This is a genomic window from Nesterenkonia ebinurensis (assembly GCF_008711175.1).
Lineage (GTDB): Bacteria > Actinomycetota > Actinomycetes > Actinomycetales > Micrococcaceae > Nesterenkonia > Nesterenkonia ebinurensis.
Genome location: NZ_VWNF01000021.1, coordinates 57,106 through 287,791, shown reverse-complemented (window position 1 = coordinate 287,791; position 230,686 = coordinate 57,106). Strand labels below are relative to the sequence as shown.

Annotated in this window: 204 protein-coding genes and 3 pseudogenes (2 of these 207 running past the window's edge); 125 read left to right on the top strand and 82 right to left on the bottom strand. The window is 60.7% G+C overall.

The annotated features are described in order from the left end of the window. The 4 genes from F0311_RS08895 to F0311_RS08880 all read left to right on the top strand — a co-directional run. Positions 1-50, top strand: the 3' end of a protein-coding gene (locus F0311_RS08895) for a M20 family metallopeptidase (protein WP_150461570.1). The gene continues 1,105 nt to the left of window position 1, outside the view; 50 of the gene's 1,155 nt are visible here — the last part of the coding sequence; the start codon falls outside the window, past its left edge; its stop codon occupies positions 48-50. Continuing rightward, positions 47-877: a hypothetical protein gene (locus tag F0311_RS08890; RefSeq protein WP_150461569.1), complete on the top strand. Its 831-nt coding sequence runs from the start codon at positions 47-49 to the stop codon at positions 875-877. The genes F0311_RS08895 and F0311_RS08890 overlap by 4 nt, the downstream gene beginning before the upstream one ends. A gap of 10 nt (positions 878-887) precedes the next feature. Further along, a complete protein-coding gene (gene menC, locus F0311_RS08885) occupies positions 888-2,033 on the top strand; it encodes an o-succinylbenzoate synthase (RefSeq protein ID WP_150461568.1) in 1,146 nt (381 codons plus the stop codon). Positions 2,034-2,405: 372 nt separating this feature from the next. Next, positions 2,406-4,307, top strand: a complete 1,902-nt coding sequence (locus F0311_RS08880; protein WP_191089837.1) for a DUF6318 family protein — start codon at positions 2,406-2,408, stop codon at positions 4,305-4,307. A gap of 496 nt (positions 4,308-4,803) precedes the next feature. On the opposite strand, the gene F0311_RS08875 is transcribed toward F0311_RS08880, so the two are convergent. Then, entirely contained in the window at positions 4,804-5,529 is a 726-nt protein-coding gene (locus tag F0311_RS08875) for a XamI family restriction endonuclease (protein ID WP_191089836.1), read from the bottom strand. A gap of 188 nt (positions 5,530-5,717) precedes the next feature. Continuing rightward, a complete protein-coding gene (locus tag F0311_RS08870; protein ID WP_223881229.1) occupies positions 5,718-7,316 on the bottom strand; it encodes an Eco57I restriction-modification methylase domain-containing protein in 1,599 nt (532 codons plus the stop codon). Between the two features lie 245 nt (positions 7,317-7,561). Here F0311_RS08870 and F0311_RS08865 point away from each other — a divergent pair, with 245 nt between their 5' ends. From F0311_RS08865 to F0311_RS08855, 3 genes are all read left to right on the top strand, one after another. Continuing rightward, complete coding sequence (locus tag F0311_RS08865) at positions 7,562-9,064, top strand: CoA-acylating methylmalonate-semialdehyde dehydrogenase (protein ID WP_150461565.1); 1,503 nt, start codon at positions 7,562-7,564, stop codon at positions 9,062-9,064. 243 nt (positions 9,065-9,307) lie between these two features. Beyond that, on the top strand, positions 9,308-10,423 hold the full coding sequence (locus F0311_RS08860) for a zinc-binding dehydrogenase (protein WP_150461564.1): 1,116 nt from the start codon (positions 9,308-9,310) through the stop codon (positions 10,421-10,423). A 10-nt stretch (positions 10,424-10,433) separates the two neighbouring features. Further along, the gene (locus F0311_RS08855) at positions 10,434-11,993 is read left to right on the top strand and encodes a GntP family permease (protein ID WP_150461563.1); all 1,560 of its coding nucleotides are present in this window, start codon (positions 10,434-10,436) and stop codon (positions 11,991-11,993) included. Between the two features lie 58 nt (positions 11,994-12,051). Here F0311_RS08855 and F0311_RS08850 read toward each other — a convergent pair whose 3' ends face one another. The 4 genes from F0311_RS08850 to F0311_RS08835 all read right to left on the bottom strand — a co-directional run bounded on the left by F0311_RS08850 (position 12,052) and on the right by F0311_RS08835 (position 16,738). After that, on the bottom strand, positions 12,052-12,792 hold the full coding sequence (locus F0311_RS08850; RefSeq protein ID WP_150461562.1) for a GntR family transcriptional regulator: 741 nt from the start codon (positions 12,790-12,792) through the stop codon (positions 12,052-12,054). A gap of 183 nt (positions 12,793-12,975) precedes the next feature. Beyond that, a complete protein-coding gene (locus F0311_RS08845; RefSeq protein WP_150461561.1) occupies positions 12,976-13,494 on the bottom strand; it encodes a DoxX family protein in 519 nt (172 codons plus the stop codon). Between the two features lie 32 nt (positions 13,495-13,526). Then, positions 13,527-15,032, bottom strand: coding sequence for an amidohydrolase family protein (locus F0311_RS08840; RefSeq protein WP_150461560.1), 1,506 nt, complete (start codon positions 15,030-15,032; stop codon positions 13,527-13,529). Positions 15,033-15,067: 35 nt separating this feature from the next. Beyond that, entirely contained in the window at positions 15,068-16,738 is a 1,671-nt protein-coding gene (locus F0311_RS08835; protein ID WP_396897432.1) for a carbon starvation protein A, read from the bottom strand. 318 nt (positions 16,739-17,056) lie between these two features. Here F0311_RS08835 and F0311_RS08830 point away from each other — a divergent pair, with 318 nt between their 5' ends. Genes F0311_RS08830 through F0311_RS08815 form a run of 4 tightly spaced genes read left to right on the top strand, consistent with a single transcriptional unit; the run spans position 17,057 to position 20,591 of the window. Next, positions 17,057-18,316, top strand: a complete 1,260-nt coding sequence (locus F0311_RS08830; protein ID WP_150461558.1) for a CaiB/BaiF CoA transferase family protein — start codon at positions 17,057-17,059, stop codon at positions 18,314-18,316. Next, positions 18,313-19,200, top strand: a complete 888-nt coding sequence (locus F0311_RS08825) for a citryl-CoA lyase (protein ID WP_150461557.1) — start codon at positions 18,313-18,315, stop codon at positions 19,198-19,200. The genes F0311_RS08830 and F0311_RS08825 overlap by 4 nt, the downstream gene beginning before the upstream one ends. A 3-nt stretch (positions 19,201-19,203) precedes the next feature. Continuing rightward, entirely contained in the window at positions 19,204-20,229 is a 1,026-nt protein-coding gene (locus tag F0311_RS08820) for a DODA-type extradiol aromatic ring-opening family dioxygenase (protein ID WP_150461556.1), read from the top strand. Further along, positions 20,226-20,591 carry a hypothetical protein gene (locus tag F0311_RS08815; protein ID WP_150461555.1) on the top strand — a complete coding sequence of 122 codons (366 nt, stop codon included), beginning with the start codon at positions 20,226-20,228 and terminating at the stop codon, positions 20,589-20,591. Before F0311_RS08820 ends, F0311_RS08815 begins: the two co-directional genes overlap by 4 nt. Positions 20,592-20,674: 83 nt before the next feature. On the opposite strand, the gene F0311_RS08810 is transcribed toward F0311_RS08815, so the two are convergent. Together F0311_RS08810 and F0311_RS08805 are read right to left on the bottom strand one after the other, a co-directional pair. Further along, positions 20,675-21,526: an IclR family transcriptional regulator domain-containing protein gene (locus F0311_RS08810; RefSeq protein WP_150461554.1), complete on the bottom strand. Its 852-nt coding sequence runs from the start codon at positions 21,524-21,526 to the stop codon at positions 20,675-20,677. 315 nt (positions 21,527-21,841) lie between these two features. Further along, on the bottom strand, positions 21,842-23,146 hold the full coding sequence (locus F0311_RS08805; RefSeq protein WP_150461553.1) for an alpha/beta fold hydrolase: 1,305 nt from the start codon (positions 23,144-23,146) through the stop codon (positions 21,842-21,844). Positions 23,147-23,247: 101 nt separating this feature from the next. Here F0311_RS08805 and F0311_RS08800 point away from each other — a divergent pair, with 101 nt between their 5' ends. The 20 genes and pseudogenes from F0311_RS08800 to F0311_RS08705 all read left to right on the top strand — a co-directional run bounded on the left by F0311_RS08800 (position 23,248) and on the right by F0311_RS08705 (position 39,683). Beyond that, complete coding sequence (locus F0311_RS08800; protein ID WP_150461552.1) at positions 23,248-23,907, top strand: GntR family transcriptional regulator; 660 nt, start codon at positions 23,248-23,250, stop codon at positions 23,905-23,907. A 39-nt stretch (positions 23,908-23,946) separates the two neighbouring features. Next, positions 23,947-24,351 (top strand): carboxymuconolactone decarboxylase family protein, encoded by a 405-nt coding sequence (locus tag F0311_RS08795; RefSeq protein ID WP_150461551.1) that lies wholly within the window; start codon positions 23,947-23,949, stop codon positions 24,349-24,351. A gap of 146 nt (positions 24,352-24,497) precedes the next feature. Continuing rightward, entirely contained in the window at positions 24,498-25,541 is a 1,044-nt protein-coding gene (locus F0311_RS08790) for a TRAP transporter substrate-binding protein (protein ID WP_150461550.1), read from the top strand. 2 nt (positions 25,542-25,543) lie between these two features. Further along, positions 25,544-26,113 (top strand): TRAP transporter small permease, encoded by a 570-nt coding sequence (locus F0311_RS08785; protein ID WP_150461549.1) that lies wholly within the window; start codon positions 25,544-25,546, stop codon positions 26,111-26,113. Next, positions 26,113-27,384 carry a TRAP transporter large permease gene (locus F0311_RS08780; protein WP_150461548.1) on the top strand — a complete coding sequence of 424 codons (1,272 nt, stop codon included), beginning with the start codon at positions 26,113-26,115 and terminating at the stop codon, positions 27,382-27,384. The genes F0311_RS08785 and F0311_RS08780 overlap by 1 nt, the downstream gene beginning before the upstream one ends. Further along, positions 27,381-28,220 carry an IclR family transcriptional regulator gene (locus F0311_RS08775; protein ID WP_150461547.1) on the top strand — a complete coding sequence of 280 codons (840 nt, stop codon included), beginning with the start codon at positions 27,381-27,383 and terminating at the stop codon, positions 28,218-28,220. Before F0311_RS08780 ends, F0311_RS08775 begins: the two co-directional genes overlap by 4 nt. Further along, on the top strand, positions 28,213-28,965 hold the full coding sequence (locus F0311_RS08770) for an SDR family NAD(P)-dependent oxidoreductase (RefSeq protein ID WP_150461546.1): 753 nt from the start codon (positions 28,213-28,215) through the stop codon (positions 28,963-28,965). Before F0311_RS08775 ends, F0311_RS08770 begins: the two co-directional genes overlap by 8 nt. A gap of 34 nt (positions 28,966-28,999) precedes the next feature. Continuing rightward, on the top strand, positions 29,000-29,755 hold the full coding sequence (locus tag F0311_RS08765; protein WP_150461545.1) for an SDR family NAD(P)-dependent oxidoreductase: 756 nt from the start codon (positions 29,000-29,002) through the stop codon (positions 29,753-29,755). A gap of 26 nt (positions 29,756-29,781) precedes the next feature. After that, positions 29,782-30,303, top strand: a complete 522-nt coding sequence (locus F0311_RS08760; protein ID WP_150461544.1) for a type II 3-dehydroquinate dehydratase — start codon at positions 29,782-29,784, stop codon at positions 30,301-30,303. Positions 30,304-30,318: 15 nt separating this feature from the next. Next, positions 30,319-31,047 (top strand): alpha/beta fold hydrolase, encoded by a 729-nt coding sequence (locus F0311_RS08755; protein WP_150461543.1) that lies wholly within the window; start codon positions 30,319-30,321, stop codon positions 31,045-31,047. A gap of 8 nt (positions 31,048-31,055) precedes the next feature. Beyond that, positions 31,056-31,460: a Zn-ribbon domain-containing OB-fold protein gene (locus F0311_RS08750; RefSeq protein ID WP_150461542.1), complete on the top strand. Its 405-nt coding sequence runs from the start codon at positions 31,056-31,058 to the stop codon at positions 31,458-31,460. Next, complete coding sequence (locus F0311_RS08745; RefSeq protein WP_150461541.1) at positions 31,457-32,620, top strand: thiolase family protein; 1,164 nt, start codon at positions 31,457-31,459, stop codon at positions 32,618-32,620. Before F0311_RS08750 ends, F0311_RS08745 begins: the two co-directional genes overlap by 4 nt. Beyond that, positions 32,617-33,867, top strand: a complete 1,251-nt coding sequence (locus tag F0311_RS08740) for a CaiB/BaiF CoA transferase family protein (protein ID WP_150461540.1) — start codon at positions 32,617-32,619, stop codon at positions 33,865-33,867. The genes F0311_RS08745 and F0311_RS08740 overlap by 4 nt, the downstream gene beginning before the upstream one ends. After that, positions 33,864-34,664: an alpha/beta fold hydrolase gene (locus tag F0311_RS08735; RefSeq protein WP_317982585.1), complete on the top strand. Its 801-nt coding sequence runs from the start codon at positions 33,864-33,866 to the stop codon at positions 34,662-34,664. The genes F0311_RS08740 and F0311_RS08735 overlap by 4 nt, the downstream gene beginning before the upstream one ends. Before the next feature lie 73 nt (positions 34,665-34,737). Beyond that, the gene (locus F0311_RS19030; protein WP_223881228.1) at positions 34,738-35,049 is read left to right on the top strand and encodes an MmgE/PrpD family protein; all 312 of its coding nucleotides are present in this window, start codon (positions 34,738-34,740) and stop codon (positions 35,047-35,049) included. 121 nt (positions 35,050-35,170) lie between these two features. Then, positions 35,171-36,322 carry an IS30 family transposase gene (locus F0311_RS08725; protein ID WP_150461670.1) on the top strand — a complete coding sequence of 384 codons (1,152 nt, stop codon included), beginning with the start codon at positions 35,171-35,173 and terminating at the stop codon, positions 36,320-36,322. After that, positions 36,319-36,747 carry an MmgE/PrpD family protein gene (locus F0311_RS19025; RefSeq protein WP_191089833.1) on the top strand — a complete coding sequence of 143 codons (429 nt, stop codon included), beginning with the start codon at positions 36,319-36,321 and terminating at the stop codon, positions 36,745-36,747. The genes F0311_RS08725 and F0311_RS19025 overlap by 4 nt, the downstream gene beginning before the upstream one ends. Before the next feature lie 368 nt (positions 36,748-37,115). Further along, positions 37,116-38,323 (top strand): annotated as a pseudogene (locus F0311_RS08715) (thiolase family protein). Positions 38,324-38,336: 13 nt separating this feature from the next. Next, positions 38,337-39,013 (top strand): annotated as a pseudogene (locus F0311_RS08710) (3-oxoacid CoA-transferase subunit A). Continuing rightward, positions 39,010-39,683, top strand: a pseudogene (locus tag F0311_RS08705) (3-oxoacid CoA-transferase subunit B). The pseudogenes F0311_RS08710 and F0311_RS08705 overlap by 4 nt, the downstream one beginning before the upstream one ends. Here F0311_RS08705 and F0311_RS08700 read toward each other — a convergent pair. Beyond that, positions 39,675-42,965 carry a beta-phosphoglucomutase family hydrolase gene (locus F0311_RS08700; protein ID WP_150461538.1) on the bottom strand — a complete coding sequence of 1,097 codons (3,291 nt, stop codon included), beginning with the start codon at positions 42,963-42,965 and terminating at the stop codon, positions 39,675-39,677. The pseudogene F0311_RS08705 and the gene F0311_RS08700 overlap by 9 nt on opposite strands. Before the next feature lie 327 nt (positions 42,966-43,292). Here F0311_RS08700 and F0311_RS08695 point away from each other — a divergent pair, with 327 nt between their 5' ends. The 6 genes from F0311_RS08695 (at position 43,293) to F0311_RS18020 (ending at position 49,058) form a co-directional block, all read left to right on the top strand. Continuing rightward, entirely contained in the window at positions 43,293-44,273 is a 981-nt protein-coding gene (locus tag F0311_RS08695) for an acyl-CoA thioesterase (RefSeq protein WP_150461537.1), read from the top strand. An 18-nt stretch (positions 44,274-44,291) separates the two neighbouring features. Continuing rightward, entirely contained in the window at positions 44,292-45,566 is a 1,275-nt protein-coding gene (locus tag F0311_RS08690) for a hypothetical protein (protein ID WP_150461536.1), read from the top strand. Positions 45,567-45,646: 80 nt separating this feature from the next. Further along, entirely contained in the window at positions 45,647-46,630 is a 984-nt protein-coding gene (locus tag F0311_RS08685; protein ID WP_150461535.1) for a type II CAAX endopeptidase family protein, read from the top strand. Beyond that, positions 46,627-47,985, top strand: coding sequence for an MATE family efflux transporter (locus F0311_RS08680; RefSeq protein WP_150461534.1), 1,359 nt, complete (start codon positions 46,627-46,629; stop codon positions 47,983-47,985). Before F0311_RS08685 ends, F0311_RS08680 begins: the two co-directional genes overlap by 4 nt. Positions 47,986-47,995: 10 nt before the next feature. Then, complete coding sequence (locus tag F0311_RS08675; RefSeq protein WP_150461533.1) at positions 47,996-48,553, top strand: hypothetical protein; 558 nt, start codon at positions 47,996-47,998, stop codon at positions 48,551-48,553. 73 nt (positions 48,554-48,626) lie between these two features. Then, entirely contained in the window at positions 48,627-49,058 is a 432-nt protein-coding gene (locus F0311_RS18020; RefSeq protein ID WP_191089832.1) for a hypothetical protein, read from the top strand. On the opposite strand, the gene F0311_RS08665 is transcribed toward F0311_RS18020, so the two are convergent. Then, complete coding sequence (locus F0311_RS08665; protein ID WP_191089831.1) at positions 49,055-49,831, bottom strand: CGNR zinc finger domain-containing protein; 777 nt, start codon at positions 49,829-49,831, stop codon at positions 49,055-49,057. The genes F0311_RS18020 and F0311_RS08665 overlap by 4 nt on opposite strands. A gap of 271 nt (positions 49,832-50,102) precedes the next feature. Here F0311_RS08665 and F0311_RS08660 point away from each other — a divergent pair, with 271 nt between their 5' ends. Further along, on the top strand, positions 50,103-51,362 hold the full coding sequence (locus tag F0311_RS08660; RefSeq protein ID WP_150461531.1) for a hypothetical protein: 1,260 nt from the start codon (positions 50,103-50,105) through the stop codon (positions 51,360-51,362). Between the two features lie 10 nt (positions 51,363-51,372). Here F0311_RS08660 and F0311_RS08655 read toward each other — a convergent pair whose 3' ends face one another. Then, on the bottom strand, positions 51,373-52,281 hold the full coding sequence (locus tag F0311_RS08655; protein ID WP_150461530.1) for an ArgP/LysG family DNA-binding transcriptional regulator: 909 nt from the start codon (positions 52,279-52,281) through the stop codon (positions 51,373-51,375). 131 nt (positions 52,282-52,412) lie between these two features. On the opposite strand from F0311_RS08655, the gene F0311_RS08650 reads away from it, so the two are divergent. The 5 genes from F0311_RS08650 (at position 52,413) to F0311_RS08630 (ending at position 55,442) form a co-directional block, all read left to right on the top strand. After that, complete coding sequence (locus F0311_RS08650) at positions 52,413-53,189, top strand: LysE/ArgO family amino acid transporter (RefSeq protein WP_150461529.1); 777 nt, start codon at positions 52,413-52,415, stop codon at positions 53,187-53,189. A gap of 73 nt (positions 53,190-53,262) precedes the next feature. After that, entirely contained in the window at positions 53,263-53,838 is a 576-nt protein-coding gene (locus F0311_RS08645; RefSeq protein ID WP_150461528.1) for an RNA polymerase sigma factor, read from the top strand. Further along, positions 53,831-54,511: a hypothetical protein gene (locus F0311_RS08640; protein ID WP_150461527.1), complete on the top strand. Its 681-nt coding sequence runs from the start codon at positions 53,831-53,833 to the stop codon at positions 54,509-54,511. The genes F0311_RS08645 and F0311_RS08640 overlap by 8 nt, the downstream gene beginning before the upstream one ends. 70 nt (positions 54,512-54,581) lie before the next feature. Next, positions 54,582-54,977 carry a hypothetical protein gene (locus tag F0311_RS08635; RefSeq protein ID WP_150461526.1) on the top strand — a complete coding sequence of 132 codons (396 nt, stop codon included), beginning with the start codon at positions 54,582-54,584 and terminating at the stop codon, positions 54,975-54,977. 36 nt (positions 54,978-55,013) lie between these two features. Then, on the top strand, positions 55,014-55,442 hold the full coding sequence (locus F0311_RS08630; protein WP_223881227.1) for a cytochrome b5-like heme/steroid binding domain-containing protein: 429 nt from the start codon (positions 55,014-55,016) through the stop codon (positions 55,440-55,442). 110 nt (positions 55,443-55,552) lie between these two features. Here F0311_RS08630 and F0311_RS08625 read toward each other — a convergent pair whose 3' ends face one another. Both F0311_RS08625 and F0311_RS08620 read right to left on the bottom strand, forming a co-directional pair. Further along, complete coding sequence (locus F0311_RS08625) at positions 55,553-56,095, bottom strand: VOC family protein (RefSeq protein WP_150461525.1); 543 nt, start codon at positions 56,093-56,095, stop codon at positions 55,553-55,555. A 19-nt stretch (positions 56,096-56,114) separates the two neighbouring features. Beyond that, positions 56,115-56,765: a GntR family transcriptional regulator gene (locus F0311_RS08620; protein WP_150461524.1), complete on the bottom strand. Its 651-nt coding sequence runs from the start codon at positions 56,763-56,765 to the stop codon at positions 56,115-56,117. A gap of 189 nt (positions 56,766-56,954) precedes the next feature. Here F0311_RS08620 and F0311_RS08615 point away from each other — a divergent pair, with 189 nt between their 5' ends. From F0311_RS08615 to F0311_RS08605, 3 genes are read left to right on the top strand one after another with little or no spacing between them, the layout of a single operon-like run. Beyond that, complete coding sequence (locus F0311_RS08615; protein WP_150461523.1) at positions 56,955-59,180, top strand: alpha-ketoacid dehydrogenase subunit alpha/beta; 2,226 nt, start codon at positions 56,955-56,957, stop codon at positions 59,178-59,180. Then, on the top strand, positions 59,180-60,436 hold the full coding sequence (locus F0311_RS08610; protein ID WP_150461522.1) for a dihydrolipoamide acetyltransferase family protein: 1,257 nt from the start codon (positions 59,180-59,182) through the stop codon (positions 60,434-60,436). Before F0311_RS08615 ends, F0311_RS08610 begins: the two co-directional genes overlap by 1 nt. A gap of 56 nt (positions 60,437-60,492) precedes the next feature. Continuing rightward, on the top strand, positions 60,493-61,824 hold the full coding sequence (locus tag F0311_RS08605) for a short-chain fatty acid transporter (protein ID WP_150461521.1): 1,332 nt from the start codon (positions 60,493-60,495) through the stop codon (positions 61,822-61,824). 27 nt (positions 61,825-61,851) lie between these two features. Here the strand turns inward: F0311_RS08605 and F0311_RS08600 are convergent, their stop codons facing one another. Continuing rightward, positions 61,852-63,426, bottom strand: a complete 1,575-nt coding sequence (locus F0311_RS08600) for a phytoene desaturase family protein (RefSeq protein WP_150461520.1) — start codon at positions 63,424-63,426, stop codon at positions 61,852-61,854. A gap of 43 nt (positions 63,427-63,469) precedes the next feature. Here F0311_RS08600 and F0311_RS08595 point away from each other — a divergent pair, with 43 nt between their 5' ends. The 14 genes from F0311_RS08595 (at position 63,470) to F0311_RS08530 (ending at position 80,862) form a co-directional block, all read left to right on the top strand. After that, complete coding sequence (locus F0311_RS08595) at positions 63,470-65,188, top strand: DUF7059 domain-containing protein (RefSeq protein ID WP_150461519.1); 1,719 nt, start codon at positions 63,470-63,472, stop codon at positions 65,186-65,188. 44 nt (positions 65,189-65,232) lie between these two features. After that, the gene (gene topA / locus F0311_RS08590) at positions 65,233-68,019 is read left to right on the top strand and encodes a type I DNA topoisomerase (RefSeq protein WP_223881226.1); all 2,787 of its coding nucleotides are present in this window, start codon (positions 65,233-65,235) and stop codon (positions 68,017-68,019) included. A gap of 18 nt (positions 68,020-68,037) precedes the next feature. Next, the gene (locus tag F0311_RS08585) at positions 68,038-69,099 is read left to right on the top strand and encodes a Ppx/GppA phosphatase family protein (protein ID WP_150461518.1); all 1,062 of its coding nucleotides are present in this window, start codon (positions 68,038-68,040) and stop codon (positions 69,097-69,099) included. Beyond that, positions 69,092-69,907, top strand: a complete 816-nt coding sequence (locus F0311_RS08580; RefSeq protein WP_396897430.1) for a sugar phosphate isomerase/epimerase family protein — start codon at positions 69,092-69,094, stop codon at positions 69,905-69,907. Before F0311_RS08585 ends, F0311_RS08580 begins: the two co-directional genes overlap by 8 nt. 44 nt (positions 69,908-69,951) lie before the next feature. Continuing rightward, positions 69,952-70,359: a hypothetical protein gene (locus F0311_RS08575; RefSeq protein WP_150461516.1), complete on the top strand. Its 408-nt coding sequence runs from the start codon at positions 69,952-69,954 to the stop codon at positions 70,357-70,359. A 7-nt stretch (positions 70,360-70,366) separates the two neighbouring features. Further along, positions 70,367-71,287 carry a pyrroline-5-carboxylate reductase gene (gene proC, locus F0311_RS08570; protein ID WP_150461666.1) on the top strand — a complete coding sequence of 307 codons (921 nt, stop codon included), beginning with the start codon at positions 70,367-70,369 and terminating at the stop codon, positions 71,285-71,287. 85 nt (positions 71,288-71,372) lie between these two features. After that, positions 71,373-72,278: a LysR family transcriptional regulator gene (locus F0311_RS08565; RefSeq protein WP_150461515.1), complete on the top strand. Its 906-nt coding sequence runs from the start codon at positions 71,373-71,375 to the stop codon at positions 72,276-72,278. Between the two features lie 298 nt (positions 72,279-72,576). Further along, complete coding sequence (locus F0311_RS08560; RefSeq protein ID WP_150461513.1) at positions 72,577-73,638, top strand: ABC transporter ATP-binding protein; 1,062 nt, start codon at positions 72,577-72,579, stop codon at positions 73,636-73,638. Next, positions 73,631-75,325, top strand: a complete 1,695-nt coding sequence (locus F0311_RS08555) for an ABC transporter permease (RefSeq protein WP_150461511.1) — start codon at positions 73,631-73,633, stop codon at positions 75,323-75,325. The genes F0311_RS08560 and F0311_RS08555 overlap by 8 nt, the downstream gene beginning before the upstream one ends. 164 nt (positions 75,326-75,489) lie before the next feature. Next, positions 75,490-76,440 (top strand): ABC transporter substrate-binding protein, encoded by a 951-nt coding sequence (locus F0311_RS08550; protein ID WP_150461510.1) that lies wholly within the window; start codon positions 75,490-75,492, stop codon positions 76,438-76,440. Between the two features lie 18 nt (positions 76,441-76,458). Beyond that, positions 76,459-77,562 carry an ABC transporter substrate-binding protein gene (locus F0311_RS08545; protein WP_150461509.1) on the top strand — a complete coding sequence of 368 codons (1,104 nt, stop codon included), beginning with the start codon at positions 76,459-76,461 and terminating at the stop codon, positions 77,560-77,562. Continuing rightward, the gene (locus tag F0311_RS08540) at positions 77,465-79,063 is read left to right on the top strand and encodes an aldehyde dehydrogenase family protein (protein ID WP_150461508.1); all 1,599 of its coding nucleotides are present in this window, start codon (positions 77,465-77,467) and stop codon (positions 79,061-79,063) included. The genes F0311_RS08545 and F0311_RS08540 overlap by 98 nt, the downstream gene beginning before the upstream one ends. Continuing rightward, positions 79,053-79,913, top strand: coding sequence for an NAD(P)-dependent oxidoreductase (locus F0311_RS08535; protein ID WP_150461507.1), 861 nt, complete (start codon positions 79,053-79,055; stop codon positions 79,911-79,913). The genes F0311_RS08540 and F0311_RS08535 overlap by 11 nt, the downstream gene beginning before the upstream one ends. Positions 79,914-79,917: 4 nt before the next feature. Further along, positions 79,918-80,862 carry an NAD(P)-dependent oxidoreductase gene (locus tag F0311_RS08530; RefSeq protein WP_191089828.1) on the top strand — a complete coding sequence of 315 codons (945 nt, stop codon included), beginning with the start codon at positions 79,918-79,920 and terminating at the stop codon, positions 80,860-80,862. A gap of 63 nt (positions 80,863-80,925) precedes the next feature. On the opposite strand, the gene F0311_RS08525 is transcribed toward F0311_RS08530, so the two are convergent. From F0311_RS08525 to F0311_RS08495, 7 genes are all read right to left on the bottom strand, one after another. Then, a complete protein-coding gene (locus F0311_RS08525; RefSeq protein WP_150461505.1) occupies positions 80,926-81,543 on the bottom strand; it encodes a GntR family transcriptional regulator in 618 nt (205 codons plus the stop codon). After that, complete coding sequence (gene tcuA / locus F0311_RS08520) at positions 81,540-83,012, bottom strand: FAD-dependent tricarballylate dehydrogenase TcuA (RefSeq protein ID WP_150461504.1); 1,473 nt, start codon at positions 83,010-83,012, stop codon at positions 81,540-81,542. Before tcuA ends, F0311_RS08525 begins: the two co-directional genes overlap by 4 nt. Positions 83,013-83,570: 558 nt before the next feature. Next, positions 83,571-83,825, bottom strand: a complete 255-nt coding sequence (locus F0311_RS08515; RefSeq protein ID WP_150461503.1) for a glutaredoxin family protein — start codon at positions 83,823-83,825, stop codon at positions 83,571-83,573. A gap of 64 nt (positions 83,826-83,889) precedes the next feature. Beyond that, entirely contained in the window at positions 83,890-83,985 is a 96-nt protein-coding gene (locus F0311_RS08510) for a 30S ribosomal protein bS22 (RefSeq protein WP_022873036.1), read from the bottom strand. A 161-nt stretch (positions 83,986-84,146) separates the two neighbouring features. Further along, positions 84,147-85,352: an acetoin utilization protein AcuC gene (locus F0311_RS08505; RefSeq protein ID WP_396897429.1), complete on the bottom strand. Its 1,206-nt coding sequence runs from the start codon at positions 85,350-85,352 to the stop codon at positions 84,147-84,149. 25 nt (positions 85,353-85,377) lie between these two features. Further along, on the bottom strand, positions 85,378-86,550 hold the full coding sequence (manA, locus tag F0311_RS08500) for a mannose-6-phosphate isomerase, class I (protein ID WP_150461501.1): 1,173 nt from the start codon (positions 86,548-86,550) through the stop codon (positions 85,378-85,380). After that, positions 86,547-87,503 (bottom strand): N-acetylglucosamine kinase, encoded by a 957-nt coding sequence (locus F0311_RS08495; protein WP_223881224.1) that lies wholly within the window; start codon positions 87,501-87,503, stop codon positions 86,547-86,549. Before F0311_RS08495 ends, manA begins: the two co-directional genes overlap by 4 nt. A 144-nt stretch (positions 87,504-87,647) precedes the next feature. On the opposite strand from F0311_RS08495, the gene F0311_RS08490 reads away from it, so the two are divergent. Beyond that, the gene (locus F0311_RS08490) at positions 87,648-88,406 is read left to right on the top strand and encodes a FadR/GntR family transcriptional regulator (protein ID WP_150461499.1); all 759 of its coding nucleotides are present in this window, start codon (positions 87,648-87,650) and stop codon (positions 88,404-88,406) included. Here F0311_RS08490 and F0311_RS08485 read toward each other — a convergent pair. The 11 genes from F0311_RS08485 to ectA form a co-directional block, all read right to left on the bottom strand. Beyond that, entirely contained in the window at positions 88,350-91,454 is a 3,105-nt protein-coding gene (locus F0311_RS08485; RefSeq protein ID WP_150461498.1) for an alpha-mannosidase, read from the bottom strand. The genes F0311_RS08490 and F0311_RS08485 overlap by 57 nt on opposite strands. A 68-nt stretch (positions 91,455-91,522) precedes the next feature. Continuing rightward, complete coding sequence (locus F0311_RS08480; RefSeq protein ID WP_191089827.1) at positions 91,523-93,073, bottom strand: ABC transporter substrate-binding protein; 1,551 nt, start codon at positions 93,071-93,073, stop codon at positions 91,523-91,525. A 43-nt stretch (positions 93,074-93,116) separates the two neighbouring features. Continuing rightward, entirely contained in the window at positions 93,117-94,073 is a 957-nt protein-coding gene (locus tag F0311_RS08475; protein ID WP_150461495.1) for an ABC transporter ATP-binding protein, read from the bottom strand. After that, positions 94,070-95,047, bottom strand: coding sequence for an ABC transporter ATP-binding protein (locus F0311_RS08470; protein ID WP_150461494.1), 978 nt, complete (start codon positions 95,045-95,047; stop codon positions 94,070-94,072). Before F0311_RS08470 ends, F0311_RS08475 begins: the two co-directional genes overlap by 4 nt. Then, positions 95,044-95,973 (bottom strand): ABC transporter permease, encoded by a 930-nt coding sequence (locus F0311_RS08465; protein WP_223881223.1) that lies wholly within the window; start codon positions 95,971-95,973, stop codon positions 95,044-95,046. The genes F0311_RS08470 and F0311_RS08465 overlap by 4 nt, the downstream gene beginning before the upstream one ends. Then, complete coding sequence (locus tag F0311_RS08460; RefSeq protein ID WP_223881222.1) at positions 95,966-96,883, bottom strand: ABC transporter permease; 918 nt, start codon at positions 96,881-96,883, stop codon at positions 95,966-95,968. The genes F0311_RS08465 and F0311_RS08460 overlap by 8 nt, the downstream gene beginning before the upstream one ends. A gap of 378 nt (positions 96,884-97,261) precedes the next feature. Further along, positions 97,262-97,930 carry a potassium channel family protein gene (locus F0311_RS08455; RefSeq protein WP_150461492.1) on the bottom strand — a complete coding sequence of 223 codons (669 nt, stop codon included), beginning with the start codon at positions 97,928-97,930 and terminating at the stop codon, positions 97,262-97,264. Then, entirely contained in the window at positions 97,923-99,335 is a 1,413-nt protein-coding gene (locus F0311_RS08450; protein ID WP_223881221.1) for a TrkH family potassium uptake protein, read from the bottom strand. Before F0311_RS08450 ends, F0311_RS08455 begins: the two co-directional genes overlap by 8 nt. A 313-nt stretch (positions 99,336-99,648) precedes the next feature. Then, the gene (locus F0311_RS08445; protein WP_150461660.1) at positions 99,649-100,041 is read right to left on the bottom strand and encodes an ectoine synthase; all 393 of its coding nucleotides are present in this window, start codon (positions 100,039-100,041) and stop codon (positions 99,649-99,651) included. A 175-nt stretch (positions 100,042-100,216) separates the two neighbouring features. Then, a complete protein-coding gene (gene ectB / locus F0311_RS08440) occupies positions 100,217-101,503 on the bottom strand; it encodes a diaminobutyrate--2-oxoglutarate transaminase (RefSeq protein WP_150461491.1) in 1,287 nt (428 codons plus the stop codon). A gap of 63 nt (positions 101,504-101,566) precedes the next feature. Then, on the bottom strand, positions 101,567-102,067 hold the full coding sequence (gene ectA, locus F0311_RS08435; protein ID WP_150461490.1) for a diaminobutyrate acetyltransferase: 501 nt from the start codon (positions 102,065-102,067) through the stop codon (positions 101,567-101,569). Between the two features lie 197 nt (positions 102,068-102,264). On the opposite strand from ectA, the gene F0311_RS08430 reads away from it, so the two are divergent. The 12 genes from F0311_RS08430 (at position 102,265) to F0311_RS08375 (ending at position 114,120) form a co-directional block, all read left to right on the top strand. Next, entirely contained in the window at positions 102,265-102,492 is a 228-nt protein-coding gene (locus F0311_RS08430) for a CsbD family protein (protein ID WP_150461489.1), read from the top strand. A 208-nt stretch (positions 102,493-102,700) separates the two neighbouring features. Continuing rightward, positions 102,701-103,669 (top strand): hypothetical protein, encoded by a 969-nt coding sequence (locus F0311_RS08425; protein WP_150461488.1) that lies wholly within the window; start codon positions 102,701-102,703, stop codon positions 103,667-103,669. 148 nt (positions 103,670-103,817) lie between these two features. After that, positions 103,818-104,576, top strand: coding sequence for a GntR family transcriptional regulator (locus F0311_RS08420; RefSeq protein ID WP_150461487.1), 759 nt, complete (start codon positions 103,818-103,820; stop codon positions 104,574-104,576). 219 nt (positions 104,577-104,795) lie between these two features. Then, a complete protein-coding gene (locus F0311_RS08415) occupies positions 104,796-106,271 on the top strand; it encodes a M20/M25/M40 family metallo-hydrolase (RefSeq protein WP_150461486.1) in 1,476 nt (491 codons plus the stop codon). After that, a complete protein-coding gene (locus F0311_RS08410; RefSeq protein WP_150461485.1) occupies positions 106,268-107,461 on the top strand; it encodes a M20 family metallopeptidase in 1,194 nt (397 codons plus the stop codon). The genes F0311_RS08415 and F0311_RS08410 overlap by 4 nt, the downstream gene beginning before the upstream one ends. Before the next feature lie 11 nt (positions 107,462-107,472). Further along, positions 107,473-108,555, top strand: coding sequence for a glutamate cyclase domain-containing protein (locus tag F0311_RS08405; RefSeq protein ID WP_191089826.1), 1,083 nt, complete (start codon positions 107,473-107,475; stop codon positions 108,553-108,555). Further along, positions 108,552-108,962 (top strand): RidA family protein, encoded by a 411-nt coding sequence (locus F0311_RS08400; RefSeq protein ID WP_150461483.1) that lies wholly within the window; start codon positions 108,552-108,554, stop codon positions 108,960-108,962. Before F0311_RS08405 ends, F0311_RS08400 begins: the two co-directional genes overlap by 4 nt. Before the next feature lie 59 nt (positions 108,963-109,021). Then, positions 109,022-110,620 (top strand): ABC transporter substrate-binding protein, encoded by a 1,599-nt coding sequence (locus F0311_RS08395; RefSeq protein ID WP_191089825.1) that lies wholly within the window; start codon positions 109,022-109,024, stop codon positions 110,618-110,620. A 28-nt stretch (positions 110,621-110,648) separates the two neighbouring features. Then, the gene (locus tag F0311_RS08390; protein WP_150461481.1) at positions 110,649-111,617 is read left to right on the top strand and encodes an ABC transporter permease; all 969 of its coding nucleotides are present in this window, start codon (positions 110,649-110,651) and stop codon (positions 111,615-111,617) included. After that, a complete protein-coding gene (locus tag F0311_RS08385) occupies positions 111,610-112,467 on the top strand; it encodes an ABC transporter permease (protein WP_150461480.1) in 858 nt (285 codons plus the stop codon). Before F0311_RS08390 ends, F0311_RS08385 begins: the two co-directional genes overlap by 8 nt. Continuing rightward, positions 112,464-113,312 (top strand): ABC transporter ATP-binding protein, encoded by an 849-nt coding sequence (locus F0311_RS08380; protein ID WP_150461479.1) that lies wholly within the window; start codon positions 112,464-112,466, stop codon positions 113,310-113,312. Before F0311_RS08385 ends, F0311_RS08380 begins: the two co-directional genes overlap by 4 nt. Continuing rightward, positions 113,299-114,120 carry an ABC transporter ATP-binding protein gene (locus F0311_RS08375; protein ID WP_150461478.1) on the top strand — a complete coding sequence of 274 codons (822 nt, stop codon included), beginning with the start codon at positions 113,299-113,301 and terminating at the stop codon, positions 114,118-114,120. The genes F0311_RS08380 and F0311_RS08375 overlap by 14 nt, the downstream gene beginning before the upstream one ends. A gap of 34 nt (positions 114,121-114,154) precedes the next feature. On the opposite strand, the gene F0311_RS08370 is transcribed toward F0311_RS08375, so the two are convergent. Further along, positions 114,155-115,630 (bottom strand): amidase, encoded by a 1,476-nt coding sequence (locus F0311_RS08370; RefSeq protein ID WP_223881220.1) that lies wholly within the window; start codon positions 115,628-115,630, stop codon positions 114,155-114,157. Between the two features lie 185 nt (positions 115,631-115,815). Between F0311_RS08370 and F0311_RS08365 the strand changes: the two genes are divergently transcribed. Together F0311_RS08365 and pheA are read left to right on the top strand one after the other, a co-directional pair. Further along, the gene (locus tag F0311_RS08365) at positions 115,816-116,142 is read left to right on the top strand and encodes a rhodanese-like domain-containing protein (RefSeq protein ID WP_150461477.1); all 327 of its coding nucleotides are present in this window, start codon (positions 115,816-115,818) and stop codon (positions 116,140-116,142) included. Continuing rightward, the gene (pheA, locus tag F0311_RS08360; RefSeq protein WP_150461476.1) at positions 116,139-117,062 is read left to right on the top strand and encodes a prephenate dehydratase; all 924 of its coding nucleotides are present in this window, start codon (positions 116,139-116,141) and stop codon (positions 117,060-117,062) included. Before F0311_RS08365 ends, pheA begins: the two co-directional genes overlap by 4 nt. 66 nt (positions 117,063-117,128) lie before the next feature. On the opposite strand, the gene F0311_RS08355 is transcribed toward pheA, so the two are convergent. Beyond that, the gene (locus tag F0311_RS08355) at positions 117,129-117,350 is read right to left on the bottom strand and encodes a hypothetical protein (protein ID WP_150461475.1); all 222 of its coding nucleotides are present in this window, start codon (positions 117,348-117,350) and stop codon (positions 117,129-117,131) included. 383 nt (positions 117,351-117,733) lie between these two features. Here F0311_RS08355 and F0311_RS18815 point away from each other — a divergent pair, with 383 nt between their 5' ends. Both F0311_RS18815 and F0311_RS18810 read left to right on the top strand, forming a co-directional pair. Beyond that, positions 117,734-117,916, top strand: coding sequence for a hypothetical protein (locus tag F0311_RS18815; RefSeq protein WP_317982584.1), 183 nt, complete (start codon positions 117,734-117,736; stop codon positions 117,914-117,916). 119 nt (positions 117,917-118,035) lie between these two features. After that, positions 118,036-118,230, top strand: a complete 195-nt coding sequence (locus F0311_RS18810) for a hypothetical protein (protein ID WP_317982590.1) — start codon at positions 118,036-118,038, stop codon at positions 118,228-118,230. Between the two features lie 114 nt (positions 118,231-118,344). Here F0311_RS18810 and F0311_RS08345 read toward each other — a convergent pair whose 3' ends face one another. Further along, positions 118,345-119,466 carry a diacylglycerol/lipid kinase family protein gene (locus F0311_RS08345; protein WP_150461474.1) on the bottom strand — a complete coding sequence of 374 codons (1,122 nt, stop codon included), beginning with the start codon at positions 119,464-119,466 and terminating at the stop codon, positions 118,345-118,347. Between the two features lie 43 nt (positions 119,467-119,509). Between F0311_RS08345 and serS the strand changes: the two genes are divergently transcribed. From serS to F0311_RS08320, 5 genes are all read left to right on the top strand, one after another. Beyond that, positions 119,510-120,802, top strand: a complete 1,293-nt coding sequence (gene serS / locus F0311_RS08340; protein ID WP_150461473.1) for a serine--tRNA ligase — start codon at positions 119,510-119,512, stop codon at positions 120,800-120,802. Between the two features lie 162 nt (positions 120,803-120,964). Continuing rightward, the gene (locus tag F0311_RS08335; RefSeq protein ID WP_150461658.1) at positions 120,965-121,453 is read left to right on the top strand and encodes a Dps family protein; all 489 of its coding nucleotides are present in this window, start codon (positions 120,965-120,967) and stop codon (positions 121,451-121,453) included. Between the two features lie 1,500 nt (positions 121,454-122,953). After that, positions 122,954-124,408, top strand: a complete 1,455-nt coding sequence (locus F0311_RS08330; protein WP_150461472.1) for an amidase — start codon at positions 122,954-122,956, stop codon at positions 124,406-124,408. Positions 124,409-124,500: 92 nt separating this feature from the next. Further along, complete coding sequence (locus F0311_RS08325; protein WP_150461471.1) at positions 124,501-125,790, top strand: aminotransferase family protein; 1,290 nt, start codon at positions 124,501-124,503, stop codon at positions 125,788-125,790. Positions 125,791-125,976: 186 nt separating this feature from the next. Beyond that, positions 125,977-126,585, top strand: a complete 609-nt coding sequence (locus F0311_RS08320; RefSeq protein ID WP_191089824.1) for a TetR/AcrR family transcriptional regulator — start codon at positions 125,977-125,979, stop codon at positions 126,583-126,585. A 52-nt stretch (positions 126,586-126,637) separates the two neighbouring features. Here the strand turns inward: F0311_RS08320 and F0311_RS08315 are convergent, their stop codons facing one another. Beyond that, positions 126,638-127,867 carry an MFS transporter gene (locus F0311_RS08315; RefSeq protein ID WP_150461469.1) on the bottom strand — a complete coding sequence of 410 codons (1,230 nt, stop codon included), beginning with the start codon at positions 127,865-127,867 and terminating at the stop codon, positions 126,638-126,640. A 38-nt stretch (positions 127,868-127,905) separates the two neighbouring features. Then, positions 127,906-128,397: an Lrp/AsnC family transcriptional regulator gene (locus F0311_RS08310; protein ID WP_150461468.1), complete on the bottom strand. Its 492-nt coding sequence runs from the start codon at positions 128,395-128,397 to the stop codon at positions 127,906-127,908. Positions 128,398-128,760: 363 nt separating this feature from the next. On the opposite strand from F0311_RS08310, the gene F0311_RS19020 reads away from it, so the two are divergent. From F0311_RS19020 to F0311_RS08270, 9 genes are all read left to right on the top strand, one after another. After that, the gene (locus tag F0311_RS19020) at positions 128,761-129,123 is read left to right on the top strand and encodes a hypothetical protein (RefSeq protein WP_396897428.1); all 363 of its coding nucleotides are present in this window, start codon (positions 128,761-128,763) and stop codon (positions 129,121-129,123) included. Between the two features lie 65 nt (positions 129,124-129,188). Continuing rightward, positions 129,189-129,530: a hypothetical protein gene (locus F0311_RS18800; RefSeq protein WP_317982588.1), complete on the top strand. Its 342-nt coding sequence runs from the start codon at positions 129,189-129,191 to the stop codon at positions 129,528-129,530. A gap of 205 nt (positions 129,531-129,735) precedes the next feature. Further along, positions 129,736-130,995 (top strand): aminotransferase class III-fold pyridoxal phosphate-dependent enzyme, encoded by a 1,260-nt coding sequence (locus tag F0311_RS08300; protein WP_223881219.1) that lies wholly within the window; start codon positions 129,736-129,738, stop codon positions 130,993-130,995. A gap of 35 nt (positions 130,996-131,030) precedes the next feature. Further along, positions 131,031-132,668, top strand: a complete 1,638-nt coding sequence (locus F0311_RS08295; RefSeq protein ID WP_150461467.1) for an ABC transporter substrate-binding protein — start codon at positions 131,031-131,033, stop codon at positions 132,666-132,668. A 91-nt stretch (positions 132,669-132,759) separates the two neighbouring features. Then, positions 132,760-133,704, top strand: a complete 945-nt coding sequence (locus F0311_RS08290; protein WP_150461466.1) for an ABC transporter permease — start codon at positions 132,760-132,762, stop codon at positions 133,702-133,704. A 308-nt stretch (positions 133,705-134,012) separates the two neighbouring features. Further along, complete coding sequence (locus F0311_RS08285; protein ID WP_191089822.1) at positions 134,013-134,642, top strand: ABC transporter permease; 630 nt, start codon at positions 134,013-134,015, stop codon at positions 134,640-134,642. A gap of 200 nt (positions 134,643-134,842) precedes the next feature. Further along, positions 134,843-136,939 (top strand): N,N-dimethylformamidase beta subunit family domain-containing protein, encoded by a 2,097-nt coding sequence (locus tag F0311_RS08280; RefSeq protein WP_150461464.1) that lies wholly within the window; start codon positions 134,843-134,845, stop codon positions 136,937-136,939. Then, a complete protein-coding gene (locus F0311_RS08275) occupies positions 136,939-138,861 on the top strand; it encodes a dipeptide ABC transporter ATP-binding protein (protein ID WP_150461463.1) in 1,923 nt (640 codons plus the stop codon). The genes F0311_RS08280 and F0311_RS08275 overlap by 1 nt, the downstream gene beginning before the upstream one ends. 115 nt (positions 138,862-138,976) lie before the next feature. Then, on the top strand, positions 138,977-139,708 hold the full coding sequence (locus F0311_RS08270; protein ID WP_150461656.1) for an SDR family NAD(P)-dependent oxidoreductase: 732 nt from the start codon (positions 138,977-138,979) through the stop codon (positions 139,706-139,708). A gap of 117 nt (positions 139,709-139,825) precedes the next feature. Here F0311_RS08270 and F0311_RS08265 read toward each other — a convergent pair whose 3' ends face one another. Beyond that, positions 139,826-140,866, bottom strand: a complete 1,041-nt coding sequence (locus F0311_RS08265; protein WP_223881218.1) for a LacI family DNA-binding transcriptional regulator — start codon at positions 140,864-140,866, stop codon at positions 139,826-139,828. A gap of 144 nt (positions 140,867-141,010) precedes the next feature. Between F0311_RS08265 and F0311_RS08260 the strand changes: the two genes are divergently transcribed. Both F0311_RS08260 and F0311_RS08255 read left to right on the top strand, forming a co-directional pair. Continuing rightward, entirely contained in the window at positions 141,011-142,294 is a 1,284-nt protein-coding gene (locus F0311_RS08260; protein ID WP_150461462.1) for an extracellular solute-binding protein, read from the top strand. 53 nt (positions 142,295-142,347) lie between these two features. Next, a complete protein-coding gene (locus F0311_RS08255) occupies positions 142,348-143,739 on the top strand; it encodes a glycoside hydrolase family 5 protein (protein WP_150461461.1) in 1,392 nt (463 codons plus the stop codon). Between the two features lie 79 nt (positions 143,740-143,818). On the opposite strand, the gene F0311_RS08250 is transcribed toward F0311_RS08255, so the two are convergent. From F0311_RS08250 to F0311_RS08235, 4 genes are all read right to left on the bottom strand, one after another. Then, complete coding sequence (locus tag F0311_RS08250; protein WP_223881234.1) at positions 143,819-144,628, bottom strand: NAD(P)-dependent oxidoreductase; 810 nt, start codon at positions 144,626-144,628, stop codon at positions 143,819-143,821. A gap of 104 nt (positions 144,629-144,732) precedes the next feature. Continuing rightward, positions 144,733-145,752, bottom strand: coding sequence for a 3-hydroxyacyl-CoA dehydrogenase family protein (locus F0311_RS08245; protein ID WP_150461459.1), 1,020 nt, complete (start codon positions 145,750-145,752; stop codon positions 144,733-144,735). Positions 145,753-145,785: 33 nt separating this feature from the next. Then, positions 145,786-146,733 carry a sugar phosphate isomerase/epimerase family protein gene (locus F0311_RS08240; RefSeq protein ID WP_150461458.1) on the bottom strand — a complete coding sequence of 316 codons (948 nt, stop codon included), beginning with the start codon at positions 146,731-146,733 and terminating at the stop codon, positions 145,786-145,788. Between the two features lie 83 nt (positions 146,734-146,816). Next, positions 146,817-147,740 carry a sugar-binding transcriptional regulator gene (locus F0311_RS08235; protein WP_150461457.1) on the bottom strand — a complete coding sequence of 308 codons (924 nt, stop codon included), beginning with the start codon at positions 147,738-147,740 and terminating at the stop codon, positions 146,817-146,819. A gap of 197 nt (positions 147,741-147,937) precedes the next feature. On the opposite strand from F0311_RS08235, the gene F0311_RS08230 reads away from it, so the two are divergent. From F0311_RS08230 to F0311_RS08220, 3 genes are all read left to right on the top strand, one after another. After that, entirely contained in the window at positions 147,938-149,632 is a 1,695-nt protein-coding gene (locus F0311_RS08230; RefSeq protein ID WP_317982587.1) for a dihydroxyacetone kinase family protein, read from the top strand. A 24-nt stretch (positions 149,633-149,656) separates the two neighbouring features. Next, positions 149,657-150,121 carry a ribose-5-phosphate isomerase gene (locus F0311_RS08225; RefSeq protein ID WP_150461455.1) on the top strand — a complete coding sequence of 155 codons (465 nt, stop codon included), beginning with the start codon at positions 149,657-149,659 and terminating at the stop codon, positions 150,119-150,121. 99 nt (positions 150,122-150,220) lie between these two features. Then, positions 150,221-151,093, top strand: a complete 873-nt coding sequence (locus F0311_RS08220; RefSeq protein WP_150461454.1) for a LysR family transcriptional regulator — start codon at positions 150,221-150,223, stop codon at positions 151,091-151,093. A gap of 401 nt (positions 151,094-151,494) precedes the next feature. On the opposite strand, the gene tatC is transcribed toward F0311_RS08220, so the two are convergent. The 5 genes from tatC to F0311_RS08195 all read right to left on the bottom strand — a co-directional run bounded on the left by tatC (position 151,495) and on the right by F0311_RS08195 (position 157,562). Continuing rightward, positions 151,495-152,232, bottom strand: a complete 738-nt coding sequence (gene tatC / locus F0311_RS08215) for a twin-arginine translocase subunit TatC (RefSeq protein ID WP_223881216.1) — start codon at positions 152,230-152,232, stop codon at positions 151,495-151,497. A 93-nt stretch (positions 152,233-152,325) separates the two neighbouring features. Then, complete coding sequence (tatA, locus tag F0311_RS08210; RefSeq protein WP_150461452.1) at positions 152,326-152,562, bottom strand: twin-arginine translocase TatA/TatE family subunit; 237 nt, start codon at positions 152,560-152,562, stop codon at positions 152,326-152,328. Positions 152,563-152,580: 18 nt separating this feature from the next. Then, on the bottom strand, positions 152,581-154,566 hold the full coding sequence (locus F0311_RS08205) for an alpha-amylase family protein (RefSeq protein ID WP_191089821.1): 1,986 nt from the start codon (positions 154,564-154,566) through the stop codon (positions 152,581-152,583). Further along, complete coding sequence (locus F0311_RS08200; protein WP_150461450.1) at positions 154,563-155,453, bottom strand: NAD(P)-dependent oxidoreductase; 891 nt, start codon at positions 155,451-155,453, stop codon at positions 154,563-154,565. The genes F0311_RS08205 and F0311_RS08200 overlap by 4 nt, the downstream gene beginning before the upstream one ends. 54 nt (positions 155,454-155,507) lie before the next feature. Further along, positions 155,508-157,562: an alpha-amylase family protein gene (locus tag F0311_RS08195; RefSeq protein WP_223881215.1), complete on the bottom strand. Its 2,055-nt coding sequence runs from the start codon at positions 157,560-157,562 to the stop codon at positions 155,508-155,510. A gap of 131 nt (positions 157,563-157,693) precedes the next feature. Between F0311_RS08195 and F0311_RS08190 the strand changes: the two genes are divergently transcribed. Both F0311_RS08190 and F0311_RS08185 read left to right on the top strand, forming a co-directional pair. After that, the gene (locus F0311_RS08190; protein ID WP_150461448.1) at positions 157,694-158,500 is read left to right on the top strand and encodes a hydroxypyruvate isomerase family protein; all 807 of its coding nucleotides are present in this window, start codon (positions 157,694-157,696) and stop codon (positions 158,498-158,500) included. Between the two features lie 126 nt (positions 158,501-158,626). Next, a complete protein-coding gene (locus F0311_RS08185) occupies positions 158,627-159,310 on the top strand; it encodes a GntR family transcriptional regulator (protein ID WP_191089820.1) in 684 nt (227 codons plus the stop codon). Between the two features lie 38 nt (positions 159,311-159,348). Here F0311_RS08185 and F0311_RS08180 read toward each other — a convergent pair whose 3' ends face one another. Next, on the bottom strand, positions 159,349-160,443 hold the full coding sequence (locus F0311_RS08180; protein ID WP_150461446.1) for a mandelate racemase/muconate lactonizing enzyme family protein: 1,095 nt from the start codon (positions 160,441-160,443) through the stop codon (positions 159,349-159,351). 2 nt (positions 160,444-160,445) lie between these two features. Continuing rightward, complete coding sequence (locus F0311_RS08175) at positions 160,446-162,809, bottom strand: hypothetical protein (RefSeq protein WP_150461445.1); 2,364 nt, start codon at positions 162,807-162,809, stop codon at positions 160,446-160,448. Between the two features lie 949 nt (positions 162,810-163,758). On the opposite strand from F0311_RS08175, the gene F0311_RS08170 reads away from it, so the two are divergent. The 7 genes from F0311_RS08170 (at position 163,759) to F0311_RS08140 (ending at position 173,141) form a co-directional block, all read left to right on the top strand. Further along, positions 163,759-165,015 carry an ABC transporter substrate-binding protein gene (locus tag F0311_RS08170; RefSeq protein WP_191089819.1) on the top strand — a complete coding sequence of 419 codons (1,257 nt, stop codon included), beginning with the start codon at positions 163,759-163,761 and terminating at the stop codon, positions 165,013-165,015. A gap of 162 nt (positions 165,016-165,177) precedes the next feature. Beyond that, positions 165,178-166,059: a carbohydrate ABC transporter permease gene (locus tag F0311_RS08165; protein ID WP_150461443.1), complete on the top strand. Its 882-nt coding sequence runs from the start codon at positions 165,178-165,180 to the stop codon at positions 166,057-166,059. Between the two features lie 34 nt (positions 166,060-166,093). Then, positions 166,094-166,942 carry a carbohydrate ABC transporter permease gene (locus F0311_RS08160; RefSeq protein ID WP_223881214.1) on the top strand — a complete coding sequence of 283 codons (849 nt, stop codon included), beginning with the start codon at positions 166,094-166,096 and terminating at the stop codon, positions 166,940-166,942. A gap of 304 nt (positions 166,943-167,246) precedes the next feature. After that, positions 167,247-168,521, top strand: coding sequence for an ABC transporter substrate-binding protein (locus tag F0311_RS08155; RefSeq protein WP_150461441.1), 1,275 nt, complete (start codon positions 167,247-167,249; stop codon positions 168,519-168,521). Between the two features lie 48 nt (positions 168,522-168,569). Then, complete coding sequence (locus F0311_RS08150) at positions 168,570-169,496, top strand: carbohydrate ABC transporter permease (protein ID WP_223881213.1); 927 nt, start codon at positions 168,570-168,572, stop codon at positions 169,494-169,496. Positions 169,497-169,659: 163 nt separating this feature from the next. Then, positions 169,660-170,598, top strand: coding sequence for a carbohydrate ABC transporter permease (locus F0311_RS08145; protein ID WP_150461440.1), 939 nt, complete (start codon positions 169,660-169,662; stop codon positions 170,596-170,598). A 125-nt stretch (positions 170,599-170,723) separates the two neighbouring features. Further along, the gene (locus tag F0311_RS08140; protein ID WP_150461439.1) at positions 170,724-173,141 is read left to right on the top strand and encodes a glycoside hydrolase family 3 N-terminal domain-containing protein; all 2,418 of its coding nucleotides are present in this window, start codon (positions 170,724-170,726) and stop codon (positions 173,139-173,141) included. Positions 173,142-173,258: 117 nt separating this feature from the next. On the opposite strand, the gene F0311_RS08135 is transcribed toward F0311_RS08140, so the two are convergent. Beyond that, on the bottom strand, positions 173,259-174,278 hold the full coding sequence (locus F0311_RS08135; protein ID WP_150461438.1) for a LacI family DNA-binding transcriptional regulator: 1,020 nt from the start codon (positions 174,276-174,278) through the stop codon (positions 173,259-173,261). Positions 174,279-174,450: 172 nt separating this feature from the next. Here F0311_RS08135 and F0311_RS08130 point away from each other — a divergent pair, with 172 nt between their 5' ends. Genes F0311_RS08130 through F0311_RS08105 form a run of 6 tightly spaced genes read left to right on the top strand, consistent with a single transcriptional unit; the run spans position 174,451 to position 182,607 of the window. Beyond that, positions 174,451-176,115, top strand: coding sequence for an amidohydrolase (locus F0311_RS08130; protein WP_150461437.1), 1,665 nt, complete (start codon positions 174,451-174,453; stop codon positions 176,113-176,115). Positions 176,116-176,145: 30 nt separating this feature from the next. Then, positions 176,146-177,780: an ABC transporter substrate-binding protein gene (locus tag F0311_RS08125; protein ID WP_150461436.1), complete on the top strand. Its 1,635-nt coding sequence runs from the start codon at positions 176,146-176,148 to the stop codon at positions 177,778-177,780. A 37-nt stretch (positions 177,781-177,817) separates the two neighbouring features. Beyond that, positions 177,818-178,771: an ABC transporter permease gene (locus tag F0311_RS08120; RefSeq protein ID WP_150461435.1), complete on the top strand. Its 954-nt coding sequence runs from the start codon at positions 177,818-177,820 to the stop codon at positions 178,769-178,771. Between the two features lie 3 nt (positions 178,772-178,774). Next, positions 178,775-179,650 (top strand): ABC transporter permease, encoded by an 876-nt coding sequence (locus tag F0311_RS08115; RefSeq protein ID WP_150461434.1) that lies wholly within the window; start codon positions 178,775-178,777, stop codon positions 179,648-179,650. Positions 179,651-179,707: 57 nt separating this feature from the next. After that, positions 179,708-181,381: an amidohydrolase gene (locus tag F0311_RS08110; RefSeq protein WP_150461433.1), complete on the top strand. Its 1,674-nt coding sequence runs from the start codon at positions 179,708-179,710 to the stop codon at positions 181,379-181,381. Between the two features lie 56 nt (positions 181,382-181,437). Continuing rightward, entirely contained in the window at positions 181,438-182,607 is a 1,170-nt protein-coding gene (locus F0311_RS08105) for an MFS transporter (RefSeq protein WP_150461432.1), read from the top strand. 79 nt (positions 182,608-182,686) lie between these two features. Here the strand turns inward: F0311_RS08105 and F0311_RS08100 are convergent, their stop codons facing one another. Further along, positions 182,687-184,360, bottom strand: coding sequence for an ABC transporter ATP-binding protein (locus tag F0311_RS08100; RefSeq protein ID WP_150461431.1), 1,674 nt, complete (start codon positions 184,358-184,360; stop codon positions 182,687-182,689). Between the two features lie 47 nt (positions 184,361-184,407). On the opposite strand from F0311_RS08100, the gene F0311_RS08095 reads away from it, so the two are divergent. After that, complete coding sequence (locus tag F0311_RS08095) at positions 184,408-185,268, top strand: NADPH-dependent oxidoreductase (protein ID WP_191089817.1); 861 nt, start codon at positions 184,408-184,410, stop codon at positions 185,266-185,268. Between the two features lie 12 nt (positions 185,269-185,280). Here F0311_RS08095 and F0311_RS08090 read toward each other — a convergent pair whose 3' ends face one another. The 10 genes from F0311_RS08090 to F0311_RS08045 form a co-directional block, all read right to left on the bottom strand. Then, positions 185,281-185,565, bottom strand: a complete 285-nt coding sequence (locus F0311_RS08090; protein WP_223881212.1) for a HigA family addiction module antitoxin — start codon at positions 185,563-185,565, stop codon at positions 185,281-185,283. 13 nt (positions 185,566-185,578) lie between these two features. After that, a complete protein-coding gene (locus tag F0311_RS08085; protein ID WP_150461430.1) occupies positions 185,579-185,857 on the bottom strand; it encodes a type II toxin-antitoxin system RelE/ParE family toxin in 279 nt (92 codons plus the stop codon). A 261-nt stretch (positions 185,858-186,118) separates the two neighbouring features. Next, positions 186,119-187,861, bottom strand: a complete 1,743-nt coding sequence (locus tag F0311_RS08080) for a glycoside hydrolase family 43 protein (protein WP_150461429.1) — start codon at positions 187,859-187,861, stop codon at positions 186,119-186,121. Continuing rightward, positions 187,858-188,526 (bottom strand): DUF624 domain-containing protein, encoded by a 669-nt coding sequence (locus tag F0311_RS08075; RefSeq protein ID WP_150461428.1) that lies wholly within the window; start codon positions 188,524-188,526, stop codon positions 187,858-187,860. Before F0311_RS08075 ends, F0311_RS08080 begins: the two co-directional genes overlap by 4 nt. Before the next feature lie 195 nt (positions 188,527-188,721). Further along, entirely contained in the window at positions 188,722-190,419 is a 1,698-nt protein-coding gene (locus F0311_RS08070) for an ABC transporter substrate-binding protein (RefSeq protein ID WP_150461427.1), read from the bottom strand. Between the two features lie 71 nt (positions 190,420-190,490). Continuing rightward, entirely contained in the window at positions 190,491-191,447 is a 957-nt protein-coding gene (locus F0311_RS08065; protein WP_150461426.1) for a carbohydrate ABC transporter permease, read from the bottom strand. Next, positions 191,441-192,481, bottom strand: coding sequence for an ABC transporter permease (locus tag F0311_RS08060; protein WP_150461425.1), 1,041 nt, complete (start codon positions 192,479-192,481; stop codon positions 191,441-191,443). The genes F0311_RS08065 and F0311_RS08060 overlap by 7 nt, the downstream gene beginning before the upstream one ends. 93 nt (positions 192,482-192,574) lie before the next feature. Next, positions 192,575-193,585 (bottom strand): sugar phosphate isomerase/epimerase family protein, encoded by a 1,011-nt coding sequence (locus F0311_RS08055; RefSeq protein WP_150461424.1) that lies wholly within the window; start codon positions 193,583-193,585, stop codon positions 192,575-192,577. After that, a complete protein-coding gene (locus tag F0311_RS08050) occupies positions 193,576-194,850 on the bottom strand; it encodes a DUF993 family protein (protein WP_150461423.1) in 1,275 nt (424 codons plus the stop codon). The genes F0311_RS08055 and F0311_RS08050 overlap by 10 nt, the downstream gene beginning before the upstream one ends. After that, positions 194,847-196,031: a Gfo/Idh/MocA family protein gene (locus tag F0311_RS08045; RefSeq protein ID WP_150461422.1), complete on the bottom strand. Its 1,185-nt coding sequence runs from the start codon at positions 196,029-196,031 to the stop codon at positions 194,847-194,849. Before F0311_RS08045 ends, F0311_RS08050 begins: the two co-directional genes overlap by 4 nt. A gap of 136 nt (positions 196,032-196,167) precedes the next feature. Here F0311_RS08045 and F0311_RS08040 point away from each other — a divergent pair, with 136 nt between their 5' ends. Together F0311_RS08040 and F0311_RS08035 are read left to right on the top strand one after the other, a co-directional pair. After that, on the top strand, positions 196,168-196,812 hold the full coding sequence (locus tag F0311_RS08040) for a pentapeptide repeat-containing protein (RefSeq protein ID WP_150461421.1): 645 nt from the start codon (positions 196,168-196,170) through the stop codon (positions 196,810-196,812). Between the two features lie 55 nt (positions 196,813-196,867). After that, positions 196,868-197,788: a polysaccharide deacetylase family protein gene (locus F0311_RS08035; protein ID WP_191089816.1), complete on the top strand. Its 921-nt coding sequence runs from the start codon at positions 196,868-196,870 to the stop codon at positions 197,786-197,788. Here the strand turns inward: F0311_RS08035 and F0311_RS08030 are convergent. The 10 genes from F0311_RS08030 to glnT form a co-directional block, all read right to left on the bottom strand. Continuing rightward, complete coding sequence (locus tag F0311_RS08030) at positions 197,785-198,510, bottom strand: TetR/AcrR family transcriptional regulator (RefSeq protein ID WP_150461419.1); 726 nt, start codon at positions 198,508-198,510, stop codon at positions 197,785-197,787. The two genes, F0311_RS08035 and F0311_RS08030, sit on opposite strands and share 4 nt — an antisense overlap. A gap of 72 nt (positions 198,511-198,582) precedes the next feature. Continuing rightward, positions 198,583-199,569 (bottom strand): ABC transporter substrate-binding protein, encoded by a 987-nt coding sequence (locus F0311_RS08025; RefSeq protein ID WP_150461418.1) that lies wholly within the window; start codon positions 199,567-199,569, stop codon positions 198,583-198,585. 32 nt (positions 199,570-199,601) lie between these two features. Then, positions 199,602-200,369, bottom strand: a complete 768-nt coding sequence (locus F0311_RS08020) for an ABC transporter ATP-binding protein (protein WP_223881211.1) — start codon at positions 200,367-200,369, stop codon at positions 199,602-199,604. 211 nt (positions 200,370-200,580) lie between these two features. After that, positions 200,581-201,387 carry an ABC transporter permease gene (locus F0311_RS08015; RefSeq protein WP_150461416.1) on the bottom strand — a complete coding sequence of 269 codons (807 nt, stop codon included), beginning with the start codon at positions 201,385-201,387 and terminating at the stop codon, positions 200,581-200,583. Then, positions 201,387-202,202 carry an ABC transporter permease gene (locus tag F0311_RS08010; protein ID WP_150461415.1) on the bottom strand — a complete coding sequence of 272 codons (816 nt, stop codon included), beginning with the start codon at positions 202,200-202,202 and terminating at the stop codon, positions 201,387-201,389. The genes F0311_RS08015 and F0311_RS08010 overlap by 1 nt, the downstream gene beginning before the upstream one ends. Then, the gene (locus tag F0311_RS08005) at positions 202,199-203,293 is read right to left on the bottom strand and encodes an FAD-dependent oxidoreductase (RefSeq protein WP_191089815.1); all 1,095 of its coding nucleotides are present in this window, start codon (positions 203,291-203,293) and stop codon (positions 202,199-202,201) included. Before F0311_RS08005 ends, F0311_RS08010 begins: the two co-directional genes overlap by 4 nt. Further along, positions 203,293-204,195, bottom strand: a complete 903-nt coding sequence (locus F0311_RS08000) for an NAD(P)-dependent oxidoreductase (RefSeq protein WP_223881210.1) — start codon at positions 204,193-204,195, stop codon at positions 203,293-203,295. The genes F0311_RS08005 and F0311_RS08000 overlap by 1 nt, the downstream gene beginning before the upstream one ends. Before the next feature lie 42 nt (positions 204,196-204,237). Beyond that, a complete protein-coding gene (locus tag F0311_RS07995; protein WP_150461414.1) occupies positions 204,238-205,272 on the bottom strand; it encodes a D-2-hydroxyacid dehydrogenase in 1,035 nt (344 codons plus the stop codon). A 31-nt stretch (positions 205,273-205,303) separates the two neighbouring features. Beyond that, positions 205,304-206,329 (bottom strand): alpha/beta fold hydrolase, encoded by a 1,026-nt coding sequence (locus F0311_RS07990; RefSeq protein WP_150461413.1) that lies wholly within the window; start codon positions 206,327-206,329, stop codon positions 205,304-205,306. Between the two features lie 51 nt (positions 206,330-206,380). Beyond that, positions 206,381-207,736 carry a type III glutamate--ammonia ligase gene (gene glnT, locus F0311_RS07985; RefSeq protein ID WP_150461412.1) on the bottom strand — a complete coding sequence of 452 codons (1,356 nt, stop codon included), beginning with the start codon at positions 207,734-207,736 and terminating at the stop codon, positions 206,381-206,383. A 294-nt stretch (positions 207,737-208,030) separates the two neighbouring features. On the opposite strand from glnT, the gene F0311_RS07980 reads away from it, so the two are divergent. Further along, positions 208,031-208,621: a small multi-drug export protein gene (locus F0311_RS07980; protein ID WP_223881209.1), complete on the top strand. Its 591-nt coding sequence runs from the start codon at positions 208,031-208,033 to the stop codon at positions 208,619-208,621. A 91-nt stretch (positions 208,622-208,712) separates the two neighbouring features. Here F0311_RS07980 and F0311_RS07975 read toward each other — a convergent pair whose 3' ends face one another. Both F0311_RS07975 and F0311_RS07970 read right to left on the bottom strand, forming a co-directional pair. Then, entirely contained in the window at positions 208,713-209,789 is a 1,077-nt protein-coding gene (locus tag F0311_RS07975) for a hypothetical protein (RefSeq protein WP_150461411.1), read from the bottom strand. Between the two features lie 58 nt (positions 209,790-209,847). Continuing rightward, positions 209,848-210,918, bottom strand: coding sequence for an LLM class flavin-dependent oxidoreductase (locus F0311_RS07970; RefSeq protein ID WP_150461410.1), 1,071 nt, complete (start codon positions 210,916-210,918; stop codon positions 209,848-209,850). A gap of 279 nt (positions 210,919-211,197) precedes the next feature. On the opposite strand from F0311_RS07970, the gene F0311_RS07965 reads away from it, so the two are divergent. Both F0311_RS07965 and clpB read left to right on the top strand, forming a co-directional pair. Further along, positions 211,198-212,784, top strand: coding sequence for a hypothetical protein (locus F0311_RS07965; RefSeq protein ID WP_223881208.1), 1,587 nt, complete (start codon positions 211,198-211,200; stop codon positions 212,782-212,784). Positions 212,785-212,922: 138 nt separating this feature from the next. Continuing rightward, entirely contained in the window at positions 212,923-215,529 is a 2,607-nt protein-coding gene (gene clpB, locus F0311_RS07960) for an ATP-dependent chaperone ClpB (protein WP_150461409.1), read from the top strand. Positions 215,530-215,700: 171 nt separating this feature from the next. Here clpB and F0311_RS07955 read toward each other — a convergent pair whose 3' ends face one another. Continuing rightward, on the bottom strand, positions 215,701-216,372 hold the full coding sequence (locus F0311_RS07955; RefSeq protein WP_150461408.1) for a hypothetical protein: 672 nt from the start codon (positions 216,370-216,372) through the stop codon (positions 215,701-215,703). A gap of 146 nt (positions 216,373-216,518) precedes the next feature. Here F0311_RS07955 and F0311_RS07950 point away from each other — a divergent pair, with 146 nt between their 5' ends. From F0311_RS07950 to F0311_RS07930, 5 genes are all read left to right on the top strand, one after another. After that, positions 216,519-216,704, top strand: a complete 186-nt coding sequence (locus tag F0311_RS07950) for a DUF3073 domain-containing protein (protein WP_150461407.1) — start codon at positions 216,519-216,521, stop codon at positions 216,702-216,704. A 170-nt stretch (positions 216,705-216,874) separates the two neighbouring features. Further along, entirely contained in the window at positions 216,875-217,906 is a 1,032-nt protein-coding gene (locus F0311_RS07945; protein WP_150461647.1) for a Sir2 family NAD-dependent protein deacetylase, read from the top strand. Between the two features lie 99 nt (positions 217,907-218,005). Further along, positions 218,006-219,643, top strand: coding sequence for an MFS transporter (locus tag F0311_RS07940; protein ID WP_223881207.1), 1,638 nt, complete (start codon positions 218,006-218,008; stop codon positions 219,641-219,643). Positions 219,644-219,705: 62 nt separating this feature from the next. Continuing rightward, positions 219,706-220,287 (top strand): TetR/AcrR family transcriptional regulator, encoded by a 582-nt coding sequence (locus F0311_RS07935; RefSeq protein ID WP_150461406.1) that lies wholly within the window; start codon positions 219,706-219,708, stop codon positions 220,285-220,287. After that, entirely contained in the window at positions 220,284-221,381 is a 1,098-nt protein-coding gene (locus tag F0311_RS07930) for a nucleoside hydrolase (RefSeq protein WP_150461405.1), read from the top strand. The genes F0311_RS07935 and F0311_RS07930 overlap by 4 nt, the downstream gene beginning before the upstream one ends. Here the strand turns inward: F0311_RS07930 and F0311_RS07925 are convergent. After that, positions 221,360-222,562: a lipid II:glycine glycyltransferase FemX gene (locus F0311_RS07925; RefSeq protein WP_223881206.1), complete on the bottom strand. Its 1,203-nt coding sequence runs from the start codon at positions 222,560-222,562 to the stop codon at positions 221,360-221,362. The two genes, F0311_RS07930 and F0311_RS07925, sit on opposite strands and share 22 nt — an antisense overlap. Before the next feature lie 105 nt (positions 222,563-222,667). On the opposite strand from F0311_RS07925, the gene F0311_RS07920 reads away from it, so the two are divergent. Then, a complete protein-coding gene (locus tag F0311_RS07920; protein ID WP_150461404.1) occupies positions 222,668-223,456 on the top strand; it encodes a queuosine precursor transporter in 789 nt (262 codons plus the stop codon). A 5-nt stretch (positions 223,457-223,461) separates the two neighbouring features. After that, entirely contained in the window at positions 223,462-224,346 is an 885-nt protein-coding gene (locus F0311_RS07915; protein WP_150461403.1) for a DNA-methyltransferase, read from the top strand. 18 nt (positions 224,347-224,364) lie between these two features. Here F0311_RS07915 and F0311_RS07910 read toward each other — a convergent pair whose 3' ends face one another. From F0311_RS07910 to F0311_RS07880, 7 genes are all read right to left on the bottom strand, one after another. Then, positions 224,365-224,703 (bottom strand): type II toxin-antitoxin system PemK/MazF family toxin, encoded by a 339-nt coding sequence (locus F0311_RS07910; protein ID WP_150461402.1) that lies wholly within the window; start codon positions 224,701-224,703, stop codon positions 224,365-224,367. After that, on the bottom strand, positions 224,700-224,915 hold the full coding sequence (locus F0311_RS07905; protein WP_150461401.1) for an antitoxin MazE-like protein: 216 nt from the start codon (positions 224,913-224,915) through the stop codon (positions 224,700-224,702). The genes F0311_RS07910 and F0311_RS07905 overlap by 4 nt, the downstream gene beginning before the upstream one ends. Positions 224,916-224,953: 38 nt before the next feature. Further along, positions 224,954-226,108 carry a phosphoribosylformylglycinamidine cyclo-ligase gene (gene purM, locus F0311_RS07900; RefSeq protein WP_150461400.1) on the bottom strand — a complete coding sequence of 385 codons (1,155 nt, stop codon included), beginning with the start codon at positions 226,106-226,108 and terminating at the stop codon, positions 224,954-224,956. Continuing rightward, positions 226,105-227,730 carry an amidophosphoribosyltransferase gene (gene purF, locus F0311_RS07895; protein WP_150461399.1) on the bottom strand — a complete coding sequence of 542 codons (1,626 nt, stop codon included), beginning with the start codon at positions 227,728-227,730 and terminating at the stop codon, positions 226,105-226,107. Before purF ends, purM begins: the two co-directional genes overlap by 4 nt. 4 nt (positions 227,731-227,734) lie before the next feature. Further along, positions 227,735-228,016 carry a hypothetical protein gene (locus F0311_RS07890; RefSeq protein WP_150461398.1) on the bottom strand — a complete coding sequence of 94 codons (282 nt, stop codon included), beginning with the start codon at positions 228,014-228,016 and terminating at the stop codon, positions 227,735-227,737. A gap of 143 nt (positions 228,017-228,159) precedes the next feature. Further along, complete coding sequence (locus F0311_RS07885) at positions 228,160-228,552, bottom strand: sterol carrier family protein (protein ID WP_150461397.1); 393 nt, start codon at positions 228,550-228,552, stop codon at positions 228,160-228,162. A 106-nt stretch (positions 228,553-228,658) separates the two neighbouring features. After that, complete coding sequence (locus tag F0311_RS07880) at positions 228,659-229,672, bottom strand: asparaginase (protein ID WP_150461396.1); 1,014 nt, start codon at positions 229,670-229,672, stop codon at positions 228,659-228,661. Between the two features lie 375 nt (positions 229,673-230,047). On the opposite strand from F0311_RS07880, the gene purD reads away from it, so the two are divergent. Then, a protein-coding gene (gene purD / locus F0311_RS07875) for a phosphoribosylamine--glycine ligase (protein ID WP_150461395.1) crosses the window boundary here: on the top strand, positions 230,048-230,686 show its 5' portion. The gene runs 678 nt beyond the window's last position; the window shows 639 of its 1,317 coding nt (coding positions 1-639); it begins with the start codon at positions 230,048-230,050; its stop codon lies beyond the right edge, outside the window.

Sequence of the window (230,686 nt, the reverse complement as noted above, 5' to 3'; positions counted from 1 at the left end):
TGCTGGCCGGTCTGATCGCCGCCCACCTGGATCGCCCTGCGGCTGGATGACCTACCAGATCCGCGACCTGCACACCGCTGAGCAGATGCAGACTGCAGCGGCTCTGCTGGAGTCCATCTGGCTGCCCGAGGGTCAGGGCGATGCGCCGGTGGAGGCCGGACTGCTGGTAGCCCTGGAGCATGCCGGCAACTATGTCTCGGGCGCCTTCGCCGGGGAGCAGATGGTGGGTGCCACGGTGGGATTCTTCGGCGCACCTGATCCGCAGACGGGGCGTTCGCAGCTGATGCACTCCCATATTGCCGGGGTGCTTCCCGGGTTTGCCGGGCGTGGGATTGGGGCTGCGATGAAGCAGCACCAGCGCAGCTGGTGTCTGCAGCGCGGAGTGAGGCTCATGGAGTGGACCTTCGACCCGCTGATCGCCCGCAACGCCCGGTTCAACCTGCATAAGCTCGGTGCGGCGCTCACCGAATATCTGCCGGACTTCTATGGTGAGATGCGTGATGGCATCAATGCCGGCCAAGGCAGTGACCGGGCTCTGGTCAGCTGGGATCTTGCCTCCCCACGGCTGGGTGCTGAGATCGACGCTGTGCCCGCCCCGCAGCACACCCTACTGGACATCACCGACGAGGCCGCCCCATTCGCCCCAGCACGGGGAGAGGACGCGGTGACCGCTGCAGCCGAGGCGGAGCTGGTCGCTTTGCGCATTCCCCGGGATATTGAGGTGCTGCGCAAAGTTCACCCGCAGCTGGCTGCCCAGTGGCGCAGCGCGCTGCGCGAGACCATGCACCCGCTGCTGAAGACCGGATGGACAGTGGCCGGAATCCGCCGCGAAGGCAGCTATCTGCTGTGCGCCCCGGCAGCGCACCGGCGGAGATAGGCTGAACCCTATGCGTATCGAGTCGATCACCGTGCGGCGTTTGACCATGGAGATGATGTCCGCCTTCACCACCAGCTTCGGCACCCAGACCCACAGGGATCTGCTGATCGTGGAGGCCCGTTCCGGGGCGCACTCCGGCTATGGCGAATGCGTGGCAATGGCTGCTCCCTTCTACTCCGAGGAGGCCACCTCCACCTGCGCGGTGGCTATTGAGGAGTATCTGGTGCCGAGACTTCAGAACTGGTCCCGGCAGCAGGGGACCCCGGACGGCGTCGTCGTCATTGACCACCCCCGCCAGATCAGTGAGGCCTTCGCGTCGCTGAAGCGCAACAACATGGCCAAGTCCGCAGTGGAGGGCGCGGTCTGGGACCTCTGGGCAAAGCAGCAGGGAATCAGTCTGGCTGAAGCCCTGGGCGGTACCCGGAAGCAGATCCAAGTGGGTCTGAGCATCGGGATCAAGTCGACCGACGCCGAGCTGATCGAGACTGTAGGTGCCGCGGTGGATGCTGGCTACCGGCGGATCAAGATCAAGATCGCCCCGGGCCGGGACCTGGAGATGCTGCGCGCGGTCCGCGCTGAGTTCCCGGACACCCCCATCATGGCTGATGCGAACTCGGCCTACACGCTGGCGGATCTTGAGCTGTTCCGGGCTTTGGATGGGCTGGACCTGATGATGATTGAGCAGCCTCTGGCCCATGATGACATCGTGGATCACCGCCACCTGCAGGCTGCTATCCGCACCCCGGTCTGCCTGGACGAGTCCATCCACTCCGCTGAGGATGCCCGCAAGGCGATCGAGTTGGGTTCGGGCCGGATCATCAACATTAAGATCGGCCGGGTCGGCGGGCTGGCTGAGTCGCAGAAGATTGAGGCGCTGTGCCGCGAGCATGGGCTGGATGCCTGGTGCGGGGGGATGCTGGAGACCGGCGTCGGCCGTGCGCACAACGTGGCGATCGCCTCGCTGGCCGGCTTCACCTTGCCCGGGGACACCGCACCTTCTGCCCGCTACTGGGCGCAGGACATCATCGAGCCGGAGGTGGTGATGGACGCCGGGCTGATCACTGTGCCCACTGCCCTGGGGCTGGGGTACAGCGTGGTGGCCTCCCGCCTGGATGGGCACACCACGCACAGCGTCAGCTACGACCTCACCTCCTGACGAGCCAGTTCCCGCAGCACTACCTCGCATCCCTTTGCCCCCGTTCCGCACTGTTTCTACCCCTGGCCCGAGCCTTCTGGCACCGCTTTCATTCCCACGCTTTGCCTATTTCCCTCACGTCAGCCTGGCATTAGCGGTCGCCTGCTTGTCTTGATCGAGCTACTACGCGCCGCTGTGTCTCTGGAGTGCACCCACTACCTTCAGGTATATGCCCGGCTGATCTGGGGTTCTGGTGCTGTGGCCCGGAATGTGCTTATGGTATGTGGCGCAGCTCTCATTTTTGGTGATGAGTGTTGCGGTTTCGTGTTGATTCAGCGGAGCCGAGGATGAGGGACCCGGCTCTGTGTGAGCTACGGGAACGGATATCTGATGGTGACTGAGACAAGACTCCCGGCGCGCGTCGAGACTGTTGTTCTGGGTTCTGCGGCTGCGTTGGTTCTGGTGCTGACTGGTTGTGCTGGCGGGGCTGAGGCCGATACGCCTGAACCTACTGTGCTGGAGTCTGTCCCGGCAGCTGAGGGAGATGACGACGCCGTCCCCGACCTTGATCCCGGGGAGATGGACCCGGACGCCGACGACAACGAGGACGGGGAGGACGGCGAATCCGAGCCGGTTCCTGCCTCCTCTGAGGGCCCGGCCCGGAATTGGCCCGTCCCCGAACCCCCGGATGAGGTTTACGAACCCACCGAGGAGGGCGCGGAGGCGCTTATCCAGCACTGGTTCGACGTCCGCCATTACGCTCGCATCACCGGCGATACAGAACCACTGGAACAATTCTCCGCTGATGGATGCGTGATTTGTGAACAACAGGTAGAGAGAGTAACCGAGATGTTCGCAAATGGTGGATGGCATATGGGAAAGCCTGATGTTGTGGGCGATTGCTACGTGAGGTTGGAGTCTGACAATAAAGCAACGGGTTTGCTATCCCTCATTGAGTCTGAGTTTGAGACGTATTGGGATGGAGAGTTTTACTCAGAGACTGAAGAGGACATAGAGCGTGCTTTCGGTTTTGCCGCTATTTATGAGGGAGGGCACTGGAAGTGGGTGGAGTCCAACTACATTGGAGAATATGACACCTCGGATGTGGAGGAATGGGATGATGACACTGCAGAGGGAAGCGGTGGAGGACCTGACCCGTTGGCGAATTTTGAAGGTTTTAACGACATGCCACTTCTGTTCGAACCCACCTTCCGTGCGGAGGGATTGCGTTCACTGCTGCTTTTTGGCGGGGCCGAGGAGGACGACCCTATTTATGAAGCTGACGCTAACTTCTGGGAAGACAGTGCCGAAGTGCAGTTAGAGATACGCCAGCCGGGAAGTGAGAGTTCCGAGTGGATTCAGGTGCCGGGGGATGGCTCTGTCGGTGGAAACTCGGATGGTGGGTCTACGGGCGATGGCTCTGGAACGGGTAATCAGACTGGGTCAGGCAGTTCATTCTACTGTGTGGAAGGAGCGGGGATCGACCAGGCGTGCATGGAGATGCTCAACGCGATTGGGGCCAATGTCTTCCAGAGCCTCAACTGCTCCATCACTGAAACCGGAACCTCTGCGATCTCTACGATCGGAAGTGCTGCGCCGTCCACGTTCTGCGCCGAAGATGTTCCTCCGCAGGTCAGCGAAGAGGCGCTCGAAGCTTCGGTGGATACTGGTCCCACGTTGGAAGAGATCCTCGCCCAGATTCCTGGTGAGGTGGAACGGGCCTTCTCCTCCCTGCCGATTGACGGCGGCAGTGTCAGCTTCGAGGAGCAGCTCCAAGGATTCGGTTACATCAACCGTCACACCAACGTGTTCGCCACCACTGATTCCCAGGAGTTCACTGTGACCTTGCTGGGCATTCCCGTAGAGATACGAGTGGTTCCCTCGCAGTACCGCTTCGACTACGGGGATGGCACCGTCCGCACTACCCATCACCCCGGTGTTTCAGCCACAGAGAGTGGCGCTCTCCAGGCCGACGGTTCCCTGGTCGATGTCGAAACCCCAACCTCACATATCTACACCGAGACGGGAATCTACCCAGTGGAGGTCACAACAACCTTCATTGGGGAATACCGACTGTCTGACGGTGCCTGGACCCCCATTAGTGGCACGGCCACGGTTCCCGCAAGCCCCGGTGAAGCCGATATCTGGCGATTGGACCACCGGCATGTCTCCGGGGAATGCCGTGACCGCAGCTACTGGGGGTGCAACGGGCCCATCGAGTTAGAGCCCGGGGACCGCCCACCTGAGATCTTCGCCGACCAGTACGACGAATCTGGCAACTACACCGGCCCCTGACGGTCGGTACGGAGTAGCCCAAGCGTCAGCTACGGAAGCCCTATCAGTATGGACCAGGGTGAGGAAGGGCAAGCTCCTGGGTTCGTGGTCATGACATCATTATATTGTGATACAGTTTATATTCTGGGATTTATGAGGATGTTTCTTCGATTTTTCTTTCTGTCCTATGTTTATTTGGCTGTCATGTCTCGTTATGTTCTTTGTGGTTTCCACACTATCGGTAGGGTAGGAGATGCTCCTGATCCAGTGGTCGGCCTCAGATCGAACTGATCGGATATAAGGGTTTCGCCGATAGGCACGGACGTTGTGAGCATGTGCGAGGGTGCGTGCTGGCAAATCTGGCGGCGGGGGAGGCACATGCCGCAGGCATATGTGACCGAGCCAGGCGCAGAACCAATGCGTATCAGCGTGCAGCCCAAGAGAGCGAGCCGGGGATCCGTAGCCTCGTGGGTTGTGGGAAGCAAGCGAACGAGGTATGGCCTATTTGCGGAATCTTTTATGCAGGGTCGGCGGATTCGATGAATGTAGCGAGAGCATGTAGGTTGTGGGCCCAAAAGAGGGTGAGCCCCTGCTCCTGGGCAGCAAGTAGGTTGTCCACCTTGAAAGCTCCAGAGAGCACGGCACTAGGAATGGTAGAAGTTCCGAAGCGCCGGATCCACGCCTCTGCTTTGGCCGCTGCTTCGCGGTTGAGGCGCTTGACGCTGTTGGTATAGGAGTTGCTCACCTTGCACTCCACCGGCATGATGCTGCCGTCGCGGAGCCGAATCACCAGATCGGCCCGTCCGCCTCCGAAATCAGTCTCACTACAGAATTCCCCGGGCCCAGGGAAGTGCAAGGTGTTGGTCATTGGTCGTCGCGGGATCTCCGTATAGCCCAGGCTTCGGAGCATTGCGGCCACGGCTTCTTCCTGCTCATCCTTGGCATAGTTGCGCCGGTCAGTCTGGATGCGTTGACTTGCCATCAGGGCTGCTGTGGAAAGGACAGCACTCTCACGCTCTTCCTCAGTAGGCACATCTCCCCGCCGGAGCCAGGGAAAGCGGTACGGATCGATTCCCAAACGGATTACCCGCAATGCCCGGTCAACCGCCCTGGTATCTGTTGTGAACCACTGTGCGGTCAGCTTGAGCTTTGCCAGGAGCTCAAGATCGTCCTGACTGATGGGAGGCGCGGTCAGATAGCGCAGAGCTGTCAGCAGACCTCTGTCCCGCAGCGTTTCTGACATCACACTTTCCAGCATGAGCAGATCCTGACTTCTGCTGAGCAATGTCCGTACAGATTCAGCACAGTCAGTGAAAGCTTCTTGATAAAGCTGTGCGTTCTCACGGCTGCGAATGCCCCTAAAGGCATCCACAGAGGCGTTTGACTCCTGATGCAGCTCCGCTCGCGTGGCAACCGGGCGTTTGAGTGTACTCATCCGGCCAGCACTTCCACCGCAGCTGCCAGATGCTCCGGAGTCGGAACGAGAATGCGCTCCATCTCCCGGGGCTCGAACTTGGTCAGCCCCCCGGCGTAGGTCCGACCCGCGGTGAGGGAGGTTGAGCTGCGCAGAAATGCCGCCAGGTGCCCAAGCGCATCGTCACTCAGTGGTTCCCTGGGGTAGAGGCCGTGGGCAATATTGATATGACGTGCTTCGGCTGTGTTCCGGACGAAAGTCGGAGGACGCCGCGCCATATAGGTGGCTAGGATGGGAGCAGGGCTGCGCAGCTGGACTCTCCACCACGGCTTACGCATTGAGGCGATATACCCCTGATGCACACCTAGGCGCTGCCCTTCCCGCAAGAAGCGGGCAATGAGCCGGCGGTCCCGCATATCCAAAGCGTCAAGATCTGCCGGGAGCTCCGCTACTCGTTTCAGCATCGCCTCCGTAGAGAGGTCACGACCAGCGCTGAAGAGTTCGCGAGCTCGTGTCACCGAAGGCATCAGCACATGCTCGGGCAGTCCGAACTCCGCAGAAGGTTCCACCCAGAACTTATTAGCACCAGTCACCGCTCCCCGGTGAACGCGGCAAAGCTCACCGAGTTCTACGTATCCTTCGGGCCCCGGATCAGCATCTGTGGTGAGGGTGCTCCAGCGATCACGCGAGAGGAGCCGCTGCCGGTCAACCTGCGTACCTTCTGAGAGCCGTCCCAGTGAGTGCAGATCCTTCACGTGCTTCATCGTGAGTGAGCGGGGCGATGATCCCAGCTCAAAGCCCACGATAGCAGCTGTGGTGGCAGTATCAGGGAAGGGTGCGGCGTCGGGGTCTAATAGGTGGATGGTCTGCCCGCCCAGCCCATTGGTGAGCAGCTCACGCACCACGCTGCCGTAGTTCACATCCAGCCATTCGGCGCTGGTGACGAACGCCCCGTAGTCACCAGGGCGGCCCAGCTGAGCAGTCGCCAGGTAGAAGTGAACGTGTAGCCCAGCCAGGGCACTGGCCCGCAGCCCGTGGTGTGCCGCGGTGGATCGCAGCCACTCCTTCCACTCCCCTGAGATCCCGTGATGGCGCACATAGGGTGGGTTGCCGATGAACAACGTACGCCCAGCAGTCTCGGGAAGTTCCAGCTCCCGGTAGTCGCCCACCACCACTTGGGTGCGGGAGGAAAGACCGTGCAGGTGGAGGTTGGTGCGCAGGATGAGTGCGCTGAGCGGGTCCAACTCCACGGCTATCAGCTCTGTCGCGGGGAACCGCAACCCGGCAGCAATGGTATAGCGGCCCGAACCAGCACCAGGGTCCACAACCCGTGCTGGCATACCCTGGTGGGCCGCCCAGTCCACCATGGCGTCGACAATGGGCTGTGGGGTGTAGGTCTGCCCCTGGCCCCGGCGGAGCTCAGCGGAGTGCAGCCGGCAGAAGATATCTCCCAGTGGATCCGCGCCGGCAAGGACCAACCCGCGTACCTGCTCCACCACTCCGGTGGCAGGCGCATCGGCGGACTCTAGCAGTATGTTCTCGCCCGCAGAGAGGGCAGGCAGATCGCTCGGCAGCAGTGCCCGGCAGAGACCCCCAAGTTCTGCTGTGCTGCTCACTGAGATCTCCATGCCCACCATCATCCCATCCGACACGGAGGCGGCGATTATCCGGCACTCCGTCTCCCCTTACCGGCTGGCTCAGCGGCCACTGCGTCGCTCAAACTCCCGGCGTACTTCCGCAAAGATTCCTCATGAATTATTTGTCTTGACAATAGGACAGATTATGTGAAGAGTGGTGCTTGACACATTTTTGACATATTCGCACCCCCGGGTGCTCTTCTGATGCCGAGAGGATTACGAGTGTGACCGTCACTGAGATTCACCACTGGATCAATGGTGCTGAGGATGCTGGAAGCGGCTCTCAGCGCCAGGATGTCTATAACCCTGCGACCGGGCAGGTCACTGGCAGCTTGCATTTGGCTGACCGGCAGGATCTGGAGCAAGCAGTCCAGGCCGCCCGCGCCGCGGCTGATACCTGGAGTGAGGTATCGATGTCTAAGCGGATGCAGGTGATGTTCAAGTTCCGGGAACTGGTCCATGCCCATACCCACGACTTAGCTGCGCTGATTACTGCCGAGCACGGCAAGGTCCTCTCTGATGCCGCCGGTGAGGTCGGCCGCGGACTGGAAGTCGTAGAGTTCGCCTGCGCTTTGCCCCAGACGCTGAAAGGTGAGTACTCTGATCAGTTCTCCACCGGGATCGATGTCTACTCCTTCCGCCAGCCCCTTGGTGTGGTCGCCGGAATCACCCCGTTCAACTTCCCGGTGATGGTGCCGCTGTGGATGTCCCCGATCGCTATCGCCACCGGTAATGCCTTCATCCTCAAGCCTTCTGAGCGTGACCCTTCAGCCTCCATGCTGCTGGCCAAGCTGTACAAGGAAGCCGGCCTGCCTGGTGGTGTCTTTCAGGTTCTGCACGGGGATAAGGAAACCGTGGACGGGCTGCTGACCCATGAGCAGATCGACGGGATCTCCTTTGTCGGCTCCACTCCGGTGGCTCAGCACATCCACCAGACCGCTACTGCCCACGGCAAACGCGTCCAGGCCCTGGGCGGTGCTAAGAACCACGCTGTGGTGATGCCCGATGCTGACCTGGATCTGGCTGCTGATCATCTTTCTGCTGCGGGGTTCGGCTCTGCCGGTGAGCGCTGCATGGCGATCTCGGTGGCCGTTGCTGTCGGAGAGGCCGCCGATGGGCTGGTCGACAAACTCGGCCAGCGTGCCCGCGATATCACCGTCGGCGAGGGCACAGAGCCCGATGTGGAGATGGGTCCGCTGATCACCCCGGCCTCTAAGGACCGGGTCAAGCGCATCGTCACCGAGGCTGAGTCCGACGGCGCTGCAGTGGTGGTCGATGGCCGGGACTTGGTGGTCGAAGGCAAGGAGGAAGGTTTCTTCGTCGGGCCCACCGTGCTGGACAGGGTCAAAGAAGAGATGAGCGCCTACCAGGAAGAGATCTTCGGCCCTGTGCTCGCGGTGGTGCGTGTGGATTCCCTGGAGGACGCCATCAGAGTCATCAACTCCAACCCATATGGCAACGGCACCGCGATCTTCACCGGCTCCGGCAACGTCGCCCGGACCTTCAAGCGCGGGGTCACCGTGGGTATGGTCGGGGTCAACGTGCCGATCCCGGTCCCGGCAGCCCAGCACTCCTTCGGCGGATGGAAAGACTCCCTGTTCGGCGATCACCACATCTACGGGCCCGACGGGGTACGGTTCTACACCCGCGGCAAGGTCATCACTGAGCGCTGGCCCCACCAAAACGACGTCGTGACAGCCTCCATGAACTTCCCCTCCCACGACTGAAGCCAGCACGCCTGCCTAAGGAATGTGCCTGTCGACTCGCTGGGGCTGGCAGGCACATTTCGCGTGCTCACACGGTGGGCAGCGACTTGAGACAGGGCACCAGGCGGTGCGTGCGCGGCGTCGTGCCCTGATGGGCGGCACCCTGCGCCGGGCTACGAACTTTGTCTTGACATTACAACTAAGAGACGCATACTGTGAGCCTGATCTCACTGTGATGCATACCGCCGCGGGAAGGACCTCGAAATGCCAGAATCCCCGTCATTCGTACTTGAGGCGGCCAACCAGCCGCTGCATCCCGACACTGTGACCGTTGCCGGCCCCAAAGCCGAAGAGGTGCTGGTGGAAGTGGCCGCCTGCGGGGTGTGCCACACCGACCTGCATGTGATCAAAGACGAGGTGGCCTTCCCCAAGCCTGCGGTGCTGGGCCATGAGGTCTCCGGGATTGTGCAGGAGGTGGGCGAAGGTGTCAGCCACGTCAAGCCGGGGGACCGGGTGGCCTGCAGCTTCATCATGCCCTGCGGGACCTGCCGGCACTGCGAAAAGGGCTTGGAGGACATCTGCGAGAACTTCTTCAACTACAACCGCCTTGGCGGGCAACTCTACGACGGCACCACCAGGCTGAGCCGCAATGGCGAGGACATCGCCATGTATTCGATGGCCGGGCATGCCAGTCACTGCGTGGTGCCCTCTCGAGCGGTCTTCCTGCTACCTGAGGAGATCCCGCTGGGCGAGGCCGCGGTACTGGGCTGCAGCCTGTTCACCGGTTATGGAGCGGTCAGCACGGTGGCCGATGTCCAGCCAGGGGAGACAGTAGCGGTGATCGCCGCAGGCGGTGTGGGGCTGAGCATCATCCACCTGGCCAGAGCCGCGGGGGCTGAACGGGTGATCGCCATCGACATCGATGACGACAAGCTCGCCCTGGCTCAGGAACTGGGTGCCACCGACGTCATCAACTCCGCCAACACCGATCCTGTCGAGGGAGTCATAGGCCTGCTGGGCCACGGAGTGGACGTGGCTTTCGAGGCCCTAGGCTCGGTGCCCACTGTGAAGCTGGCCGTGGACATCCTGGACGACGGCGGTCGAGCAGTTCTGGCCGGGATCGCCCCTGTGGGTCACACCATGGATGTGGACATCACCAAGGTGGTCCGGCGGAAGCTGCGGATCTTTGGCTCCTTCGGCGCTCCGGCCTCCACCGCCATGCCCGAGGTGATCGGACTGGCCGCCGAGGGCAAGATCAACCTCAACAAGCTGATCACCCACCGGTTTACCTTCGAGCAGACTGGTGAGGCCTACGAACTGCTCAACGAGCGCAAGATCCTGGGCCGCGGCCTCATCGAGATCAACCCCGCGCTGGTCTGAGAAACACCGTATGACACTGGGACTCATCGGAATCGTCCTCTCGCTGGTTCTGCTCATCACCCTCGCCTACCGCGGGGTGACGATCGTGATCGCCGCGCCCATCTCGGCCCTGGTGGCCATGCTCTTCTCCGGGGCGCCGATCCTGGCCAACTACACCGAAGTGTTCATGCCAGCACTGGCGGGCTTCATTGAGCAGTACTTCCCCATGTTCCTCACCGGGGCCATCTTCGGCCGGCTGATGACTATGGCTGGTTACGCCAAGGACATCGCCCAGGTGGTCACCCGCTGGTTGGGACCGCAGCGGGCCATGCTGGCCACCGTGCTCACCACCGCTCTGCTGACCTACGGCGGCATCAGCCTGTTTGTGGTGGTCTTTGTGATGTTCCCGCTGACCCGAGAACTGTTCCGGGCGGCGAATATCCCACGCCGGCTGATCCCCGGCGCTATCGCCCACGGCATGCTGACCTTCACCATGACGGCGCTGCCGGGCTCACCCCAGGTGCAGAACATCATCCCCGGGCAAGCCTTCCAGACCAACACCTTTGCTGCACCCGGCCTGGGCATCCTGGGTGGGACCATCATCTTCATCCTGGGCATGCTGTGGTTGGAATACCGGAAGCGCAAACTGCTGGCCGCCGGTGAGGCGTTCGCCGATCCCACCGAACTGGAGCGCAAGAACGGCGGAGCCGGAGGTGGAGCCGCAGCCATGGGTATTGGCGGTGGCGACGACGCCGCCTCCACTCAGACCAGTACCGCAACAGCCAGTAAGCCCACCTCAGGCTCCGGCAGCAGTGCCGCAGTGGGTGAGGGCGAGGAGCCGAAGGCGGATAAGCCGGAGGTTCCGGGCGACGACGAGGAGCAGCTGACCCCGCCCAACCACTTCCTGCCGTTCATCCCGATCCTGCTGGTTTTCATCGTCAACTTCAGCTTCACCATGTACCTGCTGCCGGCCATGAACTGGGACTACCTCTCAGGCGACCAGTACGGCGGTATCGTTCTGGAGGATCGCCTCAGTGCCTGGTCGGTGATCTCCGCGATGGTCATCGCCATCCTGAGCATCCTGGCGATGAACATCAAACACCTCAAATGGATCGTGCGGGGACTGGTCACCGGTGCCAAGAATGCCCTACTGCCCATCTTCAACACCGCTTCAGAGGTGGGTTATGGGGCCGTGGTGGCCTCCTTGGCGGCGTTCGTGATCATCCGGGACGGGATCTTCGCGGTCAGCGACAACGCGCTGGTAGCCTCCGCCATGTCCACCTCCACCATCTCTGGGGTGACCGGTTCAGCCTCAGGGGGTATGACCATTGCCCTGAACGCGCTGGGTGATGAGCTCAGAGAGCTGGCCCTGGACCAGGGCATCAGTATGGAGGCGATGCATCGCATCACCGCCATGGCATCGGGTGGACTGGACTCCATGCCGCACAACGGGGCGGTGATCACCCTGATCATCGTCTGCGGAATGACCCACCGTGAGTCCTATAAGGACGTCGGGATCGTCTCGCTGCTGATCCCGGTCTGTGTCACGGCCATGCTGATTCCGGTGGTGCTGACCTTCGGCACCTTCTGATGGAGCCGCCGCTGGGCGATAATGAGGCCGCTCAGCGGTACACCGGTGCTCAGCTGACTCAGTGGTTCATCAGAGTGGTCTCGTAGGAGTACAAGTCGGCACGGTAGACGTGATCGCCGAACTCAATGGCGGTTCCGGCGCTGTCCAGGGCGGTGCGCTGAACGGTGACCAGGGGAGAGCCGGGGCTGATGCCCAGCAGGTCAGCCTGCGCAGCGGTGGCCACCGTAGCTCCCACGGTCTGGTGCGCCATCTGGAAATCGCTGCCCTGCCGCCGCATGACGTTGTAGAGGCCGTCGCGCTCCAGGGCAGCCCCGGTGAGAGTGCCCACCGAGAGTGGCAGATAGTTCTCCATGATGCCCAGGCACTGACCATCGATGGAGCGCAGCCGCCGCAGATGGTAGACCTCGGTACCGGGGGCGAGCCCGAGCCGGTCGCGAACCTCATCCTCGGCGGTGACCGTTTCCAGGGTCAGCACACTGGTTCTGGGTTGGGCTCCGGACTCCTGGAGGTCGTTGTAGAGGCTGGAAAGCTTCAGACTGCGGCGCACCCGGGGGCCGATCACCTGAGTTCCGACGCCGCGGCGTCGTACTACCAGTCCATCGCGGACCAGCTTGTCCATCGCCTGGCGCAGGGTGGGCCGGGAGACGTGATAACGCTTGGCCAGATCGATCTCATTGTCCAGTTTGGTCTCCGGAGCCAGGGCGCCCTCCCGGATGGCCTGCTCGAATGCCTGTGCTACCTGGTGGTAGAGCGGCACAGGGGAGCTCCGGTCGATGTCGATCTCCAATTCGCCCGCCACGGCCGCATTTCCTCCGCATCACCTGTCAACTTGTCAGGACATTGAATCAAGTCTGCCACAGGTGAGCCGAGAGTGCGGAGAGGGCGTCTATCTGAGCTTTAGCAGGACCTGAGCTCTAGTAATAGCAGAGAAATGGAAGACAAAACTTGGCCGCGAACTGAAGTGGGGTTCCCTTGGTCAAGCTCACTGCTGGCTGCGGCGAAGGACTGCAGCGAAAGGCAGGGCGGTGAGCACAGCCAGGACGACGACGCCGCAGCCCACCCATAGCGGGGGAGCAGCCACGGTGCCCCACCGTTCCACAGCATCAGCTAGCGCCGCATCTGCGGAGAGCCCCCCGGCTCCGGTGAACCCCAGGACCGTGGCAGCCGCAGCCAGCACATAGGGGTACTCCCCTCCGCCGGCCACATTCCAGAAGCTCCCGGAGTTCAGGTGCATGGTCAGACCGGCAACCCCCATGGTCCCGGCGGCCATCAGCGCCCCGAGCGGGGTGAGGAACCCGGTGAGCAGCAGCGCTGCAGCCAGCAACTCGGAGGCACCGGCCGTAGCCACCAGGGTCCGACCCGGGCGCAGCCCCAGCGAAGCAAAGATCTCACCCTGCTTTGTTAGCCCGTTGCCGCCGAACCAGCCGAACAGCTTCTGCGTGGCATGGGTGAACAGGATCAGTGCTAACGCTACGCGCAGCAGAAGCAGCCCCACCTCCACGGCCTACCTCCTGCTCATCTCAGAAACCCTGCTCATTCCGGACGCCCGCCGCCCTGGGCCACATGGGTCTGGTCGGTGCGGTACTCGGTGTAGGTGTAGGGGTTGTCCAGGATCTTGGTCTCCGGGACCTCCGGGCACATGCCGGCCTCCCACTCCTGCTCGCCCAGCTCACCGCGCACATACTCCACGGTCTCCTCCACCGTCCGGCGCACTTTGGCCAGGTCCACATCCACCAGCTTGTGCTGGTGCTTGACGATCTTGCCGTCCACCAGCACAGTGTGCACATCCCCGCGCTGGGCCTGGAACACCACGTGGCCGTGCGGATTGAGAATGGGGAACATGGCAGGGGAGTCGTCGTTCTTGATCATCACCACATCGGCCTTCTTGCCGACCTCCAGTGAGCCGATTGTATCCTCCAGGCCCAGGGCTTTGGCGCCCCCGCGGGTGGCCCACTCCACCACCTCGTCGGCTCGCAGGCCCAGGTTGGTGCAGGTGTCGCCGGTGGCGTGGTGCTCGAAGTGCTCCCGTGCCCGGTCTGCGCTCAGGGTGGCGCGCATTGAGGCAAAAGCATCCCCGCTCCACCACACCGAGGTGTCCACTGACAACGAGAGCGGTACACCGTACTTCCGCAGTGCCCAGGCGCTGGGGTAGCCCTGCCCGCAGGAGGACTCGGACTCCGAGGACACCGAGGCCGATCCGCCGGTGGCAGCGATCCGCTGGTAGGAGTCCTCAGACAGGGTGGCGGCATGCACGTAGACGTTCTTCTCATTCATGAACCCGTGCTCATGCATCAGCCGGATGCCGTCGTCGTTGGTCGCGCCCCACACGCCGGCATGGGTGGTCACGCCAACCCCCAGCTCACGGGCCACCTCGAAGGCTGCCTTCTCCGGGAACTCCGGGTCTCCGGTGACGTCGAAGGCCAGCTGGAAACCGAGAGAAGAATCCCCCAGCTGCCCGCCTGAGCGCGGAATCCGGCGCTCCACAAAATCACGGAACTGGGGCGACGTCGTCCATTCCCAGGGCCCGGCGTGGATGTTCCCGTAGGCGAAGACAAACCGGCCTTCAACCTCTTGCAGGGCATCCACCGCGGCGTCGGCGTGCTCCACTGTGGAGAGTCCGTGCGACCAGTCCACACTGGTGGTGACCCCGGCGTCGATCGCCTCCACAGCGGAGAGCAGGTTGCCGGCATAGATGTCCTGGGGCCGGAATTTCTTGCCGTGCTCCAGGTAGTTCCACACGAAGTACTGGGTCAGGGTCCAGTCCGCACCGTAGCCGCGCATGGCGGTCTGCCACATGTGCCGGTGGGTGTCGATGAACCCGGGAACAATGATCCCATCGGCAGCGTCGATGACCTGGGTGTCCTCCGGCGCCTCAAGCCCCACACCGACCGCTTGGATGGTCTCGTCCACGATCAGCACGTCCGCGCTCTCCAGCACGGATCGTTCGGCATCCATGGTGAGTACGGTGCCACCGCGCAGCAGCACGGGCGTGCCTTGGCGAGAATTGACGACGACGGGATGCTCAGCTGCAGTGCTCATAACGGCCTCCTAGGGGTGAAAAGTAGGTGATAGGGTTACTCGGTCCTGCTCCCGACCAGCTGTTCGGCCAGGTCCTGTGCCTCGGTCTCCTTAGGCTCGTGCCGGGCCCGGTTCATCGCGGCCACGGATTCGATGAATGCCCAGAGCGCGGTGACCAGCACGATCACGTTGAGCGTGAGCAGCAGCCAGTTCTGCTGGGACCAGAACTCGCCCAGCTGCTGGGTCAGGGCCAGGGTGGACATCACCAGCACAAAGCTCATCGGGATGATCACCGGCCAGACCATCCGGCCCTTCTTGATCAGGATCACCACCAGGATGGACATGGTCACCGAGGCGAGGATCTGGTTGGTGGTGCCGAACAGCGGCCACAGTGTCATGCCGCCGGTGCCGTCGGCCCCGGTGGAGAAGGCCAGGGCCAGCCCGATCACCAGCACCACAGCGGTGGCGGCCCACATGTTCAACCGGAAGCCCATCACCTGGGCGATCTCCTGGACCACAAACCGTTTCAGCCGCAGTGCGGTGTCCATGGAGGTGGCGGCGAAGAGCACCACGATGGTGGCCAGCAGGGTGGCGGACAGTCCGGACTCCAGACCGATGCCCCGAGAGACGATATCCGCACCGCCGGCGATGAACGCCGGTGCGCCCCCGGCATTCCACTCGCTGTAGAGATCGCGCCATTCGGCCACGGTCTGGAATCCGGCGGAGACCGCGATGATCGAGCCCAGGGCCAGCAGTCCCTCACCGATGGCCCCGAAGTAGCCTACGAATCGGGCGTCGGTCTCCTTGTTCAGCTGCTTGGAGGTAGTGCCGGAGGCGACAATTCCGTGGAACCCGGATATCGCACCGCAGGCGATGGTGACGAACAGCAGAGGGATCATCGAGGGTGTGCCCTCCGGCACCGAGTCGTTGATCACTGGGGCCACCACATCGGGCCGGGCCAGGAGCACCGATCCGTAGATCACGCCCAGGGCGATGAACAGCTGGACGCCGTTGATGTAGTCGCGTGGCTGCAGCAGCACCCACACCGGCAGCACCGAGGCGATGGCCGCGTAGATGAAGATCAGCACGATCCACTGGCCCTGCTGCGGGAGGCCGAGGAAGGTCTCCGGCAGCACTACCGGGATTTCGTTGCCCACCCAGATCAGTGCGTAGAGGATCGCTACGCCCACGGCGGTGACCAGTACTAGGTTCGTTCGGAGCTTGTAGATGGCCATGCCCACACCCAGGGCCACGATCAGTGCGCCCCAGCTGGGGATCACTGCGGTGGGCTGGTCCACTAGCAGCCCGGACATCAGCACTGCGAAGATCGTGATGGTCATCACCAGCATCAGGAAGATCACTGCCAGGAACATGGTGCGTCCGCGCTTGCCGATGTACCGTCCGGAGAGTGTGCCCACGGACTGGCCCTTGTTGCGGTTGGAGGCCCAGAGCGCTCCGAAGTCGTGCATGGCTCCGATGAACACCGCGCCGATGGTCACCCAGAGGAAGGCCGGCAGCCAGCCCCAGATGATCGCGATGGCAGGCCCGGCGATCGGTGCCACCCCGGCCACTGAGGTGAAGTGGTGGCCCCAGAGCACAAACCGGTTGGTGGGCACATAGTCCACCCCGTCGCGGTAGGTGTGGGCGGCGGTGACGAACTCATCGTTGAGCTGGTAGATCCGGCGGGCCAGGAACTTCGAGTACAGGAAGTAGCCGGCCAGCAGCATCCCGACTCCCACCAGGGCGAGGACGGTGGCATTTGGTGATTCCACGGGGATCTCCTTATAGGCTGCGCCGGCACTCGGCGCGCAACAGTGGTCCAGATCATGTGACTGCCGTCACGATAACACTATGTCCGTAGAGTGGACAAGAGTCCGCTAATGAAATTCTGAACTCACTCTGCGGACAGATTTTTCTTCTGGAAAGCGGTGAATTCTGCGTAGTGACGCGCCTTGACACGAGGCTTGCGATGATGTGAAGCTACTCACAAGCAAGTGCGGACAATAGTCCGATCAGCGGTCAACTCTCCTGAGAGGAGATCACGTATGAACCCCCAGAAGCACGACCCTGACGTGGCCCACTCGGATGCTCACGAATCTGTGCAGGACCCGGACCACAGGGAACCAGCCGCCGCAGCACTTCCGCTGGAAGGCATCGTGATCGCTGACTTCTCCCGGGTGCTCGCTGGGCCCTATGCCACCATGCTGCTGGCTGACCTCGGCGCTGAGGTCATCAAAGTGGAAGGTCCCGGTGGGGACGACACTCGCAGCTGGGTGCCGCCGCGCCGTCCGGACGGGGTCTCCACCTACTACGCGGCCATCAACCGGAACAAGAAGTCAGTGGTGCTGGACTTCAAAGACCCCGAGGATCTGAAGACCGCGCAGGAGCTGGCCAAGAGCGCCGATGTGATCATCGAGAACTTCAAGCCTGGCGGGCTGGCCAAGTTCGGCCTGGGCTATGACACCATCGCCGCAGAGAACCCCACCGTCATCTACTCCTCGATCACCGGGTTCGGCACGCAGGGCAAGGGTGCCAAGTATCCCGGCTACGACCTCATTGTCCAAGCGATGTCCGGGCTGATGAGCCTCACCGGGGACCCTGAGGGGCCGCCCTATCGGGCCGGCATCAGCGTGTTCGACGTCATGGCCGGCCTGCACTCCACCATCGGCATCCTGGCCGCACTGCGTCGCCGTGACCACACCAACGAGGGCACCCACGTCGAGGCCAGTCTGATGGCCTCAGCCATGTCCGGGCTGGTCAACCAGACACACGCCTATGTGGGCGGCGGGGTCACCCCCATGCGGATGGGCAACGCCCACCCCTCCCTCTACCCCTACGAGGCGATGCCCACCGCTGACGACGATGTGATTATCGCCTGCGGCAACAACACCCAGTTCGCCCGGTTCTGCGACGTGCTGGGCATCCCGGAGATTGCCGAGGACCCCCGGTTCGCCGATGTGGGCGACCGCACCGACCGCCGCGAGGAACTGCAGCCCATCTTGGTCGAGGCATTGTCCAAGAAAACCGCAGCTGAGCTCTTCGAGGAGCTCAACGTTGTCGGAGTGCCCTGCGGGCCCATCAACACCATTAAACAGGGCGTGGAGTACGCTCAGGCTCTCGGCCTGAACCCGGTGGTCCAGGTGGGCGGTGGCGAGCAGGCAGTTCCCGGTGTGCGGCACCCGTTGAGCTTCAGCGGCGTCGTCGGCTCCTTCGAACCCCGCTATGAGCTGCCGCCGCCAGCTCTCGGCGAGCACACCGAGGAAGTCAAACAGTGGCTGGCCGTCCGGAAGGAGAATGCCTCATGACAGACCCCGCCAACCCCTCCTACCCCACCTCACTGGGAACCTCCACCGTGGAGGAGATCAGCCTGATGGGTCTCTCGGTCTCCGAGGACCTGATGGGCAAGGTCGGGTTCGCCGAGCTGGCCTTCTGGATGACCGCCACCCGGCGCCCCACTCCCGGGGAGCTGCGCACCTTCGAGGCGGTGCTGGTGGCCCTGGCCGACCACGGTTTCACCCCCACCGCGATTGCCGCCCGGCTGACCTATCTCTCCGCGCCTGAGTCCATTCAGGGGGCCATCGCCTCAGGGCTGCTCGGCGGAGGCTCGCGGTTCCTGGGGGTCACCGAGGACACCGGCAAGTTCCTGCACCAGGTATTGGAGAATAACGACGCCGTCCCACCCACCACGGATACCCGATTGAGCCGAGAGAAGACCGGCACTGGTGCCAGGTCTTCCGAGACGAGTGAGTGGTACCAGCGAAGCGATGCTGAGTTCGACGAGCTGGCCCGCACCGCCATCACTGAGGCACGTGCGGCCAAGAAGATCGTCCCCGGACTCGGGCATCCGGTGCATAAGAAGGGGGATCCGCGCACCCCGAGGCTGATCCAGATCGCTGAGGAGGGCGGGACCCGCGGTCCGCACCTGAAGCTGTTCGAGGCCATCGGCCGGGTCAGCGAGGAGGTGCTGGGGCGCAAGCTCCCGCTCAACGGTGCTGGAGTCTGCGGGGCTGCGCTCGCCGACTTGGGGCTGCCGGTGGATTTCCTGCGCGGCTTCGCTCTGTTGGCTCGCACCGCGGGGTTGCTGGGTCAGATTGCGGAGGAGCGCCGAAACCCGGTGGCGAACGATATCTATATGCATGTGGACCGGAATGCCGAGTTCATTCCGATTGAAGATCAGCAGGAGGACTAGAGCATGGCCGAACTCACCGCGGTGCTGGCCAGCACCCACCATCCCTTCTATTACAAGGCCACTACCTCGCCGCCGGATGAGCGCCCGCCTTATGCCGGTGACTGGCAGCGCAAGGTGGAGGCCTATCGCGAGACGCTTATTGCGGCCGACCCGGACATCCTGGTGATGGTCGGCGCCGACCACTTCCACCAGCTGTGGCTGGACAACTACCCTCAGTTCCTGATCGGCCAGGCCGAGCAGTACGATGCGACCTTCTACAACGAGGAGCGTGAGTTCGGCATTCCCAAGTTCCTGCTGCAGGGGGACGTGGACTTCTCCCGGTACATGCACCAGGAGCTGATGAACCAGGAGTTCGACTTGGCGGTGAGCCATGAGCTGAAGATCGACCACTCGATCATCTGCCCGATCATCACCGTCCGTCCTGAGGCGGATCTGCCGGTGGTGCCTATCTACACGAATATCTTTGTGCCCCCGCTGCCCAGCCCTAAGCGGTTCTATGAGCTGGGCCGAGCCATCCGTCGTGTGATCGACTCCTATCCCACGGAGAAGAAGGTGGTGGCCATCGGCACCGGGCACCTCTCCCTGGAACTCGGCGGTCCCCGGCAGTTCGGTGAGCACGGACCCGATCCGCTCTTCGACGCCGATGCCATTGAGTGGCTCTCCACCGGCAACGCCGAGGCGATTTTGGCCAACGTCACTCATGAGTCCATGTCCGGGGTGGGCAACGCCACTCACGGGTTTATGGATCTGCTGCTGATGATGGGAATTGCCGGGGAGGGCGAGCATGCCGACTATGTGGATCAACTGGACCTGTTCCACACTCGGGAGATGTACATCACCTGGTATCCGTATAAGAACCAGAAGCAGGCGGAGGCCGCGACGGCTGCTGCGGAGGTCTCCGATGCCAGCACCGGTCCCATCTATGCCAACGACGCCGTGTGGGACCAGTTCCGGGAGGAGAAGCAAGAGAGCGAGCAGGGGACCGGCGCGGACGCTCTGTCGGCCGTGGGGGAAGGGAGCGAACGGTGAGCAGGTACTACGTCAACAAGTTTCTCTACACGGTGGACAGCGACCCCAAGTGGGTGGCGGCCTATAAAGCCGATCCACGCGGCACCATTGACCGTTGGGAGGAGGAGGTCGGCCAGTGGCTGACCCCTTCGGAGAAGACCAGCTGGTTGAGCTTCACCGAGGAGGAGCGCGAGGCCCTGGCCACCCACAACTATGTGTGGCTCTTTGAGCACGGGGCGCACTTCTTCCTGAACCTCACCCTGTTCATAGCCCTCTACGACCAGGAGTACACCGCCCGCTCCGGTCCCCTGTCCTTCCAGCGTGAGATGGCCGATAAGCTCAGCCCCTGGGTGGGCAAAGAGTACCCCTCGGTGGCGCTGTAATATCGCTCCGGCGCGCGCAGGTCGCGCTCGGCTCTCGGCCGCGTGCGGTGGCCGCGGCCTTCGCACCTGAAGTCTCGCAGGCACTAGGGGCCTGCGGTTGTTTGCCGCGGTAGCGGGGGTCGGCCCCGGTCAGCTCCTGCGGACTGATGCGGTTCGGCCGGCAGGGACTGCCAGCGTGTCCAATCGGCTTCCACGGCTGCTGCTGCCTCTTTGAGGCGGGGCAGGTGGTGTTCCACCAGGGTCTTGACCGGTGTTTCTGCGGCGTGGACCGTGGTGTTCATGGCTGCGCGGACGGTGCCGGAGGAGTCCCGGACAGGGACTGCGATCGAGCGGATACCGCGGGCCAGTTCCTCGTCAGCAAGAGCCCAGCCCTGGTCTGCGACTTTATCGAGTTCTTCGAAGAAGCTCTTCTGATCCCACTGGATAAGGGGAATCACTGGCGAGGCTGAGGGCTGGGAGAGCCGCTCGAGCACCTCACGCCGCTCCATCTCAGCGAGCAGCACCTTGCCCTGCGAGGTGGGTGGTGCGGGGAACTTGGTGCCGATGTCTACCCGCAGGCTGATGAGCTTGGGCACAGCCACGCGGGTCACGTAGACGATGTCCGGCCCGTCCAACTGACTCATGGAGGAGGACTCGCTGGTGGCGGAGACCAGGTCTTTCAGATGCGGTCGGGCTACGTCCCAGAGGCCCAGGGAGCTGACGTACGCCATGCCCAGCTCTAGGACCCGCGGGGTGAGCTCAAAGTGCCCGTTGTCTGCACGGATGTACCCGAGCTCTTCCAGCGTCATGAGGATTCGTCGCGCGGTGGGGCGGGCCAGATCGGTGCGCTGCGCCACCTGACTCAGCGTCAGCTGGGGGTATTCCGCAGAAAAGGCTTTGATGACGTTCAGCCCGCGCGACAGCGCCTCAATAAACTCCGGCTTCCGCTCCGCCACAGGACACCTCTTCCCTACGCAAACTCAACCCGGATGCCCATCCGGCTATCGATTATCCGAGTCTACCGTTTGGGTGTCCTACTTACCGGGATTACATAGTGAAGCTGAGCTGGAGTATGGGCGATTATCGTCCTGCGGGGTGAAGCCTGTTCTCAGGAAGTTTGGGCTGCTGCTAGCTAACTGAGTCCGCTCAGTCACCGGACAACCCGGCACCAAGAGATCTTTTTGACCCGAAGGAGGGGAAGGTCATGTAGTAAGGCCATGCTGATTCCGATGAAGCCTGCTCTTTATAGAAGAGAATGACTGAGCATCCTGTCAGCTATTTGAGGCGATGACCTCATGAAGAACTGGCAGAAGATGAGTCCGGAATAGTGAGTAGTTTTCACTCATAGGGAAATGTCCAATTCTTTCCATCGTATAGCCGCTAGCTCCTGTTATTGCCTCCCGTGCTGCATCAGTGTCAGAAGGAGTGCAGGCATGGTCATACTCCCCTGTAAGCAAATAAACGGGGCAAACCGAGGTGTCTATCTGCGCTGCTTTACCCCGAAGATCGAAGTCTTCGGAGTAGAAGTACGTATCCCCGCGATAGATACCCGGTCCCCCTTGGCTATAGATCCATCGTGTTTCGTAGTGCTCATCCTCCGGGCCGTGGGGAGCCATGAGGCTTGCTGTCCAGGTATGGATCACTTGTTGAGCATTGATGCTGGGGGAGAGCGGCCAGTCCTGAAATCTGCCTTGAAGTTTGAGCGCGCCGGAGAGACCAATCACGCCTCTCCACCGATGCGGCTGTCGCCGCGCCAACTCAAGTACTAGAGATCCAGCCATCGAACATCCGAGCACTACTGGACGTTGCAGGCTCAAAGTATCAGCAAAGTCCTCGACGAGAGAAGCATAAGCATCAGTTGTGAGGCGATACTCCTCCTGCCACCACTTTGTTGAAGGTAAGGATTTCCCGTGTGCTGGGAGATCGAAGGCAATGACTCTGAATTGACTAGTGATGTCGGAATCGTTCAACAGGTGCCTGTACTGGCGGGAGTCCGCCCCAGCTGTGTGAAGAGCCAGAAGAACGGGGAGATGGGGGCGATTGGGATAAGAGTCTTCAAAATATATACGGTGCTCTTTCCCGCCCGAAGAGAAATGAACGTATCTCCCTACTACCTCTTCGAAGACTGGCTTATTAGAGAAAGACTGTGAAGCCGTTTTTTTAGGCACTTGCTCATCGTGGTCACGCAGCAGTTGAAATAAGCGGTTCACAGTAGGAAGGTGCCGGATGAAGGCCTGCTGACCTTTTTCGATGACGATTCCGTCCGTCTGTTTAGTGAGCGAAAGAATGTCATGTCGGCGCGGCTTTGGAGACGGATCGACTAGCTCTGCCCACGTTGATGAGTTTCCCCGTAGCACGATCAAATCTAGTGGTTTTAGATGCGTACCGTCAGTCCCTGAGCAAGAGGGAATGCGTTCATTCAAACTGATGAGCTTCCCCCTGTCCCACTTGATGGCGATCCAGTTGTCGACATCTTGGACAAGCTCTAACTGGAATGTGGATAGCGCTCCAGTTCGCTTCAGTTCGCTGTCCTGGCTGGCTGAAGTAATCCATCGTTGAAAGTCGAGCTGTTCCATGGTCTCCTCTTTGCATGATCATCATCTCGTATGTTGACAATACGATAATACCGTCGGATACTGTTGCCTGCATCACATGATCGAATAGAAAGTTTGAGGACATGGTTCCAGCACTTCAGCGAGAGGCAGCCCCTCTTCGCTCTCAGGCGACTTCCTTCATCAGGCAGCAAATAGTTAGTGGAAATTACTCACCGGGACAGCGTCTTGTGGAGAAGCAGTTGGAGGAGGAGTTGGGAGTGTCGCGAACTGTCGTGCGTGAGGCGCTCCGGCAGCTAGAGACGCAGAAACTCATCACGCTAGATTCGCGAAGTGGCCCCAAGGTCGCGGTTCTTTCTCGGAATGATGTGGGCGCTCTGTACGACGTGAGAGCTGCGCTCGAGGGAATGGCTGCACGGCTGGCCGCGGACCATGCCACCGAAATTGAGGTGAGGAAACTCTATCGTCTTTTAGAAGAGTTTAGAAACAAAGGAAATGCAGATGATACGGAGGGATTGATCTCTGTTAAAGATGAATTTTATTCGATGATTATAGATATTGGTGACAATGAAGTTCTGGATGATCTGCTTGAAAATGTCCAGTCACGTATAGCTTTGCTTCGCTCTTACACCCTTGGAGTGCCTGGGCGAGTGCAGCGAAGCTTTGAGGAGTTGTCTGGGGTGGTCGAGGCGATTGAGGCCCATGATGCTGAGTTGGCGGAGCGTCGCAGCCGTGAGCATGTCAATGCAGCGAAGTCAGTGGCGCTGACGAGGTTTGCTAGCTAGCAATTTGTCAAAATTTGTAAATAAAATAGAAAGGATAAAATGAGCGACGAATCCCAGAAATATATTGACAGTATGGCAGAGACTCGGGGCTATGTTCTGGACTATCACAAGGTGATGGCAAAGAATGATTTTGAGGTGATGAAGGCTGCAAACAATGTGGTTCATGCTGCCTATCTGAAGCCAAGGCTGCTCGACAGGGGGGTCAAGGAGTTGATCTTCATTGTAAGCCTGACTGTGATGCGAGCGCCGAAACCTCAGATTAGGAGCCATATTCGAGTTGCCCTGGACCTGGGGCGCTCGGCACAGGAAATTCTCGAGGCTATTGAGATTGCCTTGCCGGAAGCTGGGGTAGTTGCTTTTCAGGCGGGGGTCCAAGCGTGGCGTGAGGAAGTCGACGCAGACACTCTTGAACCCACTGTGTCAGTAGCAGATGGGCGGGGGTGAGTGGTTCCTCGGCCTCAATTCCCGAGGAGTTGCTTCCAATGTGTTGACAATCACAGTAGGAGTGCCTAACATCACATTAGAAGTGGAATAGCATTCCGATCACCGGAATTACTGTCAATTAGTTCCTAAAATCAAAGGAGTCAAAGATGACACTCGTGCGGAAGAGCCGCATTGTTGCACCGGGCGTTGCATTAGTGGCCGTTACAGCTCTAGTGGGGTGTGCATTCGGCACTGATGAGGAAGAAGCAGAGAGTGTGACTCTCGATCTGGCCCATACCTTTCCAGAAACCTCAGCTGTTCACAGCGGGGCGACTGCTCTAGCCGAAAGAGCTCCCGATGTGACGGACGGCCGGGTGAACTTTACTGTCTACCCTGGGGGTCAGCTCGGTGGCGATGAAGAGATGGGGGCGGGCCTGGCCAGTGGCGACCTCCAGTGTGCTTTCATTGCCGTCGCGCCCTCTGGGTTGGACGACCGTTTACAGTTGTCGTTCCTGCCGTACATTGTGACGACCTACGAAGCAGCTGATGAGGTCTTCTTCAGTCCTGAGGGAGTAATCCAAACCAATGAGCGTGAAGTGCTCGATGAGCTCGGAATTACCATGCTGGGTTTCTATGAGAACGACTTCCGCGGGATGACCAACAGCATCCGCCCGATTGAGAGTCCAGAGGATCTTCGGGGGCTCAGCTTCCGAGTGCCTGGTCTTCCCATGTATATCGATCTCTTCGAAGAATGGGGCGCAGACCCGACTCCAATACCCTTTCCTGAGCTCTATACCGCACTGCAGCAGGGCACAGTGGATGGCCAAGACAACGGCATCGTTCTCACTTATAATTCTGCTTTCCATGAAGTTCAGGACTACCTCACACTGACACGTCACGGGTACGGTACGGGCAATGTCTCCTGTAATACCGAAGTTTGGGAATCACTGGGCGAAGAGGATCGGGAGGTGCTCTCTGAGCTTATCGATGAGATCTCACTGGAAGTGACGCAGGAGGTCCGTGACTCTGTCGACGAACGACTCGAAGAACTAGAGGAAGACGGACTAGAGATCATCGAGCTCTCTGAAGAGCAGATGGCTGAATTTGTCGCGATTCGTGACGTGGTCTGGGATGCCCAGGAAGATACCTTTGGAGCAGAACTGCTAGGACAGCTGCGCCAAGAGGCAGATGCTGCTGCTGAGGATGCTTAGCCGTGAGAGGAGTCGAGATCGCTAGGAAGCCGGTCCCGATTCTGGACCAAGTGCTCAGAATCCTGGACCACTTCCTGCGGGTTGTGCTGACAGTTGGGTTTGGGATGATCCTTGTGGTCACATTGGTGCAGATCGCTGGTCGGTATGGCTCCTTCCCGACAATGGCTGGAGCTGATGAGATTGCTCGGTACTTAATGGTCGGAACCACTTTTCTGGCCTTACCAGTATTGATCAACTCCAAACTACAGATCGCTGTAGGAGCACTCGCAGATTTCTTGCCCGAAGGAATGACTCAGGTGTGGCTCCACAGGACGATCTTCATCATCGAAGGGCTGTTCTACCTAGCATTCTCAAATTTCACTTTCCTCACGCTGGAGAGTTACCAGCGGACAGGCCAATCATCTGTAGAACTCTCGATCCCACTCACGTGGCCATTTGCCACGATGGTATTAGGTGCAGGACTTGGCGGAATTTTCAGTATTTGCTTGCTGATCAGGACCTTTATTCGCCCTGGAGACTACGCCGACAAAACAACAACAGGTTTTCCAGGGTCCCAAGGAGTTGAGCGCTAATGCCCGTAGCAGCAGGAGCGGTACTGCTCTCCATTATTCTAGGTGTCTCCGTTGCTGTAGCCTTTGGGATCGGAGCCTTTATATACTTTATATCTACCGGTACAAATCCTGGACAGGTGCCTACCGTAGCGTTTAGGACTCTTGACTCTTTTACTTTCCTGGCGATTCCTTTCTTTCTGCTTGCTGGGTCGATCATGCAGCAAGGTGGTGTATCTAAGAGACTCATTGATTTTGTCAGCATGTTTCTGGGGAGGGTTAAAGGAGGTCTAGGGGCGACCGTCACAGGGGCTTGTGGGTTATTTGGATCAATCTCCGGTTCTTCCGTTGCGACAGTTTCAGCCATCGGACGGATCATGTCGGGCGAGATGAGCCAACGCGGATACCCTAAGGCTTATATTGGTTCACTGGTGGCAGTATCAGGAATTATTGGAACACTTATACCACCTAGCGTTCCCATAATCGTTTACGCTGTGGCAGCAGGTGTGTCTATTGCTCAGATGTTCCTGGCAGGAGCAGTGGTCGGCATTTTAGTTGCCATAGCGGTGATCATTTACAACTTCATCTGGGCCCGCGGCAAAGATCTTGATGATTTAGGTGCGAAGATTGCAACGGAGAAACGTGCCTCAACTTCAAGGCGAATTGGTTCAGCTGTCCCAGCATTGATCATGCCAGTAATTATCCTTGGCGGTATTTACTCTGGGATGTTTACGCCAACAGAGTCTGGCGCCATCGCCTGCGCCTATGGGTTGTTTATCGGAATCCTTATCTATCGAGAGATGAAGCTGACAGGAGTTGGAAATGCGATTCTGAATGGATTATTGATGACCGCTCCCATCCTTTTGATAATTGCTATGGGTGGCGCTTTTGCAAGGGCAGTTGTGCTCTCTGGTATTCCTCAGCAGATAGCGAATATCATCCAGGAGTGGGGAGTATCCCCATGGGTTCTTCTCATCTTGTTGAATCTGCTGCTATTTGTGGTTGGAATGTTCATAGAGGAGAACACTGCAATCGTTATTCTGGTACCGTTGCTGTTACCGTTGACGAACGCTATGGGAATCGACCCCATCCATTTCGGGCTGATCATGGTTCTCAACCTTGGTATGGGTTTGGCTACACCACCTTTTGCCCCGAACCTCTTTGTCGCTGCTTCGGCAACTGGCGCTAAGTTCCACACGATGGTGATCCCTACTGTGAAACTCCTGGTCTGTGCAGTGTTGCCAGTGCTCATCGTCGTGAACGTCTTCCCCGGCCTGACAACGTTTATGAGATGAGGCGAATGGGACAGGAAACAGTAACCTCGGGTAACGCTGGACAGCTCACCGGTACGGTTGCGCGTGCAGTTCGTGTATTAGCTGCGGTAGTGGATACTGGGCGACCTGTGAGTGTATCGGCAGTCGCCAAGAAGACAGGTCTTCCCCCCTCCACGACACACCGACTGCTTGGATTGTTGATGCAGGAGGGAATGGTCAAACAAGAAGGTGACCTACAAGCGTACTCTGTAGGGGTCGAGGGTTACCGTATTGCTGCGAGAACGTTGGCCACAGTAGATCTGCCAAGAATGGTGCGCCCGATACTCAAGGAGCTTGCTGCTCACTTTGACGAGACCGTCATCTTCGGCCTCTACTCACATGCCACCTCATCTGTGTCGTTCGTGAGTCGGGCAGACGGAAACCACGTACTGCAGTATCGGATCGAACTCAACAAACCCACAGCTTTGCTCTGGGGAGCATCCGGCAAGTCCGTCGCCGCGTATCTGCCTGAGAACGAGTTAGATCAGGCCTATGAGAGTGAGCGGCAGAAGGCCACAGCTGGTGACTCAGCCAGTGGAGTGACACTGCCTGACCCGGCTGTTCTGAAGCGTGAGCTGGCTGCGATTCGCAGCCAGGGTTATGTGGAGACAAAGGGGGAGAAGCTTCCCGGCGCCCACGGCGTCGCAGTGCCGGTCTTCAGCCCTGGCGGGGTGGTCGGATCGATCACCCTGACCCACCCGAAAGAACGATCCCCACACGGTGAGCCATCAGAAATTCTCAACGCCTTGAAGGACGCCTCGCGCCGCATCGGCGAGTTCTTCGGCGCCCCCCATCAGGAGGAAACCAAGCATGGATAGTTTCAAGGGAAGACGAGTACTGATTACAGGAGGTGCTAAGGGCATCGGTCACGCCTGTGCCCAGACTTTCGCAGACTTGGCAGCAGAAGTCCACGTTCTTGACATCGCTGCGCCGGAGGAAGCCGTGGAAGACGTGCATTACCACGATGGTGACCTCCGGAGTCAAAGCTCGGTGGAGGCTGTGCTGCAACAGGTGCAGGAGATCTCTGGCGGGCTGGACCTTCTGGTGAACAACGCCGGAGTCAGCTTCGTGGGAGGAGTGGAAACCGGCACTGACGAGGAGTGGCATTGGCTCTGGGATATCAATGTGCTCGGCTTCGTGCGGGCCACCCGGGCTGCGCTTCCGCTGCTGCGCCAGGCTAGTGCACCGGCCATCGTCAATATGTCGTCCTGCACTGCCACTTCGGGTCTGCGTCAGCGGGTACTGTACTCGGCCACCAAAGGTGCGGTGGAATCAATGACCCGGGCCATGGCGGCCGATCTGGTCGCTGAGGGCATCACGGTCAACGCCGTGAACCCCGGCACGGTGGACACCCCCTTCATGTCCGAGCTGGCAGCGCGAGCCGAGGATCCTGCTCTGTGTCGCCGGCAGTTTGAAGAGCGGCAGCCCACAGGCCGCATGGTCGCACCCCGGGAAGTAGCGCAGGCCGTGGCGTTCCTGGCCCATCCGACTATGCGCTCCACTGTGGGCAGCACCATCATTGTGGACGGCGGAATGGCCGGACTGCACATTACAGAGGCGTGAACACCTAATACATTTAAGGAGAGGATCAACACCCGTGGAACCCAACAGTCGGGTCGTTATTGTCACAGGAGCCGGTCAGGGCATCGGAGCCAAGTACGCCCATGAGTTCGCCGCCCAGGGCGACAAAGTAGTGGCTGCCGATATCAACCAGGTCGCCGTCGAAAAGGTCGCCGCTGAGATCCAGTCCGCCGGCCAGGAAGCCATCGGGCTGCCCGTAGACGTCAGTGATCAAGGTAGTGTTTCCAAGCTCGTCAGTCAGACGGTGGAGCACTATGGAACGGTCCATGTGCTCATTAACAATGCCGCGATCTTCTCCTCGCTGAAGATGAAACCGTTCGAAGAGATCAGTGTGGATGAGTGGGAGAAGGTTTTCGCGGTCAACACCCGCGGTGTGCTGCTGATGTGCCAGGCGGTAGCCCCCTACATGAAGGAGCAGCGCTTCGGCCGCATCGTCAACATCTCATCCAGTGTGGTGGTCACCGGACGCGCCAACTACGCCCATTACGTGGCGTCGAAGGGAGCCGTTCAGGCGTTCAACAAGGCGCTGGCTACCGAGCTCGGTGACTACGAAGTCACCGCCAACGTCGTCAGCCCGCACGGCATTGTGACCGAAATCCCGCGCGAAACCATCACTGACGACAACTGGAAGGAGCTGCTGAAGGAGCACGCTATCAAGCGGAAAGGCACTCCTGAAGATGTCCTCTCCGCCGTCAGATTCTTCGCATCGAATGAAGCCGGCTACATCACCGGCCAGTCCTTGCTGGTCGACGCCGGGCTCCGTTACACCTAAAGAAACAGAACTACAGGAGGAAGATCATGCCAGAGCACAATGTCGTTCGTCAGAGCAGCAGGAAACACCGCATTGCCGTCATCGACGGTCCTAATATGTCCAGCCTGGGCCGTCGAAGCAAACAGGTCTACGGCAGCATCCAGTCGCTGGAGGATCTTCAGACCTACGTCAAAGAGTACGCCGAAAGGCTCGGCGCCGAGGTCGAGACCTTCGATTCGAACCATGAAGGCGAGATTCTGGAGTACATTCACGAATCCGGCGCCCGAGTGGACGGCTACATCATCAATCCGGCCGGCCTGACCACCAAGGGCGAAGGTGTGCGGCACGCACTCGAGGACACTGGGCGCCCAGTAGTGGAGGTCCACTTTGCCAATATCCAGGCCTCTGCAGGCTCCAGCCGCGGCCTCGGAGGTGGGCGGATCGCTTCCAGCTTCACCCACACTGCCACCGGCATGTGCATGGGTCTGCGGCAGTACAGCTACGCAGGCGCTCTGGTGGCCCTTATCCACGGCCTCGACGATGAGAACTTTCTGGCGCCCGGCGCGTGAGTGAGGCAGGAATCCGTGTACCCCGTTCTTGGTCTGCACTCCCTCTTCTTCGACGGGAAGATGTTTGATCAGCTTAGCCAGGCCACCGGACGAACGGTGCTCGCCCCTGACCACCGCGGTCAGGGCACGCGAAGCGCGGAAGAGCCCGGAACGGTGGATGAACTGGCAGGCGACGTCGTCGGGCTTCTGGACACTTTGCCCGCACCGGTTCACCTTGTCGGCTCCTCAATGGGGGCTTATGTGGCGATGATCGTCGCAGCCACTAAGCCGGAACGGGTCCGGACCTGTACCCTTTCCGCCGCCACTGCCGATGCCGAGCAGCGCCCAGAAAAGTTCGACGGACTGGTCGCACAGCTGCGGGACAAGGGGCCGGCGGCCATAGTGGAGCAGATCGGTGCCACCATGTTTGGCAACTGGTTTCTTCGCCAAGGCGACGCTGCCCGAGACTACTGGTTGGAACACTTTGCCAGTTTGGATACCGGTGTGGGCACTGCTGCGGAGAAGGTCTTCCGCCGTCGGGAACTGTGGGCCGAGGTCTTGAGCATCCGATCGCCCCTGCTGCTGCTGGCGGGTAGGCAGGACACGGCAAAGTCACCTGCCGATATGGAACGAATCAGTGAGCGGACGGGTGCCTCGGCGCCGATAGTCTTCGAGAAGTCAGGGCACACGCCGTTCGTTGAGCAGCCGACCGAAGTAGCTGATGTGCTGGCGAAATTCTGGCAGCACCATGAAGAGAGAAGGTAGGACATCAAATGTCTGATGCGGAATTGGTACTGGAGCCTGAGCCGGACATAGGGGAGGGCCAGCCGGCGGTGCTGACAGGCTCAGGCCTGCTGCAAGGGGGACGCTGCCGCGCCTGCGCAGCACACAGCTTCCCGCGCGCTTATGTGTGTCACCGATGCCATGCAAGCGACATCGAAATCATTGAACTTCCAGCGGACGGGACTCTTTATTCCTGGACCACCGTTCACATCTCCCCCGCCTTTGAGACCCCGTACACCCTCGGGTATGTCGACCTGCTGCCTGACCTGCGGGTTTTCGCACAGGTGCTGGTGACGGATGAGCGACTGGCCTGTAATCTGCCGGTCACCGTACGCACGACCCAGCAGAGCCCCACAGGATGGGCATTCGTGGAGAAAGAAGGTGAGCTGTCATGACGACGACTACCACCGGAAATGCTGCTTCTGTGGTCAGTGGTGCAATGATCCGCATGGGCAAGCACCGCGAGTCCTCGTATTCGGGACTGGCGGTCCCGGCTGTACGGAGAGCACTCCGTGACGCAGGAATCGAGAAGTCAGAGCTCGACGCCGTCTTCTGCGGCCACGCTTTCGGTGGGATGCTCACTGGTCAGCGCATCCTGAAGGAGCTTGGGGTCGGGCACATCCCCGTGACTAATGTGGACAACGCCTGTTCCGGCGGAGCCACTGCCGTGCACCTGGCAGTGCAGGCAGTGCAGGAGGGCAGAGCTGAGATTGCGCTCGCCATCGGTGTCGACAAGCTCACCCAGTTCGGAGGAGGCACCCTGCCGCTGGTCCAGGAGGACCCTGAGGTGCAGAACGGTGTGGTGATGCCTGCCATCTACGCCATGCGGGCGCAGCGTTTTCTGCATGAGAGAAAAGCTACTGTGTCAGATTTGGCCGCAGTGAGCGTCAAGGCACGCCGCCATGGCGCAGCCAACCCCTATGCGCAGTTCCAGTCGGAGGTCACCGAGGCGGACGTGCTCAATTCGCGTCCCATCTCGGACCCCTTGACCCTGATGCAGTGCTGCCCCACCGGCGACGGCGCAGCGGCGGTGATCGTCATGGCCGAGGGTGTTCGCCGACGCCGAGGGCAGAAGGGAATGCGGACTGTGGCCTCGGTGCTGCACTCTGGGCAGTTCGAAGCCGGGTTCCGGAATATGTTGCGCCCGGAGATCTCCCGAGCCTCGGCGCAGGAGGCCTATGAACAGGCTGGCGGCGGTAGCGAGGATATTGATGTCATCGAGCTCCATGACGCCTTCAGCATTGCTGAACTCATCTACTACGAGGCGCTGGGGATCTCTCCCGACGGTGAAGCAGTCTCTTGGCTGCGTCAGGGCAGGACCACCTACGGCGGGGATGTGGTGGTCAATCCCTCCGGCGGCCTGCTGTCCAAAGGACACCCAGTGGGCGCCAGTGGAGTCGCCCAGGTGGTCGAAGCCTTGTGGCACTTGGAAGACCGTGCCGGCGCGCGCCAAGTCGAAGGAGCCCGGCGGGCCCTGACCCATGTCACTGGAGGAGGCATCGCCGGCTTGGACCACGGCGCCTGCACTGTCCACATCTTCGAAAGGAACGCATGAATCCCAGTTCTCCGGGCGCACTGCTCGACGGTGTGCGCATCGTCGACCTGACGACCTTCCTCTCTGGGCCTTTCGGTACCCAGATGCTTGCCGATGCCGGTGCGGATGTGATCAAGGTAGAGCCCCTGCAGGGCGACTCGAGTCGGAGCATTCCGCCGCATTTTGTCGGCGAGGATAGTGCATACTATCTGGCCAATAACCGCTCCAAACGTTCTATCGCTATCGACGCCAAGGACCCCGAGGGATTATCTGCCATCAGGAAGCTGATCGAGACGGCTGACATCGTCATCGAGAATTTCCGGCCGGGAGTCTGCCAGCGCCTGGGTCTTGATCCCGAAGAGATTCGGCGCGAGCGTCCAGAGCTTGTTTGGGCTTCGATCAGCGGCTTCGGACAGACCGGACCATGGAAGGACAAGCCTGCCTACGACATGATCGTCCAGGCGCTCTCCGGAGTGATGAGTTTGACTGGAGAGCGGGATGAAGATCGCCCTGCCGTTCGGCTGGGCATCCCGGTCGGGGATCTGGTCGCCGGTATGTTCGCAGCGTTCGGAAGTCTGGCATCCTATATTCGCAGACTGCGCACCGGGAAGGGCGCGCACATCGACGTCTCGATGCTGGACGGTCAGCTGGTGATGACCAGTTACCAGGCGGTCTACGCCATGCTCAGTGGTGTCACTCCCGGCCGTCAGGGCGCGGGCCACGATTCGATCCCCACATACCGATCTTTCCGCGCCGGAGACCGCCGGGAGTTCGTGATCACGGCAAACACGGACCGGATGTGGGAAGGTCTGTGCCGAGTGTTGGGCCGCGAGGACCTGATCACCGATTCACGGTTCCTCTCGGCAGCGGAGCGTCTTCGGAACAAGCTTGAGCTCTGGGAGATTCTGGAAGCTGAATTCACCACGAGCGACGCCGCGACCTGGGTCGACCGACTGGAGGCTGAGCGTGTTCCCTGCGGCCTGATCAAAACGGTGACTGAAGCACTTGAAGATGGGCGCATCGCCGGCCGGGAGATGGTAGTGCAGCTGGATGACCCGCAGGGCCGATCTGTAAAGGTGGTGGGCAATCCTGTTCGGCTGATGGAGTCTGGCGGATATGAGCCTCAGGGCTACTCCTACCCACCGCAGTTGGGTGAGCACTCCGAGGCTCTGTTGCGAGAAGTAGGAATTGATGAGCAGAGCATAACAAGCTTGCGGGAGCGTGGCGTGATCGGCGTGCCGTCAGCCACTGAAGGGCGCTGCGGGTGAGAAGGGAGACGCTTTCTCTCGGACAGGTGCAGACCCGGGTCTGCACCTGGGGTGAGCCGGGAAATCTTCCTGTGATAGCACTGCATTCAGCAGGGTTAGATGCGACCTCCTTAGAGAGATTTGCTGTCATTGCCGCAGCTTCCGACTATTTCGTCCTCGCCCCTGACCTTCGGGGCCATGGGGAGTCTGAGGCTGCCCCGCACCAGGTGTCGCTGGCTGACATGGCTGAGGACGTGGTGGACATGGCTCAGCAGTTTTCCCTCAAGCGTCCCCGGCTACTGGGCATTTCTCTGGGAGGAATCGTCGCTGGTCTCGTCGCGGCGGCTGCTCCGGAACGCTGGACCAACCTGACGGTGTTCTGCTCGCCGGATCAGGGGTATGAGACTTTCCGGGACCGAGCGGTGGCCACGGAGCAAGGGATGCAGTCACTGATGGAGGAGACGTTGCATCGGTGGTTCACTGAGGACGATATTAGAAGTCAGACCGACTTTGTAGTTTCTGCGCAGCAGACCCTCGCCCGGATGGATCCGGCATGCTGGGACGCGCTGTGGCGTGATTTTGCCGATTTCACAGGATGGCGAGCAGCATGTGCGCTTGACGTGCTGTGCGTCAGCGGAGGCAGCGACAAGTCCACCCCGCCGGAGAAAGTGGGTTTGATCGCTGACGTTCTTAAGGGCCGACATGTGACGATTTCTTCTGCTCCTCACCTGCTGTTGATCAGCCACGCCCAGCAGGCTTTCCATCTATGGCAGAAGTTTACCGAGCAGTGGTGTAGGAGTTCGGATCACTGCCTGTAGTATCCAACTCGGCCCATCTCACTGTTGTAGAGCGAGAGGCTACCGTGGAAGCGGCGGTCCGAATCAGGAGGTTTTGAATCCCCAACTTCGGGCAGACGGCTGGCACGCCACGAGTGTTCTTGGAAGTCTAGGAGCCGTTGCAGCCAGCTCTCGGTTTCTTGGCTTAGGCGTGGAGCAGACTATTGCAGCGATCGCGATCGCGGCTTCGGCCGCTTCTGGACTCAGGGGGAACTTTGGCACAATGGTGAAGCCCTTGCACGCTGGTGCGGCGGCGCGAACTGGAGTCATGGCAGCTCAGCTGGCGAGTTGCGGGGTCACTGGCGCGATCGGAGCATTAGAGGACTCATATGGATTCCTGGGGACTTTCGGGGGAAGCGGAATCTAGATCTTACGGTGCTAGACGCGTGTGGCCACGGTGGTGTCATACGGTGTTTGCAACGCTCTACTGAGAGTGAGTCGTTGTGCGCGTGAAGTTTTCCCAGGATGTTCGTGACCGGTTCATCGACATGGTCTGCCAGGGCGCCACTCTCGGTGATGCGGCAGTCGCTGTCGGCGGAACGGCGGGGTCCGGGAAGGGATGGTGGCCCCACACTGGGATGGTGAGACTCAGGCGCGGTAGACACCAAGGCGGCGGTATCGATGACCCCGCACCCGATGACGGAATGCCTGGCGGCAGGCTGCTGACCCTGGGGGATCGGATGGTGATCCAGCTCGGCCGCCGCCAGGGCATGTCTTATGCCGCGATCGGCGCCGAGATCGGACGCGATAAGTCCGTGGTCTACCGCGAAGTGGCCCGTAACAGCAGTCCCGACGGGGCCTACTACGCCCGCGTCGCCCATACCCGCACCCATCAGCGCCGGCACCGCCCGAAACCTTTCACTCTGGCCGAAAACACGCGCCTGTGCCAAGTGATCGAGGAATGGATGGACGAGGGCTGGTCGCCGAAGCTGATCTCGGTAATGCTTCCGATCGTCTTCGGCGACGATCAGACTATGAGGGTGAGCCACGAGACGATCTACCAAGCCCTCTACGTGCAGACCCGCGGGAACCTGCGAGCCGATCTGCACCAGAGGCTCTCCCTGAAACGCCGCTCCCGGGTCTCTAAGTCCGCCCCAAGAGTGAGCAACAGCCCGTTCAAGGAAGCGTTCAAGATCAGCCAGCGGCCGGCCGAGGTCGCAGATCGGGCAGTGCCCGGGCACTGGGAAGGCGACCTGATCATTGGTGGCGGAAACCACTCGGCGATCGGCACCTTGGTCGAGCGTGCCAGCCGGTTCACGATCCTGCTGCACCTGCCCGGCAAATACAACGCGGATGTGGTCGCTCAGGCGATGATCACCGCGATGCGAGACCTGCCGGCACATCTGCGGCGGTCGGTGACCTGGGATCGCGGTAGCGAGCTGGCCCGCTACGAGAAGATCCAGCTCGCCCTGGATGCCCAAGTATTCTTCTGCGATCCTCACTCGCCCTGGCAACGGGGAACAAACGAGAACACCAACCAGCTACTCCGACACTGGTTCGCCAAAGGCAGCGACCTCACCGGCTACACCGCCACCGACCTGCGCCGCATCCAAGACACGCTCAACCGCAGACCCCGACCGACCCTAGATCTGCACACCCCGGCCAACCGACTGGCCCAATTCCTCCACACAGCAGCTTGAAACCCCCGAAGTTGCAAACACCACTTGACACCACCCACCCCTGGGAGGTCGAAACCGAATTCGGGCTCGCCATTAAACGATATCCATCTTGTGGCGCGACGCACCCAGCCATCGATGCAGCTATAGAGTTGCGGAACACGGTTGCCACTTCAGATATCGATGCGATAACGATCGGAGTCTCGCAACAGACTATGAGTTCGCGTCTTTACCGATCCCCGACAACTGAGTTGGAAGCCAAGTTTAGCCTCGAATTTTGTGTCGCCCATGCTCTCAGTCGAGGGAGGGTGAACCAGGCGGCGTTTGATGGATCTGCGTGGAAGGCACCTGAGGTGCCCGCACTGATGGAGAAGGTCCGTATCCAGGTTGACGATAGGGTGCGCCACAATAGTGAGTGGGGGCAGCAGTCACTGTTTATGCGAACCTAGAAAGATATGAAGCGTTAGTCGAGGTCGCAAAAGGTAAACCTGAATCTTGGCTGACCACCGATGAACTATGGGAGAAATTTGAGTCCTGTGTAAAACTGGTTCTTGGATCTGAGGTCGCAGTTACATCTTTCGAACTACTCCAAGGATTGCCGGAGTGTCCCTCAGTTGGGCGAACAGTACGATTGCTTAGGCCGTAGTGAAGGACTGCAAAAGAAAATTACGGAAGTTTCATTATGTTTTATAATTAAAGGATACCTAAAATATATTGCTGGAGTAGCTGCAGTGATTGCTAGCCTTATATTAGTAATATGTCGCGATTTTAAATATTAAGATTGGTCTCGATAAGACAGATTGGTGATCTGTAAGTGGTGCGCGAAGCATACGTATATGGTGGGGTGCGTACTCCATTTGGAAAGATTGCGGGTGCGTTGGCGGGGGTCCGGCCGGATGACCTGGCGACTATCGTGATCACGACGCTCATCGAGCGTGCCCCGGGCTTGAGTCTTGTGAGAGCTGGAGACGTCGTGGGCAAGGTCATCTTTGGCAACGCAAATGGGGCCGGTGAAGAGAACCGCAATGTTGCTCGAATGGCCTGGTTACTGGCTGGGGGATCCGTGAAAGTGCCAGGCGCTACCATCAACAGACTCTGTGGTTCGTCTCTAGATGCGGCAATTGCAGGGGTGAGAAAAGTGCTGCTTGGAGAGACTGACTTGGTATTGGTTGGCGGCGTCGAATCTATGTCCCGCGCCCCATAGGTGCTGCCGAAGCCTGAGCGGCCTTATCCATTGAGTAACGAGGAGTTGGTCGACAGTTCCTTGGGGTGGAGGTTGGTAAATCGCCGCATGCCTAAAGAATGGACCGTGTCACTCGTCCAGGCGACTGAGCAACTGCGCGAGAAGCACCGGATTACCCGAGATCGGCAGGACGAATTCGCCGTCAACTCGCACCGCCTGGCTACTATGGCATGGGACCAAGGCCACTATGACTCTCTAACGGTAAAGCTGGGCGGTGTGAAACTAAATCGAGACCAGACAATCCGCCCCGATACTACAATCGAGACGCTGGCAGAACTGCGAACGGCCTTGCGTAAGGACGGTACAACGGTGACGGCCGGGAATGCTTCTCCTTTGAATGATGGAGCTTCTGCGGCCTGGATTGGCTCGGGAAGAGCATCTGAAGTGCTGGGGACCAATCCGCAAGCACGAGTTGCAGGGTGGGCTGCCGCAGCCAACGAACCTCAATACTTCGGTTACGCACCTGTTGAGGCTGCCACTCGAGCATTGTCTAGAGCAGGCATCAACTGGCACGATGTGGGGGCCGTAGAGCTCAATGAAGCTTTTGCAGCACAGGCATTGGTCTGCCTAGACGCATGGGGATTTGGCACTGAGCACGACCCGAGCATTGTTAATGCCTGGGGTGGCGCGATTGCCATCGGCCATCCCCTGGGTGCGACTGGAACGCGAGTGCTGGCAACTCTTGCTCGCCGCATGGAGGTCTCGGGTGTGCAATGGGGGGTGGCACCCTCTGCATCGGAGTAGGCCAGGGCCTGGCCGTCGTGCTGGAGAACACCAACTGAGAGGAGCTGCCCCATGTCAGAGACCGTTGAGACTCCACAGGACGCGGTGGCGGCCGTGAGTGACGGCGCGACTGTCTTGATGGGGGGCTTCGGCAACGCCGGTCAGCCGATGGAACTCATCGACGCGCTGCTGGACTTTGGAGCTACGGATCTGACCGTGGTGAACAACAACGCCGGCCAGCAGGACGCCGGTCTAGCGTTGCTCATCAAGGAGCGTCGGGTGACCAAGATCATCTGCTCCTTCCCTCGGCAGTCTGACTCCTGGCACTTCGACGCCGCTTATCGTGCAGGAGAGATTGAACTCGAGCTGGTACCCCAGGGCAATCTAGGGGAGCGGCTGCGGGCTGCTGGTGCAGGCATCAGCGCGTTCTTCACTCCGACCGGCTACGGCACCGAGCTAGCGGAAGGGAAAAAACTTGGGAGATCAATGGCCGAAATTACGTACTGGAGCATCCGCTGCACGGTGATGTTGCGCTGATCAAGGCTTTGCGCGCAGACCGCGCAGGGAATTTGGTCTATCGGAAGACGTCACGGAACTTCGGTCCGATCATGGCTGCGGCGGCCGACCACACTGTGGTGCAGGTGGATGAGTTGGTCGAGACCGGCGAAATCGACCCCGAGACCGTGGTAACACCAGGAATCTATGTAGACACAATCACAGTCGTGCCTGCCGGAAGGAACGGACAATGAATATTACTACGCAGACTGTAGAGAAGCTGACTCGGCAGGACTTGGCTGCCAAGGTCGCAGCGGATATTGCCCCGGGATCATACGTGAACCTCGGCATCGGCCAGCCCACCATGGTCGCCGACTATCTGACTCCCGAGCAGGACGTCACAATCCATACCGAAAACGGGATGCTCGGCACGGGCCGGGCAGCTGCCGTGGATGAGATCGACGAGGATCTGATCAACGCTGGCAAGATCCCGTGACCGAGACTCCTGGTGCCAGCTACTTCCACCACGCGGACTCTTTTGCGATGATGCGTGGCGGGCACCTGGACGTCTGCGTTCTCGGAGCTTTCCAAGTGTCTGCTGCCGGGGATCTGGCGAACTGGTCCACTAGCGCTCCTGACGCGATCCCTGCCGTGGGCGGTGCGATGGACTTAGCGATCGGTGCCAAGGAGACCTGGGTGATGATGAGCCTCTTCGCCAAAGACGGCACCCCGAAGATCGTCCCTGAGCTCACCTACCCGGTCACCGGCCTGGCGTGCGTCACCCGCATCTACACCGACCACGGTGCCTTTCACCTCACCAGCGACGGCCTGCGTCTCCAGCAACCCCACGGCCTGACCCGAGAAGCCCTCTGCACCCGCCTCGACGTAGGGCTGATGACCTCCTCCTGGGGGTCCTCAGGATGAGGGGGTGGTGTTCGGCTCCAGCTGGGGCTGGGCGTCGTCGTTGGCTGCTTCCACGTTCTGCCGGGCGGCACTGGCAGCCTTGGGGCGTTCGTGGGCGCGGGCGTGGTGCTCCAGCCTCACCGTCCACACCTCGCCGGGCTCCATGAGCTTGTGCTTGCCCTCCACATTGACATCGATCGGCTCCGCGGAACCCTCCGAGAGGTTCAGGGTCACGTGGTTGTGGTTGATCCGCACCAGGATCGGCTGGTTGCGGTAGCGCATCCGGAAGGTCACCTCCGGCACCTCATCGGGCAGCAGCGGGTGCAGCCACAGCGCATCCGCGCGGGTCTCCACCCCGCCGTAGCAGCGCAGCACCATGTCCACTGTCCCAGCCATCGCGCCCAGGTGGATGCCCTCACGGGTAGTCCCGCCCTGGGTGTCCGAAAGATCAGCCTCCAGGGCCTCCTTGAACAGGTTCCAGGATCCCGCCCGGTCATAGCGAGCCGCCACCCAGCCGTGCACCACCCGGGAGAGGGTGGACCCGTGCGATGACCGCGCCAGGTAGTACTCGATGGTGCGGCTGAAGTCCTCATCAGTGAGCTCATAGCCCATATGCGCCAGGGTCTGGATCAGCTCCTCGGAGCTGAACAGGTAGCAGAGCATGAGCACATCGGCCTGCTTGGAGAGCTTGTATCGGTTGGTGGCATCGCCCTCGGCCTGCAGGATCAAATCCAGGCGGCCGATATTGCCGTACTTGGTCTTATAGCCCTCCCAGTCGAACTCCAGCAGATCCTCGTAGCCCTCGAACTGGCTGATGATCCCGTCTTCGTGGAAAGGCACCTGCAGCCGGGCCGAAATATGCTCCCAGTGGTCCAGCTCATCTTCGAAAATGTCCAGCCACTCGCTCAGCGGATCATCCCGGGAATCCAGCTCCCGCACCAGCCGGGCGGTGTGCCGCAGCATCCAGGAGGTCAGCACATTGGTGTATGCATTGTTCTTCAGTCCAGAACCAGGGGCCTCCGGGTAGCCGTCGTGGTACTCATCCGGGCCCATCACCCCCTCGATGTGGTATCTGTCCGCCGCGGCGTCGTACTGGGTCATCGACACGAAGAACCGGCTGATCTCTACCAGTATCTCCGCGCCGTAGTCAGACAGGAAGGTGTAGTCCTGGGTGGCCTCAAAGTACTGCAGCACCGAGTACGCGATCGCTAAGGAGACGTGCCGCTGCCGGTGCGAATGATCCGGCATCCACATCTGGCTGCGCGGGTTCCACAGCTCGCTGGGGGTCTCCTCCCGCCCGTCGGAACCGGCCTGCCAGGGGAACATGGCCCCGGCATAGCCCTCAGTGCGCGCCGTAGCCCGCGCCTCGCCCAGTCGGCGGAACCGGTACATCAGGATCCCGCGGGTCAGTTCCGGGCGGCGCAGGGTCAGCATGGGGTACATGAACAGCTCATCCCAGAACAGGTGCCCACGGTAGCCCTCCCCAGAGAGCCCGCGGGCCGGCAGCGAGGCGTCCAGATCCCGCCGGGCGCCGAAGGCAGTCTGCAGCACGTGGAAAGTGTGCAGGTTCAGAGCCAGCTGCTGGCGGGAGTGCCCGGAGCCGATAGAGACGGCGAACCGGTGCCAGAGCGCGCCCCACATCTCCTCGTGGTAGGTGAGCATCTGCCGAAACCCGGTGGCCCGCTGCACCCGCTTTACCGCGTTGTGCCACACCGTAGAGATGGCATGGTCATGAGAGTTCGACGCCGCGGCGATCTTCTCGATGCGCACCGGCTCCCCCTTTGCCAGGTGCAGTGAGATATCGTGGCCGGCCACCAGGTCCGATTCCATCACCGGACGGCGCATCGGGGCGGTCTTGGTCAGCACCCGGGTGCGAGTGGCCACTGCGATCTGCACCTTGGACTGGTTGGTCTGGGTCTCCAGCAGCACGGTCTCGCCGTCCACCTCCCGGGAGTCCAACGCCTCTAAGTGGTTGCCGGCCAGCTCACGGTCGGCGGCCACATTCCGGTTGGCCACTCGGCCTTCGATCATCGAGCGGACGTTGATGTTGCCCGACCAGTTCTCCGCCTCAATCTTGATCTCCATGGCCGCCAGGTGCACCCCGGCCAGGGTCTGGAACTGGCGGAAGGTGACCTTGGTGCGCCGCCCGTGCAGGTCCTGGTAGCGGGCCACCCGGGTGACCAGTCCGCGGCGCATATCCAGCTCCTGGTAGTAGTCGAGCAGCTCCGGGGAGCCGGGCAGCAGCGGGTTGCCGGCCTCCGGGGTGATCTGCACATAGGTCCAGTCCGGAATGTTGACCATATGCTCGGTCTCCACCGTCTTGCCCATGATGTCGGTGTTCAGCCGGTTGAACACCCCGGCAATGTAGTTGCCCGGGTAGTGGGTGGCATCCGCAGAGGTGCCCGGATAGTTGGCCCGGGTGCCCCAGTAGCCGTTGGCCATATGGCAGAGCACCTCACGAGTGGGCTCCTGGAGCGGCTCGAAGGAGTCGTAGCTGAGCACCCAGTTGGGGTCATAAGGGCGGGTAGTGCGGGTGTGCAGTCGGGCCACCGAGAGGTCGGTGACCACTATATCGGCCCCTCCCTCCTTGAGCCGGCGCGGATCATCGCCACGATTCAGGCCCACCACCATGCCGAAGTCCCCGGCCCGCCCGGCCTGCACCCCGGAGACCGCATCTTCAATGACGATCGCATCCTGTGGCTCCACGCCCAGCTGGGTGGAGGCGTGCAAGAACATATCCGGGTTCGGTTTGCCCGGCAGGTTCAGCTGCAGGGCATCAGTGCCGTCGACAATGATGTCGAAGGCCTCCAGCAGATCCGCCCGGCGCAGCACCTCCCGGCCATTGCGGGAGGAGGTCACCAGAGCGGTGAGGATCCCATCGGTGCGCAGCTGCTCCATCAGCTCCACGGTGGTGTGAAAAACTTCGACGCCGTCCCGGTTCAGCACAGACTCGAAATAGCCCTGTTTGCGGGCGGCCAGACCGCAGACGGTCAGCTGCTCAGGGCCGTCGCCCAGCTGACCTTCCGGTATATGCAGTCCGCGGGCGCGCAGCATGGAGCGCACACCCTCCTCCCGTGGCCGGCCATCCACATAGTTGAGGTAGTCCTCCTCGGTGAACTCCGGCTGAGAGGCACCGGCAATCTCAGCCAGGGCGGCGTCGAACAGTTCCTTCCAGGCGGTGGAGTGCACGCTTGCGGTATCGGTGACCACCCCGTCCATATCGAAGAGCACGGCACGGAAGTGGCGCAGTGCGTGCCGCTTGGCCTCGGCGCTGTGGCGGAAGGGGTTCTCGAACGGGTGCATCGCTACCTCACGGTCTTCGCTGGGTCGAGGACTTTCAGGGGGTTCAGCTGGAGCACTTCGCTGTGCACGCGCACCCCATATTAGGCCGTGTGTATGTCATCACCATAAAGAACTCTGCATTTCGGCGATGTGTCAGTGCTTGTCCCGCTGGTGGCGCCTCCCTGACGTAGCCCGTATAGCCGCTCCGTGTCTGCACGGGGCCCAACGTCAGAGCCCCTGTCGCCGCCGCTCTCGGCCGACAAGGCGATGCCGGCCTTCGGGCCTTAAAGTCGGCGCGCCACTGCGCTCGCGCCTCAGAATCAGTTAGGGCGTTGTAACGTTGAGCACATGCCGCGCCGCTCCAGTGTTGAACTGACCTTCCGCGAGGTCACCGGCACCTCGCGGGAAACCACGGTGGCCGCCGGCGTCATCGTGGACTGGATCGATAAGACCGCCTATGCCTGCGCTGCCAGCTGGAGTAGGGCACAGTGCGTGACCGCTTATGTGGGGAACATGCACTTCACCGTGCCGGTGCCGCGCGACACCCCGGTGACCGTGCAGGCCCGAGTGGTGCACACCGGGCGCACCAGCATCCACGTGCAGACCCGGGTGCTCATCAAGAAGGAGGACGGGGGTTGGCAGACATGCACTGAGTGCTTCATGATCTATGTGGCCATCGGGCCCGACGGCGAACCTATGGAAGTGCCGCCGTTTGAGCCCAAGACCGAACTGCAGGCCCGCCGGGATGTAGACGCCGCCCGGCGTATGGACTATCGCAAACAGGTAGAGGAGACCATCCAGTCGTTGCCGGAATCCTTCGGCTCATCCGAGGCGTTGACCCTGCGTTTCCTGGTCCAGACCGATGAGCGCTACCCGGATGGCCGAATCCGTGGTGGCGCGGTGATGAAATGGATCGACCAGGCCGCCGAAATCTGCGCGGAACGCTACTGCGGCTATGACGTGCTCACTGTGCTCTCTGGAGGGGTGCGGTTCTACCGGCCCATCACCATCGGTGACCTGGTGGAGGTAGACGCTCGGCTGGTGCTCACCGGCTCCAAATCCATGCACGTGCTGGTCAGGGTGCGTGCCGGGGAGCGCTGGGAGCGCCACCCCGAGGTGGTGGCCTACGGGCTGCCGGTGATGGTCTCCCCCGACGGCACCGGGGCCGCCCGGCGAATTGTGCGCTGGGAGCCGATCAGCGAAGAGGACCACGAAGTGGCCGAGAAAGCACGCCGTATCCGGGACCTGCGCAACGCCACCCTGCTGACCCCCTCGCCCTACACCGGGCCTCATGAAGGTGTGGTGGACATGGAGACAGTCGGCAAGTAGTCAGGTAGTTTAGTGCCTATGAGCGATCAGCCAGGACAGCAGGACCCGAACGGAAATTCTTACAACCCACCGCCCAACCAGCCTGTCCCGAGCGATTCCCCGCAGGGCGCACCCCAGTGGCAGTACCCGCAGGACGCACCGCATGCTGAGTCCGCTGGCCAGGGATGGGGCCCCGGCCAGCCCTACCAGCAGACCTACCCGCCGCAGGGCGGATACCCCGGCCAGCAACAGCCCTACCCGGGGCAGCAGGGCGCCCAGCCCTACCAGCAGCCCAGCTATCAGCCCCAGGGCAGTCAGGGCGGGGGAGCACCGGCTAAGCCCAAGAAGGGCAAAGCCCCCACCGTGCTCACCGTAATCGGTGCGCTCAGCCTGGTGGTTGGCATCGTGCTGCTGATTGTGGGTGGACTGCTGTTCTGGCGAGCACTGCCCACCGATGTGCTCGACAGCAGCGGAAATCCCGGTCCGGATGCCATCGGCTACGCCGAGGCCGGGCAATCCTTCACCGCCGACCTGGACTCCAGCAGCAGCTACACCTTCTTCGGCGCCTACCCCAGTGGCGGTGGGGGAAGCTTTGAGGGCGGCCCCAACATCACCGCCCCCTCCGGGGAGCAGGAGATCGCCAACTGGGCCCAGGTGGACGCCTGGGTGGAGCAGGGCGGAACCACAGCAGAATCCGTCTGGACCTTCAGCCCTGAGGAGTCCGGCGAATACACCATCGAGACTCCGCCGGCCACCGGTGAGATCACCGTGATCCTGGCCGAGGGCGGCGAAGTCGGCGGATTCATCGGCAACATCATGGGCACCATCGGCGCCTTCCTGGTGGGCGGATTCCTGGCCTTCGTAGGCCTGGTGCTGCTGATCATCGGCATCATCATGGGTGTTTCCCGCCGCAAGAAGGCCAAGAAAGCCCGACAGAACGGCTCCGGCGGCCAGCAGCCTCAGTACCAGGGCTACCAGTATGGCCAGTACGGTCCGCAGGGCTACCAGCAGAGCACGACGCCGCCTGCCCCGCAGTACGGAGCAGGGGCACCTCATCTGTCCTCGCCCGAACCGGGTGCACCGGGGCAGCAGCAGTCTTATTATCAGCAGCCTTCGGCTGAGTCGTACCAGCAGCCGCCCTCAGCGCCCTCTGCGGAGTCCTTCCAGCAGGCACCTTCTGCCGAGTCTGCTCAGGACGGTGACCAGCCCCAGCAGCCGCAGCAGTGGGCACCGGGTCAGAATCAGCAGCCCGGACAGCCTGGCCCGCAGGGCAAGCCCGGCCAGCAGCAGCAGGGCCCCGAGTCCTACCAGTAAGACTCAGCTGAGCCCTGGCAGCCTGGCTCATCCTCAGGGTGGATGCCTGGTGAGGTGCAGATTCATTAGGCTGGGGCTCAATGAGTCAGCAACCACCCCCTGTGCCGAATCCCTATGGCCCCGTCCCCGGTGAAAGGCCAGCCCGTCCGCCACTGAGCGGCCCACCACCGGGCTGGAAACCGGGTGACCCCCTCTTCGGAGAGCAGCGGCCAGTAACGCAGGCATACTCCGGCCCGCCTCCGGGGAGGGGCCGGAGTCCGCGCAAGCGGCAGCAGGACTCTGACCCGGGAAAGTTCACCTGGTGGGACCTCGGCGCCACACTGTTCTATGTGGTGGGCTTCCTCACCGGGCTGATCAGCTTCCTGGTGCTGCTGCCGCCCATCAACACCCTTATGACAGGGAACGAGGTCCAGCAGCAGCAGGGCATGTTCGCCATCAACGCGATTAGCTACGGGGTGCTGGGTGCTATCACCTTGGTCCTGTCCGCAGCGGCCCTATGGCGCTCCATCAAGGCCTTCGCCTACCTGTGGTGGCTCAAACTGCTGCTGGTGCCCTTCGCCTGGTTCGCCACCCTGCTGCTGAACTTTGTGCTGATCGTCGTGATGCTGGGAGCCGACCCGCAGACCTCCGAGAACCAGGTGGCCATCGACGCCATGCTGCAGGCCGTGCCGTTCATGGCTGCTGTAGCGGTCATCGCAGTACTGGGCCCCTATGTGGAGGAGTACTTCTTCCGGCACCTGCTCATCGGCAAGCTCTCCCGCTATATCAATGTGTGGATCTGCGGTGCCGTCTCAGTGATCGCCTTCCCGCTGCTGCACTTCATCCCCGCCCTCTTCGGACTGGCTGATGACCTCACTCTGGTGGCCGTGGTGCCCTACCTCACCATGGGCATCCTGATCACTGTGGGCTATATCGTCACCGGCCGGAACCTGTTCTACGCCTGGGTGCTGCATTTCTTCAACAACTTCATGTCCCTGTTAGTCAGCTACTTTGTACTGCCTTGGGCTGAAGATTTCGAGCAGCAGTACCAGGGGCTCTTCTGGCTGACTAGCATGATCGGGTGAAGAAAGCCGCCGGGCTGCCTCCCAGCCAGGATCCTCGCCCGCTGCCACGGCAAATACTGACGCTGGCAGTGCCCGCCCTGGGCGCCCTGGTGGCTGAGCCGCTGTTCCTGATGGCTGATACCGCCATCATCGGCTGGCTGGGCACCTCCGAGCTGGCCGGAGCCGCCCTGGGCGTGACGGTGATGCACACCGTGGTGGGTCTGATGATCTTCCTGGCCTACTCCACCACCCCGGCAGTGGCACGGTATGTGGGGGCGGGGAAGATCGCCAAAGCGCTGGCCGCCGGCCGTGACGGCATCTGGCTGGCCCTAGGCCTGGGCATAGTACTGGCCCTGGCCGGGCTGGCCGGCGGAGAACGTATGCTGCAGGCAATCGGCAGCGCCGGGGAGATTCACCCGCATGCTCTGGACTATCTGCTCTGGTCGCTGCCCGGACTGCCGGCCATGCTGCTGGTCTTTGCCGCCGTCGGTGCCCTGCGCGGCTTCCAGGACACCAAGACCCCGCTGATAGTGGCTGCAGTCGGCTTCGGCGGCAATGCGCTGCTCAACCTCATCCTGGTCCATCCATTCGGGCTCGGGGTGGCTGGGGCGGCCATCGGCACCTCAGCGGCGCAGTGGGGTATGGCCATCACCTATTTGGCAATCCTGATCCCCCGGATGCGCAGAGCGTCAGTGCAGCTCGGCCCGGACCCGCTGGCCCTGCGCAATACGGCGCGGGTGGGCGGCTGGATGTTCCTGCGCACCGTCACACTGCGTGCGGCTCTGGTGGCCACCGTCATCGTCGCTACTGATCTGGGACCCGAGACCTTGGCTGCGCATCAGGTGGCCTTCGCCTTCTTCTCCACCCTGGCGTTTGTGCTCGATGCTCTGGCCATCGCAGCCCAGGCCCTGATCGGCCGGGAACTGGGGGCCTCCCGGGAGGCCCAGGCCCGCCAGATGACCCGCACTATGGTGTGGTGGGGGATCGGCTTCGGCGCAGTGGTCGGCGCCCTCACCGCGATTGCTGCTCCCTGGGCCCCGCATCTGTTCACCCCGGACCCGCAGGTGGCGCAGATGATCACTGTGGCACTGTTCGTCCTGGCCGCAGCCCAGCCCCTGGCCGGATACGTGTTCGTGCTCGACGGGGTGCTCATGGGAGCCGGCGACGTCCGGTATCTGGCCCTGGCCGGTGTGGTCAACCTGGCCATCTACCTTCCAGCCCTGCTCTGGATCATCAGCACCGGAACCAGCGGCACCGAATCCATCCTGTGGCTCTGGCTGGCCTTCGCCCTACTGTTCATGGCCGCCCGCGCCCTCACCTTGGGTCTGCGCACCCACGGCAGCAAGCGGTGGATGGTGCTGGGCGAAACCCGATAAACTCAGCTCTGTGCCAGTGACCCGCATTCAACCTCAGACCGCCGCAGCCCTGGTCCGCCCCGCCTGGGTGCGCACCGGTGTCACCGCCGTCTTCGCCGCCTTCACCATCTTCTGGACCGACGACACCATGACAGTGGCCCGAATAGCCCTGGCAGCCTTCTTCATCCTGGCCGCCACCGCAGTCTGGGACTATGTGAAGACCGAGGAGGTCCCCCCGGCGATGACCGGGGCTATGGCCCTGGGCTCAGCCACCTGGGTCTTCGCCGGAATCGCTGCGATCTTCGCCACCTCTACCGCGGTCCTGGCCATCATCGCCGGTATCGGGTTCGCCCTCATGGGCGCCTGTGAGCTCTACGGGGCACTGAAGGTCCGCACCGAGTTTGTGCCCTCTCGAGACCATGTGATTCTCGGTGTGGTGGGCATTCTCACCGGCATTGGGTTGTTCCTGGGCGCCGGGTTGGACCCGCACGGCATACTGGGCATCTCCGGAACCGGAGTGATCATCATGGCAGTGCTGCTGGGTATCAGCGCAGCCGGCCTCACCCATGACTCCCGCAGGACCAACTAGATACGAAGTAACTTCTACAGGGCGTAGAATAACGACGACGCCACATCAGAACTTTCAAAGGAAACTCACCCACGTGCCCAAGGACCCGCAGCAGCGCCGCTCTGTGCTGGAGACGGTGAAGGCACCGCTGATCTTCTCCTTCGCCCTAGCCTTTGTGGCCGGGTTTGTCACCCTGATTGTCTCCTCCGGAGGATCAGACAATCCCCGGGTGGACCATGATTCCGCTGAGTTGAACAACCCGATCAACTTAGCCCTGCTGGCCTTCGGCATCGCGTTCATCGCCAGCCTGCTGATCGTCTCGATGCTGCAGCTGGCCTCCCGGGATAACCCTGAAGAGCTCTCTCAGGGCTCAGGCGTAAACCGGAACTCCGAGGAGCTCTACCGTCAGCAGGTTGCCCAGCGCCGCGAGAAGGCCCGCCGCGAAAGGGCCGAGCAGGAACGCACAGAGCCGGAGGCCCGCCAGGATGATCCTGACGAGCCTCCTTACGGCCAGCGAGCCGGCTAACTCTTCTCCTTAGACTTCTTCTTCTGGCGCTTGCCCATCAACTCAGCGCGCATCCGATCCCGGAACTCCTTGGCGGCGATCGCCGAGGCGGAGGTGGGCCGGTTCAGCTGGTCAGCCTTCTCCGCAGCTGAGGGCTTGGTCAGCCGGCGTGCGGACTTCCCGGGTGAGCCGGCGGCGTCGTAGTCTTCCCTGCTGCTCTTCTTGGCAGCCTGGCGGGCTCGGTAAGCCCGCACATGGGCCCGGTTGGCACAGTTGCCGAAATCGCAGAACAGCTTGGAGCGGTTCCGGGTCAGGTCCACAATTGCGGCCTCGCAGTCATCCCCGCGGCAGATTCGCAGCCGGCCGGTCTCCTCATGGGTCACCAGATGAGCCAGGGCGGCAGCAACAGTTGCGGTCATGACATCATTGACCTGGTCCGAGACGGGGATCGGGCGCTCGCGGAAGGCCGTCTCCCCCTCCTCCACAGCCACCAGCCGGGTGCCCACACCCTCCAACAGTGAGTTGGCCAGGGCCAACTGGGCCGGCTCGGTGATCGGAGCCGACTTCCAGACTGTGTGCAGCTGCTCGCGCAGCTGCCGCACCTTCTCCAGCTGTTTGCGGTTAGCCTTGCTGGTAGGCCACTCTAACTCCGGCTCACGGTCAGCCAGGTAGGACTTCAGCCCCTCCACCGAGTCCAGAGTGTCTGGGGTGGTTTTTGCGCTCTTGAGCCCGGCGGCCGTGTTGATCAGATCAGCGGCCGCTGTAAGAGCACGATTGACTTCAGCGTTGAACATGCAGTTTCTCCTGCCAGATATGGTGCGTGCCTTCATGCTGGAACGGCAGCTGAAGGCGTAGTGGGTGCAACGTTGAGCGGCACTCAACACCGTCGTCTGGTTCGACAACAGTGTCGGTGGCTCAGCAATCCCAGTGTAGCCCTAAACAGCGCTGACCTGGACAGAAGCGGTCTGAGCAGGGTAAACGGCCCTCATGCGGGTCAGCTCAGATGTGACCCAGCAGCTGAAGGATGGGCTTAAAACTCAGCTGTCCATCTGATAAGTCTGGAGTGTGAGCAGCATCCGGAGACCAGGCCGCGCACGGAGGCTTGCCGCCACCGTGGCCCAGGAGGAGGCCGCCCACCCGAGCAGCACCACACAGCAGCAGGTGCAGAGCCAGGCCCGCCTGCAGGTAATGGTGGAGTCCCGGGCCATCTGGTCCGCCCTGGGCGGGGGACTGCTGGGGCTGGTCATCGGCCTAGTGGTGTTCTACCAGCAGCGCCCCTCATTGGCAGGGGATGACTCCATTCAGTTCTATGGGTCCATCATCGGGGGGATCACCGCCGGGGTGGCATTCCTGTTGGGCTATTCGCTCAACGCCCGGATGGCGAACATCTGGCTGGGACAGCGACCAAGGCTGCGCCAGCTCATCGATACCCTGGCCCTGCTGGTGGTGCACTCCTCCATCGCGGTGATGGGCACTTTGGGCATCTTCCGGGTCTTCCAGGAGGCGTTCATCGGGCTGACCGTGGACCATGTGGCAAGCTCGGTGCTGGTGGCCATTGTGGGTGGAGTAGCGGCCTATTTCAGCTTCAACTCCGGGGCCAGGATCACCGCCTTCAGCCTCTCCACCCTGCTGGCGATCTTTATGGCCTCAGGTGTGCTGGTCTCGATGATCTTCGCCGAGAACCCTTTCTGGTGGCATGTGATGTTCTCCGAGCTGGGCACCGGCCAGGCTGGGCTGACCAGCTTCTGGACCTTCAACACCACCCTGGTGGTCTCTGGGGTCATCATCACCACACTCACCGCGTTCATCGCCCGAGACCTGGAGATCTGGGGTGAGTTCGAACGCCACCGGGTGGCTCAGCGACTGGCCGAACGTGCCGAGACGCGGCGCAAGTCCAGCGGCCGGGTCCCGTTACGGATCCGGATGGCCAATGCGTTCTCCGGGCACTTCCGCACCCCGCGGATCATGGTGGTGCGAGTGGCGATGATCGTCATGGGACTCTCTCTGGCAGCAGTAGGACTGATCCCGATCAGCTTGCACCACGATCTGCACACCCTGGTCACTGCAATGTTCGGGCTCAGCTTCCTGTTTATCCTGCTGGCTGTGCCCTATCTGTTGCCCGGGTTCCCGCGTTCGTTCTACCTACTGAGCTTTGTGGCCGCCTGCGGCTTAGTGTTCAGCTTTCTGCTCTGGCGGCCGATCGGCTACTGGAACCTCACCTCGCTGGAGCTGATCGGTGCGGCCATCCTGTTCGCCTGGCTGGTGGTGTTCATCCGCAATATCGCCGCCCTGGTGGAACGGGTCAAGCAGCTGGAGGCCGGATAGCCGTGTGGTTCTAGGGAGTGAGAGGGGACAGTTCGCGGGCCGCGGCGCGGTGCACGGCGGCGGTGAGCCGGTCCAGCGCGCCTGTGGTGGTGGACCAATGCTGCCAGTGCAGCTGGATGTCCTCCGCTCCGATCTCGGGGATCACCACCAAGTCCGGGTGCTCCCCGCTGAGCACACCTGATGGGAGCATCTGCTCTGGGATCATGCCCCAGCCCACCCCGTAGCCGACCGCAGCGTTGTAAGCCTGCACCGAGGGCAGCAGATGGGTGACCGTGGGGGTGGACACGCCAAGCCGGGAGAGAGCCGTGCGCTGGGTGGAGTCACGGATGCTGTAGTCGATCTGGGGCACCTGCTGCCAGACCACCGCCCCGTTGTCATCCCGGTGGCGGTCCAACAGCTCGGAGCTCGCCACCGGCCAGTACCGGATCACTCCCAGAGGTTCGGACCGGCAGCCGGTGACCGGAGCTGGGTTCTCGGTCACCGCGGCGGCCACTGTGCCGTTGCGCAGCAGTTCGTCAGTGTGCTGCTGGTCCTCGGCATGGACGCGAATCTCCACATCGTCCCAGGTGGCGGCCTCCTGCAGCACTCGGATGAACCAGCTGGCCAGCGAATCGGCGTTGATCGCCACCACCAGGGTGATCGTGGGCCGGAAATTCACTGAGGAGCCGCGGAAGCCCAGGCTGCGCCGGGCCTCATCCTCCAGCAGCACCGTCTGCCGGGCGATCCGCAGCAGCTGCTCTCCGGATTCGGTGGGCTGCACCGGGATGGTGCGAGTCAGCAGCACCTGCCCCACTTCTTTCTCCAATGCTTTGATCCGTTGCGAGAATGCAGAGCCGGAGATCCGCAGCAGGGCGGCGGCTGCCTCAAAGGTGCCCTCATCCACCGCCAGTACGAACGCCCTGAGATGATCCGTGTTCATCTGGCAACATTTCCTCCCTGTCCTGTCCCACTGGAGTGGGCGTCGTCGTGCTCTCTATCTGAAGCATATCTTCATTCAGTGAAGAATGATGAGCTGGTGCGGATGCCTGTCTCCACCACACAATTGAGTACATGTTCTCTGTGCTGCTTACCGGACTGCTGACCACCATGGCGCTGATCGTAGCCATCGGCCCGCAGAGTGCCTTCCTGCTGCGCCAGGGGCTGCGACGTGACCGGGTGGCAGTAGCCGCCTTCTGCTGCCTGATCGGTGACATTGTGCTGATCACCGCAGGGGTGGCCGGAGTGGGAGCCATCCTGGACTACGCTCCCTGGCTGCTGGATGTGATCCGTTGGCTCGGTGTGGTCTACCTGACCTGGTTCGCCGTGAAGTCTTTCCGTTCTGCCCTACGCCCGCAGAACACCGCGGTGCTCGCAGATGGGGACAACGACGACGTCGCGGGACCGCACTTCCCCGGCGGCGGCGGTGAGGTGCTCCCCGAATCGAAGACCTCCGAGACCCTGCACGTGGCAATGACCTCCGAACTGCCCGTGGTGACCGCGGAGCAGGAGACTGCTGCGGTGAAGACCCGGCAGCAGGTCAAGGTCACCAATGTCTCCAAGATCTCCACTGTGGCCGGCACCGGGCTGATGCTCAGTATCCTCAACCCGCATGCCTGGGTCGATTCGCTGGTGGTGCTGGGCACCATGGCCAATGCTTTCGGGTCGGAGAAATGGTGGTTCGCCGCCGGAGCCATCCTGGCTTCGGCCATCTGGCTCAACGCCCTGGCCGGCGGTTCAGCAATACTGGCTAAGGTGCTGAACAAGCCGCGCACCTGGCAGATCATCGACGCCACCGTCGGGGTGACCATGCTGGTGGTAGCCGGCCTCCTAGCCTTCACCGGCTTCTGAGCGGCTGTATTGAAGCCGGCCTGCTCAAGCACGTGCAATCCGTTTCGGTTTTTCGCCCGTAATGTAGATTGTGATGGCTTTCTCAAGGGCTGGTGCAGCAGATGATGCCGCTCTCTTAGCCGCGTTCGCTTTGGGTGATGAATCCGTGTCTGCGGCGTTCGTGCGGCGGTTCCAGGGGCAGGTCTACGGTCTTTCCCTGTCCATCATCCGTGACCGCGCGATCGCTGAGGACATCAGCCAGGAGGTGTTCGTCCGTGCCTGGCGAGCAGCACAGAGCTATGACCCCCGGCGCGGCACGGTGCTCACCTGGCTGCTGACGATCACCCGCAATGCCGCCATCGATGTGATGAGAGCCCGGCGCAGCATCCCTGCAGAGGACGAGGTCCTGGACCATTTGCTTCACGCAACCCTTGATGCCGCCCCAAGCACGGAGAATCTTGCCGTTCAACGGGTTGAAGTCCAGTCAGCCCTGCGGTACCTGCAGAGAATTTCTCGTGAACAGGCGCGCGCGGTGGTCCTTGCCACACTGGGCGGGTGCACCGCAGCTGAGATCAGCCGCCGTGAGGAAATCCCTCTGGGTACTGCGAAGACTCGAATCCGGGATGGACTGCGCCGCATACGGCAGCATTTGGAGACAGCACATGACTGAGACCCAGCACCCCAGCAACGATCTGCTCCTGGATGTCGTCCTCGGGCATGCCCCGGCCGATGCCAATGGCCAGGTTGCCCGCCACCTCAGTGAATGCGGGCCATGCCGGACAACATATGACGAGCTGCACAGCGCCCTTGAGAGCGTCCTTCCTGCCGCTCCGGAAGCAACGGTCCCCGTAGGTTTCGACTCCAGGGTGCTTGCGCGTCTGCATCCCTCGGAGACTTCCTCCGCAGCAGCCTGGACCCGGCCGGGGCGTCATCGTTCCCGCACCATGCTGACTGCCGCAGCCGCCTGCGCACTAGGCATCGTAATAGGCGGGGCCGGCGTATACAGCCATGAGCGGAGCTTCTCCGATGAAACTGAACCTTCAGCCGCCTCGGGTGAATATTCTGCGGAGCTGGTCACCGCTGACGGCGAAGCCGTCGGCTGGGCCGCCACCGGATACGACGCCGAAGGTCCCGTGCTGGTCCTCACCGTGGAAGAGGCTTCAGCCGGAGCCACCTACACCTGTCGCGGAGTATTCGAAGATCACAGCACAGAGGTCCTTGCCGAATGGACGATATACGACGATCAGGCGAATATCTGGGTGCTCGAAGACTCCGACGAACCGTTGAGAGCACTCGAGCTGGTTGATGACTCCGGACGTGTCTGGGCACAAGCGGAATGGTGAAGAATCTTATTACGCAGAGGCAATCCATACCAGGCTGGCCTCCGTACTACCTCCCATGAGACTCGCATCCATGACCCTGCTGTGCGCCCGAATCGCCGCTGTGCTCACCCTGGTCTCTCTGGCCGTCCTGTTCGCATCGGCGGGTCTGCTCGTTCAAGATGCCCGCGGACTGGACTTTCACGGTGCCGGAGCTCTGGCGATCCACGTCTTCTCCGGGGTGCTTGCATCGGCTCTCGGCGTGCATGCTTGGGTCACCCGGTCCGGAATCCCAACGGCGGTGGCTGCCTTCGCCCTGTTCGGGCTGACCTTCGCACAAGCAGCACTGGGGAGCTATATGACACTGGCACTGCACGTAGTCGGCGCTTTGGTGGTCACAGTCCTCGCCGCATGGGTCGCCTTCTGGATCTTCACAGCGCAGAAGACGGCAGTGCCCCTCACTGCGAGAACCCGAGAGTCACCGACCTGAAAAACCAGCCCATCGACTAAGAACATGGAGAACCGCATGAGAGTCCTTCAGCATCACCTGAGCCTGTGCCGAATGCTCACCGTCCCGCTCCTGGGAGGCGCACTCCTGCTGGCAGCAGGTTGCGCCGACGACGAGACCAGCCCTGATACCGATCCCGTGGAGGCAGACACCGCCACCGCGGAGGAGAACGGGGCCGAGGACGAGGCAGCCGGGCAGGACCTCTCAGATCAGGAGATCGCGTTCACAGAGGTGCAGGAGAACGACTCCACCGATTCGTGTTGGGCTGTCGTCGACCAAACTGTCTACGACCTGACTGAGTGGATCGACCAGCACCCTGGAGGTGCAGAACGCATCGAACAGCTCTGCGGGACTGACGCCACCGAGCAGTTCACCCAGCAGCACGGCGGAGACGAAGGCCCCGAGGCGCAGCTGGAAGAGTTTGAGATCGGCGCCCTAGAAGACTGATCTGAGATACCTTCGGGAGCATAGGCCGGAGACTCCTGCACGCTGCCAACCAGTAAGCACCCTGCCAGCCAAGCCCAGACCACAGCTTGTTTGCACTGATTTCTGCGGCGCTATGAACTGGGGCAGCGAGCATCCCAAAGCTTGGTCTTGGCCGAGCTTTCGTACGCTTTCCCTGAAGGGAAGGAAACGAGCTCGAATTGAAGTCCCCAGGGAGCAAGGAAGTAGACCCACCGCTGGCCCTCACTTGGACCGGAACTGGCAGTGGGTTCGCCGAGGACCCGCACACCGCGCTTCCGCAGGAAGCCCACAGCGGCATCGAGATCCTCTACATACAGTCCGATGTGGTGCCCGCCGATATCACTGTTCTTGGGCATGATGACCCGCTGGTCGGGGGCCGAGTAGTGGAAGACTTCGAAGTTCGCGCCTGTGTGGCAGCGATAAAAGCGGATCTGCTGCATCACCGTCTCTGGGTGCACATTCAGCTTCTCAGCCATGAACTTCGGATCCGCGGGGAAAGGCCCCAGCGAGTAGACATGCTCGCATCCGATGATCTCGGTGAGGAAGGTATGGGCCTCCTCCATGTCCGGCACGGTGAAACCGATATGATCTGTGCCTCGTATCCCCGGAATCCCGGGGCGGACTCTTCGCTCCATTACCAGCTCCATCACAGGATCACGTATGGAAGATCTCGGGATGCCGCTCCAGCGACATCCGAGTCTTCCTGATGTGCAGTGCAAAAAGATCCTCCGCCGAACGCCGATCCCTGCGACGCAGGGCCGAAGTGATCAGCAGATGCTCCTGGTGGGTCTCCTCCAGGTTCTCCAGGCCGATCAGCTGAACGAAGGCACGCCGATAGTGCTGGGTGGTGTTCCACTGCTGCTCGGCCATAGTCAGCAGCCTGGGCATGGCTGCCGGCTGGAAGGAGGTCAGATGGAACTGGCGGTCGAGGTTCACGAACTCGCTGACGGTCACGACCTCTCTCATCCGTACGGCGAGCCACTCCAATTCGTTCAGCGACTCTTCGGAATGGGCCTCCACCGCCTCGCCGAGGAGGAAGGGCTCGAGCCGCTCACGGAGAAAGTAGATCTCTCGGCACTCCGCCAGGTCCAGTGAGGAGACCCAGGCCCCGGTGGAGGCCACGAGGCGAACTAGCCCCCTCGACTCGAGAATCCTGAGCGCTTCACGGATCGGCAGGCGACTGACGCCAAACTCCTCGGCGATGGACTCTTGTCTGATCCGGGCCGCTGGCAGCAGATCACCGACGAGTATCCGCTCCTCGAGGGTCTCGGCGATCCGGGCAGACATTGATGGTGTGCGGGCCATGGTCTCCTTTCGCCCCTCCATGCTAGGAGACCTCGATAGAGTCTTATGAAATGAGAGACTCGTCACACTCGTCATGGATCCAATAATAGGTGCTATTTGGTGATTTAGCGAGCTAAAGACTTGCATTGGATCCAATCTACCTTTACTGTGGGTCATATCACATTACTGTCCATCTCTTTTGGAGCGCCCGTGCCACGCCACAGACCACTTTCACCCCGGGTAGAGTGCCTGCACCTGGAAGCTGCCGAGGACGATTGGATCCACGCCGACCGGGGGCTGCTGGAGACGATGCTGGTTCACATGCGGGCGATCCGCTCCTTCGAGGAAGCCATTCTCCGCTTGGCGCAGGAGGGGCTCGTTCACGGACCAGCGCATTCCAGCATCGGGCAGGAGGCCGCCGCCGTCGGCTCCGTTCTGGCACTGCGCAACGGCGATGGCGTCAACGGCACACACCGCGGGCATCACCAGTTCCTCAGCAAGGCGCTGCAGTATCTGAGCCCTGAGGGGATCCCGGTATCAGACGCGCTCAAACGCGATGAGCACCGGGAGCTGCTGCACCGTACACTGGGGGAGATTCTCGGGCTGCGGATCGGCTTTAGCGGAGGTCGCGGCGGATCCATGCACCTGCAGTGGCACGAAGCGGGCGCTCTGGGCACTAATGCCATTGTCGGCGGAGGGGTTCCACTCGCCGCGGGGAACGCCCTGGCCCAGAAGTACGACGGTACAGAAGCTGCATCCGGGGACACCAGCCTGTCGGTCACCGTGACCTACTTCGGTGACGGAGCAGCGAATATCGGTTCCACCCTGGAAACACTCAACCTTGCCGCGGCCTGGCGGCTGCCGATGGGATTCTTCGTGGAGAACAACCAGTACGCGGTCTCCACCCATATCTCCGAAGTCACCGGTGAGGAACCGTTGGTCGCACGCGGCCCCGGTTTCGGCATCCGCTCCTGGCAGGTCGACGGTATGGACCCGCTGGCCGTCTATCTCGCCCAACGCGAGGCCATCGCTCACATGCGGGCCGGACGCGGTCCGACCCTGATCGAGGCGCTGACCTACCGGTTCTTCCACCAAAACGGCCCTTTCCCCGGCTCCGCGTTTGGCTACCGGAGCAAGGAGGAGGAGCAGCAGTGGAAACAGAGAGATCCCATCACCGCCCTGGTGGAGAGGATGACCTCGCTGGATATCCTCACCCAGGAGCAGGACGAGGAACTCAGAGCCAGTGTCGAGGCCCAAGTGGCCTCCGTCGTCGACGAGCTCCTGGAGGAAACCTCCTCCAGCGGTGGTCGGCGCATCCGCGCGGAGCTGCTCCCGGACACCGACAGTGTCGACGCCTACATCAGATCCGACGCCGCTGCCGGGAGCATCCTTCAGGGACATCTGCTTCCGGATTCTCCGCCAGCCGAGGAGGAGGTGAAATTCTCGGATGCCATCGCTGCGGTCCTGGCCGAACGCATGGAGCAGGACCCCGGTGTGATCGTCCTCGGGGAGGACGTGCACAGACTCAAAGGAGGCACCAACGGTGCGACGAAGGACCTGACCGAGCGGTTCCCCGAGAGAACTCTCGGGACCCCGATCAGCGAGAACGCCTTCACCGGACTCGCCGGGGGACTCTCCATGACCGGCCGGTACAAGCCGGTGGTGGAGTTCATGTACTCCGACTTCCTCTGGGTGGCCGCCGACCAGGTCTTCAATCAGATAGCCAAAGCCCGTCATATGTACGGCGGTCAGACCGCAATGCCCGTTGTTCTGCGGTCCAAGGTCGCCATGGGAACTGGGTATGGCTCCCAGCACTCTATGGACCCGGCGGGAATCTTCGCCACCAGCGCGGGGTGGCGAATTGTCGCACCCTCCACCGCCAGTGACTACATCGGACTGATGAACACCGCCCTGGACCTCGATGATCCTGTGCTGGTCCTGGAACACGTCGACCTCTACCCCCAGAACCACCATGTCCCCGAAGGGGACCGCTCGTTCCGCCTTCCCCTGGGGAAGGCAGCAGTTCGCCGTCCCGGGTCCGACGTCACGGTACTGAGCTACCTCAACCTCGTCCAGCGATGTGTCACAGCAGCAGACCGGCGCGAGGATCTGGACCCCGAGGTCATCGACCTGCGCTGGCTGGATCGGGCAAGCCTGGACTGGGAGACGATCGGAGGCTCCATTAGACGGTGCAACAGTGTGCTCATCGTCGAGCAGGGCACACGCGGTACCTCCTACGGAGGATGGTTGGCCGATGAGATCCAGCGCAGATACTTCGACTATCTGGATCAGCCCGTACAGCGGGTCACCGGAGGGGAAGCCAGTCCCTCGATCTCCAAGGTGCTCGAAGAGGCAGCCAATGCAGGGCTTGAGGAGATCACCGCAGGACTCGACGAAATCTCTCGCGGCCTAGGTCGCAGAACGGAAGGTCAGTGATGCCGCAGATCGTCACCATGCCCTCAGTAGTCGCAGATTCCTCGGAAGCCACCCTGCACGTATGGCACGTGGCACCGGGGGACCAGGTCAGCGCCGGTGCGCCGCTCGGGGAGATCGAGACGGAGAAAGCAGTCATCGAGCTCACCTCTCCGGCCGCCGGGACGGTGGCCCGACTCTTGGCGGAGGCCGGTGCAAGCGTACCCGTGGGGGAACCTGTGGCCGTGGTCCTGGAGGCGGGCGAGACCGAGGCCGATCTCGATGCGGCCCTTGACGTCTCGGCCCAGACATCTCGGGGCAAAGAGCCGGTGAGCGCCTCGCATCCGGAGCCCGGTGACGTGCCGGAATCGCGTAGCGAGACCGAGGGCACACCCGCAAGGACCTTTATCTCTCCCTTGGCCCGCCGGCGCGCCAAGGAACTCGGTCTGGCGCCGGAGTCCATCGCCGGCAGCGGTCCCGGCGGGCGCATCGTGCGAGCCGACGTCGAACGCGCCGCAGATCCCGTACACGAGCTCCAGGCCGCAGAGGCGCCGGACCACGGCACGCTCCCGGAGACAGGCCCCTCCGGCCGCCGGGAGCCCCTGACCCCGATGCGGCGGGCGATCGCGAACCGGGTCACCACTTCGAAGTCCACTATCCCGCACTTCTATCTGGCGACTGATCTGCAGGTCGACGAGCTTCTGCGGCTGCGCAGTGAGCTGAACACCAGTCAGGAGACTCTCGGTGGTGCTCGGATCACTGTCAATGACCTGCTGCTCAAAGCCCTGGGGCATGCGCTGCGCGAGGTTCCCGAGGCTAATACTATCTGGAACGGGGACGCCATCACCCGTTTCGACCATGCTGATGTGGCCATAGCGGTCGCCACCTCCGGCGGAGGCCTGCTCACTCCGGTGGTGAAGGGCGTAGAGACCCTTTCGCTGGGCGCCCTGGCTGCCCGGACGCAGGAGCTGAAGTCCCGTGCCGAGCAGGGGCGCATCACCGGGGACGAACTCGAGGGCGGGTCGTTCAGCCTGACCAATCTGGGCATGTACGGCATCAGGGAGTTCTACGCCATCGTCAACCCGCCTCACTCCGGAATCCTCGCCGCAGGCTCCACCCGGCGCGTACCGGTCATCACCGACACCGGAGAAGTCAGCTCCCGGTCGGTGATGACCGTGACGCTCTCAGCCGATCACCGAATCATCGACGGGGCCGTCGCGGCGCGGCTGCTGAACACCGTCCAACGCTGCGTCGAACATCCTCTGAGCATGCTGATCTGACCTCACACCCGAACCGGTCCGCATAGCCGCCGACCACGAAAGAAAAGGAACACCTCATGGTTGCCCTAGCAGAGTTCTTCAGCAGACTGGCCCGCCGCTATCTGCCCGACCCGCTGGTGATTGCCATTCTGCTCACCGTCGCCAGCATCGTGCTGGCACTGATCTTCGGACGCAGCAGCCCCCTGGACGTCATCACCTACTGGGGTGAAGGTTTCTGGGGCCTGCTGGAGTTCGGTATGCAGGTTGTGCTTATCATCCTGACCGGCTACCTGCTGGCCAGCACCCCGGCGGCTGACCGCATACTGGACCGGCTCGCCAGCATTCCGACCTCCCCGAAGACCGCAGTGGCCATGGCGGTGTTCGTCACCGGGGTGGCCAGCTGGTTCCAGTGGGGATTCGGACTGATCGTCGGAACCCTGATCGCTCAGAAGATCGCCGTCAACGTCCGCGATGCGCACTATCCGCTGGTCATCGCCGGCGCCTACGGGGGATTCGTGATCTACGGCGCCGGGATGTCGGCCACCATCCCGCTGACCGTGGCTACCCCGGGGCATTTCCTGGAGGAGCAGATGGGCATCGAGACACTCTCTGAGACCATCTTCCACCCGGTGGTGCTGGCACTGTCCATCTTCACCATCGTGACTCTGCCGTTCTTCATGGCGATGCTGCATCCAAAGGATCCCGCCAAAGTGATCCCGATCGACCCAGAGACGGTCCGCCCGCCCGAAGAGCCGCCGGTGGATCCCGAATCCATGGGGCTCGGGCAGCGTCTGAACAGGCACTGGTTCGGCGGCGTCGTCACAGGCACCCTGGGCCTGATCTACTCGGTGATCTATTTCTTCGACGGGGGCCAGCTCAATCTCAATTCGGTCAATTTCATCTTCCTGATGTTGGCGTTCCTGCTCTTCGCCCGGCCCTCGCGTTTTCTGGCTGCCATGGCCGAAGGCGTCAAGACCGTGGGCGGGGTGATCGTGCAGTACCCGTTCTATGCAGGCATCATGGGGATCATGACCGGCTCCGGGCTGGTGGTGATGTTCTCGGACCTGTTCGTCCAGGTCTCCGACGAGAACACGCTGCCACTGTGGACGTTCCTCTCCGCGGGTCTCATCAATGTGCTGATCCCTTCGGGTGGTGGCCAGTGGGCGATCCAGGGGCCGGTGATGATCGAAGCGGCCAACGCCGTGGGCGCCAGCGGCGCGGCAACCGCTGTGGCTGCCTCGATCGGCGACGGATGGACGAACATGCTCACCCCCATGTTCCTTCTACCGGTGCTGGCTATCTCCAAGCTCAAGCTTCAGGATGTGATGGGGTACGTCATCATGGTGCTCTTCTACGCGGCGGTGGTGATGGGTGTCGCTATGCTGATACTCGGCTTCATGACCTCCTAGGCCGGCTGAGCATGAGCCTGGGACTGGTCAGCGGGCTTGGGTGTCACGGAGGACTGCGGCAGCGGCGTTGAAGCCGGCCATACCGTGGGCACCGCCGCCGGGCGGGGTGGCCGCTGAGCACATATAGATGCCCTCCTGGCCCAACGAGTAGGGTCGGCGCACCCGCGCCGGGCCGGCGAAGGTCTGACCCAGAGTGGCCAGCCCCGCACTCACGCTTCCGCCCACCAGGTTGGCATTCCAGGCCTCCAGCTCGGCCGGGCCCCAGACTTTCCGATTCAGCACAGCGTCACGGAAGTCCGGGGCGAACCTGGTGATCTCCTCCTCGATCAGCTTGGCCGCCCGGGCAGTCCCCGCGGCGCCAAGCCCGCGCGGAACATGCGCGTAGGCCCAGCAGACCGTCCGATGATCAGGAGTGCGGGAGTCATCGGCGGCACTGGGCTGGGCAACCAACACATAGGGCCGCCCAGGCAGCACCCCTTTATTTGCGGCCGCCTCACTGGCGGCGATCTGCTCGGCACTGCCGCCCAGGTGCACCGTGCCGGCTGCGGCCAGCTCCGAGCGCGCCCAGGGGAGCGGCCCGTCCATCAGGTAGTCGATCTTCACCACCCCAGGGCCATAGTTCCAGCGGCCCATCCGGCGCTGCACCCGCTCAGTGAGCCGCAGCCCGGCAAGCCTGAGCACCTGTGCAGGGGTCAGATCCAGTACGACGACGTCGGCGACCTGGTCACCGGAGCGGCGCCGGTGCCCCCGGCTGCCGTACCGAACCCCGTCGATCCGGTAACCACGGCGCTTCAGGTCGGGTCGGACACCCTGTCGCAGCCCGGGCAGCGGAACCTCTGTGATGCCCTCCACTGCGAATCCGGTGAAAATCCGCACACCATGGGCTTCCAGCTCAGCAACTAAAGCATTGACCAGCTGTTGGGACCCGCCGCGGAGCACCGGCCAGCCCACAGTGTGGGCCGCAGCCCCTAAGAGCACACCAAAGGCAGAGCTCAACGGGGCACTCAGCGGACCGGTGGAGTGAGCAGCCAGTCCGGCGAACAGCACCCGGCCCTCCTGGGTCTTGAAGCTGCGCATCAGGTTCGCAGCCGGCATGGCTCCGGCTGCTCCGAACTGGGCGAAGGCGACAGCGCGTCCCACCAGGTTCCACAGCCCCGGACCGGCTCCGGAAAAAGGAGTGGAGGGCGGGGTGAATATCGCCTGACGTACCGCGTTCCAGTTATTGACCAGAGGCCCGACGATCCAATCCCAGAGGTCCGCATCGGCACCCAACCCGGCGGCAGTATCGGCCAGACTGCGGTGGAGCAGAACTGGCCCGGCGTCGTCGTGCTCAGTGCTGTCCAAAGGGTGCGCGGCAGCAATCGGCGGGTGCACGAACTCCAACCCCAGCTCCGCATAAGCCGGGGAGGCCGCGGTGAGCGGGTGCACACTGGAACCGAGATCGCTGATCAGCTGAGGCCCGAACAGCTCAGCAGAGCGGGCCGCCCCGCCGGGAGCACCGGCCGCCTCATAGACGGTGACCTGCCACCCGGCCCGTGCCAGCTGGTAAGCAGCGGTTAGCCCATTGGGCCCAGAGCCCACCACTGCCGCATGCCATGCCATGGCACTCAGTCTAGGGGGCGCCGGGCCGGCATAGGCTGGGTCTATGACTGCCTTCCCGCCTGCACCCGGCCCGCCCAATTCGCAGAACTTGGGGCTGATCGCTTCATTGCGTGAAGATTTGGCTGAGGCAGGCTTCACCAATGACGGGGTGGCCGAGCTGCTCGGTCTCGAAGCGGTGGCCGCCCTGGACCGGGAGCAGATTGTGCCCGGGCAGCTACGTGTCCAGAAACTGCTGGAGAGTATCCCAAGTGACGTCGACCGATTGAGCCGAGCGGAGACCGGCGCAGGTGCCGAGTCCCCCGAGGCGAACGTCTCCCACCCGTCCTGGTACCGCCCATGCGCGGTGCTCACCGCGCTGTGGCTGGTGGCAGTGGAAGTCTCCTACGAGCAGGTGACCGCCGCCCTACCGCGCACCGGGGTGGAAGGCCTTCGCCAGCTCGGCCTGGCCCAGCCCGGGCACACCGGGGTCTGGCCTGCCTGCGACCTGCGGCCCTACCTGGCGGAAACTAAGGCAGGCAGCAAGGACCTGTGGGTCACCTCTGATCTCTCCGCTCATCAGGTCACCGGCGCCCTGCCGCATGACCACGTGCTGGGGGTAGGCCAGGCCAGCTTGACGTTGGCCGGGATCACCCACCGCCGGGCTGTGAAGACCGCACTGGACATCGGCACCGGCTGCGGCATCCAGCTGCTGCACCTGCTGGACCATGCTGAGCATGTCACCGGCACTGATCTCTCGGAGCGCGCTCTGGTCTTCGCCCGGTTCAATCTGCTGCTCAATGCCCCGGCCCTGGGACTGGATCCAGTGCATCTGGAAGACCGGGTGCAGCTGGTTCAGGGCTCCCTGCTGGAACCGGTGGGCGCTCGGCGGTTCGACCTGGTGGTCTCCAACCCGCCGTTCGTGATCACCCCGCGCACCCCAGGAGAGTCCGAGGCTGAGCGTTACACCTACCGCGACGGCGGGCGTGAGGGTGATGCCCTGATGCAGGAGCTGATCACCGGGCTGCCTGCGGTGCTCAGTCCCGGCGGCACGGCGCAGATGTTAGGGAATTGGGAGTCTTATCAGAATGATGACGCTTGGCACACCCGGCCACGAGCCTGGGTGGAGTCTGCTGGGTTGAACGCCTGGTTCATCCAGCGCGATGTGCAGACCCCGGCCCAGTACGCCGAAACCTGGTTGCGCGACGCCTCCGAGGAGCGCAGCCTTGTCGACTACCGGCGCCGGTACGCCGAGTACATCGCGGACTTCGCCTCCCGGCAAGTGACCCAGATCGGCTTCGGCCTGATCTGGCTGCAGAAACCCGCAGATAACGCCGCCCACTTCCCCACCAGCCCCTGGACCTGTTATGAAGAGCTCACCGGAGAGGTCCAGCAGCCTTTGGGTCCAGTCATCGGAGAGACCGTCCAACGGGCGCTCGCCGCTGAACATGACGCTGACGCCGTCCTCCAACAGGTTCTCATCGTGCCAGAGGCTGTCACCGAAGAGCGTTACCAGCGCTTCGGTGCCGAGCATCCCGAGGTGATCATCGCCCGTCAGGGTGCCGGGCTGCGCCGCTGCCGACCGGTCAGCTCGGCAGCTGCGGGCTTCATGGCGGCGGCCGACGGCGAGTTCACCGCCGCCCAGCTGATCACCGCGGTCTGCTCCCTGACCGAGGCAGATGAGGATGCCCTCACCCATGAAGTCCTCGACCTCTACACCGAGGGTTTCCTGGAGGACCAGGAAACGGAGGCAGCAACAACGCAGAAAGCAGATGGTGCCGATTGAGTTATAGTGAGCACCGCACCGCACTGCAGAGCCCAAGGAGTTTCGTGTCAGGCAAAAAGTTGGTCATTGTTGAGTCCCCGGCCAAGTCCCGTTCCATCGCCAAATACCTGGGCGATGACTTCATCGTGGACGCCTCCGCCGGGCATATCCGTGACCTCCCGCAGCCCTCGGACCTGCCCGCTGACATGAAGAAGGGCCCCTTCGGCAAATTCGCTGTGGACCCGGAGAACGGGTTTGAACCCTACTATGTGGTCTCTGAGTCCAAGAAGTCCAAGGTCCGTGAGCTGAAGAAACAGCTCAAAGAGGCCGACGAGCTCTACCTCGCCACCGACGCCGACCGAGAAGGTGAAGCCATCGCCTGGCACCTCTATGAGGTGCTCAAGCCCAAGATCCCCACCTACCGGCTCAGCTTCACCGAGATCACCAAAGAGGCCATCACCCGGGCTATGGAGAACCCCCGGGAGATCGATTCTGACCTGGTGGACGCCCAGGAGACCCGACGCATCCTCGACCGGCTCTACGGCTATGAGATCTCCCCGGTGCTCTGGCGCAAAGTCGGCAAAGGGCTCTCCGCCGGCCGTGTGCAGTCAGTGGCCACGCGGATGGTGGTGGACCGTGAGCGCGAACGTATGGCCTTCATCTCTGCCGGCTACTGGGATTTGACGGGCGAGTTCTCCACGGTAGTTTCTAAGAGAGCGAGCAGTGCCCCGGAAGCTCCGCAGCAGGTTTCGGAAGGCGAGCGAACGTTCACCGCCAAGCTGCACGCGGTCAACGGCGAACGCATCGCCGCCGGTTCCGACTTCACCGACAAAGGTGAACTGAAAGACTCTCGCCGCGGCGTCGTGGTTCTCAATAAGACGGACGCAGAATCTCTGGCTGAAGGGCTCACCGGTGCCGCGTTCACTGTGGACTCGGTGGAGGACAAGCCGTACTCGCGCCGACCTCAGCCGCCGTTCATCACCTCCACCCTGCAGCAGGATGCCGCCCGCCGACTGCGGTTCTCCTCCCGCACCACCATGCAGGTGGCCCAGCGGCTGTACGAAAACGGCTACATCACCTATATGCGTACCGACTCCACCACGCTGAGCTCCCAGGCGCTGAACGCTGCGCGCCGCCAGGCCAGCGAACTCTATGGTGCCCAGTCAGTGCCGGAAAAGCCGCGTACCTACGCCAAGCGCAATGAGACCGCCCAGGAGGCCCATGAGGCGATCCGACCGGCCGGGGACTCCTTCCGCACGCCCAAGCAGGTGCGCGGGGAGTTGAGCGCGGACGAGTTCAAGCTCTACGAGCTGATCTGGAAGCGCACCGTGGCTTCTCAGATGGCCGATGCCAAGGGCTTCACTGCCAGTGTGCGACTGACCGGCCAAGCCTCCGACGGACGATCGGCCACTTTCGGGGCTTCTGGCACAGTGATCACCTTCCCGGGGTTCCTGGCCGCCTATGAGGAGATCAAGGACAACGACGACGCCGGCTCCAGTGACAAGCCGGAGAAGGCAGCAGACAAGCGCCTGCCCAAGTTGGCCGAGGGCGATTCACTGACAGGTGAGGACATTGAGGCTAAGGGTCATGAGACCACCCCGCCGGCCCGCTATACCGAGGCCACCATCGTCGCCGAGCTGGAGAAGCGGGAGATCGGCCGGCCCTCCACTTATGCGCCCACCATCTCAGTGATCATGGACCGCGGCTATGTGACCAAGCGAGGCTCGGCCCTGGTGCCCTCATGGACCGCGTTCAGCGTGATCCGCCTGTTGGAGGAGCATTTCGGGCGATACGTAGACTATGACTTCACCGCCCGCCTGGAGGATGATCTGGACCAGATTGCCCGCGGAGAGATCGAGCGCGAGGCCTGGCTGCAGGGTTTCTACTTCGGCGCCTCTACCGCAGAGGAAGGCCTGAAGAACGTGGTGGACAACCTGGGGGAGATCGACGCCCGAGCGGTCAACACCATTGAGGTGGCTGAAGGCGTGGAGGTCCGGGTGGGCCGCTACGGCCCCTATCTGGAGCGGCCGAATCCGGACGGTGAGGCTGATGAGAATGGGGAGATCAAGCTGGACCGAGCCAATCTCCCTGCCGAGATGGCACCAGATGAGCTGACTCGCGCCAAGGCTGAGGAACTCTTCGAACAGGCCTCCCTTTCCGGTCGGGTGCTGGGCGCCGATCCGGAGACCGGCCGGGAGATCGTGGCCAAGGACGGTCGTTACGGCCCCTATGTCACCGAGCTGATCCCCGATCCCACCGAGGAGGAGGTCCAGGCCCACCTGGACGCCCAGCCCACCGAGTACTACAAGAACGGCAAGCCCAAGCCTAAGAAGAAGCCGGCCAAGCCCAGACCGCGCACCGGCAGCCTGCTCAAGTCCATGTCACTTGAGACAGTGACTCTCGACGACGCCCTCAAGCTGCTTTCCCTGCCCCGCACCGTGGGCACTGGTGAGGACGGCGAGGAGATCCTCGCACTCAACGGACGGTTTGGCCCCTACCTGAAGAAGGGCGCTGACACCCGGCCGCTGCAGGATGAGGAGCAGCTGTTCACCATCACCGAGGATGAGGCCCGAAAGATCTACGCCCAGCCCAAGCAGCGCGGACGGGGGGCGGCCAAACCCCCGCTGGCCGAGTTCGGCACTGACCCGATCACCGAGAAGCCGGTGGTGGTCAAGGACGGCCGGTTCGGCCCCTACATCACCGACGGGCAGACCAATGTCACCGTGCCGCGCAGCGTGACTCTGGAGCAGCTGACCAAGGAACAGGCCTTCTCACTGCTGGCCGAGAAGCGGGCCAAGGGTCCGGCTCCCAAGAAGTCCGGCGGGCGGCGTCGTACCGCGGCGAAGGCATAACCGGACAGGGGGTCTCCCATGCGACTGGGCGTTCTGGACATCGGTTCCAACACCGTGCACCTGCTGCTTGTTGATGCACACATCGGGGCCAAGCCGGAGGCCTTCGCCTCACATAAGCGCCCGCTGTCCTTGGTGAGGTACTTGGATTCTGAGGGCGCGATCACTGAGGCCGGCCAGCAGGAGCTGATCGGGTTCATCTCCGAGGCCGTGCGGTTCGCCGCCCGGCACCGGGCCGAGGATATGCTCAGCTTCTGCACCTCCGCCATCCGGGAGGCGGCCAATGGTGCGGAGGTGATTCCCCGAGTCCAGGCCGAGACCCAGGTAGAGCTCACCGAGCTCACCGGGGCGCAGGAATCGGCCATGACCTTCTTCGCGGTGCGCCGCTGGAGGGGCTGGTCGGCCGGGCACATCCTGAACTTCGACATCGGCGGCGGCTCCCTGGAACTGGCCTACGGCCAGGACGAGCTGCCTTCCACGGCCCTCTCGGTGCCGCTGGGTGCAGGACGGCTGACCAGAGACTTCCTAGTCAGCACCATGGAGGCGGGGGTGGCGCCGGGCAAATCCGAGATCAAAGAGCTCAAGAGCTATGTGCGCGAGGAGATCGAGGCCGCCCGACGAGAGTTCCCTCAGCTGAGACAACAGCTGGAGGTCACCGCCACCTCCAAGACTTTCCGCTCGCTGGCCCGGCTGACCGGTGCCGCAGCCTCCGCCGAAGGGCCTTATGTGCGGCGGACCCTGAGCCTCAAGGAGCTCAAACCCCTGGTCAAACAGCTGGGTGAGCTCTCACCCAAGGAGCGGGCCAAGCTGCCGGGGGTCTCCGAGATGCGTTCGGCACAGGTGTTCGCCGGTGCCCTGGTGGCCGAGACCGCCATGAAGACCTTCGGCATCGAGGAGCTGACCATCTGCCCCTGGGCGCTGCGTGAGGGACTGATCCTGCGCCGGCTGGACACCCTGGCCCGGGACAGCTCGGTGGAGATCGCCCATGCCCCGGCGGTAGGACAGGTGGACCTGGCCCGCGAGCTGCGCCGACCTACCCATAAGGATGTCAAAGCGATCCACGTGGAGCATGCTCGTGTCTGAGCGTGAACTTCCGCGGATTCCGGTGGCGCTGAGTTCGTCATCGGTCTACCCGCTGGGGGTTGCTGAGACCTTCTCCATGGCTGAGGACCTCGGCTATGACGGGGTGGAGATCATGGTTACTCATCGGGCTGAAACTCAGCAGGCCAGTGTGCTCAATGAGCATTCCTGGCGGTTCGGGCTGCCGGTGCTGGCCATCCACGCACCCACCCTGTTGCTGACTCAGCAGGTCTGGGGCTCGGCAGAGGACAAGCTCTGGAAGTCAGCCGAGCTGGCACGTGGAGTGGAATGCGGGACCGTGGTGGCTCATCCCCCCTTCCGGTGGCAGGGCAACTATGCTTCAGCATTCGCTGAGCTGGTGGGGCAGATTGAGGAGCATACCGGTGTGGTGGTCGCGGTGGAGAATATGTACCCCTGGCGAGCCGGCGGGCGCGAGGCCAAGATGTACTTACCGCACTGGAACCCGGTGCCCTTCGGGTACCGGCACGTGACCTGGGACTTTTCCCACGCAGCCACCGCGGAGGACGACTCCTACGAGAATATATCGGCTCTGGGCTCCCGGCTGCGGCATGTGCACCTGACCGACGGCTGGTCCAACGGGTTCAAGGATGATCACTTAGTGCCCGGCTACGGTAATCAGCGGGTTGAGGAAGCCATGCAGCTGATCGCCGATCCCGAGTTCGGCGGCTCCGGGTTCGATGGGGCGGTGGCCGTGGAGGTCTCCACCCGCACAGCCCGCAAAGTGGGACAGCGTGAACGCATGCTCGCCGAGTCCCTGTCCTTCGCCCGCACCCATCTGGGCCAGCAGTGAACCTCAGCCCTTAGACTCATTCAGCAGAGGATTATCAGGAGAAGGTGAGTGGTGTGAACGAGTGGTGGGAGATCGTCCTGCTGGTCATCGGGTGTGTGCTGGCGCTTTTGGTGCTCCTCTTTGGCCTTTCTGCGTTGGGGTGGTTCGACGAGGACAAAAAGGACACTGCCGGGATCCTGGACAAGGGAGGCACCCTGCAGCTCTTGGCCGATGTGACAGCCGAAGCCCACGTCCAGGGCACTGAGGCCCAGCGTGCGATCGAGGAGCTGCGGGAGATTGCCCCGCAGCTGGAAGCTGGGGACTGGCAGCTCTTTGAGGAGCGCTACCGCGAAACACTGGAGTCCTTTTCCTCCGGACAGCCTGATGTGGATGCCCAGATGCAGCACCTGGACCGGATATTCCGCCGGGACCGCATCATCGGCCAGGCCCGTAGGGAACTCCGGGACCAATGAGAGGGGAATCATGACCAAAATTGCGATGCTGGGCTTGGGTTCCATGAATGGGGCGATCCTCGCCGGACTGCTGGAGTCTGGAGTTTCCCCTGATGATGTGCTGGCAACCTCCCGCTCCACAGAATCAGCCCACCGGCGCTCGCAGCAGTTTGGAGTTGAGGTCTTATCCCCAGAAGACGGTGCCCGGTTGAGTCGGGCTAAGACCGGCACTGGCGCTGAGTCTTCTGAGGCGATTGAGGGTTCAAGCGCCGAAGCTGCGTATGCTGCCAACCGCACCGCAGCTGCACAGGCGGAGGTGGTCTTTCTGGGCGTGAAACCCTACCAGATCACCGACGTGTGCACCGAGATCAGGGATGCGCTGAAACCTGAGGCGGTGGTGGTCTCAGTGGCCGCGGCGGTGACCATCGAGATGATGGAGGCTGCCCTGGTCCCCGGTCAGCCGGTGATCCGCACTATGCCGAATATCCCCCTGTCCGTGGGGGCTGGCGTGGTCGGACTTAGCGCTGGCACTCACGTGAGCAAGCAGCAGGTGGAACAGGTGGCCGAGCTGCTGGGCGCTTCAGGTTCAGTGCATGTGCTGGACGAGGACCAGATCGATGCGCTTTCGGCCATCGCGGGCTCCGGGCCGGCCTACGCCTTCTACCTGGCCGAGCATATGGCTGCGGCCGGGGCAGAGCTGGGCCTGGACCCCCGGCTGGCTGCCGAGCTTGCCGCGCAGACCCTTTACGGCGCGGGAAAAATGCTCGTGGAGAACCTGGGCGATAATGACGCCGCCCAACTGCGTAGGAACGTCACCAGCCCCAACGGCACCACCGAGCAGGCCATCACCACCTTCGACACCGACAGCATGGGACAGACCATTCGCGCCGGGACTAAGGCTGCGGCAGCCCGGGCCGCTGAGATCACCGATCAGCTGAAGAGTGAGTAGCTGCAGCCAGCAGGCGGCGCCAGACTTCGGCTCGCACTGACTCCGCGTCAGAGTCCCGTGAGAGGAATCACCTTACAATGACTGCATGGAACTTCATCAGGCACGAGCCTTCGTGGCAGTTGCGGAGGAGCTCCACTTTGGCCGTGCCGCAACACGGCTACAACTGACGCAGTCGACACTGAGTCGTTCAGTGGCTCAACTTGAGAAGAAGTTGGATAGCTCTCTAGTAGCCCGGACCACCAAGTCTGTTTCTCTCACTTCAGCCGGTGAGGCGCTACTTCCTCACGCCAGGAAGTTGTTGGAGTTGGTCGACAGGACTCCGGATGTAGTGGCCGCAGCGAATGAAGGGCTTACCGGGAGAGTCCGACTGGGTTTTTCTGGGCCTTCGACCAACCATGTGGTCGGGTTTCTAGCCAAGGAAGTCCGTGCCCGACTGCCCGGGATTCAGCTGGAGCTCTCATCTTCCCTGATGTCGTATGTCGGACTTGAGCAAGTCCTTAATGGAGACCTGGATATTGCACTGGGACGGTGGGACGCCCTGCCAGCTGACGTCGAATCTCGCGTCATCGGGTATGAAGAGCTCGTTCTGGCTCTCCCGAATGACCATCCCCTTGGAGACCAAGACGCAATCTCCTTGCGTGACCTTGAGAAGGACAATTGGGTTGTCCTTCCTAGCGGCCCCGGAGCCTCCATGCCGCAGAGACTTCATACTCTTGCTAGTCGGGATGGGTTTATACCTCGAATCAGCCACGTTGCACCAGACTCTGCCACATGCATGGTTCTCGTTGCTTCTGGCTATGGGGTATCACTGACCCAGACCAGCGTGCAGGAACATGTCTACTCACCTGGTGTTATCTATCGAAAGTTGGATGCTGAGCGTGAAGACACCGAGCTTCAAGTGAGACTTGTCTGGAAGAGGGAGGACCAGAATCCCGCACTGGCTAAGTTCTTGGAAGTCTCCGAGCAAGTGCAAGCAATGAACGGGACCTAGGGTTCGAGTCGAGGTATGAGTCCAAGCACTGTTGTAGGGAAGCGGAAAGATTCTTGCAACCGTCCCAGTGGATGGGCGACCAGTGCTTTCTCCACTTTGCGGGGTCAGTGCTGATGAACGGCATCGGCCTGGTAGCGCGCCGCGCGCTTGTAGCTCTGCGCTTCAGTCGAGGAAGGCAGGGATCTTGAAGCGTCACAAGCTTACTGTGACGCGCAACTCAAAACGCCGTTGACAGTGATCCAAGTCTCACGTACGCTAATGATGTACGTGATGCATAGTACTAATGCAAGGGGCGCATATGAGAGTTTCTCTTCAAGACCTCCAGATTCACTATGGAAAGTTTCATGCCGTAAAAGACCTGGATCTAGAAGTTCCTGATGGAACGTCACTCGTTCTTCTGGGGCCGAGTGGCTGTGGTAAGACGACCACGATGAGGTCCGTTGCCGGGCTGGAGGCCCCAACTGGAGGAAGAATTACTGTTGGGGAACGCGACGTCTTCAATTTCGCAGAGAGGACGAATGTTCCGCCAAATAAGCGCAACGTGAGCATGGTGTTCCAGTCTTACGCAATATGGCCACATAAGACGGTGTACGAGAACGTCGCCTTTCCTCTCCAGATGAAGAAGCTGAGCCGTAGTGATGTGGCGCGCAAGGTGGGAGAGGTGCTTGAGCTCACTGGGATGAGCCAGTATGAAAAGCGCGGCGCTAGCGAGCTGTCCGGTGGGCAGATGCAGAGGGTGGCGCTCTCGAGAAGCCTAGCTATGGATCCTGCTGTGATGCTGCTGGATGAGCCTTTGTCAAACCTTGATGCTCTTCTCCGAGTTCGTCTTCGTACTGAACTCCGGAGGATTCAGCAGGAACAGGGACTGACGACGATCTATGTGACTCACGATCAAAGTGAAGCCCTTGCGCTGGCAGACAATATCGCCATGATGCGTGCTGGCGGGGTTGTCCAGTACGGTACGCCAAAAGACCTTTACCAGAACCCAGTGGATGTGGAAGCTGCCTCATTCATGGGGTACCAGAACATCTTCTCTCGGGATGACAGTAGTGCTTGTGTGATTAGTGCCCGTGGTCTTAACGGTCGCAGCGACTCTGGAGACCACGTTTGTTTCCGAGCCTCACATGTGAAACTTGAGGCCACGAACGATGATTCGGCGGACAGTGGGTCAGTAACGAGTTTGAGTTACCAGGGAGACAATTTCCTCGCAACTGTGGAGATGGCTAACGGCCTCATAGTTCAGTGTGAGATCCCCCAAGCTGCGTTGACTCTGCAACGAGGTGACAAGGTGAGGGTCTCGGTGGATGAGGGAAGTATTAGGCAGCTACCAGTACAAAAACTGGGGTCAACTGATGCGTAAGTTCTTCAATGCAGCAACAGCGCTACAGGTGACGGTTCTCGGTGTGCTGTTTGTTCTCATATGCATTCCGGTGCTTCTCATTATCTTTGCTGCCCTGTCTGATGTACTCCCCAGGCCTGGCAATATCAGCTTGACCAATCTCACGTTCGAGACCATCGGTGGGATTCTGAGCGGCGCAACGCTAGGGGCGGCTCAGAATAGCTTGATCATAGCTTTCGGAAGTGCTCTCTTCGCTATGTTTACGGGAGGAGCGCTGGCCTTTATCTTCGCGCGTACCGACATTAAGTGGAAGCCTTTCGTATACCTGGCCGGACTGGCGCCGATGTTCATTCCAGCGTTCGTCGCTGCATTGGCTTGGTCGATACTGGGTAACCCGAGAAGCGGTCTTCTGAACGTCCTCGCTAGAGACCTGGGGTTGCCCGAGGTTTTGAACGTCTACAGTTTCGCTGGACTGATTTTCGTTCTAGGCGTGTACTACGCCCCCTACGTCTTCCTGTTCACGTCCTCAGCTCTCCTGCTCATGAATCCAGAGCTAGAGGAAGCCGGCCGAGTTCACGGTGCGAAGCAAGGGACCGTCATTCGTAGGGTCACCATGGGGCTCATGACGCCACCACTACTGGGTTCTGGATTCCTGGTCTTCATTCTGTCGCTAGAGAACTTTCCAGTCGCTCAGTTCCTGGCTAATCCCTCGGGGATAAACACGTTGCCAACGTACATCTACAGGTTTATGAATTCCTCTCCTCAGAGAGGGAACGAGGCGGCCGCGGTAGCTCTGCTACTGATTGGCGTAGTACTCCTGCTCACGTATATTCAACAAAGAATTCTCAGAAGAAGAAATTACACGATCGTGGGCGGCAAAGGCGCCCGGGCGAGTCTAGTCAGGCTTGGACGCGCTCGTACGCCCCTGTTCGCCGGTGTTATTGCGTTCTTTGTAGTGTCAATCGTGCTCCCCATGAGTGCGCTAATCCTGACGGCGACTTCACCGTCTGCGTTCATACCATCGGTAACTGGTCTCCTTTCACAGGCAGACTTCAACATATCTGCACTGTGGGCTCCGTTTGAGCGGCCTCAGGTGACACAAGCTGCGACTAATAGCGTCATAGTCTCCGTAGGGGTGGGAGTCCTCGCAACGGCGCTCTGCTTCATAAGTGCATATCTTGTACTGCGTATGCGACAGCCTGGCAGCCCGCTCATTGAGTATATGGCCATGACTCCGTTAGCAATACCAGCAATCGTCCTTGGAATGGGCTTGCTCTGGACGTGGCTCATTATGCCGCTCCCGGTTTACGGGACGCTGGCCATCATGGTGATCGCGTTCATCGCTGTGCAGATGCCACAAGGGTACAGGGGCATGTCCTCTTCCCTTCTGCAGCAAAACACAGAACTCGAGGAATCGGCCATGATGCACGGCGCCACACGAGTAAAGTCTGTCAGAAAGATAACCATTCCCCTGATGAAGGAGGGAATTGCTTCGGTTTTTATTCTCATGCTCATGCTGAGCATGCGAGAGCTCACTGTTCCACTATTTCTCTATACAACTGATACTCGAATCCTGTCCATTGTGATCTTTGACGAGTATGAGAATGGTGCAATTAGATCAGCTTCTGCGCTGAGTGTCATTTATGTAGGAATAATCGCTGCACTCGCACTACTCGCGCGGCGATTTGGCTTCAGTAATCTCAGATAGGAGATATTGTTGTGAGGTTTCAAGTTTCGAGGGTGGGAGCGTTTGGTTCCCTTACTGCGCTGGTGTTGACTACGGCATGTGGTGGGGCTGGCGGTGATGGTGAAGGTGTTCAGGATGACGGTTCGCTGGTTATCGATGGACAGGAAGTTGCTTCGGCTGAGTTGATGGAAGCGGCCCAGGATGAGGATGGCCTAATACTCTATACGGGTTCAGGTGAAGCTGGTGAGAGGCAGCTGATAGAGCGTTTCCAGGAGGAGACAGGGCTTGATGGGGATCTCGTTCGTGTGGTTCCCAATCAGTTGACTGAGCGGATTATCTCTGAGCATCAGGCAAATCAGCTAGGTGCCGATGTGATCCGGATCGACGGGTGGGACCTGATCGATCAACTGGTTGACGCTGAGGTATTTCGCTCGTACTCAGACATTCCCAGTGACATCAGTATCCCTGATGAGGCTGTTCACGAGGACGGTCTCTACTTCACCACCTACAACCGGCCTTACCTGTTTGCCTACAACCATGAGGTGGCCGATGAGGAGCTCACTTCATGGGAGGACCTGATCGAAGACGGGATCTCTTCCGGCGATATTGGATTAACTCAGGTTCGAGCTGCTGGGTCGTCTGCGAACTTGGTCCACTTCCAGTTGGATGTGTTGGGGGAGGAGTGGTTGTCTCAGTTGGCAGATACCAGCCCCAGGATCTTTGACTCTGCCTCGCCGCTGACCGATGCGATGGCTCGAGGTGAGTTGGTTGCGGGCCCGGTGCCTTCAACGGTGGGCATGGTGGCGATTGAAGATGGTGCGCCGATTACCTTGGTTGCTCCGGAAGAGGGGTTCCCAGTCAACGAGTACATCGTTGGGCTCTCGGAAGGTGGGGACTCGCCTAACACTGCCGAAGTTTTCCTGAATTGGACGCTCTCGGATAGCGGGCAGTTGGCGGCACTAGAGCTGGGGGACTACCCCATAAATCCGGAGTTGGGAGCCCCTGACTTGGGTGAGGGCGTGGATATGCCTCCTCTGGATGATGAGGGAATCTATGTCGTTGACCCAGAGGAGTACCAAGACCTACTCGAAGAAAACGCAGAGCTCTGGGAAGAGCTCTTCGGATACACAGGCTAGATCGCAAGGAGCGAAGTTATGAGTTACTCAATGTTCAGGGTGGGAGCGTTTGGTTCCCTTACTGCGCTGGTGTTGACTACGGCATGTGGTGGGGCTGGCGGTGATGGTGAAGGTGTTCAGGATGACGGTTCGCTGGTTATCGATGGACAGGAAGTTGCTTCGGCTGAGTTGATGGAAGCGGCCCAGGATGAGGATGGCCTAATACTCTATACGGGTTCAGGTGAAGCTGGTGAGAGGCAGCTGATAGAGCGTTTCCAGGAGGAGACAGGGCTTGATGGGGATCTCGTTCGTGTGGTTCCCAATCAGTTGACTGAGCGGATTATCTCTGAGCATCAGGCAAATCAGCTAGGTGCCGATGTGATCCGGATCGACGGGTGGGACCTGATCGATCAACTGGTTGACGCTGAGGTATTTCGCTCGTACTCAGACATTCCCAGTGACATCAGTATCCCTGATGAGGCTGTTCACGAGGACGGTCTCTACTTCACCACCTACAACCGGCCTTACCTGTTTGCCTACAACCATGAGGTGGCCGATGAGGAGCTCACTTCATGGGAGGACCTGATCGAAGACGGGATCTCTTCCGGCGATATTGGATTAACTCAGGTTCGAGCTGCTGGGTCGTCTGCGAACTTGGTCCACTTCCAGTTGGATGTGTTGGGGGAGGAGTGGTTGTCTCAGTTGGCAGATACCAGCCCCAGGATCTTTGACTCTGCCTCGCCGCTGACCGATGCGATGGCTCGAGGTGAGTTGGTTGCGGGCCCGGTGCCTTCAACGGTGGGCATGGTGGCGATTGAAGATGGTGCGCCGATTACCTTGGTTGCTCCGGAAGAGGGGTTCCCAGTCAACGAGTACATCGTTGGGCTCTCGGAAGGTGGGGACTCGCCTAACACTGCCGAAGTTTTCCTGAATTGGACGCTCTCGGATAGCGGGCAGTTGGCGGCACTAGAGCTGGGGGACTACCCCATAAATCCGGAGTTGGGAGCCCCTGACTTGGGTGAGGGCGTGGATATGCCTCCTCTGGATGATGAGGGAATCTATGTCGTTGACCCAGAGGAGTACCAAGACCTACTCGAAGAAAACGCAGAGCTCTGGGAAGAGCTCTTCGGATACACGGGGTGACCAGTTGACTCAGACTTTCCAAGAACAATTTCAAACAAGCAGTGTGATCGGAGGGCGTTGGGTTGAGGCATCGGGAGACGAGGCGACAGAACTGCGGTTTCCTCATGAGGCGCACGGTCCACTAGGCGCTATTCAGAATGTGTCCAAGGAGCAGGTTGATGATGCAGTAAGAGTCGCTGCTAAGACCTTTCGCTCTATGAGAGTTATGCGAGATCTCCGCAGTCGTGTTCAGATCTTGAGGGAGATCTCTAGATGCCTTCGAGACAACGTGCAACAACTGAGTCATCTAGAGACTCTGGACACCGGGAAGCTGCACAAAGAGAGTCAAAAGCAGATCCTCTTCGCTTCTCGGATGTTCGCCTTCTACGCAGGTATTGCAGACAAAATCTATGGCACTACTATGCCGTTGGACGACGCTAGATACTTCAATTACAGCTTGAGGGAGCCACTTGGCGTTGTTGCAATCCTTACCGCCTGGAACTCCCCGATCCAGCTGCTGGCCAACAAACTCGCGCCAGCTCTGGCCGCTGGTAATGCTGCTGTCATCAAACCCTCAGAACACGCATCGCTATCGACGTTGCACCTCATCGGACTCCTCCGTGAGTATGAGGTCCCGCCCGGGCTGGTCAACGTGGTGACTGGAGATGCTTCCGTCGGGACGAATCTTGTTAGCCATCAGGACGTGCAACATTCCAGTTTCACGGGGGGGCATCGCGGAGGTAGGAGCGTCGGCGTCATAGCCATGGAGAAGATGAATAGTGTCACTTTAGAGCTAGGAGGAAAGTCCCCGAACGTCGTGTTCGCTGATGCAGATCTGGATAGGGCCTTGACGGGAGCTTTAGTTGCGGGCTTCTCAGCGGCAGGACAGACCTGCGTTGCGGGTAGCAGACTGCTCCTCGCAAGGGAGATTAAGGACGCGTTTCTCCATCGCCTAGCGAGTCGTGCAGACAGCATCCAAGTCGGTAATCCATTTGATGAGTCCACGCAGATGGGGCCGATCGGAACAGACATGCAGTTCGAGCAGATCACCGGTGTGCTGGAGATTGAGAAGGAGGCATTCTCAGATAGATCGACGACGCGGCCCCTCGAGAATCAGCTTCGGTCTGAGACCGGCGGGAACTATCTCAACCCTCAAGTCCTCGATATATCAGGTCGTTCTACATCATTGCGTGACACCGAGGTCTTCGGTCCTGTGCTCGTGGTGGATGATTTTGACGGCGAGGGTGAGGCTATTGAGAAAGCTAACGCCACTCCGTTCGGCTTAGCCTCGGGTCTGTGGACACGAGACCTAAGCCGAGCTCATCGTGTAGCCCGGAACATTGAAGCTGGAACTGTGTGGGTAAACACCTACAGGCAAGCAGCTGTACAAGCACCTTTCGGCGGGTATAAGAAATCCGGTCTCGGGCGAGAACGCGGACTGGAAGCCATTGACAGCTACTTGCAGACGAAGAATGTCATGATCGACTTAGAGGACGAGGTGGACAATCCATATGGGATCTAACAAGGTGGGACTAGTTGGTCTGGGGCGGATGGGTTCATCGCTGCTGGAACGGCTTCAGCTGGAGACACATGTCATTGCTTATGATTCTGATTTATCCCGAGCGCAGACCTTAGCCAGTGAAAATGTACAGATTGCTCTCTCGCTAGAAGACTTCCGTGCCTGCGAGTATGTGATTCTGTGCTTGCCAAGTGTGGCAGCATCAGAAGGCGTTCTCCAAGAACTGGGATCTTACTTAGACAATGCCAGGATCTTTGAAACAAGTACGGTTCCCCCAGAGTATTTACGGACTATTTCTGGCCGATTAGGGGATCGAATTGAACTGTTCGATACGGCAATCCTTGCCGGTGTAGAAGCTATGCAGGCAGGCAAGGCAAAGCTGCTGGTAGGCAATGCGACGAGACTGAGGGAGTCAGACCGGGAGGTGCTGAACTGGTTCTCTGAGAGTTTTTCTACGTTCGACGAACTCGGTGGAGGCATGGCAGCGAAGATAATCAACAATGCGGTTGCTCATGCGAACATGTCAGTCCTCCTGGAAGCTCGCGCCATGGCAGTTGCGCACGGAATCACAGACGCCGAGCTATTCCGAGTTCTGGATGATGCCGACAGTGGTGTCTACCGCCCATACGAATTTCGGTTGAAAGAGAGAGTCGCGAACCGCGACTTCGATGGGGGTATGTCGGTATCTATGGCGCTGAAAGACTCCCTTCACGCGATAGAGGTTGCGACTTCCGTTGGTGTGCCGCTGTTCTCAATAGGCGCAGCCCACCAGGTGTATCAGCTAGCTGTCTCTGATGGCCTTGGCGACCTTGACTACGCATCAATCAGCTTGTTGTGGCCTGAGCGAGGTTAAGCCAGTGCGAATTCTTGTGCCTGACGAGGAGCTGGCAGGTGCCTGCAGGGAACGGCTCCAAGAGAAATTTCCAGACCGAGGGAAGCAATCCCAGATCCGGGTGTGGGATATTGATTCCGGTGTAGAACCACCCTCAGCTGATTTCGTCGTGACAGCAAGGCCCAAGGCCAAATCTGGCTACTCGCGAATCGGGCTAGTAAGAAGCCTGCGCCATGTGCACCTGCTGTCTTTGGGATACGACTGGATTCGAGGATATCTCCCGAAAGATGTTAGCGTCTCCAACTCCAAGGGTGCCATCGAATCAACGACTGCTGAGTTCGCCCTGACGTTGACGCTTGCCGCTCTTCGAGATCTTACAAGGGTGTATGCGCAGGCTCAGGAGCGATTCTGGAGTCGGGACTTCTGGACGTCTTCTTTAGTTGGATCTCGAGTTCTCGTCCTGGGCTACGGTGGAGTTGGTAGGGCCACGGTCCGCAGAGTCGAGTCATTTGCCCCGGCTTCGGTCGAGGTTATTGCTGGCAAGGCTAGGCTTCATAAGGACGGCCGTAGAATCAATGGCCCGGAGGCCCTTTACGACTTGCTGGGTACAGCAGATGTCGTCATCGTCACTCTCCCCCACAATGAAAGTACAGATCGACTCGTCAATGTGAAGTTCCTCAAAGCAATGACTGACGGTGCGCTTCTAGTTAACGTGGGTCGTAGTGCGATTGTGGATCATTCAGCTTTAGTTGCCGAACTGCGCTCTCACCGACTGCGAGCGGCGCTGGATGTTGTTGAGCCAGAGCCCCTGCCCGAGGACAGCGACCTGTGGGACGTGCCGAACTTGCTGCTCTCCCCCCACCTTGGGGGCAATACGTACGAGTGCATCAGGCGGTGCCGAGAGTTGGCAATTGAACAGGTTGTCAGGTTCGGCGCCGGCGAGCCTGTCATCAATGTCGTCAGTCGCTGACCGAACAAGGCGAGAGGCCGGGGTGGCAACAGCGCAAGTCTCAGAAATCACGGACCAATTTTGCTAGCGCTGGCGGAAGGCTGATTCGAGGTGCTGCCGCATCAGTTGGGCGGCGTCGTCGGCCTGGTGGGTGCTGATGAATTCGACCAACTGGTGGTGCTCCTCCAATGACTTTTCCCATCGGCTGTCGTCTCGCAGGGTGGTGGGCACGATAGACATGGACTGCACACCGTACTTCTCGTTCGCCTCAAGTAAGAACGGATTAGCACTTGCTCGCCAGATGAGTCGGTGGAACTGGTAGTTCAGTTCCCGACGGACGGCAGGGGAGTTGTCCTCCACCTCCTTCTGCTCAGTCAGAGAAGCTTCCAGCTGAGCCACTGCGTGCTCACTTCTGCGCATCGCCGCCAGGCGAGCAGCGTCCGACTCCAGAAGAGCGCGCATCTCGTAGAGCTGACCGATCTTCTCATCGGTCCACACGGTGACCTGGGTCTTGCGGCCCCGCTTTTCAGCGAGCCCTTCAACGACAAGGCGGGCCACAGCCTCCCTGACCGGGGTCCGGGAAGTGCCGACCAAGTCAGCCACGGAGCGCTCATTCAGGTCAGCACCTTGTTCTAGCGAGCCGCCGAGGATGTGGGACCGCAGCTGCTCGTAGACGGAGTCGACCTGAGGGCGGGTGGTCATGAGGCTGCGGACCGCCCTGCGATTCGACCGAAGACGATGCCTGCTGCCAGCCCGGAACCACCGGGGTAGTTTCCGCTGAAGAGGCCGCCCAGGGCTTCGCCACAGGCAAACAGTCCAGGAATTGGAGTGCCGTCCTCCTTGAGAACGCGAGACTGCTCGTCTCCCTTGAGGCCACCGAAGGTGAAAGTGATGCCGCAGGTAACCGGATAGGCGTAGAACGGGGGCTCAGAGATCGAGTTCGCCCAGTTCGACTTAGGCGGGGTGGTGTGAGCGACTCGCCCGTCCTTGACGTTGGGGTCGAACGCCTTGGTGGTGTCGATGGAATCGTTGAACTCTTGGATCGTTTTGATGAGACCATCCTTGTCGATTCCGGTTGCTTCCGCCAGTTCCGCGAGGGAGCCAGCAATGTGCTCGCCAACGCCCGGCACCTCATACTCCTGCGGACGGAGCATCGGCCGTAGTGGCGCATCAAAGACCTGCCAGGCGATCGCCCCGGGCTGCAGCAATACTTCCTTGCCGTACTTGGCGTAGGTGAGATTGCGGAAATCGGCCCCCTCATCAACGAAGCGTTGGCCGTTGCGGTTGACGATCAGCCCTAGCGGGTAGCTCTGCCGTGTTAGTCGGTTGGTCACCTCAAAATTGGACTCATTGTTCTCAAACTCGGCATCCCACTGGGTAGCGTGGCAGGAGGTCCAGTCACCGGCCTTGGCTGCGCCGAGGCGAAGCGCTTCTTCCAGCATGGTGCCTGTATTGAACGGCGTACCCCGGGTGATTGCGTACTCCCACTCGGAACCCATGTGTTCAGCGCGCATCGTCTTGCTGGCCTCGAAGCCGCCGCTGCCCAGCACCGTGGCATCGGCATGAACGGCGTGCTCCTCGCCGTCCTGGTCGAAAACGACGCCGGTTACGCTATCGCTGCTCTCAATGAGACGGGTGGCCCGAGCGTTGTAGAGCACTTCGATGCCGCTGGCTTCGGCCACTGCAAAGTGATCGCGGATCAAGCCCTCGCCGCCATCAACGTTGCCGACGTGCAGGCCGCCCCAGAACAGGTAGCTCCCGTCGGGGCGTTCATAGGCTTGACGCTCATACATGAGGCGGTACTTTAGGCCCTTGGACTTCAGCCATCGTATGTCCTCGGCGATGTTGGATGTCAGGGTTTCGGTCATCTGCGGGTCGTTGTTGCCGTTGGTAACTTTGGCCAGATCAGCCGCGTATTCCTCCTTGGTATAAGGCGGCACCACTGTGCGGTCATGCCTCGGATCGGGTTCGACCAGGTTCTTGAGGCTGTGTAGTCCCTCGTGGGTCATGCGGGTGGCGCCAGCAGTGAAATAGCTGTTTCCGCCAGCCTGCTCCTTGGGTGCAGCCTCGAGCATCAGAATCTTCTTGCCAGATTCGCGTGCTGCGTGGGCGGCGCACATTGCTGCGTTTCCAGCGCCGATAACTAAGACATCAGTGATAATGGTCGACATATGACCTCCTTTGGTATGCCAAAACTAAGGTAAGCATGCCATTCAGGGTATTTAGTGTCAAGAATCACGGAGTAGGATGCCAGTACATAACGGCGTGTGAAGGAGTGGTGTGACAGTTCGATCGAATGGACCAACGTGGCACCAGGCCCTGGGAGCGGCGAAGCTGCTTGCCGGAGCACTCAGCGTAGGTGCTACTCTTCGAGTTCTTCAACATCCACGCAGGAATGCTCCTAGGCAGTGCAGTCGGTGCTGCACTGGTGAACCAACCCTGGCACCGGAAACTGCAGCCTTCTGCCTTCCCCCGTTCCTTCCGCCAAACCGGCCTCATCTTGGTCAGGGCACTTCAGGAAGATCGGTTAGGGGTTTCGGCCAGGACGTCTTTCTTGAGGAGCCCCTGTCGTAGGATTCGCGCCTGCGGGATCTGCCGCGAACCGTAACTGACTCCGCATCTTGGATATGTGACGGACCGAGACGTGGATCTTTTCGCGGACGACACCGCTGACGATATCCGCGTCTTCTACGCCGGCGAGAAAGTGTGGGTCCTGAACTGGTGAGGAGTTAGGCGGTAGCCTCAGCCAGCAGACGCCGTAGGCGGGCGGGGTCGAACTTCCAGAAGTCCCGTATCGTGCCGTTGATGCGCAGTACCGGGACCTCCTCGGCGAACTGAGCGGCGAGGGCGGCGTCGTGCTCAATAGTGGTCTCGGTGAAGCTCAGGCCGAACTCTGCACAGACAGCCTCGGTGGTGGCCAGCGCCTCGGCGCACAGGTGGCAGCCGGGCTTGGTGAGCACTTCGACATGAACAGTCTCAGACACGGCGTCCTCTCGGTGATCGGATACGCGAAAGCCCCGGCCGATCAGCCGGGGCTAGGCGCTGTGTTTACTTATTGCGCCGCTGGTGGCGGGTCTTCCGCAGACGTTTGCGGTGCTTCTTCTTCGCCATGCGCTTGCGGCGCTTCTTGATCACAGAACCCATAGGGTCACAGTCCTTGTCTATAGGGGATAGGCCAAAAAGGTCTTGGAAGAGTCTACCGACTCTATTGTGGAAGGGCTAACCAATGGGTGAGCTGCCAGCGAAGCGTGACGATGACTTTAAGGAGTGAAGGCCGCGGAGGCGCGCCCGGCCCCGGGACCAGCTCAGTCAAACCAGGGGTCCAGGCCATGCAGGGGAAAGATCTCTTTGCGGGTCTGGATGACTGCGCGGTCCACCGCGTCCTCGGGGTCGTAGCCCAGCTCCCAGGACCTCCACCAAAGCTCGGCGTCGTCGTGCATGTGCTCGGGGGCTTCCACCTGATAGGTCTTTCTCACGTAGTCCCGCCAGCTGACCGGGGTGGTGGTGTTCAGTGGCACGGGGGAACCTGAGACGATGGCAGTCAGATGCGCCCAGGCACGCGGGACCACCTGATGGATGCTGTAGCCCCCGCCGCCGGTGGCAATCCACCGGTTTCCAGTGAACTCCTCGGCCAAGTGCCCGATGTCCAGGGCCAGCTGACGCTGCCCGTCAATGCTCAGCCGCAGGTCACTCAACGGGTCATCGGCATGGGAGTCGCAGCCGTGCTGGGAGAGGACCACCTCCGGCTCGAAGGCCCGCACCAGCTGCGGGATGATCGCGTGGAAGGCTCGCAGGAACCCCGCATCCCCGGTGCCCGGAGGCAGCGCAATGTTCACGGAGGTGCCATCCGCCTGGCCTTCTCCGATCTCATTGGGGAACCCGGTGCCCGGATACAGGGTGGTGCCGGACTGATGGATGGAGATTGTCATCACCCGAGGGTCGGCGTAGAAGATCTCCTGGGTGCCGTCACCGTGGTGGGCATCGACGTCGATGTAGACCACCCGGCGCGTACCGGTGTCCAGTAGGTGCTGGATGGCCAGAGCGGTGTCGTTGTACACGCAGAACCCGCCAGCTTTGGCGCGACTGGCATGATGCATCCCGCCGGCGAAGTTCACCCCGCGGACTGCGGTTCCGGCAGCCAGGGCCTCAGCCAGGCGCAGTGTTCCGCCGGCGATCCGGGCCGCTCCGGTATGGATCCCCTCGAAGACCGGGGTGTCCTCAGAGCCCAGCCCGTGCTTCGGAGAGGCAGCGCCGGTATCCGAGGCGGCGTGCACGGCAGCGATGTACTCCTCGGTGTGCACAGTGGCCAGGGCGTCGTCGTCGGCAATCTTCGGGGAGACCTGAGTGAGGTTCGGTGAGTCGAAGACCGCCAGGTCCCGGGTCAGGCGTTCGGTGAGCTCCAGCCGTATCGGGTCCATCGGGTGGGTGGCGGTGAACCTGTACTCCAGCAGCGCGGGGTCCCAGACCACAGCGGTCGGCGGCGCGGGAGGAGTACGGGTCACAGCAGACAAGCCTACCGGGTTGGGCTGTAGGCGATCAGGTGCTGACTGCTCTCCGTCCAGTGGCGAGGAAGGCCCGCCCAGTACCGCGGAGAGAGAGCAGCCCCGGGGTGGCCTGAAGCAGGAACTGGCCGCGGGCGGCGTCCTGCACAGTACCTGTATCTTCAGCAGTCACCGTGAAGCTGCCGCTGAGCACCGCGATCACACTGGGCGTCTCAGTGCGGAACTCGGCCTCCCCGGTAATCTCCAGCAGCTCGAAAGGAGCCCCGCGGTTCTCCGGGCCCTCTGCCGTCCGATAGCTGCGCAGACCAACCTGCCGGGCGGCGGGCCGTAGGCGGGCAGGAGGACCGAAACTGATATCAAGGACGTGCAGCAGCTCGGGGACATCAATGTGTTTTCCGGTCAGCCCGCCGCGCAGCACATTGTCACTGGGTCCCATCAGCTCAATGCCGGTGCCGTGCAGATAGGCGTGGATGTTCCCGGCGGGCAGCCACAGCGCCTCTCCGGCAGAGAGCAGCTCATGGTTGAGCATCACTGCCACAGCCGCCCCCGGGTCGCCGGGATACTCGGCCAGCAGGCGAGAGACCAGGCCCAGCTTCTCGGGGTGACGCTCGGCTGCGGCCTGAAGCTGACCGATCAGCTGCGGAATCTCCGGAGCATCTCCGAGCAGCCAACGCACAGTGCGCGCGATCCCCTGCTCGGTGAGCATATAGGCCCAGGTTCTCAGCAGAGCTCCAGCCGGGCCAGAGCCCCGAGCCCCCTCCTGCAGCAGGTCCGTGGTATGTGCGGGATCGCGGAATCCGCACAGGGCTTCGAACCTGTCACTCAGCGCCACGATCATCTCAGGTTTAGGCCGGGGGTCGCGGTAGTTCCGGTGCGGGGCATCAACCGGAATCCCCGCCCGCTCCTCACGGTCAAAACCCAGTGCTGCCTGCTCCGCTGAGGGGTGGGCCTGCAGGGAGAGGGGAGCGGCGGCGTCGAGAATCTTCAGCAGAAACGGCAGCTGCTGGCCGGTCTCTGTCTCCCACTGATGCAGGTCAGACCATGCCGCACCTGGTTCAAGTACCCGGCTGGGGGCTTTGGGGTGGCTACCCAGCCACAGCTCAGCCTCCGGCCCGCCGCTGGGCTCGCGACCCAGCAGCGCAGAGATGCCGCCCGCAGCACCCCAGGGATAGGACAAGGGGGTGTTGTCGATTCTGATCAGTGTCATGCCTGCCTCTCAGCTGCTGAGATCAAAAGCCTCAAGGGGTGGTCTGCTTCAACGGTGAACAGTGCGGAGGACCCGTCCACGCCATGGCCGCTCTGCTGCAACGGCTGCACCCGGGGTACGGCTGCCCGGACCAGCCGCCAGAATTCACTGCTGATGGCCACCGAGCCGAAGACCCCGCCGATGGTCGCCACCTGCGGGCTGGCCGGTGGTTGGTCCTGCCTCACCCGGCGCAGTGCAGTGATCACCGAATGGGCCAGCTCTGCTGCGGCATACTGGCAGATTTCTGCCGCTACCTGGTCCTCAGCCGCCAGCTCCCCCACCACCCGGGCGAAGGAGGCCACCAAGCTGACCGCTTCGGAATCGTTCTGCAGCTGGATATAGGCACCCGGCAGGTCCGGCCAGCGCCGCCGCACCTCATTGGTGAGCGCAGTAGCCGGGCCTCGTCCGTCATAGGCGCGCATCACGGCCTGAAGCGCCTCACGCCCTATAGAGAATCCGCTTCCGGCATCCCCCATGAAACTTCCCCAGCCGTCCACCCGGGCTACCTGCTGCTCGCCCACCGCCAGGGTCACCACACCTGTGCCAGAGGCGATGACTGCCCCCTGGCACAGGCCCACCGCACCCAGGTAGCTGGTGACCGAATCATGAGTAAGTCTGATCCGGTGGAGGCTGGGCTGCCCGATCATCTCCAGCAGCCGCTGCGCATCGGTCTCTGCCCGAGTCAGCCCGGAAGTCCCGAAAGTCATCCCCTGCAGCGGGGCCTGTGCCTCAGCAGCAGTCTGCTGGGCAAACGCAGCAAGCTGGGGCAATAACGCCCGACTGGTGAGCACCTGCGGCAGGAACAGAGGCAGCGGCTGCCGGCCAGGCTGATACAGCATTCCTTTGGTGCTGCTCTGCCCAGCGTCCACAGCCGCCCACACAGCTGTGGTGCGGGGGGAAGGGTGCATATTCATGGCTGTCTCCATCATCTCATTGCGCACAACTGAAGTCGGGCTGGTCAGCACAGCTTGGACTCCTCTCGGCAGTATTATGAACAGGTAGCAGGGAACCTCACTTCACCCAGGGCCCGCTCAGATGACTCGAAGAAGGGACGCATAGTGTCGGCAGTAGAGCGGGCATTCCACGGAATCCGACACATGATCAGCTCCCAGGAACTCACCGCCGAGCAGCGGCTGCCCTCCGAGTCTGAACTCTGCGAACGCCTGGGGGTCTCCCGGGGGTCCCTGCGAGAAGCCGTCCGGATGCTCGCCGCTCTCGGGGTGGTGGAATCTCGCCACGGCTCCGGGGTCTACGTCTCTTCGCTCAAACCTGAGGAGTTCATGCGCTCCCTGGCCCTGACCGTAGAATTGCTGCCGCTCTCCGGGGTGCTGGAGCTCTACGAGGTGCGTAGGGTCCTGGAGTCCTATGCCGCCGGCCAGGCCGCCGCCAAGGCCACCCCCCTGGTGCATGCCCAGCTGCGCGACATGCTGATCAGGCTCGACGACGCCTCCAGCCCTAATGAGGCCAGTGTCCTGGACGCCGAGTTCCACCAGCTGGTGGCCGAGGCTGGGGGCAATGCCACCATCACCGCGTTGCTGGCCGTGATGAAGAACCGGTCCCGGGCCTACCAGATCTACGGCAGCCAGGGCACCGATGCCATCCGGCGGATGAGTGAGGATGGCCACCGCCAGATCGCTGAGGCCATCATTGCTGGGGATCCGGCTATGGCTTCTGCGGCTATGGCCAGCCATGTGGCCCAGACTGAGATCTGGCTGCGGCACTACGCCCCGGCACCGGACCGCAAGCCCTTGGACCAGCAGTTACCCCTCGACTCCGGGCCGGCGCAGCCGCAGAGTGGCGAGTTGGAAGGGTCGTAGCGACACAGCCACCCCCTTGGCCGGCTGCCAAGCCCGGTCGGCCAGTGCATAGGGAAGATCCTCCGGGAAGGCCCCGTCGGCCTCAGCGGTGCGCTCCAGTAGGTCCGTCTCAGCCACCTCAGCAGCCTCCAGTCCGGGACCCAGCTGCAGCACTGCCTCAGCCCGGCCGCCGGCGACCTCCACGATCCGCACGATGAGATCGCCGGAGCAGTCCTCGGCAGCCTTGACCCAGTCCACTGCGGCCGCACCTGCTACCAGCTGAAGACTGACCAGCGGATCCACCACCAGGCCGGAGACCTCCGGCTCAGTCTCCGGGGCGTTGAGCCGGTATGCGGCGTCGACCGTTGTGGGAACTCCGCCCGGCAGTACCGACCAGCGAATCCGGTGATGGCCGATATCCGCCCCAGGATCAGGGAACTGGGCGGCTCGCAGCAGCGAAAGCCGCACCAGTGTGCCTCCGGAGTCCAGCTGAGTGACATCGCAGCCGTAGCTGGAGTCATTGGTGATACCCACTCCGAAATCGCCCTCGCCCAGATGCATCCATCGGTGCTGATTGACCTCGAACTGCACCTCTTGCCAGCTAGTGTTATCGCTGATATCGCGTTTCACATAGCCGTACTGGGTCTCGAACTTCGCCGAAGAGGTGTGCAGATCCAGCGGCAGAGCTACTTTGAGCAGATGCTCCGAATGCCGCCAGTCCGCCTCCAGCTCCATATCCAGCTCCGCCGCGCCCGGCTGCAGCCGGTAGGTCATGGTGAAGGAGGAGGGGCCCTCCTGCCGGCTCACGGTCACTGCCGCTGCCCCGTCCTGAGAACAGACCTCCACCAAGCTAACACCCTCCACCAGGTGGCCTAGCCGCAGGGTGTGCCGCTCCACATCCCAGGCGTCCCACCGGATCGGCTCATCCCGGAACAGCCAGAGTGCTCCCATCGGCTCACCATCGGGCACCAGCTCCCGGCCAGTTTCGGCATCAACGATTGAGGTGACATGCCCGTGCGAGCCGACGACGACGCGGAGCCGGCTATTTGCCAACACCAGACACCCCGTTTCGGTGCGCTTCACGGTGACGTCGGCGGCGTCGTGCGCCGTGTCCTGCCAGGAGCCGGCAGAGTCAGGAGTCAAGGCAGGCCAGTCCTCTGAGTGGGGAGCACCGAGGGCCTCCAACGCGGTAATGGCCAGGGAGTGCAGACGGTCCTGCAGCTGCCCGTAAGACTGGCGGGCCTCCCGGTGCACCCAGGCGATGGATGAGCCGGGAAGCACATCATGGAACTGGTGGAGCAGCACCTGCTGCCAGATCTCAGCCAGCTCCTGGTGCGGATACTGCGCCCCGGCCCGGACTGCGGCCGCAGCGGCCAGATGCTCCACCAGGCGAAGAGAAGCCTCGGCCCGTCTGTTGCCCTGCTTCATGGCCAGTTGGGAAGTCAGGGTGCCGCGGTGCAGCTCCAGGTAGAGCTCACCCCGCCACACCGGGATTTTGCCCGCGGACCGGTACTCGGCCTCCGCATCGGCGAAGAACCGGGCCGGAGCCACCTGCCGCAGCCGGGGTGCTCCCTCCAGGTCGGCGAACCGGCGAGCCCGGGCCAGCATCTCCCGGGTGGGCCCGCCACCGCCATCGCCGTAGCCGAAGGGAAGCAGTGAATGGGAGGAGTGGGTCTTGTCCCGGAAGTTCCATTGGGCCCGATGCAGCTCATCGGCCTCCACAGTGGCCTCATAGGTGTTGGCCGGAGGGAAGTGGGTGAAGATACGAGAGCCGTCCACCCCCTCCCAGTCAAAGCTGTGGTGCGGGAACTCATTGGTGTCCCCCCAGGCAATCTTCTGGGTGAGGAACCACTGGAATCCGGCACGCCGCACGATCTGCGGAAGCCCTCCGGCGTAGCCGAATGAGTCGGGCAGCCAGGCGCCTTCGCATTCGACGCCGAAGGTCTTCATGAAGTAGCGCTGTCCCTTCAGAGCCTGCCGGACCATGGACTCCCCGGCCGGCATCACGCAGTCGGTCTCCACCCACATGCCCCCCAGTGGTATGAAGCGGCCCTGCTGGACCCGCTCGCTGAGTCGGGCGAAGAGGTCAGGGTGGTCCTGCTGAAGCCAGGCGTACTGCTGGGCGGAGGACATGCCGTAGCGGAACTGGTCATCCTGGTCCATCAGGGAGAGCACATTTCCCACGGTGCGGGCCACCTTGCGGCGGGTCTCACGCACCGGCCACAGCCAGGCCGAATCGATATGGGCATGCCCGATAGCTGAAATGATATGTGCACTGGCATGAGCAGGGAGGCTCAGTACACCGGCCAGCCGCTTTCGGGCTTCTGCGGCAGAGTCAGGATCGGACTCCACGAAGGCATCCAAGGCGTGCTCCACAGCCTCCAGCAACCGCCAATAGCGCGGTTCGGAGTCTGGCAGCTGGCGGGCCAGCCCGTCGGCAGTCTCCAGATCGCGCAGCAGCTCCCAGATTTCGGTGTGGAACTCGGCGACCTCTGCAGTTCGGAACCGATAAGGTTCGAAGCTCGCCGCTGTGTGCTTCTCGCCCAGGTCATTGGGGGCGAAGACGCGCGGTTTGTAGACCAGCGGGTTGGCGGCGGCCTCCACATAGAGCTCAAAGCTGTCATCCTGGTTGAGCAGTCCGGATGGGGTGCGCTCACCCTTCAGCCGCACCCAGGACTGGTTGGGGTGGATGCCCTTGACCACGGTTCCGTCCGGCCGGTAGACCAGCGCTTCTCCGTGGAAGCCGTCCATCCCTTCATACCAGCCTGGATCCAGCACCAGCTCAGCGGTGCGCGCATCATCCGGCACGCTGCCGGTGATGCGGAACCAGGTGGTGGACCAGGCCGGGCCCCAGGGCTGCCCCAGGGTGAAAGGCTCGTAGGCCGGGGTTGAACGGCCGGGTAGGGGACGGATGCCGAGAGCATGGGCTGCTGGGACGGGCTCCCCGTCGCCGTCGACCTCCCACCGCTGTATGGTCACCGGTGCCAGCGTGGAGTACAGGGCCGGCAGCAGCCGCTGACGGCATACGCGGTCCACCCGGGCGTGGGTGAGCTGGGGGTAGCTGTGCATGGAATCTCCTGGGGGCAGATGTGGAGCCGGGCTCAACGAACCCGGCTCCACATCTGTTGGGTCAGCGGTCAGTCGTTGGGAAGGATGTCGTCAAAGTAGAGGTTGTCATCCAGCCGGGGAGTGAAGTCCACGCCGTCGGAGACCCCGAAGGCACCGGGCTGTACGTACAGCGGGATGTGTGGGCGGTCCTCTGCAACAATCTCCTGGGCCTCAGCGTAGAGCTGAGCACGTTCCTCCTCGTCCAGGGTGCGGCCAGCCTGGTTCAGCAGGTCGATGACTTCCTCGCTGAAGTAATCGGTCATCCCCTCTGCGGTCTCTGGGGTGTAGTGCACCATCGGGGAGGAGGCGTCCAGCATGCCATCGGCCAGGCCGATCAGGAATAGCTCCTCGTTGTTGCGCTCACTGTACATATCGCTGTACGAGCCACCCTCGCGGATGTCCAGGTTCACCTCAAAGCCGACCTCCTCCAGGTAGGAGGCGATCATCTCGGCCACCTCGCCGTCGAAGGGATAGTTGCCGCGGGAGGCGGTCAGGGTCACTTCAGGGGTCTCATCGGCTGCTGCCACGAGTTCAGCAGCACGCTCCGGGTCGTAGAGGAAGTCATCGTAGAGTTCCTCATTGGCGCCGAAGCTTCCCACTGGGACACGGGAGCGCACCGGGGTGGCATTGCCCTCGAACAGGGTCTCGGTGATAGTGCCCTGGTCGATGGCCAGGTCGATGGCTTCGCGGATCTCTGGGTCGGCGGTGATGTAGCCGTCGGTCATGCGCACAATCAGCAGCATCACTCGGGTGGTGTCGCCGAACACCATATGGGAGCCGTCCTCATCATCGATCCGATCCCAGTCGTTGGGCGGAACATCGGCGGCTATGTCCACTCCGCCGGTGAGCAGCTCAGAGACCCGGGTGGAGTTCTCCGGGATGGCTCGCAGCTCCACCTCGTCCCACTGAGGCTCTCCGCCCCAGTAGTCCTCGTTGGCGGTAAGGACCACCCGGTCATCCTGCCGCCATTCGACGAACTCATAGGGGCCGGAGCCGATGGGACTGGCGATGAACCCCTCTATCCCGTTTTCTTCGATGTACTCGGAGGGCATGATGTCAGCCCCGCCCTTGGAGAGCACGTTGATCAGAGTGGGCATCGGTCCGTCAGTAGTGAGTTCGATCTCGTAGTCGCCAATGGCTTCCACGCTGGTAATCTGATTGAACTCCACGTACTCGAGAAGAGTGTCGTCAGTGATCACCCGGTTGATGCTGAACTCCACATCAGCAGCGGTCAGCGGGTCCCCGTTGTGGAAGACCGCCTCATCGGTGATGGTGAAGCGCCAGGTTTGCTCATCCACCTGCTCGTAGTCGATGACCAGATCCTCCACCAGCTCCATCTCCGCGTCACGGCGGAAGAGCCGGCTGTAGATATTGCGGTTGACCCGCTCAGCGGAGGTGGAACGGGCATCCTGGGGATCCATGGTGGTCGGATCGGCGCTCTGGGCGAAGACCAGGGTGCGGCTTTCCTCCTCTCCGCCGTTCTCGGATCCGTTGTCAGAGGTGGTGCCGGGCACCCCTCCGCAGGCGGACAGGCTGAGGGCGAGCAGGCCGGCTCCTAATGTGGCTGACCGATTTCTCATGATGTTTCCTTTCTTGGTGGAGTGATTCATGCGGTGCGGAGGATCAGCGGCGGTGGCAGGCTGCCATCCGGGACTCTGACCGCGGGGTCAGTGCCGGTACGGCCTCAGCGCAGATATCGGTGACCAGGGGGCAGCGGGTTCGGAAAACACACCCTGAAGGCGGGTTGAGCGGGCTAGGGATCTCGCCGGTGAGCTCCACCGTGCCGCCCGCGTGGAAGGGGATCGCCTCACTGGAACTGATCAGCGCCTGGGTGTAGGGGTGGACCGGATCAGCCAGCACCTGATGGGCCGGACCCTGCTCCACAATTCGGCCCAGGTACATCACGGCGATCTCATCGCTCATGAATCCCACGCTCTCCAGGCCGTGGCCGATGAACAGGTAGGTCAGCCCCAGCTCGTCCTGGAGATCCTTCAGTAGGTTCAGGATTTGGGACTGCACGGAGACATCCAGGGCGGAGACCGGCTCATCGCAGACCAGCAGCCGGGGTCGGCGGGCCAGGGCGCGGGCGATCACAATGCGTTGGCGCTGACCGCCGGAGAACTCGTGCGGGTACTTCTGGCGGGCGCTGCGCGGCAGGCCCACCTGGTCCAGGAGTTCGTTCACGCGCTGTTCCCGCTCCGGCATGAGAACCTTTGGCGCAACTTTCAGCGGTTCGGCCAGCAGCTGCGCCACCGGCATCCTCGGGTTCAGTGAGGAATAGGGGTCCTGGAAGACGATCTGGGCGCCGCTCTCACCGCGCAGGGCTACCTTGCCCTTCTGATCGTGGACCGGCTGCCCGTCAATGAGCACCTGCCCAGAGGTGGGTGCCAGCATGCCGGTGACCATATTGGCCAGAGTCGATTTGCCCGATCCGGACTCACCCACCAGGCCGAGGGTACGTCCCTTGGGAATTCTGAGACTGATGCCTTCCACCGCCACCAGATCCTTCTTCCTGCCTAGGAAGGAGCTGCGGATGCCGAAAGTCTTGCGGACATCTTGGATCTGCAGGAGTTCAGTCATACGGCGGCCTCCTGCTGACGTGCTACGAGCCGGTCGATATGCCAGCACATCGAGGCGCGGTCATCCTCTTCCACCTTCGGCGGGCGCTGCTCGCACTGTTCGGTGGCCAGCGGGCACCGGGAGCGGAACCGACACCCTTGGTCCCACTGGTCAGGGGTGGGCACAATGCCGGGGATGGACTCCAGTCGGTCCCGGGTGTCACCCATATGGGGTGCTGAGTCCAGCAGCGCCTGGGTGTAGGGATGGCGTGGGGTGGCGAGGACCTCTTTCACCGGGCCCGACTCCACCACCTGTCCGGCGTACATCACGTGCACAGTGTCGGCCAGTTTTCGCACCACCGAGAGGTCGTGGGAGACGATCAGCACTGCGGTGTCCAGATCATAGGAGAGGTCGTACATGAGCTTGAGCACCTGGGATTGGATGGTCACATCCAGTGCTGTGGTGGGCTCATCGGCCAGCAGCAGCTTGGGACGACCCACCAGGGCCATGGCGATCATCACCCGCTGCCGCATTCCCCCGGAAAGCTCATGGGGGCGTTGCCGCAAGATACGCGGGGGATCGGCGAAGCCCACGCGGTCCAACATCTCCAGGATCTCCCGTCGGCCTGCTTTAGCCCGCCCGGCAGCCTCCTTCAGCTGCGCCCCAATGGTCAACAAGGGGTTCAGGGAAGTTAGCGGCTCCTGGTAGATCATCGCGATCTCAGGGCCACGCAGCCGGCGCAGCTTTTCGGCCCCTAGGGCGGTGAGCTCGCTGCCCTGGTAGCGGATGCTGCCGTCAGTGACCTGCAGGCTCTCTGGCAGCAGGCCCATGGCGGAGAAACAAGTCACCGACTTTCCGGAGCCTGATTCGCCCACCAGGGCGACCCGCTCCCCACGTTCAATGCTCAGGCTTGCCCCATCGACAACTGGAAGCTTCGCGCTGCTCCGGGTGGCTGAGACTTGGAGGTTCTGAATCTTCAGCAGCGGCTCGCTCATCGTCCCACCGCCAATCTGGGGTCGAGGGCATCGCGGAGCCAGTCACCCAGCAGCAGGATGCCCAGCACAGTGAAGGTGATCGCCAGTCCCGGCAGGGTGCTGATCCACCAGGCGGTAGCCAGGTAGTCGCGCCCTGTGGTCAGCATCAGGCCCCAGGAGATGTCCGGCGGCTGAACCCCTAATCCCAGGAAGCTGAGCCCGGACTCGGTGACGATCACGGTGGCCACGCTGAGCGTGGAGAGCACAATGAAGCTCGGCATCACATTCGGGGTCAGGTGTCGCAGCAGGATAGTGGGTCCGCTGACCCCGAAGTTCTGCGCGGCCCGGATGAACTGTCGTTCCCGCAGCTCCAACACCTCAGCACGGATCTGACGGGCATAGATGACCCAGTTGGTGATGCCCAGGACAAAAATCAGGGTCCACATGCCCGGGTCCAGCACACCCAGGATCACCAGGATCAGCAGGATGGAGGGAATCGCGAGCAGCGCATCGACGAAGCGCATCAGCAACGCGTCGATCCACTTGCTATAGTAGCCGGCCGCCAGTCCCACAGTCAGGCCGATGGAGCCGGCCAGGACCACGGAGAGCACTCCAATCAGCAAAGAGATCCGGGCTCCCTCAATCAGCCGGGAGAGCAGATCGCGGCCCAGGTTGTCGGTGCCCAGCAGGTGGCCGGGCTGGTAGCCCTCCATGCCAATCGGAGGCAGTAGGGCCCGGGTGGGGTCGATCTCGGTGGGAGAGTGCGGCATCAGCAGCGGGGCGAAGATGGCCACCACGGCGGGGACTCCCACCAGGACCAAGCCGATCCAGCCGCTGAGCGGAACACGTCGGAGTTTGGAGCGCCAGCTGCGCTGGCTGAAGCTTTTGGCCGGTGCCGGCTCCACAGAGCCGGTGCCGGAAGCGCTCATTGTGGTGGACTCAGCCAAGACTGATCCTCCTGTCCACGGCCTTGAACAGTAAGTCGGAGATCAGGCTCAGCGCCAGCACCATTACGGCGATGACGAACACTGCGGCCTGCACTACGGCCATGTCCCGCATGCTCACCGCGTTGACCAGCAGCTGGCCCAGCCCCGGCCAGGAGAAGACCACCTCAGTGATCAACGCCCCACCCAGCAGTGTGGAGAACTGCAGGATGGTGATGCTGGTGACTGGAACAAACGCGTTGAGCAGCGCATGCTTATAGACGACGACTCGCTGCCGCAGCCCTTTGCCGCGGGCGGTACGGATGTAGTCCTGGGAGAGGATCTCCACCATGGATGAGCGCACCAGCCGGGTGATCTCCGCGGCGGTGCCAGTGCCCAAGGCCACCACAGGCAGCACCAGGTGGGCCCAAGAACCGCTGCCGGAGACGGGCAGCCACTGCAGCACCACGGCAAAGAGCAGAATCAGCATGATGCCCAGCCAGAAGTTCGGCATCGCCTTGGCCAGTACTGAGAGGGAGGAGACAGCACTATCGACGACGCCGCCCCGCCGGGTGGCCGCCCACACCCCGAGCGGGATGGCGATTACCAGCGCCAGCAGAATTGCGCCGATAGCCAGGGTCAGAGTGGCCGGTATCCGGTCCAGGACCAGCGGGAGTGCGGCCTGGTTGTAGCGGTAGGAGTCGCCGAAGTCCCCGGTCAGCACGGAGCCTAAGTAGTTGAAGTACTGTACCAGCAGGGGATCATTGAGGCCCATGGCTTCGCGCATGGTGGCTACCTGCTCTGGGGTGGCGTGCTCGCCGAGCATCAGCGAGACCGGGTCCCCCACGATGTAGACCAGCAAAAAGACGATGGTGATGATCAGCAGCAGGGTGGGAATCATCTGGGCCAGACGGCCGGCAATGTAGGTCCCCAATTAAGCTCCTGCTTCAGTCAGCTGCCTTTTCGACACAGTGATCTTCGTTGATGCGAGTACCGGAGTATCTTCACGCAGTTATATTTCAGAAATAAGGCTATTATGTTGCGAACATGTTACGAGAACGATGAGTTGTCTGATCACTTCTCTTCTGAAGTGCAAAAATTTCCCGATTTTATGGGAAATTAGTTCAGTGCGAAGTGCTGTTCATCTGATGACTAGGCGATTCGTCTCACATTGTCTGATTAGACTGCTGTGAGGGCCTGAGCGGACTGCCATTAGGCGTGGTCGGCGAACCTGTTCGCCCGCGGCCCCAGCCGACGGTAGTCGGCCGGGGACCCTGAACCGCGGACTCTCTTAGCTGCGTGGATAATCTCTCTAGGCATGGTCGGCGAACCATTCGAGTTGGCTCACGTCTCCTGAGACCACGATGGTGTCCCCGGGGTTGACCACGGTGTCCGGCTGGGCGTAGACGAAGTCCTTGCCCGGAGACTTCACCCCCACCACATTGACCTGATGGCGTTTGCGCGGTTGGGACTGGTCGATGGACTTGCCCTGCAGAGCCTTGGGCGGGCGCATCTTCACGATGGCGAAGTCGTCGTCGAACTTGATGAAGTCCATCATCTGCCCGCTCACCAGGTGGGCCGCACGCACCCCGGCGTCGTGCTCAGGGTAGATCACGTGGTGGCAGCCGATACGGGTGAGGATCTTGCCGTGAGTGGGGTTGATGGCCTTGGCCCAGACCTGCTCCACTCCCAGGTCCACCAGGTTGGCGGCGATCAGCACACTGGACTCGATGGAGGTGCCCACCCCCACCACTGCGGAGTCGAACTCATCGGCCCCCAGCTGGCGCAGTGCCTCGATGTCAGTGGCATCGGCCTCCACAGTGTGGGTGAAAGCGTCGGCGTACTTCTGCACCAGGGTGCGGTGCCGGTCCACTGCCAGCACCTCCTTGTCCTGGTCCATCAACTGCTGGGCCAGAGCAATGCCGAACCGGCCCAGCCCGATCACCAGTACCGGCTTATTGGTCTTCTGGTTCTTAGCCAATGATCGGCCTTCCTTCTGGGTAGCGGTAGCGGGTGCGGCTGTGCCTGATGGTCAGGGCGGCTGCGAAAGTCATAATGCCCACCCGGCCGGCGAACATCAACCCGGAGAGCACATAGAGCCCTGCCGGGGGGAGTTCTTCGGTGAGCCCGGAGGTCAGGCCCGCGGTGGCGAAGGCTGAGATCGACTCGAACAGCGGGCGCTCCAGGTCCTCACCGGTGAGGATGATCAGGGTCAGGGTGGAGATCAGGATGAAGGTGGCCGCCATGGCCACCACCGAGATTGCCACCCGCACGGCCTGGGCCGGGATAGTGCGCCCGTGGGCGGAGGACTCCTCGTGGCCGCGGGCCTCGGCGATGAACGCCAGCAGGATCACCGCGAAGGTGGTGACCTTGATACCCCCAGCTGTGGAGGCGGAACCGCCGCCCACAAACATCAGGGCATTGGTGACCAACATAGTCTCGGAGTGCTCCATGATGTTGTCCACCACCGAGAATCCTCCGGAGCGCATCATCACTGAGGCGAACAGTGAGTTCTGCAGCTTCTCCCAGGTGTCCATGGGCCCGAGGGTATCGGCATGATTCCACTCCAGCAGGGCGTAGGCGATGGCTCCGAGCACCATGAACGCCACAGTGAACTCCATGGTGATCTTGGTGTGCAGGCTCCAGCGTTTTAAGACCAGGCGGTAGCGCCACAGCAGCAGAAGCACCGGAAAGCCCAGGGACCCCAGGAACACGCCGATCATGATGGTCCACAGCACAAGGGGATCATTCTCCACCCCGGCCAGCCCGTCCGGGTGGATCACGAAGCCCGCATTGTTGAAGGCGCTGATCGAGTAGAACAGCCCATGCCAGGCCCCGGCGGCAGGGGAGTCCTCCAGCATCATCATCCGGGGGATCAGCACGGCAGCCAGAGCAGCCTGTACGACGACGCTGCAGATCACCACAGTCTTGATCAGCGAACCTACTTCGCCCAACGGCCCGGAGGCCATCCCCTCCTGGGCCACCAGCCGGGTGCGCAGCCCCAGATGGTGGGTCACCGAGATCGCCACCAGGGAGGCCAGGGTAAGGATCCCGAGACCGCCCACCTGAATGGCGGCAAGAATCACGATCTGCCCGCCCAGCGACCAGTGCTCAGCAGTGTTGACCGGGGTCAGGCCGGTTACCGAGACTGCGGAGGTGGCGACGAATACGGCGTCGTGCACCTGGGCTGAGCGGCCCGAGGCGGAGGCCCAGGGCATCATCAGCAGCACCGAGACCACGCTGATGAACCCGGCGAAGATGATCAGCGCCAGCCGCGGCGGAGAGGACTGAGCAGTAGCGCTGACGGCGCGCTTCACAGAGCCCCAGAGCGTGGTGCGCTGGTAAGCAGGAGGTGAGGCTGCGGCGTCGTCCCCTTGTTGCGGCACGCGGCTATGCTACCGGTGCCGACGGCGCTCGGCGCTCTTTAGGCGTGAAAGCCGCGGCAACGTGGTTGGGAACCGTGACGTCAGGGCCCAGCGCAATTGCCAGAGCAACGGTGCGGGCCACGTCAGGGTGAGCGTGAACAAAGGTCTCGACATTGGGGCCTGTGCAAACGCCTCAGCGGTTGTGCGGGCCACGTCAGGGAGGTGCGCCGCCGGGACACTCGGTCCTCGACGATCACAGGACAGACGCCCGCTCAGGCCTCGCCCACACAGCGTGGCTGCGGGCCCTGGTCCCTCGCTTACACGACGGCGTCTCTTACTCGTCCTCGATGATCACAGGGTAGACGCCGTTTTCGTCGTGAACCTCACGGCCGGTGACGGGGGGGTTGAACACGCAGATCATCCGACACTCCTCCTCGATCTCCAGGCGGTGCTTCTCGTGGCCGTCGAGCAGATAGAGGAACCCGTCGGTGATCTGGTGCTTCTCGCCGGTCTCCAGGTTGGTCAGGGTGCCCTTGCCGCCCACGCAGTACACGGCCTCCACATGGTTGGCGTACCAGAATTCGGAGGTCTGCCCGGCGTAGAGGGTGGTCTCATGCAGGGAGAAGCCCACCTTCTCCTTGGCCAGGATCATCCGGCGGGAGCGCCAATGGCCGTCTTTGACGTCGCGCTCAGTGCCGTTGAGGTCATCAATGTGCAGGGTGTACATGAGGCTCGCTTTCATGAGTTCAGAGGTTCTGCGCAACATCCGCATTGTTGACAATCCTACGTGTTGAGCACTGCTCAATCTGCTGAGTGCATGATTTGTGCAGCAGTTCCGACTCAAATCAGCCCAAAGTAGTGCACAAATCACGCACTCGGCGCGGGAGGGTTTTGGGCTGGGACTAGTGCGGAGGGCGGAGGCGGCTGGGCTCGCCGAGCTGTCCGGTGGCCGCCAACACGGCCTCCTCCAGGATGGCCAGGCCCTTCTGCAGGTCCTCATCCGGAATGTTCAGCGGCGGCATGAGCTTGATGACCTCGTCCTGTGGGCCGGAGGTCTCCACCAGCAGGTTGCGCTTATACGCCTCGGCGGCCACCTTGCCGGCGGTGTCCGGCTCAGGGAAGGCGATCCCGGCCAGGAAGCCGCGGCCCTTGACGTAGGAGCCCTTCACGTGACCGGTGATCTTCTCCATACCGACGTGTAAGGCCTCGATCTTGCCGGCCAGCTCCTTCTGGAAGCTGTCATCGGACCAGAACAGCTCTAGAGCCCGGGCTGCAGTGACGAAGCCGAGGTTGTTGCCGCGGAAGGTGCCGTTGTGCTCACCGGGCTCCCAGACGTCCAGCTCGGGCTTGAACAGGGTCAGTGCCATAGCCAGCCCGTAGCCGGAGATGGACTTGGACACGCAGACGATGTCTGGAGTGATCCCAGCAGGTTCGAAGCTGAAGAAGGTGCCGGTGCGGCCGCAGCCTGCCTGGACGTCGTCGACGATCAGCAGGATCTTGTGCCGGCGCAACAGATTGTGCAGCTCTTTGAGCCATTCCATGCGCGCGGCGTTGAGTCCACCCTCGCCCTGCACGGTCTCCACGATTACCGCAGCCGGCTTGTCCACACCGGAGCCGGAGTCCTCCAGGACCTTCTCCAGCCAGATGAAGTCAGGCAGGTCGCCATCGAAGTAGTCGTCGTAGGGGATTTTGGAGGAGTTGGTCAGCGGAATGCCCGCACCCTTGCGCTTCATGGAGTTGCCGGTGACGCTGAGCGCACCCAAGGTCATGCCGTGGAACGCGTTGGTAAAGGACAGGATGTGCTGGCGGCCGGTGACCTTACGGGCCAGCTTCAGTGCGGCCTCCACAGTGTTGGTGCCGGTGGGTCCGGGGAACATCACCTTGTAGTCCAGGTTGCGCGGTTCCAGGATGACCCGTTCAAAGGTCTCCAGGAACCGCCGCTTTGCCGGGGTCTTCATGTCCATGGAGTGGGTGACCCCGGAGTTGGACACATATTCGACCACCAAGTCGCGCAGTTCGGGGTGGTTGTGCCCGTAGTTCAGCGCACCTGCCCCGGAGAAGAAGTCCAGGTACCGGGAGCCGTCCTCGGTGTACTGGTAGGGGCCTTCGGCGCGCTCAAACACGGCCGGCCAGTTCATGCAGTAGCTGCGTACCTGGGACTCGCGGATCTCAAAAATGTCAGTAGCCATGGGGTTTCTTATCCTCGGATTGCTTGGGTGAACAGGATGGGGGTGGGCAGATGGGTATGGGTATCAGCGGTTCAGCGGCTCCACCACGTAGAGGTCCTCGGCGGCGTGCGCCTCACCAGACTCCTCAGCAGTGGGGAACAGGTCCTCGGTAAACAAGGGACGGCGTACGATCTCGGTGCCGTGTTCCCGCGCCAGAGCAGTGAACAGGGCGATCGAGGCCTCATTGTCCGCGGTGATGGTGGTCTCCAGCCGGGCCGCGCCGGTGCGTTCCACCAGCTCGAAGAGCATCTTCTTAGCCAGCCCGCGGCCGCGGAAGTTCGCATCCACCGCCACCTGCCAGATGAACAGCGTCTGCGGATCGCCGGGCTTCAGGTAGCCGGAGATGAACCCGGCAGGCTCAGCCTCCACCTCAGCGATTACGCTGGTAGCGGCGAAGTCCCGGGCCCAGAGCAGATAGGCATAAGGGGTGTTGGTGTCCAGCACCCCGGTGCCCTTGGCAATCCGCCAGAGGTCAGCACCGTCGGCCACTGTGGGCGCGCGCAGAATGATCAATTCATCAGTCATCTGTCCCTACGTTAGCAAGAAGCGACGCAGCGAACCTTGAGAGTCGCCTTGCGACCCGAGATTTAAAGGCAGGCAGAACTGTGAAGCTGAGTGATTGCCAATGGTTCTCTGAGAGTTTTCTGAAGCGCTGGTGACATGCGGCGATGTCGTCGGTAATGTCAGAGACGGAAGGTTCCCCAACCGGAAAGGAGTTACCCATGGGACTCGGAGAGAAGTTTGACGCAGCCAAGGACAAGGTCTCCGGCTCCACCAAGGAGACCGCAGGCAAGGCCACCGGCGACTCTCAGCTGGAGGGTGAGGGCAAGGCCGATAAGCTCCAGGGCCAGCTCAAAGATGCCAAGGAGTCGGTCAAGGACGCCGCCTCCGACGCCAAGGAGCAGGCCAAGGGGTTCACCGAGAACCTCAAGAAGGACAACGGGCAGTAATCTCTGCCCAGCACGGACTGATGCCGGGTGCATTCCAACTGGAGCACCCGGCATCAGTGCGTTGAGCGGGGGAAGTGAAAGGAACGGAATGAGTACGGCCGGTGGAGCCGAGAGAGCACCGGAACTGGTTTCGAGTGTTCCTAGGCGACTGAGAGGCGCTAGAGAAGCGACGACGAGGCCCCATGGGGTTCGTACAGCCAGTGGTGCAGTGATTGCCGCAGCAGGGTTGGTGACGCTGAGTGCCTGTGGGGGAGGGTCTGGGGCAGACTATTCGTTTGCAGAGCAGCTCGATCGGATCCCGGCTGAGCACATTGAGCAGATGGACTATTTGTTAGTGGCTGGCACCAACTATGACCGGCTGGAGGAGATCACCGGGGAACCCAAACCGGAGCCGCCTGATCTGCCCGTCGATGAGGATCCTGAGGCTGAGGAGCAGTGGAGGGACTGGTTTGCCCGGACTCACGCTGGGCCCAGCCCATATGATGTGCACCAGGGGCCCTCGATCATCAGTATGAACCCCCAGATCAATAATGTGATGAGCGATGAGCTCGGGGCAGATACCCGGCATCTGAGCCACTATGTGGAGGCCACCGCGGGACAATGGATGTTCCTAGTGGGGCAGCTCCCGGAGTCGGCGGAGGTTTACGAAACCGAGGACGAGGTGCTCGATTCCTCACTCAGCGAGCATCTTCGGGTGGCTACTCAGGATCAGGCTCTGGTCGCAGCACTCCTTGAGGATGAGCAGAACCTGCTGGAGCCAGCAGGTGAGACCTTGGCCGATGATGAAGATCTACTGGCTGCCGCTGAGGCCATCGACGCTGAACCGTGGTATTCCGCACAGATCATCACAGCGCTGCCCAACCAACGGGAGCGGCCAGATTTCGAACCGCTGGAGGAGTATCTTTGGCTGGGCTTCGCGGTGGACGAGGTCGAAGGTGAGCACACCACCCGGGTGGTGTTCGTGCATGAGGAGTCAGAAACTGCTGAGATCAATGCTGAGCGGTTTGAGGCTGCCCTGGAGGCCTCAGACCGGGAGCACATCGAGTTTATGGAGGCAGAGACAGACGGGCGGGTGCTCACGGTGCATCTTCGTAACGATCCGGAAGCCGGGCCCTCACTGTTTCAGATGGCGGCCTGGTACTTTGAGCCGATGTTCGGCTATAACTCCGAAGATTAGTCAGTTGGGCTGAAACTGAGTATCCACCAGAATTGGTGGGGGGGGGGGTGATCCTATTCAGCGTTACAGCCTTAAGTTCTTGATACCACGCCGGGGCGAGTAGCCGCGGCTCGGACATAACCTGGGACGGTGAGCTAATGTCAGTGGTGTGAACACCACCCGCCAGCCTGCCTACGTCAAAATAGAACAGCACCTCTGGACGCTCCTGGATGAAGGAGCAGGTGTATCTGAACCTATGCCGTCAGAGGTCGATCTGGCCCGAGACTTTGGTGTCAGTGTTATGACTGTTCGGCAGGCCTATAACCAGCTCGTCAGTGCTGGTGCAGTTGTTCGGCGACGTTTCAAGGGGACATGGGCAGCCACGCATCTTACAGATGATCTTGAGAAACTCAGCCCGGAGAGCTACCCAGAGCGGTGGAAACGTCAGGTTCAGGACGTGAAGTCTGAGGTCCTGTGTTTTGATCTCCGACCTGCTCCGCAACATGTGGCATCGCGGTTCGGCGTAAAACCACAAACCTCTCTTGCTTATCTTGAACGTAAGCGATTGGCCGACGGGATTCCCATCGCGTGGGACACGCGTTGGATGCCGGCCAGAGTTTTCGAAGTTGCTTCTGAGGAGGATTTCAAGAGGGCCTCGGTTTTCGCAGCATTGGGTAAACGGGGTTTCGTTTCTTCCACGATGCAGTCAGAGATTTCTGCCCGGCTGGCGGACATGGTTCATGCCGAAACGCTGTCCTGCGATAGACGTGAAGTCCTCTTGGTTCGGCAGCTTGTCTGTCGAAGCTCTGAGGGGACAACTACTATCGTCGGGACATCTCTGTATCCCTCAACTCGCTTCAGCTTCAGCAGCACAACTATCCTGCCTTCTTGGCGGGACGAGTCCGAAGAGGATCGATTCGGGGAATAGTCAGGCGCTATCCGCCTCTTGCTGAGTCGTGGGTGACTCGGCTGCCGTCTCCTGGGCGAGAACCCAGTCTCCTTTGAGGCGCTCTCAAGTAGTTAACGTGTAACAAAACACATCTCTAGAGTTAATGCGCATGAAACATATCTATCTCTAGAGTTAGATCGTCGCATCTTTAACCAAGACTCACTGGAGTTTTGGACTCCATCACTTTCAGAGGACTATATGAGCGCTATCAGCCAAGACGTACGGGCCCGGATTTTCGACAAGATTGATACCGACTTCGACTTAATGGTTGAAAAGCTCCGGGAGTACATTGCTATTCCGAGCGTTTCTGTGGCTAACGACCAGGTGCCTATGGCATCAGCTGCACAATTTCTCGCTGAGCAGTACCGCCAGTTCGGCTGTTCTGAAGTCGAGGTAGTGCCCACGGAAACATATCCGGGTGTATGGGCCTATTACGACGCAGGAGCTCCCGTTACTCTGCTCAACTACACAATGTATGACGTGCGCACTGCGGGAAACTCGGAAGACTGGTCAGCACCTCCTTTTGAGGGGCGTCGTAGCGAAGGGCCTAATGGCGAGGACATTTTCTATGGACGTGGCGCCCAGGTGCCGAAAGGCCCCGATCTCGCGTGGCTGGCGGGACTTCGGGCCTACCGGGATGTGGCAGGCGAACTTCCGGTTAACATCGCTTTCCTAGCTGAAGGGGACGAGATTCTCGGAAGCGCTTCCTATGCAGAACTGCTCCGTCGCTACCATGACCGGGTTCAAGAGGTGGACGGTGTGGTCTATCTGCGTGCTGCTCAAAATCCCGATGGGACAGTTCCTGTGAGGCTCGGTTACAAAGCTTTCATCACTGTGGAGTTGAGGGCTTTGGGAGGGAATTGGAAGAAGGGACCCGCTGGAACTGCTCATGCAGCAGTCCGGACATTGGTAGGGAACCCAGCCCAGCGCCTCGCTGAAGCTCTCACATCCCTGTTCGATGCGGACGGGGAACCCGCCGTCGATGGCTGGAAAAACCTTTTGAAGTCCCTCGAAGTCCCCGAGGCAGACGAACCTCTCGTTGAACGTCTTCTGGCACACTACGCGGAGTCTCCTATTGAGAAGGTGGTTCCAGCGCTTGAGGCTGCTGAAGCGGGCGAGTATCTGGTTACTGGTGACAAGCGGACGCTGCTTGAACGGTATATCTATGGTTCTGCTTTCAACATTCAGGGTCTGCGTGCCGGTTATATGGGCGCGGGTACGCGGACTCACACTATCCCGCATGAAGCAGTTGCCAGGCTGGATGCCCGCCTCATGACAGATGCCGATCCTTCGGTGATTGTGGATCATTTAAGGGCACATCTCGATGAGAAGGGTTTCCCCGACATAGAAATCGACGTACTGAGTGCTTGGCCCGCTTCGCGTATGGGGACCGATGATCCTCTTATGGGCAGCTTTCTGGATACCGTCAAACAGTACGGAGGTGACCCTTTGCTATGGCCCACTCAGGCATATGGTGGGCCATGGTCGTTACTTGTAAGTGGTTACAAGCTACCCGTTGTATTCGGTGTCGGTATTGGGCACGGACGTGGTGTGGGCCAACCAGACGAATACGTCGTGCTGAGGGGCAACGAACAGCAGAACGGTCTGCGGGAGATATCCCAGTTCACTGTCGACTTCATCGCTGAGTATGCGCAACGGGCGGTCACGGCATGAGTGAGCGAGTTTACGCCGCTATAGCGCAGGCAATAGCCCGTCACTGTCCCGAGGCGGAGCACGCAAGTCGTATTATTCATGCCGCTGCGGAGCTGGCGTTCGAGGAACATCAGAGCAGTGCCTTCCTCATTCGCCGCCTGGAGGAAGCAGGGTTTGACCTACAGACACCACTTGCGGGAATGCCTACAGCGTTCAAAGCGGAATATGGTGCTGGAACTCCTCGAATTGCTGTTCTTCTGGAATACGACGCACTGCCTGAGCTTGGTCACGGCTGTGGACACAACCTCATCGCTGCAGGGGGGCTTCTCGCTTCCCTCGCCATCCGCGAGGTAATGGAGGTTCAGGGAGTAACCGGAAGCCTTGTCGTCATTGGCACCCCTGCTGAGGAGGGTGGCGGAGGGAAAATTCTCGAACTTGAGGCCGGGGTCTTTGACGACATCGATACGGCCATGATGTTTCATCCATCAGATCGGACGATCCTCGACCGAAGAATGTACGCATGTCTCCACTACGGATTCCGCTTCCACGGGATCGCGGCACATGCTGCCAAAAATCCCGACCAGGGACGCAGTGCGCTCGCAGCCGCAATACAGTTCTTCACCGCGATCGATTCACTGCGTCAGTATGCTGGCGACAATGCACGATTGCACGGCATCATTGCTAATGGCGGAACAGCTCCCAACGTGATCCCGGAGCTCTCTGAGGTCAAGTTTGTGGTGCGAGACACAACCTTAGAGCGGGCGGAAGCTTTGGCGGAACGTGTCAAGGTTTGTGCGAATGGTGCCGCTATCAGCACAGGCACGAAAGTCGAGATCTCCCAGAGTTCTCTCCCGTATGCCCATCTTCAGAGCAATCAGGTGATGGTAAATCGTTTGCGAACCCATCTGCAGGCTCTCGCATGGGAAATCGAAGAAGCCCGGCCGGACGATAAAACCGGCAGTACTGATGCTGGAAATGTCAGTCTCGCCCTCCCAACCATCCACCCCTTCATTCAGGTGGCACCGAGAGGCACAGCAAGCCATTCACGCGCACTAGCAGAAGCTGCAACTAGCTCTCAAGCCCACCAAGCGATGACCGTGGTGGCAGAGGCGTTGGCAAATCTCGGCCTGGACCTCCTAACCAGTCCCGAACTCCTCGCGGCCACAAAAGATGAATTCCGTACTTACACATCCTCCCCCCTGCCTGCATGAAGGAGCCTGCAATGTCCGAAGAAACTGCAACGAGATTGGTGCTTGAGCGTGCGGTAGGCCAGAACTTAGACCAGCTCATCACCCTCGATATGCGAGCTGACGGGATTACACCCCTGATTTATGCGGCGGCCAGAGATTTGACTGATGAGCCTCTTACTCTGGCAGCAGCCAGGTTTCTGCAGCAGTACAGCGGGGAAGGTGGAGAGACGCTCATTCTCACAGGATTTCGGATTCCTCCCACCGGAGTACCTGAAACAGACGGCATTATGGGCAGTGCTGTCTTGGCGCTTGCGCTATGTGTGGGGCTGAAGTCGACGCCGGTTTTTGTCTGTGAACCAGAAGTAGCAGAAGTTATGGCCCCGACACTGAAAGCTGCTGGTCTGCATGTAGTCAGTTCAGCCCGGGAGGCCCTTCATATGCCTCATACAGCTGCCGTTCTCGCTTGCCCACCGGGGGCTTCGAAGACCGATCTGCTGGACATGGCGGAAAACCTAAGCCCTGATGCTGTCGTCGCGGTTGAACGGCCGGGTGCCAACATCAAAGGTGCTTATCACTTTGCAGGAGGAGCTCCTGTGAAGGATGTGATTGCTCCCATCGATACGCTTTATGAGCGAATGCGAGAGCGCAGCGTTCCCACTTTTGCCATTGGCGACTTTGGGAACGAACTTGGCATGGGGGCGATTGCCGAAACTGTAATCGCAGAGACCCCAGCAGGGGGGAACTGCGGTTGTGGATGCGGAGGGGGCACAGCCAATGAAGTGCCAGCTGACGTAACTCTTGCATGCGCCGTCAGCGACTGGGGTGCATATGCAGTCGCTGCCGCTTTGAGCTGCATTCTTCAAAACCCGAACGTATTTCCAGATGAAGCTAGCTATCGACGTATCACTTCTGCAGCTGTCCTCGCCGGTGCCATTGACGGAACCGCGCGTTTAGCCATCCCAGACATCGATGGGATTCCGGCGTGTTATCACGAGAGATTTATCAGCCAGCTTGCTGAAATCGTCAGCCTGCCCCGACGTCCTTATCTCAACAACATCAACAGGAAGTACCGAGCAAACAAGTGGTTGCAGGACCGCGAGAAGGGAACGCTATGACCGGTATGAAATCTGCCGCAGAAGTCAACATCGTCCAATACAGCCCTGCGGACCGTAGGTCACCTAAAGGCGCGTACAGCGTAGCCATCGGTAAAGACTCTTTGGTTTTCGTCTCTGGGCAAGTTGGCACGCGACCGGAAACTGGGGAACTCGCCGGAGAGGATGTGGCTGAGCAGACTCGTCAAACTATGAACAACATTCAGTCGGCGCTGCAAGCGGCGGAACTTAGGATGGAATCCATTGTTAAGACCACGGTCTACATCACCCGTCCAGAGGACCTAGGGGAAATGGATGCTGCATACCGTGAGTTCTTCACAGGTATCTTCCCTGCTCGTTCTGCCGTCACTGTTGCCGCCCTGGCTCGGCCAGATTTCCTGGTCGAGATCGATGCCATCGCCACTCGATGACTCATTCCATCACATATGACAAATCACCTCCGCCCTATCTGAACCACGAAGGATCACTCATGTCACTCGCAACTAATCGCATTTCCCGACGGGTCCGCCTTGCGTCATTGGGCGCTGCAACTGCTCTGCTCGTGAGCTCCTGCGGATCATCACCCGAGAATGGTGAAGAAACCCAAGGAGGCGGCACGCTCGTTGTCGCCGTTTCCTCAGAACCGCCCTCACTGAACCCAATGACGAGCCAGACTCTCGCTACTTGGTATGTCAGTAACCAAATCCTCGACACGCTGATCACATACGATGAGGACTTCGAACCGGTCCCTTCCCTCGCTCAGTCATGGGAAGTTTCTGACGATGGCACTGTCTATGAGTTTGAACTTGTTGAGGGTGTCACATGGCATGACGGAGAACCTTTCTCAGTAGATGATGTGATTTACACCTTCACAGAAGCTGGTCCCGAGTACTCGAACACCTACGACCTTGTCATGGGCGATTTGTCGAGTATTGAAGCAACTGGAGAAAACACCATCGAGTTTGTGTTCGATGAGCCAGTCGGTGCTTTCATGTCTTACCTGGGTGATCCCAATTTCTCGATTCTTCCACAGCACATCTTTGAGGATGCCGAACTCGCCACTGATGATGCGAATATGGCAATGATTGGTACAGGTCCTTTCAAGTTCGCGGATTGGGATGAAGGACAGCAGATCCGCCTCGAGCGCAACGATGACTATTGGGATGCCGGCTTGCCGATTGCTGATGAACTGATATTCCAGGTGATCAGCAACCCCAACACTGCTGTCTCCGCTTTAGAGTCCGGTGAAGTTGACATCGCTTTGGCCATGATACCCCCAGTCAATGCCCAGGAGCTGGAACAGAACGACTCGATTGAGACCACGGCGCCCTCAGTTATGGCCCGCACACTGAACCTTTGGTTTAACCTCAGAGAAGAACCCTTTGATGATCAGCTGGTCCGCGAGGCAATTAATATCGCAATGGACCGCCCCCGGATGGTTGACAATATCGCCTTCGGCCAGACAGATACCGCCCGTGGTCCTATCGGGGTTACGTCTCCCTATTTCAACGAGTTACTCCCAGAAATCGACCGGGATCTTGATGAAGCTGAACGTCTTCTGGATGAAGCGGGGTATCCGCTTGAGAACGGCTCACGCTTCGAACTATCCATTCGAGTCTCCTCGAATAACGACCAGTTCGTCAGCACTGCAGAGATTATCCGTGAAAACTTGGCTGATATAGGCATTGCTGCACAGGTGGATGCAGCTGAAAACACGACCACCCTTGACGCAATCTTTGGCGACTGGGACTTCGATGTAGCTGTGTATTCCATGCCGCTGGGGCCAGAGCCTGCTCTACAGCTTCCCGCCTGGCTTGGTGAAGCAGGCATCAATAACGCGTACTTCTCCAATGCTGGCGGCTACATCAACGAAGAGGTGGATGAGCTTACAGCCGAGGCTTCCAGGACCGTGGATCCGCATGAGCGCACAGCAATCTACGCAGAAATTCAAGAACTCATTATGGAAGATCTTCCACTGGTTCCACTGTGGGAACCTGTCTTCATCACAGGTTACTCTGCTGATTCGGTCAACCCTTTTCCCGCTCCAGACGACAGATACTTGAGGTTCGTTGAGACTGGACGCGAGTGACCACTTCATTAGATAAGGAGCATATGACATGAAAGGAACACTCCTGTTCCTGCTCCACCGCTTGATGTGGGCAGTTCTTGTCTGCCTTGTCGCCGTTGTGCTCATTTTCCTGCTCATCCGCGTAGCGCCCGGAGATCCCATCGGGGTGCTCGCGGGTGAGCAGGCCACGCCGGAGTATCAAGACAGACTGCGTGAGCAGCTCGGGCTGAATGAGCCGGTTCTGACGCAGCTATGGCTTTACCTTGGTGCCCTCCTCCAAGGGGATCTTGGTTACTCTTTTGCCTACTCTCAGCCAGTGAGTTCGCTCATCGCCTCGCGGGTATTCCCCACTCTCCTCCTCATGGGAGTTACGCTCATCGTCGCAGTCATTATCGGCGTATGGGTGGGTGCCTGGGCTGCGGTGAAACGAGATTCACCTGTGTTTCGCGGCACTAGCATCCTTGCTGTCATTGCGTACAGCCTGCCCGCCTTCTGGGTTGGGCAACTCCTGGTGCTGGCCTTCGGTGTTCGGCTCGGATGGTTTCCCACTATTGGTATGAGTAGTATCCGGTCACTCGAAGGTTGGGACCTCATTCTCGATATCGCGTGGCACCTTGCCATGCCTGTAGCCACCCTAGCTGCTGCAGAAGTAGCGCTCATTTCGCGCCTCACGGAGAGCGCTATGAGAGAAGTGATGGAGTCAGATTATATTGTCGCGGCTAAGGGGAAGGGCCTAAGCCAACGACAGATTGTTTACCGGCACGGGTTGCGGAATGCCATGCTTCCAGTGATTACAGTAGTGGGCTTAGAGCTCGGTTGGCTGGTGGCCGGTTTCGTGGTGGTTGAAACAGTCTTCAGCTGGCCAGGTCTAGGTACTCTCACTTTCAACGCGATTCAAGCACGAGACTTCCCTGTCATCACCGGGCTGTTCATCGTGATCACTGTCTCAGTGGTGCTTGCCAACCTTTTGACAGATCTTATTTATCTCATTGTCGACCCAAGGATCCGCATTGACTAGCCCCCTCCTTGCCAAGTCATCATGGAAACAGGCTGCTCGGCCGCCCATTCAGCCGGGCGCAGCGCTCACTATCGGACTTGTCCTCATAGGGCTGGTTGCAGCAGCGGCGATATTCGCGCCTTTCCTCACCCCTTTCGATCCCCTGAGAGGTGACAGCTCAGCCCTTCAAGCACCGCAGTCGGAACATCCTATGGGGACTGACAACCTCGGTCGGGATGTCTTCTCCCAGGTGGTCTATGGGCTGAGATCGTCGCTGCTTGTGGGGGTGGCTGCGTCCGCTATCTCGCTCATCGTTGGTTCAATCGTGGGTTCCGTGGCCGGCTACGTTGGCGGTACGACCGACACAGCGTTGATGCGGTTCACAGAGATTGTGCAGGTCGTGCCTCGTATCTTCCTAGTGATCCTCACGGTGGCGCTCTTCGGCCAGAATCTCTGGGTAACGACGGCAGCCATTGGTCTCACAAGTTGGCCACCCCTGGCTCGGCTTCTGCGCGCTGAGTTCTTAGCTCGGAAAGAAAGTGAATATGTCGCCGCTGCCCGAGTCATGGGTTGTTCTCCTGTATGGATTATTTTCAGAGAGATCCTTCCCAATGCAGTGTCACCACTTATCGTCACTACAGCGTTGAATGTGGCGACTGCAGTCTTGCTTGAGGCCTCGCTCTCGTTCCTCGGACTCTCCGACCCCAACGTCGCAAGCTTGGGGCGAATTCTGCAGAGCTCTATCGGCTTCATCTCGGTGGCCTGGTGGATGAGTGTCTTTCCCGGGATCATGATCGCGTTGATAGCACTCGCGATGAACCTAATCGGTGAAGGCGTGGAAAAGTCATTTATGAAGCGGAGGGTGTCATGATAGAAACTCCACTACTTGAGATCAAGGGTCTCACGGTTGAGTTTCCTTCCTTGCGTGAGACGGTGATCGCTGTCGGCAACGTTGATATCACCATCGGTTCCCAAGAGAGGGTTGGGATTGTGGGGGAATCAGGGAGTGGGAAGTCAACGCTCGCTATGGCCTCCATGGGGCTTCTCAGAGCCCCAGGCCACATTGCCCGAGGCGCTATTTCCTTCAAGGGACAAGATCTTGCCACTGGTAACCTTGACGACCAACGTAAACGACGCCGCAGGAATATGGCTATGGTCTACCAAGACCCTTTCACCTATCTGAATCCACTGATGCGTATAGGTGATCAAGTAGCGGAGTCCATTGCTGTAGGACGCAAACGCCGTAAGCCAGAGGTCAAAGCGGCCGTTGTGCAGGTTCTTGAAGAACTGGGTTTAACGCCTGGTAAGCAGATCGCCCGGAAGTACCCGCACCAACTGTCAGGAGGACAGCGACAGCGTGTAGTTCTGGCTATGGCACTTGTCGGAGAACCGGCTCTAGTGATCGCTGATGAACCAACGACAGCGCTTGATGTGACCGTACAGGCCCAAATCCTCCGGATTCTGTCCCAGAGCATTTCAAGTCGGGGTGCAGCACTGCTACTCATCAGTCATGACCTTGAAGTAGTGCGCTTGCTTTGTGATCGAATCTACGTGATGAAGAATGGCGAAGTCGTGGAATCAGGGTTGACCAGTAACATACTGGAGAATCCCCAGCATCCCTACACCCGCCAGTTGCTTGTTTCTAGTCGACGAGAAGATCTTCTGGCATCGTCGGTGCCGCATTGGGAACGAGGAGGGTCAAATGAGCCTGCTTGATATGTCCAACGTGACGAAGGAATACGTGGTCGGCTCACTCCTTGACGGAACGCGCGGAGTGTTCAAGGCCATGGATGACGTCACTTTCAGCATCGGTCGGGGAGAGATTGTTGGCTTGGTTGGGGAATCTGGGTCTGGCAAGAGCACTACGGCCCGAATTGCTGCCGGATTGCTCGCGCCCTCTTTCGGAGAAGTTGAACTGCTGGACCATCCCATCCACAGGCGAAGATTGCCGCGCAAACTACGTGTTGACCTCGGGTTCATCTTCCAGAATCCATACGGCTCGCTGAATCCGCGTCGGTCCATTGGTGCTTCAATTGCTCTACCAATCCAGCTCCATCGAAAGTTTACGGCGCAAGATGTCCGCAAAGAGGTCCTGGATCTTCTTGACCGTGTGGGCTTGACCCCAGCGGATTCGTACATCGAAAAGATGCCAAAGGAACTCTCCGGAGGACAACGGCAACGCGTAGCAATCGCCCGCGCCATTGCCCTGAAACCGAAACTCCTCATTGCTGATGAACCGGTATCAGCGCTCGACGTTACGATTTCTTCCCAAATACTCAACCTGCTCACTAGCATCCAAAGTGAGATCGGATCAAGTATTTTGTTCATCAGTCATGACCTTGATCTCGTATCTCGTCTGTGCAATTCAGTCTTAGTGATGAATCGTGGGAGGATAGTGGAACGGGGAGACGCCGCGATGGTTTTACGCCAGCCCCAGGATGAGTACACAAAACTGTTAGTTGAATCAATGCCTACTCGCCTGAATAGGACAGCATTGGAATCGGGAAGCTCCCCGACGAGCTGATGGGGGAGCTTTGATGGTACGTAGGGCTATGGACTCAATCCCGCAACAGGGTGGCTGCCAGGGCCAGCAGCTGCTCCTCGGTGCCGGGTTTGCCGATCAGCTGCACCGACCAGCTCAGCCCTTCTGTGTCGGTGTGCACCGGAACGTTGACAGCGGGCAGGCCGAGCACATTGACTACTGAGCTGTACGGAGTGAACCGGCACTGTTCGATATAGTTCTGCTCCGGACCCAGTCCGGCGAACCAGCCGATTTTTGGCGGAGCGGCGGCCAGCATCGGGGTCAGCAGCACATCCCAGGGGCCGAAGATCTCCAGCGCATGGTCGGAGAACTCCTGCAGAGAAGTGATTGCCACCTGGGTCTGCTCCGCAGGACGGGATCGTGCCAGCTCCACGAAGTACTGGGTGAGCGGCTCCATCTGTTCAATCTGGTGCTCGGCGAATCCCAGCTGACCTAACCGTGCGGTCCACAGCGTCTGGAAGTTCTGGTGGTAGTCCGGGCTCCAGAACCTCTCCGCTCCGGTGAATTCCACCGAGCCCTGAATATGATGTCCCTGCGCGGTAAGAAGGGAGATCCCCTTCTCCACGGCCACCACCGCCTCCTCGGAAAGCACAATGTCCAAGTCGGGGGAGAAGGGCGACTCCGTAGTCACTCCCACTAGGAGCGGTTCCGTCCCAGAATCCAGAGCATCACGCACCACACGCTGGGCGCTGCCCCTGGAGCCAGCCCGCTGTCCGGCCATCACGTCGAAGAGCAGGGCGGCATCCTCCGCGGTGCTGGCGATGGGCCCCGAAGTGACCAGATTCCGCACTGAGGGAGAGGCATCGTCATCGGGGATCCTGCCCCGCCCGGGCCTCAGGCCCACCAGACCGCAGGCGGCAGCCGGGATCCGTACTGAGCCGCCTCCGTCATTGCCGGGGACGAAGGGCAGAATCCCCGCGGCTACCGCAGTGGCGCCGCCTCCGGTAGAACCCCCTGAGGTTCGGGCGATGTCCAGCGGGTTCCGGGCCGGATCGCCCAGCTGGTTCTCCGAATAGCAGGGCAGTCCGAACTCAGGGACCTGGGTCTTGCCCACGCTGATCGCCCCGGAACGGTGCACAGTGCGAGCCAGTGGGGAATCCTTGGCCGGCACCATCGCCGGTGCAGCCTGAGTTCCGAAGGTCAGTGGAAGACCGGCCACCGGCACCAGGTCTTTGAAGGCGGTGGGCAGGCCCACCAGGGGTGCGGTAGATGCCAGCTGTTGCAGCGTCGTCGTTCTTCTCAGTGTCTTCAGGGTGGCATCTTGCTGCTCCGCCCGGGCCAGGGCAAATTCGGGGTCCAGGTTCAGGAACGCTCCGAGTCCGCTCATGGTTGCCGCTGCGGTCAGTGCGGTGGTGGTCAGCTCCACGCAGGAAACCTCGCCGCGCAGTACTGAGTGGCGCCATTGGTCTGCGGTGGCGGCGCGGAAATCAGCCATAGTCAGGTCAGTGGTGTGTTCGGACTTGGGCTCCGGGGCTGCGCTGACCTGATCCATAGACTCACTCTATGGAATATCTGCGGCGTCCGCAGACTACTGAGCATCATCGGCGCTAATGTGGAAAGAGAGCCAGCGGGCCTCTGAGGTCGGGACCTGCACAAATGCGAAGTAGTATTTGTGCGAGCCATGTCAGGCAGGGACCCGGCTCAGTACGTAGTAGTGAGACGGGAAGCGAGCGAACGATGTCAGACTTCGAGACAGTACCTGCAGCCCATGTGCCGTCCAGTGCGGCGGTGCTGGATGTGCGCGAAGCATATGAGTTCGAGGTGGGGCACGCCCCCGGTGCGGTGCACATCCCGGTGGACGATATCCCGGCTCGGTTCGAGGAGCTGGATCCGGATGAGGACTACCATGTGATCTGCCGGACTGGTGGGCGCAGCGTACAGATCGCCGGCTGGCTCACCACACAGGGGTACTCCGCGCTCTTTGTGGCCGGCGGCTATGACTCCTGGATCATTGCTGGAAAGCCCCTGGAATCGGTCACCGGTGAGGAGCCCCGGATCCTGTGAAATACGCCTATCTGGGACCGGCCGGAACCTTCACCGAAGCCGCCCTGCTGAAGATGCCCGGCGGGGCCGACGCTGAGCGGGTGCCCGCTGCCAGCGTGCTCTCCGCCCTGGCCATGGTGGAGAACGACGACGTCCATGCCGCCGTGGTGCCCATTGAGAACTCGGTGGAGGGCGGGGTCACTGCCACCCTGGACGCTGTCTCGGTGGCGCACAACCTGCACATCACTGCCGAGGCTCTGGTGCCGATCACCTTTGTGCTGGCCTCTGCCAAGCCTAAGGAATTGGACGAGATCCGTTCGATCACCACCCACTCCCATGCTTGGGCTCAGGTGCGGAAATGGGCGGAGGCCACACTGCCGCATGCCGAGTACCGATCGGCCTCATCCACAGCTGCTGGGGCACACGGGCTGAGGAGTGAATCGCCAGCGGCAGATGCCGCGATCTGTGCGCCTTTAGTGGCCGAGCAGCTGGGGCTGCATGTGATCGCCCCTCAGATTGAGGATGTCCCTGGGGCGGTGACCCGGTTTGTGCTGGCCTCGAAGCCTGGCCCGGTACCGGTGCGGACCGGGGCGGATAAGACCACGGTGATGATTCCGCTGCCCGAGGACCGCCCGGGCGGACTGATGGAGATCCTGGAGCACTTCGCCACCAACGGGGTGAATATGTGCCGGATCGAGTCACGCCCCACCGGCTTCGGGATGGGTGACTACTACTTCTCCATTGACCTGGAGGGACATATCGCTGAGGCAAGGATCGCCGATGCGTTGGCAGGTATCCACCGGATCTCACCCAAGATCAGGTTCCTGGGCTCCTACCCTAGAGCTGACGGAAAACCCCAGCAGATGGGCCCGGAGGTCTCCGAGGAGGCCTTTGCCGCCGCTGCTGCGTGGATCGCCGGTTTGCGGCGAGACACGCACTAAGAGAGAGGCGGCCAGAGGCCCGGCAGTCCTCGTCCCACCGGGCCGAGGCTGTGGGACGAGGACTGATCAGAACTGGCGGGGGAGCAGCAGGCGCTCGGCGATCGCGGCCTCGCGCCGATGCTCTCTCTGCTGGCGCTGTACGTGAAGCGCGGCAGTGGCCCGAGACTGTTCAAGGGCGGAGTGCTCTTTATCCGCGGCAGCTTCGGCCCATGAGGCCAAGGCTGCAGAGAGCGCCAGCGCCGCGCGCTGCAGCAGGCTGTGCCTGCGGATGCTTATTATCGAAGACATGACAATTCCTTGAACTGAAAAAGGGCATAGTTGACTACGGTCAAACAGCCCGAGGAGTGGACACTAATAAACCGCGCGACAGGTTATGGTGATTCAGCGGTGGCTGACTTCAGTCAGAGAGCCAAGTGGGGCTCCAGCTGGAAAGGGTCGTGCAGTGCGAAAATAAAGGAGAGTGAGAGCTTCCCGGAAGAAGAGGCCTTAGCCCCGCTGGGTGCTCAGCATAAGACCGAAGCAGAGGGGCTGAAGGTTCGCTGTTGCGGCGCTTTCAGAGATCCGCAGCACATATGCCGGGTTCATCGTCTCTGTGATTTTCATGGTGCCCCTCCTTTCAAAGGCTCGGTCTGTACATTGCTAAGAAATAAGTTACCACAAGAATTGTCTGCGTGCATGTCGAGAATTCCAAGTTGCCGAAATATTTCGTGAGGATTCTTGGTCGTGCGGTGGTGGTCGGGTTGTCCTTCCGTCTGTTGCTGCCGCCCGACGGCCCGTTCGACGGAATACTCACCGGCTTCGGTTGGGTCGGTCAGAAGCCGTTCTGGTTGGCTGACCCCGATCTGGACTTCTGAACAGTATTTGCGGTCTTGACCTGGAAGTACCTGGGCTTGGCGGTCATCCTGATGCTTGCCGGACTCCAGGGTATTCCCGGTGAGCTCTACGAGGCCGCTGCCTTGGATGGGGTCAGCTGGTGGCAGATCCAGCGGCGGATCACGGCAACAGTCATAACCAGGTGGGATACGGCTCCGCAGCCGCGGTGGTGTTGTTCATGGTCTCCCTGGTCATCGTGCTGATCTACCAGTGTTTTGTGCTCCGCCGCGATATGGCGGAGCGGTCACCGCAAGGGAAGGGAAATGACCGCCCCAGCCGTTCCCGCAGTCACTGACAGCACCCCGATCAGGACTGGGGTTGCTCTTCCCGGTCTCAGTGGCGATGCTGCCGGCCATGCTCTTCTTCACCCTGGCCCAGCGGCGCATCGTCTCCGGTCTGACCGGAGCAGTTAAGGGTTAGCCGGAGAGGGGTCGTCCAACACTTCGGTGGAGACTCCGTTGACCACCAACGACGACGAGGCCACACGGGCGGTCACGCTGATCACCTCGCCGACAGCATCACCATCGATCTGGAAGGGCATCGGCTCAGCCATGGTCAGCCGTCCGGTGCGGGCCTGCCGGACCTTCATCACCGGGATGTCGGTGGAGGAGCGCAGCGCGGTCTTGGCCACCACCCGTGCCCAATCCAGGGCGTGCCGGGGGGTGAACAGGGCGACGTCCATATGGCCGTCGTCGAACTTGGCCTCTGGGATGAGCCGGATGCCGGCCTGCAGAGTGCCGCAGTTGGCCAGCAGCACCGAGCGGATTCGGTACGTCTCCGGATCGGCGTCGTCGAGCCTCACACCTACTGTTTTGCGCGGTCCCAGCACATGGCGCAGCCCGGCCTCCCCGTAGGCCAGCCAGCCGGCGTGAGTCTTGAGCACCTCCCGGGTGTCCTCCATGACCTCGGCGTCCAGGCCGCCCCCGGCGATGACCAGGCTGATCTCCTGATCGGTGCGACCGCCGGGTCGCTGCAACCTCAGATCCAGTGTGTCCACCCGGTGGCCGGTGCCGTGGATCGCCTCGGTCACACAGGCGGGCAGGTCGTGGTAAGGCAGCCCGATATTGCGGGCGAACAGATTCCCAGTGCCCAGCGGCACCACTCCCAAGGCCACATCAGTGTTCACCAATTCGGCGGCCACTGCGCGCAGTGTGCCGTCCCCGCCGGCGGCAATCACTACATCGCATCCGGCATCCACTACACGCCGGGTCATCACATGCCCGGGGTCCTCGGCGGTGGAGGCCATGATCAGCGGGTCCGGCATCCCGGCCGCAGTGCAGGCTTCGTGCACCAGCTTGACCACCTGGTCGGCGTTTTCCTTGCTCACATTGACTACAACGCCTACCAGCCGCTCCTCCGGGGACTTGGGATGGGCTGCCACCAGGGCGGTCACCTCGGCCTGCTGCTCCAGATCGGCAACCCGCCGCCTCAGCCCCCGGACCCGGGTTCCCTGCGCAGCCACCACGATCAGCAGTACCGCGGCCACAGCCATCGCTGTAACGACCAGCCAGCTGTAGTCCTCTCCGTTCATACATAGAGCCTATATGTGGCTGAGGCGTACTAGTGTTGTTCCTGTGATTGACATCAAGGACCTTATCGCCGAACCAGAGAAGTACCGAGCAAGCCAGCACGCCCGCGGAGCCGACGCCTCCGCGGTGGATGCGCTGATCGAGGCCTCTGAGGCCCGGGCTGCTGCGATCACACGGTTCGAGACCCTGCGCGCGGAGCAGAAGGCCTTCGGCAAGAAGGTGGCTAGGGCGCAGGGTGAAGAGAAGCAGGCCCTGCTGGCCGAGGTCAAACAACTGGCCGCCGATGTCAAAGCGGCAGAGGCAGCCGCCGACGCCGCCCAGACTCAGTTGAATGCCCTCACCAAGTCTTTCCCGAACCTCATTCACGATGGTGTGCCGGCAGGCGGCGAGGAGGACTTCGTCACTCTGCGCCACGAGGGAACCCCGCGTGACTTTGCGGCAGAGGGCTTCGAGCCCAAGGATCACCTGGCGCTGGCTGAGGCATTGGGCGCCGTGGATATGGAGCGTGGCGCCAAGGTCTCCGGTGCCCGGTTCTACTTCCTGAAGGGAATCGGCGCCCGACTTGAGCTGGCGATGATGCAGATGGGCCTGGAGCAGGCGGTGGAAGCCGGGTTCACTCCTATGATCCCCCCCACCCTGGTGCGTCCAGAGACTATGGAGGGCACTGGATACCTCGAGGCGCACGACGACGTGTACCACCTGGAACGCGATGACCTGTATTTGGTGGGTACCTCTGAGGTGGCCCTGGCTGGTTACCACGCTGAGGAGATTCTGGATCTGAGTGAGGGCCCGCAGCGTTACGCCGGATGGTCCACCTGCTACCGCCGTGAGGCCGGCTCGCACGGGAAGGACACCCGCGGCATCATCCGCGTCCACCAGTTCAACAAGCTGGAGATGTTCGTCTACTGCTCAGCTTCAGTCTCCAAGACTGAACATGAGCGGCTGCTGGCCGCCGAGGAGCAGATGTTGGCCAAGATGGAGCTGCCCTACCGGGTGATTGACACCGCCGCCGGCGATCTGGGTCTCTCCGCAGCCCGGAAATTCGACTGTGAGGCCTGGGTCCCCACCCAGGGCACATACAGGGAGTTGACCTCCACTTCGGACACCACCACCTTCCAGGCTCGTCGGCTGAATATCCGTGAGCGTACGGTCCAGGCCGACGGTTCCAAAGGTTCTACCCGCCCAGTGGCCACTCTCAACGGCACCCTGGCCACCACTCGGTGGATTGTGGCCATCCTGGAGAACCACCAACAGGCCGACGGCTCAGTGCGCGTGCCCGAGGCCCTGCGCCCCTACCTGGGCGGTCTGGAAATCCTTGAACCAGTGTCCAGCAAGTAGTCAGGTATTGCTCACCTTCGCTCGATAGTCAAGAGACTAGGAGTTCTGAGAGCCGCCGGTAAGGCAAGCCAATACTTGCTGGCGGGAGTTTTTCTGAGTAACTAAGATTTAGGCATGACGCCGACAGAGTGCCGGCGCATTGACTTCGAAGGAGTGTTGATGATGAGCAAGACCGCTGACTACACCGTTCCCGGCCTCGGCAAGGACTCTGGCGAGGAGATCGCCGGCCTGCTGCAGGACCGCCTGCACGCCCTCAACGACTTGCACTTAGTGCTCAAGCACGTGCACTGGAACGTTGTGGGCCCCAACTTCATCGCCGTGCACGAGATGCTCGATCCCCAGACCGAGCAGGTCCGCGAGTTCGCCGACGAGATTGCTGAGCGTATTGCCACGCTGGGAACCGCGCCCTCCGGCCTCTCCGGGGAGCTGGTCTCCGAGCGCAGTTGGAAGGATTACCCCCTCTATAAGGCATCCGTGGGGGACCACCTGACCGAGCTGGATAAGGTCTACACTGGCCTGCTGGAGGACCACCGTCAGGTGCTCAGCAAGGTGGGCAATATCGACCCGATCACCGAGGACATCCTCATCGGCCAGGTCAAGGAGCTGGAGCTGTTCCACTGGTTCATCCGTTCCCACCTGGAGCGCGCTTGAGCCGGCGATCCGCTGCACTCGGCTCGGTCACAAGGCTTCTCGGCCTTGCTTCCCTCGCTTCCTTTGCAGCTCATCCCGCTCAAACACGCTCGTAGAGCGTAGAGAGCACGACGACGCCCGATTGAGTCGAGTGCAGACCGGCACCCGTGCCGAGTTTGCCGAGGCGATTGAGGAGCGTGAGCGAAGCGACGCCCGGGTTGGGTGGGTTTGACCCACTCGCCCGGGTGTTTGCGCATTCGCTGATCTTTCTAAACTTGGTGGTGCGGTGGGAACTTGGGAGGCGAGAATCTCCCCATTCCCGTGGTGGAGCAAGGCGGGTTGGATGTGGGCTTACCCTGACGCGAGCTCTGGTGTTCCTTTCATCTCATATCTCGCCACATAGCTGGGTGAGGAAGTTGTAGTGCACTCGAGTGGCGTGAGGTTTAGCGGCTGCAGCCTTGTGCGCTGATCAGAGCTTTGCCGGGCCGTGGGCGGGAAATAGAAGTCTGCCAGCCACTTGGAGAAGAGGGCTACCGGCGCCGGGGAATTTGACCGTCCCTTAGTGACGGAGTGTCTTCGCGTCGGTACAGAACGCATCAGCTAGTCCTTTCGATAAGTGGGTTCCTTAGGGACTGTCTTACGGGGCTGGCCGATAGTCGAGGTAGAAGAGCGTCTGGCTGAGTGTATGAGTATATTCGGAAGATTTGCATCGATATCGATGGCGCAACCTGATTCATCTGAATCCAGAGGTGTGAGTATATCCAGTTTAGAATCCAACAGCGCTGGGCCTATGAAGTGGCCAGACCGTTTCGAGAGCCCGTCGTATAACTAAGGTGCCGGGTCCTGTTAGATATATGAATTGTAGCTTCGTAGCACTCTATTCTCTCAAGATATCTCTGTAGACACTGCGTAAGGCTGAACACGCGATTATGGGAGGGGAACCTAGTGTGCGCGAGCTGGTGAATCTCGGCGGCTATACGAGAAAGCCACGGAAGACGATCCTAGTGTCACTCAGTGGAAGCCCTTGCGCCACTCTTGCTTTTGCACTGGCTAGGTGAATTTCGTCACAATCTAAGAAGGTTTCCCCACAGTGTGCAGCCAGAGCTTCACCCACAGCGGACTTTACAGACCCTGCAACTTCTATAACGATGACATAGTTCGTAGTGATGTGTGACATGTGAGCCCAGCTTCTCGAAGTTCAGATTTAACAATTTCCCGATTGAACAGTGCCATGTGGTCCTGTATGTGCTAATCTCAAGACCACTATATTTCGTTCGTTCGAAATAAAATGAAAGAGGTGGATCGCCGCACGATGACATTTTCGAAGGTTGAGGTCGAAGGTGTCGAGCGGGGGGAGTGTCCCTCTCCTGGATGGGTGGTTACCTCCTGTAGATCTCGTTTTATATCTCCAATAAAGACGTTAAAAATAGATGATATAATCTCATATATAAATGTTTAAAATCTAATATTAATGATTTCTGTAAATATAGCCGCACCTGATATGAGGCAGGAAGCACCAGCATGACAGAGAAACTTACTTCACTAACTGCTAACGAGTTAGCGCAGCACTATCGTTCCAGAGAGTTGTCGCCGGTAGAAGTGACAGTTGCCGTACTGGAGCGAATGGACGCGCTGGAGCCGAAGATTAACGCATTCTTCACTCGGACGGACGACTACGCGGTAGAAGAAGCGCGAGCTTCCGAAGAACGGTTCTCCAAGGGAGAACACATCGGCCAGATGGACGGAGTCCCTTACTCAATCAAGGATCTTGAGGCGACGGCTGGTATCCGGACTACCGGCGCGGACCCTCGTTATCGCGACCGCATACCAGACTACGATACCGCGGTTGTGCAGCGCCTCCGGAGATCTGGCGGAGTTCTTCTTGGGAAGACTTCTTCTTCCCACATGGGATATAAAGACTCACCAGATAACCTGCTGTTCCCCTCCACCGGAAATCCCTGGAATCCGACTATGAACCCTGGCGGATCCTCAAGTGGTGCTGCGGCTGCCGTAGCAGCGGGCTTTGGACCTATCAGTCAGGCCGCAGACGGCGCTGGATCGATTCGCATACCTTCCTCCCTCTGTGGAGTTGTGGGCATCAAGCCAACGGTTGGACGAGTGCCGCTGTGGCCGGCAGTCACGTACTTCGGAACGACTACGCATAATGGCCCGATTGCACGCACAGTTGCGGATGCAGCGTTGATGCTCGATGTCATGGCAGGGGAGGATCCTCGGGATCCCCTGAGCGCTCTTCCCACACCACCCCAGGCATACTTGGCGAGTCTCAGCGACGCCAGTCAGCTCATGGGGAAGGGGAAAGGTAGGCAGTCGATACGAGTCGGGATTTCTCTGGATCTGGGATATGGCGTGACTAGTTCTTCGGTCGCCTCTACAGTGCAAGAAGTAACAGCACAAATCGCTGAGGAGCTCAACATTGAGGTTATTCCCCGGGATCCAGGCTGGGACGATCCGGGCCAGGCGCAGGAAGACCGCTGGGCTGCGCGAATGGCAGCTCAGTTCTATACAAGGATGAAAGAGGCCCCAGATGAGTTCGAACCAATGTTCCGAGAAATACTTGAATACGGTGCATCTCTCAGTGCTCTAGATGTGATGGCAGCTGAGACTGTTCGGGCGGATATATGGAACGCCTTAGGAGAGGTTTTCTCAGAAGTTGACTACCTCATCACCCCAACAATGCCTATGACAGCGTGGCCCTTACACACCTACCCTGAGGAAGTCGAGGGGAACGCTCTTCCAGGTGGCGGCGTGCTGAGACGGGCGTACATGTGCTGGCCCTTTAACTTCGTTGGGAACCCGGCCATATCAGTACCTTGCGGACTAGATGAGCAGGGCTTGCCTATCGGTCTACAGATTGTGGGTAAGCACAATGACGAGATTGGTGTACTGCGGTTGGCCTCCCTGTTTGAGGAGCGGATCGGTTTCAGGGTTGAGCCGGCACATACCCCAGTGGTGTAAGTCCATGCTTCCGCACATTGCAAAAGCGAATTAGATCTATCAAAAAATAAGAAAATATAAATTTTAAACAATTAATAAAATCATTAAGGAGAATGATGTCGGGCATCATCCCAGCGATGTGGAGCGGGCAGGCACATATGCCCTCCATTATAGGTCGTCAACTAGTGATATCTCGGGCGGAAGGATCCTATATCTTCACTCGTGAAGGAAAGAAGCTCTTTGATGCCTCCGCAGGACTTTGGTACGCCAATATCGGACATGGCCGCGCAGAGATGGCTGAAGCTGCAGCAGAACAAATGAAGAACCTTGAGACATATCACGTGTTTGGTAGATTTGTGAATGATAAAGCACTTTTGCTCTCAAATAAACTAGCGAGTGTATCGCCAATCGAGGATGCCAAGATTTTCCTCACATCAGGTGGTTCTGATTCCGTCGATACGGCCATGAAGTTGGTTCGGAGGCATTGGCAGGTGATGGGAAAACCTGAGAAGAAGATCGTCCTGAGTCGGGATCAAAGCTTCCATGGACTGCATGGTTTCGGCACTTCGCTCGCCGGCCAAGATTTCAATCGAGTGGGATACGGAACGCCATCACTCGTACCTGAAACGGCGCAAATCTCCTGGAATGATCTTGAGTCTGTTGAGAAGTCGGTACTGGAGATAGGAGCTGAACGGGTAGCGGCCGTGATAGTTGAGCCGGTCATTGGGGGTGGCGGCGTACTCGCAGCTCCGGATGGTTACTTTCAGGGACTCCAAGAGCTCGCCAGGAAGTACGAGTTTCTCTTCGTCGCAGATGAGGTCATAACTGGCTTCGGCCGTACAGGGAAGATGTTTGCCTCGCAGCGCTATGACCTCCGACCAGACATGATCACCATGGCGAAGGGTTTGAGTTCCGGATACCTACCTATCGGAGGAGTGATGATTTCGCCAAGAATCTGGAGGAACTTCTTTGAGGGTGACGATGCTCCTACTTTCCGTCATGGTCTTACCTACGGTGGTCATGCCACGGGTTGCGCAGTGGCATTGAAGAATCTCGAGATTCTCGAACGCGAGGGGCTTGTGGAACGAGCGGCAGAACTTGAGAAAGTGTTGGCCGATGCATTAGAGCCATTAGCAGAACACTCTCTAGTAGCCGAGGTTCGGGTTGAGGGGTTGATGGCAGCCGTTCAGCTCACAAGCAAAGCTAATGCACAGGCGATCAGCGATACCCTTATCGAGACGCACGGGCAAATCCTTCGCCCACTGCCAGATAACTCATTGCAGATGAGTCCACCCTTCGTATCGACTCCGGATGAGCTAAGGGGGCTCGCGCAGTCGATTACGATTGTGCTCGAGGATCAGGCTGTCTCTCAGTCATCTTCTAGCCTGACTGCAACCGCATGATTGCGGTTTAGTACAGCCAGTAGGGGGTTAGGTGACATGATCTGAGGATGGAGCCAAGTCATCGAGGTTCTTCACCTAGTGACGGAAGTAATACCGAAAGAATGATCTATGCTGGATTTCCAGATATGATAAATGGCTACGTTCCGCTGTGGAAGAAGCCCGAGCTCGACAAACTGGAGACCTAGGATGCCGAAGATTGTCGATCATGAAGTTCGGCGGCAGGAAATCATTCACGCGACTATGCGTGTCATTCAGCGTGTTGGTGTCGAGAAGACCACCGTTAGGACCATCGCTAAGGAGACTGGCTATTCGGCAGGTGTGCTTGCTCACTATTTTAAGAACAAGGAAGAAATCCTCGCGATGACGCACTTGGCGGCCTTTCGCCAGGTACAGATACGAACTAATGAGATCATCGACTCCGCAGTTGAGTCTGAGGAGTCGATTGAAGTTATCCGCATCGCCTTGTATGAGGCCTTACCACTTGACGAGCTGCGCATTCTTGAAGCCCATGTAGATGTTAGTTTTTGGCCGCAGGCCATTCTGACTCCTTCACTACGGGAGATTCGCACTAAAAGTTACCTTCAGAGACACGAAGAATGGCGCCAACGATTCAAAAAACTTCGAGAAGCTGGAGTAATACGTTGCAAAGAAACTGATGTAGATCTCGCTGATGAAGCGAGGATGATTATTGATTCTCTTTCAGTGCAAGCGCTGCTTCATCCGAAGCATATAACTCCGGATAAACAAAAGCATATTGCAGAGAATTTTCTCTCTAGAATTCAGAGAGATGGATAAATTTCGGTGTAAATCTGCATACTAAGGGATTCAGATAATCTCGATGCGAAACCTATTTTCTTTGTTTTCCGGCGATAAGTGCTGTGATTAGGCTGAGAAACATGGCTGCTGAGAGCAAAACCATACCGGTGGGGTATCCTGCGGACGTTTCAGATAGCCAACCGATCAAGGCAGGGCCTCCGGCGCGTCCTGCCGCAATTGCAACTGCTTGCAAGCCCATTAGTCGCCCGAACTGGGGCCCACTATACCAGTCGCTCATAATAACAGCGCGGAGTGGCATGAACGTACCGAAGAGAAGACCGAAGATGACGAAATGTCCGATCATCTCCCAGTTCTCAGTACCGCGGATCGTGAGCCATACGGCCGGCATGACGAGAATAACCATCAAGATCCAAAGTGGTAGTGGTGTATACCTATTGGCGAGAGTTGGAAGGAAGAATCTCGCAGGAAGACTAAGTAGACCAACCAGCCCTGCCCACCAACCAAGAGTCGCTGTATCAAATCCTGTGGCTTCAAATCTAGATATTCTGTGCACGTTGAATGTGTCCATAACACCTATTGCTAATGTGACAGAAACAGTTATAGTAAGGAACCCGCGGAAGTTCTGGTGGCGATGATCATCGGATGATGCCGTGCCTCGATGCGATGGGGGCTCGGAGGGATAGTTGTTGACCCAAGTATGTGGATAAGTCGGTGCTACCCGAAGGGCCCAGCCGGCAGTAATCAGTGCTACTGACACTGCACTCATGCCTAAGATCACGGCAGTCCAGCGCCAGTTAAATTGATCAACCATCCATGCAGTGGCTGGGATAAAAGCCGGCCCAGTGAGCCCTACGACGACGGTAAGCAGGGCGGCGGCCCGGTTCCGCAACGTGCGTGGGAACCATTGTTGTATCGCGACGAAAGCAGGCTCGAAAAGCACCATTGAACTACCTGGTCCTATGAGAACCCACCACGCAGCGAGAATGTGCCACTCCCTTGTGCTGAATGAAAAGGTTATGAACCCGACTCCCACGAGAATTCCGCCTGTTGCGGTGAGGAATCTGATTCCGTGACGATCGGCGTGGCGGCCAACACTAACGGCAACGACTGCACCGGTGAGCACTGAACCCGAGTACGCTAGGGATAGTAGCGTTACTGAGTACTCGGACCCAGCGGCATGAGAAGTGATGAGCACCGATGTGCCGTACATTATGGCACCAAAATTCACTCCTATGCTGATTGCAAGCCAGTAGACGAGCCGCCTGAAGTGCTTCGGCGATGGCCGAGCCCGTTCAACCACGATCTGTTTCCTTGCGCAGACTCCTAGTTCTCTTCGTGCTACAAGACAGGGAGATCACCTCGTGCGGTGTGATGTTCGAAAATGAGATTGGTTTCAGCCAGTGCAACGGCGGGATCCGGCGACAGATTCTTCAAGACGAACTTGCGAACGTAGTCGACATTCCGAGCTCTTATATCAATCAGAAAGTCCTCAGTGCTGCCAAGAATGGAGAACTGGAAAATCATTGGTAGTTGCTGTAGTTTGCCGACCGTCGTCTTCATAAGCTGTCCGGACCCAGGATGGATTCGGGCGCTTACCAGCGCCTCAAAAAAGTCATAGCCTAAAGCTCCGTGGTCTATCTCCACGGTGAATCGGGCAATTACACCGCGCTGATGCAGCGCACGAACCTTCGTTAAACATGCGCTCGGAGACAAGTTCACCGCAGGCGACAAGGCTGTGTATGAGATTCGTGCATTGTCCTGCAGTTCGCTTATAGTTCTCCGACCTGTCAGATCTAGGGCTAATAGCGGATCTTGCAGTCTTTCAGCCATGGTCCTCCTCAAATGTGGATATAATCTTTAATTATGTCATATGTTCGAAATAAAAAACACATCGGATCGAAGGCTGCATATTTAGAGGCAGGCTAGTGGCGTCTAACTGTCATTCGATGGAGAAACCATGCGTATCGGGATACCCGCAGAAGTGAAGAGTCATGAATACCGTGTAGCTATTAGTCCTGCTGGGGTTTAAGCACTTGTCAGCCAGAGGCACTATGTGCGTATTGAAGCAGGAGCAGGTGAGGGCTTCAGTGATCATGTCTACGCGTAGGCAGGCGCTGAAGTGGTAACCGGTGCGGTGTGGGCTTGGGCGGAAGAAATGGTGGCCGAAATCAAGGACCCCGTAGAGTCTGAGTATTGCTACGTCAGACATGGTTTGGTGCAGCTCGTATATTTGCACCTCGCCGCCGACCGGAACTCACCGATTCTCTGCTTTCTGCCGGTACAACCGCACTTGCTTACGAGACAATTCAGACTTCGGACGGGACGTTGCCATTGCTTGATCCGATGAGTGAGGTGGCGGGTCGCCTTGCGGTACTTGAGGGAGCAAGTCATCTGCGCACAACTGGGGGCAACGGGACTCTCTCTGCTCGTGGCCTCCCTGGAACCGGCAAGGGCAGGGTGTTGATCATTGGCGGAGGAATCGCTGGCGAGAATGCAGCTAACGTTTCCCTAGAACTGGGAGCTGACGTGACAATACTGGACATAATCAATTCCTAGACTGCGAGAACTAGACGCGCGGTTCGCGGACAGGGTTAGAACCCAAAGTCGCCTCGGCCTTTGACATTGCCGAGCAAGTCAAGCTTGCAGATGTCGTAATCGGCGCTGTACTAGTTCCCAGGGCGGCCACTCCACGGCTGGTCTCCGATGAAAAGATCGCGACGAGGAACTGTCTTCGTGGATATCCCAGTGGGCCAAGGGGGCTGCTTGGAGGGGGCCGTCCGACCATCTATGACTCGCCAACCTTTCAGGTGCATGATGCCAAATTCCATTGCATAGCGAATATGCCGGGCGCTGTGCCGCTACGTTCACTCCTGCATTCACTAACGCCACACTTCCTTACCTACTCAAGATTGCAGCTGTGGGATGGGAAGAGAGGCGATGAGAACGGTCACAGCGATTCGTAGAGGGCTAAACGCGCCCAATGGAAAGCTGTTCAGTCGCGGAGTCGCACCAATTGGAAGCTCATGGTCGGCTAGCTGCGGAGCTCGGAGCTGCAATGTGCTCAGCGTGGACCTGGTGTCCTGTAACGGAGGTTTAACGTGAGCGCAATATATTTCGTACATCCGTCCTAAATAATTGAATCCATTGATAGCAGTCGAGGAGGTATCCATGATCACAAAAGCCTCCCGTATGGAGCACACTCTGACCGCCGACGCCCATTGGCGCGAAAGAGCGGCGCGTGTGATTCCAGGGGGAATGTATGGGCACATGAACGCATCGCGTGACAAACTGCCTTCGAGTTATCCCCAGTATTACGTCAAGGGTAAAGGTGCTCGGCTATGGGATGTCGATGGCAACGAGTATATCGATTACCTGTGTGCTTATGGTCCTATGATCCTTGGCTACGTGCATCCAGAAGTTGAAAAGGTGGCTGCCAAGCAACAGGCCAACGGCGACGGACTCAGCGGTCCTACGCCGCTGATGGTCGAACTTGCTGAGACTTTAACGGAGAAAGTCGCGCACGCAGATTGGTCTATATTCGCTAAGAATGGGACGGACGCCACTTCAATCGCAGTCATGACAGCCCGAGCTGCAACCGGACGAAAGAAGTTACTGAAGGCCCGGCGCGCCTACCACGGCGCGAGCGTCTGGTTCACACCCCAGGCGGGCGGAATAACTCCGCAAGACCGTGAGAATATCATCGAGTTCGAGTTCAATGACCAGGCATCGCTTGAACTGGCAGCGCTGAAAGCAGGCGATGATCTGGCGGCAGTTATCCTGCCCCCTTTTCGCCATGACTCGTACGCAGATCAAGAGGAGGTTCTCCCCGCTTTCGCTCGAGCGGCGAGAGCATTGACCACACGGATGGGTGCGGTGCTTATCTTGGATGAAGTCCGGAGCTGCCTGCGCCTCGATATTAGGGGGGCATGGACATCGATTGGTGTTTTTCCAGACCTCACCGCATTCAGCAAGTCACTCGCTAACGGGTTTCCACTGGCAGCAATCACAGGAACAGAGGCACTCCGTGAGGCTGCCAAGTCCATATTTGTCACCGGTTCCTTTTGGTATCACGGAGTCCCAATGGCCGCAGCATTAGAGACGTTGCGGATCATTGAGGCAGTTGACGGCCCGTCGGTGATGCGAACCAGCGGCGAACTTCTACGTACTGGTCTCAATGAACAAGCAGAGTCCTACGGTTTCTCCCTGCGGCAAACAGGTCCGGCTTCGATGCCCATGATCGCTTTCGACGATGATCCTCAAATGGAGAGGATCTATTCCTTTAGTGACGCGGCGGTGAGACAGGGAGTACTCTTCCACCCTTGGCACAATATGTTTATTTCTCTAGCGCATACCCAAGAGGAAATAGATAAAACTCTCGTAGCAACTGAAAAGGCATTTGAAGAATTATCAAGAAATATTAACAAATAGATATAGAAATAAGCACCACTAATGAGGAGAATGCAATGAACAAAGTAAGGAATATTGCTCTGTCCGGCATGAGTGTAATGATGCTGGGGCTAGTGGTCGCGTGTGGTGATGGCCCACCCCCACCTGAGGGACCGGAACAGAACGGCTCAGAAGCTGATCAACCCTCGGGGGATGAGGCCGGTATGCCGACGGAAGGTGGGACGATAACCGCCGCACTCGGAGGCGATCCGCAAACCATGGACCAAGGGGTGAATTCTGGAGCTCTCACTAACCTCGTTGCCTGGAATATATTTGAGTCGCTCTTCGCAATGGATGAGGAGTACCTACCCCAGCCAATGTTGGCGGAGTCGTATGACGTTTCGGAAGATGGATTGGAGTACACGATCCACCTCAGAGACGGTGTGGTCTTCCATAACGGTGACAGCATGAACTCTTCAGATGTTGTGGCCAGCCTTCAGCGTTGGACTGAAGTCTCTGCCACCGGACAGCAAGCTGGGGAAGCGATTGAATCTATCGCGGCAGTCGACGAACTTACTGTGAGCATCACGCTTTCAGTGCCTCGCTACTCGTTAATTAGTGATCTTGCTTTCACCACTCAGATGGCCATCATCATTCCCGAGGAGATCGCTGACGAGGTGGGCACTACGCCAATGAACGCCGAGCAAACGGTTGGCACGGGTCCGTACCAACTTGCTGAATACAATGAGGGCCAGCATGTTCTACTCGAGCGTTTCGACGAGTACGCGTCACTCGAAGATGATCTAGGGGGTTTTGCTGGCGCTAAACACGCTTGGGCGGACGAGATTGAGTATGTTTTTGTTCCTGATGAGACTCAGAGGTTCAACGGTGTTCAGACAGGGCAGTTTGATTGGGTCCAAAGCATTAATGCCGATGACTATGAATCCGCAAGAAATCATGAGTCATTGAATGCGATACCTTCCGCACGTGGGACTATAAATACTGTTCTAGTAAATCATAATGAGAGTTCATTGTTCGATGATGTTAGGGCGCGTGAGGCAATCAATCTCATTATTGATAAAGATGTTTTTGCCGCAGCAACGTTCGGTCCTGAATGGGTGTGGGAGCCTCTTTCTAACTCGTTCGTCAGCCCAGACAATGCCACGATGTATTCAGACGCAGGCGAAGACATCTTCTTTGATTATGACCCTGATCGCGCAGCGGAACTTTTTGCTGAAGCTGGGATTGATGGCAGTGAGCCTATTCGCATGCTTACATCACAAACCTATCCGCAGTTCTACCAGTGGGCAGTAATGATCCAAGCAGAGCTTGATGAACTCGGTATTCCTATGGAAATTGACGTCTATGACTATCCCACCATTGCTGACATGCGTAGTAGTGAACCAGAATCGTGGGATCTCAGCACGTCCTTCTTTACAGGTGCAGTCACTTCACCTGATCAGATTCTGTGGCTGGGCGGTGACTGGGCCGGTGAATACTCAAACGATGAGCGAGATGAGCTTATGGCTCAGTACCAAGAGTCCACCTCTCCTGAAGAAGCATTGGCGGTAGCGACAGAAATCCAACAGCTGGTCTATGAGGACTTTCCTGTAGTTCAGTTGGGGCATGTCAGTGAAGTGAACGTGCATTCCGCTGAACTTATTTTCCCGGATGACTGGACGAATGTCTTATACAACGCTGGGTACGGGGAGTGACGCAAAGTGACTGAACAGGGGTTCGGGTGCGTGCGTCAGAGGGTTTATGGGCTCACCCGAACCTCCCAATCCATGGTGTTAGGGGTGTGCAATGCTTGGAATGGTTCTCCGACGATTCCGTGACATGGTCATCGTCTTGGTTCTAGTTGGAACGGTGATGTTCTTCATTCTGCAACTGATACCAGGCAGTCCTGCTCGGGCTATTCTCGGAGAGTACGCGACAGAATCTCAGGTGGCGGCCCTGGAAGCAGAGTTGGGTTACGATCGGCCAGTCCATGAGCAGTTCTTCGACTGGTTCGGAGGAATGGTCACGGGGGATCTAGGCTACTCAACGTCGATGGGCCGAGGGGTCACTGAGGCGGTTTTTCAGCATTTGGGTCCAACTCTTGTTCTCGCATTAGCAACTACTGTCCTCAGTGTTGCGATTGCTATTCCACTGGCAATGCACACTGTTCACAAACCGGATGCATGGTCCTCTCGCCTGCTGATGGGGCTGTCCAACCTTGGCTTGGCAACTCCAAACTTCTGGCTTGCGCTGGTCCTTGTACTGATATTCGCTGTGAACCTCAACATCCTGCCGACTAGCGGATACATTTCACCCCTCAGTGATCCATTGTGGTCCGTGTGGTACTTGGTGTTGCCTGTGGTGGTCCTTATCTCGAATCTCTTGGCGCTACTGGTGATGACGCTCAGGGAAAGCCTATCGAGCGAACTTCTGAGTTCGTACATTCGGACGGCGCGTGCCAAGGGGCTGTCCGAGAGCAAAGTCCAGTACAGGCACCTCCTGAGGAACGCTCTTCTGCCTGTGATCACGGTCATTGGGAGCAATTTTGGAACATTACTCGGAGGAATTGTGATTATTGAGATAATATTCGTGATTCCTGGAATGGGATGGGCTTTGAATAACGGGATTCTTGCAAGAGATTTACCTCTTATTCTAGGAATAACATTAGTTAGTGCTCTTATTTTTGTTTTAATTAACTTATTAGTTGATATTGCATACGGAATAATTGATCCGAGAGTGAGGGTTCAATGACATCGCAAGTGGAACCCTACATGGGGCGGATAGGACGCCTGATTGCCGGACAGTGGCGTCGAGATCGGGCGCTCCTCGTATGGGGAGCGATTCTAATAGCCATCGTGGTTGTTAGTCTGATCGGTCCCTTCTTTCTTCAATCACCGACCTCCCAGTCTCCGGCGGATAGGTTGTATGGGCCGTCAGGACAAAACTTACTCGGAACGGACCAGTTTGGGCGGGACATCTTGAGCAGAGTGGTATCAGCTGGCCGGGTATCACTAGGTGTAGGGGCGATCATTACTGTATGCGCCGTTGGCGTAGGAACCATGCTTGGTCTGATCGCAGGCTACTACCGGGCTTCCTCCGTCGTCATTATGCGGATTATGGACGCGATGATGTCATTCCCTGCCATCGTCTTAGCTATAACTCTCGTCATAGCCCTCAGCTCACAAGCGGGCGCGTTAGCGCTCGTGATAGCTCTGATCATTGTCTTCGTGCCTTATGTTGCACGGGTCGTGAGAAGCCGAACACTCTCACTAGCCGAGCGTGGATTCGTCACTGCCGCACGCGGTTCGGGAGTTCGGGGGTGGAAGATAATCGTCATTCACATATTGCCCAACCTGTTACCGACCATCATGGTTCAGGCCACCTTTGTGTATGCCCAAGCCCTCCTCTCAGATGCGGCACTGAGCTTTCTAGGACTTGGAGTACCACCACCGACACCGACTTGGGGCAATATGATCGCGGATGCCCGGAACTATATTGAAAGCGCACCCCTGTTCATCATCTCACCAGGTGTAGCAATCGTTGTGGCAGTGATGGCGTTCAACGTTGTCGGTGACTCCTTGCGGACTCTCATCGATCCTCGAGCCCGGTCGGTTGCAGACCTCAGAGCAGCCCAAAGACGACACAAGATTGCGGGCCACCAAGCGTATGTAGCCAGTGAATCGAGATGAACCCAAGCCCCAACCATGCTACGGAAGGATTCGGTTAAGTCATGCCCGAAGCGCCGCAAACAGTCGCATATCTCAACCGATTGTCTGCTCGACCAAGCGAAGAGGTCAGCCTGCACGCGAGTGGTGAGTCAGGTCAAGTTAAAGTCCGTCTCGTGCGTCTCGGGAGGGGTCTTATCCCGGGGCGCTCTCAGGCTGCTGCTGTGGAGGAGATCCCATGGCAAGCGTCTGGAACTTACACCGCAGAGCCGCAAGAAAGCTGCGTAGGGTCATTTGGCGTCGCAAGACTGCCAGGTGAGATTGACTCGCGCAAGGGATTTGAATTTGGTGCATGGATCTGGCCGACGCTCCCCTCTGCCACCCAGGCGCAGACAGTTCTCCAGATGTCCTCGCCTACAGGGGAGGACATTGTGGTTGACCTGGAAGCCAGTTCCATCAAAGCGACGCTCAACTCGAGTGACGAGTCCTGTGTAGCAGTGTTACCTCATGCAGTACGCCGGAGGGTATGGTCAGAGGTATTAGTACGGTTCCACGACAGCCAGATGATATTGGCTGTCAAAGCAGACGACCCGCTGTACGGCCCGACTATGGAAGTTTCGATAGAGATTGAATCCTTCGTTAGAATTTCCAGTCCTCGACTTACCTTCGCTGCGAGAGACCCCCGCGAGGTTGTGGATTGCGCTGGCTATGCCCGTGGCCGGGCGGTTCAGCACTTTGAAGGAAAACTCAGTTTGCCCTACATCCAAGCAGGTAAGCCAAGGAACACTGTCCAGACCGCCTCAGAGCGTCGGAGGGAACTGGTCAGGACCATTTCCCAGCAAGGAGGCGCACTCTGGGACCTGAGCCCTCAGCGTATAGGATCGACACGTTATAGGGCGCCTGCGGGTGCGGGATCCGCAGAGCCGGCTACGCTAGTCAACCTCCCTAACCAGGGTGTCACAGGTCCCGATTGGGATGGGACATCTCTGTCCTTCAGGGAACGTCCCGATCATTATTCCGCGGCTCATTTTCACTCGACTGATCTCGGCGACTGTGGCTGGAAGCCTCTCTTCACAGCCGCTCTGCCGAAGGAGCTCCCAAGCGCGCTTTATGGAATCGAAGTCGTATCCGCTGATGGGTCTCAGGACACAGTTCCGATCTTCATATGCCCAGCCCCAGGAGCAAGGCGAAAGAAAATCGCATTCTTGGGTTCCACGTTCAGCTACCTGGCATACGGCAACGAGGACCTCATCACATTCTTTTCAGAAGTCCCTGAACACTCACTACATAACCCAGAAGTTGAGAAAAGGGCTAGGGAGAAGCAGGTTGCCCATAGTCAAAATTGGGGAGTCTCCACTTATGACCTCCATGCTGACGGAAGCGGAGTGCACTACTCGTCCGCACTGCGCCCGATGCTCGATGTCCGACCGGACTACAGTTATTGGAACTACGAAGAGGGGGCGCGCGGCTTCGCTGCTGATCTCTATTTGCTTGAGTGGCTCGAGAAGTATGGGTACGAATACGACGTCCTTACAGATCTCGAGCTTCACTTATCAGGCGCATCTGCGCTTGATGGGTACGATGTCCTACTTACCGGTAGTCATCCTGAGTATCACTCAGGAGAGATCCTTGACGCATTCACCTATTTTCGCGATCAAGGTGGAAAAATCGCATACCTAGGCGGTAACGGCTTCTACTGGGTGACTGGTCTCGTGAATTCTGAAGCACAGATCATCGAAATTCGTCGTGGCCATGTCGGAATCAGAACATGGGCCAGCGAACCAGGTGAAGTTGATCTAGTTAGCAGTTGGGAGCCCGGAGGCTTATGGAGATACCGAGGGAGAACACCGCAAAAACTGGTAGGTGTGGGCATGGCTGCACAAGGTGGTGATTCACGGCCGTACTGGGTATCTGGAAATGAAGCAGTAGAAGCTGCGCCCTGGTTTTTTGAAGGGATTGAAGGCCCAACTATTGGAGAACGTGGTTTTGTCCGGGGGGCAGCAGCAGGTGACGAGCTAGATCGAGTGGATGCTGATCTGGGAACCCCTCCCGGGACCATAGTGCTCGCTTCATCGAAAGACCACCCTATCGAAACACAAAGAGCTATCGAAGAGTTCCTTCAAATGTTCCACGGATCAGCCAGTGGACCTAACGATCCAGACATCCGCGCGGACATGATCTACTTCGAGACTCCTGGCGGTGGTGCAGTGTTCTCTACTGGTGCCATTGCGTTCATCGCTTCCCTACTTGTTGACGACGGAAAGAACACCTCATCGCAAGCTCTTCGCAACGTAATTGATCACTTCTTGGAGATGACCTGATGTCAGACATGTTTTTTAGGATTGAGAATCTTCATGTTGGGCTGAACCGTGGAGACTCAGTTCTGCCTCTCGTGGATGACGTGAGTATCGAGATTAAGCGAGGCGAAACGTTATGCGTAGTAGGTGAATCCGGAAGCGGCAAGAGCGTAACTTTCCTAGGTGGTCTGCGTCTTCTTGACTACACTGCTCCAATCGTTCTGGAGGGCAAGGTGCTCTTGGAGGGAAAGAATCTCCTAGAACTCAGTCAGAACGAAATGGCGCAAGTCCGAGGAAACCGTGTTGCATTCATTTTCCAAGAGGCAATGGAGGCACTCAACCCTGCCTACACAGTAGGCAGACAACTTGTCGAATCCTATGTGCTGCTCGCGCAGAGACGAGGCCATCGAGACAAGAAGAAGATCCATACCGATGGTGCTATCAAGGCCCTTGAGCTCCTTCAAGAGGTCGGGATGCATGAGCCAGAGGTTGTGTTGAAGAAGTTCCCACACCAGCTTTCGGGGGGGATGCAGCAGCGGGTCATGATTGCCATGGCGCTCATTGGCGATCCCGAGCTGCTCATAGCAGACGAGCCAACCACAGCATTGGATGTCACAATCCAAGCTGAGATTTTGACGTTGCTCCGTCGCCTACAGCAGGAAAGAGGAATGGCTTGTGTTCTCATTACTCATGACATGGGGGTGGCCTCTGAAATTGCAGACCGAATAGCGGTTTTGTACGCAGGCCAGATAATCGAAGTTGGGCCTATCAAAAAGATGCTGACCTCGCCGCAGCATCCTTACACCAAGGCCCTTCTTGAGTGCGTTCCACGCCCGAACTTGCGGCTTGATGGTCGACTGCGAACGATTGCTGGTAATGTCCCCGCGCCGGGGCAGGTTCCGCCGGGAGACAGATTTGCGCCAAGGAACCCACTGGCTAGTGAGAAGTCTTTGCGTGAGCCACCGCCAATACGATTCTCTGAGAATGACCAACACATGGTGCGTTCATGGGACCCTATTACGAACTGGACCCCAGAACTCGTGGACAGACTGACTGGTTGGGATAGGAGTTCCCAACATCGCAGGATGTCCCCGCTCGATGAGGTCATTATCGAACTCAAGAACGTGAACAAAACCTACGCCGCACGTGAAGGCATCACTTCTCTGGTACGCCGCTTCTCTGGACAATGCCGAGCCCAAGGGACCCGCGCCGTCAAAGATCTTAGTCTGAATATTTACAGAGGAGAATTCTTCGGCATTGTTGGGGAGACGGGTTCGGGGAAGAGCACCCTGGGGCAGCTCATCATGGATCTCGAACAGCCAGACCCGGGTTCGGAGATTAGAGTTGCTGATCTTGACATCAGCGCGAAGAGAAACTTCACTCAAGAGAAGAAACTTCGTCGACAAGTTCAGATGGTCTTTCAGAATCCGCAGGACTCGCTGGATCCGCGCCGGACAGTTGAACAATCAATTGCTGAGCCATTGTACGCCTTGACCGACCTAAGTCGGTCTGCTGTACGTGCCCGGATGAGTGACATGCTGGATGCAGTGGGGCTGCCGTTGTCTGTTGCGAAACGTCCACCGGGGGAGCTTTCGGGTGGGCAACGGCAACGTGTGGCCTTGGCGCGAGCTCTTGGCCCTAAACCTTCTATCATCGTAGCGGATGAACCTACAAGTGCCTTAGACGTTTCCGTTCAGGGACAGATTGTCAATCTGTTGTTAGATCTGCAGGCAGAGTTTGAGTTGACCTATGTTTTCATCACGCACAACCTGAGCCTCATTACTGCAGTTGCCGACAGGGTAGGAGTCATGAGTGGGGGAAAGCTTGTGGAGGTTGATGACGCTGAGACCCTCGTAGAGAGTCCGGGGCACCCTTATACTAAAAAACTGCTCGCAGCTAACCCAGATCCATTTGCCGAAATGGGAAAAGTGGGAACTTTGGCATGAATTTAGTAAGTTAGAGCGCTTTCCTGAGCGCCGGACTGACTCGTACCGTGACGACTGGTATTGCTAAGTGAAGGAGAATGGTGTGGGAGTTGGCGAAACGTTTTCACTGGAGGGGATGCGCGCTCTAGTAACCGGCGGAGGTCGAGGGCTAGGCCAGGCTATGGCAGTGGCGCTCGCTCAAGCTGGAGCAGCCGTGGCCTTGACATCGCGGACTGTGTCAGAACTGGATGACACTGTGAACATGATCGGAGGCTCAGCTCAAGCTGTTCCAGCCGACTTATCTGACCGGAAACAAGTGGAGAAAATAGTCGATGAGTCCGAGGCTAGGCTCGGAGGTGGAATTGACATTGTTCTCCACGCGGCGGGAGTCACACATCGACAGCCTGCGGAAGAGTTTGACGCCGAACAATGGGATCGTGTTCTTGAAATTAACCTGACCGCTCCTTTCCGACTTAGTCAGGCTGTAGCTAGGAGACAGATCCAATCCGCTAAAGAGGGGTCGCACTTGTTCATTGGTTCCTTGGCGAGTCGACTGTCAGTTCCGTTCGCAACCGCTTACACTGCTAGCAAATCAGGGATCTATGGCGTAGTCCGTAATCTCGGCGCTGAGTGGGGACCGCACGGGATACGTGTAAATGGGATTGGCCCTGGGTACTTCCGAACGAAACTTACGGAAGCCGTATTTAACGATGAGAAGCGGGTTAGTGCCATGACTCCTCGCATCCCGCTGGGGCGCTTCGGGGCGGCCGAAGACCTTGCTGGGGCAGCGGTGTTCCTTTCATCCCCGGCGGCCTCATACATCACCGGGCAGATGCTTATGGTAGACGGGGGATGGTGCGCTACATAGGAGCAATAAGGGACGGTCTTGGCCGAAGAGCGAGCTTGGGAACCGACGCCGCCCGGGCTGGGTGAGCAGCCTCTACTCGCCCGGATGTTTTTATGCCGGCCGGCCCACCTCAACTCGTCAATTTGGAGACGGCGGCGCAGCGGTTGATTCGCGCTCGACGAGCTGGGTGGAAAGCAGCACATGCGGGGAATCCGGGCGCTCGCCGCGGTCCAGCTGGAGCAGGGTGCGCAGGGCCACCCGGCCCATCTCTGGGATAGGTTGGCGGATGGTGGTCAGAGCCGGGGCTACCGGCATTGCAGTGTAGGTGTCGTCGAACCCGACCACCGAAAGGTCCTGAGGGACTCGGAGCCCGCGGCGTCTTGCTGCTTCCACCACACCCATCGCTGAGCGGTCGGAGCCGGCGAAGACTGCGGTGGGCGGCTCTGGGGCAGACAACAGTTGGATGCCCATCTCCAGTCCTGCGGAGAAGGTGAACCTGGACTCAATAATCAGTGCGGGATCTGCAGTGATACCTGAGGCTCGCAGTGCACTGAGGAACCCCTGCAGTCGTTCACTCGAGGCCGTGGAGAGCCTGGGTCCTCCGGCGAATCCGATACGCCGGTGCCCCAGATTCAGCAGATGACTGGTGGCCTGGACGCCGCCGGTGAAGTTGGTGGCCCCCACCGAGGGGATCTCCTGATCCAGCGGGTCGATCGGGTCCACCACTACCAGGGCAATGCCCAGTTCTTTGAGCAGACTGCGCTGCTGGGCAGTCAGCTCTGCCGTCACCAGAATCACTCCGGTGCGCCGACGCGATGCGAGATGCCGGATCCACTCTTCAGACAGTGGCCCGCCGCTGGCTCCAGGCTCCAGGGCCAGGCTGTCCACCAGGACTTCCACGCCTCGTCCGGAGGCGGCCTGCAGTACGCCTTCAAGTACCTGCATCACATACATATTCACCACAGTGTTGAAGACCACGTGCACCTCTTTGAGCGCATTGGCCTTCCGCGGCCCAGTGGAGGGCACATAGGCCACTCTCCCGATGGCCTCCTCCACCCGGCGTCGGGTCCCGGATGAGACGCCCGGCCGGTGGTTGAGCACTTTGGAGGCAGTAGCTTTAGAGACGCCGGCCGCCCGTGCTACCTGCTCCAGTGTGGGGCGAGCAGGGAAAGACATCATCAACGAAAAAGTTTCACCCCTCTACGACTAGGTTCTCTGCTGGCAGCTTCATACGCTAAATGCGTGACTGTGCTCACATCAGTCAAAATTTCGAGTCAGTCACGAAACAGTTTATGTCTTGTTCGGCCCAGGGAGGACCACGCAATGAAGCGACACCACTCACTCACCACCGGCACCGCCGGAGTCTCTGCAGCCGCACTGCTGATGCTTACCGCCTGCGGCGGAGCAGGCGGCGACGGTCCAGAGGCATGGGTCCTCTCCGGTGACGGTTGGCCAGCAGTGGAGGAGGACTTTGACCGATGGAACGAGCAGGCCGAGGAAGGTCAGCAGTTCAACGTCGAGTCCTTCGAGAACGACGCCTATAAGCAACAGATCCGCACTGTGGTCGGCTCCGGTGACGCCCCTACACTGATCATGTCCTGGACCGGCGGAGCTCTGCTGGAATATGTGGAGAACGACCTAGTCCTGGACCTCACTGATGAGGTGAGCGGGCTCGAAGACAGGATCCACGACTCTGTCTGGGAAGCCGGCGCCGTCGAGGGTTCTGTCTACGCCGTACCGCTCAACGAGCTCAAGCCAGCAGTGATCTACTACAACCAAAGCCTGCTCGACGAGGCCGGTATCGAGGCGCCTACCACCTGGGCAGAGGTGGAGGAAGCCGTCCAGGCGCTGCAGGAGCAGGACATCATGCCCTTCGCGCTGGCCGGAAGCTCAGTGTGGCCGGCGCTGATGTGGCTGCAGTACCTCACGGACCGCCACGGGGGCGAAGAAGTCTTCCAGCGAGTGATGGCAGTAGAGGAGGGTGCCTGGGATCAGGAATCCATCCGGTTCGCCCTGGAGACACTGCAGCAGATGGTTGCTGAGGGCGCCTTCGGAGAGAACGTCAACGCCGTGGACGCCGGCCAGAATGAGGACATCCAGCTGCTGGCCGACGGGCAGGCCGCCATGCTCCTTCAAGGCTCGTGGGTCTACCCGAACTTCGCCCGAGACTTCCCTGAGTTCGCCGAGTCCGGGGACCTGGGCTTTACCGAGTTCCCAGTCCTGGAGGAGGGGTCCGGCGACCCCAGCAACATCGTAGGCAACCCGGCCAATTTCTGGTCAGTCTCCGCGGACGCTTCCGAGGAGGAGCAGCAGGCGGCACTCGACTACATCAACAACCACCTCTACAACGATGAGTACATCGACTCGCTGCTGGAGCAGGGGTCATTGCCGCCGGTGGAGGGAATCGAGGACCGGATCGCTGAAACTGATAACGCCGACTTCCTGGAGTTCAAGAACAGCCTGGTGGCTGAGGCCAACCACTTCCAACTCTCCTGGGACCAGGCCGTCTCCCCGGACCATGAGCAGGCGCTGATCGACAATCTGGCGGCACTGCTGCAGGAGCAGATCACTGCCGATGAGTTCATCGAGGCGATGAACGCGCTCTAATCGAGCAGCCCCGCACACCGCAGAAAACGTTACGCAAGAGAACAGGGAACCTTATGACAGTACTGCCGTGGCTACGCGTGGACGGTCGCCACCTCGTTGATGAGTCCGGCCATCCCGTGCGGCTCTATGGAGTCGGCATGGGTGGCTGGATGAACATGGAGAACTTCATCACCGGCTACCCTGGAAATGAGGAGAACATCCGCCGGATCCTGCTGGACCGGATGGGGCAGGAGCCCTACGATGCGTTCTTCGAGGCGTTCTATGCGGACTTCATCAGTGAGGACGACGCCGCCCATCTCGCCTCACTAGGTCTGAACTCAGTACGGATACCGTTCAACTACCGGCATTTTGAGTCTGATGCTCGGCCCTTCGAGCTCAGGGAGCAGGGCTTTGAGATGCTGGACCGGGTGATTGATCTGTTCGCCCGGCACGGCATCTACTCCATCCTCGACCTGCATGCCGCCCCGGGTCGGCAGAACCGGCAGTGGCACAGCGACAACCCGGGCCACCTTGCCGAGTTCTGGCAGCACCCACACTTTCAGGACCGGGCGATCCACCTGTGGGAAGCGCTCGCTGACCGGTACAGGGATCGTCCCGAGGTTGCTGGTTACAATCCGCTCAATGAGCCGGCTGCAGAGCTGGGCGAGGCGCTGGCGGAGTTCTACGACCAGGTGGCAGCAGTTATCCGTGCGGTGGACCCCCGGCACATTCTCTTCCTGGACGGAAATAAGCAGTCCACCGACTTCAGCATCTTCGCCCAGCGCAATGAACCGCTGCCGAACACTGTTTACACCGCCCACGACTACGCGCTGCCGGGCATCAGCCGGGAGGCTCAGTACCCGGGCAGCACCAAAGGCGAGCACTACGACCGTGCTCGACTGGAGGAGACCTTCCTGAAGCGCACTGCCTATATGCGGGAGACCGGTACCCCGATCTGGGTGGGTGAGTTCGGCCCCTTCTACCCCCCAGAGAAGCCTGAGGAGATCTGGCGGTACCAGCTGCTGCACGACCAGCTGGAGATCTACGACGAGCACGAGGCCAGCTGGGCCCTGTGGACATTCAAAGATGTCGGTCTGCAGGGGCTGCTCTATGCGCGGGAGGATTCCGCGTACATGCAGCAGATCCGGCCGGCACATCAGCTCAAGGAGCAGCTGGGCACTGACTACTGGGGAGGTTCGGAGGTTGGGGTCAGTCACCTCCTGCAGCCGATCAAGGAGCTTTTCGTCCGAGAATTTCCAGACTTTCACCCCTACCCCTGGGGGCAGGATCGTCACATCGGCCTGCTGGTGCGCAACATCCTGCTGGCCGAGCCGCTGGCCGAGCGGTTCGGAGACCTCTTCCGCGGGGTCAGCCCCGAGCAGGCTCGGGCGCTGGCGGGCAGTTTCCGCTTTGACCAGTGCCAGGAGCGCAGCGAGCTCTCGAAGATCATCCGGGAGCACACCTGATCAGTTCAGGTTGGAGCTTCATATCAGGCCCGCGGAATCCTGGGGATTGGGTGAAAGTACTCGTTTGGACGGCACGAGCTCAGTAGCCTTGGGCTATATCAACACGTCCCAGGAGGGCTTCTCCATCGCGGAGTCTCCGATGGTTCTCTATGATTCGAGCATGCAGCAGCGGCCTGCCTGCCGCTGCGGTGTTGGCGATGTGCGGTGTGATGAGGCAGTTCTCAGCGTTCCAGAGTGGGTGGTGCTTCGGAAGAGGTTCAGGGTCGGTCACATCAAGGCCTGCTCCGAACAGCTTCCCTGCATTTAGCGCATCGACCAAGGCGTCGGTATCCACGAGCTTTCCCCTACCAATGTTGACTAGTACAGCCTGTTTTGAGAGTAGATTGAATTGGTGTGCTCCCATGAGCTGTTCCGTCTCGGGAGTTACTGCCGCAGCTAGGCAGACGATCTCGGCATCCCTGAGCGCTTCGTCCAGAGACGTGAAAGTGACGGTGGTGTCGGCGTTGGCTAAAGGTTCAGGGCGACGTCTGATAACAGTAACGGAGGCATCGAAGACTTTGTACAGCCTGACGATTTCAGCAGCGATACCGCCCGCGCCTATGACAACACAACGTTTTTTGTGAAGAGACAACCCTGTATGGCTACGCCAAGATGTGGCTGCCGCAGCCATCTTGAACCCGCGTAGAGCAGCCAGAGTGAGGGCCAGGGCATGTTCAGCGACTGGTCTGGCGTACGCACCTTTTGCTGACGTCCAGGCGACTTCCGGGTACCGCGCTATGACCCTGCGGTACCGTTCGATGCCGGCGGAGGGGAGCTGGACCCATTTGATTTGCGGATTGCTTTGCAGTACCGATTCAACGTCGACGAGACGACCCCCTTCGGTGACCACAATGCTGGTGGGGTTGTCCCGAGCTTGGACCACAACTGCACCTTGTGCCTCTAGCTTTCGGGCTAACGACGATGGTGCCTTCGGGAGGAGACATATTCGTTCAGTCACGAGTTCTGCTCGCCGCTGAGTGACTGCGAAAACTCAGTTATAGGAACTCCGACAGGTGCAGGCCCTAGCTCGTCTAAGAGCTCTCCCATCTTTGCGTAGGCCTTGTTGCGATAGGCTACGAGCGCTTCCCGAGTTTCATCATTGAAGTCGCCGGTCCAGCCTTTGCCGTTCTTGAGTCCATGTCGGTCTGCTTCTACATTCTGGCGCAACAGCTCAGGCACGGCCAGACGTTCGCCATAGGCGGTTGAGAGTGTTTCGAAGCCACTCTGGTAGACATCAAGCCCGGCTTGGTCGGCGATCGCGAACGGTCCGAAGAAGCCCAGTCTGAACCCGAATGTCGTGCGGACGATTGTGTCGACGTCCTCCTGGGTGGCGATTCCTTCCTCCACAACGGTGGCTGCCTCTTTCAGGAGAGCGTACTGGAGCCGATTGAGCACCATACCCGGTGTGTCAGCTACTTCTGCCCCCGTCTTGCCGGTACGGGCCAGCAGGTCTTTGACTGCGGCGACCACATCAGGGGCAGTCGCTTCACCGGAGACCAGCTCTACTCCAGGGATAAACGGAGCAGGGTTAGAGTAGTGCACTGTGAGGAACCGCTGCGGGTTGGTCACCGCAGGGGCCAAGACCCGTACCGGAATGGTGGAGGTATTGGTTCCAATGATTGCCTCAGTTCGGGCATGAGCGGAGATTCTGCCCAACACCTCTTTCTTTACTTCGGGGGACTCAAAGACAGCTTCCTCGATGAAGTCCGCTTCTGCCACAGCCTCACGCAGACTCGTCCCCGCAGTCAGGTGGGCTTCGATGGTCCCAGCTGAACCGGCCGGGTAGAGTCCCTGCTCTTCGAACTGGCGTGCTTCCTCCAGTAGACGTGCCAAGCCGCGCTGAGTGGTCAGTGAATCGGCATCCACGATGGTGATATCGATGCCTGCCAAGGCCAAAGTCTGAGCAATCCCACCTCCCATGTAGCCGGCACCGACGACAGTCACAGTACGGATTGGGGCGAAAGAAGCAGTCATAGGGGGCCTTCTGTCGGAGGGATGGGGAAAATTTCAGGAAGTCGATCGGTTCAGCAATCCGGACGCTTCTGATGAGCGCAAGACCTGACGGATGTAGTCGCGATTCTCAGCACAAACGCCGATAGAGTCGGAACCGTAATGTTCGCAGCAGAATGGGCCAGAGTAGCCCAGTTCGAGGGCTCGGCGAATGATGCTGCGATAGTTGACGATTCCGTACTTCAAGGGGACGGGAGCTGAGTGGTAACTCCCGGTCGCCGGATCCTGGTCCCGGATGTAGTTCTTGATGTGCCAGAAGTTGCAGTACGGCAGCACTTTCTCGAACATTTCCTGGTAGCTCGGCATAGGGCGATGGAGGCGGAGCAGGTTCCCCAGATCTGGGTTAAGCCCCACAGAGGGGTGGTCTACCTCCTTGATAAAAGCGACGGCTTCCTCGGCAGTTCCAATGTAGGTGTCTTCGTAGATCTCTAGGCTGATCTGGATCTCGTTGGCTGCCGCATGATCTCCGAGCTCACGGATGCGCTCGACTGCGAGAGGCCGGAGGCTTGGATCGTCATGATGCCCCTCTGCCAGCCAGAACCACAGGGCCTGCTGCTGCGCAGGTTCAAGAGCTTGCATGAACCCGGTATTTACGATCGTGGCGCCGAAAGCGGGAGCCAAGTCGACCAGTCGATGTGCTCCCGCTAGATTCTCTTCACCATGTTGAGCGTCGACGACAGAGCTGCGCGTCATGGAGATCGAGGAGATGGATAGGCCTTCCCCATCCAGGAGGCGCCGGAACTCATCCAGCCTGGCATCACTCAGCCGATGCAACGGCAACCACGCATCAGTGGGATCAATGTAGTCGAACTCAAGCTCGCGGACCTGGCGGAGATGGTCAGCCCACACCGAGGATGAAGCATCGGTAAGCGGAGTACCATCCGGCGTGTGAGCCCCAAAGGGGAGCATGTTGCAGGCGATAGCCCAACTCTCGGCAGTGAACATATGTGCCCTTTCAAGTGTGCAAGATGCTCCCATAATCGAGTAACTGGTGTCACAATGTCAATCTAGGTCAGGTGGGTCTGGACCTAGGGTGCTTCGTTAATGGCACGGGCTGTCACTTCGTCGGTAACAAGGATGTTGAACCATCCGGAGCGTGCTGCTACCGCGATGCTCCGTACCTTATTCACTCCTGCAGCGGCAGCTATTCGGGTTGGTACTGAACGTAGGGTCTCGGCCGGGATCCGGGTCATCCTGTCGTTTCCGGGAAATGTGACCTCGGTGCCGTCCTGGTCGAAGAAGGCCAGGCATACGTCACCGACGGACCGGGCAAGGCTTGGGTGGTCCCGTGGCACAGACTGAGAGATCGACTTGCGAGATAGGGCGGGGGCACCTACGCCGATGAGAGCGGCTTTCGCCGAGCTCCAGTCCTTCCTGATGATCTGGTACCCAGGGTCGTCCTGTAAAGCAGAATAGAGGGCTAGCGAAGGTAGGGCGGGAGCAAAGAGATAATGCGGGTACCCTCCGGAGGTAGCAGTGAACATGCGTACGACTTCGTTGGTCTGATGCCACGGATCTGGTTCAGCTTGTCCTCCCACAGTGGGGGCGACAATGATTCCCGCGAACTCACCAAGATGCTGCTGAGCGAGTGCGTAGGTCGTCTCGCCGGAGGCGATGAGTAGTACGTCTCCAGGTTGAAGATTGGCCTGACCTAGTGCCTGGCGAGTCCCGGAGGCCAGGGCGACGCCGAGGTGTGTTGATTGGTTGCCAGGTGCGATGTAGACCGCATCTAAGCTGAGTCTGTCGATGAGCTGTCTGCGCAGCTCATCGACAGGTCCGGTTGTGGGCTTGTGGACCCGAATCTCAACGATCCCTGCCGCGCGAGCCTCTGCGAGAATTCGGCTCACCGACGGTCGGGAGACTTGGAGTTGATGTGCAATCTCCGCCTGTGTAGCTCCTTGTTCGTAATAGAGCTGAGCGGCCCGATAAAGGCGATCTAAGTTCTCGCTCATAGTGCCTGCCGTTTCGTTAGAAGTCTCAAAATGTAATGCTCCACCAAATGAACATCGTACCGGTGCGGCTGCAGTGTATGCACATATGTTCACACACTGATGTTCAAGTCGTGCTAGTGTTTTCAGTGACACAGCACACGATAAGTTCTGTCTGCGGTTTTGTCCCGTAATCAGATGACAAGGAGCGTTTCTTGACAGTGCTCTTCGATGACCCAGCGAAGTTCATGGAGGACCAGCTTGCTGGTTTTCTCGAGCTCTACTCGGATCGCCTTGCTGGCGTTGAAGGCGGAGTTGTAGTTTCCGATGTGGCTGATCGTGACCAAGTGGCGGTCGTCGTGGGGGGAGGATCCGGGCATTACCCTGCATTCTCTGGACTCGTCGGACCGGGACTGGCCCACGGAGCAGTGGTTGGGAATATCTTCACCTCACCTTCGGCACGTTGGGCAGCCAACGTAGGGCGTGCGGCAGATACAGGTCGCGGGGTGGTTTTCGCATTCGGCAACTATGCCGGGGATGTGATGAACTTCGGTCTCGCCAAACAGCGCTTGGTGGCTGAGGGCATCGATGTCCGCATGGTCCTGGTCACAGACGACATCGCCTCAGCCAACGAACCGGAGAAAAGACGTGGAATCGCGGGGGACTTCTCGGTTTTCAAAGTCCTGGGTGCCACGGCAGCCGAGGGACTCGGGATCGACGCAGTAGAGGCCGCAGGAATCCGCGCCAACGCTGCGACGCGTACGCTTGGCGTAGCATTCTCAGGCTGCACGATGCCAGGTGCCCAGGAGCCGTTGTTCCAGGTCCCCCAAGGGCACCTAGGTCTTGGACTGGGCATTCATGGTGAACCAGGTATCGAAGATGTGCCGTTGATGCGCGCAGAGCAGCTCGCCCGGCTCTTCGTTGACCGAATTCTCGCTGAGGCACCGTCTGAGGCTGGCAATCGAGTAGCTGCAATCCTCAACGGTTTGGGAACTACCAAGTACGAGGAGTTGTTCCTTCTATGGGGCAAGGTCTCCCAAGAATTGGCGGCACGCGGGCTGGAGGTGGTGCAGCCCGAGGTTGGTGAGCTGGTCACCAGCCTGGACATGGGAGGATGCTCGTTGACTCTGATGTGGCTGGATGACGACTTGGAGCGGTGGTGGACCGCCGATGCCTATGCTCCAGCGTTCCGAAAGGTTTCCTCGGCCCTGCCGAAAAAGTCGTTGGCCAGCGCTGAAATCTCAACGGCATCACAAATGGAGTTTGCTGAGGCCGACGCTGCGGCTCAGAAGCTGGCCACAGACATTCGAACGGTAGCCGAGAGCATCGCAACCATGCTTGCTGAGAACGAGGATGAGCTCGGCAGAATTGATGCTGTTGCTGGCGATGGTGACCACGGCCGTGGGATGCTGCGCGGCATCAACGCTGCTCTGCAAGTGCTCAAGGAATTGCCCGAATATGCTGGGCCTGGTCCGGTTCTGGGTGCGGCTGGGCAAGCTTGGGCCGATGACGCTGGTGGAACGTCAGGAGTGCTTTGGGGAGCAGCGCTGGAGGCGGCGGGTGCGCGATTGGAGAACGCAATGTACTACGATGCGGAGGTTGCTGCCGGTGTAGTTCAGGCGTTCGCCCAATCCATGGTGGACCTTGGCGGAGCTCATGAGGGGGACAAGACGCTGCTTGACTCTCTGCTGCCCTTCGTGCAAAGCCTCGAGAAGGCTCTTCACTGTGGGGTAGAGCTTCCGCAAGCATGGAGCGCTGCAGCGGCTGACGCGACTGCAGCGGCTGCTGATACTGCACAGATGACACCGAAAGTTGGGCGAGCTCGCCCTTTAGCAGCGAAGAGCCTCGGAACCCCTGACGCAGGTGCTACGTCCATGGCCATGATCGTCAACCGCATCGCTGATCATCTGAAGTGAATCAGAACCAGGAAAGGTTGTTGGATGCAAGGCCGTAAGCTGCGAGTTATCGTCGGATCTGATGATGCGGGATTCGAGTACAAAGAGGCTCTCCGTGCGGATCTGGAAACTCACGAACGTGTGAGTTCGGTACTTGACGTAGGAGTTGCTTCTGATGAGGTCATGGCGTACCCCAGCGTGGCTACTGCGGCTGCGGAAAAGGTGGCTGCCGGCGAAGCCGACAGAGCGTTGTTGATCTGCGGAACAGGACTGGGGGTGGCAATTTCGGCTAATAAGGTGCGGGGAGTCCGTGCAGTCACGGCACACGACTCTTACTCCGTCGAGCGATCAGTGCTGTCCAATAATGCCCAGGTGCTCTGTATTGGGCAGCGTGTCGTTGGCAAACAACTTGCTCGGAAGCTCATCCAAGAGTGGCTAACGCATGAATTCGACCCGAACTCAGCCTCATCTAGCAAGATAGCAATCCTCAATGAGTATGAGGGGTGTTAGCCGACCTTACAGTCCTTGAAAGGGACGTACTGAGGCCGATAAGCGTGAAAGGTGTGGCAAACAATGCGACTTGACTCGACGGCGCAGTTGGAAGGTCTCATGACTTTCCTGACGGTGGCTCGGCTAGGGAGGTTCACTGCCGCCGGAGAAGCGTTAGGTGTCAACCACTCAACCGTGTCGCGACGAATCAGCGCTCTCGAGAAAGCTCTGGGGGACAGGGTTCTCACCCGGACTCCCTCAGGTTGGGAAGTGACGAAGCTGGGACAGCGCGTCGTCGCTGTGGCAGAGCAGGTCGAAGAAGCGCTGTCGGACTTGATGGTCGATGATTCCAACAATGCCGCTGATCGCATCTCGGGCCTTGTGCGAATAGGTGCCCCTGATGCCTTCGGTGTGCATATAGCGCCCCCTGCCCTTGCCGCCCTTCAACGTAAGCATCCAGGGCTTGAAGTTGAGCTGATCTCTGCAACTCAGCCAGTTCGACAGGGGAGGTCGGGACTCGATCTTGAGATCGTCATCGGGCGGCCTCAGGTGAGACGCGCGAGGGTTGAGCATGTCATGGATTATTCTCTTTTTCTGTACGCAACTGAGCAGTACTTAACAAAATACGGAATGCCCAAGAATATTAATGATCTCGAAGGGCATAGGCTGAACTATTACGTCGACTCTGTGCTCACCATCGATGAGCTGGGGCGCGCGAGAGACGCGTTCCCTCCCATGAAGCACGGAATATACTCTACAAATGTGCTATCTCATGTAACAGCAACTCTCGCAGGTGCTGGTATTGGTTTGCTTCCCAATTTCCTAGGAGACAGCAACCCTTCGCTTCATAAGATTCTGGGGAGAGAATACAAATATAACGTCTCTTATTGGGCTGTAGCGCGTGAGGAGTCTTTGAGGAGTCCAGTGGTTCAAGCTGTCTATAGCTCACTGAGGGACTACGGGACGAGGGTAAATAAAAATTCCAGCCTGTAACATTCCTAATATCAGGACTGGTTCATTTGTTCTTCAATACCTGTGGTCCGATGTTTGGGAGCATCTGTGGGGAGGCGTGACTGAAAGATCTCGCGAGGCCCTCGACCAGAGTTGAGTGACTCCTTCCTCGTAGTAGAGCTGGGTTCATCCGCTAGGGCGTCACGTAAGATCTTGCGGGGGTCATATTGGCGTGGATCGTACTTCTTCCAGTCCACGTTCTCGAAAGATGTCCCGGTTTCATTCTCAAAACGCGCTCTCGCTTCGTTTGCCAACTGGCGACCATGTTTCGCCCACTGGGCTAGTGTCTTCGCGTAATGTGGGAGCCGTTCCGGTCCTAGAAGAACCATGGCCAAGACGATGAGAATAAAGATTTCGTAGACGTTGATGCCGGGCATCGGTTCTCACACCAACCTTTCCCGCTTTTCGCGGCGTTTGTCGTTGAGCAGGCAGAGGCCGATCGCGACGGCGAAGAGCAGGGTCAGTGGGATCATGATGAAGAACATGGTGATCGCCTCACCACCAGGTGCTGCCAGGGCTGACATCACCGCGATCAGCATCACCACCCCCCGCCAGGAGCGCAGCACCTGCTGCCCGGTGATGATGCCCATCATGTTGACCCCGACCAGGATCACCGGGATCACCATCGCGATCCCGCAGGCGATGAACAGGTGCAGCACAAAGGTGAAGTAGACATCCGGGGCAATGATATTGGAGGTGCCCTCTGGGTTCAGGGAGAAGAAGAACTCCACCGCCCGCGGCAACAACGTATAGGCCATGAAGATCCCGGCCAGGAACAGCGGCACACTGGCGGCGATGAACCCCATCGCATACCGCTTCTCCTTCTTCTTCAGCCCCGGCATGATAAAGGCCCAGATCTGATACAGCCACACCGGGGAGGAGATCACCAGACCCACGAACAGGGAGAGCCGGATCAGCAGATCCAGTGGCTGGCCGACAGCGTTGAACGCAATCGAGGTCAGTCGGGCATCCTCCCCACCACCATGCTCCAGCACTGGGGCAGCCAGGGTGGCCACCAGCCAGTCATAGAGAAAGAACCCAGCGACAGCACCCAGCACAATGCCAGCAGCAGCGATCAGCAGCCGCCGGCGCAACTCGCGCAGATGATCCCTCAGCGACATCCGCCCCTCAGGATCACGCCGAGTGGCCCTTTGGCTCCCGATCCTCCAACGCCGCGTCGATGCTCGAGATGATGCTGTAGTGGTCATGGCTGATCAGCGCTGATGTGATCTTCTGTGAGAGCTACTGCCGGAGTCAAGAACTTCCCCTTCACCCCCCTCAGTTCCCGACTCCTCCTGTGAGTGCTCTGTTTGCCTCAAGACGTGGACTTCGGACTTGAAGATCCGGGTGGACTCGCCCAGCGACCGGGCCAGTTTCGGCAACTTCGTGGCTCCAAATAGGAGAAGAACAATGGCGAGAATTATTAACCACTGCCAACCTGCGATATTCATATGTGCTCCTCAAGGTTGCTAATTCGAATAGGTCATCCGGATAGCTTCGAATGTTTTTATTTGTGGGGTGTGGATGGTGATGCTGTTGTTGTCAGTGGTCCAGTTCAGGGCGGTGTTGTTGGTGAGGGCGTGGATGTGTGTGGGGATGGTGGAGGTGTGGAGGTGTATTTGGCTTGGTGGGATGAGTAGCGGGGGGTGGAATTTCTGAGGTGCGTATCCGGTGGTGTTGATGATGTGGATCAGGGTTTCCCCGGCGGTGTTCTTTGCGAGGGTGAGATGGGTCTGTGGGGGGAGGTCGGTGGTCAGCTGTGGGGTTGTGACGGTGTGAATGTGGTCTGTGATGAGGTTCCGGGCTCGGGTGATTCCTGTGTCGTGGTAAATGTGTCCGGGGCGTAGGGCGATGTGGGTGAGGTGTCCTTCACCGGTGGGTTGTTGGGTGATGGCTGGGTGGTTGGTGGGTTGGTGTCCATAGCATTTTTCGGGGGGTCCGTAGGGTGCTCGGCTCAGTGCGCGGAATTCGGTGGCGGCGTGGATGGAGGGTTCGAGGACCTCGAAAGCGCCGAGAACGGGGATGTGATCGTGGGGGGGGGGGGGGGGGATATGAAGACTGTAGAGGTCTGTTTCGGTCGTGTAGGTAGCTTTCCGGGTGGCGACGGGGCTCTGTGGTGCCAGTTGCGGATGGGGGCCGTCGAATGCGGAGTCGCCGGTGGCGATGATGTGGGTGCCCTGGGCCAGGGCAGTGTTGAGCTTTTGGGCTTCGCAGCCGGTGAGGGCGCCTATATCTGGCAGGATTATGGTCCGGTATCGGTGGGGATCCAGGTTCGGCAGGGCTTTGCGGTCGACGACGTCGAAAGGCAGGTGTTCTTCGACGAGACTTTGGTAGCAGCCGCGGAACTCGGATCGACGTCGGTCTGCATGGGGGTCGTTAGGGTTGTGGGAGCGGATCAAAGCGGTCCCAGCGGAGGACTCCATGCCGGCATAGGTCTCGGCGTGGTCTCGGTGGAACCGGGTGATTTCCCGGCCCGAGGTCAGGTTCTGATACTGGGTGGTCTGCGGAGTGCCCATGATGTACGTGGAGGGAGATCCTCCGTGGGCAATGGACTGGATAAGGTACTGGTTGAAGTGGTCAGGGTCTTCTCCGGCCCACCGGTAGGGCATGTCGAAGAATGCGGTGCTGTTGGTGAACACAGTCCGCTGTGGGTCTTCGGAGCGGGCTGCGCTGACTGATTCGGAAGTCTGGTAGTGCCACAGCGGGCGGCCGGCGGCATTGTTGGCTTCGTAGTAGGTGATGTGGGCTTTGTCGCCGAGGATCAGCGCTACGTCGGGGTTGATGCCGCTGATGTGGTCCTGCATCCGATGGTTCAGCTCGGATAAGACGTCGGATGCGTATTTCTGCCACGCGGGGTAACTCGCGGACTCTGGGCTGGTGGGGTGCTCAGCGCCCGGGGTGTGGTCTTGAAATCCTGCCAAGCATGCTGCACAGTGACATGCACCCCAATAGGTTCGTGAGTAGTCACGTTCGTTGAAATGCATCATGTTGAAGAAGAACCCACTGACCGGGTAGTTCTGAAGCACCTCCGTGACCACATCGAACATTGCCTGCTGGTAGTAGCCCGCTGAGGGACAGGTGCTGCGGTAGCCGTTGTAGACTTGTTGTCGCCCCTCGGCAGTCACGAAGCACCATTCGGGGTGCTCTTCTGCCCGGCGAGCATCGATTTTCGAGAAGTCCATTCGGGAGAGGACCCGGATCCCACGTTCGGCTGCTGCTGTCACTGCGTCGCCGATGAGGTCCCCTGAGGGCCGCTGCACCAGGGTTGGGTTGACGCTCTGGCACTTCAGCACGCTGGGGTAGTTGGCTATGATCCCGCCTGTGGAGAGTAACCAGGTGTCAGCCCCGTAGTCTTCGATGAAGTCCAAAGCCTTCTCGACGTCCAGACCAGCGTCGATTTCACGGATGTTGGTCTGAACGGTGCGGAACGGCCTAGACCACCAGGGCTGGCTCACTGGTTCTGCCCTCCTGCGTCGGCATCTTCGGTCAGCAGGGCGAACAGCGCGGCGTGGTCGCGCTCGGCCCATCCTTTCTGCAGGGCCTGATCCATCTGAGCGGCTACTACTTGGGTTCCCGGCAGTGGGGTGTGGTGGTGCGCCCCGGCGTCGAGGGCCAGACGCAAATCCTTGCGGTGCAGCTTCAGGCGGAACCCTGGTTCGAAGGTGCGGTTGACCATCCGTCTGCCGTGGACTTCGAGGATCTTCGAGGAGGCGAACCCGCCGGAGAGTGCCTTGGTGACGGTAGCCGGATCGATCCCGGAGGCTTCAGCCAGTGCCAGACCTTCGGCCACTGCCTCGATAGTCATTCCCACGATGATCTGGTTGACCACTTTGGTGGCTTGCCCCGCACCAGCGGCCCCCATGTGGGTGATGTTCTTTCCCATGGCCTCAAGGATGGGCATTACCTGCTCCACCGTGGCTGCTTGGCCGCCGACGAAGATCGTCAGTGTGGCCTCCTTGGCGCCGATCTCCCCGCCCGAGACCGGCGCGTCCACGTATTGGCCGCCGGCCTGCTCCACAGCGGTGGCCAGTTCCTTGGTGGCGACCGGGGAGATGGAACTCATATCCACCACCACGGCTCCTGGTATCAGGCCGGTCAGGACGCCATCAGGTGCTCGAACCACATGCTCGACATCGGGTGTGTCAGGAAGCATCAGGATCACTACTTCAGCTCCCTCGGCAGCTTCGGCCGGGGAAGCAGCTGGTGTGGCTCCCTGGGCAAGCAGCTGCTGGTGGGCTTCGGTCTCCTTCACCCGGTGGATGCTCAGCTGGTGGCCAGCAGTGATGAGGTTGGCTGCCATCGGTGCTCCCATGACGCCCAGTCCGATGAATCCGATACGCATCTTAATCTCCTTCGTTGTTCAATCCTGTTGATGGCCTGTGATGAGGTCGGTGGTCTATGTGCTTGAATCGGCGGTGTTCCAGGTGATGTGCACGGTCTCCAACAGGTCCAGCTGGGGGATCTCGACCGTGGCGAGCTGCCCCTCCATGGTGACTTCGGCGGTGATGCCGGCCACCAACAGATGTGCCTGCGCCCCGGTGGCGCCGGAGGGGACCCGCAGGCGCAGCTGCTGAGGTGGTAGAGGGATAATTTCGTGCCGCTGCCCCCGCATCGCTGCCGGGGTGTGGAGGTTGACCAGACTGACCGCGCTCTGGTCGCCCCTGTGGCGAACGGCGATGTCGACCAGGCCCGGGCCGTCGACCTCGACCAATGCCGGGTCTTCGCCCATGGCCCAGCGCACTGAGTTGGCCAACAGCCGGCCGTGATCGGACTGCAGAGCCTGCCAGTAGATCTCTGCGATATTGAATCCGATGTAGACAGCGCGTCCACCGGAGGGGTGCTGGCTGGTCACCACCGCCGGGGCGCCGTCGTAGCGGCGGGGATAGACCTCCTCCATAGGCAGGTCCGGGTAGTCTGGGATGAACCGGAAGGCCACATCGGCTGCGGGGCCAGCTTTGACCTCGAGAGTCTTGGTGCCCCCGACGATGCGTTGGGCGCCCTCAAACCCGGTGGCCAAGGGGTGCTCGGGGCTGAAGGTGATGTAGTTGTTCTTCACCGGTCCGCGTTCATCGGAGACTACCTCCACCCCCAGTGTGTTGCCCAAGCCCAGTTGGGGCTGCCCGGGTGCGCTGTTCAGGGTGGCGTCAAAGCAGGCGACCACGCTGCCGCCAGCGGTCACGAACTCCTCGATGACCCCCAGCTGCTCATCACCCAGCTCCCGGGTCGACCCCAGCACCAGCACCCGGATCCCCTCCAGCGCCTCAGCGCTGAGGATCTGATCAGAGACATAGGTGAACGGGATCCTAGCCTCCAGAAGCGCCTGGTAGATCCCGTCTTCGTGGTCACCGGTGTGACCGGTAGCCTTATGCCACGGGGTGGGACCATCAGGGGCTCCGGCATCTAGCACCGCGACCTCAGCAGTGGGTTCGAGCCCTTCCAGCACGGTCTCGCATCTGGCGTGCAACTCAAAGGCCTCCACTACCGGTTCGATCCACCGGTTATCAAACAGCTCGGCCTTGAACTTGCAGAACCATGGCCTGCCCCCATGGATGAAGCCATCGACCAAGTAGGTCTTCAGCTCATGGGGATCTGTTACTGAGTCCTTCCACCGCAGAACGTGGTCCTCGGTGCCCACTGAGGACAGCAGCGCCATCGGTTTGCCCGGCCACAGCCCGGCGGTCCGTTTGCCGATACGACCCGAGGTCCACACCGGCTCAGCGCCCCACCGCCCCTGCTTGTCGATGACGAACATTGGATAGCGGTCCTCGATCTTCTCCCGGACCAGATCCCGGGTGATCTGCGGCCCCCGGTTCGGCAGGAACCGCACGTGAGGCTTCACCGCCTGGACCGCATCATCCCAGATCCCGACAAGTTCGCTGAATGCCTTAGCGCGCCAAGTGTTGTAGGCCGGCCAAGCCGGGTCGTCGAGATTGTCGAACCGAGGCAGCTCGAACCCCGTCTCGGTTCTGAACCGAGCAGCTACCGGTTCGGAGTAGGAGACTCCTCGCACCGTCTCCCATCGATTCGCGAACAACGCATCAACGTCATACTCTGCGGTGATCTCCTGAGCGATGGCAGTGATGTGCTCACTGAGGTAGGTGCTGAACGGATCAGTCCAATACACCCCCAGCATCGAGGAATGCTCCACCGGGTCGCCGTGCTCATCGCGGGCCAGCCACTCCGGGTGCGCAGCGGCAGCATCGGCATGTATCGCATGCGGATCCACCCTGGCCATGACCACCATCCCCAGTCTTTTGGCGTGGGCGATCAGCTCCCCAAACGGATCTGTATCACCCAGATGGGCGCTGCGGTGATGGAAGGGGATCTTCGTCGGATAGAAGGCCATGTACCCACCTGCACTGATGCACAGCGCATTCGACTGAGTCCGGCGCATCAGATCCACCCAGAGGTCGATGTCGAAGCTGCCGGGATCATCGTCGGTGAACGTCACCTGTGTCCACCGAGTCGCTCTCTCATACCAGTGTGCTGATCGGGACTGTTGAAAACTGCTCACGTGACTCCTATCACTCGATATTGTCTAACATGCTTACATGTCAGACAATTCTGTGGCAAGATTGGGTCATGCGTTGGAATACCTTTCAGATCAGTGCCAATGTCTCGATCATGTTTACCGAGCTGCCCTATGCTCAGCGGTTCGAGGCCGCTCGACAGGCCGGCTTCACCCGGGTGGAGAGCTGGTGGCCCTTCGCCGAGCCGGATCCTGGACAGCAGGAGGTCAACGAATTCCTCTCGTGGATCAAGACCGCCGGAGTTGAGCTGACAGGGCTGAACTTCTACGCCGGGGACATGCCAGGAGGAGAACGGGGCATTGCCTGCCGGCCTGAGCGGGCCGACGAGCTTGCTGCCAGCACGCAGGTGCTGCTGGCCATTGCTGAGGCCACAGGGTGCCGCAGCTTTAACCTGCTCTACGGGCAGCTCGACCCCGATCAGGATGAACTCATCCAGCGGGAGGTCGCGCTGGAGGCCTATCGCGGTGCTGCTCATAAGGTGGCCAGCATCGGAGGCACTGTGCTGGTCGAGCCATTGGCTCATGGGCTCAACGGTGCTTATCCGTTGACCACCCACCGTGAGGTCTTGGAGCTGATCGACCAGGTTGGTCACCAAGAACACCTGGCCCTTCTGGTGGACACATTCCACCTGGGGCATAACGGTATCGATCCGGCTGCAGCGATCACTGAGAGTCGCGGCAGGTTCGCCCACGTGCAACTGGCCGATGCCCCGGGCAGGGGCGAACCGGGCTCCGGGACCTTGGATTTCGAGGCAATCGGAGTTGCCCTGACCCAGGTTGGTTACACCGGCACCGTTGCTGCTGAATATAAGCCCACAGTTGCTGCCGCCCAGACCCTGGGGTGGTTGACAAGGAGCTAATTGGTCGCCCTCTGTGACAGGATGGCATCGTCCATCCCGGTGGGCTGGACTCCAAGCCCGCGGTCTCACGCTCCAGGTAAGGCCTGCGGTGAGGTGCCGAGTGGTACAAGGAAAGGAGGGTCCGGTGTGGCAGGCGCTGCGTATCAGCTGAGCCCGGCCTCTTTGCAGGATGCGCTGTTTGAGTCGCTGCGGTCTCGCATCATCAACGGAGAAATCAGCCCGGGGGAGAAGGTTACCGAAAGTAGGGTGGCCCAGGAGTACGAAGTCGCCCGCCCCACAGCGAAGTCCTGCCTGGACCGGCTGACCAGTCTGGGGCTTCTGCGCCGCAGCGCGCATAAGCCTGCGGTGGTGCCGGTGCTGACCGAAGCTGAGATCGAGGATCTGTTCTTCAGTCGTGCGACTTTCGAGTCCGCAGCTGCTGCGGCCTTGGCCCAGCATCGCAGAGTCCCTGAGGAGGTCTCTGCCGCCCAGGACAATATCACGCAGGCCGCTGCCACCGGAGACTTCCGAGCCCTGGTGAAAGCCGACATCGCCTTCCACTGGGGGCTGATCAACGGGCTGAACAGTCCCCGGCTGGCCAGGATGTACCAGATGATTACCGGAGAGATTCACTTGACCATCGGACAGTATCGGGCACATAGGCGCACCTCGATCCCCACCGTGGCTGCCGAACACCAGGCGGTCATCGATGCCATCCTCACCGGAGACTCCCAACAAGCAGCCAGTACCCTGCGTGATCACATCAACCTGGCAAAGGCCAGAATTCTTGCCCAACGTCGCGAAGACCAACCTGCTAGCACAGACCGGTGAACCACCACAGGCCTGTGCTGCATCGACTGGTGCAGGCCTCATAGCCGACTGACAGCCCGCTCAGCAGTGGTGATGAAGGTTTTCTCTAGTTCGATGCCCCACCCAGGGGCCCCCGGCAGCTCGACCATTCCCTCCCTGACTTCAAGGATCGGTGAACGGTAGATCCCTTGGGTCCAGTCCGTCTGCTCTATGGACCATTCCTGGCGTTGGAAGGCCCCCGGAATCGCAGCCGCCACATGCAGGGTAAAGACCTGCAGCAGCGAATCATTGGCACAGTGCGGAGTGAACGCTACGTTGGAGGCCTCGGCCAGTGCTGCGACCTTCTTGATCTGAGAGATTCCTCCGATGTAGCAGACGTCGGGTTGAATGATGTCGACCGCACCGGTGCCGATCATCTGCCGGAACTGGGGCAGCAGGTAGTCCTGCTCGCCACCAGCCACCGGGATGTCCAAGGCGTCGGCAACTCTCCGGGTGGCTTCCAGATCTGTAAAGGGACATGGCTCCTCAAAATGGAAATATCCATAGTCCTCCAGCATCCGGCCTACCTTGATCGCCTCAGCTGCGGTGTAACCGCCGTTGGCATCAGCACAGATCGCCACCTCATCGCCGAGTCGCTCACGAGCCAGTGGAACCAGAGCTCGGGTTCGAGCTTCAGCTGCGGCATCATCACGGCCCATCACCTCACCGATGCGCAGCTTGACTCCGCTGAACCCGTTATTCTGGATCGCCTCCAGCAGCCGGTCAACCTCTTGCTGGGGGCTGGTGTGGCGTACCATCGAGGACCCATAGACCTCTACTCGGTTCCGAGCTACCCCGCCGAGCAGCTTGGCCACAGGCTGACCGGTGAGCCGACCGAGCAGATCCCACAGCGCAGTATCGACCCCCGCTACTGCCCGGTGCAAGAAGCTGCCGGTGAACTTGTAGTGGCCCCGAAGGCAACGATCAACGAGGACCTCGACGTCCCAGGGGTCCTGACCTAAGAACCTCGAGGCGACCATCTGGTGCAGCACTTGGATGCTGATGCCGGCCTGATACGGAGCCACCTGTCCGATACCCACCAGCCCCTCATCAGTGTGAATTCGGACCACTCCGATATTGCCCCGCAACAGAGTCTCAATTTCGGTGATATGCACCCTTAGCCCACCTCCGAACCGATCTGGGCGCCGCCCGCCTCAGGATGGATCACCAGATATGGCATCGCTGAGAGTGACACCTCCAACCCCGGCACGATCCACGCCCCAGCAGAGTCATCAGATACGATGAAATACACTTGCACAGGGAACCGGGAATCCGTGTACTCGTCCGGAACCTGGCCCCGGTAGGTGCCATCAGCATCTGGGCGCAGCAGCGTCGACTCCCAGGACTCCCCCTGGTTCAGATGCCTGAAGTGGGCTCTTACCTGGGCATCCAGCCTGCTGTGGACCTGGACCCGAATGCTGAGCGGCTCACCGGCGGTGAATCGTTCCGGAACCTGGTAGTCCACCACAGGCCGTGAGCGGACAGTACCACTGGGGCTCAGCAGAGCATCAGCAGTCCCCGTTGGTGCCGGGGCAGCTTCAAACTCAGCTTCCAGATCGGCCAGATCCTGATCAATATGGACCAGCCGATCCGACCAGTGGCCCCGCTCCGATGCCCGATCCCCAAAAGCCAGATCAGAGACATAGACCCCCTTGGTCAGCGATGCCACCTCAGCGAACGCTTCCCTGGCGGTGCGGTAATGTTCCACCGCCACCCGCAGGGCTCCTGAGTCCCCGAGACGTACATAGATCTCATAGTTGATCGTCGCTCTGGTTCGGTGCGCAAAGAACCGACCCAACTGGGCCAGGACCACCGCATCGATGACTGTACGCTGATACTCGACAGAGGTCTCAGCGGTGCGCGAGGCAGCCGCAGCCAGATGGCGCTCAGCAGTAGCAGAGAGTTCCTCCAGCCAATCAGCAACCTGATCAGGGGTATACCGGCCGCTTGGATAGCCGTCGATCAGCTCCTGAACATACTCATTGACCGAAGCGAACAGCTGCGGATCGAACGCGCTGACTGCCCCGACAGTATGGGGTTCCGGGGTGTCAAAGGCGTACATCTCCGTCTTGCCCTGGTTTGCCAGCGGCATATTCATAAACATCTCAGGCCAGTAGAAGTTATTCGAAGCGCTCGGTCCGTGAAAAGTGGTCACCAGGGGCAGTATCCGACTCGTGGCTGCCACTGCCTCTTCCACATCCTGACCAGCAGCTCCATAGACATCATCCAGATACCGGCCCCATTGCGCAGAATCAGCCTCCGGGTTGTACAGCAGGCGTCCCCAGAGTCGATAGGTATAGGCGTACTTCTGCCAGGGATCGCCAGAAATGGCGAGCTGCCGATCAGCATATATTCTCCGCCCACCACGACTCCCGGTAGTCTTTCGGCCCAGGAACGTCAGTGGCTCACACAGTTCCACTCCCTGGGCGCCGACCTGAGCCGCTGCTCGTGCCATCCCCGCCACCTGGTCAGGATCCCCCCAATGCAGTACCCGCTGAGTCCCAGGCCAGATCCGGAACAAGAAACCATAATCCCGGTCCTGGTGCAGGAAATCTCCCATCCCGTACCGGGTGAACCTGCGTACTGCGCGGGTGACTCCACTGAGTCCTTCCCGCGGAGGGAGTGCGGCCTCCATGTCACGCACCGCAGCTTGGTGGTACGGCAGTCCCTGATGCTCAGCCCAGTACTTTCCCGAGATCATGAACGGTCCACCAGCGCTGCGGGCAGAATCCAGAATCCTGGAATCCACACCTTTGGAGTGCATGTCGATCTCTACTGCACGACCAGAATCTCCTGCTCCTTGGAACACCTCAGACCAGAACTCATGAGTGGGTTCATGGACCCCGCCTTCATAATGAACACGCACCGTCACCCCGCTGATGTCCGGGCACTCCCGTAGCAGCTGCGCCAACCCAGCTCGGCAATATTGGGCATGATTTGACTTGTCCAAGCCCTGGATCCGGTATCGCTGGCGCGGACTGTCCATGAAGTCATAAGCGTGGTTCCACAGCCCCAACTGGAAATGAATCCCTCGCAATGCGGCCTGGGAGCTGATCCACCGTAGCATCGCAAGATTTCGAGCACGCTCTTCAGCGTCCACACCGTCAGCTGAAACGTCGTACCCTTCAACATCTACAAGAAAGGGATATGCAAATGCTAAGTAGTTGTCCTGCGCATCCGGATCATGCGAATAGTTGTACTGCATTCCTAGAGCCAGATGAAAACGGTTGATCCGGTGCGTAGCAAGAGCTGTCAAGTACTCAGACCAAAAGCGCTTATCCAAGAACCAGGACATATCCTGCACATCACTGACCAGTGTTCTCAGTACCCCGCGAACCGCAGTGGCGGGCTCGAACACTCCAGGAGCGACCCCCCGCAGTGCCTGCACAGGGTCAGCAGCATGCTTGGCGATATCAGCTAACTCCAAGACCCCATACATCAACCCCCGTACACCACCGCCGGTGACTCTCAGTACGAGCACAGAAGATTCCCCCGAGACCTCAAAACTAAACGCTTCCTCACCCGCTGGCCCCTCATCATCAACAGCACACTGAAGCCACAACGCATCCCCACCATGAGCCAATACATCCACCGGGCCATCAGCAACACGAACACCTTGAGCATCCAAGATTGAAGACAAGCGTCCAATAGCCCAATCAACCACAGACGACCTCACAACCTGCTCAACCAAAGACACTCGAACCGTCACCTCAACACTCCTTTGGGTACTCATCGGTAGAGCGACTCGGGTCTTACACATGGACTCGCCCTGACAATCAACAGCACATATAACGATGCCTCAAGTGAGGAGCATCACTAAATGAGCAAACTTGCACAACGGGTGAGCACAATTGTTCAGTGAGGGGTTCTGGTTCTGCGCAAAAGGACTGCATGGAGTTGGAGTGCGTGCTTTCGTGCTTCGCGTTGCTGGTGCAGAGGGCGTGGTGCTTCACCCATGGAGTCTGTTCGCCACTACTGTGGGACAAGTCACTCTCCAGTGTGCTTATTGGGCTGGAGGGTGAGTGTTGGGCCTGGCCGCTGATGCCTCGGGGATTCGCTTCTCGGTGGTCGTGTTGGAGGTGTTGAGGCGAGAGGTTGCGTGCGCCGCGAGGGGGACTTCATGCATTCTCACATGCGTGCATGTTTGCACCTCAATAGTGCATTTGCGCACATGTGCTTCGCCTCACGTTGTGCCTATTTAGCTTTGTAGGGTGGATCACGCCGTCCCGGAGGTCTCGAGCTAATCACCACCTGCCAGACTCGGGCATCTTGAAGATCGCGGGGTGCAGTGTCGCCCAGAGGTTTGAAAGCCGGGCACACTGATTCTCCCACCAATTGAAGGAGCTGAAATGCACAGCAGTAAGAGAACTCGGCCTCTGACTCGGCGACCACTTTCAAGGAGGAACTTCCTCGCGCTAAGTTCAGCGACAGTGGGAGCCGGTGCATTCGCCGTTGCTTGCGGTGGAAATGGTGGCGGAGCCGTCGGAGATGGCGAGATCGCCGGTAACGTGCGGTTTGCTTGGTGGGGCAATGCTCATCGCCAGGAGCTGTACGCTCCCTTCGCGCAAGGCTTCGAAGATGTTGAGCCCGACGTTTCCATCCAGCTTGAGCCCGCGGAGTACTCCCCATACCTCGACCGTATTTCTGTCCAAGCCGGTGGGCGGAACCTCCCGGACACCTTCTGGATCCCGGCCAACCAGGCGACCAGCTTCGCCGACGCCGATGTGCTTCTTGACCTCAATGAGCTGCCAGACGACATCATCAACTTCAATGAGATGCCGTCCGACCTGGTTTCGTCATGGGAGATCAACGGTCGACAGGTCGCTCCGGTCTACACCCAGTACAGCCCGGCCGTGCAGATCGACCGCACCGCATTCGAAGAGGCCGGAATCACAGACCTTCCCGACGACGAAAGCTGGAGCTGGGAGGACTTCTGGGACCTTGCTCAGGAGTACAGCGATGCGACAGAGGAAGGCAACTGGGGAATCTCCTCAATGGGGGCCTTCTATCAGCATGCTCACCTGTGGATCAGGCAGCAGGGTGGCGAGATCTTTGGCGGCGGTGGGAATCTCGTCCTTGATCCAGACATTCTCGCCGGCTGGTTCGCTATGTGGCAGAGCGCCATCGACAGGGGTGCGGTCATGCCCCCGCAAGTCAGCGGCAGCGAGACGCAGTGGACGCAGACGGGACATCGGACAGGGCTTTACCTGGTTCAGCTCAACCAGTACTTGGACAACGTCAGCTTCTCTTCAGACCATGACCTGGACCTGTTCAAGTATCCAGAAGACTCTGACTCAACGGATGACTACCAGTTCCACTATCACATTCGTATGTGCGTGGCGCGATCTGCGGATAACCCTGAAGCAGCGGCAGCGTTCCTGAACTATTTCCTCAACGACGAGAGCGCAGCGGAGATGGTGGGCCTGGCCACCGGGTTCCCTGTGAATCCGAGCGTCATCGAGCGCATTGAACAGGACGCCGACGAAGCCGAACAGCGGATGCTGGACATGCAGGCTAGGGTCGACGAGCAGCCGATGCGAGACAGGCCTGAGCCCCCTCCGGCAGGCGCAGGGTGGCAGCAGCTGATCGAGAACGCCAACGACAATATTTTCAATGGCGGTCAGGACATTGACGATGCAGTTGCCGCCGGAATTCAGGACTTGGAGCAGCAGCTTGAACGTGGCTGACGTGCGTCCGACCCCATCTAGCTATCTAGGAAGGAGTTGATCGTGCCTCAGAGTGTCAACACTGTTGAGCCACCTAGCACTGCTCCGCCAGAACCACCGCATCGTCCTGAAGGGACGGCTGATCGGAAGGCCGCTACCCGTGGCCGCAAGAAGAAGAGCCCCATGAACAGGGTGCGTAAGCGCGACCTGCTTATCTTCATGGGGCCATGGACCTTGGGGTTCGTCCTGCTGACCGCTGGTCCGTTGCTGGGGGCGATATATCTATCGTTTACACATTTCAACCTGTTGGCGGCCCCCACGTTTATCGGTGTGGACAATTTCGTCCATATGTTCACCTCGGACCCCCGGTTCTACCGGTCACTGGTGGTTACCGGGCTCTATGTGGTGATCTCCGTTCCTCTGCAGCTGCTCATCGCGTTGGCGTTGGCTATGCTGCTGGATACTGGCGTCCGTGGGCTCTCGTACTACCGGGCCCTGTACTATCTGCCGTCGCTGATCGGCGGCAGTGTCGCGATCGGTATCCTCTGGAGGACAATCTTCGGGTATGAAGGTGGTATCAACCAGATACTGAGAGCTCTGGGGTTCACGGACCTTCCAAGCTGGGTGGACAATCCGAACACGTCGTTGATGACGCTGATCGTCCTTAATGTGTGGACGTTCGGGTCCCCGATGATCATCTTCCTCGCCGGGCTCCGGCAGATCCCAACGGATCTTTATGAGTCCGCGTCCATCGACGGTGCAGGAAAGACTCGACAGTTCTTCTCCATCACGCTGCCCATGCTGACTCCGCTGATCTTCTTCAACCTAATTCTGCAGACTATCAATGCGTTCCAGGCATTCACGCCAGCTCACGTCATTAGTGGTGGCACAGGTGGTCCTGCGGATTCCACGATGTTCTATACGTTGTATCTGTACATCGAAGGGTTTACGCGATTCAACATGGGCTATGCCTCGGCGCTGGGCGTCATGCTGCTCATGCTGATCGGTCTGCTGACCGCACTGAATTTCCTGTTTTCGAGATACTGGGTGTTCTACAATGACTAGTACAATTGACGCGCCGCCCCAGAAGTCTGCCAAAATGAAAAAGTCTATGTCGCCGGTCAAGGCGCGTAAACTTAAGCATTTATGGCTATTGATCGGGGCACTCTTGATGCTCTATCCCTTGCTCTGGCTCCTGAAGAGCTCGCTCACGCCAGAAGGGCAGATCATGGGTTCATTCTCTATCATTCCCGGGGATGTGACCCTGGAGAACTATGAAAGCGGCTTCAGGTCAGGTCCTGGTGGCGGCTTCCCCACTTATATCGTCAATTCGTTCATTGTGGTGACTGGTTGCGTTATCGGGAACCTCATCTCGTGCTCGCTGGCGGCTTATGCATTTGCCAGGTTGGACTTCCGGTTCAAGAACACGGCATTCGCGTTGATGCTTGCGGGAATTATGCTGCCGTACCATGTGGTCGCGATTCCCCAGTACATTGCTTTTCAGGAAGCTGGGTTGGTCGGTACGTTCTGGCCCCTGATTCTGCCGAAGCTGCTCGCTACTGACGCGTTCTTTGTCTTCCTGATGGTTCAGTTCCTGCGTGGATTGCCGAGGTCACTGGATGAGGCTGCTGCGATCGATGGGGCCTCGCCGCTGAGGACCTTCCTCAGTGTCATTCTTCCCCTGATGAAGCCGGCCCTGATCACCACCACGATCTTCACCTTCATTTGGAATTGGAATGACTTCTTCATGCCGCTGATCTATCTCACCAACCCCAATCAGTACACAGTGCCGCTGGGTCTCAGCACGTTGATGAGTACTGAGTCAGGGGCGGGGCTCGGTCCGTTGTTCGCAATGTCAGTAGTCTCCCTGATTCCAGTGGTGGCGTTCTTCATCTTCACTCAGCGGTACATCATTCGAGGTATCGCAACAACTGGAATGAAGAGCTGACGACTCTCCCCCAATGGGTCGGGGAGTTGACTTACTGACCCCTGATAGGTGGGGTTTCGTCTCCGTCGTCTCGTTGGAGGCGGGTAGGGGTCTGAGTTTGAGTGGTGAGCGCGGCGCATGCTGAGTTGTGCTGTGTCGTTTGACACCTTCGGCGCGGGTATTTAGTCTTGCGAAAAGACGAAATGTATGTCACATCTGCCGTGGGGCGCGAAGCTGTCCGCATTCGGCCATCCGGATGCTGCAGCCCGCACTCGTACCCGCAGCCCGCACGGCGCTCGCACTGCAATATGAAAGGACCTACGTGATGTCACGTCACCGCACTATGCGCGCCGGCACCGCCGGTGTTGCCGCCGCTTCTTTGTTCGCTCTCACCGCCTGCGGCGGGGGAGGGGACGGGGCCTCCGCCTGGATTCTCACCGGAGGCGGTTGGCCCGCTATCGAAGAGGACCTCGAGCGTTTCGAGGAGGCCCACGACGTCGAGATCGATGTCGAGGCCCTGGAGAACGACGCCTATAAGCAGCAGATCCGTACAGCGGTCGGCTCCGGCGATGCCCCGACCCTGATCATGTCCTGGACCGGGGGTGCCCTGCTGGAGTACGTCGAGGAGGACCGCGTGGTCCCGCTCGACGGTGAGACGGGCGATCTCGAGAGCCGAGTCCACGAGTCGGTGTGGCAGAACGGTGTGGTGGATGGCTCTGTCTACGCTGTGCCGCTGAACGATGTGCAGCCGGTAGTGCTCTACTACAACCAGGAGGTACTCGACGAGCACGGCCTGGACCTGCCCGAGACCTGGTCCGATGTGGAAGACATCATTGACACCCTGGACGGGGTGGACGATGTGGACGCCTTCTCCCTGGCCGGGGGCTCCATCTGGCCCGCTTTCATGTGGCTGGCCTACCTCACCGACCGGCACGGCGGCGAGGGCGCCTTCCAGGCTGTGGTCGAGGGCGAAGATGGCGCCTGGGACAACGAGTCCATCATCTGGGCATTGGAGACCATGCAGGAACTCGGGGAGAACGGCTTCATCGGCAACTACAACGCCGTGACCGCCGACCAGAACGAGGACGCCCAGCTGCTGGCTGACGGCCGCGCTGCCTTCCTGCTGCAGGGCTCCTGGGTCTACGCCACCATCAACCAGGACTTCCCCGAGTTTGCCGACTCTGGCAACTTCGGATTCACCGAGTTCCCGGTCCTGGAGGACGGCGCAGGAGACCCCAGCAACATCGTGGGCAACCCGGCCAACTTCTGGTCGATCTCCGCCGATGCCTCTGAGGAGGAGCAGGAAGTGGCCCGCACCTACCTTTCCGAGCACCTCTACAATGACGAGACCGTAGACCAGATGCTCGACAACGGTTCGCTGCCGCCGCTTAACGACATCGAAGATCGGTTCGCAGGTGCTGAGGCCGAGGACTTCCTGACCTTCGCCAACGAACTGGCCGCCAACGCCAACCACTTCCAGCTCTCCTGGGACCAGGCCATCTCCCCCTCGGAGGAGCAGGCCTTCGGTGACGCGCTGGCCGAGATCCTGCAGGGCAGCAGCACCCCGCAGGACTTCGTGGACACCATGAACGCTCAGTGAGCTGACCGCTCACTGCGCACCAAAACCGAAAGAAGCTGTCCTTAATCAATGACTGCCACTGCCTCAACTGACACCGCAGTCCGAGACACAGGTGCCGGGAAGCGCCGTCAGGGACCCACGTTCCTGATGGCGCTTCCCGCCGTCCTGTTCTTCGGATTCTTCGCCCTGATCCCTCTGGGCGGAGTTCTGGTCATCTCATTCATGGAGTGGAACATCCTGGGCACACCCTCCTGGGTGGGCCTGGACAACTGGGACACCGTGATCAACGACCGCCCGTTCACCTGGCGGGCGCTGACCCTGACCCTGCTGTTCGTGGTGGGCTCCTACCTCTTCCAGGCTCCAATTGCCCTGATGCTGGGCGTCTTCATGGCTGGTCAGCAGCGCTACCGAGCCTTCCTCTCAGTGCTTTACTTCCTGCCGCTGCTTTTCTCCTCGGTGGCAGTGGGTCTGACTTTTCAGTCGCTGTTCAGCCCCTACTACGGCATGTCCGCAGCGTTACCCTTCGACTGGCTGCCCAATGACTGGCTGACCAACTCTGACATCGTGATGTACGTGATGATCTTTGTGGTCGGTTGGTGCTTCATCCCCTTCCACGCCCTGCTCTACCAGGCAGGTGTGCGGCAGATCCCGGCCGATATGTACGAGGCGGCCACCATTGACGGGGCAGGGCGAATCCGGCAGTTCTTCTCCATCACCCTGCCCCAGCTGCGCTACACCATCATCACCTCATCCACCCTGATGCTGGTGGGCTCGCTGACCTACTTCGACCTCATCTTCGTACTCACCGGAGGCCAGCCCGCCAACGCTGTGCGTATCCTGCCGCTGGACATGTACATCACCGGGTTCAGCGCCAATAACCTCGGCCACGCCTCGGTGATCGCGGTGATCTTGGTGGCCATCGGCCTGACCATGTCACTGGCTCTCAACAAGCTCTCCGGCTCTTCCAAAATGGAGTCCGACAAGGCAGGTGCCTAGGCATGACTCCAGCTCGTATCGCATACTGCGCGGCGTCACGTGGACAGTTCGCGGCGCCTCATTCGGTCAAAGATGCTTCCCGGATCCCCTCCCTCAACCGTTTTGCGAGTCACCTCACAGTGCGCCTGCTCGCCACGGCTCATGAACAGGAGACATGCCTCCCATGACACACGCTGCATCCACAGAGTCCAAGGTTCCCCAGGCCGGTACTGCTCTGGATCCCACCGAGCCTGACGGCGGCGTCGTCGGGCTGAAGAAACCCAAACCGGGCAAGGCCAAGAAGCCCGGCGAGTCTCCCAATATCTTTGCCGGGGTCTTCGGCTGGGTCTGGCTGGCAGTGATCATCCTGCCGATCTACTACATCATCATCACCAGCTTCCGGACCAGCCAGGATCTGCGGGCCAACAACCAGCTGATCCCCACCGCTGAGCCCACGCTGGACGCGTTCATCCTGGTCATCCAGAATGATTTCTTCCACTTCTTCTTCAACTCAGTGATCGTCACCGCCTCCACGGTGGCGGTGGTGCTGGCGGTCTCGCTGATGGCCGCCTACTACATCACCCGCTCTACCACCTGGGGCGGCACTCGGCTGTTCCAGCTGATCCTGCTGGGCATTGCCATTCCGGTGCAGGCTACCATCATCCCGGTGTACTACCTGATCCGGCAGCTGGGTCTCTATGACACCCTGTGGGCGCTGATCCTGCCGCAGATTGCCTTTGCGATCCCGCTGAGTGTGCTGATTATTGTGAACTTCGTTCGCGATATTCCCAACGAACTCTTCGAGTCCATGCGCGTGGACGGAGCAGGAGAGTGGAAGATCCTCGGCTCGCTTGTGGTGCCGATGGCCAAGCCGGCGCTGATGACCGTGGGCATCTACCAGGCCCTGCAGGTCTGGAACGGGTTCCTGTTCCCGCTGGTGCTCACCCAGTCCCGTGACGTGCGCGTGCTGCCGTTGAGCCTCTGGGAATACCAGGGACAGTTCGGCATCAATGTGCCCGCCACTCTGGCCGCTGTGGTGCTCTCCGCGCTGCCGCTGCTGGTGGCCTACATTCTGGGCCGCCGCTACATTGTGGCTGGCCTGACCGCCGGCTTCGGCAAGTAATCCGCCCGCCCCCATCCGTTGAGTGCATGCTATGAGCAGTATTTTCGCCCGATAACAGCCCAAACTGCTGCACAGATCATGCACCCAAGGGTGAAGACGTCCCCAACACGCTGAGGAGAAGCATTGTGACCGAGCGCATCACTGGAAAATGGAACGACGCCGCCCTACCCACCGAAGAGCGGGTAGAGGCACTTCTGGCTGAGCTGACTCTGGAGGAGAAAGTCGCCCAGCTCGGCTCCCACTGGGAGATGCGCGAGGACCCGGACACCCAGGGCGAGGTCGCTCCCATGGAGGATGCGATGTCCTCCGGCAAACTGCCCTTCGCTCAGGAGATCGCCCATGGCGAGGGTCACTTGACCCGCACTTACGGAACCATCCCGCTGGAGGTGCAGGAAGGAGCCCGCGACCTGCGGGAGCGCCAGGCCGGGGTGATCGCTGCAAACCGGTTCGGCATCCCGGCCATCGCCCATGAGGAGTGCCTGACCGGCTACACCGCCTATAAGGCCACCGTCTACCCGACCTCCCTGGCGTGGGGGGCTACGTTCAACCCCGAGCTGATCGAGGAGATGGCCGCAGCCATCGGCACCGATATGGCCGCCACCGGAGTCCAGCAGGGTCTCTCCCCGGTGCTGGATGTGGTCCGCGATGCCCGCTGGGGCCGGGTGGAGGAAACCATCGGTGAGGACCCCTATGTGATCGGCACCCTGGCCACCGCCTATGTGAAGGGTCTGCAGTCAGCCGGGATCATCGCCACCCTGAAACACTTCGCCGGCTACGCCGCCTCTCGTGCCGCCCGAAACCACGCCCCGGTGCATATGGGCAGGCGTGAGCTGATCGACCTGATTCTCTACCCCTTCGAGCTGGCAGTCCGCGAGGGCAAAGTTGGCTCGGTGATGAACTCCTACGCCGATATCGACGGCGAAGCACCCGCGGCCTCCAAGTGGTTGCTCACCGAAGTCCTCCGTGAGGAATGGGGCTTCGAGGGCACCGTGGTGGCTGATTACTGGTCGGTGGCCTTCCTGGAGAAGATGCACCGAATTGCCGAAGACCAGGCTGAGGCCGCCCGCCTGGCGATCAGCGCAGGATTGGACATCGAGCTGCCGCACACCGGTGGCTACCGCACCCTGGCCCAGCAGGTCCGCGAGGGCAAGCTGGACGAGTCCGTGCTGGACCGTTCGGTGCGCCGGGTGCTGAAGCAGAAGGCGGAGCTCGGCCTGCTCGACATCGCCGAAGACGGCAGCGGCTGGGAGCCAAAGATCGACGAGTCGGTGGACCTGGATTCCGAGGCCAACCGCGAGCTGGCTCGTCGGGTGGCTCATGAGTCTCTGGTGCTGCTGAAAAATGACGGTATCCTCCCCCTCGATCCGGCAAGTACCGGCAAGGTCGCAGTGGTAGGCCCCTCCGCCGATGAGCCGCGCACCATGATGGGCTGCTACTCCTTCCCCAACCACGTGCTGGCCAAGTACCCGGCTGACACCTTCCCACATAAGGGCATCGGTGTGCCTATGCCCTCCATCTTGGACGCCTTGGGTGAGCGCTTCAGCCAGGTCGTCTATGAGTTCGGTTGCCCTATCGTGGACTATGACGACGCCCGATTGAGCCAAGCGAAGACCGGAGCTGGCTCCGAGTCATCCGAGGCGATTGAGGAGCGTGAGCGAAACGACGCTGGCATCGTCGCAGCTGCCCGGGCTGCGGCTGAGGCTGACCTGGCCGTGGTCACGGTAGGCGATCTGGCCGGCATGTTCGGCGCCGGCACCTCCGGCGAGGGCTGCGACGTCGAAGACCTCAAGCTGCCCGGCGCCCAGCAGGAGCTGGTCGAGGCCGTGTTGGCCACCGGGACCCCCACCGTGTTGGTGGTGATCTCTGGTAGACCCTACGCCCTGGGTGCAGTGGCTGATGAGTGCGCTGCCATCGTGCAGGGATTCTTCCCCGGTGAGGAGGGCGGTCCCGCGCTGGCGGACCTGCTCACCGGTGCTGTGGAGCCCACCGGGAGGCTGCCCATCGGCGTGCCCGCCCACCCCGGCGGCCAGCCGGTAGGCTACATCGCCGCACCCTTGGGTCAGAACAGCGAGGGTGTCTCCAACCTGGACCCCACCCCGCTCTACCCTTTCGGCTATGGGCTGAGCTACTCCAGTGTGGAGTACTCCGATCTGTTGGTGGAGTCCGCCGAGATCGCAGTGGACGGCACGGTCAACGTCTCGGCCAGGGTCACCAATTCCGGCCAGCGCCCGGTGGCCGAAGTGGTGCAGCTCTACTTCGGCGACCGCAACGCCCAGGTGGCCCGCCCGGTGAAGCAGCTGCTCTCCTACGCCAAGGTAGAGCTGGCTGCGGGGGAGTCCAAGGAGGTCACCTTCTGGGTACACGCCGATCGCTTCGCCTTCACCGGGGTGGACTACACCCGGATCGTGGAGCCCGGCGCCATCGACCTCTGGGTCGGCCCCAACGCCGGCGAGCTGCCCCTGGCCGGGGAGGTGACTCTGGTGGGTGAGACCCGTCAGGTCACCGGTCACCGCGTCCTCACCACCCCTGCCCGCATCAGCTGACGAACGATTAGCAACTTGGTAGCAATGGTTTCAGATTCAGCTCGCCAACGGAACATAGTAAAGAACCTCTGCGAATGAGTCCCTGCTGGGCGTTGTTGTGCACAGATGAGTCCTTGATTACGGGACTTGCGCGGCACCTGTTGACTCACGTACCACAAGTGCTACTGGGAGCAGCACAGTACGAGGGCTGCTGGCTTCGGCATGCATCAGTTGTAGCATAAGCGCGGCTGCCTCGGTCCCGATATCATAGTGAGGCACTTTCACGGATGTCAGCGGCGGGCTGAGTTTGTCCACGAAGGGCATGTCGTTGAAACCCACTACGCTGATGTCGTCGGGGCAGGCGATATGATGAGTCCGTAAGGTGTCGAGACAGCCGATGGCGAGCATGTCATTACCTGCCACAATCGCAGTGAACTCCTCTCCAGCAGCTAAGAGCGCTGCCGCGAGTTGTTCACCCTCTTTGGTGCGGAATGTTTTGGCGTGAACTACCAATTTCTCATCTACTGCGAGATTCTTTTCCGCCATGGCGAATCTAAAGGCTTGGGAACGCGTTTGGCCGGTAGAAGTGTCTAGTGGTCCGCCCAGATAGGCAATGCGACGGTGACCGAGCCTGACCAAATGGTCTACCACGGAATATACCCCTGGAGCGTCGTCGCTGGTGACGCTGGCTATCGATTCGCCGTGTCCGTGCCGATTCGCGTGGACCACAGGGATACGATGTTCAGCCAGTTCTTCCAATGTAGGGCCTGAAAGATGCGCTGAAGCCACGATAAGGCCATCAACGCTGCGTCCCATCAGTGCGCGGATCTGAGTCTGTTCACGTTCCCTGTCATCGTCAGTATTGGCCACCAATGCGATATAGCCGTGTGGGCTAAGCCGATCTTCGACGCCGCGGACAAGATGACCTATTACAGGTGAAGCAATATCTGGGACGACTACCCCAACTGTCTGAGTCCGGTTCTTCTTCAGTCCGCGGGCGATAGTGTTCGGGGTGTACCCAAGTTCATCGGCCACCTTCTGCACGCGCTCTCGAGTCTTTTTGGCCACCAAATGGGCTGTATCGGGATTAAGGGCGCGACTGACTGTGCCGTAATGCACTCCCGCGGTGCTGGCTACCTCCCGGATCGTGACTCTCATAGCGCTTCCTCACAAATCCCATTTAAGACTATTAGTGCAAACGATAGCCTATTATGTTGCAGCGATAATTTCCATAACACGTTGCCTTTCCTAGCGCTAGTGACCTTTTATGACACCAATGTAAATTTTCTCCTGGGGAGTTGACGCTCGAATCGAACGGCTCGTAGCATCGATGTACAGCACACGTTTGCATAATCATTTGCCAACTTTTGGGAGCACCATGACACAACAGGCAGATATCGTTCTCCGTGGTGGAAAGATCACCACAATGGCGCTGGGTTCATCCGCCCCAGAGACAGTGGACTCGATCGCCTTGCTGGGGAGCGAAGTACTCAGCGTGACTGACGCTGAGGCCCACATCGGCAATGGCACACATGTCATCGACCTCAAGGGCGCCAGGGTGGTTCCCGGGCTCATCGACTCGCACGTTCACTTCATCCGGGCCGGGCGAACCTGGAACGATGAAGTCCGTTTTGAAAACCTCTACAGCCTCAAAGACGGTTTGCATGCTCTCGCTGAGCGGGCAGCCTCCCAGAAGGCAGGCACTTGGATACGCGTCATTGGAGGATGGGACGAGCACCAGTTTGCTGAGCAACGCGGTCCCACGCGTGAAGAGCTGGACCAGGTCATCCCAAATCATCCTGTCTACGTTCAGATGCAGTACGACTACGCTGTGCTCAACAGTCTTGGGCTGAAAACTCTAGGTATCACCACTGAGACTATTGATAAAACTCCATTGCCGGAGGGCTTCGAGAAGGACTCGGAGGGCTCTATCACTGGCAAAGCCTCGGGCATGCCGCTGATGACTTGGTTTTACCGTCAGCTGCCCGCTCCAAGTTATGACGAGCAAGTGGAGTCGACTGTTGCCCTCTCTCACGAATTTGCGCGTTTGGGTATGACAGGTGCCATCGACGGCGGCGGTGTCAACACAGGTCCCGAGGCCTATGCCGCGGTGTATGAGGCGTGGCGCCAAGGGCGCTTGAAGACCCGTGTCCGGCTCTTTAAGCACGCAACTCGTGCAGGCACTGAGCAGGCGGACTATGCGGGCTACTTACGGTTTGGCTCTCCTCGCTTTGGTGATGACATACTGCGCTTCTCGGGTATCGGCGAGGTCATCATGTACCGTACCCACGACCGTATCGCGGCCCCTGCTGACTACGGTGAAGAAGCCATGGCTGAAACGCGGGAAGTGCTGCTCGAGTGCGCCCGAAAAGGCTGGACGGTGCAGATCCACGTGCACCAGCGGGAGTTTTTTCTCAAGCTGTTAGATCTGTGGGAGGAGATTGACTCAATCCACCCGATTAACCAGCTTCGGTGGTCTTTCGTCCATGCTGAATCTACTTATCTCGAAGACGCAGAGCGGCTCAAGAAGCTCGGTGCGGGGCTTCTTTTCCAGTCACTGCTTCGTTACAACGGTGAGTATGCCGTTGAGGCATGGGGCGCAGACAGGGTAGCCCATTCCCCGGAGCTGGCTGACCTTTGGGATGCCGGTGTGCCCATCGGTTTGGGGAGCGACGCTATGCGCGTAGCTTCTTACAATCCCTTCGCCAGTCTCGAATGGTTTCTCACCGGGAAGACTGTGCGGGGCAATAAAACCCTGGACGAGAAATACCTGCTGGACCGGCATCGTGCGCTGCGCGGATACACCCAAGTCGGGGCTTGGTTCACGCATGAGGAAAATGTTCGGGGGCAGCTGGTTCCCGGGCAGTACGCAGACCTCGCTGTGCTCAGCGAGGACTACTTCACCATCCCTACCGACCGGATTCATACCCTCACCTCTGACCTCACTATTGTCGGCGGCGAGATTGTTTGGGACTCCGGAGCACTCCACCACTGATGAGAACCTCTATCCATAAAGGAGCCACCGATGGCTATCACACCTAAGCACAACAGACTAACTACAGCTCTCGGGGCTGGGCTTATCGCCGCCCTGGGACTGACAGCCTGCGGGAACGGAGGCGAAACGGAAGCAGTTGGAGATACAGATGAGAACATCCCAGGAGAACTCCAGGAAGGCGGAAGTCTCACCATCGGAATCTCAGGGGATCCGGGAAACCTTGACCCCACCTTCGCCTCAACTCTGACCTCCCTCTCTGTGTACAACGCAATGTGCGAGCTGCTGTACAACGCCGACGATGAAGGCAACGTGTACCCCCAACTGGCAGCTGATTCTCCCGAGTTCAGCGAAGACGGTCAGATCGCGACGATCCCGCTGCGGGAGGACGTAGTCTTCCAGGACGGCACTCTGATGGACGCGGAGGCCGTCAAGTTCTCCATCGACCGCCATATGGAGGCCGAAGGATCGCAGCGCAGTGGCGAGCTCTCCGCTGTTGAGTCCGTGGAGGTTGTCGACGAGCACACCGTCGACATCCATCTTGTGGAACCCACCGCCCCAGGTGCCTTCGACGTGATCTTTACTGACCGAGCCGGCATCATCGTCTCGCCCACCGCAGTGGGTGAGGCTGGGGATGAGGCTTTTGCTGAAAGCCCAGTCTGTGTAGGGCCGTTCGCTTTCGAATCCCGGATGAGCCAGGACCACATCAGACTGACGAAGGATGAAAATTACTACAACGCAGATAACGTCTATCTCGACGAAGTCACTTACCAGGTCATCACCGACTCCAATGTCCGGGTGACCAATCTGCGTTCTGGCGATGTCGACGTCATTGAGAGGGTTCCGACTACTGATGTAGAAGACCTTGAAAGCGCTAGTGGAGTTGTTTTGGAACGCCGGGAAGGACTCGGCTATATGAACATCGATATCAACATTGGCAATGTCGATGGCAACCAGGAGCCCGCCGGGCAGGTCGAGGGGCCGCTGGCTGAGAATCCTGATGTACGCCGCGCGTTGGAGATGAGCCTTGACCGTGAGGCTATCAACCAGGTGGTCTTCAACGGAGAGTACGAAGTGGCCTGTGGCTTTATGGCGCCGTCTTCAGAACTTGCCACCGAAGCTACTTTGGCATGCCCAGGCTACGATCCTGACGGTGCGGCAGATCTTCTTGAACAAGCCGGAGTCGATACTCCTCTCGAAGTCGAATTGATGATCAATACCATGCCTGAGATGCGTCGGATGGGCGAAATGATTCAGTCCATGGCTGGGGAGGTCGGCTTTGAGGTGACTCTCGATATTCAGGAGTCCACTGTGACCATTGAGCGGGGCTACGGCGGAGACTACGAGACCTATATCAACTCTTGGTCGGGCCGTATCGACCCTGATGCGAATATCAGTCAGTTTGTCGCCTCAGACAGCCCGCGGACTATGACGAAGTACAGTAATGAAGAGGTTGACGAACTGCTTGCTGCTGCTCGCGCTGCACAGGATCCTGAGGAACGTGCCGAGATGTACGAGCAGATTAATGCTCAGCTGCGTGAGGATCTTCCAATGATCTTCCTGGTGCGTCCCGTCAACCTGGTGGGAATCCGGGATGATGTGGCCGGAATCGAGCTGCGGCCTAATGGTTCGGTGGTACCCACCTATGCCGGATTCGTCGAAGACTGAGTACCCAGAACAACACTGAGTCTAGGAACCACTCTCTATGATGTCCTACCTGTTGCGTCGCCTCGGGCATGCTTTCATCACGCTGTTCGTGTCAGTGGTCGTGATTTTCTTCGGAGTGCGCGCGCTCCCTGGAGACACTGCCGTGGCATTGGCCGGGCAAGAAGGCTCGCCCGAGGCGATCGCCAGGGTTCGTGAGCGGTACGGGCTTGACGATCCCTTGCACACTCAGTTCTTGACTTACCTCGGAAACCTCCTGAGAGGTGATTTGGGCCGATCATCCAACACGGGTGGCGAAGTCACTAGCATTATCGCCTCGGCCCTACCGGCCACAGTGCAGCTGGCGGTGCTCTCCATGCTTGTGGCCATGCTGGTCGGTATCTCTTGTGGCATTCTTGCCGCCGTCAAACAAGGCAAACCTGGTGAGTGGCTCGCTAATGGTGTAGCCCTCTTTGGGCTTTCTGTGCCGAACTTCTGGCTGGGCCTGCTACTGATCCTGACCTTTGCAGTGATCTGGCCTGTCCTGCCGGCTTCTGGTTATACACCGTTGTGGGAAGACCCGGTGGACTCTATGCGGAGGATGGTTCTGCCATCCATCGTGTTGGGCACTGCTTTTGCCGCGATCATCATGCGCCAAACCAGGGCAGCTATGCTGGAAACTCTCACGGCTGACTTCGTGCGCACTGCTCGGGCCAAGGGCATTCCTGCAGGAGCCGTGATCACACGGCACGCCCTGCGCAACAGCTTGATTACCGTCATCACAGTGGTGGGGCTGCAACTGGGCACCCTGATCAGCGGTGCCGTTGTTACTGAGCAGGTTTTCGGCATACCTGGCTTCGGCAAGCTGACGATCGATGCCATCATCTCGCGTGATTATGCGATGGTTCAGGGGGTGGTCCTAGTGACGGCCGCAGGATATGTGCTCATCAACCTCGCGACAGACGTCGTCTACTCCTTAGTGGATCCTCGCATCCGAGTTCAGGAGGGCAACTGACCAATGACTCTGACTACATCCGCACCTGCTCCTCCAAGCAACCCTCTGCGCCGCAAGCCACTGCGCCAGGCACTGTCCTCACCTGCTGGTTTCGTAGGATTCGTTATTGCTGTGAGTATGGTTCTGTTAGGTATCCTCGCGCCGCTCATTGCCCCTTCCTCGCCGGAGGCCACTGCCTTTGACCGCATTTTTCTTCCCCCGGGAGAAGGTGGTCTCTTCGGCACTGATGACTTGGGCCGGGATCAACTTTCCCGCGTCCTGTACGGCATCAACGCTTCCGTGACCATTGGGCTGCTCTCTGTGCTGCTCTCGGCAGCTATCGGGGTGCCCATGGGGTTACTTGCCGGATACTTCCGTGCAGCAGATGCAGTAATTTCCCGCATCATCGAAGTCATGATGGCTTTTCCAGCCCTGATTGTCGCGCTTGGCTTAGCTGCAATCCTCGGTCCTTCAGCTACTAACGTGACTATCGCCCTGGCCATCTCCAACGTTCCAGGATTCGCCCGCATCATTCGCGGTGAGATGTTCAGACTCAGAGGTCAAGATTATATCACTGCATCGGTAGCACTGGGTGCTTCGCATACTCGTGTCATTGGCACCCATCTGCTGCCCAATGCTATGAGTGCTCTATTGGTACAGGTCACAGTGACTATCCCGAACGCTGTCCTAGGTGAGGCGATGCTTTCTTTCCTAGGCCTTGGCATCCGGCCGCCTGCACCGTCACTAGGAACCATGCTCTCCAATGCCCAGCCCTATCTGCAGAGCGCCTGGTGGATGGCGGTAATCCCAGGTCTGGCGATCATGGCTATAACCCTGGCGTTCAACCTCTTTGGTGATGCACTGCGGGACGCCCTGGATCCCAAGTCTCAGCGCCGCTGAACTCTGATAACCCACGCTTCTCACCGACTCAGAAACAACAATGGAAGGTAACTCTTCATGGCCCAGTCGGCCCCATATGACCTGATTCTCCACTCCGGTTTGATCACCACTCTTGCTCGAAAGAGTTCAACTCCGGCTGAAGCTACTGCACTTGGCATCCGCAATGGTCGGGTCGCCGCAGTAGGCAATGACGACGAGGTCCTTAGCGCTGCAGGAGCCGCTCCTCGTATCAACCTCCAGGGACAGCGCGTCATCCCTGGTCTTATTGATGGACATATTCATGCCTTGCGTGCTGGACGGACTTGGAATGACGAGCTCCGATTCGAGGATGTCTACGATCTTGAAGAGGGCCTCCGAATGATTCAGGAAGAGGCCCAACGTCGTCCGGCGGGAGAGTGGATCAGGATCATCGGTGGGTGGGATGAGCGCCAGTTTTCTCAGGGACGCGGCCCTACCCGGGAGGAGCTCGATGCTGCGGCTCCGCATCACCGCGTCTATGTGCAGGCCCGCTATGCTTGGGCACAGCTCAACACCCTTGGAATGAAGGCCATTAACCTCACCGAGCAGCGTGCCCAAGAGGCGGAGCAAGCTGCTCAGGCTACTGCCGGCGGCGGTTATTTTGAGCGTGATGAGGAGGGCAATCTCACTGGCCGGGGGTACAAGTTGCCCATCATGGGATGGTTCTACCGGCAGTTACCCACTCCTAGCCAGGAGGAGCAGGTGGCCTCAACGGGAGTTCTCACCAAGGAACTTGCCCGTCTCGGAATGACAGGATTAGTGGACGGTGGAGGTATCAATACTGGCCCTGATACTTACAGCGCCCTTTATGAAGCCTGGCGTCGCGGACTGCTGCGTACTCGCTTCCGGCTCTTCAAGCACGCTACCTCCGGGGGAACCGAGCAGGAGGATTTCCGTGGCTACGCGCGGTTCCTGCAGCCCCATGAAGGCGATAGCATGCTGCGCATTAGCGGTCTGGGTGAAGTCGTACTCTTCCGAAGTCATGACCGTTTTGGGCAGCCGGGGGACTGTTCCCCTGAAGCAGCCCAGGAAATGTATGAGCTCCTTCTGGAGGCTGCGCAGAAGCGGTGGACCATTCAACTGCATATCCATACCCGGGAGTTCCTGGAGGTTGCTCTGGATGTCTGGGAGCGTATCCACGAAGTGTGCCCTATCGACGAGCTGCGCTGGGCTATTGTCCACGGCGAGCCGGTGGAAAAGCGAGACATACCACGGCTGAAGAAGCTTGGCATTATCATGTCCATCCAGTCCCTGATGCGGCTCTCGGGCGAATATGCCATCGAGCTCTGGGGTAAGGAACGGGTCGCAGAGGCGCCTCCAGTCCGGGCTCTGTACGAGGCAGGCATTCCCGTTGTGCTGGGATCTGACGCGATGCGTGTGGCTTCTTATAACCCTTTCGCCTCCCTGCACTGGTTCATCACTGGTCTCACTGTGACCGGAAGCCCTACCTTGACCGGGGAGAATCTTCACAGCCGGGAGGAGGCGCTGCTGGGTTATACCTACGGCGGGGCATACTCTACCTTTGAAGAGAATGAGCGTGGCACTCTTGAGCCGGGCAAGCTTGCAGATATCGCCGTGCTGAGTAAGGACATCATGACAGTGGAGGTTGACGAAATCCCCCACCTAGAATCCATACTGACTCTGGTTGGCGGACGTATTGTGCACTCCTCGGGAACACTCACGGTGCCTGAGATCATGGAGAGTGGCGAGTGAGGACCACCGCCCAGAAATCACTTGAGGCTCAGTCCTCTGGGGCCCCTTCAAAGGTGATGACCTCTACTAACATTGTGATCGTGGGGGCGCTGTTTCTGCTCACAGCTGTGGCCTTCATGCGCACCCCCCTGTTGCCTGATATGGGCGAAGAACTTCAGCTCAGCGCCACGCAGATCGGTCTGATCATGACCTTCTTTGGACTCGGCCGGGTGGTGACGAACTTCCCCGCCGGGTGGTTGGCAGATCGAGTCTCGTCGTCTGTTCTCTCACTGAGCTCGGCGGCCCTAATGGCCGTGGGCACCTATGCCGTGGCCTTCGGCCAGCTGCTTTCGGTGATTCTCGTCGGAGTGACGGTGGTCGGCATCGCCTCGGCTTCGATGAGCACCGTGGCTATGACCTCGTTGACCCGGGAAGCACCGCCCAACCGGCGGGGCCAGGCCATGGCCATCTATTCCACCAGCCTGATGGCCGGCCAGATGCTTGGTCCCGCGCTCGCGGGCTTCGCCGCAGCCGCCTTCACCTGGAGAGTCACCCACTCCGTAGCGGCGTCGCTCGCCGTGGTGGTACTGCTGACCATAGCCGCAATCGCTTGGCGTAGCGCCAGGAGGTCGGCAACTGCGGTTGCGGCGGGAGGAGCTGCTAAACCCGTTGAGCAACCTGATCTACTGACCCCCTGGAGCATGGCGGCGGTATGCTTGATCGCCTTCACGGTGTTCTTCACCATGGGAGGCCTGCTCTTTACTGTGGCAGCTCTCATCGCCGATGAGGAGCTCGGCATGTCCACTGTGGTTATTGGATTGGGTCTGGGGCTCGCTGGCTTTGCCCGCATCGTAGGCGCGAACATTTCCGGCAAGATCGCTGACAGCGTCTCTCGCCGGGCCGCCATTCTGCCGAGCCTGATCGTCTTAGCCGTGAGTCCGCTAATGTTCATCCCGCTCAACACTGTGACTTGGTTCATCGGAGTGACCATCTTCGCTTTCGCTACCTCAGGGGTGGCTATCGCCAGCACGGTGATCGCGGACCGCTCGCCCAAGCGAGTGCTGGGCCGCCGGATGGGTCTCTATCGTGCATTGGGCGACCTGGGCCTGTTCATGGGACCGGTGACCATCGCTGCGGTGTACGAGCACACCGATCGGTTGTGGACCATGGTGGTGCTGGCCGCTGTGACTGTGATTGTGATGGCGCTGACCACCAAGGCGCTGGGGAATCGCACCAGTATCAACTGATCGATACAAGAAACGAGTGAGGGGGCAAGGCTGTCACAGCTTGCCCCCTCACCCCGTGGGTGCCTGGCCTGGAGTGCCGCTACGCGGCGCCGGGAATAGCGGCCAGCAGTTCCTGGGTGTACTCCGCGCCCGGCTGGTGGTAGATCTCCTGGGGAGAGCCTGATTCCACTATGGAGCCGGTTTTCATCACGTAGACCTGGTGGGAAAGCATTTGCACCACAGCCAGATCGTGGCTGATGAAGAAGTAGCTGAGGTTCAGCTCATTTTGCAGGGAGACTAGCAGGTCGAGGATCTGTTCCTGGACGATGACGTCCAGGGCGGAGACTGCCTCGTCCAGGACCAGCATTTCAGGGGAGAGCGCGAGAGCGCGGGCGATCGCCACCCGCTGTCTCTGGCCGCCGGAGAGTTCATGGGGGAAGCGCTCGGCGGTGTGCTTCGGCAGCGCCACCTGCTCCAGCAGCTCGGCGACTTTGGTTTTATGGTCGCGCTCGATCCGGTGTATGCGTAGCGGTTCGGAGATGCTGCGCCCTATGGTGAAGCGGGGATCCAGCGAGGCATAGGGATTTTGGAACACGGGCTGGACTTTGCGCCGGAAGGCTAGCTCATCACCCTTGACCATGGCGTTGAGATCCATCCCGTCGATGATGATCCGCCCGGAGCTTGGCTTCTCGAGCCCCAGCACCATGCGGGCTGTGGTGGATTTCCCGGAGCCTGACTCTCCCACCAGGGACACGGTGGTCCCGCGTAGGATGCTGAGTGAGACATTGTCTACAGCGGTGAAGGTTTCCTTCTTGAAAAGCCCCGAGCCGCGCACCGGATAGTGCTGGGAGACGCCCTCTACCGAGACGATCAGGTCCTCGGCGGTATCGGGCTGAAGGGCCGGGCGCAGCTCGACCAGCGCGCGGCTGGTAAGTGTGGGCACAGCGCTGAGGAGCCGCTGGGTGTACTCATGCTTGGGTGCGGCCAGGATTTCTTGCGCCGCCCCGTACTCCACGAGTTCTCCGCGGTACATCACAGCAACACGGTCTGCTCGCTCTGCTGCCAGTGCTAGATCATGTGTGATGAGGATGACCGCGGTGCCCAGCTCATCAGTGATGTGCTCCAGGCGGTCGAGAATCTTCCTCTGAACAGTGACATCCAGAGCTGAGGTCGGCTCATCGGCGATAAGCAAGCGTGGGTTGCAGGCAAGACCCATGGCGATGAGCGCGCGTTGCCGCATGCCTCCGGAGAACTCATGGGGAAACTGGTCAGCCCGTCTTTGTGGATCGGGAATTCCCACCATTTCCAGCAGTTCTACAACCTTTGGTAGGGCGGTCCGCCTGTTCGAAGCCTGGCCGTGCTGGATCAAAGCCTCGGCGATTTGCCGGCCGATCTTGTGCAGGGGGTTGAGATTAGACATGGGGTCCTGTGGGACGTAGCCGATCCCTTTGCCGCGAACCTTGGTCATTTCACGGTCCGAGAGCGCAGCGAGGTCCTGACCGTCGAACATCACTCGTCCAGTGGTGAGCTCACCGTTGGAGGGCAGCAGCCGATTGATGGCTGCTGCGGTGGTGGATTTCCCCGACCCCGACTCGCCAACGATGGCGAGAGTCTCTCCTGGATGCAGGGAGAGACTCAGATTCTTGACAGCTGTCGACTTTCCGGAGGGGGTCCGAAAGCTGACCGTCAAATCATCGATTTCAAGAAGCGAGTTCACAAGGGTCTCCAATCGTGAATGAGTATAAGTTCGCACACGTTTGCATCTAGGGTACATAGAGGAGTGTTTCAGAGGTGTAAAAGTAAGTCGGTAGATTTGTGGGTATGCCTGAGACTGCCTCGACACCGATGACCACGCCCACTGACCAACTGCGCGCCCGCTGGGGGGCCGAGCCTGGGTTCACTCCTGAGGAATGGAACCCCACTCTGGAGACCATGGTCTCGCACCGATCGGTGCGCCAATGGTTGGACCGTGAGGTCACCGAGAACCAGATCCGCACCATCGCTGCGGCTGCGCAGTCCGGCTCCACAAGCTCCAATAAGCAGGTGGTCTCCGTGGTGGCGGTCCGCGACCCGGAGGCCAAGCGTGCTTTGGGAGAGGTCGGCGGCCCGAACCAGTTCCCGCATATCTCCACAGCACCGGTGGTGCTGGTCTGGCTGATCGACACCTCTCGGATCCGCAAAGCAGTAGAGCAGGCTCAGGCAGAGAAGCCCCAGATCGAATACACCGGGGCTGAGTATCTGGACGAGATTCTGGTCGGTGCCTGCGATATCGGCGTTAACGCTCAGAACGCCGTGGTCGCTGCCCGTTCCCTGGGCCTGGGCACCTGCTACCTCGGCTCGCTGCGCAACAACGTGGAGCGGGTCGGCGAAATCCTGGGCGCCCCTGAGCATGTGGTGCCGTTCCTGGGCCTGCTGGTCGGCTACCCGGATCCGGAAGAGCCGGCTGGTATTAAGCCGCGGATTCCACAGAGCGCCTACCTGCACTGGGATTCATACGACGCTGCGGCCGCCACCGATGTGGGGGACTATGACCAGATCCTGGCCGACTACTTCGCCCAGTACGGCAAGCCCAGCTCCTGGACCTCGGGACTGGTCTCACGGGTCGGCCCTAAGGCGGTCAAAGTCGCCAAGCGCCACCTGCTACGCCGTGTCTTCGAACGCGCCGGCTTCGCCCTTAAATAAGCAGAATTGCGACTAGGACTCCAGGAGAGACTTCACCTGTGGTAGCTCCTTATTGCGCTCCTGCGCCAGGTCGTAAGCGAGCTGAATCCGCAGCCACTGCTGTGCAGTACTCAGCCCGGATGTCTCGAGCCGACGGGCAAGTGAGGCGCTCACGGCTGCCCGGCAGTTGAGCACCCGGCTGAGTGCAGCACGAGTCACGCCAAGCCGTTCTGCCGCCTCAGACACTGACAGGCCAAGCTCGTTGACGATCTCCTCCCGGAGGATCTTACCGGGGTGCACCGCTTCAAACATCTCCATTGGTTTGCTCCTCTCAGTGATAGTCCTGATAGTCCACCAGTTCCACGTCCTGCCCTACGAACCGAAACGTCACTCGCCAGTTGCCACTGACCCTCATGGACCAATGCTCTTTCACGTCACCGGTCAGCTGGTGTAATCGGAATGAGGGAAGACTCAGATCCTCCGGTCCGGTTGTTTGGTGCAATGTGGCCAGGATCAGGCGCAAGCGTGGTGCATGCTCAGGCTCTATCCCACGTTTCGACCCGGTCTCAAAATACTTCTGCAAGCCCTTGTGACGGAAGCTGATGATCACATATTCAGCTGTATAGTATAGCTATACAGTCAGCAATGGTTGATTTCTCAAGGCGTGGACGAGAGCGGCACGTCAGGAGCCTCAGGTGAAGGTTCTGAGCTCGGCTATGTGTTTCTCGAGGCTGATTTCACTGAGGGGCCGCTCCCTCAAGGATCTTTGCTCAGACCCTCAACAGCCACGCGGTACTCATCCGAATTCCAAGGGATGGATTGATCATCCTCACGGCTGCGTCGGTCGAAAACTTCGTTGCGTTTGCGCCGCTCACCTTCGATGGGGGTATAAGACATCCTCGGTACCCACTGGCGAATAGACCAGTTCTCGGAGAACCATGGAGGAACTGGTGGGGCGGCCGTGGCTGGTGGCGAAGACACCCAGCCACAGGCCTAGGAATCCACCGGTGGTCACCGTGTCCAGCTGGCGGCCGTCGGCCGTGGCGACGGCGGCGCCGTCCAGCGTGAACGTGTAGTCCTGCTCACGGGCCTGCAGACCGAGCACCACGCAGTCCGCTTCGGACCAGGGCTGCTCGCCGAGAACCGTGTCGCCCCCAGGCTGGTGGAGCACCGCACGCAGCAGCCAATCATCCTCCCGGCGCAGCAGCGCGAGGTAGGCGTGGTGCTCCTCGGACTGACGTACGACGACACCAGTCTCCTCCCCGGGTGTCAGGGTGGAGAGGTTCAACTCAGCAGTGAGGTCCAGGCGCCTATGCTGCTGCCGGATCCCCAGGAAAGTCGGTGTAGTGCGTTCGGTCAGAGTCGTTGGCTGAACCCGAAGTATCCACCTCTCGTCCTCCACTGAAGCGAAGCCGTCCCAGGGCCCACGCAGTGAGGTCCAACGCGGATCACTAGGGAGCACCGGACCGCCGGTGACGGTGTTGGGGGCGGTGGCGAGTGTATGTCCCGCCGCTTCCTGAGGTGGCCCACCTGAATGCTTTGCATTCGCGCGGGTCCCTGCTATCAGGGGTCCGCCTCGACCGGCTGTGGTGTCACCGGCTTTCGTGTCTAAAGCAGCTGGGACAGTGGGCTTCCGCTGTCCCAGCTGGACACTTTCGGGAACCTCGACCACGGCAGGCACTCGACCCTCGTCAGGGGCGAAGACCGGCCAGCCGTCTTGCCACTCCACGGGCACCAGGAAGGTCTCCCGGCCTAGGTTGTAGTGGTACCCGCCGTAGGTGCGCATACCCAGCAGCACCGCCCACCAGGAGTTGTCGGGAGCCTCCACCAGATCGGCATGCCCCACGCCGACCACCTCCGGTCCGCGCCCGTGCCCGGGATGGCCCAGGTGCCGGTGGGTGAGCACCGGATTGGCCCTGCTGCCCTCATAGGGGCCGGTCACCGCCTCACTGCGGGCGATGCACACCGCATGGTGGAACTCGGTGCCGCCCTCAGCTGCCAGCAGGTAGAATCGGCCGCTGCGCTCGAAGAGATGTGGTCCCTCGGCCCACACCGCGCCGCGCATCGCACCTGTCCAGATGATGTGCTCGGCACCGACCAAGCCGCGGTCCGGGTCGTACTCCCGCAGCCACACTTCGGTCTGCCCCTCCCATTCCGGGGTGGGCGCCGGGCGGGTGCCGTGGAGCCAGATCCGGTCGTCATCGGCGAAGAAGATCGAGGGGTCGATGCCGTCCACCGGGGTGCCGTGCTCGTCGCGAAGCCAGCGCGGCTCCGACCAGTCCCCGGCTGGGTCCTCCGCGGTGACCAGGAAGTTCCCGTGGTGCGGGGCGTCAGGGGCTCCGACGCGGGTGCACACGAGGTAGAAGGTGCCGTTGTGGTGGCGGATAGTGGGCGCGAACAGTCCGCGAGAAGATTCCACGCCGTCGAAAGTCATCTGGGCGGGCCGGTCGATCACATGCCCGATCTGTTCCCAGTTCGCCAGGTCGCGGCTGCGGAAGATCGGCAGTCCCGGCCACATCTCAAAGGTGGAGGTCACCAGGTAGTACCAGTTACCGGCGCGGCAGATGCTGGGGTCCGGGTAGCAGCCCGGCAGCAGCGGATTGGAGATCCTCATGGCAGGGGGCCGTGGCCGGGTTTAACCAGGCCCTCGTTGATCTGGATGAGCATCGGTCGGACGATCCTGGCCAGCAGCACCAGCATGAAGCTGGCCAGCAGCACCAGCACCCAGTCGGCCCAGAAGAATACGATGGCCCCGGCCAGAATCGTGTGCGAGACGATGCCCAGGGCTGACAGTGGAGCATGTGCGGTGCCAAACATCACCACGGCGAACAGGTCTCGGGTGCGGAAGCTGAAGTTTGCGATGATGCAGAGCAGGGCCACACCGTAGATCGCGGCACCGGCAGCGATGATGAACCCGCCGATGATGAACACTGTGGAGACCTGTGAGTATGCGGCATTGAAAGCCACCAGCGTGCAGAGGGTGACCACTGGGATCCACACCACCATGGTCTGCACGAAGGATTCGATGTAGCCCTTCCAGTAACGCAGCCAGGGCACCACGTCCTGATCGGCTCGCCAGGCATAGACGCCTGCGCTGATAGCCGGGCCGAAGAACAGGGTGAAGACGGCATAGAGCGGGATGTTGCTGGGGTGCTGCTCCAGGAAGAAGATGCCGATCAGCGCCGGCAGGGTGACCAGCACAAAGGCGGCCTCGATGACGATCAGGCGGTAGACGAAGTTCGTCAGCCTGGTCAGCGGTCCTTCGCGATCCAGATCCATAGGTCCTTTCCTAGCATGAGCTGCGAGCGAAGCGATGCAGCGACTTTAGGCGTGATGGCCGCGGCAACGCGGCCGAGAGGCGAGTGCGACCTGTGCGCGCCGCCGGGACCAGCACAGAGCGGAACCTCCGGTCCCGACCGGACTGCCTCAAGCCGGTGGGACCGGAGGTCCGCAGTTTATGATGAGGGGCGAGGATCAGTCCTCGATGTCCTCCTCGATGCCGTCGAGCTCCTCCTGAGCGCGCTGATACGCCTCATTGTGCAGCTCGACGTACTCGTCCAGGCCCGAGTTCTCGAGCTCAGCGAGGAACTCGTCCCATTGGTCCATGGACCGATTTCCGGCGATGAACTCAGCCACGCGAGTATTCGTGGTCTCGTTGAGAGCGTTCTGGGTAATGCTGGCCCGCTCGAGCTCCAGGTCGTCGAGTGGACGCGGCGGATCCACCGGCTGGATTTCCTTCTCGAACATGGACTCGCGGAACTCGATGACCTCGTCACGTGCCATGGAGTTCATCAGATCCACCGAGGAGCCGTGGACGAGCATCCAGACACCGTTGTGGAAGCCGTAGTCCGTGTTCAGCGACTCGTCAGCACCAGGGTTGAGGTTGTTGATATCGATGTTCTCATCCAGGACGCGCTGATCGCCGTCCCTCTCGAAGGTCTCACCCTCAATGCCCCACTTGGCGTATTCCAGGCCCTCATCGGAGTAGTAGAGCCAATCGAGGAACTGCATCAGCGCCACGAAGTAGTCCTCGTCCACCACATTGGAGTTGACCACCAGGCCGCCCCAGAGGCGCCCTCCGGCGACCACGTTGCCAGCAGGGCCGGCCGGGATGGACAGTAGGCGCACCTCCCAGTCTTCCTCGCCGACTTCCTCGATAGAGTCGCGGTAGTTGAGGATCTCCTGGTCGTTGGCGAAGATCGCTGCGGACTGGCCGGAGGCGAACTTCTGGATGGCCAGATCGTCATCCTGGGTCAGTGTCTCGCCGTCGAGCAGACCTTCGTCCACCAGCTCGGCGAAGTAGCCGACCATATCGCGGAAACCGTCGGTGGTGGGGGCGTAGACGAACTCATCGGCGTCGGCGTCGTACTGCATGCCGTCGCCGAAGCCCCAGCCGCCCACGGTGTCGAAGCTGGCGGCAGCTTGGTTGAGGGTGGCGTTGAACTCCCAGCGATCGGAGTAGGGGTGCATATCTGGGTAGGCCTCTTGGACCCCACGCAGCTGATCGGCGAACTCATCCCAAGTTTCGGGCTCGTCATAGCCGAGCTCTTCCCAGATGTCCCAGCGGACGGCGATACCGTACTCATAGAACGGTTCTTCCTGGATGCCGGGCAGGATGTAGAACTTGCCGTCGGCCTGGTAGAGGCCGTCGAAGTCACCCTGCAGCTCCCAGTCCTCGATCTTCTGAGTCAGGTTGGGCATCAGATCCAGGTAGTCACTGACTGCCAGCAGTGAACCACCGGCAACGAACTGGGTCTCATCACCAGGGTCGAAGATCGGGATGAAGTCCGGCATATCACCGGCACCGATGACCAGAGAACGGCGATCCTCCCAGTCCGAGAGCGGTGCGTTGGAGGTATCCACGGTGACGTTGTGCTCTTCCTCCAGATAGGTGAGGAAGCGCCAGTCGTTCTGGATCGGATAGTTTGGGTGGTCCCGGTAGAGCTGGGTGAAGGTCACGTCTTCGGTGGCCACGAAGGTGTCACCGGCCTCGAAGTCCTCCATCGCGCCTGAGCCGACCTCCTCAAGGAGCTCCTCGGTGTCGACCTCCTCCTCATCGTCGTCGCCGCCGCAGGCACTGAGCACAAGTGCGCCGATGGCTAGCATGGCCGTACTGGTGTACAGGCGGCGTCGCTTGTTCAGCGGTGCGGCCGTGTGTGTCGCGTTTTTCATGGTGAGAGTGTTCCTTTCCTTGGGGTGGTAAGGCTTGAGTGGATTCATCAGGTGTGGGGGACGCTGTGCGCTTACTGCTTCACCGAACCCAGCATGATGCCGCGGACGAAGTACTTCTGCAGGAAGGGGTAGAGGCAGATGATGGGCAGGGTGGTCAGCAGCATGGTGACTGCCCGGACGTTGGCTGCGATCTGGGTGGATTCGCCGGGGTCTCCGCCGAGGTCTTGGGTGCCGGTAGCCCCTGCTAGCAGGTTGCGCAGGTAGACGGTGACGGGGTAGAGCTCGCGGCGGTCCAGGTAGAGGAAGGCCTGGAACCAGGAGTTCCAGAACTGCACCGCGTAGAAGAGCACCATGGTGGCGATCACCGCCTTGGAAAGCGGGATGACCACCCTCCAGAGAATGCCGTAGGTGGTCAGTCCGTCGATGGCGGCAGCTTCCTCCAGCTCGGTGGAGAAGTTCTCGAAGAAGGCCTTCATCACCAGCAGGTTGAAGATGCTGATCGCGTTGGGGATCACAATCGCCCAGATGGTGTTGGTCATCCCCAGCGAGTTGATCAGCACGTAGTTGGGGATCAGGCCGCCGTTGAAGAACATGGTGAAGACCGCAACCCCGATGAAGAAGGTCCGGCCCTTCAGGTGCTTCTTACTCAACGCATAGGCGAAGGTGGTGGTCAGGATCATCGCAATGACCGTGGCCACCACGGTGTAGATCACCGTGTTGGCGTAGTTGCGCCAGAACATCGGATCACTCATCACCACTTCAAAGGTGGTCAGGTTGAATCCGCGCGGGATGATATTGACCATCCCGGCCCGGATGTAGCCCTCCCCGGAGAAAGACTCGGCCACGATGTTCAAAAACGGGTAGAGGGTCACCGCGCAGACCAGGATGATCGCGATTCCGTTGAACACTCGGAACGCGGTGTAGGACGTGGAGTCCTTGATCTTGGTGGACCGGGTGGGACGGGTCTCGAATGCCACGTCCTTGTCCTTCTGCGGCTCGGTATCGGGTTCGGCTGCTGTGCTCACCATAGTGAGGTCCCCGTCATTCTGCGCGCGGCGTAGTTGGCGGAAAGGATCAGGATCAGGCCGATTAGCGCTTCGAACAGCCCGATCGCCGTACCGTAGGAGAACTGGCCCTGGCTGATGCCCATCCGATATACATAGGTGGCGATCACATCAGCGGTCTCCCGGTTGAGGTTGTTCTGCAGCAGCAGGACCTTCTCGAAGCCCACCGCCATGAAGGTGCCGATATTGAGCACCAGCAGCACCACCATGGTCGGCATGATCCCCGGGATAGTCACATGCCACATCTGCTTCCACCGGTTGGCTCCGTCGATCCGAGCGGCCTCGTAGAGCTGTGGATCGATGGTGGTCAGCGCAGCCAGATACAGGATGGTGCCCCAGCCCACGGTCTGCCACACCTCAGAGGTCACATAGATGGTGCGGAACCATTCGGGCAGCCCCATGAAGGGTATGGCGTCGCCGCCGAGACCAGTGATGATTTGGTTGACCGTGCCGTTGATGCTGGTCAGCTGGATCACCAGACCGGCCACGATCACAATCGACATGAAGTGCGGCAGGTAGCTGATCGACTGGGCGATTCGTTTGAACTTATTGGACCGCAGCTCGTTGAACATCAGCGCCAGGATGATCGGCAGCGGGAAACAGATTGCCAGGGTGAGGGTACCGAGGATCACCGTGTTCCAGAACACCCGCCAGAAGGTGGGGTCATTGATGAACATCTCGATGTAGTGCATCCCGACCCACTCATCACCGAAAATATTCGATCCCGGCCGGTAGCGGCGGAAAGCGATGACATTACCGGCCATCGGCAGGTACCGGAAGATCAGCAGGAAGACGACCGGCAGGATCAGCAGGCTGTAGAGCCGCCAGTCCTTCTTCAGGTGGTGCTTCCAGGTATCGGTGCGGTTGGTTCCCTGGTAGAGGTGCTTCTTTCGGGCTCGCTTGGGCTTCTTGGTGTCCTCATCGGGGTTTGTCAGCACCGCAGCCGGCGGGGTGCCCCGGGTCGGCTGCTGCCCGGGCGTCTGCGAGATCGCCGTCATACGCACGCCCCTCTCTTTATGATGTACATCACGGTAAACGTTTTCCTGAACTATAACTGTGTGTCAGATCACAGGTCAAGATGGGACTTCGATTTATGTCACATCGTGAGCCAAATGTGATGTTTTGTCGGCTGTGGTGGCTTCAGGCGCGGAGGCCGGTGTCCCTGCAGCCGGCTGAGAGCTGAGCGGGGTTTCCCCGCCGGCGGGAGTATTGAGGGTACGCAGATATGGGGCCACAGCACTTTGGAAGGCTGCAGCGGTCTGGTGGGCAGTCCGGCCCGGATCGGCCTCCCAGGTGGTCTGGTTGAACAGCTCCACCTCAACGTCCCCGGTGTATCCGGTGTTCTCCACCGCGCGGGTCATCGCAGCGAAGTCGATCACCCCATCGCCGGGCTGGTGGCGGGACAGTAGCACATCAGCCTCCAATGGGGTGCGCCAGTCGCATACCTGGTAGCTGGCAATTCGTCCGGCCGCCCCTGCTCGCCGAATCTGGGCTAGTGCCTGAGGGTCCCACCAAATATGAAAAGAATCCACGACGACGCCCACATGCTTACTCTCTGCCTCCTCAGCCAGGTCCAGTGCCTGTTCCAGCGTGGAGATCACCGCCCGGTCGGAGGCGTACATGGGATGCAGCGGCTCGATGGCCAGGGTCACTCCGGCCGCGGCGGCATCCGGTACCAGCTCGCACAGCCCCTGGAAGAACCGCTCACGCGCCGCATGGATCGTAGAACCGGGCAGAATCCCCCCGGCTACCAGCACCAGCACCGGGGCGGAGCCCTCAGCTCCGGCCTCGGCCAGCGCCGCGGTCTCGGCGATAGCCCGACGGTTCTCCACCAGCGAGGCGGCCAAGGCGTCTTCATCGGTCTCGGTGAGGAAGCCGCCGCGGCACAGGCTGGAGAATCGCAGGCCCGAATCTTTGAGCAGCTGGGCGGCCTTTTGCAGGCCCACATCGTTGACCGGTTCCCGCCACAGTCCGATCGACTGGTAACCGGCCTGCTTGATGATGGTGAGTGCCTGCTCCAAGTTCGCGTACTTAATGGTCGCCTGGTTCAGGGAAAGCCGAGGGTGGGGCGTCGTTGTTGTCTGTGTGGGGGTCAGTGCCATGAGGCGCCTCCGATACCGTGCAGGGCCAGCAGCTGGTGCCAGCGGGTGTGGGCAGTTTGCGGGCTCTCCAGGGCGCCGCAGTTGTTAGCCAGCTCCAGGATGCGGCTCAGATGCGGCAGGCTGCGGGCGGCGTGAAGGCCGGCGACCATGGCGGGACTGGCCTGGTGGCCGTTGAGCCAGGAGAGGAAGGCAACCCCTGTCTTGTAGTAGAAGGTGGGGGCGGCGAAGACCTGGCGGCTCAGCATCTGAGTGGGCAGCAGGATGTCGCGGTAGAGCTCCGGGTTTCCTGTGTCCAGTGCCTGCACCGCGGCGGAGGCACTGGGGGCCAGCACGCTGAAAGCGCCCAGCAGGGCGTCGGAGTACTGACCCTCTGCGTCTGGGGCGATGAGGTCCACATAATTGAAGTCATCCCCGGTGAACATGGTGGCTGACTGCGGCAGGCGGGCACGTACGGACCGCTCGGCGGCGGCGTCGAGCAGGCTCATCTTGACCCCGGCCACCCTGTCCGGGTGGGCGGAGATAATGTCGATCAGTGTGTCCGCGGCCTGAGTCCAGTCGGTGCTGCCGAAATAGCCGCGCAGCTGCGGGTCGAAGGCCTCACCCAGCCAGTGGATGATCACCGGGGTTTGGGCTCGGCTGAGCACCTGGGCGTAGACGTTCTGGTAGTCGGTGGCATCCTTGGCGGTCTTGGCCAGATGGCGGGAGGCCATCACCACCGGTACCGCCTGGTGGGTCTCAGCGAACTCCAGTTGGTCCAGGTAGGCGGCGGTGAGCTCCTGCAAGGACAGCTCTGCCTCGGTGCGGGCATCTGTGTTGACCCCTACCGCCACCGAGGCGCCCTTCTCGCGGGCGACTTCGGCGGAGCGGGCGATCAGCTCCCGGGTGGCTGCAGCGTCCAGGCCCATATTCCGCTGGGCAGTGTCCATGGCATCGGCCACGCCCAGCCCCCAGGAGTAGATCTGGGCCCGGTAGTCAAGGGTGGCCTCCCAGTCCAGCTGGGCTGGTTCGCCGGGCACCGTCTCGCTCAGCGGGTCGGGGATCACATGTGCGGCGGCGTAGAGGGTGCGGGAGGCCAGCGGTGCGCTGGGACGCTGGAAGGCCGGTGCGCTCAGCAGCGGGGCTGAGATCAGCTTCCGCTCCTGGCTGATCAGAGTCAGCTGCAGCCCGGTCTCAGTGCGGGCCGCCAGCGGGTTCTTCGGTACTGAGGTCCTGTGTGGCAGGGGAGTGGTGGGCGTCGTCGTACTCTGCTTTGCCTGTGTGCTCATCGGGGGCTCCTGGTGAGGGACTTGGCGTGCTCGGCGATGCTGACTTTGCGCCCCTGTTCTTGTGAGGCCAGGGCGGCCTCGGCCAGCAGCATCCCGGCGGCCCCGGAGCGGAAGTCGTAGCGGTGCTCGCCTACGCCCAGTACAGAGCGCAGGAACTCGATCCACTGCAGTTTGAAACCGTTCTCTGCCGGCTCATTCTGCGGGATTGGGGACCAGGTGGCGGAGTAGTCCAGCGGATCTGGGATGTCCGGGTTCCACACCGGCTTCGGGGTAGCGTTGCGCTCCTGGATCTTGGCGGAGAACAGGCCGACCACTGCGGAGCCCATGGTGCCGTCCACGTGGAACTCCACCAGCTCGTCGCGGTTGACCCGGGTGGTCCAGGAGGAGTTGAGCTGCACGATGGGGCCGTTCTCCAGCTCAAAGATGCCGTAGGCGGCGTCGTCGGCAGTGGCAGTATAGGTCTGGCCGGCCTCATCCACCCGGGTGGGGATGTGCGTGCGGGTGGTGGTGTAGACCGTGCTGATGGAGCCGAAGAGGTTCTCGATCACGTAGTTCCAGTGCGGGAACATATCGACGACGATCCCGCCGCCGTCCTCAGTGCGGTAGTTCCAGGAGGGGCGCTGCGCGGGCTGCCAGTCGCCCTCGAAGACCCAGTAGCCGAACTCGCCGCGGACTGAGAGGATCTCGCCGAAGAATCCGGAGTCGATGAGTCGGCGCAGCTTCAGCAGCCCGGGCAGGTAGAGCTTGTCATGGACCACGCCGTTGTGAATGCCGGCGGCCTCGGCCTCCTCGGCCAGAGCCAGCGCCTCGGTGTAGGACTCAGCAGTGGGCTTCTCGGTGTAGATGTGCTTACCGGCAGCGATCGCTTTGCGGATGGCCGGAACGCGCAGCTGGGTGATCAGCGCATCGAAGTAGACGGCGAACCCGTCTGCGTTGAGGGCTTCGTCCAGGTCGGTGGTCCAGCGGTCGATGCCATGGGTTTCGGCAACCTCTTTGAGCTTCTCGGGGCTGCGCCCCACCAGGTAGAGCTCGATGGGGCGGCGGCTGCCATCGGGCAATGGGACCCCGCCGGAGTCGCGGATGGCCAGCAGTGAGCGGACCAGATGCTGCCGGTAGCCCATGCGCCCGGTGGCGCCGTTGACGATGATGCCCAATGGCTGGGCGGTCTCGAGGTCGATCATGTCCCGATCCGTTCTGCGCCCCCTGGCGCGCCGTCGTTAGTGTCCACCTCCCGGTGATGTGGGTCACAGCATAGCGGGAAAACGTTTACCACCGCAAGTGGGGGAGTATCTCCGGGGTGAGCGGTACCGTGGCCCCATGAAATTGCCGCGGCTGAATCTGCACCGACCCCGTGATCTGACGCCTGTGACTGCTGAGCAGCTGATTCATGAAGCACATGCCGAAGGTGGGTATCTCGACTCGGTGGCGATCACCGGTCTCGAGCTGCGTGAAGCCACCCTGGTGGAGTGCGTGGCTGAAGGACTGGTGATCTCCGGGGCAGACCTCACAGGCCTGAGCGTCATTGAGTCCCACCTTGAGCGGCTCAACGCTCCGGAGCTGCACAGCCCACGGTGCACTTGGCGCGACACCTCCGTCTCCAGGTCACGGATCGGTGCTGCGGAGCTCTACGACGCCCAGTGGTCCGGTGTGCACATCACCGCCAGCAAACTGGACCTGATGAACCTGCGCGGGGCGCGGCTGACAGATGTGCTCTTCGAGTCCTGCCAGATCGGAGAGCTCGATCTCAGCAGTGCGCAGGCACGGAGGGCGCAGTTCAAGGACTGCAGCATCGGTGCGCTGACCCTCACTGGCACGGAGCTGACCGATGTTGACCTTCGCGGTGCTCAGTTTCACAGCATCACCGGCCTGGCGGGGCTGCGCGGTGCCACCATCTCGGGTCTTCAGCTTCAGGAGCTCGCCCCGCACCTAGCCGCCCAGGCCGGAATCGATGTAGGAGATTAAGGCCCGCGGGGTGTGCTGAGCGGGGTTCCCCAAACTGGCGCATAGGATGCCTCCTGTGCGGCACCTTCCCCTGTTTTTTCTCGCAGCCGTCTCTGCTCTAGCAGCCACGCTGGTGCTTCTGGGCGCCCCCGCCGCCTATACCCCGGCACCCGCGAAGCTGAGCCTCTCGCCCAGCACTCAGATCTGGCAGGAAACGGTCAATGACCGTACCCAATACCTCCGGACCAGCATTTCGGCCTATCCTTGGGCCGAGCAGCTGCGCCAGCGGACAGACAACGACGACGACCAGGAGGCTGGAGTGCCCGACCGCAGCGGATCTCCGCCCAGCGAACCGATCTTTATCCGCAATCCCTCTGGACCGGTGGACTGCTCTCAGATGCCCTGTGCGGCACTGACATTCGACGACGGGCCGGTTCCGCACACCCGGGAAGTGCTTGAAGCCCTAGCAGAGGTCGATGCCCGGGCCAGCTTCTTCATGACCGGGCAGATGGCGGTCAATTACCCGGAGATCGTCGCTGAGGTGGCGGACGCCGGGCATGAGGTGGGCAATCACGGCTGGAGCCATACCGATTTCACAGATCTCAGTGATGGTCAGCTGCGCTCGGAGCTGGACCGTACAGCTGATGCCATTGAGCAGGCCGCCGGAATCCGGCCCGGCATGGCCCGGCCGCCCTACGGCACCCTGGACTCCCGAGTCAGAGAAGTTTCAGGGCTGCCGCTGATCATCTGGGACACCGACTCCCGGGATTGGCAGCATAAGTCGGCCGCAAAGACCCGTGAGCGAGTGATGGACGGCGTCTCGCCTGGAGACATTGTGCTGCTGCACGATCTGGAGCGCTCCACGGCCGAGGCGGTGCCACTGATCCTCCAGGATCTGCTGGCAGAGGGGTATCACCTGGTGACCGTCAGTGAGATTCTCGGCCACCCGGGGGAACCCGGCCAGGTTTATCGCAAGGGGCAATCGCCGGGCAGCTAGGCATCGGCCTTTGCGGCGGAAGGCTGCATCTCTGCACTGAGCACCGAGCGGAATCCTGCGATCCCGGCCCGGGCGGACTCCTGAACCTGCTCCATCTGGAAAGGGTCCGCAAGAAAGGCCCTCAGCGAGATTTCTGCCGCAGTCTCCGCATAGCGGTGCATATCGTCCATGGTGCTCATCCGGGAATGGAACCGGTACTGACTTCCCTCGTTGAGGTTCAGAGCGACCTGGACGAAGTCCCCAGCGTCTCCGGCACGGAAGCTGCCCTCGCGCAACCCATCCTCGATGATCATTCGCAGTTTCTCGAAGAGTTCACCGTAGTCGTTGTGGAAGTCACTGAAGACATCGGGCTGCTGGGAGGCTGCTTCTTCCAGGTCGTAGAAGTTCAGCGGAGCGGAGCACATCTGCACCACATCCTGGTAGAGCACAATATAGAGCCGTACCGGGGCGGGTTCCTGACGCTCTGCCAGAGCTCTGGCCGCGGTCAAAGAGACCCGGTTTTGGTCCATGATAGCCCGCAGGATCTCGTCCTTGGACCGGAACCAGTAGTAGATGGAGGACTGCCGTAGCCCGGAGGCCTCCGCGATCTGGGTCATTCGGGTGGCGTTGAAGCCCTTCTCGGCGAAAAGCTCGGCTGCCGCGGTGATGATGCCTTCCCGTGGGTCGTCGGTAACAATGCCGCTTTGCCGAGGACGTCCTCCTGGAGTGACTGATGTGGCCATGCCATCGATCGTACCGATAGCACGAGACCGTCGTGGTGAGAGCGGCCTCGTGCTACCTGAAGCGGTGCAGAGTCAGTCGTTACCGGCGAAGAGAGCTTCGTAGTCCTCAGGTTCTTCGCTGAGGATGCCGTACTCCACAGCAGCCTCTGCGTAGTCCTGGAGGGTCTCCACTTCGTTGTCATTGGGGAACAACGGTAGGTTGACGTTGTCGATGTGCTCCGCATCGAAGCCCATTTCCTCGACGGCGACCTCGCGTATCAGGTCCGGGTTCGCCTCGGCGAAATCGTTGATCTCGGTCATAGCATCTTGGAAGGCTTCAACCACTTCTGGGTTCTCGCCGGCATAGGTCTCAGAGGTAGACCAGTAACCGCCGACCTGCTCCGGGAAGGATTGGGCACCGGGAGCGATCAGCCACTCGTAACCTGCGGCCAGGCCGGGGGCTAGGAAGGGCTCGGAGACCCAGATAGCGTCCACGTCACCACGCTCAAGGGCCTCGCCCATGTCAGGGAAAGGCAACTGAGTCCAGCTGAGGTCGGAGTGATTCAGGCCAAGGTTGTCGAAAGCCCGTCGGATGTGGACTTCACCGATGTTCTGCAGGGTGTTCACCGCGATATTGGCGCCTTCGAGGTCCTCCGGCTCCTCGAAACCGCTGTCGGGGAGTACGAGCAGGCCGTGGTCGTCTTCTTCAAACTCCCCATGCGGGGCCCAGGCGGGGTGGACCAGCTGAAGCGGCAGGCCTTCTTCGATGGCGGCCAGCTGGCTGACGGTGTTGGAGTAGCCGAACTGATACTCGTCGCTGAGCACGGCAGGGATGACGGCGGCGCCGCCGTCGGCGAAACTTATGTCGACGTCCAGCCCGTACTCCTCGAAGATGCCCTCAGATACCCCCAGGAAAAGTGGGGCACTGAGGATGCCGTTGAGGGTTCCGACGCTGACTTCGATGAGTTCACCGTCTTCACCGGGGGCGTCCTCATCGTCACCTCCGCAGGCGGCAAGGGCCAGAGCAGCGGCAGTGGCTACAGCTCCCAGCTTAAGGGAGCGGGTTGTGCGAGTGATCATTTTCTTTCCTTTTTCTTTGGGGTAAGGGGATTTCAGGCATCTGTAAGAGCCGCGGAATTCACCATTTCCCGGATGCGGCCGAAGACGTGGCCGCGCAGAGTGGCAAACTCGGGCAATGATTTGGTGGCGATCTGGTCGCGTGGGTATGGCAGCGGGATGTCGACTATTTCGTCGATCCTGCTGGGCGAACGAGAGACGATGGCCACCCGGTTGCTCAGATAGACGGATTCGTCGACATCGTGGGTAACGAATAGCACCGTGGTGCCGGTTTCTGCACGGATCCGCAGCAGGAGATCTTCAAGGTCCGCGCGGGTCTGGGCGTCCACCGAGGCGAAAGGCTCGTCCATGATGAGCACCTGGGGCCGGTAGGCGATGGCCCGGGCGATGGCTACCCGCTGCTGCATGCCTCCGGATAGCTGAAAGGGCTTCTTCTCCATAGCGTCGGCCAGGCCGACTTCTTCCAATGCGCTGGTGACACGCTTGCGGCGCTCCTGGGCTGAGATGCCGTTCTTCATCAGGGGAAGTTCTACGTTCTTGGCCACAGTGATCCACGGCATCAGGGAACGGGCATAGTCCTGGAAGACGACGGCGAACTCCCGGGGCGGACCACTGACCGGCACACCGTTAAAGGTCACGCTTCCCCCGGTGACCTCGTCGAGTCCGGCAACGCACCGCAGCAGGGTGGTCTTTCCTGCGCCGGAGGGGCCCACGATGGTGAAGAGCTCGCCTTCTTCCACGTGGAAGGACATTCCGCTGACGGCAGTGAACCCTCCTGACTTGGTCGGGTAGGTCTTCTCCATGTCGGAAACGATGAGCATTTTGTATCTCTCGGTAGATCGATTGTTGAGTGAGGGAGGATGAACGTTTTTGTGACTCGATGGATACACCACGGGAGCAATTTCCCGCATTTCAAGGTTGTATTGAAACAGTAGGACTGGTTGGTTTCGATGGATTATCGGATATGTTAAAGATAGGTTTCATGCCGAGCTGCGAACACCATCTCCGCGGTTCTTATTCGCGGTCGCGACGCGGGTCGGCCCAGCGCAGCAGCCGGCGTTCGATCAGTGAGTAGATGAAGGTCAGCAAAAATCCCAGAACCCCGAGGATCAGGATGCCGGACCACATCGTCAATATCTGAAAGGTTGCCTGGGCCTGGGTGATCACAAAGCCAAGACCTTGTTGGACTCCGACCATTTCGCTGGTCACCATGAGAATCAGGCTCAGTGGGATGGCAATCCTGATTCCCACCAGAATGCGAGGTAATACTGCAGGCAGCATGACATAGGTCTGGAACTTCCACCCAGTGATCTGAAAGGCCCGGGCAGAGGCGCTCAGGGTTTTGTCGATGCCGCGCGCCCCGTCGGCGGTACTGAGCAAGATCGGCCAGATACAGCCCAGCGCGATGAGGAAAATCTTCATCTGGTCACTGACCCCGAAGAGCATCAGAGCGAACGGGATCAGTGCCGTGGCCGGAATGGCGCGGGCGAACTCTAAGGTTGGCGAGACAGCCTGTTCCACAATGGCCAGTTGGCCAATGATGAGTCCGATGACCACTCCCAGGATGATGGCTAAGAAGAGTCCACCACTGAGAGTGCGGAGGCTGGCCAGGATATTGTTCACGCCCTCCGGAGTGGTCCAGTACTCCCAGGCGCGTTCGAGGATGACCTCCAAGGATGGGAAATAGGGGTTGTCACTCTCTCGGGAGATGAGGAACCAAGCGGCAACGGCAGTTGCAGCTCCGAGCGTCCCGAGGATCAGTCGGCCTTTTCTGGTCTTTGCGGCCGCGTTGAGCTTGGCTGTGGCGGTGAGGGTACTCATCACTTTCCTCCGCTTCCGTGGATGCTGGCCACCCGGGCTTCTACCTGACGGACTAGCCCGTTGAGCACGATGCCGGCGATGCCGCTCAGGGCGATGTAGGCGTACATCCGTGCAGGGTTGCCCGCGCTGCGGGACATGGTGATCTCATAGCCGAGTCCGGGCATCTGGATGATGATCTCCGCGGTGACAATGAGAATCAGGGTGGTGGAGGTGGCGAGCCGAATGGAGGTGACCAGGTAGGGCATCATGCTGGGCAGCTGTATGTACCGAATGCGCTGCCAGAGGGTGAAGTTATAGGATCTGGCGGTCTCCAGAGCCACCGGGTGGGCTGAGCGCACCCCAATGATGGCGGGGATGAGCACCTGCCAGAAGGCGGCAAAGACTGCAAGGAACAGCGCGGAGTCGGATCCGGTGCCTATAGTGAGCACCACTAGGGGGATCAGCGCCACAGAAGGCACCGGCCGCAGGAATTCGATGGTCGGACGCAGGAAGGCCTCCAACGGGACAATGAGCCCGAGCAGAATACCGACGGCGGTGCCAAGCACCACAGAGATGACCAGGGCTTGGATCCAAGTGGTCAGGGTGCCGAAGAGCGCATCCGGCAGGGCCGGGCTGCTGAACTCGTCGATGAAAGCCATAAATATTTTGCTGGCAGGGGGGAAGTAGTTCGAGGGCAACACATCGGTGCGGGTGAGCAGTTCCTGCAAGCCGATGAGGAATACGATGAACGCGGCAGGCAGTATAAAACGGCGCCCAACGGTAGCGGCCGCGCCGTGGCGACGTTTGGGTGCGGTAGGGGCAACAACGGCTGTCATGCTTCGAACTCCATGTACCGGTCTATCTGGAGATTGCTTCCTGCGCTGCGGTACTCATCCCGGGTCTTCTCCCAGCTGAAGTGCAGCCGGGAATACTCGACCATGGTGTGGGCCTCGTGCATCCGTTGGGCCTCGAACGCTTTCAGGGCTTCGGGGACACTGTCGTGGGCATCGAGCTGCTCAGCAAGGACTTGACCGTCAATGAGTGCCTGGTTGGCCCCCTGGGCCATACCGGGGTACATCGGGTGGGCGGAGTCCCCGAGAAGAATCACACGCCCGTCGGCCCAGCTGTTCAGATGGTTCTTGTAGTGGGCAAGCTCCCGGCCGATGATGGTCTCGGGTTCGCTGACGTCGATGATGGTCGGCACCGGGGTTTCGGCCCAGGTGCTGTAGACGCTGTAGAACTCATCGAAGGTGGAGAGCCCGCCGAGGCTGCCATACCAGTAAGCGTGGGTGGCGTCGATGGGAATCCACCCAAAGTGCCCGTTGGGTCCGTAGACATCGGCTTGGACATCTGGGGGGACGTCGGCCTTGGCGGTTTCGAAGACCCCGCGCCAGCGGGTGATCCCGTCCTCGGTGAATTCAGGGACTCCGCCGAGCATGTGGTTACGGATCTTGGAACCGACACCGTCGGCACCCAGCAGCAGATCGCCGGTGGCCGAGCCGCCATTGGCAAAGTACACCGTGACGGAGTCCTCGTTCTGCTCATAGGATTCCACAGCAGTGTTGAAGCGGATTTCTTCGTAGCCGAGGGCCTCGGCGAGCATGGTGTTGAGGCGGCGGCGGCGCGCTCCTGTGATAGGGGCACCCAGTTGCTCGGACCAGTCGCTGACATCGATGTCTGAGGTCATAGTGCCATCACTGTCCAGGGCCCACCAGCGGTTCATGGCTGCGGCGAAGGAGAGGAACTCCTCGCCCAGACCCAGGCCTTTCAAGACCCGGACACCGTTGGGCCAGATGTTGAGGCCGACCCCGGCAGTGCGCAGTTCGGAGTCCTTCTCGAATAGCTTGACCTCCCAACCATGCTTTCTCAGGTGCAGGGCGGAGGAAAGGCCGGCGACGCCGCCTCCACATATCAGTGCTGAGCGCATCAGAGGGCCCCTTCTTTGACCGGAGTGGCCGCGCCGGAGAGCCGCTCAATGGCTTTAATAAGGGCACTATGGTCTTCTCCGCCGTCGCCGGCTGAGCGCAATGCCTGGACGAGTTGGGTGATGATCCCGGTGAGCGGTACAGCGATTTTGGCGTGCTCGGCTGCGGCCAGGGCGATCCTCAGGTCCTTGTAATGCAGGTCAAGCCGGAACCCAGGGGCGAAGTCGCGCTCGAGCATCTTCGGCGCTTTGACCTCCAGTACACGGCTTGCGGCTAGCCCACCGTTGAGCACCCCGAGGGCAGAATCGATGTCCACCTCCGTGCGTTGCAGCAAGGACAGGGCCTCTCCGACTATGGCGATGTTTCCAGCCACCAGCATCTGGTTGGCGGCTTTGACGAGCTGACCGGAGCCGACGGGCCCCACATGGGCCATCGCGCCGGCAAAGGCGTTGAGCACCTCCTCGGCCCGTGTGACGGCCTCAACCTCACCGCCCATCATGATGGCCAGCTTCCCTGAGACCGCACCGATCTCTCCGCCGCTGACCGGGGCGTCAACGAACTGTATTCCAGTCGCAGCCAGCTGCCCCCCGATGGCGGCAGCGGCCTCCGGGGAGATCGTGCTGCAGTCGATGAGCAGAGAGCCCGGCTTCAGCGTGGAGATCAGCCCGCCGTCCTCGAAGAGGACGGCTTCGACGTCAGGGGAATCCGGCAGCATGGTGATCACGACGTCGGAGACCTGCCCGACCTCGCCAGTGCTTGCCGCTCCGGTGGCACCTTTGGCGATGAGCTCCTGCGCTTTGGCGCTGGTGCGGTTGTACACAATCAGCTCGTGCCCGGCGTCCACCAAGTGTCCGGCCATGGGCTTGCCCATAACGCCGAGTCCGATAAATCCGACCTTCATCATCTCTTACTCCTTGGGGGTCGTGATGGTCTGGTGCGCGGACGCTTAGTAGCCGCGAGTGGGGTCAACGACGTTGCGGAGTTCCTTGCCTGCCACGAGCCGCTGGAGGTTGTCTACGAAGATGTCGACCTGCCGGTCGCCCAGCAGTTGGGAGGCGTGGGAGTCGTGAGGGAAGACCTGGGCTCCGGGGGCCTCCCAGAGCGGGTCGTCGGCGGGCAGCGGCTCGGTGATGTGGCAGTCGATGAGCGCGCCGCTGAGATGTCCGCCGTACAGCGCGTTGACCAGGGCCTCAGAGTCATGGACAGCACCACGGGAAACATTGGCCACCCAGCCGCTGGGTTTCATGGCGGCCAGCGCATCGGCGTCGACCAGCCCGTTGGTTTCTGGGGTCAGCGGGCAGGCGATGATGAGGTAGTCGGAGACGGCGAGCGCCTCGTGCAGCTGACTGGTGGTGCGGATCTCATCGAAACCGTCCACCTGGTTGCCGCGTCGGTTGATGCCAATGGTCCTGATGCCCAGGGCCTGTGCGATCCGGGCGGTGGCGGTGCCGATGTTTCCGGTGCCGAGCACGGACATCACGGAGCCGTCGAGTTCGCGGGCGGGCAGTTCCTGCCATTCCTTGGCTTCCTGGTGCGCCCAGCGCTGGCGCAGCATCTTAGCCTCGGCGAGGATTCCGGCCATCACCGTTTCGGCGATGGCGTGGGCGGCGACTCCCCCAGCATTGGCCAGGACCACGCCCTGGGGCATGATGTCGACCAGATGCTCGGCCCCGGCGCTCATGGACTGCAGCAGTTTCAGGTCCGGGTTGAAAAGTTGCTGCAGCCCGGGCATCTTCAAGATTCCCTGTTCGCCTTCGATGCCTTTTTTGGAGCCGCTGGTCTCGACCATAATGGCGTGCGGGGGCCGTTCGGGGCCTTTTCCGGCGTGCAGCTGGGACACCGGGATGTGCTCGAGCCAGACGTCCTCGGCCACGGCGGTGATGCGCTGCTTCTGCTGCTCGGTGAGCCAGATGCCTTCATCGGTGTCCGGGGCGCCTTGGACGGCTTTGGGGAGTCCGGCGACAACAACGTTGAGTGACATGCGGGTGGGCTCCTCAGGGTGTAGTGGTCAGTCAGATGGTCGTGGCGGTCATCAGGTTCTGCAGGCAGGCTTCGACTTGACGGTTCTCCTGCTGGCGGATGCCAGGTCGGCCGGCGATATGGCCCAGTGGGGAGTCAAGTTTGCGCAGCTGCCCGGCGGTGAGGTGGGCAGCCTCGGCCTGATTCTCCCGCAGGGTGAAATAGGTGTCAGTGGTCGAGGGCATCAGCACTGTGGGTGCCTGGATGCTGCTCAGGGCGGGGCCGAGCCCGCCGCGGCCGGCGCCGAGATCGGCGGCGCGCCACATCCGGAGGCTGGCCATGAGGTCATGGGCGTTGTGCTCCTGGTGCGCCTGCCCCCAGGAAGCGAGGACGTCGGCGAGATCCTGGTATCCCAGTTCACGGTAGATTCCGGTGGCGTAGAACTCCTCGGAGTAGGCCCAGCCTGCGTAGATCCGGCCGAAAGCATCGAGTCCGGCCTCCGGGGCAGCTCCGTGTGGGCCGGTGGCGTACCGGGGGTCGGCTTGCAGGGCTGCGGCGAGCCCGTCGAGGAACACCTGGTTGGTCTCGGCGCAACGGGCGGCGGTGCAGCTGGCGAAGACCGCGGCCACGGCTTCGGGGTAGCGGATGGCAAACTCCAGGGACTGCATGCCCCCGAGGGACCATCCGGCGGCCAGGCGCAGCCGCTGTACTCCGTGGCCCTCCAGCAACTGCTTGGTGGCCCGGACGGTATCGGCGATCCCCACCTCAGGGAACTCCCCTGTCACCGGGGTGTTCGACGGCGAACTGGAGACCCCGTTGCCGAAGTGGTTGACCGCCAAGATGCAGTGCAGACCGGGGTCCAGGATCCGCCCGGGGCCGAACCAGGGGGAGTAGCTGAGGTCGGTGCCGGTGTAGTAGCTGAAGAGCACCACGCAGTTGTCCCGGGCGGGGCTGAGCTGGCCGTAGACCCGGTAACGCAACCGGGCCTCGGGCAGCCGCTGGCCGGAGACCAGACCGAAGTCCTCGAGCAGGAGCGTCTCCAGCTCGGGGACCCCGGGACGGGACTGCGGGTGGCTCATATTCAGTCTCCTGATCGGCGTTGAGGTGCGTGCTGGCGGTGTGGTTCTGGTTCAGTAGAACTTCAGATAACGGTCGCGTTCCCAGTCGGTGACAGCCGTCTGGTAGGACTCCCACTCGCTGCGCTTGTACTCGATAAAGGCCTTCCAGAAGTCCTTGCCGCAGATCTCCCGGGTGAAGGGGTCGTCTTCGAAAGCGTCGATAGCGTCACCGAGAGTGCGCGGCAACAGGCTCAGGCCGCGCCTGTCATAGTCGGCGGGGTCCACTTCATAGAGGTTCTCAGTGTGAAAATGCTGCAGCTCGGCCTTTTCCCGGATTCCTTCCAGCCCGGCAGCCAGCAGCAGTGCGGCAGCCAGGTGGGGGTTTGCAGCGGAGTCCACCGCACGGCATTCCACCCGTCCTCCGCCGAGTGGAATGCGCAGCATATTGGTGCGGTTGTTATTGCCGCAGCTGGCAAAGATCGGAGCCCAGGTGGAGCCGGACATACTCCCCTGACGGACCAGTCGCTTGTAACTGTTGACCGTGGGGGCAATGACTGCGCAGATGGCAGCAGCGTGACGGAGGATCCCGGCAGCAAAGTGATAGCCGAGTTCACTAAGGCCCGCGTGGCGGGGGTCATCGTCTGAGTCGAAGAGGTTGAGTCCGGATTCCAGGTCCGCCAAAGACATGTTGAAGTGGGCGCCAGAGCCGGTACGATCTGCGAATGGCTTAGGCATGAAGGTGGCGTAGGCACCGTGCTTCCGGGCCACTTCGCTGGCCATGGTACGGAAGATGACCACCCGGTCGGCCATGGTCATGCCGTCGGCATAGGCAAAGTCGATCTCGAACTGGCTTTGAGCGTCCTCATGGTCGAAGGAGTAGACGTCCCAGCCGAGGGTGTTCATGTGGTCGACCAGTTCCTGGAGCCAGCCGAAATTGTCCATGAGAGCCGGCACGGTATAGCAGGGCTTGTCCAAGGTGTCCCTGTCACTGACATTGTCCATGCCGGTCTCGCCGTCTTTCAGGACAAAGAACTCGGTCTCCACCCCGAGGTTGAAGGTGAAGCCTAGTTCGGCGGCAGCCTTAATCTGGCGGCCGAGAATATTGCGAGTGGAGGCCTCAAATTCCTCTCCAGCCACGTAGAGATTGGAGAGGAAGAGAGCGACGTCGTCGCGGTAAGGAAGGACCACACCACGCTCCAGATCGGGGCGTGCGGAGAGTTCCTCGTCACTGACATCCTGCGGGAGGCCGTCTAAGGCTGCGCCGGTGAAGAGTTCGGAACCATTCGCCATCTGCACGAAGTGATCAATGGGCACCGTCTTTCCCTTGAGGTTCCCATGGAGGTCGGTGTAGCCGGCGATGGCGAAGCGTACCCCTTGCTCCTTGAGCTGGCGCTCCAGCAGCTCAGCTTTCGAGTCTTCTGATGTCACCTTTTTCCTTCCATGATTAGTTTCTACTATGTATCGAAACCTTAGGATGTCGATATTTCTGACTCTTAACCAAGGTGTTACAGCAAGATTTCATAAGGTATAGAATGTTTATCCTTCACGATCTCGTGCGCCATGCGTTCATGCTCACCTTCTCTTCCGGGGGAACCCGGCCAGGTGTATCGCAAGGGGCAATCGCCGGGCAGCTGTCCCTGACTCGTCAGTCTTGAGGATGGTGCGCCAAGATAAGCCCTGGGGGTGACGTTTCAGACACGTTCATCCGGAAGACTTATCCGCATGATCGAGACACTGACTGCACTCAACGAATCTGCACAGACCATAGCTCTGGCCGGCGGCGCCGAGACGGATCCCACGGAAATCGTCTTTCCGGAGGACTCCTTCTGGGGCCGGCTGCGCAGCTGGACCGAATCCCTTCCCGAAGCCCTGCAGTGGCTGGGCATCATCGCCATCTCCGCCATTCCCTTTGTGGAGTCGTTCTTCGGGGCTTTCATCGGCATCATCGCCGGGATGCCGCTCTGGGCCGCCCTGGCCGCCGCAGTGGTCGGCAATATGCTGGCCCTGGCCATTGTGGTCTACGGGGCACACTGGATCCGCACCGCGGTGCTGAAACGGCAGAAGCCCAAGGAGATGAGCGAGGGCCAGCGCAAACGCCGGGAGAAGGCCAAGCGGCTCTTCGACAAATTCGGCATCCCCGGGGTCTCCCTGTTGGGCCCGCTGGCGCTGCCCAGTCAGATCACCGCACCGCTGATGGTCAGCTTCGGCGCCAATCGGCACCTGGTGATGCTCTGGATGTTCGTCTCTGTAGTGGTCTGGGGCGCCGGCTTTGCCCTCCTCGGTATCGGATTCCTCAACCTGATCAGCGGTTAGTGGGGGAGTGCGACGCACGCACAGGCCGCAAACACCTCAGAAGATCTCAAGCAAGCTTGGGTCTTCACTCGGTTGAATCGGGCCATCGCGGCTAAGAAGGGTAGCGCTGGAGTTCGCGGGAGCCCTGGGTGAGGTTGCGCAGGTCGGCGTCGTCGTCAAAATTGGAGCCTATGGCGCCGGCCACCGTCCCCATGGAGGCTGAAAGCCAGGCGATATCGGCATAGTTGGCAAAACTGGCCTCCTCTCCGATGGTCTCAGTCATGAACTCAGGGTCGATCAGCAGCAGCCCGGCACCGAGGATCGCCGTGAACAGGCCCAGGTAGAGCAGCCCCACGCTGACGGCCAGACTGGTCAGAGTGGAGGCGTTGTACATGAAAGCCTCACGCTTGCCGCCCACCGTATGAGAACGGTCCCAGAGCCGGTTGGAGACAATCAGCCACAGCACCAGTACGACGACGGCAGCCACCGTCACTGCCCCCAGCCGCCAGGACGGCAGAAACGTGGCCATCTCCCAGATGGTGGTGAAGAAAATGCCGAACGCCCCGGTGGCCGCAGCCGCGGAGAACATCTTGGAGAGTTTGCGTAGCGAGCGCAGCGGCTCATTGGCCGCGACCATGCCCAGGGTCATCCACAGCCGCCCCGGGAAGGGCTCACGCGGTGTGATGTAGACCGTCTCGCGGCCCTGCTGGTCCATGACCCGGGAGCCGAAGCCTCCCTGCACCCGGCCGATCAGGTTCTGCCCCTGGGCTGCTGCCTTCTCCGGCGGGTGCTCGGCTTCCTCAACTGAATCGTGGGTCAGCGCCTTGACCGCGCGCGCCAGTTCCCGGCACAGTGAGCGATGGATGGCCGCCGGTCCCAGAGACGGCAGGGAGATCACCCCCAGCCGGTCAGCAAAGTGCAGCTCCAAAGTCTTAGGCCGGCGCTTTGCCATCCGAGGGATCTCAGTGACGATGATGGTCAGCTCCGCCTCATCCTTCTGGGCCCAGGCCAGGGCTTCATCCAAATCCAGGGTGGCATCGCTGCGCAGCGGGATCAGCGCCTCATGATGGGTGATCGAAGCACCCTGCGCCCAGCTCTGGTCAGGATGTCCCAGGATTCGTCGTAGGAACATGGAGGTCCGCCCCGGATCCGAGTAGATCGCGATGCTGAGGCCCTCAGTGTCAGACATGTCCTCCACTGTAGGTATCCGGACTATGAGAAACCTGAAGTCAGGGGTGCTACAGATCTCAGCCCTGAAGCTGCTGGAGCACCAAGGGCTTGACCTTGGTGCCATAGAGTTCGATGGCCTCCATCATGTGCTCATGAGCCAGAGAGCCGTTCCCGTACTTGAGGCCGAAGCGGCTGATGTCGAGCTGGTTCTTGGTCTTGACGATCTTGGCCGCCACGGTCTGCGGAGAGCCCACGAACAGCGCGCCGTGAGTGATCTCCTGCTGGAACTGCTCGAAGCTGGGGACCCCGCTGCCCCAGCCGCGCTCGGCACCGATCTTGGCCATAGACTCCGCCCAGGAGGGATAGAAGACCTCCTGGGCGCGCTCATCAGTCTCAGCCACGAATCCGTGCGAGTGGCTGGCCACACGCAGATTCTCAGGCTGGCCGAACTCAGCCAGGGCACGCCGGTAGAGCTCTACGAAAGGTGCGAACCGCCCCGGGGCCCCACCGATGATCGCCAACTCCAGGCCCACTCCATGCCGGGCCGCACGGACCACGGAGTTGGGAGTGCCGCCCACCGCAATCCAGGTGGGCAGCCCGTACTCATGGTCAGTCTTGGGAAAGATCTCCTGATCCTTCAACCCCGCACGGGTCTGTCCCTCCCAGGTGATCTTTTCCTCACTGCGCAGCTTGACGAACAGGTCCACCTTCTCCTCAAAGAGCTGCTCGTAGTCAGACAGGTCGTAGCCGAACAGGGGATAGGACTCGATGAAGCTGCCCCGGCCCAGGCTGACCTCGGCGCGCCCGCCGGTGAGCCCATCGATGGTGGCGAAGCGCTGGTAGACCCGTACCGGATCATCGGAGCTGAGCACAGTGACCGCTGAGATGAGCTTGATCCGGTTAGTGGCCGCCCCCACTGCGGCCAGCACCACATCTGGCGCTGAGACAGCATAGTCAGGCCGGTGGTGCTCACCGATGCCGACCACGTCGATTCCCACCTGGTCAGCCAGAGTGGCTTCGGCCAGCACATTGCGCAGCACCTCGGGCTGGGAGAGCTCCCGTTCTCCATCCGGGGTCTTGGTGACATCGCCGAAGGTGTGGATACCGAACTCGAAACTCTCGCTGTACCGCTCTGTGCTGATGCTCATGGATGGGGCTCTCCTGCTGCCGGCGACTTTTCAGCAGTACCAACGGTGACGGCGTCGTCATCATTCCTTCAAATTTGTAGGTTCTCTCCGTAGTTGTAGCTCTACCACTGCTGGCAGAAGATCTTCTCCTGGTCGGATCCCTCTCTACTTGGGACCCCTCTCCATCTCTGTCCCATCACCACAAGGGGTCGGCCGCTCTGATGAGCTGGCCTGTGAAAGACTGACGCCAGCGCGAGAAAGCGCAAAGCCCCACGCTCAGCCGACTCCCAGGAGACAGCGATGCCTCCTCGTAATCAGTTTGCCGTGGTGAACGGCGGCCACTCCAATGCCGCCGAGGCAGCCGCATGGTTCGGATGGCGCCGTATGTGGCCGCTGGCGGGCCTTTCAGCCGCTGTGGTGATACTGGCAGCATCGGGAATATTGCCACAGTGGCCAGGCATGGTGCACTTGGTAGCCCTGCCACCCCTGGATCTCTTCACGGACTTGCGGCTCATCATTGCCTATGCCCCCTCATGGCCAGTGGCGGCAGGTGCGCTGGGCTTGGCCCTGATGGTGCGTATCAGCCTATTGGCCTACCTGGTAGGTGGGCTCACATGGGTCAATCTTGGCCGGGCCGCGCGGTTGTACGGGGTGCTCAGCATCCCCACCACCATCGCCGCGGTCGTGGTGACGGCTGCCTCTACTCTGCCGAATTCGCGGCTTTTCTGGATAGGAATCGGCGTGCTGGCCGTTACTGCGGTTCTCGGTTCTGCCCTGGCCTGGCCGCGCCGCCTGCGTATTCGCTCCGCCTTCAGGCAGAACTGGCGAGACGGTCTGCGGCTGGAGATTGTGCTGAGTTATTTCGTCGTCGTGGTGGGTATCAGTGCCCTGGCCCAGAGTGCTGATTTTTTGACCCTCTGGCTCGTTCCGGTCTCTGCGACGGCTGCTGCTCTGGCGCTGTGGGGGCTGAGCCGGCCGCCGGTGTCTCGCCCCGGGGTGCTGCTTGCCACAGTCGCGGCGGTGGTAGTGGTGGGAGCTGCGGCGCTGATGTGGCCGCGGTGGAGCGAGGAAGGAGCCCAAGAGCCCCCGCCACGTGCAGGATCTCTCATGATCATGGGCGGCATCGTCAGCTCTTCAGGCGGTGGGACCATCGTGGAGATCCGACCGGAGAGGTTGGGCTATTCCTGTGCGCAGGTGTACTACTTCTCCTACGCCGGGGCCGGAGACGGGCAACCCCAGGGAAACGCGGTCTGCCCGATCACCACGGGGGCGCCTTATGAGTCAGAACATACCCAGCAGCCCCTGGACAATCAGGTGGCTTCCTTTGCCGCGCAGACCGAAGACCTACCGCGACCCTTGGTGGTGGCAGGGCATTCCCACGCCATTTGGGTGGCTTGGGAAGCGCTTGCGGCAGGCAAAGCAGATATTGATGTCCTGGTGATGGTCGGATCTTTGCCGGACAGCCCCACCGGTTACCCGCCCCCGGGGGAGAACGGCACGGGCCGGGTGCTGGCGGACCTGCTGCGGCTGGCCGTACCCTTGGGAGAACTCGCAGATTTTGAATTCGACCCGGTGTCTCCAGCGGCGCTGGAGCTGCAGGCCACGCCGAACTCCACGCGAGAGATCCTCGAGCAACAGCTGCCCGCGGAGGTGCAGACCCTCAGTGTGATGACAGCCGGGGATCTTGCCCTGATGCCTGGCGGGTGGGAGCTCAACGTCGACCGGAACGTCTGCCCTGTCCGTTCCGCGCACCCCAATCTGCCGCTTTCTGATGCCTTCACCGAAGAGTTCATCCGGTTCCTCGAGGGGCAGCCCGGACGAGATTGTCCGATCTGGCGCGACTGGGGTGCGGTCCTCGCGCTGCCATTCGGCGCTCCACCCACCTGAGCTCGCACCGGCACGGGCAGCCTCAGTTTGAATGAATCTGGTCCGGCTGAGGAATAACGACGCCGGCTGCAAAGTTGAGTACGATTGACTCAAGTTTTCTTCTACATGCTGAGTGAACGGAAAGGGGCCGCGAAGGCCATGGACATCAAGCTCACCACCAAGTCTCAAGAGGCTGTCAGTGCGGCTGCTATGAACGCCAACACTGCCGGGAATCCGCAGATTGAGCCCGCGCATATCCTCAAGGCGCTCATGGACACCCGTGAATCAGTGGCCGTGGCCGCCCTGAAAGCTGCCGGGGCAGAGCCTGAGGCCGTCTCCACCCGCGCTTCCGCGGCCATCAAGGATCTTCCCAGCTCATCCGGGTCCTCAGTGGCCAACGCCCAGTTCTCCCGCAACGGGCTGACGGTGATGAGGAACGCCCAGTCTGAGGCCGAACGGATGGGCGACGAATACGTCTCCACTGAGCACCTGCTGCTGGGCATCGCTGCGATCAGCGATCCCGCCGCCGCTGCGCTGACTGACCACGGCGCTGATGTCAAGGCCTTGCGAGCCGCGGTGGAGTCAGTCCGTCAGGGCCGCAAGGTCACCAACCCGGACCCCGAGGGCACCTTTGAAGCCCTGGCCAAGTTCGGCACCGATCTCACCGAGCTTGCCAAAGAGGGCAAGCTGGATCCGGTGATCGGCCGAGATGCTGAAATCCGCCGTGTGGTGCAGGTGCTCTCCCGGCGCACCAAGAACAACCCGGTGCTCATCGGTGAGCCCGGTGTGGGCAAGACCGCCGTGGTGGAGGGGCTGGCCCAGCGGATCGAGGCCGGGGATGTGCCCAATGCGCTGAAGAACAAGCGGCTGATCTCCCTGGACCTAGGGGCGATGGTGGCCGGCTCCAAGTACCGCGGTGAGTTCGAGGAGCGGCTGAAGGCCGTACTCGATGAGATCAAAGCCTCTGAGGGCGAGATCATCAGCTTCATCGATGAGGTGCACACCGTAGTCGGTGCCGGCGGATCCTCCGACGGGTCCATGGATGCCGGAAACATGCTCAAGCCCATGCTGGCTCGCGGCGAGCTGCGGTTGATCGGTGCCACCACACTGGATGAGTACCGCGAGAACATCGAGACCGATGCCGCTCTGGAGCGCCGCTTCCAGCAGGTCTACGTGGGTGAGCCCTCCGTGGAGGACACCGTAGCGATTCTGCGCGGCATCAAGGAGAAGTATCAGGCTCATCATGGCGTGGAGATCTCCGATGCCGCTCTGGTAGCCGCCGCCGAGCTCTCCGACCGCTACATCACCGGGCGGCAGCTGCCGGATAAGGCCATCGACCTCGTCGATGAGGCCGCCTCTCGGCTGAAGATGGAGATCGACTCCGATCCGGTGGAGATCGACGAGCTGCGCCGGGCAGTGGACCGGCTTCAGGCCGAGCGGACCTGGCTGGCTCAAGAGACTGACCCCGCCTCCAAGGAACGCTTGGCAGCCCTGGATGAGGAGCTGGCCAATAAGCGCGAGGAGCTTGACGAGCTCAACGCCCGTTGGGAGCGCGAGCAGGGTGCCCACAACCGTGCCGCCGAGCTGCACCGCAAGCTCGATGAGCTGAAGTCTGCCGCCGAACGGGCTGAGCGTGAAGGTGACTTTGCCGAGGTCGGCCGGCTGCGCTACGGCGAGATCCCGCAGGCCGAACAGGCTCTGGCCGAGGCTGAGGCACAGGAGGCTGGCGCTGACCAGGAAGATCGCATGGTCTCCGAGAAGGTGGACGCCGACGCCATCGCTGAGGTCATCTCAGCCTGGACCGGCATCCCCACTGGCCGCCTGATGCAGGGCGAGACTGAGAAGCTGCTGGCCATGGAGGAACTCATCGGCTCCCGGCTGATCGGCCAGACCAAGGCCGTCACCGCAGTCTCCGACGCCGTCCGCCGCGCTCGGACGGGGGTGGCCGATCCCGACCGGCCCACCGGGTCCTTCCTGTTCCTGGGGCCCACCGGTGTGGGCAAGACCGAGCTGGCCAAGGCACTGGCCGAGTTCCTCTTCGACGATGAGCGCTCGATGATCCGCATCGACATGTCCGAGTACTCCGAGAAGCACTCAGTGGCCCGGCTGGTCGGCGCCCCGCCCGGCTATGTGGGCCATGAGGAGGGCGGCCAGCTCACCGAGGCAGTACGACGGCGCCCCTATTCCGTGGTGCTGCTCGACGAGGTGGAGAAGGCCCACCCGGAAGTCTTCGACATCCTGCTCCAGGTGCTCGACGACGGCCGGCTCACCGATGGGCAGGGCCGCACGGTGGACTTCCGCAATGTGGTGCTGATCCTCACCTCTAACCTGGGCAGCCAGTTCCTGGTGGACCAGGAGAAGGATGACCGGGCCAAGCGCGAGGCAGTCATGGGTGTGGTCAACGCCAGTTTCAAGCCTGAGTTCCTCAACCGGCTGGATGACATCGTAATGTTTGACCCGCTGTCCATGGACCAGCTGACCTCCATCGTGGACCTGCAGATCCGCGCCCTGGCCGAGCGGCTCTCCGGGCGTCGGCTGACCCTGGAGGTCACCGAGGCCGCCAAGGAATGGCTGGCGCTGACCGGCTACGACCCCGCCTACGGCGCCCGGCCGCTGCGCCGGCTGGTGCAGCGCGAGATCGGCGACCAGCTGGCCAAGGAACTGCTTGCCGGAGAGATCACCGACGGCGACGCCGTACAGGTGGACCATGAGAAGCTCTCCCTCGATGAGGATGCCGTGCACGGCCTGACCGTGCAGAAGCGTTGATGTTGAGCGGGCTGGATGCTCCTTCGCCAGAACCCTCCCGCCCGCGCTCGTTTCCGGCTTCGCCGGAAGACTCACACAGTGGTGCCTGAACTCGCAGGCCCGCGCGTATCTTCGATTCGGGTGGGCCCCTCAGGGAGAGTCCTTCCGGGTTTCGGCTACGACCCAGTCCGCTTAGTCCTCATCCTCGTCGTCCTGTTCGTCGACGATCTCTACCTCGTCCGCATCCTCGGGATCATCGCCTGAGGTGTCCAGGAAGTCCCCGCGGAGGCTGCCGCCATCAGTACGGATGAGGAAACAGGAGACGAGCCGGTCGTCGTCGTTGTTCCAGGTGGACTCGGTGGGGTACCAGATTTCGCGCTGCAGCTCAGCACCCAGCGATTCGATGGCAGAGCTGCTCAGCTCGATCTCCTCACAGCGCAGATTGGCGTTGTGGGAGACCACGTCGTCACCGGGGTAGGCGCCGTCGGTGACTTCGTCCTCAAGCTCATCCTGCAGCAGCACCTGGACGTCGTAGCTGCGCTCGCAGTCCATCACATCGGCAGCAGTGTCCTCGTCGATGTACCCGGAGAGGCACCAGCCGGCCTCCCAGTCCTCCGGCGGCACCCCGCGGGCATGCACGCCGTCGGCCGGGTCCTCCACCCAGGTCCACTCGATAGGCTCCTCTTCCTCTTCGCGGCCCAGGAACCACCAGAGCAGAATTACTGTGATGACCACCACAAGAATTCCGAGGATCAGGAAGGGGATTGCGTTCAGCCGGAACCCGGTGTCCCCGGCAGCTTCGCGGCGAGCCCGCCGTGACAAGGGCTGTTGCGAACCCTGGCTGGCCTGCGGTGACTCGCTCATTGCCGTATGGACCTCCCCGTTCAGTGCGACGCTTAGGTGGGCTTCATGTTAACCTAGAGAGCACCAACCACTTCATCCAAGAGTCAAGCCCGCGATGAATGTTCATCACGAGGCTATTTCGAGACGACGTTAAGGGGGTCCCGCTCATGGGGCGTGGCCGTCAGAAGGCGAAAGCGACGAAGCAGGCGCGGGAGATCAAGTACTACACCCCGAACACTGATCTGTCCGCATTGGAGCGCGAGCTCGCCGCTGCCCGGGGAGAGAACCCCGATTCCGACAATAATGCCGACCAGGACCACGATGACTGGCACCAAGACGCTGATGAGGACTGAGTCAGCGGTGGGTGCTCTCCACTGGCTCAGGCAGCGCGGTGAGGCACGAGCGTAGTAATGTGCCGACTTCAGGGCGTGAAAGTCGCGGGAATGCGGCCGAGACCGGCAGCGACTCCCTGACCTTGCCCGCACGGATCGAAGATCCGCACGGGTCCCAGACGTCAGGGACCCTGGGTGACGCCGGCGGGACGAGTGCTGAACGGGCCCATCAGGCGGCGCTGCGGTCGATCGCGCGCACCGTTGAAGAGACTGCACCGCCGCAGGATGCCGAGGCTGCGTGTGCCGGTATCCTTCAGCTGCTGCGGGCCGGCAATGTGCTGTGCCTGACCGGGGCCGGCATCTCCACCGACTCCGGCATCCCTGATTACCGTGGTCCGGCAGGATCACTGACCAAGCACCGGCCGATGACCTACCAGGAGTTCAAGTACGACGCCGCGGCCCGCCGCCGTTACTGGGCGCGCTCCTTTGTCGGCTGGCGGCACCTGGAGGCGGCCGAGCCGAACCGGGGTCACGAGATTCTGGCTGATTGGCAGCAGGCGGGGATTCTCAGTGGACTCATCACCCAGAACGTCGATGGTCTCCATAGGGCAGCCGGGTCTGACCCCGTGGTGGCTCTACATGGCGACCTGTCCGAGGTGGTGTGCCTGACCTGCGGGAATACCGAGCATCGGCGCAGCCTGGACGCTCGGCTGGAGGAAGCGAACCCCGGCTACGCAGAGGCCGCTGCGGTGGCGTCTTTAGGTGCGAAGGCCGGCAACGCCTTGCCGGCCGAGAGGCGAGCGGGGCAGGCGCACGCCGCCGGGACCAGCACTGAGAATGTCAACCCGGACGGCGATGTCACTTTGGATGACTCCTGGGTGCAGCGCTTCACTCTGGTCACCTGCTTGGTGTGCGGAGCCGATACCCTCAAGCCCGACGTCGTCTACTTCGGCGAGAACGTGCCGGCAGAGCGGAAGGCAGCGGTGGCAGAACTGGCTGAAGCGGCGTCGTCCCTGCTGGTGGTGGGCTCCTCCATGGCAGTGATGAGCGGCTACTCGATCGCACTGAAGATGGTGCGGGCAGCCAAGCCGGTGGCGGTGATCAACGGCGGGCCCTCCCGGGTGGATGCCAAGGCAGATTGGCGCTGGCGCACCCGGATCACCCTGGCGCTGGAGGACCTGCATGAGCAGATTCACCCGACCGTTGTTTCATCTTCTGCCTGAATCGCGGGGTCAGTGAAACAAGGGCTGGGTATAACGAACAGAGGATATGCATGCCCGGGCTATTTCAAACTATACCGTACGTAAGGTACAGTTTGGGCTGTGAGTCAGCTTAAGCATCAGATGCGCAGACTGCGCGGACGCCGCAGGGAACCTGTGTCCACTGACACCGCCCCCATCCCGCGTGCCGACCACCGCAGCGTAGGCACCCTGCGCTCCACCACGGCCCCGGACACCTCACTGACTCGATGGCAGCGCTGGACCGTGTTGGCCCTGGTCTCCTCCGGTCTGCTGCTGATCTCCCTGGACATGACCATCCTCTACACCGCCCTGCCGCGGCTGACCGCTGATCTGGGGGCCTCCTCCTCCCAGCAGCTCTGGGTGCTCAACGCCTATCCGCTGGTGATGGCCGGCCTGCTGCCCGGATCCGGAGCTCTCGGCGACCGGTTCGGGCATAAGCGCATCTTCCAGGTAGGACTGGTGATCTTCGGCATTGCCTCCCTGGCCGCCGCCTACTCACCCACCGCCAATGCGCTGATTGCAGCCCGCGCCCTGCTCGCCGTGGGGGCAGCGCTGATGCTGCCGGCCACCCTGGCGCTGATCCGGATCAGCTTTGCAATCGTCAAGGAGCGCAATGTGGCCATCGCTATCTGGGCGGCCACCTTCACCGTGGGCATGGCCCTGGGGCCCATTGTGGCTGGGCTTTTGCTGGAATGGTTCTGGTGGGGCTCGGTCTTCCTCATCAACGTGCCCCTGGTGGCCGCGGTGACTGTGCTGATGATCATCCTGGGCCCGCGCAACGCCGCTGATTCCACTCGTCGCTGGGATTTCATCTCCTCAGCCCAGGCCCTGGTGGGCATGGGTGCCTTCGTGCTGGCGATCAAGACCTGGGCGGAGGCCCCGCTGAACCTGTCGCTTGCTGCCGGGTCCACACTGATCGCGGTGGTGGTACTGACCCTGTTCACTCGCCGTCAGCTGCGCCTGGCCGAGACTGCAGAGCCGCTGGTGGACTTCGCGATGTTCCGCAACAGCGGATTCACCGGGGGAGTGATCGCTGCCGGATTGGCTACCTTCATCACCGCCGGCGTCCAGCTGGCCGTGGCCCAACGATTCCAGCTGCTGGAGGACTTCACTCCGCTGCAGGCCGGTCTGCTGGTCACCGCCGTGGCAGTCGGCTCCGCCCCCTTCGCAGTGGTGGGCGGGGCTCTATTGGACAGACTCGGACTGCTGGTGCTCATCGGCGGGGGGATGGGGATCGCCGCAGCCGGTACCCTGATCGGCCTGGCCGCTGCGCTGGCCGACTCCCTCCCCCTGCTGGTGGTGGGACTGGTGATCGGCGGGGCCGGAATGGGCTGCTCCATCTCGGTGGCCTCCACCGCGATCATGGGCAATGTGCCCCCGCACCGGGCCGGGATGGCCGCTTCCACCGAGGAGGTCTCCTACGAGATGGGCAATCTGCTGGGTGTGGCCCTGCTGGGCGCGGTGTTGACCTTCGTCTACTCCTGGACCCTGCAGGTGCCTGAGGGCGCCGAAGCCTGGGCCGGAGCATCGCCGGCCAACGCGCTGGACAGCGGGCATGTGCTGCTGGTGGAGCGTGCCGCAGCAGCTTTCCAACTGGCTTACCTCAGCGTGCTCGGTGCGCTGGCTGCGGTGATGACTCTCGGTGCCGGCGTCGTCGTCTATGTGCTGCGCAAATACACACCCGGCACTGAATCCCAGAAGTACCCGGATAACCACTGAGGCACTGTGCTGGCACCGGGGAGCTCAACACACCACCTCAGACTGGATAGGGTGTAGCGGTAATGAGAGAGTCCAAGCGGGAAGCGGCCCTGGAAGCGGCCAAACATGTGGTGCAGCGCGACGGGGTGACCGCACTGTCCTACGAGTCGGTGGCGGCAGAGGCCGGTCTCACCAAGGGTGGGCTGCTCTATCACTTCCCCACGCGGGAGGACCTGCTGCTGGCTTTGCATGAATACGTGGCCGGGCAGTGGGAGCAGCATATGCGCGACGAGGTAGCTGACGAGGTCCCTGACACCTCTGCACCGGGTCCGGATATCAGGGGCACAGCCCCACTGACTGAGGCGGCCAAGACCGTCGCCTATGTGCGCGCCTCCCAGAACCCGGACCGCGCGGAGCTGCTGCTGACCCTTGAGGCCATCTCCGATCAGGCCGCCCGGGCAGTGTGGAACGGAGTCTATGACCGCTGGGCGGCCCCGGTGCCGGAATCAGCTGAGGACCACGACGCCGTGGCACGGTTCATCGCTCGGCTGGCCGCCGACGGGCTCTGGCTCTACGAGTCCATCTCAGAGCAGCCCATGCACCCGCAGATCCGTGAGCACCTGGTGCGCGCAATCATCGCCCTGGACCGATCGGAGCAGCAGTGATCCCGCTTTTTCTGGACTGTGACCCAGGAATCGACGACGCTGTGGCTCTGGGCTACCTGGTGTGTCAACCTGATGTGGAGATTACCGGAGTGGCCGCCTCCGGGGGCAACGTACCGACTCGGCAGGTGGTCCGTAACGCGCTGGCCTGGCTGGAACTGGCCGGACGGGGTGATGTCCCCGTGCACGCTGGAGCCGAGCTGCCGCTGCGGGCCGCAGAGCAGGGCAGCACACCGGTCTACGCCGATGACACCCACGGTTCTTTGGGGACTGGCCATGCGGTCCTGCCAGGACCAACAACGACGCCGTCCACCGTCCCGGCTGCCCAAGCGTGGGTCGAGGCCGCGCGTGCTCATCCCGGGGAGCTGATCGGCGTGGTCACCGGGCCCTGCACCAACCTGGCGCTGGCACTGCAGGTGGAGCCGCAGCTGCCTGAACTGCTGCGGCGGCTGTTCATCATGGGTGGGGCCTTCAACTACCGGGGCAACACCAAACCGACCACCGAGTGGAACACCGACTTCGACCCGGAGTCCACGGCCCGGGTCTACCAGGGGTTCGGGGCTGCGCTGCAGCTGCCAGCGATCGGCCCCATTGAGGCCACTGAGGCAGTGGTGATGACCCCGCAGCGGCTGGAGCGGATCCTGACCAGTGCTGCTGACCCGCAGTGGAGAGCCTGGCTGGAGCAGATTGCTGAAGCGCTGCGTTTCTACTTCGAGTTCCACGAGTCCGACGGCCACGGCTATCTGGCCCAGATCCACGACCCTTACGTAGTGGCCGCCGCAATCGGCTGGGCCCGGCACCCTGAAGCCGGTATCCCCTGGACAGATCAGCCACGCTTTGGGCGCGGAGGCCGGCAAGGCTTTGCCGACCGGGAGGCGGGACATGTGCCCGCCGCCGGGACTAGCACTGTAGTGGTTGACGTGGAGCTGTCCGGCACGCTCACCCGCGGGGAGACGGTGGCCGACTGGCTGGGCCGCTGGGACCGGGAGCCGAACGTGGAGCTGATCCGCCGCCTGGACGCCGACAGCTTCCTGGACCATCTGGAGCAGACGCTGACTGCCGGGCCAGTTAGCGCCTACCAGCGACGGGTCATATAGGCCTTGAACGCTGCTGACAACGGCCGGTTCAGCGGCAGGTCCCACTCCCCGTGGGTCTGCACCGGATCAGCCCCCATCGTGGTCTTGAACCGGGTCAGCCCGGCCAGCGGATGCTCCGGGTCCAGGGAAGGGCTGATTCCACCCAAGTCGTACCAGGTGCAGTCAGACCGCAGGGCCTGGCGCAGCTGCTGCAGCTGGAGTCCGCGCGGGGCATAGCGTTTGCGCTCCTGGGAGCTGGAGGCCCCATAGGCGTACCAGGCTGCTTTGCCCTGCCGGATGTAAATGGCTGCTGCCAGCAGGGTGTCATTCCAATGCGCCAGATGCAGTGTGCATTCGCTGTCCGGCTGGCCCTCTAGGGCGGCGAACATGCGCTGGAAATACTCCTGAGGCCGCAGCAGGAACTCATCCCGCTGCGCGGTCTCCTCATAGAGGACCTGCCAGGCGTCGAGCTGCTCAGCCCCTGTGGTGCTGAAGCTCAGCTCTGAGCGGGTGGACTTACGGGTCTGCCGCCGGGAGGTGGAGTCCATCCGGGACAGGGCGGCCTCCACCCGCCGCTCCAGGTCCTCCTCGGGATCAGCCTGCGGATCGGCCGACTCCAAGGGGATGCGGGTGGTGAACTGGGGTTGTCCGGCGTCGAAGTCCGCCTCGGCCGTGGGAGGCTGCCAGCCCAACTGCTGCAGCTGGGAATGCAGGCCGGCGGCGTCGTGATCCTCCTGGGCAGGCTCAAGGGCTGCCAGGCCGCTGTGCTCCCCGGCGGCCAGTGCTTTGCGAACCGTGCTGGCCTCCCAGCGGCGTACCTGCCCGGGCAGGCCCATCCGGATGAGGAAGGCGCCCTGGGACTTCAGGTAGTTCACCAGCGGGGGCAGCACCTGATCCGCCGGATAGGTGGTCAAGTCCACCACCGGGCCCTCGGCGATATAGACCAGGCAACGGCGCCCCAAGTAGGGGATCGCCCTGGGCAGCGGGAGCCTGCGGTAGAGCACCAGGGCGGCACCGATGAGCTCAGTGCCGGAGAAGATTCCCACAGACTCACCGCGCCAGTCGATCTTCACTGCCGGCCACCTCGGGTTCTGCAGGAAGGAGCTGGTGGAATGCTCCGCGAGGAACGCAGCATGCCCCGCGGAGCTGATGCTGCGCACCGTGATCTGGGCCGTACTCTCGACAGTGGGCTGTTGGGTCACCGGTACAGAATAGTGCCCTCAGCTACGCTAGACCGGTAGGAAGCCACGCCCAGGCAGCAGGCTTCTTCGAATTACTTTCAAACCCCTTGATGAGAGGACACCCCTATGACCACGCCCGATAGCGGATCTGGGCAGGGGTCCGCAGCCTCTGCGGCCCCCGGAGAAACCACAAAAACACGCTTCGCCAGCATCGGCAGCCAGTACTACGCGATCCTTGTTTCACTGCTTGCGGCCTTCTACCTCATCTCCAATATCGCCGCGACCAAGCAGATGTCTTTCAACCTGGGCTTCACCGACTGGGTGGTCGACGGCGGCGTCTTCCTGTTCCCGCTGACTTATCTGCTCGGCGGAATCATCACAGAGGTCTACGGCTTCCGGGCCGCCCTGAGAGCCGTACTCATTGGCTTCACGGTGATGGTGGTCGGCGCAGTGGTCTTCGGCCTGGTCACCGCCTCACCGCCGGTGGGGGACGCCTACAACCAGGAGGCCTTTGAGATTCTCTTCGGCTGGGACGGGGTATACGTCCGTATCCTCATCGCCTCGCTGATCGCCTTCGTAGCGGGGCAGCTGATGAATGCCTATGTCATCACCTGGATCAAGTCCCGGTTCGGCGAATCCAATCTCTGGGCGCGCCTGATGTCCTCCACGGTCTTCGGCCAGATCGTCGACACCTTTATCTTCGGGCTCATCGCCTTCACCACCTTCCCGCTGTTCCTCAATGCGCTGCCCGGCATCGACCTCTTCCCGCTGATGGGCTGGGGCGAGTTCTGGAACTACTTCATTCTTGGGGTGGTCTACAAGTGCCTCATTGAATGGGTGCTGCTGCCGGTCACCTACGCCGTGGTGGGTATGCTCAAGCGGCACGAACCCAGTTATTACCAGCGGGTCGCTTGAGGCTGATGAGCTCTGCCCTGTGGCGGCCGGATGGCCCGAACACCGTGATCGAAGGCGAGAACCTCCCGGTGCTTCAGCAGCTTCCGGATGAGGCCTTCCAGATGATCTACATCGATCCGCCCTTCAACACCGGCCGAATCCAGCGCAGGCAGTCCATCAGCACCGTGCGCTCGGCCGAGGGCGACCGGGTGGGGTTCAAGGGCCGGACCTATCAGACGCTGAAGGGCACCCTGACCGCCTATGACGATGCCTTCGCCGACTACTGGGAGTTCCTCTCCCCCCGGCTGGAGCAGGCTTGGCGCCTGCTGGCTGAGACCGGCACGCTCTACCTGCACCTGGACTACCGGGAAGTGCACTACGCCAAGGTGCTGCTGGATGCGCTGTTCGGCCGGGAATGCTTCCTCAACGAGATCATCTGGGCCTATGACTATGGGGCACGCACCAAACGGAAATGGCCCACTAAGCACGACACCATCCTGGTCTACGTCAAGGATCCTAAGCGCTACTGGTTCAACAGTGCGGAGGTGGACCGGGAGCCCTATATGGCCCCGGGCCTGGTGACCGCCGAGAAGGTCGCCCGCGGCAAGCTGCCCACCGATGTCTGGTGGCACACCATCGTCTCGCCCAACGGCCGGGAGAAGACCGGCTACCCCACCCAGAAACCGTTGGGCATCATCCGCCGCATGGTGGCTGCGTCCTCGCGGCCGGGGGACTGGGTGCTGGACTTCTTCGCCGGCTCCGGGACCCTCGGGGCGGCTGCGGCTGAACTGGGCCGTCGCTATCTGCTCATCGACCAGAATCTGGAGGCCATCACCACCATGCGCCGCCGGCTGACCAGTGAGCACGACGCCGCCACCTCGCCCCAGTTTCTGACCGCAGAGCGGGACTGACCCGGCGTGGCCCTGGGGTCAGCCCGCGATGCCGAGGTAGAGCAGCAGCGCGCGCTCCACCTCCACGAGCTGCTCAGCTGTGAGGCGACCGCAGTAGGTTCCAAGTGCAGAGCGTTTGTAGGTGTGGATCTTGTCCGTCATTGCGTATGAGTCATTCGCTATTCCGGTGGCTTCGTCAGAGCCGATGTGAACGCGGGTTGGTGATTCCAGAGGCACGGTGGTCAGCGGAATCATTGTGATCGACTCCGGATTTTCAAACGAATCGCTGCGGATGATGATCGCAGGCCGAGGCTTGTTGCTGTCACCGCCCGGTCCGCCGCCTATCGTCCAGACATCACCGCGACGGGCTTCCCTCACGAGTAGTCGTCCTCGGGCAAGTCAGCGGCGAACTCCTCCAGTTCGTCCATGATGCCCTCTTTCCGGTCTGCCTCAGCCATTCGCTGGGCGGACTCGCGGCAGTACTGCCGGAACTCCTCGCTGTTGGTGTCCGGCACCCAGATGCGGATCTCGCGGTAGCCGCGGTCCTTCATGCGCTGGCGGTAGGCCGCTACACGCTGTGCGCTGCTCATGCCTCCATGTTACGCGTAACGCGTTCCGCTGTCTCCGGTCACCCGGCGTAGGTGCCGGTGAGCAGGACGCCGCCGCCGTCCACGCCTTTGGCGCCCTGCACAAAGTCCTCACCGGCATCGGCCACCTCCCCCGGGGAGTATGCACTGATACTACCCATCACCCAGGAGCGAAGACCTGCGGCATTGAGACGTTCGACGACGCCGTCGGCAGCCTCAGGTGCCACCACCGCGATCATGCCTACCCCCAAATTGAGAGTGCGCTCAAGATCAGCCTGCGGCACCTGGCCCAGATCCGCCATCACGGTGAACACCGAAGGCCAGGCCCAGGTGGACCGGTCCACAGTGGCCATCAGCCCGTTGGGCAGCACGCGGGCCAGATTGGCGGCCATACCGCCGCCGGTGACATGGCTGAAACCACGGATCGGTGCGTCGGGGGAGATCTCGGCTTCAGCGGGGTCGCCGTTGAAGTGGGACACCAGATCCAGGCAGGGCTGAGTGTAGAGCTTGGTGGGCTCCAGCAGCTCCTCGCCCAGGGTGCGGCCGAACTCCGGAACCTCTCTGCTGTAGGCCCAGCCGGCCTCATGCACAATCCGGCGGATCAGTGAGTACCCGTTGGAGTGGATGCCGGAGGAGGCCATGCCGATGACCAGATCCCCAGCCCGGACCCGCTCCGGGCCCAGCACAGCGGAGGCGTCCACCACGCCGGTGGCCGCCCCGGCGACGTCATACTCGTGCTCGCCTAACAGGCCGGGATGCTCAGCAGTCTCACCACCCACCAAGGCAGTGCCGGCCTCGGCAGTGGCCTTCGCGATCCCGGAGACGATTGCGGCGATCCGGGCCGGCTCCACCTTTCCGCAGGCGATATAGTCGGTCATGAACAGCGGTTTCGCCCCGGCCACCACAATGTCATCGACCACCATGCCCACCAGGTCATATCCGATGGTGTCGTGAATATCCATGGCCTGGGCGATCGCCACCTTGGTGCCCACACCGTCGGTGGAGGTGGCCAGCAGCGGCCGAGGCAGCCGTTTCAGCTCAGATGCGTCGTAGAGACCGGCGAAGCCGCCGAAGCCGCCCACCACCTGCGGAGTATGGGTGGCCTCGATATGAGCCTTCATCAGCTCCACGGCACGGTCGCCGGCCTCCACATCCACCCCGGCCGAAGCATAGGTGATAGGTGAGCCTCCGCTCATTGCCGGGCTCCCGTCGTCGTGCTTTCCAGCACCCCGTTGCCGGCACCGTTGGTCACGGTCTCCTCGCGCAGCGGCGGCTCAGTGTCATCGAGTTCGAACTCGGCATCCGGGCCGGGTTCGCAGCCGATCTGCGCCCGGCGGTGCGGCATCCCAGGCAGCAGCGGCTGCTCCAGCAGCATCTTGCCGCGACGCTCCTCCGGGGGCAGCTCAATGGGGTATTGGCCGGAGAAGCAGGCGGTGCACAGGGTGGAGCGCGGCTGACCGGTGGCGGCGATCATGCCGTCTTCGCTGATGTAGGCCAGGGAATCTGCGCCCACTGCCGTGGTGATCTCTCCAATGGTAGCCCCGTTGGCGATCAGCTCGGCGCGGGTGGCGAAGTCGATCCCGTAGAAGCAGGGCCATTTGATCGGCGGGGAGGAGATCTTGACATGAATTTCTGCGGCACCGGCCTCCTTGAGCATCCGCACGATAGCCCGCTGAGTGTTGCCGCGCACGATCGAATCGTCTACCACCACCACCTTCTTGCCCCGCACCACATGCTCTTGCACGTTGAGCTTGAGCCGAATCCCCAGCTGGCGCAGAGTCTGGCTGGGCTGGATGAAGGTGCGGCCCACATAGGCGTTCTTGATGAACCCCTGGGAAAACGGCAGTCCGGAAGCCTCCGCATACCCCACAGCGGCAGGAGTGCCGGATTCGGGCACCGGGATCACGATATCGGCGTCGTGGGTGTCCTCATGGGCCAGCTGCCGACCCATCTCCACCCGGGACTCATAGACGCTGCGGCCGTTGATGTTGGCATCCGGGCGGGCCAGATACACGTACTCGAACACACAGCGGGCCGGATCAGCCTCGGCGAACCGGTGGGAGCGAACCCCGTCGGCATCGATGGCGATGAACTCTCCGGGCTCCACCTCCCGGATGATGCTGGCGCCCACGGTGGCCAGGGCGGACTGCTCAGAGGCCACCACCCAGCCGTTGGCCAGCCGACCCAGCACCAGAGGCCGGACCCCTTGTGGATCGCGGGCGGCGTAGAGGGTGTTCTCATCCATGAACACCAGGCAGAAGGCGCCCTTCAGAGTGGGCAGCAGCGCCAGCGCCTGCTCCTCCAGGGACTCTCCGGGCTGGTTCTTCAGCAGGGCGGTGACCAGGGCGGTGTCTGTGGTGTTGCCCTGGGCGAGCTCGCCGAACTTGGCGGCCCCGTGCCGGGCGACCACCTGGTCGTAGAGGTCCGCGGAGTTGGTCAGGTTGCCGTTGTGGCCCAGAGCCACAGTGCCGTGCGGGGTGGCGCCGAGAGTCGGTTGGGCATTGGACCACTGGTTGCCGCCGGTGGTGGAGTAGCGGCAGTGGCCGATCGAGATATGCCCGCGCAGAGCGTTCAGCGTGGCCTCGTCGAACACCTGGGAGACCAGGCCCACGTCCTTGTACACCTGGATATGGTCGCCGTCGGAGGTGGCGATCCCGGCCGACTCCTGACCACGGTGCTGCAGGGCGAAGAGCCCGTAGAAGCTGAGCTTGGCGACCTCCTCGCCCGGGGCCCAGACTCCGAACACTCCGCACTCGTCCTGCGGCAGAGGGTCCTCATCCAGAAGATTGTGATTCAGGCGGCCGTCGGCCCGTGCCATGTGCTCAGCGCTCCTCTGCCGGTTCGATGTAGCCGGAGGTTGAACGGCCGCGCAGCACTTTCTCCAGGGTCAGCCACGCAGTGGCGCCCAGGGCGATGGCCGGTAGGCAGAACACCAGGGTCATATACCCCAGGGAGGCTGCACGGGAGTAGTTGGGATCAGCTGGGGTGGAATACACCACGATGACGGCGGCAGTGAAGGCCACCACCACGGCGCCCACAATGAACGGCATCAGTTTGGGCACGGTGCGAACGCTCACTTGACGGCGGTGCGTGCTTGGAGACATATGGGCAATTCTACGCGGCTTCGCCGTGTTCCCCTCAATCGCCTGCCCGAAATGAGCGGGCAATCCTCAGCCACCTTGGTAATAGTTCGGCATGCGGGGCATTTCTCTCGGCTCAGTCGGGTCTCGGAAGGCCCTGAGCGGGCTCAGGTCTGCTCCCGGCTCAATCGGGCACTTAGGGGAAGCAGATGACTCAGATCGGCGCGGGTGCCGGAGGCGGTGATCCGGCCGGTCTGCTGCGCCTGCTCCCAGCGGAGCCGCCCAGTGGCCAGTTGCAACCAGGTAGCTGGGTCAAGCTCCACTATGTTCGGCGGGGTACCGCGGGTATGGGCGGGTCCGGCGATGCACTGGGTGACCCCGTAGGGCGGCACCCGTACCTCCACAGAGTTCCCCGGAGCCCGTTCGGCCAGTTCTTCCAGCAGGTAACGCACTGCAGTGGCGAGGGTGCGGCGGTCAGGGGAGTCAGCGCCGTCGTGCTCCTCTGCCCACGTCTGCAGGGCGGTCTGGCCCTGCTGCTCACTGATACGTCGTCTTGCCATTGGTGGTGCTCCTCCTGATCCGTTCGGTGGGCGGCTATGACGAGGATCTGCCCGCTTTTCGGACAGATTTGTCGTCGCAACCGACCACCGTACGTGGGTATGCGAGCTACAGGGCTGAGGTAACAGCCTCAGAGAGGTGAAGCTCCCCGGCAGGCAGCTGATCGGCCCCGCCAGTGATCGGTTTGACCAGGATGGTCAGCACCCGCTGTAAGTCATCCAGATCGATGACCTCGGCGGCGGCCAGCAGGCTCAACGCCACCAGGTGATTGGCCCGCGGCGAGCCGTCCAGGGTCTTCACCGCTGCGGTGGTGCCGTCAGGGGCGGCGACCACCAGCACACCCTCGGCCCCGGATTTGGCTAGCAGGCCCAGCTGCTCCATCACCACGGTGTCGGATTCGCCCTCGCCGCGCACCGCCCACGGGTAGTCCAGCATCGCCTGGGTCACGGTGAAGGCATGCACCTCGGCATCTCGGCGGGACAACGAGGATGCCAGCTTCCCCATCCCGCGGGCCAGCCCGGTCAGGCTCATGGCGGCAGCCGGGGCCCCACAGCCGTCTACGCCCACTGCGGCAGGCCGCTCCCCGCAGTACTCGGCGTAGACCTCGTTGACCGCCTGCTGGAGAGGGTGTTCAGGGTCGGTGTAGGTGGCCAGCCGCCAGCCCTGGGTGCGGGCTGCGGCCAGAAAAGCAGCATGTTTGCCCGAGCAGTTGAATGCCAGCTTGGTCTTAGGGCGGCCCGCCTCCAGGTGTTGCTGTAGATCCTTGGTCCGGGCCGGATACGCCTCCGGGCACTTCAGGTGGCTCTCCTCCAGTCGCTCTTTGGCCAGTGTGCTGGCCGCCAGGTCCTGGTGCCGCTGGGATCCTATATGGGAGCCGCAGGCCAGGGCCACAGCCTCCGGGCTGATCAGTGCACCGGAGCGCAGCGAAGCCACCGCCTGCAGAGGTTTCAGAGATGAGCGCGGGAAAGTGGTGGCCTGCGGGGCGCCCAGGGAGCGGAGGACTCCGCCCCCGGGGCCGATCAGCACCGCGGAGCCCAGGTGCCGGGATTCGGTGAACCCGGCCCGGGTCACCACTGCCAGTTCTGCGGATTGAACCGCCGTAGCTGTCTGCACACTGCTCATAGGTACACCCTATGACGACTGAGTCTCCGGCTCCTGCTGCGCCCGGCGCTGTGCTCTCGCCACTTTAAGAGATCCGCCACTGGGCGATGTCTGGTTCGCTTGCTTCCCACGGCCCATCAGCGGGCCCCCGGCTCGCGCTCTTGCGCTCACGCTGGCACGTAACTGGTTCTGCGCCTGGCTCGGTCACACATGCCTGCGGCATGTGCCCCACTCCGCCGGATTTGCCCAGTACGCACCCTCGCACATGCTCACAACGGCAGCACCTACCGGCAGAACCCCCTAAGCCATCGCCAGGCCGAGGCCTCCCCCGTCAGCTCTTCCGACTTAAGTGCCAGCAGAGGATTGCTGAGGCCCGGCTGCCGCTAGGCTGGAGCCATGAAGATTCTGGTGATTGGGTCCGGAGGCCGTGAGCACGCTATTGTCCGCGCGCTGAACCGTGACCCGCAGGTCAAAGAGGTCCATGCCGCCCCGGGCAACGCCGGGATTTCCCAGGACGCCACGCTGAAAGCAGTCGATGCCAGCGCCCCCCGTGATGTCGCGGCGCTGGCCTACGACGGCGGCTACGATCTGGTAGTCATCGGCCCCGAGGCTCCTTTGGCCGCCGGCGTGGCCGATGCTGTCCGCGATGCGGGCATTCCGGTGTTCGGCCCCTCGCAGGCCGCCGCCCAGCTTGAAGCCTCCAAGGCTTTCGCCAAACTGGTGATGAGCTCCGCCGGAGTTCCCACCGCTGAGGCAGTCCATGCCACCACCCCGGCCGAGGCGATCGAGGCGTTGAGCAGCTTCGGCCCCCCGTATGTGGTCAAGGACGACGGCCTGGCCGCGGGCAAGGGGGTGGTGGTCACTGAGGATCGGGAGGCCGCAGTCGCGCATGCGGTCAGCTGTCTCTCCGGGGGCTCCACGGTAGTCATCGAGGAGTTCCTGGACGGTCCCGAAGTCTCCCTCTTTGTGCTCAGCGACGGACAGAACCTGGTTCCGCTGAGCCCCGCCCAGGACTTCAAACGGATCCATAACGAC

Excerpts from the sequence above, each read along its gene's own strand:
- F0311_RS08090 (WP_223881212.1), bottom strand. The coding sequence starts at position 185,565 with ATGGAGATGTTTGAAGCGGTGCACCCCGGTAAGATCCTCCGGGAGGAG.
- F0311_RS08370 (WP_223881220.1), bottom strand. The coding sequence starts at position 115,630 with ATGGATCAGGTCAGCGCAGCCCCGGAGCCCAAGTCCGAACACACCACT.
- F0311_RS08070 (WP_150461427.1), bottom strand. The coding sequence starts at position 190,419 with ATGAAAAACGCGACACACACGGCCGCACCGCTGAACAAGCGACGCCGC.
- F0311_RS08020 (WP_223881211.1), bottom strand. The coding sequence starts at position 200,369 with ATGGAGAAGACCTACCCGACCAAGTCAGGAGGGTTCACTGCCGTCAGC.
- F0311_RS08525 (WP_150461505.1), bottom strand. The coding sequence starts at position 81,543 with ATGACCACCCGCCCTCAGGTCGACTCCGTCTACGAGCAGCTGCGGTCC.
- F0311_RS08275 (WP_150461463.1), top strand. The coding sequence starts at position 136,939 with ATGTCAGACATGTTTTTTAGGATTGAGAATCTTCATGTTGGGCTGAAC.
- F0311_RS08000 (WP_223881210.1), bottom strand. The coding sequence starts at position 204,195 with ATGATGAAGGTCGGATTTATCGGACTCGGCGTTATGGGCAAGCCCATG.
- F0311_RS08075 (WP_150461428.1), bottom strand. The coding sequence starts at position 188,526 with ATGGATCTGGATCGCGAAGGACCGCTGACCAGGCTGACGAACTTCGTC.
- F0311_RS08040 (WP_150461421.1), top strand. The coding sequence starts at position 196,168 with ATGAAATTGCCGCGGCTGAATCTGCACCGACCCCGTGATCTGACGCCT.
- F0311_RS08285 (WP_191089822.1), top strand. The coding sequence starts at position 134,013 with ATGCTTGGTCTGATCGCAGGCTACTACCGGGCTTCCTCCGTCGTCATT.
- F0311_RS08780 (WP_150461548.1), top strand. The coding sequence starts at position 26,113 with ATGCCCGTAGCAGCAGGAGCGGTACTGCTCTCCATTATTCTAGGTGTC.
- F0311_RS07915 (WP_150461403.1), top strand. The coding sequence starts at position 223,462 with ATGAGCTCTGCCCTGTGGCGGCCGGATGGCCCGAACACCGTGATCGAA.
- F0311_RS08045 (WP_150461422.1), bottom strand. The coding sequence starts at position 196,031 with ATGATCGACCTCGAGACCGCCCAGCCATTGGGCATCATCGTCAACGGC.
- F0311_RS07955 (WP_150461408.1), bottom strand. The coding sequence starts at position 216,372 with ATGAGCGAGTCACCGCAGGCCAGCCAGGGTTCGCAACAGCCCTTGTCA.
- ectB (WP_150461491.1), bottom strand. The coding sequence starts at position 101,503 with ATGGCTACTGACATTTTTGAGATCCGCGAGTCCCAGGTACGCAGCTAC.
- F0311_RS08790 (WP_150461550.1), top strand. The coding sequence starts at position 24,498 with ATGACACTCGTGCGGAAGAGCCGCATTGTTGCACCGGGCGTTGCATTA.
- F0311_RS08875 (WP_191089836.1), bottom strand. The coding sequence starts at position 5,529 with ATGTCAGAAACGCTGCGGGACAGAGGTCTGCTGACAGCTCTGCGCTAT.
- F0311_RS08860 (WP_150461564.1), top strand. The coding sequence starts at position 9,308 with ATGCCAGAATCCCCGTCATTCGTACTTGAGGCGGCCAACCAGCCGCTG.
- F0311_RS08770 (WP_150461546.1), top strand. The coding sequence starts at position 28,213 with ATGGATAGTTTCAAGGGAAGACGAGTACTGATTACAGGAGGTGCTAAG.
- tcuA (WP_150461504.1), bottom strand. The coding sequence starts at position 83,012 with ATGTCGACCATTATCACTGATGTCTTAGTTATCGGCGCTGGAAACGCA.
- F0311_RS08135 (WP_150461438.1), bottom strand. The coding sequence starts at position 174,278 with ATGAGAGTCACGATCCGGGAGGTAGCCAGCACCGCGGGAGTGCATTAC.
- F0311_RS08030 (WP_150461419.1), bottom strand. The coding sequence starts at position 198,510 with ATGGCCACATCAGTCACTCCAGGAGGACGTCCTCGGCAAAGCGGCATT.
- F0311_RS07890 (WP_150461398.1), bottom strand. The coding sequence starts at position 228,016 with ATGTCTCCAAGCACGCACCGCCGTCAAGTGAGCGTTCGCACCGTGCCC.
- F0311_RS08695 (WP_150461537.1), top strand. The coding sequence starts at position 43,293 with ATGCCGCGCCGCTCCAGTGTTGAACTGACCTTCCGCGAGGTCACCGGC.
- F0311_RS08150 (WP_223881213.1), top strand. The coding sequence starts at position 168,570 with ATGACTGCCACTGCCTCAACTGACACCGCAGTCCGAGACACAGGTGCC.
- F0311_RS07980 (WP_223881209.1), top strand. The coding sequence starts at position 208,031 with ATGATCGAGACACTGACTGCACTCAACGAATCTGCACAGACCATAGCT.
- F0311_RS08760 (WP_150461544.1), top strand. The coding sequence starts at position 29,782 with ATGCCAGAGCACAATGTCGTTCGTCAGAGCAGCAGGAAACACCGCATT.
- purF (WP_150461399.1), bottom strand. The coding sequence starts at position 227,730 with ATGGCACGGGCCGACGGCCGCCTGAATCACAATCTTCTGGATGAGGAC.
- clpB (WP_150461409.1), top strand. The coding sequence starts at position 212,923 with ATGGACATCAAGCTCACCACCAAGTCTCAAGAGGCTGTCAGTGCGGCT.
- F0311_RS07880 (WP_150461396.1), bottom strand. The coding sequence starts at position 229,672 with ATGAGCAGTGTGCAGACAGCTACGGCGGTTCAATCCGCAGAACTGGCA.
- F0311_RS08330 (WP_150461472.1), top strand. The coding sequence starts at position 122,954 with ATGACAGAGAAACTTACTTCACTAACTGCTAACGAGTTAGCGCAGCAC.
- F0311_RS08800 (WP_150461552.1), top strand. The coding sequence starts at position 23,248 with ATGGTTCCAGCACTTCAGCGAGAGGCAGCCCCTCTTCGCTCTCAGGCG.
- F0311_RS08835 (WP_396897432.1), bottom strand. The coding sequence starts at position 16,738 with ATGCTGCTGGCCGGCTACTTCCTGTACTCGAAGTTCCTGGCCCGCCGG.
- F0311_RS08160 (WP_223881214.1), top strand. The coding sequence starts at position 166,094 with ATGAAAAAGTCTATGTCGCCGGTCAAGGCGCGTAAACTTAAGCATTTA.
- F0311_RS07935 (WP_150461406.1), top strand. The coding sequence starts at position 219,706 with ATGAGAGAGTCCAAGCGGGAAGCGGCCCTGGAAGCGGCCAAACATGTG.
- F0311_RS08655 (WP_150461530.1), bottom strand. The coding sequence starts at position 52,281 with ATGAACACGGATCATCTCAGGGCGTTCGTACTGGCGGTGGATGAGGGC.
- F0311_RS08125 (WP_150461436.1), top strand. The coding sequence starts at position 176,146 with ATGGCTATCACACCTAAGCACAACAGACTAACTACAGCTCTCGGGGCT.
- F0311_RS08395 (WP_191089825.1), top strand. The coding sequence starts at position 109,022 with ATGTCACTCGCAACTAATCGCATTTCCCGACGGGTCCGCCTTGCGTCA.
- F0311_RS08840 (WP_150461560.1), bottom strand. The coding sequence starts at position 15,032 with ATGAGCACTGCAGCTGAGCATCCCGTCGTCGTCAATTCTCGCCAAGGC.
- F0311_RS07970 (WP_150461410.1), bottom strand. The coding sequence starts at position 210,918 with ATGAGCATCAGCACAGAGCGGTACAGCGAGAGTTTCGAGTTCGGTATC.
- F0311_RS08750 (WP_150461542.1), top strand. The coding sequence starts at position 31,056 with ATGTCTGATGCGGAATTGGTACTGGAGCCTGAGCCGGACATAGGGGAG.
- F0311_RS08625 (WP_150461525.1), bottom strand. The coding sequence starts at position 56,095 with ATGGAGCGAAGAGTCCGCCCCGGGATTCCGGGGATACGAGGCACAGAT.
- F0311_RS08240 (WP_150461458.1), bottom strand. The coding sequence starts at position 146,733 with ATGTTCACTGCCGAGAGTTGGGCTATCGCCTGCAACATGCTCCCCTTT.
- F0311_RS08510 (WP_022873036.1), bottom strand. The coding sequence starts at position 83,985 with ATGGGTTCTGTGATCAAGAAGCGCCGCAAGCGCATGGCGAAGAAGAAG.
- F0311_RS08890 (WP_150461569.1), top strand. The coding sequence starts at position 47 with ATGACCTACCAGATCCGCGACCTGCACACCGCTGAGCAGATGCAGACT.
- F0311_RS07995 (WP_150461414.1), bottom strand. The coding sequence starts at position 205,272 with ATGTCACTCAACGTTGTTGTCGCCGGACTCCCCAAAGCCGTCCAAGGC.
- F0311_RS08430 (WP_150461489.1), top strand. The coding sequence starts at position 102,265 with ATGGGACTCGGAGAGAAGTTTGACGCAGCCAAGGACAAGGTCTCCGGC.
- F0311_RS08855 (WP_150461563.1), top strand. The coding sequence starts at position 10,434 with ATGACACTGGGACTCATCGGAATCGTCCTCTCGCTGGTTCTGCTCATC.
- F0311_RS08795 (WP_150461551.1), top strand. The coding sequence starts at position 23,947 with ATGAGCGACGAATCCCAGAAATATATTGACAGTATGGCAGAGACTCGG.
- F0311_RS08295 (WP_150461467.1), top strand. The coding sequence starts at position 131,031 with ATGAACAAAGTAAGGAATATTGCTCTGTCCGGCATGAGTGTAATGATG.
- F0311_RS08480 (WP_191089827.1), bottom strand. The coding sequence starts at position 93,073 with ATGAGAAATCGGTCAGCCACATTAGGAGCCGGCCTGCTCGCCCTCAGC.
- F0311_RS07885 (WP_150461397.1), bottom strand. The coding sequence starts at position 228,552 with ATGGCAAGACGACGTATCAGTGAGCAGCAGGGCCAGACCGCCCTGCAG.
- F0311_RS08725 (WP_150461670.1), top strand. The coding sequence starts at position 35,171 with ATGGTCTGCCAGGGCGCCACTCTCGGTGATGCGGCAGTCGCTGTCGGC.
- F0311_RS08775 (WP_150461547.1), top strand. The coding sequence starts at position 27,381 with ATGAGGCGAATGGGACAGGAAACAGTAACCTCGGGTAACGCTGGACAG.
- F0311_RS08645 (WP_150461528.1), top strand. The coding sequence starts at position 53,263 with ATGGCTTTCTCAAGGGCTGGTGCAGCAGATGATGCCGCTCTCTTAGCC.
- F0311_RS08105 (WP_150461432.1), top strand. The coding sequence starts at position 181,438 with ATGACCTCTACTAACATTGTGATCGTGGGGGCGCTGTTTCTGCTCACA.
- F0311_RS08820 (WP_150461556.1), top strand. The coding sequence starts at position 19,204 with ATGGCCGAACTCACCGCGGTGCTGGCCAGCACCCACCATCCCTTCTAT.
- F0311_RS08225 (WP_150461455.1), top strand. The coding sequence starts at position 149,657 with ATGCAAGGCCGTAAGCTGCGAGTTATCGTCGGATCTGATGATGCGGGA.
- F0311_RS08120 (WP_150461435.1), top strand. The coding sequence starts at position 177,818 with ATGATGTCCTACCTGTTGCGTCGCCTCGGGCATGCTTTCATCACGCTG.
- F0311_RS08145 (WP_150461440.1), top strand. The coding sequence starts at position 169,660 with ATGACACACGCTGCATCCACAGAGTCCAAGGTTCCCCAGGCCGGTACT.
- F0311_RS08415 (WP_150461486.1), top strand. The coding sequence starts at position 104,796 with ATGAGCGCTATCAGCCAAGACGTACGGGCCCGGATTTTCGACAAGATT.
- F0311_RS08390 (WP_150461481.1), top strand. The coding sequence starts at position 110,649 with ATGAAAGGAACACTCCTGTTCCTGCTCCACCGCTTGATGTGGGCAGTT.
- F0311_RS08065 (WP_150461426.1), bottom strand. The coding sequence starts at position 191,447 with ATGGTGAGCACAGCAGCCGAACCCGATACCGAGCCGCAGAAGGACAAG.
- F0311_RS08475 (WP_150461495.1), bottom strand. The coding sequence starts at position 94,073 with ATGACTGAACTCCTGCAGATCCAAGATGTCCGCAAGACTTTCGGCATC.
- F0311_RS08640 (WP_150461527.1), top strand. The coding sequence starts at position 53,831 with ATGACTGAGACCCAGCACCCCAGCAACGATCTGCTCCTGGATGTCGTC.
- F0311_RS08550 (WP_150461510.1), top strand. The coding sequence starts at position 75,490 with ATGGAAGCGGCCCAGGATGAGGATGGCCTAATACTCTATACGGGTTCA.
- F0311_RS07965 (WP_223881208.1), top strand. The coding sequence starts at position 211,198 with ATGCCTCCTCGTAATCAGTTTGCCGTGGTGAACGGCGGCCACTCCAAT.
- F0311_RS08100 (WP_150461431.1), bottom strand. The coding sequence starts at position 184,360 with ATGTACCCTAGATGCAAACGTGTGCGAACTTATACTCATTCACGATTG.
- F0311_RS08155 (WP_150461441.1), top strand. The coding sequence starts at position 167,247 with ATGTCACGTCACCGCACTATGCGCGCCGGCACCGCCGGTGTTGCCGCC.
- F0311_RS08080 (WP_150461429.1), bottom strand. The coding sequence starts at position 187,861 with ATGAGGATCTCCAATCCGCTGCTGCCGGGCTGCTACCCGGACCCCAGC.
- F0311_RS08825 (WP_150461557.1), top strand. The coding sequence starts at position 18,313 with ATGACAGACCCCGCCAACCCCTCCTACCCCACCTCACTGGGAACCTCC.
- F0311_RS08805 (WP_150461553.1), bottom strand. The coding sequence starts at position 23,146 with ATGGAACAGCTCGACTTTCAACGATGGATTACTTCAGCCAGCCAGGAC.
- F0311_RS08620 (WP_150461524.1), bottom strand. The coding sequence starts at position 56,765 with ATGGCCCGCACACCATCAATGTCTGCCCGGATCGCCGAGACCCTCGAG.
- F0311_RS08130 (WP_150461437.1), top strand. The coding sequence starts at position 174,451 with ATGTACAGCACACGTTTGCATAATCATTTGCCAACTTTTGGGAGCACC.
- F0311_RS08310 (WP_150461468.1), bottom strand. The coding sequence starts at position 128,397 with ATGGCTGAAAGACTGCAAGATCCGCTATTAGCCCTAGATCTGACAGGT.
- F0311_RS08600 (WP_150461520.1), bottom strand. The coding sequence starts at position 63,426 with ATGGCATGGCATGCGGCAGTGGTGGGCTCTGGGCCCAATGGGCTAACC.
- F0311_RS08375 (WP_150461478.1), top strand. The coding sequence starts at position 113,299 with ATGAGCCTGCTTGATATGTCCAACGTGACGAAGGAATACGTGGTCGGC.
- F0311_RS07950 (WP_150461407.1), top strand. The coding sequence starts at position 216,519 with ATGGGGCGTGGCCGTCAGAAGGCGAAAGCGACGAAGCAGGCGCGGGAG.
- F0311_RS08200 (WP_150461450.1), bottom strand. The coding sequence starts at position 155,453 with ATGCGTATCGGATTCATCGGACTGGGCGTCATGGGAGCACCGATGGCA.
- F0311_RS07920 (WP_150461404.1), top strand. The coding sequence starts at position 222,668 with ATGACCACGCCCGATAGCGGATCTGGGCAGGGGTCCGCAGCCTCTGCG.
- F0311_RS08495 (WP_223881224.1), bottom strand. The coding sequence starts at position 87,503 with ATGAATATGCACCCTTCCCCCCGCACCACAGCTGTGTGGGCGGCTGTG.
- F0311_RS08220 (WP_150461454.1), top strand. The coding sequence starts at position 150,221 with ATGACTTTCCTGACGGTGGCTCGGCTAGGGAGGTTCACTGCCGCCGGA.
- F0311_RS07990 (WP_150461413.1), bottom strand. The coding sequence starts at position 206,329 with ATGAGCCACCCGCAGTCCCGTCCCGGGGTCCCCGAGCTGGAGACGCTC.
- F0311_RS08650 (WP_150461529.1), top strand. The coding sequence starts at position 52,413 with ATGTTCTCTGTGCTGCTTACCGGACTGCTGACCACCATGGCGCTGATC.
- F0311_RS08565 (WP_150461515.1), top strand. The coding sequence starts at position 71,373 with ATGGAACTTCATCAGGCACGAGCCTTCGTGGCAGTTGCGGAGGAGCTC.
- F0311_RS08685 (WP_150461535.1), top strand. The coding sequence starts at position 45,647 with ATGAGTCAGCAACCACCCCCTGTGCCGAATCCCTATGGCCCCGTCCCC.
- F0311_RS08355 (WP_150461475.1), bottom strand. The coding sequence starts at position 117,350 with ATGTCTTCGATAATAAGCATCCGCAGGCACAGCCTGCTGCAGCGCGCG.
- F0311_RS08365 (WP_150461477.1), top strand. The coding sequence starts at position 115,816 with ATGTCAGACTTCGAGACAGTACCTGCAGCCCATGTGCCGTCCAGTGCG.
- F0311_RS08380 (WP_150461479.1), top strand. The coding sequence starts at position 112,464 with ATGATAGAAACTCCACTACTTGAGATCAAGGGTCTCACGGTTGAGTTT.
- F0311_RS08190 (WP_150461448.1), top strand. The coding sequence starts at position 157,694 with ATGCGTTGGAATACCTTTCAGATCAGTGCCAATGTCTCGATCATGTTT.
- F0311_RS08485 (WP_150461498.1), bottom strand. The coding sequence starts at position 91,454 with ATGCACAGCTACCCCCAGCTCACCCACGCCCGGGTGGACCGCGTATGC.
- F0311_RS08015 (WP_150461416.1), bottom strand. The coding sequence starts at position 201,387 with ATGAGTACCCTCACCGCCACAGCCAAGCTCAACGCGGCCGCAAAGACC.
- F0311_RS08610 (WP_150461522.1), top strand. The coding sequence starts at position 59,180 with ATGCCGCAGATCGTCACCATGCCCTCAGTAGTCGCAGATTCCTCGGAA.
- purM (WP_150461400.1), bottom strand. The coding sequence starts at position 226,108 with ATGAGCGGAGGCTCACCTATCACCTATGCTTCGGCCGGGGTGGATGTG.
- F0311_RS08745 (WP_150461541.1), top strand. The coding sequence starts at position 31,457 with ATGACGACGACTACCACCGGAAATGCTGCTTCTGTGGTCAGTGGTGCA.
- F0311_RS08535 (WP_150461507.1), top strand. The coding sequence starts at position 79,053 with ATGGGATCTAACAAGGTGGGACTAGTTGGTCTGGGGCGGATGGGTTCA.
- manA (WP_150461501.1), bottom strand. The coding sequence starts at position 86,550 with ATGACACTGATCAGAATCGACAACACCCCCTTGTCCTATCCCTGGGGT.
- F0311_RS08595 (WP_150461519.1), top strand. The coding sequence starts at position 63,470 with ATGACTGCCTTCCCGCCTGCACCCGGCCCGCCCAATTCGCAGAACTTG.
- F0311_RS08690 (WP_150461536.1), top strand. The coding sequence starts at position 44,292 with ATGAGCGATCAGCCAGGACAGCAGGACCCGAACGGAAATTCTTACAAC.
- F0311_RS08270 (WP_150461656.1), top strand. The coding sequence starts at position 138,977 with ATGCGCGCTCTAGTAACCGGCGGAGGTCGAGGGCTAGGCCAGGCTATG.
- F0311_RS08405 (WP_191089826.1), top strand. The coding sequence starts at position 107,473 with ATGTCCGAAGAAACTGCAACGAGATTGGTGCTTGAGCGTGCGGTAGGC.
- F0311_RS08245 (WP_150461459.1), bottom strand. The coding sequence starts at position 145,752 with ATGACTGCTTCTTTCGCCCCAATCCGTACTGTGACTGTCGTCGGTGCC.
- F0311_RS08630 (WP_223881227.1), top strand. The coding sequence starts at position 55,014 with ATGAGAGTCCTTCAGCATCACCTGAGCCTGTGCCGAATGCTCACCGTC.
- F0311_RS08400 (WP_150461483.1), top strand. The coding sequence starts at position 108,552 with ATGACCGGTATGAAATCTGCCGCAGAAGTCAACATCGTCCAATACAGC.
- F0311_RS08560 (WP_150461513.1), top strand. The coding sequence starts at position 72,577 with ATGAGAGTTTCTCTTCAAGACCTCCAGATTCACTATGGAAAGTTTCAT.
- F0311_RS08555 (WP_150461511.1), top strand. The coding sequence starts at position 73,631 with ATGCGTAAGTTCTTCAATGCAGCAACAGCGCTACAGGTGACGGTTCTC.
- F0311_RS08335 (WP_150461658.1), top strand. The coding sequence starts at position 120,965 with ATGAGCAAGACCGCTGACTACACCGTTCCCGGCCTCGGCAAGGACTCT.
- F0311_RS08545 (WP_150461509.1), top strand. The coding sequence starts at position 76,459 with ATGAGTTACTCAATGTTCAGGGTGGGAGCGTTTGGTTCCCTTACTGCG.
- F0311_RS08005 (WP_191089815.1), bottom strand. The coding sequence starts at position 203,293 with ATGCGCTCAGCACTGATATGTGGAGGCGGCGTCGCCGGCCTTTCCTCC.
- ectA (WP_150461490.1), bottom strand. The coding sequence starts at position 102,067 with ATGACTGATGAATTGATCATTCTGCGCGCGCCCACAGTGGCCGACGGT.
- F0311_RS08010 (WP_150461415.1), bottom strand. The coding sequence starts at position 202,202 with ATGACAGCCGTTGTTGCCCCTACCGCACCCAAACGTCGCCACGGCGCG.
- F0311_RS08830 (WP_150461558.1), top strand. The coding sequence starts at position 17,057 with ATGAACCCCCAGAAGCACGACCCTGACGTGGCCCACTCGGATGCTCAC.
- F0311_RS08635 (WP_150461526.1), top strand. The coding sequence starts at position 54,582 with ATGACCCTGCTGTGCGCCCGAATCGCCGCTGTGCTCACCCTGGTCTCT.
- F0311_RS08115 (WP_150461434.1), top strand. The coding sequence starts at position 178,775 with ATGACTCTGACTACATCCGCACCTGCTCCTCCAAGCAACCCTCTGCGC.
- F0311_RS08445 (WP_150461660.1), bottom strand. The coding sequence starts at position 100,041 with ATGTACACCCTGCACATTGATGACCTCAACGGCACTGAGCGCGACGTC.
- F0311_RS08740 (WP_150461540.1), top strand. The coding sequence starts at position 32,617 with ATGAATCCCAGTTCTCCGGGCGCACTGCTCGACGGTGTGCGCATCGTC.
- F0311_RS08025 (WP_150461418.1), bottom strand. The coding sequence starts at position 199,569 with ATGATCACTCGCACAACCCGCTCCCTTAAGCTGGGAGCTGTAGCCACT.
- F0311_RS08700 (WP_150461538.1), bottom strand. The coding sequence starts at position 42,965 with ATGCACCCGTTCGAGAACCCCTTCCGCCACAGCGCCGAGGCCAAGCGG.
- F0311_RS08265 (WP_223881218.1), bottom strand. The coding sequence starts at position 140,866 with ATGATGTCTTTCCCTGCTCGCCCCACACTGGAGCAGGTAGCACGGGCG.
- F0311_RS08300 (WP_223881219.1), top strand. The coding sequence starts at position 129,736 with ATGATCACAAAAGCCTCCCGTATGGAGCACACTCTGACCGCCGACGCC.
- F0311_RS08055 (WP_150461424.1), bottom strand. The coding sequence starts at position 193,585 with ATGGCACTGACCCCCACACAGACAACAACGACGCCCCACCCTCGGCTT.
- F0311_RS08110 (WP_150461433.1), top strand. The coding sequence starts at position 179,708 with ATGGCCCAGTCGGCCCCATATGACCTGATTCTCCACTCCGGTTTGATC.
- F0311_RS08585 (WP_150461518.1), top strand. The coding sequence starts at position 68,038 with ATGCGACTGGGCGTTCTGGACATCGGTTCCAACACCGTGCACCTGCTG.
- F0311_RS07905 (WP_150461401.1), bottom strand. The coding sequence starts at position 224,915 with ATGAGCAGCGCACAGCGTGTAGCGGCCTACCGCCAGCGCATGAAGGAC.
- F0311_RS08540 (WP_150461508.1), top strand. The coding sequence starts at position 77,465 with ATGATGAGGGAATCTATGTCGTTGACCCAGAGGAGTACCAAGACCTAC.
- F0311_RS08165 (WP_150461443.1), top strand. The coding sequence starts at position 165,178 with ATGAACAGGGTGCGTAAGCGCGACCTGCTTATCTTCATGGGGCCATGG.
- F0311_RS08605 (WP_150461521.1), top strand. The coding sequence starts at position 60,493 with ATGGTTGCCCTAGCAGAGTTCTTCAGCAGACTGGCCCGCCGCTATCTG.
- menC (WP_150461568.1), top strand. The coding sequence starts at position 888 with ATGCGTATCGAGTCGATCACCGTGCGGCGTTTGACCATGGAGATGATG.
- F0311_RS08290 (WP_150461466.1), top strand. The coding sequence starts at position 132,760 with ATGCTTGGAATGGTTCTCCGACGATTCCGTGACATGGTCATCGTCTTG.
- F0311_RS08470 (WP_150461494.1), bottom strand. The coding sequence starts at position 95,047 with ATGAGCGAGCCGCTGCTGAAGATTCAGAACCTCCAAGTCTCAGCCACC.
- F0311_RS08410 (WP_150461485.1), top strand. The coding sequence starts at position 106,268 with ATGAGTGAGCGAGTTTACGCCGCTATAGCGCAGGCAATAGCCCGTCAC.
- F0311_RS08255 (WP_150461461.1), top strand. The coding sequence starts at position 142,348 with ATGACAGTACTGCCGTGGCTACGCGTGGACGGTCGCCACCTCGTTGAT.
- tatA (WP_150461452.1), bottom strand. The coding sequence starts at position 152,562 with ATGAATATCGCAGGTTGGCAGTGGTTAATAATTCTCGCCATTGTTCTT.
- F0311_RS08325 (WP_150461471.1), top strand. The coding sequence starts at position 124,501 with ATGATGTCGGGCATCATCCCAGCGATGTGGAGCGGGCAGGCACATATG.
- F0311_RS08320 (WP_191089824.1), top strand. The coding sequence starts at position 125,977 with ATGCCGAAGATTGTCGATCATGAAGTTCGGCGGCAGGAAATCATTCAC.
- F0311_RS07975 (WP_150461411.1), bottom strand. The coding sequence starts at position 209,789 with ATGTCTGACACTGAGGGCCTCAGCATCGCGATCTACTCGGATCCGGGG.
- F0311_RS08095 (WP_191089817.1), top strand. The coding sequence starts at position 184,408 with ATGCCTGAGACTGCCTCGACACCGATGACCACGCCCACTGACCAACTG.
- F0311_RS08050 (WP_150461423.1), bottom strand. The coding sequence starts at position 194,850 with ATGAGCACACAGGCAAAGCAGAGTACGACGACGCCCACCACTCCCCTG.
- F0311_RS08235 (WP_150461457.1), bottom strand. The coding sequence starts at position 147,740 with ATGAGCGAGAACTTAGATCGCCTTTATCGGGCCGCTCAGCTCTATTAC.
- F0311_RS08060 (WP_150461425.1), bottom strand. The coding sequence starts at position 192,481 with ATGACGGCGATCTCGCAGACGCCCGGGCAGCAGCCGACCCGGGGCACC.
- F0311_RS08345 (WP_150461474.1), bottom strand. The coding sequence starts at position 119,466 with ATGAACGGAGAGGACTACAGCTGGCTGGTCGTTACAGCGATGGCTGTG.
- F0311_RS08260 (WP_150461462.1), top strand. The coding sequence starts at position 141,011 with ATGAAGCGACACCACTCACTCACCACCGGCACCGCCGGAGTCTCTGCA.
- F0311_RS08665 (WP_191089831.1), bottom strand. The coding sequence starts at position 49,831 with ATGTTCAACGCTGAAGTCAATCGTGCTCTTACAGCGGCCGCTGATCTG.
- tatC (WP_223881216.1), bottom strand. The coding sequence starts at position 152,232 with ATGTCGCTGAGGGATCATCTGCGCGAGTTGCGCCGGCGGCTGCTGATC.